The organism is Pseudomonas sp. D1-36, assembly GCF_051132205.1.
Taxonomy (GTDB): Bacteria; Pseudomonadota; Gammaproteobacteria; order Pseudomonadales; family Pseudomonadaceae; genus Aquipseudomonas.
Map to the genome: position 1 here is coordinate 3843972 of NZ_CP071674.1, position 230686 is coordinate 4074657.

The 230686-nt window shown below is 60.2% G+C and carries 208 protein-coding genes and 2 pseudogenes (2 of these 210 only partly in view); 55 read left to right on the plus strand and 155 right to left on the minus strand.

The annotated features are described in order from the left end of the window. A protein-coding gene (locus J3P76_RS16985; RefSeq protein WP_434701003.1) for a sulfite exporter TauE/SafE family protein crosses the window boundary here: on the minus strand, positions 1 to 181 show its 5' portion. 569 nt of this gene lie to the left of the window's left edge; the window shows 181 of its 750 coding nt (coding positions 1–181); it begins with the start codon at positions 179 to 181; the stop codon falls past the left edge of the window. A 147-nt stretch (positions 182 to 328) separates the two neighbouring features. Between J3P76_RS16985 and J3P76_RS16990 the strand changes: the two genes are divergently transcribed. The 3 genes from J3P76_RS16990 to J3P76_RS17000 all read left to right on the plus strand — a co-directional run bounded on the left by J3P76_RS16990 (position 329) and on the right by J3P76_RS17000 (position 2557). Further along, entirely contained in the window at positions 329 to 790 is a 462-nt protein-coding gene (locus J3P76_RS16990) for a MarR family winged helix-turn-helix transcriptional regulator (RefSeq protein ID WP_434563134.1), read from the plus strand. A gap of 297 nt (positions 791 to 1087) precedes the next feature. Beyond that, positions 1088 to 1507 carry an organic hydroperoxide resistance protein gene (locus J3P76_RS16995; protein ID WP_434563132.1) on the plus strand — a complete coding sequence of 140 codons (420 nt, stop codon included), beginning with the start codon at positions 1088 to 1090 and terminating at the stop codon, positions 1505 to 1507. 36 nt (positions 1508 to 1543) lie between these two features. Then, a complete protein-coding gene (locus J3P76_RS17000) occupies positions 1544 to 2557 on the plus strand; it encodes an alpha/beta hydrolase (protein ID WP_434701004.1) in 1014 nt (337 codons plus the stop codon). 70 nt (positions 2558 to 2627) lie between these two features. Here J3P76_RS17000 and J3P76_RS17005 read toward each other — a convergent pair whose 3' ends face one another. Both J3P76_RS17005 and earP read right to left on the minus strand, forming a co-directional pair. Further along, on the minus strand, positions 2628 to 3197 hold the full coding sequence (locus tag J3P76_RS17005) for an elongation factor P (protein ID WP_007955690.1): 570 nt from the start codon (positions 3195 to 3197) through the stop codon (positions 2628 to 2630). Positions 3198 to 3245: 48 nt separating this feature from the next. Next, positions 3246 to 4379: an elongation factor P maturation arginine rhamnosyltransferase EarP gene (earP, locus tag J3P76_RS17010; protein ID WP_434701006.1), complete on the minus strand. Its 1134-nt coding sequence runs from the start codon at positions 4377 to 4379 to the stop codon at positions 3246 to 3248. A 121-nt stretch (positions 4380 to 4500) separates the two neighbouring features. Between earP and J3P76_RS17015 the strand changes: the two genes are divergently transcribed. Both J3P76_RS17015 and J3P76_RS17020 read left to right on the plus strand, forming a co-directional pair. Beyond that, entirely contained in the window at positions 4501 to 4887 is a 387-nt protein-coding gene (locus tag J3P76_RS17015) for a cytochrome b/b6 domain-containing protein (RefSeq protein WP_434650425.1), read from the plus strand. Positions 4888 to 4889: 2 nt separating this feature from the next. Next, the gene (locus J3P76_RS17020; protein ID WP_434701007.1) at positions 4890 to 5372 is read left to right on the plus strand and encodes a GreA/GreB family elongation factor; all 483 of its coding nucleotides are present in this window, start codon (positions 4890 to 4892) and stop codon (positions 5370 to 5372) included. 6 nt (positions 5373 to 5378) lie between these two features. On the opposite strand, the gene cysB is transcribed toward J3P76_RS17020, so the two are convergent. The 4 genes from cysB to J3P76_RS17040 form a co-directional block, all read right to left on the minus strand. Beyond that, positions 5379 to 6353 (minus strand): HTH-type transcriptional regulator CysB, encoded by a 975-nt coding sequence (cysB, locus tag J3P76_RS17025; RefSeq protein WP_003183769.1) that lies wholly within the window; start codon positions 6351 to 6353, stop codon positions 5379 to 5381. 110 nt (positions 6354 to 6463) lie between these two features. Next, positions 6464 to 6964 (minus strand): universal stress protein, encoded by a 501-nt coding sequence (locus J3P76_RS17030; RefSeq protein WP_420764805.1) that lies wholly within the window; start codon positions 6962 to 6964, stop codon positions 6464 to 6466. Between the two features lie 96 nt (positions 6965 to 7060). Then, on the minus strand, positions 7061 to 7966 hold the full coding sequence (locus J3P76_RS17035) for a 5'-nucleotidase (RefSeq protein WP_420764806.1): 906 nt from the start codon (positions 7964 to 7966) through the stop codon (positions 7061 to 7063). Positions 7967 to 7984: 18 nt separating this feature from the next. Then, positions 7985 to 8950, minus strand: coding sequence for a putative 2-dehydropantoate 2-reductase (locus tag J3P76_RS17040; RefSeq protein WP_434610410.1), 966 nt, complete (start codon positions 8948 to 8950; stop codon positions 7985 to 7987). A 214-nt stretch (positions 8951 to 9164) separates the two neighbouring features. Between J3P76_RS17040 and J3P76_RS17045 the strand changes: the two genes are divergently transcribed. Further along, on the plus strand, positions 9165 to 10241 hold the full coding sequence (locus J3P76_RS17045) for a 3-deoxy-7-phosphoheptulonate synthase (RefSeq protein WP_420764808.1): 1077 nt from the start codon (positions 9165 to 9167) through the stop codon (positions 10239 to 10241). Positions 10242 to 10324: 83 nt separating this feature from the next. Here J3P76_RS17045 and J3P76_RS17050 read toward each other — a convergent pair whose 3' ends face one another. After that, positions 10325 to 10606: a GNAT family N-acetyltransferase gene (locus tag J3P76_RS17050; protein ID WP_420764809.1), complete on the minus strand. Its 282-nt coding sequence runs from the start codon at positions 10604 to 10606 to the stop codon at positions 10325 to 10327. A gap of 635 nt (positions 10607 to 11241) precedes the next feature. On the opposite strand from J3P76_RS17050, the gene oprI reads away from it, so the two are divergent. After that, positions 11242 to 11493, plus strand: coding sequence for an outer membrane lipoprotei OprI (gene oprI, locus J3P76_RS17055; RefSeq protein WP_011335311.1), 252 nt, complete (start codon positions 11242 to 11244; stop codon positions 11491 to 11493). A 123-nt stretch (positions 11494 to 11616) separates the two neighbouring features. On the opposite strand, the gene J3P76_RS17060 is transcribed toward oprI, so the two are convergent. The 3 genes from J3P76_RS17060 to J3P76_RS17070 form a co-directional block, all read right to left on the minus strand. Next, positions 11617 to 12588 carry a L,D-transpeptidase family protein gene (locus J3P76_RS17060; protein WP_434563123.1) on the minus strand — a complete coding sequence of 324 codons (972 nt, stop codon included), beginning with the start codon at positions 12586 to 12588 and terminating at the stop codon, positions 11617 to 11619. A gap of 243 nt (positions 12589 to 12831) precedes the next feature. Then, positions 12832 to 13125, minus strand: a complete 294-nt coding sequence (locus J3P76_RS17065) for a hypothetical protein (RefSeq protein WP_041020059.1) — start codon at positions 13123 to 13125, stop codon at positions 12832 to 12834. Positions 13126 to 13181: 56 nt separating this feature from the next. Then, on the minus strand, positions 13182 to 13787 hold the full coding sequence (locus J3P76_RS17070; protein WP_434563121.1) for an arylesterase: 606 nt from the start codon (positions 13785 to 13787) through the stop codon (positions 13182 to 13184). A 10-nt stretch (positions 13788 to 13797) separates the two neighbouring features. Between J3P76_RS17070 and J3P76_RS17075 the strand changes: the two genes are divergently transcribed. The 4 genes from J3P76_RS17075 (at position 13798) to J3P76_RS17090 (ending at position 18524) form a co-directional block, all read left to right on the plus strand. Next, the gene (locus J3P76_RS17075; RefSeq protein ID WP_039588896.1) at positions 13798 to 14481 is read left to right on the plus strand and encodes an ABC transporter ATP-binding protein; all 684 of its coding nucleotides are present in this window, start codon (positions 13798 to 13800) and stop codon (positions 14479 to 14481) included. Beyond that, complete coding sequence (locus J3P76_RS17080) at positions 14481 to 16985, plus strand: ABC transporter permease (protein ID WP_434610405.1); 2505 nt, start codon at positions 14481 to 14483, stop codon at positions 16983 to 16985. Before J3P76_RS17075 ends, J3P76_RS17080 begins: the two co-directional genes overlap by 1 nt. Positions 16986 to 17019: 34 nt before the next feature. Then, positions 17020 to 17517, plus strand: a complete 498-nt coding sequence (gene greB / locus J3P76_RS17085; RefSeq protein WP_420764813.1) for a transcription elongation factor GreB — start codon at positions 17020 to 17022, stop codon at positions 17515 to 17517. Between the two features lie 143 nt (positions 17518 to 17660). Then, positions 17661 to 18524 (plus strand): hypothetical protein, encoded by an 864-nt coding sequence (locus tag J3P76_RS17090; RefSeq protein WP_434701008.1) that lies wholly within the window; start codon positions 17661 to 17663, stop codon positions 18522 to 18524. On the opposite strand, the gene J3P76_RS17095 is transcribed toward J3P76_RS17090, so the two are convergent. From J3P76_RS17095 to J3P76_RS17105, 3 genes are all read right to left on the minus strand, one after another. Beyond that, entirely contained in the window at positions 18511 to 18819 is a 309-nt protein-coding gene (locus J3P76_RS17095) for a class I SAM-dependent methyltransferase (RefSeq protein ID WP_420764815.1), read from the minus strand. The two genes, J3P76_RS17090 and J3P76_RS17095, sit on opposite strands and share 14 nt — an antisense overlap. Before the next feature lie 249 nt (positions 18820 to 19068). Next, the gene (locus J3P76_RS17100) at positions 19069 to 19503 is read right to left on the minus strand and encodes a DoxX family protein (RefSeq protein WP_434563116.1); all 435 of its coding nucleotides are present in this window, start codon (positions 19501 to 19503) and stop codon (positions 19069 to 19071) included. A gap of 97 nt (positions 19504 to 19600) precedes the next feature. After that, entirely contained in the window at positions 19601 to 21022 is a 1422-nt protein-coding gene (locus J3P76_RS17105; RefSeq protein ID WP_420764817.1) for a transglycosylase SLT domain-containing protein, read from the minus strand. A 230-nt stretch (positions 21023 to 21252) separates the two neighbouring features. Here J3P76_RS17105 and J3P76_RS17110 point away from each other — a divergent pair, with 230 nt between their 5' ends. The 3 genes from J3P76_RS17110 (at position 21253) to J3P76_RS17120 (ending at position 23927) form a co-directional block, all read left to right on the plus strand. Next, the gene (locus J3P76_RS17110; RefSeq protein WP_434610401.1) at positions 21253 to 22062 is read left to right on the plus strand and encodes a TatD family hydrolase; all 810 of its coding nucleotides are present in this window, start codon (positions 21253 to 21255) and stop codon (positions 22060 to 22062) included. A 157-nt stretch (positions 22063 to 22219) separates the two neighbouring features. Next, positions 22220 to 23437: a methyl-accepting chemotaxis protein gene (locus J3P76_RS17115; RefSeq protein WP_434675126.1), complete on the plus strand. Its 1218-nt coding sequence runs from the start codon at positions 22220 to 22222 to the stop codon at positions 23435 to 23437. A gap of 127 nt (positions 23438 to 23564) precedes the next feature. Further along, positions 23565 to 23927: a terminase gene (locus J3P76_RS17120; protein WP_434610396.1), complete on the plus strand. Its 363-nt coding sequence runs from the start codon at positions 23565 to 23567 to the stop codon at positions 23925 to 23927. Positions 23928 to 23941: 14 nt separating this feature from the next. Here the strand turns inward: J3P76_RS17120 and J3P76_RS17125 are convergent, their stop codons facing one another. The 3 genes from J3P76_RS17125 to J3P76_RS17135 all read right to left on the minus strand — a co-directional run bounded on the left by J3P76_RS17125 (position 23942) and on the right by J3P76_RS17135 (position 26039). Then, complete coding sequence (locus J3P76_RS17125) at positions 23942 to 24739, minus strand: acyl-CoA thioesterase (protein ID WP_420764821.1); 798 nt, start codon at positions 24737 to 24739, stop codon at positions 23942 to 23944. Positions 24740 to 24884: 145 nt separating this feature from the next. Further along, a complete protein-coding gene (locus tag J3P76_RS17130; RefSeq protein ID WP_434610394.1) occupies positions 24885 to 25646 on the minus strand; it encodes a CHAD domain-containing protein in 762 nt (253 codons plus the stop codon). Positions 25647 to 25748: 102 nt separating this feature from the next. After that, on the minus strand, positions 25749 to 26039 hold the full coding sequence (locus J3P76_RS17135) for a hypothetical protein (protein WP_420764823.1): 291 nt from the start codon (positions 26037 to 26039) through the stop codon (positions 25749 to 25751). 208 nt (positions 26040 to 26247) lie between these two features. Here J3P76_RS17135 and J3P76_RS17140 point away from each other — a divergent pair, with 208 nt between their 5' ends. Continuing rightward, a complete protein-coding gene (locus J3P76_RS17140) occupies positions 26248 to 27285 on the plus strand; it encodes a patatin-like phospholipase family protein (protein ID WP_420764824.1) in 1038 nt (345 codons plus the stop codon). 114 nt (positions 27286 to 27399) lie between these two features. Here the strand turns inward: J3P76_RS17140 and J3P76_RS17145 are convergent, their stop codons facing one another. The 6 genes from J3P76_RS17145 to kdpF all read right to left on the minus strand — a co-directional run bounded on the left by J3P76_RS17145 (position 27400) and on the right by kdpF (position 35295). Further along, on the minus strand, positions 27400 to 28098 hold the full coding sequence (locus tag J3P76_RS17145) for a response regulator (protein WP_434701009.1): 699 nt from the start codon (positions 28096 to 28098) through the stop codon (positions 27400 to 27402). Positions 28099 to 28145: 47 nt separating this feature from the next. After that, positions 28146 to 30797 (minus strand): DUF4118 domain-containing protein, encoded by a 2652-nt coding sequence (locus J3P76_RS17150; RefSeq protein ID WP_434701010.1) that lies wholly within the window; start codon positions 30795 to 30797, stop codon positions 28146 to 28148. Between the two features lie 62 nt (positions 30798 to 30859). Beyond that, complete coding sequence (gene kdpC, locus J3P76_RS17155) at positions 30860 to 31405, minus strand: potassium-transporting ATPase subunit KdpC (protein WP_434701011.1); 546 nt, start codon at positions 31403 to 31405, stop codon at positions 30860 to 30862. Between the two features lie 33 nt (positions 31406 to 31438). After that, positions 31439 to 33493, minus strand: coding sequence for a potassium-transporting ATPase subunit KdpB (kdpB, locus tag J3P76_RS17160; protein WP_434610386.1), 2055 nt, complete (start codon positions 33491 to 33493; stop codon positions 31439 to 31441). Between the two features lie 9 nt (positions 33494 to 33502). Further along, positions 33503 to 35197, minus strand: a complete 1695-nt coding sequence (gene kdpA / locus J3P76_RS17165) for a potassium-transporting ATPase subunit KdpA (protein WP_434675130.1) — start codon at positions 35195 to 35197, stop codon at positions 33503 to 33505. An 8-nt stretch (positions 35198 to 35205) separates the two neighbouring features. Beyond that, a complete protein-coding gene (gene kdpF, locus J3P76_RS17170; RefSeq protein ID WP_032863112.1) occupies positions 35206 to 35295 on the minus strand; it encodes a K(+)-transporting ATPase subunit F in 90 nt (29 codons plus the stop codon). A gap of 404 nt (positions 35296 to 35699) precedes the next feature. On the opposite strand from kdpF, the gene eat reads away from it, so the two are divergent. Then, the gene (eat, locus tag J3P76_RS17175) at positions 35700 to 37064 is read left to right on the plus strand and encodes an ethanolamine permease (RefSeq protein WP_434701012.1); all 1365 of its coding nucleotides are present in this window, start codon (positions 35700 to 35702) and stop codon (positions 37062 to 37064) included. 119 nt (positions 37065 to 37183) lie between these two features. Continuing rightward, positions 37184 to 37351, plus strand: coding sequence for a DUF2897 family protein (locus J3P76_RS17180; RefSeq protein ID WP_434701013.1), 168 nt, complete (start codon positions 37184 to 37186; stop codon positions 37349 to 37351). A 167-nt stretch (positions 37352 to 37518) separates the two neighbouring features. On the opposite strand, the gene J3P76_RS17185 is transcribed toward J3P76_RS17180, so the two are convergent. The 32 genes from J3P76_RS17185 to mtnA all read right to left on the minus strand — a co-directional run bounded on the left by J3P76_RS17185 (position 37519) and on the right by mtnA (position 73450). Beyond that, positions 37519 to 38370, minus strand: a complete 852-nt coding sequence (locus J3P76_RS17185; protein WP_434563097.1) for an urea carboxylase-associated family protein — start codon at positions 38368 to 38370, stop codon at positions 37519 to 37521. A gap of 16 nt (positions 38371 to 38386) precedes the next feature. Beyond that, the gene (locus J3P76_RS17190; protein ID WP_434701014.1) at positions 38387 to 39040 is read right to left on the minus strand and encodes a GntR family transcriptional regulator; all 654 of its coding nucleotides are present in this window, start codon (positions 39038 to 39040) and stop codon (positions 38387 to 38389) included. A 149-nt stretch (positions 39041 to 39189) separates the two neighbouring features. Next, positions 39190 to 39525, minus strand: coding sequence for a ComEA family DNA-binding protein (locus tag J3P76_RS17195; protein ID WP_434701015.1), 336 nt, complete (start codon positions 39523 to 39525; stop codon positions 39190 to 39192). 112 nt (positions 39526 to 39637) lie between these two features. Beyond that, positions 39638 to 41632: a polysaccharide biosynthesis protein gene (locus J3P76_RS17200; RefSeq protein ID WP_434701016.1), complete on the minus strand. Its 1995-nt coding sequence runs from the start codon at positions 41630 to 41632 to the stop codon at positions 39638 to 39640. A 111-nt stretch (positions 41633 to 41743) separates the two neighbouring features. Next, on the minus strand, positions 41744 to 42757 hold the full coding sequence (locus J3P76_RS17205) for an MraY family glycosyltransferase (protein WP_434701017.1): 1014 nt from the start codon (positions 42755 to 42757) through the stop codon (positions 41744 to 41746). Between the two features lie 54 nt (positions 42758 to 42811). Then, entirely contained in the window at positions 42812 to 43789 is a 978-nt protein-coding gene (locus tag J3P76_RS17210) for an NAD-dependent epimerase/dehydratase family protein (RefSeq protein ID WP_434701018.1), read from the minus strand. Next, complete coding sequence (locus J3P76_RS17215; RefSeq protein ID WP_434701019.1) at positions 43776 to 45119, minus strand: UDP-glucose dehydrogenase family protein; 1344 nt, start codon at positions 45117 to 45119, stop codon at positions 43776 to 43778. Before J3P76_RS17215 ends, J3P76_RS17210 begins: the two co-directional genes overlap by 14 nt. A 12-nt stretch (positions 45120 to 45131) precedes the next feature. Further along, entirely contained in the window at positions 45132 to 46076 is a 945-nt protein-coding gene (locus J3P76_RS17220) for a UDP-glucuronic acid decarboxylase family protein (protein ID WP_434701020.1), read from the minus strand. Beyond that, on the minus strand, positions 46073 to 46867 hold the full coding sequence (locus tag J3P76_RS17225) for a glycosyltransferase family 2 protein (RefSeq protein WP_434701021.1): 795 nt from the start codon (positions 46865 to 46867) through the stop codon (positions 46073 to 46075). Before J3P76_RS17225 ends, J3P76_RS17220 begins: the two co-directional genes overlap by 4 nt. Continuing rightward, positions 46864 to 47829 (minus strand): hypothetical protein, encoded by a 966-nt coding sequence (locus J3P76_RS17230; RefSeq protein WP_434701022.1) that lies wholly within the window; start codon positions 47827 to 47829, stop codon positions 46864 to 46866. Before J3P76_RS17230 ends, J3P76_RS17225 begins: the two co-directional genes overlap by 4 nt. A 584-nt stretch (positions 47830 to 48413) precedes the next feature. Next, positions 48414 to 49766, minus strand: a complete 1353-nt coding sequence (locus J3P76_RS17235) for a hypothetical protein (protein ID WP_434701023.1) — start codon at positions 49764 to 49766, stop codon at positions 48414 to 48416. Continuing rightward, complete coding sequence (pseI, locus tag J3P76_RS17240) at positions 49763 to 50812, minus strand: pseudaminic acid synthase (protein ID WP_434701024.1); 1050 nt, start codon at positions 50810 to 50812, stop codon at positions 49763 to 49765. The genes J3P76_RS17235 and pseI overlap by 4 nt, the downstream gene beginning before the upstream one ends. A 3-nt stretch (positions 50813 to 50815) precedes the next feature. After that, positions 50816 to 51379, minus strand: a complete 564-nt coding sequence (pseH, locus tag J3P76_RS17245; protein WP_434701025.1) for a UDP-4-amino-4,6-dideoxy-N-acetyl-beta-L-altrosamine N-acetyltransferase — start codon at positions 51377 to 51379, stop codon at positions 50816 to 50818. Next, positions 51369 to 52502: a UDP-2,4-diacetamido-2,4,6-trideoxy-beta-L-altropyranose hydrolase gene (gene pseG / locus J3P76_RS17250; protein ID WP_434701026.1), complete on the minus strand. Its 1134-nt coding sequence runs from the start codon at positions 52500 to 52502 to the stop codon at positions 51369 to 51371. The genes pseH and pseG overlap by 11 nt, the downstream gene beginning before the upstream one ends. Further along, entirely contained in the window at positions 52499 to 53200 is a 702-nt protein-coding gene (pseF, locus tag J3P76_RS17255; protein WP_434701027.1) for a pseudaminic acid cytidylyltransferase, read from the minus strand. Before pseF ends, pseG begins: the two co-directional genes overlap by 4 nt. Then, positions 53197 to 54357 (minus strand): UDP-4-amino-4,6-dideoxy-N-acetyl-beta-L-altrosamine transaminase, encoded by a 1161-nt coding sequence (gene pseC, locus J3P76_RS17260; RefSeq protein ID WP_434701028.1) that lies wholly within the window; start codon positions 54355 to 54357, stop codon positions 53197 to 53199. The genes pseF and pseC overlap by 4 nt, the downstream gene beginning before the upstream one ends. A gap of 3 nt (positions 54358 to 54360) precedes the next feature. Continuing rightward, positions 54361 to 55359, minus strand: coding sequence for a UDP-N-acetylglucosamine 4,6-dehydratase (inverting) (pseB, locus tag J3P76_RS17265; protein WP_434701029.1), 999 nt, complete (start codon positions 55357 to 55359; stop codon positions 54361 to 54363). Beyond that, on the minus strand, positions 55360 to 55845 hold the full coding sequence (locus tag J3P76_RS17270) for an acyltransferase (RefSeq protein ID WP_434701030.1): 486 nt from the start codon (positions 55843 to 55845) through the stop codon (positions 55360 to 55362). Positions 55846 to 55963: 118 nt separating this feature from the next. Further along, positions 55964 to 57118, minus strand: a complete 1155-nt coding sequence (locus J3P76_RS17275; protein ID WP_434701031.1) for a hypothetical protein — start codon at positions 57116 to 57118, stop codon at positions 55964 to 55966. 43 nt (positions 57119 to 57161) lie between these two features. After that, on the minus strand, positions 57162 to 58058 hold the full coding sequence (locus J3P76_RS17280; protein ID WP_434701032.1) for a phytanoyl-CoA dioxygenase family protein: 897 nt from the start codon (positions 58056 to 58058) through the stop codon (positions 57162 to 57164). A 470-nt stretch (positions 58059 to 58528) separates the two neighbouring features. After that, positions 58529 to 59572 (minus strand): LPS O-antigen chain length determinant protein WzzB, encoded by a 1044-nt coding sequence (locus tag J3P76_RS17285; protein ID WP_434701033.1) that lies wholly within the window; start codon positions 59570 to 59572, stop codon positions 58529 to 58531. Between the two features lie 187 nt (positions 59573 to 59759). Beyond that, entirely contained in the window at positions 59760 to 59984 is a 225-nt protein-coding gene (locus tag J3P76_RS17290; RefSeq protein WP_420767792.1) for a lipopolysaccharide assembly protein LapA domain-containing protein, read from the minus strand. A gap of 25 nt (positions 59985 to 60009) precedes the next feature. Continuing rightward, positions 60010 to 60306, minus strand: coding sequence for an integration host factor subunit beta (gene ihfB / locus J3P76_RS17295; protein WP_420767791.1), 297 nt, complete (start codon positions 60304 to 60306; stop codon positions 60010 to 60012). 145 nt (positions 60307 to 60451) lie between these two features. Further along, positions 60452 to 60730 carry a hypothetical protein gene (locus tag J3P76_RS17300; protein WP_420767790.1) on the minus strand — a complete coding sequence of 93 codons (279 nt, stop codon included), beginning with the start codon at positions 60728 to 60730 and terminating at the stop codon, positions 60452 to 60454. 201 nt (positions 60731 to 60931) lie between these two features. Then, a complete protein-coding gene (gene rpsA, locus J3P76_RS17305; RefSeq protein ID WP_030141013.1) occupies positions 60932 to 62623 on the minus strand; it encodes a 30S ribosomal protein S1 in 1692 nt (563 codons plus the stop codon). A gap of 120 nt (positions 62624 to 62743) precedes the next feature. After that, entirely contained in the window at positions 62744 to 63433 is a 690-nt protein-coding gene (gene cmk / locus J3P76_RS17310) for a (d)CMP kinase (RefSeq protein ID WP_030141014.1), read from the minus strand. Further along, positions 63430 to 65637 (minus strand): bifunctional prephenate dehydrogenase/3-phosphoshikimate 1-carboxyvinyltransferase, encoded by a 2208-nt coding sequence (locus tag J3P76_RS17315; RefSeq protein WP_434651112.1) that lies wholly within the window; start codon positions 65635 to 65637, stop codon positions 63430 to 63432. The genes cmk and J3P76_RS17315 overlap by 4 nt, the downstream gene beginning before the upstream one ends. Positions 65638 to 65665: 28 nt before the next feature. Beyond that, positions 65666 to 66778, minus strand: coding sequence for a histidinol-phosphate transaminase (hisC, locus tag J3P76_RS17320; protein WP_434701035.1), 1113 nt, complete (start codon positions 66776 to 66778; stop codon positions 65666 to 65668). Positions 66779 to 66791: 13 nt separating this feature from the next. Continuing rightward, on the minus strand, positions 66792 to 67886 hold the full coding sequence (gene pheA / locus J3P76_RS17325; protein ID WP_420767788.1) for a prephenate dehydratase: 1095 nt from the start codon (positions 67884 to 67886) through the stop codon (positions 66792 to 66794). Next, on the minus strand, positions 67886 to 68971 hold the full coding sequence (serC, locus tag J3P76_RS17330) for a 3-phosphoserine/phosphohydroxythreonine transaminase (RefSeq protein ID WP_434701036.1): 1086 nt from the start codon (positions 68969 to 68971) through the stop codon (positions 67886 to 67888). Before serC ends, pheA begins: the two co-directional genes overlap by 1 nt. 317 nt (positions 68972 to 69288) lie before the next feature. After that, positions 69289 to 71952 carry a DNA gyrase subunit A gene (gene gyrA / locus J3P76_RS17335; RefSeq protein WP_434610338.1) on the minus strand — a complete coding sequence of 888 codons (2664 nt, stop codon included), beginning with the start codon at positions 71950 to 71952 and terminating at the stop codon, positions 69289 to 69291. Positions 71953 to 72373: 421 nt separating this feature from the next. After that, positions 72374 to 73450: an S-methyl-5-thioribose-1-phosphate isomerase gene (mtnA, locus tag J3P76_RS17340; RefSeq protein WP_434610335.1), complete on the minus strand. Its 1077-nt coding sequence runs from the start codon at positions 73448 to 73450 to the stop codon at positions 72374 to 72376. 105 nt (positions 73451 to 73555) lie between these two features. Between mtnA and J3P76_RS17345 the strand changes: the two genes are divergently transcribed. The 5 genes from J3P76_RS17345 to J3P76_RS17365 all read left to right on the plus strand — a co-directional run bounded on the left by J3P76_RS17345 (position 73556) and on the right by J3P76_RS17365 (position 78548). Then, positions 73556 to 74887 (plus strand): TRZ/ATZ family hydrolase, encoded by a 1332-nt coding sequence (locus J3P76_RS17345; protein WP_434563058.1) that lies wholly within the window; start codon positions 73556 to 73558, stop codon positions 74885 to 74887. Positions 74888 to 74947: 60 nt separating this feature from the next. Then, positions 74948 to 75646 carry a bifunctional 2-polyprenyl-6-hydroxyphenol methylase/3-demethylubiquinol 3-O-methyltransferase UbiG gene (gene ubiG / locus J3P76_RS17350; RefSeq protein ID WP_039588851.1) on the plus strand — a complete coding sequence of 233 codons (699 nt, stop codon included), beginning with the start codon at positions 74948 to 74950 and terminating at the stop codon, positions 75644 to 75646. A 4-nt stretch (positions 75647 to 75650) separates the two neighbouring features. Next, complete coding sequence (gene mupP / locus J3P76_RS17355) at positions 75651 to 76322, plus strand: N-acetylmuramic acid 6-phosphate phosphatase MupP (RefSeq protein WP_420767783.1); 672 nt, start codon at positions 75651 to 75653, stop codon at positions 76320 to 76322. 199 nt (positions 76323 to 76521) lie between these two features. Further along, positions 76522 to 77262 carry a YciK family oxidoreductase gene (locus J3P76_RS17360; RefSeq protein ID WP_434610331.1) on the plus strand — a complete coding sequence of 247 codons (741 nt, stop codon included), beginning with the start codon at positions 76522 to 76524 and terminating at the stop codon, positions 77260 to 77262. A 359-nt stretch (positions 77263 to 77621) separates the two neighbouring features. Further along, entirely contained in the window at positions 77622 to 78548 is a 927-nt protein-coding gene (locus J3P76_RS17365; protein ID WP_420767781.1) for a GGDEF domain-containing protein, read from the plus strand. Between the two features lie 2086 nt (positions 78549 to 80634). On the opposite strand, the gene J3P76_RS17370 is transcribed toward J3P76_RS17365, so the two are convergent. The 7 genes from J3P76_RS17370 to J3P76_RS17400 all read right to left on the minus strand — a co-directional run bounded on the left by J3P76_RS17370 (position 80635) and on the right by J3P76_RS17400 (position 88635). Beyond that, the gene (locus J3P76_RS17370) at positions 80635 to 81405 is read right to left on the minus strand and encodes a TenA family transcriptional regulator (RefSeq protein ID WP_420767904.1); all 771 of its coding nucleotides are present in this window, start codon (positions 81403 to 81405) and stop codon (positions 80635 to 80637) included. A 79-nt stretch (positions 81406 to 81484) separates the two neighbouring features. After that, positions 81485 to 83944, minus strand: coding sequence for an EAL domain-containing protein (locus J3P76_RS17375; protein WP_420767905.1), 2460 nt, complete (start codon positions 83942 to 83944; stop codon positions 81485 to 81487). Between the two features lie 190 nt (positions 83945 to 84134). After that, a complete protein-coding gene (locus J3P76_RS17380; protein ID WP_434701038.1) occupies positions 84135 to 85964 on the minus strand; it encodes an ABC transporter ATP-binding protein in 1830 nt (609 codons plus the stop codon). Further along, entirely contained in the window at positions 85957 to 86559 is a 603-nt protein-coding gene (locus J3P76_RS17385) for a DsbA family protein (RefSeq protein ID WP_434611540.1), read from the minus strand. The genes J3P76_RS17380 and J3P76_RS17385 overlap by 8 nt, the downstream gene beginning before the upstream one ends. Positions 86560 to 86595: 36 nt before the next feature. Continuing rightward, the gene (locus J3P76_RS17390; protein ID WP_420767907.1) at positions 86596 to 87537 is read right to left on the minus strand and encodes a rhodanese-related sulfurtransferase; all 942 of its coding nucleotides are present in this window, start codon (positions 87535 to 87537) and stop codon (positions 86596 to 86598) included. Between the two features lie 263 nt (positions 87538 to 87800). Further along, the gene (locus J3P76_RS17395; RefSeq protein ID WP_420767908.1) at positions 87801 to 88100 is read right to left on the minus strand and encodes a BolA family protein; all 300 of its coding nucleotides are present in this window, start codon (positions 88098 to 88100) and stop codon (positions 87801 to 87803) included. Positions 88101 to 88113: 13 nt separating this feature from the next. Then, on the minus strand, positions 88114 to 88635 hold the full coding sequence (locus J3P76_RS17400) for a DUF2059 domain-containing protein (protein WP_420767909.1): 522 nt from the start codon (positions 88633 to 88635) through the stop codon (positions 88114 to 88116). 202 nt (positions 88636 to 88837) lie between these two features. Between J3P76_RS17400 and J3P76_RS17405 the strand changes: the two genes are divergently transcribed. Then, positions 88838 to 90232, plus strand: a complete 1395-nt coding sequence (locus J3P76_RS17405; RefSeq protein WP_030141034.1) for a class II fumarate hydratase — start codon at positions 88838 to 88840, stop codon at positions 90230 to 90232. Positions 90233 to 90402: 170 nt separating this feature from the next. On the opposite strand, the gene J3P76_RS17410 is transcribed toward J3P76_RS17405, so the two are convergent. Beyond that, the gene (locus J3P76_RS17410) at positions 90403 to 91365 is read right to left on the minus strand and encodes a DMT family transporter (protein ID WP_420767914.1); all 963 of its coding nucleotides are present in this window, start codon (positions 91363 to 91365) and stop codon (positions 90403 to 90405) included. 190 nt (positions 91366 to 91555) lie between these two features. On the opposite strand from J3P76_RS17410, the pseudogene J3P76_RS17415 reads away from it, so the two are divergent. Further along, positions 91556 to 91750 (plus strand): annotated as a pseudogene (locus J3P76_RS17415) (DUF6316 family protein); the annotation flags it as partial. Between the two features lie 148 nt (positions 91751 to 91898). On the opposite strand, the gene J3P76_RS17420 reads toward J3P76_RS17415, so the two are convergent. Next, on the minus strand, positions 91899 to 93083 hold the full coding sequence (locus J3P76_RS17420; RefSeq protein ID WP_434610322.1) for a thiolase family protein: 1185 nt from the start codon (positions 93081 to 93083) through the stop codon (positions 91899 to 91901). Positions 93084 to 93187: 104 nt separating this feature from the next. Further along, on the minus strand, positions 93188 to 94699 hold the full coding sequence (gene pap, locus J3P76_RS17425; protein ID WP_434563044.1) for a polyphosphate:AMP phosphotransferase: 1512 nt from the start codon (positions 94697 to 94699) through the stop codon (positions 93188 to 93190). A 150-nt stretch (positions 94700 to 94849) separates the two neighbouring features. Between pap and mnmC the strand changes: the two genes are divergently transcribed. The 5 genes from mnmC to J3P76_RS17450 all read left to right on the plus strand — a co-directional run bounded on the left by mnmC (position 94850) and on the right by J3P76_RS17450 (position 102413). Next, positions 94850 to 96832 (plus strand): bifunctional tRNA (5-methylaminomethyl-2-thiouridine)(34)-methyltransferase MnmD/FAD-dependent 5-carboxymethylaminomethyl-2-thiouridine(34) oxidoreductase MnmC, encoded by a 1983-nt coding sequence (gene mnmC / locus J3P76_RS17430; RefSeq protein ID WP_434701039.1) that lies wholly within the window; start codon positions 94850 to 94852, stop codon positions 96830 to 96832. A gap of 286 nt (positions 96833 to 97118) precedes the next feature. Beyond that, positions 97119 to 98891: an N-acetylglutaminylglutamine amidotransferase gene (locus J3P76_RS17435; protein ID WP_434675161.1), complete on the plus strand. Its 1773-nt coding sequence runs from the start codon at positions 97119 to 97121 to the stop codon at positions 98889 to 98891. A gap of 3 nt (positions 98892 to 98894) precedes the next feature. After that, positions 98895 to 100640 carry an N-acetylglutaminylglutamine synthetase gene (gene ngg, locus J3P76_RS17440; protein WP_420767886.1) on the plus strand — a complete coding sequence of 582 codons (1746 nt, stop codon included), beginning with the start codon at positions 98895 to 98897 and terminating at the stop codon, positions 100638 to 100640. 175 nt (positions 100641 to 100815) lie between these two features. Beyond that, the gene (locus J3P76_RS17445; RefSeq protein WP_420767887.1) at positions 100816 to 102006 is read left to right on the plus strand and encodes an osmoprotectant NAGGN system M42 family peptidase; all 1191 of its coding nucleotides are present in this window, start codon (positions 100816 to 100818) and stop codon (positions 102004 to 102006) included. A 179-nt stretch (positions 102007 to 102185) separates the two neighbouring features. Continuing rightward, entirely contained in the window at positions 102186 to 102413 is a 228-nt protein-coding gene (locus J3P76_RS17450) for a YheU family protein (protein ID WP_024778700.1), read from the plus strand. Here the strand turns inward: J3P76_RS17450 and csrA are convergent. From csrA to J3P76_RS17465, 3 genes are all read right to left on the minus strand, one after another. Next, positions 102402 to 102602 carry a carbon storage regulator CsrA gene (gene csrA, locus J3P76_RS17455; RefSeq protein WP_420767888.1) on the minus strand — a complete coding sequence of 67 codons (201 nt, stop codon included), beginning with the start codon at positions 102600 to 102602 and terminating at the stop codon, positions 102402 to 102404. The two genes, J3P76_RS17450 and csrA, sit on opposite strands and share 12 nt — an antisense overlap. A gap of 148 nt (positions 102603 to 102750) precedes the next feature. Then, positions 102751 to 103083 (minus strand): YnfA family protein, encoded by a 333-nt coding sequence (locus J3P76_RS17460; RefSeq protein ID WP_434563038.1) that lies wholly within the window; start codon positions 103081 to 103083, stop codon positions 102751 to 102753. Between the two features lie 57 nt (positions 103084 to 103140). Beyond that, entirely contained in the window at positions 103141 to 103956 is an 816-nt protein-coding gene (locus tag J3P76_RS17465; protein WP_434610309.1) for an SDR family oxidoreductase, read from the minus strand. A gap of 288 nt (positions 103957 to 104244) precedes the next feature. On the opposite strand from J3P76_RS17465, the gene J3P76_RS17470 reads away from it, so the two are divergent. Then, a complete protein-coding gene (locus J3P76_RS17470; protein ID WP_018606531.1) occupies positions 104245 to 104397 on the plus strand; it encodes a DUF3309 family protein in 153 nt (50 codons plus the stop codon). Between the two features lie 55 nt (positions 104398 to 104452). Here the strand turns inward: J3P76_RS17470 and J3P76_RS17475 are convergent, their stop codons facing one another. The 12 genes from J3P76_RS17475 to ccmA all read right to left on the minus strand — a co-directional run bounded on the left by J3P76_RS17475 (position 104453) and on the right by ccmA (position 115233). After that, the gene (locus J3P76_RS17475; protein WP_420767891.1) at positions 104453 to 106546 is read right to left on the minus strand and encodes an LTA synthase family protein; all 2094 of its coding nucleotides are present in this window, start codon (positions 106544 to 106546) and stop codon (positions 104453 to 104455) included. A 272-nt stretch (positions 106547 to 106818) separates the two neighbouring features. Continuing rightward, the gene (gene speE / locus J3P76_RS17480) at positions 106819 to 107694 is read right to left on the minus strand and encodes a polyamine aminopropyltransferase (RefSeq protein WP_434563036.1); all 876 of its coding nucleotides are present in this window, start codon (positions 107692 to 107694) and stop codon (positions 106819 to 106821) included. Positions 107695 to 107844: 150 nt separating this feature from the next. Then, positions 107845 to 108252: a hypothetical protein gene (locus J3P76_RS17485; protein WP_434563034.1), complete on the minus strand. Its 408-nt coding sequence runs from the start codon at positions 108250 to 108252 to the stop codon at positions 107845 to 107847. Positions 108253 to 108266: 14 nt separating this feature from the next. Continuing rightward, positions 108267 to 109469: a c-type cytochrome biogenesis protein CcmI gene (gene ccmI / locus J3P76_RS17490; protein WP_434610306.1), complete on the minus strand. Its 1203-nt coding sequence runs from the start codon at positions 109467 to 109469 to the stop codon at positions 108267 to 108269. Then, positions 109462 to 109935, minus strand: a complete 474-nt coding sequence (locus J3P76_RS17495; protein ID WP_434650335.1) for a cytochrome c-type biogenesis protein — start codon at positions 109933 to 109935, stop codon at positions 109462 to 109464. Before J3P76_RS17495 ends, ccmI begins: the two co-directional genes overlap by 8 nt. Further along, entirely contained in the window at positions 109932 to 110468 is a 537-nt protein-coding gene (locus J3P76_RS17500) for a DsbE family thiol:disulfide interchange protein (RefSeq protein WP_420767896.1), read from the minus strand. The genes J3P76_RS17495 and J3P76_RS17500 overlap by 4 nt, the downstream gene beginning before the upstream one ends. Further along, positions 110465 to 112453, minus strand: coding sequence for a heme lyase CcmF/NrfE family subunit (locus J3P76_RS17505; RefSeq protein ID WP_434675163.1), 1989 nt, complete (start codon positions 112451 to 112453; stop codon positions 110465 to 110467). Before J3P76_RS17505 ends, J3P76_RS17500 begins: the two co-directional genes overlap by 4 nt. 4 nt (positions 112454 to 112457) lie before the next feature. Continuing rightward, the gene (gene ccmE, locus J3P76_RS17510) at positions 112458 to 112913 is read right to left on the minus strand and encodes a cytochrome c maturation protein CcmE (RefSeq protein ID WP_434563028.1); all 456 of its coding nucleotides are present in this window, start codon (positions 112911 to 112913) and stop codon (positions 112458 to 112460) included. Then, positions 112910 to 113086 (minus strand): heme exporter protein CcmD, encoded by a 177-nt coding sequence (gene ccmD, locus J3P76_RS17515; protein ID WP_007939192.1) that lies wholly within the window; start codon positions 113084 to 113086, stop codon positions 112910 to 112912. The genes ccmE and ccmD overlap by 4 nt, the downstream gene beginning before the upstream one ends. Further along, positions 113083 to 113838: a heme ABC transporter permease gene (locus J3P76_RS17520; RefSeq protein WP_420767899.1), complete on the minus strand. Its 756-nt coding sequence runs from the start codon at positions 113836 to 113838 to the stop codon at positions 113083 to 113085. The genes ccmD and J3P76_RS17520 overlap by 4 nt, the downstream gene beginning before the upstream one ends. A 94-nt stretch (positions 113839 to 113932) precedes the next feature. Next, positions 113933 to 114601: a heme exporter protein CcmB gene (gene ccmB, locus J3P76_RS17525; RefSeq protein WP_420767900.1), complete on the minus strand. Its 669-nt coding sequence runs from the start codon at positions 114599 to 114601 to the stop codon at positions 113933 to 113935. After that, on the minus strand, positions 114598 to 115233 hold the full coding sequence (gene ccmA, locus J3P76_RS17530; protein WP_434675164.1) for a cytochrome c biogenesis heme-transporting ATPase CcmA: 636 nt from the start codon (positions 115231 to 115233) through the stop codon (positions 114598 to 114600). The genes ccmB and ccmA overlap by 4 nt, the downstream gene beginning before the upstream one ends. A gap of 197 nt (positions 115234 to 115430) precedes the next feature. Between ccmA and J3P76_RS17535 the strand changes: the two genes are divergently transcribed. Together J3P76_RS17535 and J3P76_RS17540 are read left to right on the plus strand one after the other, a co-directional pair. Beyond that, positions 115431 to 117002, plus strand: coding sequence for a flagellar hook-length control protein FliK (locus tag J3P76_RS17535; protein WP_434701041.1), 1572 nt, complete (start codon positions 115431 to 115433; stop codon positions 117000 to 117002). Then, positions 116999 to 117328: an EscU/YscU/HrcU family type III secretion system export apparatus switch protein gene (locus J3P76_RS17540; protein ID WP_420767903.1), complete on the plus strand. Its 330-nt coding sequence runs from the start codon at positions 116999 to 117001 to the stop codon at positions 117326 to 117328. The genes J3P76_RS17535 and J3P76_RS17540 overlap by 4 nt, the downstream gene beginning before the upstream one ends. Positions 117329 to 118099: 771 nt before the next feature. On the opposite strand, the gene J3P76_RS17545 is transcribed toward J3P76_RS17540, so the two are convergent. The 60 genes from J3P76_RS17545 to J3P76_RS17840 form a co-directional block, all read right to left on the minus strand. After that, complete coding sequence (locus tag J3P76_RS17545) at positions 118100 to 118495, minus strand: DUF2802 domain-containing protein (RefSeq protein WP_420767359.1); 396 nt, start codon at positions 118493 to 118495, stop codon at positions 118100 to 118102. 1 nt (position 118496) lies between these two features. Further along, a complete protein-coding gene (locus J3P76_RS17550) occupies positions 118497 to 118982 on the minus strand; it encodes a chemotaxis protein CheW (RefSeq protein ID WP_024778681.1) in 486 nt (161 codons plus the stop codon). A gap of 72 nt (positions 118983 to 119054) precedes the next feature. After that, the gene (locus J3P76_RS17555; protein ID WP_420767360.1) at positions 119055 to 119927 is read right to left on the minus strand and encodes a CheW domain-containing protein; all 873 of its coding nucleotides are present in this window, start codon (positions 119925 to 119927) and stop codon (positions 119055 to 119057) included. Between the two features lie 96 nt (positions 119928 to 120023). Then, positions 120024 to 120815, minus strand: coding sequence for a ParA family protein (locus J3P76_RS17560; RefSeq protein ID WP_434701042.1), 792 nt, complete (start codon positions 120813 to 120815; stop codon positions 120024 to 120026). Between the two features lie 49 nt (positions 120816 to 120864). Continuing rightward, positions 120865 to 121749: a flagellar motor protein MotD gene (gene motD, locus J3P76_RS17565; RefSeq protein WP_420767362.1), complete on the minus strand. Its 885-nt coding sequence runs from the start codon at positions 121747 to 121749 to the stop codon at positions 120865 to 120867. A 15-nt stretch (positions 121750 to 121764) separates the two neighbouring features. Then, the gene (locus J3P76_RS17570; protein WP_305499634.1) at positions 121765 to 122505 is read right to left on the minus strand and encodes a flagellar motor protein; all 741 of its coding nucleotides are present in this window, start codon (positions 122503 to 122505) and stop codon (positions 121765 to 121767) included. Then, entirely contained in the window at positions 122505 to 123638 is a 1134-nt protein-coding gene (locus tag J3P76_RS17575) for a protein-glutamate methylesterase/protein-glutamine glutaminase (protein WP_434701043.1), read from the minus strand. Before J3P76_RS17575 ends, J3P76_RS17570 begins: the two co-directional genes overlap by 1 nt. Positions 123639 to 123686: 48 nt before the next feature. Then, entirely contained in the window at positions 123687 to 125936 is a 2250-nt protein-coding gene (locus tag J3P76_RS17580) for a chemotaxis protein CheA (protein WP_434701044.1), read from the minus strand. A 30-nt stretch (positions 125937 to 125966) separates the two neighbouring features. Next, positions 125967 to 126752 (minus strand): protein phosphatase CheZ, encoded by a 786-nt coding sequence (locus J3P76_RS17585; RefSeq protein WP_420767365.1) that lies wholly within the window; start codon positions 126750 to 126752, stop codon positions 125967 to 125969. 18 nt (positions 126753 to 126770) lie between these two features. Further along, positions 126771 to 127142 carry a chemotaxis response regulator CheY gene (locus J3P76_RS17590; RefSeq protein WP_003183998.1) on the minus strand — a complete coding sequence of 124 codons (372 nt, stop codon included), beginning with the start codon at positions 127140 to 127142 and terminating at the stop codon, positions 126771 to 126773. Positions 127143 to 127309: 167 nt separating this feature from the next. Then, entirely contained in the window at positions 127310 to 128053 is a 744-nt protein-coding gene (gene fliA / locus J3P76_RS17595) for an RNA polymerase sigma factor FliA (protein ID WP_003184000.1), read from the minus strand. Next, the gene (fleN, locus tag J3P76_RS17600; protein WP_003184001.1) at positions 128050 to 128880 is read right to left on the minus strand and encodes a flagellar synthesis regulator FleN; all 831 of its coding nucleotides are present in this window, start codon (positions 128878 to 128880) and stop codon (positions 128050 to 128052) included. Before fleN ends, fliA begins: the two co-directional genes overlap by 4 nt. A gap of 116 nt (positions 128881 to 128996) precedes the next feature. Continuing rightward, a complete protein-coding gene (gene flhF, locus J3P76_RS17605) occupies positions 128997 to 130346 on the minus strand; it encodes a flagellar biosynthesis protein FlhF (RefSeq protein ID WP_420767366.1) in 1350 nt (449 codons plus the stop codon). A gap of 11 nt (positions 130347 to 130357) precedes the next feature. Further along, the gene (flhA, locus tag J3P76_RS17610; protein WP_420767367.1) at positions 130358 to 132487 is read right to left on the minus strand and encodes a flagellar biosynthesis protein FlhA; all 2130 of its coding nucleotides are present in this window, start codon (positions 132485 to 132487) and stop codon (positions 130358 to 130360) included. 232 nt (positions 132488 to 132719) lie between these two features. Beyond that, positions 132720 to 133856 carry a flagellar biosynthesis protein FlhB gene (gene flhB, locus J3P76_RS17615; RefSeq protein ID WP_420767368.1) on the minus strand — a complete coding sequence of 379 codons (1137 nt, stop codon included), beginning with the start codon at positions 133854 to 133856 and terminating at the stop codon, positions 132720 to 132722. A 3-nt stretch (positions 133857 to 133859) separates the two neighbouring features. After that, complete coding sequence (fliR, locus tag J3P76_RS17620; RefSeq protein WP_434701045.1) at positions 133860 to 134642, minus strand: flagellar biosynthetic protein FliR; 783 nt, start codon at positions 134640 to 134642, stop codon at positions 133860 to 133862. 2 nt (positions 134643 to 134644) lie between these two features. After that, entirely contained in the window at positions 134645 to 134914 is a 270-nt protein-coding gene (fliQ, locus tag J3P76_RS17625; RefSeq protein WP_003184009.1) for a flagellar biosynthesis protein FliQ, read from the minus strand. A 23-nt stretch (positions 134915 to 134937) separates the two neighbouring features. Continuing rightward, the gene (gene fliP / locus J3P76_RS17630) at positions 134938 to 135687 is read right to left on the minus strand and encodes a flagellar type III secretion system pore protein FliP (RefSeq protein WP_420767370.1); all 750 of its coding nucleotides are present in this window, start codon (positions 135685 to 135687) and stop codon (positions 134938 to 134940) included. Continuing rightward, positions 135687 to 136124 carry a flagellar biosynthetic protein FliO gene (gene fliO, locus J3P76_RS17635; protein ID WP_420767371.1) on the minus strand — a complete coding sequence of 146 codons (438 nt, stop codon included), beginning with the start codon at positions 136122 to 136124 and terminating at the stop codon, positions 135687 to 135689. Before fliO ends, fliP begins: the two co-directional genes overlap by 1 nt. After that, positions 136125 to 136583 carry a flagellar motor switch protein FliN gene (gene fliN / locus J3P76_RS17640; protein ID WP_420767372.1) on the minus strand — a complete coding sequence of 153 codons (459 nt, stop codon included), beginning with the start codon at positions 136581 to 136583 and terminating at the stop codon, positions 136125 to 136127. Between the two features lie 59 nt (positions 136584 to 136642). Next, the gene (fliM, locus tag J3P76_RS17645; protein ID WP_003184019.1) at positions 136643 to 137611 is read right to left on the minus strand and encodes a flagellar motor switch protein FliM; all 969 of its coding nucleotides are present in this window, start codon (positions 137609 to 137611) and stop codon (positions 136643 to 136645) included. Positions 137612 to 137620: 9 nt separating this feature from the next. Beyond that, on the minus strand, positions 137621 to 138124 hold the full coding sequence (gene fliL / locus J3P76_RS17650) for a flagellar basal body-associated protein FliL (protein WP_420767373.1): 504 nt from the start codon (positions 138122 to 138124) through the stop codon (positions 137621 to 137623). A gap of 218 nt (positions 138125 to 138342) precedes the next feature. Next, positions 138343 to 139707 (minus strand): flagellar hook-length control protein FliK, encoded by a 1365-nt coding sequence (locus tag J3P76_RS17655; protein ID WP_434650326.1) that lies wholly within the window; start codon positions 139705 to 139707, stop codon positions 138343 to 138345. A gap of 85 nt (positions 139708 to 139792) precedes the next feature. Continuing rightward, positions 139793 to 140137 carry an Hpt domain-containing protein gene (locus J3P76_RS17660; RefSeq protein ID WP_434610278.1) on the minus strand — a complete coding sequence of 115 codons (345 nt, stop codon included), beginning with the start codon at positions 140135 to 140137 and terminating at the stop codon, positions 139793 to 139795. Between the two features lie 31 nt (positions 140138 to 140168). Next, positions 140169 to 141875: an ATP-binding SpoIIE family protein phosphatase gene (locus J3P76_RS17665; protein WP_434610276.1), complete on the minus strand. Its 1707-nt coding sequence runs from the start codon at positions 141873 to 141875 to the stop codon at positions 140169 to 140171. Between the two features lie 5 nt (positions 141876 to 141880). Then, positions 141881 to 142186 (minus strand): STAS domain-containing protein, encoded by a 306-nt coding sequence (locus J3P76_RS17670; protein WP_258648063.1) that lies wholly within the window; start codon positions 142184 to 142186, stop codon positions 141881 to 141883. 102 nt (positions 142187 to 142288) lie between these two features. Continuing rightward, positions 142289 to 142738: a flagellar export protein FliJ gene (fliJ, locus tag J3P76_RS17675; RefSeq protein WP_003184033.1), complete on the minus strand. Its 450-nt coding sequence runs from the start codon at positions 142736 to 142738 to the stop codon at positions 142289 to 142291. A 6-nt stretch (positions 142739 to 142744) separates the two neighbouring features. After that, the gene (fliI, locus tag J3P76_RS17680) at positions 142745 to 144103 is read right to left on the minus strand and encodes a flagellar protein export ATPase FliI (RefSeq protein WP_420767378.1); all 1359 of its coding nucleotides are present in this window, start codon (positions 144101 to 144103) and stop codon (positions 142745 to 142747) included. Further along, positions 144093 to 144923, minus strand: a complete 831-nt coding sequence (gene fliH, locus J3P76_RS17685; RefSeq protein ID WP_434701046.1) for a flagellar assembly protein FliH — start codon at positions 144921 to 144923, stop codon at positions 144093 to 144095. Before fliH ends, fliI begins: the two co-directional genes overlap by 11 nt. Positions 144924 to 144930: 7 nt before the next feature. Continuing rightward, on the minus strand, positions 144931 to 145950 hold the full coding sequence (gene fliG / locus J3P76_RS17690; RefSeq protein WP_007958288.1) for a flagellar motor switch protein FliG: 1020 nt from the start codon (positions 145948 to 145950) through the stop codon (positions 144931 to 144933). Beyond that, positions 145943 to 147727, minus strand: a complete 1785-nt coding sequence (fliF, locus tag J3P76_RS17695) for a flagellar basal-body MS-ring/collar protein FliF (protein WP_258648065.1) — start codon at positions 147725 to 147727, stop codon at positions 145943 to 145945. Before fliF ends, fliG begins: the two co-directional genes overlap by 8 nt. Before the next feature lie 15 nt (positions 147728 to 147742). Next, positions 147743 to 148069, minus strand: coding sequence for a flagellar hook-basal body complex protein FliE (gene fliE, locus J3P76_RS17700; RefSeq protein WP_434701047.1), 327 nt, complete (start codon positions 148067 to 148069; stop codon positions 147743 to 147745). Between the two features lie 249 nt (positions 148070 to 148318). Beyond that, complete coding sequence (fleR, locus tag J3P76_RS17705; protein ID WP_420767381.1) at positions 148319 to 149701, minus strand: sigma-54-dependent response regulator transcription factor FleR; 1383 nt, start codon at positions 149699 to 149701, stop codon at positions 148319 to 148321. Positions 149702 to 149706: 5 nt separating this feature from the next. Further along, positions 149707 to 150915 carry a sensor histidine kinase gene (locus J3P76_RS17710; protein WP_434563004.1) on the minus strand — a complete coding sequence of 403 codons (1209 nt, stop codon included), beginning with the start codon at positions 150913 to 150915 and terminating at the stop codon, positions 149707 to 149709. Between the two features lie 110 nt (positions 150916 to 151025). After that, entirely contained in the window at positions 151026 to 152501 is a 1476-nt protein-coding gene (locus J3P76_RS17715; RefSeq protein ID WP_434563002.1) for a sigma-54 dependent transcriptional regulator, read from the minus strand. A gap of 173 nt (positions 152502 to 152674) precedes the next feature. Further along, entirely contained in the window at positions 152675 to 152971 is a 297-nt protein-coding gene (locus J3P76_RS17720; RefSeq protein WP_420767383.1) for a flagellar protein FliT, read from the minus strand. Between the two features lie 11 nt (positions 152972 to 152982). Next, entirely contained in the window at positions 152983 to 153378 is a 396-nt protein-coding gene (fliS, locus tag J3P76_RS17725) for a flagellar export chaperone FliS (RefSeq protein WP_092222857.1), read from the minus strand. Between the two features lie 130 nt (positions 153379 to 153508). After that, positions 153509 to 154945 (minus strand): flagellar filament capping protein FliD, encoded by a 1437-nt coding sequence (gene fliD / locus J3P76_RS17730; protein ID WP_434701048.1) that lies wholly within the window; start codon positions 154943 to 154945, stop codon positions 153509 to 153511. A gap of 82 nt (positions 154946 to 155027) precedes the next feature. Then, a complete protein-coding gene (locus tag J3P76_RS17735; protein ID WP_434650321.1) occupies positions 155028 to 155393 on the minus strand; it encodes a flagellar protein FlaG in 366 nt (121 codons plus the stop codon). Between the two features lie 72 nt (positions 155394 to 155465). Next, positions 155466 to 156317: a flagellin domain-containing protein gene (locus J3P76_RS17740; RefSeq protein ID WP_079305252.1), complete on the minus strand. Its 852-nt coding sequence runs from the start codon at positions 156315 to 156317 to the stop codon at positions 155466 to 155468. A 252-nt stretch (positions 156318 to 156569) separates the two neighbouring features. Further along, a complete protein-coding gene (locus tag J3P76_RS17745; RefSeq protein ID WP_434675170.1) occupies positions 156570 to 156839 on the minus strand; it encodes a hypothetical protein in 270 nt (89 codons plus the stop codon). Next, the gene (locus tag J3P76_RS17750; RefSeq protein ID WP_434650319.1) at positions 156836 to 158128 is read right to left on the minus strand and encodes a motility associated factor glycosyltransferase family protein; all 1293 of its coding nucleotides are present in this window, start codon (positions 158126 to 158128) and stop codon (positions 156836 to 156838) included. The genes J3P76_RS17745 and J3P76_RS17750 overlap by 4 nt, the downstream gene beginning before the upstream one ends. Before the next feature lie 83 nt (positions 158129 to 158211). Further along, positions 158212 to 159138, minus strand: coding sequence for a ketoacyl-ACP synthase III (locus J3P76_RS17755; RefSeq protein WP_434701049.1), 927 nt, complete (start codon positions 159136 to 159138; stop codon positions 158212 to 158214). Positions 159139 to 159366: 228 nt separating this feature from the next. After that, entirely contained in the window at positions 159367 to 162300 is a 2934-nt protein-coding gene (locus J3P76_RS17760) for a TIGR00180 family glycosyltransferase (protein WP_434701050.1), read from the minus strand. A 51-nt stretch (positions 162301 to 162351) separates the two neighbouring features. Beyond that, a complete protein-coding gene (locus tag J3P76_RS17765) occupies positions 162352 to 163089 on the minus strand; it encodes a cephalosporin hydroxylase family protein (RefSeq protein WP_434701051.1) in 738 nt (245 codons plus the stop codon). 16 nt (positions 163090 to 163105) lie between these two features. Next, on the minus strand, positions 163106 to 164176 hold the full coding sequence (locus J3P76_RS17770) for a class I SAM-dependent methyltransferase (protein WP_434610254.1): 1071 nt from the start codon (positions 164174 to 164176) through the stop codon (positions 163106 to 163108). After that, the gene (locus J3P76_RS17775; RefSeq protein ID WP_434675177.1) at positions 164166 to 165023 is read right to left on the minus strand and encodes an NAD-dependent epimerase/dehydratase family protein; all 858 of its coding nucleotides are present in this window, start codon (positions 165021 to 165023) and stop codon (positions 164166 to 164168) included. Before J3P76_RS17775 ends, J3P76_RS17770 begins: the two co-directional genes overlap by 11 nt. Then, positions 165020 to 166246, minus strand: a complete 1227-nt coding sequence (locus J3P76_RS17780) for a methyltransferase domain-containing protein (RefSeq protein ID WP_434701052.1) — start codon at positions 166244 to 166246, stop codon at positions 165020 to 165022. The genes J3P76_RS17775 and J3P76_RS17780 overlap by 4 nt, the downstream gene beginning before the upstream one ends. Continuing rightward, the gene (rfbC, locus tag J3P76_RS17785) at positions 166243 to 166803 is read right to left on the minus strand and encodes a dTDP-4-dehydrorhamnose 3,5-epimerase (RefSeq protein WP_434562972.1); all 561 of its coding nucleotides are present in this window, start codon (positions 166801 to 166803) and stop codon (positions 166243 to 166245) included. The genes J3P76_RS17780 and rfbC overlap by 4 nt, the downstream gene beginning before the upstream one ends. After that, positions 166800 to 167882, minus strand: coding sequence for a CDP-glucose 4,6-dehydratase (gene rfbG / locus J3P76_RS17790; RefSeq protein WP_434610249.1), 1083 nt, complete (start codon positions 167880 to 167882; stop codon positions 166800 to 166802). Before rfbG ends, rfbC begins: the two co-directional genes overlap by 4 nt. Further along, entirely contained in the window at positions 167864 to 168637 is a 774-nt protein-coding gene (gene rfbF / locus J3P76_RS17795; RefSeq protein ID WP_420767398.1) for a glucose-1-phosphate cytidylyltransferase, read from the minus strand. The genes rfbG and rfbF overlap by 19 nt, the downstream gene beginning before the upstream one ends. A 264-nt stretch (positions 168638 to 168901) precedes the next feature. Continuing rightward, positions 168902 to 172471 carry a glycosyltransferase gene (locus J3P76_RS17800; protein ID WP_434701053.1) on the minus strand — a complete coding sequence of 1190 codons (3570 nt, stop codon included), beginning with the start codon at positions 172469 to 172471 and terminating at the stop codon, positions 168902 to 168904. Between the two features lie 94 nt (positions 172472 to 172565). Then, entirely contained in the window at positions 172566 to 174131 is a 1566-nt protein-coding gene (locus tag J3P76_RS17805; protein WP_434701054.1) for a flagellar hook-associated protein 3, read from the minus strand. A 13-nt stretch (positions 174132 to 174144) separates the two neighbouring features. After that, positions 174145 to 176211, minus strand: a complete 2067-nt coding sequence (gene flgK, locus J3P76_RS17810; protein WP_434701055.1) for a flagellar hook-associated protein FlgK — start codon at positions 176209 to 176211, stop codon at positions 174145 to 174147. 10 nt (positions 176212 to 176221) lie between these two features. After that, on the minus strand, positions 176222 to 177520 hold the full coding sequence (gene flgJ / locus J3P76_RS17815) for a flagellar assembly peptidoglycan hydrolase FlgJ (RefSeq protein ID WP_420767430.1): 1299 nt from the start codon (positions 177518 to 177520) through the stop codon (positions 176222 to 176224). Positions 177521 to 177534: 14 nt separating this feature from the next. Continuing rightward, the gene (locus J3P76_RS17820) at positions 177535 to 178605 is read right to left on the minus strand and encodes a flagellar basal body P-ring protein FlgI (RefSeq protein ID WP_170847652.1); all 1071 of its coding nucleotides are present in this window, start codon (positions 178603 to 178605) and stop codon (positions 177535 to 177537) included. A 45-nt stretch (positions 178606 to 178650) separates the two neighbouring features. Beyond that, the gene (flgH, locus tag J3P76_RS17825; protein ID WP_420767402.1) at positions 178651 to 179346 is read right to left on the minus strand and encodes a flagellar basal body L-ring protein FlgH; all 696 of its coding nucleotides are present in this window, start codon (positions 179344 to 179346) and stop codon (positions 178651 to 178653) included. A gap of 72 nt (positions 179347 to 179418) precedes the next feature. Continuing rightward, positions 179419 to 180204, minus strand: coding sequence for a flagellar basal-body rod protein FlgG (gene flgG / locus J3P76_RS17830; protein ID WP_186610404.1), 786 nt, complete (start codon positions 180202 to 180204; stop codon positions 179419 to 179421). Between the two features lie 49 nt (positions 180205 to 180253). Next, a complete protein-coding gene (locus J3P76_RS17835) occupies positions 180254 to 180991 on the minus strand; it encodes a flagellar basal body rod protein FlgF (RefSeq protein WP_003199043.1) in 738 nt (245 codons plus the stop codon). A gap of 335 nt (positions 180992 to 181326) precedes the next feature. Beyond that, positions 181327 to 182889: a sigma-54-dependent transcriptional regulator gene (locus J3P76_RS17840; protein WP_420767403.1), complete on the minus strand. Its 1563-nt coding sequence runs from the start codon at positions 182887 to 182889 to the stop codon at positions 181327 to 181329. Between the two features lie 386 nt (positions 182890 to 183275). On the opposite strand from J3P76_RS17840, the gene phhA reads away from it, so the two are divergent. The 3 genes from phhA to J3P76_RS17855 all read left to right on the plus strand — a co-directional run bounded on the left by phhA (position 183276) and on the right by J3P76_RS17855 (position 185710). Then, a complete protein-coding gene (gene phhA / locus J3P76_RS17845) occupies positions 183276 to 184061 on the plus strand; it encodes a phenylalanine 4-monooxygenase (protein WP_186704640.1) in 786 nt (261 codons plus the stop codon). A 99-nt stretch (positions 184062 to 184160) separates the two neighbouring features. After that, positions 184161 to 184517 (plus strand): 4a-hydroxytetrahydrobiopterin dehydratase, encoded by a 357-nt coding sequence (locus J3P76_RS17850; RefSeq protein ID WP_420767404.1) that lies wholly within the window; start codon positions 184161 to 184163, stop codon positions 184515 to 184517. Next, the gene (locus J3P76_RS17855) at positions 184517 to 185710 is read left to right on the plus strand and encodes an amino acid aminotransferase (protein ID WP_434701056.1); all 1194 of its coding nucleotides are present in this window, start codon (positions 184517 to 184519) and stop codon (positions 185708 to 185710) included. The genes J3P76_RS17850 and J3P76_RS17855 overlap by 1 nt, the downstream gene beginning before the upstream one ends. Before the next feature lie 196 nt (positions 185711 to 185906). Here the strand turns inward: J3P76_RS17855 and J3P76_RS17860 are convergent, their stop codons facing one another. Next, positions 185907 to 186470 carry an NAD(P)H nitroreductase gene (locus J3P76_RS17860; RefSeq protein ID WP_434562958.1) on the minus strand — a complete coding sequence of 188 codons (564 nt, stop codon included), beginning with the start codon at positions 186468 to 186470 and terminating at the stop codon, positions 185907 to 185909. Between the two features lie 154 nt (positions 186471 to 186624). Here J3P76_RS17860 and J3P76_RS17865 point away from each other — a divergent pair, with 154 nt between their 5' ends. Next, on the plus strand, positions 186625 to 188079 hold the full coding sequence (locus J3P76_RS17865; protein WP_420767407.1) for a TrkH family potassium uptake protein: 1455 nt from the start codon (positions 186625 to 186627) through the stop codon (positions 188077 to 188079). Here the strand turns inward: J3P76_RS17865 and J3P76_RS17870 are convergent. Further along, positions 188036 to 189091 (minus strand): AraC family transcriptional regulator, encoded by a 1056-nt coding sequence (locus J3P76_RS17870; RefSeq protein WP_420767408.1) that lies wholly within the window; start codon positions 189089 to 189091, stop codon positions 188036 to 188038. The genes J3P76_RS17865 and J3P76_RS17870 overlap by 44 nt on opposite strands. 199 nt (positions 189092 to 189290) lie before the next feature. On the opposite strand from J3P76_RS17870, the gene J3P76_RS17875 reads away from it, so the two are divergent. After that, a complete protein-coding gene (locus tag J3P76_RS17875; RefSeq protein ID WP_420767409.1) occupies positions 189291 to 189602 on the plus strand; it encodes an Mpo1-like protein in 312 nt (103 codons plus the stop codon). 11 nt (positions 189603 to 189613) lie between these two features. After that, positions 189614 to 190198: an HD domain-containing protein gene (locus J3P76_RS17880; RefSeq protein WP_434562953.1), complete on the plus strand. Its 585-nt coding sequence runs from the start codon at positions 189614 to 189616 to the stop codon at positions 190196 to 190198. Positions 190199 to 190252: 54 nt separating this feature from the next. On the opposite strand, the gene J3P76_RS17885 is transcribed toward J3P76_RS17880, so the two are convergent. Then, positions 190253 to 191071, minus strand: coding sequence for a UDP-2,3-diacylglucosamine diphosphatase (locus J3P76_RS17885; protein WP_420767411.1), 819 nt, complete (start codon positions 191069 to 191071; stop codon positions 190253 to 190255). 136 nt (positions 191072 to 191207) lie between these two features. Here J3P76_RS17885 and J3P76_RS17890 point away from each other — a divergent pair, with 136 nt between their 5' ends. Both J3P76_RS17890 and J3P76_RS17895 read left to right on the plus strand, forming a co-directional pair. Continuing rightward, complete coding sequence (locus J3P76_RS17890) at positions 191208 to 191957, plus strand: AraC family transcriptional regulator (protein WP_434701057.1); 750 nt, start codon at positions 191208 to 191210, stop codon at positions 191955 to 191957. Positions 191958 to 192049: 92 nt separating this feature from the next. Continuing rightward, positions 192050 to 192940 (plus strand): DMT family transporter, encoded by an 891-nt coding sequence (locus J3P76_RS17895; protein ID WP_420767413.1) that lies wholly within the window; start codon positions 192050 to 192052, stop codon positions 192938 to 192940. Between the two features lie 6 nt (positions 192941 to 192946). Here J3P76_RS17895 and J3P76_RS17900 read toward each other — a convergent pair whose 3' ends face one another. After that, complete coding sequence (locus J3P76_RS17900) at positions 192947 to 193234, minus strand: SelT/SelW/SelH family protein (protein ID WP_420767414.1); 288 nt, start codon at positions 193232 to 193234, stop codon at positions 192947 to 192949. A gap of 68 nt (positions 193235 to 193302) precedes the next feature. On the opposite strand from J3P76_RS17900, the gene J3P76_RS17905 reads away from it, so the two are divergent. Further along, the gene (locus tag J3P76_RS17905; RefSeq protein WP_434701058.1) at positions 193303 to 195504 is read left to right on the plus strand and encodes a patatin-like phospholipase family protein; all 2202 of its coding nucleotides are present in this window, start codon (positions 193303 to 193305) and stop codon (positions 195502 to 195504) included. Between the two features lie 136 nt (positions 195505 to 195640). Here J3P76_RS17905 and J3P76_RS17910 read toward each other — a convergent pair whose 3' ends face one another. The 3 genes from J3P76_RS17910 to recQ all read right to left on the minus strand — a co-directional run bounded on the left by J3P76_RS17910 (position 195641) and on the right by recQ (position 200404). Then, positions 195641 to 197614: a FimV/HubP family polar landmark protein gene (locus J3P76_RS17910; RefSeq protein WP_434701059.1), complete on the minus strand. Its 1974-nt coding sequence runs from the start codon at positions 197612 to 197614 to the stop codon at positions 195641 to 195643. Between the two features lie 111 nt (positions 197615 to 197725). After that, positions 197726 to 198160 (minus strand): MarR family transcriptional regulator, encoded by a 435-nt coding sequence (locus J3P76_RS17915; protein WP_003199001.1) that lies wholly within the window; start codon positions 198158 to 198160, stop codon positions 197726 to 197728. 117 nt (positions 198161 to 198277) lie between these two features. After that, complete coding sequence (gene recQ, locus J3P76_RS17920; protein WP_434650288.1) at positions 198278 to 200404, minus strand: DNA helicase RecQ; 2127 nt, start codon at positions 200402 to 200404, stop codon at positions 198278 to 198280. Positions 200405 to 200731: 327 nt separating this feature from the next. On the opposite strand from recQ, the gene J3P76_RS17925 reads away from it, so the two are divergent. The 3 genes from J3P76_RS17925 to J3P76_RS17935 all read left to right on the plus strand — a co-directional run bounded on the left by J3P76_RS17925 (position 200732) and on the right by J3P76_RS17935 (position 202320). Continuing rightward, positions 200732 to 201319, plus strand: coding sequence for a UPF0149 family protein (locus J3P76_RS17925; RefSeq protein ID WP_420767418.1), 588 nt, complete (start codon positions 200732 to 200734; stop codon positions 201317 to 201319). Between the two features lie 8 nt (positions 201320 to 201327). Further along, complete coding sequence (locus J3P76_RS17930) at positions 201328 to 201723, plus strand: YbaN family protein (protein WP_434562943.1); 396 nt, start codon at positions 201328 to 201330, stop codon at positions 201721 to 201723. Positions 201724 to 201879: 156 nt separating this feature from the next. Then, entirely contained in the window at positions 201880 to 202320 is a 441-nt protein-coding gene (locus J3P76_RS17935) for a hypothetical protein (protein WP_434610218.1), read from the plus strand. 717 nt (positions 202321 to 203037) lie between these two features. Here the strand turns inward: J3P76_RS17935 and J3P76_RS17940 are convergent. Further along, a pseudogene (locus tag J3P76_RS17940) lies at positions 203038 to 203244 on the minus strand (type I secretion C-terminal target domain-containing protein); the annotation flags it as partial. 131 nt (positions 203245 to 203375) lie between these two features. Here J3P76_RS17940 and J3P76_RS17945 point away from each other — a divergent pair. Continuing rightward, positions 203376 to 206339 (plus strand): hypothetical protein, encoded by a 2964-nt coding sequence (locus J3P76_RS17945; RefSeq protein ID WP_434610216.1) that lies wholly within the window; start codon positions 203376 to 203378, stop codon positions 206337 to 206339. A gap of 74 nt (positions 206340 to 206413) precedes the next feature. Here J3P76_RS17945 and J3P76_RS17950 read toward each other — a convergent pair whose 3' ends face one another. Further along, the gene (locus J3P76_RS17950; protein WP_434701060.1) at positions 206414 to 212047 is read right to left on the minus strand and encodes a retention module-containing protein; all 5634 of its coding nucleotides are present in this window, start codon (positions 212045 to 212047) and stop codon (positions 206414 to 206416) included. Between the two features lie 448 nt (positions 212048 to 212495). Here J3P76_RS17950 and J3P76_RS17955 point away from each other — a divergent pair, with 448 nt between their 5' ends. The 3 genes from J3P76_RS17955 (at position 212496) to J3P76_RS17965 (ending at position 217620) form a co-directional block, all read left to right on the plus strand. After that, positions 212496 to 213854, plus strand: coding sequence for a TolC family outer membrane protein (locus J3P76_RS17955; RefSeq protein ID WP_420767423.1), 1359 nt, complete (start codon positions 212496 to 212498; stop codon positions 213852 to 213854). A gap of 19 nt (positions 213855 to 213873) precedes the next feature. Next, positions 213874 to 216033 carry a type I secretion system permease/ATPase gene (locus tag J3P76_RS17960; RefSeq protein ID WP_434610212.1) on the plus strand — a complete coding sequence of 720 codons (2160 nt, stop codon included), beginning with the start codon at positions 213874 to 213876 and terminating at the stop codon, positions 216031 to 216033. A 222-nt stretch (positions 216034 to 216255) separates the two neighbouring features. Then, positions 216256 to 217620 (plus strand): HlyD family type I secretion periplasmic adaptor subunit, encoded by a 1365-nt coding sequence (locus tag J3P76_RS17965; RefSeq protein WP_420767425.1) that lies wholly within the window; start codon positions 216256 to 216258, stop codon positions 217618 to 217620. Between the two features lie 174 nt (positions 217621 to 217794). On the opposite strand, the gene J3P76_RS17970 is transcribed toward J3P76_RS17965, so the two are convergent. Together J3P76_RS17970 and J3P76_RS17975 are read right to left on the minus strand one after the other, a co-directional pair. Beyond that, positions 217795 to 218391: a tRNA-uridine aminocarboxypropyltransferase gene (locus J3P76_RS17970; RefSeq protein WP_434562937.1), complete on the minus strand. Its 597-nt coding sequence runs from the start codon at positions 218389 to 218391 to the stop codon at positions 217795 to 217797. Positions 218392 to 218393: 2 nt separating this feature from the next. Next, positions 218394 to 219287: a LysR family transcriptional regulator gene (locus tag J3P76_RS17975; protein WP_420767427.1), complete on the minus strand. Its 894-nt coding sequence runs from the start codon at positions 219285 to 219287 to the stop codon at positions 218394 to 218396. 336 nt (positions 219288 to 219623) lie between these two features. Here J3P76_RS17975 and speB point away from each other — a divergent pair, with 336 nt between their 5' ends. From speB to J3P76_RS17995, 4 genes are all read left to right on the plus strand, one after another. Continuing rightward, positions 219624 to 220574: an agmatinase gene (gene speB, locus J3P76_RS17980; RefSeq protein WP_420767428.1), complete on the plus strand. Its 951-nt coding sequence runs from the start codon at positions 219624 to 219626 to the stop codon at positions 220572 to 220574. Positions 220575 to 220583: 9 nt separating this feature from the next. Beyond that, positions 220584 to 220991: a YybH family protein gene (locus J3P76_RS17985; protein WP_434610206.1), complete on the plus strand. Its 408-nt coding sequence runs from the start codon at positions 220584 to 220586 to the stop codon at positions 220989 to 220991. A gap of 54 nt (positions 220992 to 221045) precedes the next feature. After that, positions 221046 to 222548: a purine-cytosine permease family protein gene (locus J3P76_RS17990; RefSeq protein WP_434610204.1), complete on the plus strand. Its 1503-nt coding sequence runs from the start codon at positions 221046 to 221048 to the stop codon at positions 222546 to 222548. 187 nt (positions 222549 to 222735) lie between these two features. Continuing rightward, positions 222736 to 224124: a sodium:solute symporter gene (locus tag J3P76_RS17995; RefSeq protein ID WP_434610202.1), complete on the plus strand. Its 1389-nt coding sequence runs from the start codon at positions 222736 to 222738 to the stop codon at positions 224122 to 224124. 208 nt (positions 224125 to 224332) lie between these two features. Here J3P76_RS17995 and J3P76_RS18000 read toward each other — a convergent pair whose 3' ends face one another. Both J3P76_RS18000 and ptrR read right to left on the minus strand, forming a co-directional pair. Continuing rightward, positions 224333 to 224461 carry a PA1414 family protein gene (locus J3P76_RS18000; protein WP_256222727.1) on the minus strand — a complete coding sequence of 43 codons (129 nt, stop codon included), beginning with the start codon at positions 224459 to 224461 and terminating at the stop codon, positions 224333 to 224335. 138 nt (positions 224462 to 224599) lie between these two features. Then, positions 224600 to 225493 (minus strand): putrescine utilization regulator PtrR, encoded by an 894-nt coding sequence (ptrR, locus tag J3P76_RS18005; RefSeq protein ID WP_434562929.1) that lies wholly within the window; start codon positions 225491 to 225493, stop codon positions 224600 to 224602. Positions 225494 to 225596: 103 nt separating this feature from the next. Between ptrR and J3P76_RS18010 the strand changes: the two genes are divergently transcribed. Then, positions 225597 to 226769 (plus strand): MFS transporter, encoded by a 1173-nt coding sequence (locus tag J3P76_RS18010; protein WP_434701061.1) that lies wholly within the window; start codon positions 225597 to 225599, stop codon positions 226767 to 226769. Here J3P76_RS18010 and J3P76_RS18015 read toward each other — a convergent pair whose 3' ends face one another. Together J3P76_RS18015 and J3P76_RS18020 are read right to left on the minus strand one after the other, a co-directional pair. Further along, positions 226770 to 228224 (minus strand): NCS1 family nucleobase:cation symporter-1, encoded by a 1455-nt coding sequence (locus J3P76_RS18015; protein ID WP_434562925.1) that lies wholly within the window; start codon positions 228222 to 228224, stop codon positions 226770 to 226772. A gap of 406 nt (positions 228225 to 228630) precedes the next feature. Continuing rightward, on the minus strand, positions 228631 to 229467 hold the full coding sequence (locus J3P76_RS18020; protein WP_434610199.1) for a CvfB family protein: 837 nt from the start codon (positions 229465 to 229467) through the stop codon (positions 228631 to 228633). Positions 229468 to 229795: 328 nt separating this feature from the next. On the opposite strand from J3P76_RS18020, the gene J3P76_RS18025 reads away from it, so the two are divergent. Further along, positions 229796 to 229984 carry a hypothetical protein gene (locus J3P76_RS18025; RefSeq protein ID WP_018607615.1) on the plus strand — a complete coding sequence of 63 codons (189 nt, stop codon included), beginning with the start codon at positions 229796 to 229798 and terminating at the stop codon, positions 229982 to 229984. A 198-nt stretch (positions 229985 to 230182) separates the two neighbouring features. Next, positions 230183 to 230686 carry the 5' portion of a TorF family putative porin gene (locus J3P76_RS18030; protein WP_434610197.1) on the plus strand. The gene runs 207 nt beyond the window's last position, so only the first 504 of its 711 coding nucleotides appear in the window; the start codon lies at positions 230183 to 230185; its stop codon lies off the right edge, out of view.

Sequence of the window (230686 nt, forward strand, 5' to 3'; positions counted from 1 at the left end):
ACAGCGCCAGCATGACGTTAGGCACCACCATCACCAATGCCGTGCCCTGGGCAATCTGCTGGTCCAGGCCGAACCATACGCCCAGCACCGGTATCGCAATCAGCCCGCCACCGATGCCGAACAATCCCCCCAAGGTGCCCAACGCGGCGCCCAACAGCAAATACAGCACGACCTCGATCACAGACCACTCTCCCCTTAATCAGGGCGCCTATCCTACGCAGTTGCCGAGACCGAGGAAACGCAACACCTGATCAAGTCGTCAGAATTATCTGGTGCATTAAAGATTCGTCCGCTAGATTCGTAATCATCTTTGACGAAAGGTTTTGCCATGAGCACCCAACGCGACACCCCCGACCCTTGCGAAGCCCTTTTGCTGGACAACCAGGTCTGTTTCGCCCTGCACTCGACATCGCTGTTGATGACCAAGGTGTACAAGCCACTGCTCCAAGCCCTGGGCCTGACCTATCCGCAGTATCTGGCGATGATGGTGCTGTGGGAAAAAGACGGTTTGACCGTCGGTGAAATCAGCACCCGCCTGCTCACTGACCCGGGCTCCCTGACACCATTGCTCAAGCGCCTGGAGGCCGAGGGCCTATTGAGCCGCACCCGCAGCCGTGAGGACGAGCGCGTGGTGATCGTCGAGCTCACCGAGCAAGGCCGCGCCTTGCAGAAAAAGGCCCTCGACATCCCCCAATGCATCCTCGCCGCCAGCGGCCAGACGTTGGAGCAACTGAAGAAACTGCAGCATGATCTCCAGCAGTTGCGTGGGCACTTGCAAGACAGCCTGTAACTTCAGGAACACCGCCGGCTCTATGTGGGACCGAGCCTGCTCGCGAAGGCGCCGGCGAATCCAATACCCCTCCCCTTGACCTTCCGCCCTTCCCGTCAAAACCCCCGCATCGAAAAATTTTCAACCCCATCGAACCGCTCTAGAACAGCCCCTCCAGCCATTTCCGGCTTGCTAATTCATATTCTCGGCAAAAAATTTATCTTGCGCGCAAATTATTAGCGCTATACATTCTCTCCACACCTACTTAGCGCGCAAACATTTAGCGCAAACAACCAACCTGAAAACAAGGCACCCACCATGAAAACGCTCTACACCGCAATCGCAACTTCCACCGGCGGCCGTGACGGTCGTGCTATCTCCAGCGACAACATTCTCGACGTCAAACTCGCCACGCCAAAAGAACTCGGCGGCGCAGGCGGTGCGGCGACCAACCCTGAACAACTGTTCGCCGCCGGTTACTCGGCCTGCTTCATCGGCGCGTTGAAATTCGTCGCCAGCCAGACCAAACGCAAGATCCCAGACGACGCCTCTATCTCTGCCCATGTCGGCATCGGCCAGATTCCTGGTGGTTTCGGTCTCGACATCGACCTGCACATCAGCCTGCCGGGCCTCGACCAGGCCGACGCCCAGAGCCTCGTCGATGCCGCGCACCAGGTGTGCCCTTACTCCAACGCCACCCGCGGCAACGTTGATGTGCGCCTGCACGTGACCGTTTGATCTTCGCCCCTCGAACCTGAATTTAAGGAGATGCACATGAGCACTTTCAGCAAAACCCTGACCGGCGCCCTTCTCGCCCTGAGCGTTAGCAACGCTTTCGCCGACGGCATCGTCGAACACAACACCCAGGCCTTCCTCGACGCGCTGAACGCCGGCACCGGCAAGCCGCTGGAGCAGTTGTCGCCCAAAGACGCCCGCGCAGTACTGGTCGGCGCCCAGGCCGGTGTGAAGTTGACGCTGCCCAAGGCCGATGTCAGCGAGAAAACCATCAAGGTCGATGGACAATCGATCAGCCTGACCATCGTTCGTCCGGCCGGTATCAAGGGTGAGCTGCCCGTGTTCATGTTCTTCCACGGCGGAGGCTGGGTGCTGGGGGACTTCCCAACCCATGAACGCCTGGTTCGCGACCTGGTGGCGGGTTCGGGCGCCGTCGCGGTGTTTGTCAACTACACGCCTTCACCCGAAGCGCGTTACCCGGTGGCGATCAACCAGGCTTATGCCGCAACCAAGTGGGTGGCCGAGCACGGTAAGGAAATCAATGTCGATGGCAAGCGCCTGGCGGTAGCGGGCAACAGCGTTGGCGGTAACATGGCTGCGGTCGTGGCGCTGATGGCCAAGGACAAGGGCACCCCGGCGATCCGCTTCCAAGCGCTGTTATGGCCGGTGACCGATGCCAATTTCGAGACGGCGTCCTACAACCAGTTCGCCGAAGGGCATTTCCTCAGCAAGAACATGATGAAGTGGTTCTGGGACAACTACACCACCGATGCCGGGCAGCGCAACGAGATCTATGCGTCGCCATTGCGGGCAACCACCGCGCAGCTCAAGGGCCTGCCGCCCGCGCTGGTGCAGACTGCCGAGGCTGACGTACTGCGCGACGAAGGCGAAGCCTACGCCCGCAAACTGGACGCGGCCGGCGTGCCAGTCACGGCTGTCCGTTACAACGGCATGATCCACGACTATGGCTTGCTCAACGTCGTGAGCCAGGTGCCAGCGGTGCGCTCGGCGATGTTGCAAGCGTCCCAAGAACTCAAGGAACACCTGAAGTAACAGGGCCCCTGGGAGCAAGAATGAAAAAGCCCGACTCAATGGTCGGGCTTTTTCGTACAAGAGACTTCGCTTATTTAGCGCGGCCTTTGTAGGAACCGCCTTCGCGGGTATCGATCTCGATCATGTCGCCGATTTCGATGAAGTCAGCAACCGACAGCTCGGTACCGTTCTTCAGTTTGGCAGGCTTCATCACCTTGCCGGAAGTATCACCGCGAGCGGAGCCTTCGGTGTAGTCAACCTGACGCACGATGGTGGTCGGCAGTTCTACGGAAACCAGGCGGCCTTCGAAGAATACGGCTTCGCAGACGTCGGTCATGCCTTCTTCAACGAATGGCAGAACGCTTTCGATGTCTTCGGCGTTCAGTTCGTACATGGTGTAGTCAGTGGTGTCCATGAACGTGTAGGAGTCGCCGCTGATGAAGGACAGGGTCGCTTCTTTACGGTCCAGGATCACGTCGTCCAGCTTGTCGTCCGCACCGTAGACGGTTTCGGTCTTGTAGCCGGTCAGCAGGTTTTTCAGCTTGGTCTTCATGATCGCGCTGTTACGACCCGACTTGGTGAATTCAGCTTTCTGAACCAGCCAAGGATCGTTGTCGATACGAATCACGGTACCGGGTTTGAGTTCTTTACCAGTTTTCATTGCGAATATCCGAATTTGGATGGGATTTACAAAAATCTAGGCCGCGTATCATATCCAATTTCGGTAAAACTTCACCAGCGCCGTGGCGAGATCGGCTCGCGAGGCCTGTTCCAGGCACCATGCCTGGGCGTGTTCGGCCAGTTCACGCCGCGCTTCGCCAGTGGCTTTCCAGTGCTCGGCCATGTCCTGGCCGGCATTCCAGGCCCGCCAAAGACCGCTGATCGCTTTTTCCGCCGAAGCCGAAAGACCTTGGGTGTACAACGCGAGAAACGCTTCGAGTTTTTCCAGATGGACGTCTTCTTCCTGCTGGTAGATGTGCCAGAGCAACGGCCGCCCGGCCCATTGCGCACGTACGAACGAGTCTTCGCCACGCACAGCGTTGAAATCGCAGCACCACAGGAGCCGGTCGTAATCATCCTGCCTAATAAAGGGCAGCACCTGCACCGTCAGGGCGCCGCGGCGATGCAGCGCGCCGGACTCCAAGCCATCCACGCCCAGCCAGCGCTCCACATCGCCCAGGACCCGACCTTCGGGAACCAATACATGGGATGCGCGCGCATCGGTCGCCATCGCCTCGAACCAGCTCGCCAGTCCGGCGTTCTCATAGGCGAACAGCGAGATCAGGCGCGCTCCGGGTTCCCGCACGACGCCCAATCCATGCAGGAAATTTCGCTGCGCCACGTCATCCTGTTGAAACAGCCGACGATGCTCCAGCAGGCCGGCCTCACGCAGCAAGCCCCCCGTTCCCTCTTGGAAACCAGGAAAAAAGAAATATTTCTGTACATGCTTGTACTTGACCGACGGCAGGCCATGGCAACCGATGACCCAGTCTTCGGCGCTCAAGTAGTCGAGGTTCATCCATAACGGCGTCACCTCGCGTTCGGCCATCGCGTCCATATAGGCACTGGGCAATTGGCAGGCGAAGGCTGCTATCACAACGTCCGCCGCGTCGGTGTCGCACCATTGCGTGGGCCAGTGTCGGACCTGTACACCCTCCTGCCATTGTTCACAAAGGCCGACGTCGATCTCGGGGCACAGCCGCTCGAAAGCACGCAAGTCATCGACCCAAAGCCGCACCGCGCATCGATGCTCGGCCACCAATTGCCGGGCCAGGCGCCACGTGACGCCGATGTCGCCAAAGTTATCCACGACGGTGCAAAAAATATCCCAGCGCACGGTCATTCCCGACTCCCTGTGGCAAAGCCTGATTGTCCCGCATTGACCCCGTATTGCAGAAGGGCCGACGGCGATTAATCTTCATGCGACAATCAGCGCCTATCCATGCCCCTGCCAGGAAGCAGTCATGCCTGATCATCCCCCCGCCCCGCGCCTCACAGCCCTGCGATTGACCGTCAGTATTGCCCTGGGCCTGTGGCTGGGGTTTGTCGCCATCGTTCTGACGGGCTGGTTGCTGTCCAGGTTCCTGTTCGATGAACAACTGGCCCCGGTGGCCGCCGCGGTCCATCAACTGGCGCAACCGCCAGCGGTGCAACCGGCGCCCGAGCCGCCCACGCCGATGTTCGAGCAGTACCAGCAGAATCTGCAGAAGAACGAGCAGCGCCAGGCGTTGGAACAGGTGCGCAACAATACTCGCAACCTGTCCAACCCCAAATGCCAGTTCTGGCTGCAACAGGACCAGAACGCGCCCAGCGAGAAAAGCCGCGCCAATGTCCTGCAATTTTGCGAGTGATCATGAACAAGCAGACCGTTCACCAATTGATCCTCGACAAGCTCAAGGTTGACCTCGACGTCGCCGAGCGCGCCGCGCAAACCGCTTATGAAACCGCGACCCACGAGGAAAACATCGCCGAAAACAAGTACGACACCCTTGGTCTCGAAGCGTCCTACCTTGCCGCGGGGCAAGCCAGGCGCGTAGAGGAAATCCGCCAGGCCCTCGCCCTCTGCCAGAACCTGGCGCTAAGGCCTTACGATGCGCAACGCGGCATCCAGGTCGGCACCTTGATCGGACTGGAAGATGAAGATGGCCGCCAACAGTGGCTGTTCCTGGGGCCGGATGCGGCGGGGCTGAAGGTGTCGCTGGTGGGTCAGCCGATCACCGTCATCACCCCTCGCTCGCCGCTGGGCCGAGGCCTGCTGGGCAAATTCGAAGGGGATGAAGTGGAGATCGTCGTGGCGGGCGCCCGGCAACAGTTCGCTGTCACCGAGGCGATTTAATCCAGCTTAGTGCACCGGCAATTCGACGCCGTCGAACAGCTCTTCGAGTTCCTGCTTGTTGTGGCACTGGATGGCCTTGGCCATCACCTCCCGAGTGAGGTGCGGCGCGAATTTCTCGATGAAATCGCACATGAAGCCACGCAGGAAGGTGCCACGACGGAAGCCGATCTTGGTCACGCTGGATTCGAACAGCTCGCTGGCATCCAACACCACCAGGTCATTGTCGAGCTTGGTATCGACGGCCATCTTCGCCACGATCCCCACACCCAGGCCGAGGCGTACATAAGTCTTGATCACGTCGGCGTCGGCGGCGGTGAACACCACCTTCGGCGTCAGGCCACGATGGCTGAAGGCTTCGTCGAGTTTCGAACGGCCGGTGAAGCCGAACACGTAGGTCACGATCGGGTATTCGGCCAAGGCCTCGAGGGTCAGCTTCGGCAGCTTGGTCAACGGATGGCCCTGGGGCACCACCACGCAGCGGTTCCAGCGATAGCACGGCATCATCACCAGGTCGCCGAACAACTCCAGGGCTTCGGTGGCAATGGCGAAGTCCACGGTGCCATCGGCGGCCATTTCGGCGATCTGCATCGGCGAACCCTGGTGCATGTGCAGCGCCACGTCCGGATATTGCTTGATGAAATTGCTGATCACCGGCGGCAGCGCATAACGGGCCTGGGTGTGCGTGGTCGCGATGGACAGGGTGCCTTTCTTCTCGTTGGAAAATTCCTGGGCGATCTGCTTGATGCTTTCGACCTTGCGCAGGATCTCGCCAGCCGTGGTGATGATGCGCTCACCGGCCGGGGTGACACGGGTCAGGTGCTTGCCGCTGCGGGCGAAGACTTCGACGCCCAGTTCGTCTTCCAACAGGCGGATCTGCTTGCTGATGCCAGGTTGCGACGTGTAGAGGCTTTGGGCGGTAGCGGAAACGTTGAGGTCGTGGTGCGCCACTTCCCAGATGTAGCGCAATTGTTGAAGCTTCATATGTATCCCTCAAAGCAGTTGGATGCGACGGGCATCAGCGACGGCATATAACTATATGAATGGTTGTATTAATAAATCTAGAACTTTTTATAAAAAGCCATCATTTAGCCTTAGGTCTCCCCGTGGCGCCGGCGCTGCACCAGCGGCACCAGGTAGACCGGCACCCGGGATAACTGCAATACCCGTGCGGCGGTCCTCCCCAAAGGGGTCTCGCCATTCGCCCCCTGGCAATGACTGCCTACGATCAACAAATCGACGGAGAGTTTCGCGGCCTGCTCGAGAATGACCTGGGAAGGATCACCCTGGAATACCCTCACCGACTTGATCAGCTTCAAGTCCTGCTGCCCCTCCCCCAATTCCTCGCGAAAATTGTCGAGTACCCGCTGCTCGATATTGGCCATCACCGTATTCAGACCCTGGCGATGAAATTCGTTCAGCGCGTGCTCGTCGAGGTAGCTTTGCAACACCGACTCGGCGAACAGCCCCATCGGTTCCACCGCATGCACTACATACAACTCGGCTTCAAACGTCCGTGCCAACGCCAAGGCATGCTGCATCACATAAGGGGCATAAAGGCCCAGGTCTGTGGCGTACAGCATCGAACGAATCATGTGACCTCCTCGAATGCCTGAATGGCGGAGATTGATTCAGCTTAGCAGCGCCCCGACGAGTGCGACGTGCGGCGTGACGCTCCCCGCAACGGGTGGTCAGAGCTTCACTTCGTTACTGATGCCATGGGGCACGTGCCCGGTGGCGACCACTTCCCGGGCAAGCTCGCAATGTCCGGTCTGGTCGTCGAAAAACACGTCGGCGGCAAAAGCCTCGAGAAAGGCCGACTTGGTCAAGCCGCCCAGGAACAGCGACTCGTCGAGTCGGATATCCCATTCGCGCAACGTGCGAATGACCCGTTCGTGGGCCGGCGCCGAACGGGCCGTCACCAATGCCGTGCGGATCGGGCAAGCATCCTCGGGAAACTCGCGTTGCAGCGCATTGAGCGCCGCCAGGAAGCCCTTGAATGGCCCCCCTCGCAGCGGCTCGCGCGCGGCCTGGCGTTCACTGGCCTGGAAGGCTTCCAGGCCACCGCTCTGATAGACGCGTTCCGACTCGTCGGAAAACAGCACCGCATCACCGTCGAAAGCAATGCGCAATTCCTCGCTGGCGGCACGGCTGGCGCCCCCCGACAGAATTGTCGCGGCCGCAAATCCCGCGTCCAGGGCGCTGCGCACGTCTTCGGCATGGGTGGACAAAAACAGGTCGCAGCCGAAGGCCTTCAGATAAGGGTATGGACTGCGGCCCCCAACGAATGCGGCGCGGGAAATCGCCAAGCCATAATGGTGGATCGAGTTGAATACCCGCAGGCCAGTATCGGCGCTGTTTCGCGACACCAGGATGACTTCGACACGGGCGCGCCCAAGGTGCTCGTTGAGGTTGAGCAGTTTCTGCACCAGGGCGAAGGCGTCCCCCGGCTCCAGGACCTCGTCTTCATGCTCGATCTGGTATTGCCGATAGGCCTCGACGCCACTCGACAGATAGACCTTGTGGCTTTCGCGCAAATCGAACAAGGCCCGCGATGAAATCGCCAGCACCAGCTTGTCATCGATGTTATTTGCCATGTTGCCCCCTTTCGCCTGTCAACGGTTGCGGCGATCCAGGAACGCCAGCGCCTGATGCAACGCTTCGATCTTCGGCAGCTCGCAGCCTGCCGCCTTGGCCGCCGCCAATGGCCGGGCGTAGATTGCCTCCAGCTCCAGCGGCCGTTTATGGGCGTAATCGTGATACATGCTCGGCCAATAGTCGGGCATTTTTTCGGTCATCGTGAACAGATAATCCGCATACCCAGGCGCGATCTGATGGCCGCAGGCCTGCGCACCGCGTACCACCTCGCCCATGAGCGCCTGGATCAGCCCGCGACTGTGATCATTCGCCATCAACGGCGAGGTGCTGGCGCCCAGCAGCACCGACAGACCGTTATACGGTACGTTCCACACCAGCTTCTGCCAACGAGCCTGTTGCAGGTCGGGCATCGCCTGGGAGTCGATGCCGGCGCCACGGAACAGACCCGCCGCCTCTTCGACGATCGCCATGCGCTCAGCCTGGTCCTGGCAGGGACCACTGTGATAGCCGATGTTGACCGCACCGAGCGCCTGGTGAGCGATGACGCCCGGGCCGACACGATTCACGCAGATCAGGCACAGGCCACCCAACAGGTGCAGCGAATCGGGCAACAACGGCCGCAGATCGTCTTCGACATCGAGGCCGTTCTGCAGCAACAGGATTTTCGCCCCATCGGCCGCCGCCTGGATGATCGCCGGTGCCAGGTCGGCATTGCTGGTGGTCTTGGCGCCCACCAGCAGCCACTCGCAAGGCGGCATCTGCTCAGCCGAGCGGTACGCCTGGACCGGGTCGAGGCTCAGCGTGCCATGGACATCGCTGTCGATCCGCAGGCCGCCCTCGGCGACGGCGGCAAATTCGCTGCGCAACAAGAAGTGAACGTCGTGACCGGCCCGGGCCAGCATCACACCGTAAAACCCACCGATCGCCCCGGTGCCGATCATGCCGATCCTGCCGCTCCCGGGCCTAGCGCCTGCCTGCGTCATGCAACTCCCCCTCTCTGACAATCCCCGCGCATCATTACACAGGACCCACGCTTCGTGGCGAGGACCCTGCCCGCCGCAATTAAAGCGGCCCCTGCCCATTGTCGAGCCACCTCCGAACGCGCTAAGGTTCGGCTCCCCGACGCGCTTAACTTCGCTGTGCACCGCCGCGCGGGGATCGCTGGCGGCCGGCACCCGTGACCTTACGAGTAACACGATGGCTGATTTACCGATCAATGACCTAAACGTCGCCTCCAACGAGACCCTCATCACGCCTGACCAACTCAAGCGCGATATCCCCCTGAGCGACGCTGCCCTGCGCACCGTGACCAAGGGCCGGGAAGTCATCCGCAACATTCTCGACGGCACCGACCATCGCCTGTTCGTGGTCATCGGGCCTTGCTCGATCCATGACATCAAGGCTGCCCACGAATACGCCGAGCGCCTGAAGGTACTCGCCGCGGAAGTTTCCGACACGTTGTACTTGGTAATGCGGGTGTATTTCGAGAAGCCTCGGACGACCGTTGGCTGGAAGGGCCTGATCAACGACCCGTACCTGGACGACTCCTTCAAGATCCAGGACGGCCTGCATATCGGTCGCCAATTGCTGCTGGACCTGGCCGAAATGGGCCTGCCCACCGCCACCGAAGCCCTGGACCCGATCTCTCCGCAATATTTGCAGGACCTGATCAGCTGGTCGGCCATCGGCGCACGCACCACCGAATCCCAGACCCACCGGGAAATGGCCTCCGGCCTGTCCTCGGCGGTGGGCTTCAAGAACGGCACCGACGGCGGCCTGACTGTGGCGATCAACGCCTTGCAGTCGGTTTCCAGCCCGCACCGTTTCCTGGGCATCAACCAGGAAGGTGGCGTCTCGATCGTCACCACCAAGGGCAACGCCTACGGCCACGTGGTATTGCGCGGCGGCAACGGCAAGCCGAACTATGATTCGGTCAGTGTCGCCCTGTGTGAGCAGGCGCTGGACAAGGCCAAGGTCAAGCCGAACATCATGGTCGATTGCAGCCACGCCAACTCCAACAAGGACCCGGCGCTGCAGCCGCTGGTGATGGAAAACGTTGCCAACCAGATCCTGGAAGGCAACCAATCAATCATCGGCCTGATGGTGGAAAGTCATTTGAACTGGGGCTGCCAGGCGATCCCGAAAGACCTCGCCGATTTGCAGTACGGCGTCTCCATCACCGACGCCTGCATCGACTGGGGCACCACCGAGAAAACCTTGCGCAGCATGCACGCCAAGCTCAAGGACGTGCTGCCAAAGCGTCAGCGCAGCTGATCGATCGCTTCGACAGATAAAACACCAGCATAAAAAAACGCCGGGCTTTTCAGCCCGGCGTTTTTTTGGGGAACCGTTGGGTGTCAGAGCTTCGCCGCGTGCCGCTGGTGACGCTCCATGTATCGCTCCACATAGGAGCAGGACGGGATCACCGTGTAGCCCATTTCCTCGGCGTACTGCAGGGCCGCTTCAGTCAGCTTCGCCGCGATTCCCCTGCCACGCAACGCGTTGGGCACGAACGTGCGATAGATATCCAGGGTCTGCTTGCCCAGGTCCATGTAGGTCAGATAGGCACGATGACCGTCCACAATGGTCTCGAACTGATGACCAGCCTGGTCATGGTGGATGGTAACCGCCTCGCTCATCACTACTCCTCGCGGGTCTGAATGCCGACCCCTACCTTACCGATGTTTTTCCGGCGAAGGAACATCTACGCCACCCCGTGCCTGCTTGGTCACCGAGCGCAAAAAATCAATCGCTCAAACCCGAGCACGTCGTGAATAGTAGGCACCAATGACGCAAATGCTCAAGGCACGCCTGTCACTGAAGGGATAAACCCCGGCGGGTTTATCGATTGAGCGTCACGCTCACCCTGTAGTCGATCAAGGCGCAATAGCTGAACATCGCCAGTTGTTGAGTCTTGAGACGAGCGCCGATTGTTAAAGTCACCGCCGTTACCAATAAAAGATGTGCCGGCGGTTGCGCAAAAAATGAGCAAAAGTCTAGGAGAATCAATAAACAGCGACTTTAGCGCTCTGCAATGAGTTGGTCTGCCCAGCGGAACTTTTCTTCACCGCCGCGCTCCATTCCGGAGGTTGGGCTGTGCGTTTTTTAAACAGCACTCAGAAAAGTTGCTTGAAAAAGAATCACCGCCTACAATTTTTTTGCTTCTTGCGCTACGTCAGTTTACTTACTACAAGTAATGAGTAGTATGTACGCCGGCTAACTCCTCACTCTGGGGAGACAGTCATTAAATAGAAAGTCCTTGAAGGGGAACACGATGAACAACGTTCTGAAATTCTCTGCTCTGGCCCTGGCCGCAGTTCTGGCTACCGGTTGCAGCAGCGCATCGAAAGAAACCGAAGCCCGTCTGACTGCTACCGAAGACGCAGCAGCTCGCGCCCAAGCTCGTGCAGACGAAGCCTACCGTAAAGCTGATGAAGCTCTGGCTGCTGCTCAAAAAGCACAACAGACTGCTGACGAAGCTAACGAGCGTGCTCTGCGCATGCTGGAAAAAGCTAGCCGCAAGTAATAGTCCTTCGGGATTGTTATCGAGCCGACCTGTTACTGGGTCGGCTTTTTTATTGCCCTGAGTTTTTGCAAGGCAAAAAAAACCGCCGAGGTCGCAAGAAGTCGGCGGTTTGCTTCAGGACAGTTACTGGGGCATGTCGACCGGGGCGCTCGAGACCATCGGGGCCGATGCACTTGGCACTGCGATTTCCACCGGCAGGCCATCTTCGGCAGCTACCACGTCACGCACCACGTCCCAGTTCATGCGCAAGTTGCTGGTGATGTCCTCACGCTTGAGCATCGCATTGATGACCGCGGTGTGCTTGTCCACCACGGACGGGTTGCCCTTGTCGTCCAGGGGCGTATGGGCTTCCAGGTAAACCTTGCCGCCACTGAGGCCCAACTTGTACGGATCGTTGATGATTCGTACCGAAGTGCCCACCGGCACCATGCCGGCCATCTCCAGGACGTTGTTGTTGAACATACGGAAACAGCCGTGGCTGGTACGCATGCCAATGCCAAACTTCTTGTTCGATCCATGGATCAGGTAGCCCGGCGTACCCAGGGTGAACTTGAACGGGCCCAATGGATTGTCAGGACCGGCCGGCACGACATTCGGCAGCGGGTCGCCATCAGCGGCGTGTTCGGCCTTGATCGAGGCCGGAGGCGTCCAGGTCGGGTTAGGCGTCTTGGCGATGATGCTGGTGCGCGCAATGGGCGAACCCCAACCTTCGCGGCCAATCCCCAGTGGGAACGTATAGACCACGTTCCGGCCCTTGGGGAAATAGTAGAGGCGATATTCGGCGAGGTTGATCACGATGCCTTCGCGCGGGCCCGGAGGAAGAATGAAACGGGTCGGCAGGACAATCTCGGTGCCAGCACCCGGCAACCACGGATCGACCCCGGGGTTGGCCGCCACCATCTCGGTATAGCCCAAGTCATAGGTGGTACCCAGGTCAGCGAAGGTATCTTCGTATTTGGCCTTGATGACCTGCACCTGGCCGACGATGTCTTCGCCCGGTGGGGGCAGGGGCAACTCCAACGCAGCAACGGGACCAGCCATACACAGGGCGGCAAGAGACAGGCAGCGGGCGACGGCAGGCAAGCGCGGCAACATCCGGGAAATCCTTCGCAGATCGAACAAGGGGTATCGAAACGGCGATTGTACACTGCCCCCCGTTATTTCGGGGAGAGCGGCACCGGAGTGTCCGATGCGCAGCATGCCGGGGGATCAACTGAAACCCTGTGGGAGCGAGCTTGCTCGCGATTGGCGGTGGGCCTGCCTGCACTGTATGGGACTGTGCCGGCCCTATCGCGAGCAAGCTCGCTCCCACAAAAGCGATACTCTGGGCCAGAAGGATCACAACTCGAACCGCAACTCCGGCCAGATTGGCGAGGTGCCGCGTTTCTGCGACTCCAGGATCGCCCGGCACAAGGAACACAGGCGGTGATCCTGGAAAATCCTGCGATCGACCCCGGACCAACGTGGCTGGGCCGGCAACAGGCTGCCGCACAGGGTCCGGTCGGCCGATCCGCCCAGTTCCAACTGCCGGGTCACCAGGTGCACCCGTACTTCCTGGCAGGCGAACAGATCCAGCTGCTCGTCAGGCTCGATCAGTTGGTAGGCAAACAGGGACCAGGCGGGACGCGGCATCGGGGGCTCCAAATCGGGGGCGCCACATTAGCCGAAACACCGCCTGTAGAAAAGCGTCAAAGCAGCGGTTTCAGCGTCGGCCAGACATTTTCCAGCAACTTGCCCTGAGCCGCGACGGACGGGTGCAACCCGTCGCCTTGCATCATCCCTGGGACACCTCCCACATCCTTGAGAAAAAACGGCACCAGCGGCACCTTCTTCTCCTCGGCCAAGGTGGTGTAGACCTTCGCGAAAGCCTCGGTGTAGCGCCGCCCATAGTTGGGCGGCAACTGCATGCCCAGCAAGATCACCTTCGCACCGCTGGCGCGAGAGCTCTCGATCATCGCTGCAAGGTTTTGTTGCAATTGTGTTGGCGGCTGTCCGCGCAGCCCATCGTTGCCTCCCAACTCCAGAACCACCACCTCCGGCTTATGGGCCGCAAGCAGCGTCGGCAGGCGCGCCAGGCCACCTGCACTGGTGTCGCCACTGATCGAGGCATTGACCACTTTATCGTCGAAACCCTCGGCCTTGAGCCGTTGTTCTAGCAACGACACCCAGCCTTGCCGGGTATCCAGGCCGAAAGCCGCGCTGATACTATCGCCAACGATCAGGACTGTACCCGCCGCTGCGTTCTGGACCATGCACATCAAGGCCAGGCCGGCACTCAAAAACCACACACGCATCGGATTCTCCATGGGCTCAAGCATTCTCACCGCGACGGACCTTAGCAAAGTGGTTCCCAGCGCGGAAGGTGAACTGACCATCCTGCACGAACTCAGCCTGGAACTGAACAAGGGCGACAGCCTGGCCATCGTCGGCGCGTCCGGTTCCGGCAAGTCGACGCTGCTCGGCCTGCTGGCCGGGCTCGACCTGCCCAGCAAGGGCGAAGTGACCCTCGCCGGCCAAGCCCTCAGCGCATTGGACGAGGATCAGCGGGCACGGGTTCGCGCCGAACATGTCGGCTTCGTCTTCCAGTCTTTCCAGCTGCTCGACAGCCTCAACGCGCTGGAGAACGTCATGCTGCCGCTGGAACTGGACGGCCGCAAGGACGCCCGGGAGCGCGCCACGCAACTGCTGCAACGGGTCGGGCTCGGCCAGCGGTTGACTCACTCGCCACGCCAGCTCTCCGGCGGCGAACAACAGCGCGTTGCGATCGCCCGCGCCTTTGCCGCCGAACCCGACGTTCTGTTTGCCGACGAGCCTACCGGCAACCTAGACAGCCACACTGGCGAACGCATCAGCGATCTGCTGTTCGAGCTGAACAAGGAACGCGGTACGACCCTGGTGCTGGTCACCCACGACGAACGCCTGGCCCATCGCTGCCGGCGCCTGATCCGACTTGAAGCCGGCCAGATGGTCGCGCCCCTGGAGCCTTGATGGCACGCTTGCCCCTGCTGCGCCTGTTCAGTCTTGCCATTCGCCAGTTGCTGCGCGACGCCCGCGCCGGCGAGCTGCGCGTGCTGTTCTTCGCCTTGCTGGTGGCCGTGGCGGCAAGCACCGCCATCGGCTACTTCGGCGCCCGGCTCAACGGCGCGATGATGATGCGCGCCACCGAGTTCCTCGGCGCCGACCTGCTGCTCGAAGGCAGCTCCCCCGCCCGCCCGGAACAGATTCGCAGCGGCTCCGAACTGGGCCTGGAACATGCCCGCGTGGTGGAGTTTTCCAGTGTCGTTGCCACCGACAACGGTATCCAGCTGTCCAGCGTCAAGGCAGCCGATGACATCTACCCCTTGCGCGGCGAACTGAAGAGCGCCCCCGCGCCCCTTGCACAGGAGGAAACGGGCGGACGTCCAGCCCCGGGTGAGGCCTGGGTGGAGGCGCGGCTGCTGACCGCCCTGGACCTGAAGATCGGTGACAGCATCGATGTCGGCAACAAGACCCTTCGCCTGAGCCGGGTGCTGACCTACGAACCGGATCGCGCCGGCAACTTCTACAGCCTTACACCGCGAGTCATGATCAACCTCAAGGATCTGGACGCCACGGGCGTGGTGCAACCGGGCAGCCGCGTCAGCTATCGCGACCTGTGGCGAGGCCCGGCCCCGGCACTGCAAACCTACCGCGACCTGGTCAAGCCAGGCCTGGAACCCAACCAGCGTCTGCAGGATGCCCGCGATGGCAACCGGCAGATCGGAGGCGCCCTGGGCAAGGCCGAGCGCTACCTGAACATGGCCAGCCTGGTGGCGGTGCTGTTGTCCGGCGTGGCCGTCGCCCTCTCCGCCAACCGCTTCGCCACCCGGCGCTTCGACGCCAGCGCGCTGTTGCGTTGTCTCGGCCTGTCGCGCCGGGAAGCCATGGTGCTGTTCAGCCTGCAATTGACAGTGCTGGGCCTGCTGGCCAGTATCAGCGGCGCCCTCCTTGGCTGGATCGCCCAACTGGGGCTGTTCGCCTTGCTGCATGACCTGTTGCCGACCACCGTGCCGCCAGGCGGCCTGTTGCCGGCGATCGCGGGGATCGGCACCGGGCTGGTGGCGCTGGCGGGGTTCGCCTTGCCGCCGTTGGCCGCACTGGGCCGGGTCCCGCCGCTGCGCGTACTGCGCCGGGACATGCTGCCGATCCCCTCCAGTACCTGGGTGGTCTACGGCGCCGCATTGGGTGCCCTTGGGCTGATCATGTGGCGCCTGAGCCTGGACCTGGTGCTCACGTTTGCCCTGCTCGGTGGCGGCGTGATTGCCGCGCTGGTCCTTGGTGGCCTGCTGCTGCTGGCATTGCAGAGCCTGCGTCGGATGCTGGCCCGCGCCTCGCTGCCCTGGCGCCTGGGGCTCGGCCAGTTGCTGCGCCACCCGCTGGCCGCGGCGGGCCAGGCCCTGGCATTCGGCCTGATCCTGTTGTCCATGGCATTGATTGCGTTGCTGCGCGGCGAGTTGTTGGATACCTGGCAAAACCAGCTGCCCAAGAACGCTCCGAACTATTTCGCCCTGAACATCCTGCCCAACGACAAACAGGCGTTCGCCGACAAGCTGATGGAACTGTCCGCGCAGTCGGCCCCGCTGTATCCCGTGGTACCGGGGCGGCTCATCAGCATCAACGGCGAGCCGGCCAAGGAATTCGTGACCAAAGACTCGGCGGGCGACCGCGCGCTGCAGCGCGACCTGAGCCTGACCTGGGCCGCGGATCTGCCTGCGGGCAATGTGGTGACCGCCGGAAACTGGTGGCCTCAACAGCCACCGGACGATATTCCAGGAGTGTCGGTGGAAGGCAAGGTGGCCGAAAACCTCAAGATCAAGCTGGGCGACCGCCTGGTGTTCAATGTCGGGGGTCTCAACCGGGAGGCGAAGGTCACCAGCCTGCGGGAAATCAATTGGGACAATTTCCAGCCAAACTTCTTCATGATTTTCCAGCCCGGCACCTTGAAGGATCTTCCGGCCACCTACCTCACCAGCTTCTATCTGGCAGCCGGTCACGACCAGCAGATTGTCGACCTGTCACGGGCGTTCCCCGCCGTGACGATCCTGCAGGTGGAAGCCCTGCTCGAACAACTGCGCAGCATCCTCGCCCAGGTGACGCTGGCCGTGGAATATGTGCTGCTGTTCGTGCTCGCGGCGGGGATGGCCGTGCTGTTCTCAGGCTTGCAAGCCACGCTCGATGAAAGGATTCGCCAAGGCGCATTGCTACGCGCCCTCGGTGCCGAGCGGCCACTGCTGACCAAGGCCCGGCGCATCGAATTCGGTTTGCTGGGCGCGGTCAGCGGCTTGCTGGCCGCCCTGGGCTCGGAGTTGGTGAGCCTGGTGCTTTACCGGTACGCATTCGACCTGCCATGGCATCCGCATCCATGGCTGCTGGTGCTGCCATTGGTGGGTGCTTTGCTGATCGGTGCAGCGGGCGTATTTGGTACCCGCCGAGCGCTCAACGCCAGCCCGCTGACAGTGTTGCGCGAGGGTTGATAGACTTCCGGCTTCGCTATCACAAGAAGTTGCCATGAGTCGCTATCGCCCTCCCCGCACCGCCGGCACCGCGCTGATCACCCCCGAAGGTGAGGCGCGGATGCGCGCTGAACTCCACGAACTCTGGCACGTGCGCCGCCCCCAGGTGACCCAATCGGTCAGCGAGGCGGCGGCCCAGGGCGATCGTTCGGAAAACGCCGAATACACTTACGGCAAGAAGATGCTGCGGGAAATCGACAGTCGCGTGCGCTTCCTCACCAAGCGCCTCGAAGCGCTCAAGGTCGTCAGTGAAAAGCCCAGCGACCCAAACAAGGTTTATTTCGGCGCCTGGGTCACCGTGGAAGATGAAGAAGGCAACGAGTCCCGCTATCGCATCGTCGGGCCCGATGAGCTGGATTTGAAACAGAACCTGATCAGCATCGACTCGCCGCTGGCCCGCGCATTGATCGGCAAGGCCCTTGATGCCGAAGCCCGAGTCCAAACGCCTGCCGGCGAGCAACTTATATATATAACCCACATCGAATACCTGTAAAAACCAAAGAAAATTAATCCGCGGACATATCGCGGCACAACGACAAGCAACTTGTTATTTGACATCAACAGGTTCATCCGGGAAATTGAAAGTGCGCCGAGGGCGCACTTTTTATTACCTTTACATATTCAAGGATGAATAACATGGACCCGAACTTCAGTGACCGATGGATGAACCACACACCGCAAATTTATAAACTTCGCATTGATGAACTAATTCTCCCCGGCACCCATGATTCAGGCTCTGACAGAGAAGCGCCGAAGATGCAGTTTCCGTTTGAAATCACCCAAGACGTTCCAATCCGCGATCAGATCAACCGAGGGTTTCGCGTGCTTGACCTGCGCGTTGAGCTGTTCGCCGACCAGCCTGCCGGGCACCCGCGTCGCTTCCAGCTTTATCACCTGGCCTCGTCGGGCCGTACCGTGGCCGGTGATGTCCTTGACGTGCTCAACGCGTTTTATGCGAACCCAGCCCGAGGGAAGGAAATCATCATTTTGAACTTTCATCAGCTCAAGAATTTTACCGATGCGGCACATAACGAACTTCACGACCTGATTGACCAGACGATCGGACATCGACTGATCCACTACGCTCAGAGCTATATGACGCTTCAGGAACTATGGCAACGCATGCCAGGAAAGAATATCGTCATTTCCTATAACAGGCGTGGCGGGGATGGTTACTGGCCCGGGGTCGAGCACCAATGGTCCGGCGAGGACTATATAAGCACTTCAACGCTGAAAAAATTCATGGACGATGCCAGTTCACAGCCTAAAAGGCCCTACGCGCTTCGCTCCATCCAATGCGCGAAATATACAGGCTTCTTCGTCCCGGATGATTTCAGCGACAAAGTTGACGAATGGTTCGCGTCCCAAGACATCAATAGCTATATCCAACGCTTTCACATCATCAATACCGACTGGTCGACGCGAAGCAGCATTGTGCTCAACTGCATGCACGCCAACCAGTTCCGGGGCCTGGCCAAAGGGGACCTTAACGGCGGGTGATCAGTCCCTGCCTGGCCACACGGGTCAGCTGCCGGATCGTTTCGGCAGCGTCCGCCCGGGTGGGGGACTGGATCACGGCGAGGTCGAAGCTGTCATTGGCAAAACGCGCCAGGGACTCGCCGTCTTCGACAAATTGGATCAGGAAGGCAGCAGGCCCATGGTTGCGTCGCGGCCAGCCGTCCAGATAACGCAGCAGCGTTGGCTGGTGGGTACCGCCCAGGAGAATTTTCGGATTGCGTTGGAGAAGGTTCGCCGTGATTGGCGCAAGACGTACGAGGGGGCTGGATGCGTTCATTGTGTCGTGTCTCTGCCTCAAAAGTCTGCATGGCAGGTGAGAGGCAACACCGAACCAGCGCTTTAGCGGTATTTCGAAGCCCTGTTGTCCTGGCTTCTATCGGTGACCGGAAGTCACCTGGCGCCCCGCAAGTAGCTGTTTAAATCGGCGCATGAGCGGCATCCTAGAGAAGCTGACCGGCCAGTGTCAAGAATCGACGAGCACAAAAAAGGCCCGTACTGGACGGGCCTCGACGATTCAAGCAAGGGGTCAGCGGGCGATGGCGTTGTCGGCGGAAAGCTTGCCAGCACCTTCAATCAGCACGGCGATGCTACCCGCCAGCAGGGCCAGGCCAAACTCGTAGCCATTGTTGGCCATGAACAGACCATTGCCGATATGCACCGAGAAAATCGCCACCAGCGACAGAATCGCCAGACCCAGCGCCGCAGGGCGCGCCAGAAGGCCGATGATCAGCGCCAGGCCGGCAAAGAACTCGGTACCGCCCGCCAACGTCGCCATCAAGTAACCGGGAGCCAGGCCGATGCTTTCCATCCACTGCGCCGTCCCCGCCAAACCATAACCGCCAAACAGACCGAACAGCTTTTGCCCACCGTGGGCAGTGAAGATGATACCCACGACGATGCGCAGGACAGTCAGGCCGTAGCCTGCACGGGAGAACAGTACTTTGTTGATGAGAGTGCTCATGGATCATTCCTTGGTGATGTGTGGTTAGACGCCATATTAATCGAATAACCTTATCTAACTAGCGCAAAAACTCCGCCATAACGATCAGGTTATTTGATTATTTTCGCAGGACCACCTTTCGTTCCTGGGACTCCAGCGACTCTCGCTCCCGGTCAAACGCCAGATAGTATTTGTTCACACTATTAACGTAGCTGACTGCGCCCATCCCCACCTGCTCCATGGCGATGCGCTCCACCTGGAAAAACCACTGGTTCGGGTTCAATCCCCGTCGCCGGGCCTCGGCGCGCATCCCTTGCACCCGCTCGGGTCCCATGTTGTAGGCCGCCAGGACGAACGCCATGCGCTCTCGCTCGTTGAGTTTGGGGCTGGCGAAAAACTTGCGGCGGATCATGGCAAGGTACTTGGCGCCAGCCTGCACATTGCCATCGAGGTTGCGGATGTCATTGACCCCGACCCGCTGGGCCGCGGACGGAGTGATCTGCATCAGGCCCGTCGGGCCGCTGCCGCTGCGCGCGTTGGGTTGCAGGGCCGACTCCTTGAAGGCCAGGGCCGCCAGGTTGAGCCAGTCCATGCCTTGAGCCTGGGCGTGCTTTTGCAGCACCGGCCGCAGTTTCTCCAGGCGCTGGCGATTGGCCCGGGCCAACGGATAATGAACCTGGTACAAGCGACGGTAGATCCGCAGGAACGCAGCGTCTTCGTTTGACGGTGCCTTGTAGGTGACGAGGAATCGATCGATGCTCGCCCGCAGCATCGCGGCGTCACGACGCACGAACCAGAACTCATCGCTCGGCTCGCCGATGAGCAATTGGCGGTCGAAGCGCAGCTTGGGCAAGATCTTGCCCCAACGTTCGGCAATCGGCTGTTCGACAATGGTCAGGTGGAAGATCCCGCCCTGGACCATTTCCAGCACATCCTCCACCGCCAGGGTGGGATCGACCCATTCGATTTTCACCGCCGGCAACTTGAGCAACGCAAGCTTCTGATTGATCTGGCTGACGGCATCCCCCGCCGCGCTGCCAGTGGGCAGGGCCAGGGTCTTGCCAGACAATTGTTCGACGCGGGTATATCGCTTCTCCCCCTTGATGCCCACCAGCAGCCACGGCACGTCGCTGCGGATCGGATCACTGGCGCTGACCGCCTGGCCCGGTTGCGGCTCAAGCAGTTCGCCGGGAGCGACCAGGTCGCCCTCGCCACGTTGCAACGCGCCAAGCAGTTGATCCTTGGCCTTGGGAATGATCTTGAGGGTAATTTCCTGGCCGTCCCGGGCATGTCCGTTGAGGTATTGCTCGAACGCCCGCAACCGGTGATATTCGACGCCAATGGGCTGTCCCTGGACTTCGCCGGAACTGTTGCGGCTCTGATTGACCAGGACTTTCAGCACCCGGCTGTCCCGGATCTGCGCCAGGTCCCGGACGGTTCCCGGCGCCACGGCTTGCAGCGGTCCGGGCAGCCGCGCTTCGGCCGGCATCGGCAAAAACAGCGAACAACACAGCACAAGCAATACCTGGGGACGTGCCATCCACTCTCCGGAAGGACAGTGCCGAGCCATCCCAGGGAACGGGACCGACTGGCAAAACAGAGCACCTTGGGGCGCTGAAAAGTGCGAAAGACTGGCACAGCGATGGCATTCGCACCACCCCAACCGGTCTCGTGGCCTCAACAGACAGCCGCAACTCGTTGTAGTTCTTGGCTTTTTTTATAAATCTACAGCTCTGATATGCTTTGCGGCCTTTGGGCCGAGGTAGCACCATGCAACTCATCGATATCGGCGTCAACCTGACCAACCCCAGTTTTGCCGACAAACACCAGGCCGTGCTCGAGCGCGCTTATGAAGCGGGCGTCTGCCAACTGGTCTTGACCGGTACCAGCATCGAAGGCAGCGAGCAGGCCCTTGAACTCTGCCAGCACCTCGACGAAGAGGGGCAACGGCTGTTTTCCACTGCCGGCATCCATCCCCACAGCGCCAGCGACTGGACGACCGACAGCGCACGACACCTGAAGGATCTGCTCAAGCAAGACCGCGTCCGCGCGGTGGGGGAATGCGGATTGGATTTCAACCGGGACTTCTCGCCCCGCCCACAGCAGGAAAAGGTCCTGGAAGAACACCTGGCCCTTGCGATGGAGTTGCAATTGCCGGTGTTTCTCCACGAGCGCGACGCCGACCAGCGTCTGCTGGAAATTCTACAAGGCTTTCGTGACCGATTGCCCGCCGCGGTGGTGCATTGTTTTACGGGCGAGCAAAAAGCGCTGTTCCGCTACCTCGATCTGGACCTGCACATCGGAATCACCGGGTGGATCTGCGATGAGCGCCGGGGCACCCACCTGCATCCATTGATGCGGGAAATCCCACGCGGTCGGCTCATGCTCGAAAGCGACGCCCCGTATTTACTGCCGCGTACCCTGCGGCCCAAGCCCAAGAACGGTCGCAACGAGCCGGCGTATCTGACGGACGTCCTTCGCGAAGTTGCCCTGCACCGCGGTGAAACCCAGGAAGACCTGGCAGCCCACACCACCGCCTGCGCCCGGGCGTTTTTTGGGTTGCCGAACCTTTCCGAATGAGCCGAAAGGCCCTGGGGAGCGAGCAAGCTCGCTCCCCAGGGCTCTTGGTCAAGGGCTCTTTAGCATCTGTTGACGCACATCAAAACCCCGCCCCCTGGATAGCAGCAGAATACTGGCACCTTGCCGAAACTGTTTCCGCTATCAGAGAAGACCTACCATGGGTGCCTGGCTTAGCAATATCTCGCTTAAATACAAATTCTGGGCGGTCAATGCGGTCGCATTCGCCACAACCTTGCTGTTGGTGCTCTATGCCATGCACCTGGAACAGCAGGTCCGAGGGGTGAGCCTGGGTCTGGTCTTTGCCGAACGCTTCAGCCAATACGCCGTGGCGGTGATGGTATTGATGCTGGCAATGCTGGGTGCCTCGCAACTGTTGATCCGCTTCCTGCTCAGTCAGCTCGACACGTTGAAAGACGTGATGCTGCACGTGGAAAAAACCGGTGACCTTTCTGCCCGCGTGCCCCTGGCCTGCCGCGACGAGGTGGGCCAGATGGCCGCCGCGTTCAACGCGATGCAGGCGGGTTACCAACGGGTGGTCGACACCGTCGCCAGCACCGCGCGGCAGCTGGACAACGGGGCCGCTCGGCTGGCGTCGAGCATGAACGAGGTGCGCCACGGCATGCTCGGCCAGCAGAGCGAGACCGACCAGGCCGCCACGGCGATCAACGAGATGTCCGCGACGGTTTATCACATCGCCCAGCATGCTGGCGCCACCCGTGATCTGTCGAAAACCACCGACACCCTCGCCGGCAACGGCCGCGAGGTGGTCAGCCGTGTCCAGCAATCGATTACCGGGCTGTCCACCGGCGTGCAGCAAACCGCCGAGATGATCCAGCGCCTGGCCGAAGACAGCCAGAAAATCAACGGCGTGGTCGGTGTGATCCACAGCATCGCCGAGCAAACCAACCTACTGGCCCTGAACGCCGCCATCGAAGCGGCGCGGGCCGGTGACATGGGTCGAGGCTTTGCGGTGGTGGCCGATGAGGTCCGCAACCTCGCCAGGCGGGTCCAAACCTCTACGGACGAGATCACCACGATGGTGTCGGCGCTGCAGGCGGTCACCCGGGATGCGGTGGAGTTCATGCAGGAAAGTTCGCACAAGGCCGATGACTGCGTACAGCAGGCTTGCGCAGCCGGCGAGGCGTTGGCGCAGATCACCGAGGCGGTGGCGCAGATGCGCGAGAGCAATACCCAGATCGCCGTCGCGGCCGAGCAGCAAAGCCATGTCGCCGAAGAGATGAACAGAGCGGTGCTGGGTATTCGCGACGTAACCGAAGACACCGTGCGCCAGACGGTGGACTCCGCCGCCACCAGTGCTGAACTGGCGACGCTGGCGGGGCAACTGAACAAGGCGATTGGGCAGTTGAAGCTTTGAACCCCTCGTCCAGAAGGCTTATGGCTATCGCCACCTATCGCCACGATAGCCAACCGCGATTCGCCGCCCCGCCCGGCCCGACCTATCCTTCGTTTATTCGGTTTAAACGGACTCAAGGAACAGCATCATGGGCAAACGTCACCCCAACCTTCCGGCCTGGCAATGGCGCGCCTACCCTGACAATCATCGCCACCCGACCAACCTGGTCCTGCACCTGATCGCGGTGCCGTTGTTCATCGTCGCGTTTTTGCTGATTGTCTGCGGTGTGTTCAGCCTGAGCCTGGGGGATGTCGCCATCGGTGTGATCGGCTTGCTTGCCGCACTCGGGCTGCAACGCCATGGCCATAGCCTGGAGACACAAGCGTCGGAGCCTTTCAGTGATCGCAAGGACGCGATGTCGCGCCTGCTGGTGGAACAATTCCTGACCTTCCCACGATTTTTTCTAAGCGGTGGATGGTGGCGCGCCTGGCGGGAGCGCCACCGCCGCTGAATCGCCGAAACGTCTCAGCCGAAAATGGTCACTGTCTGCCGGCTCATGGCGATCAGCCGCCCATCGGCACTCCAGAATTTCGCCGCGACATGGCCATAGCCATCCTGGGCGTGTTCGATCTCAGCCAAATACTGGCACCAATCCAACGTCGTGAGTTCCAGCAACGGCTGGACGAACTCGATCGTCCAGGTCAGCGTACTGCCCGGGGCCATCTGGGTGAGGTGCGGTAACAGCGCCGGAGGCCAGGCATCCACCAGCGCCAGGATATGCCCTTCGTCCAGCGGCTGTTCCTTCACATCGCCGCGCAAACGTACCCAACCGCCCATGCTGCGGGATTTATTGCCGGTGAATGGCAGCCCGCCCACGCTCCAGCGCATCGCCAAGTGGCGCATGAACTCAGGCGTAGCGCCCTTGATGTAGGGCAACTCCTGGCATTGCTCGACATCCTTGAATTCAGGCGCGGGGTCAGCCTGCACCGACACGGTTGAAGATCGCGACGCGCCAAAGCTGCCTTGCACCACGGTCACCACTTCACCGTTCTGTACCGCACGCCCCAAGACCTGGCTGACCGCCTTGCCTTCACGCAACACCTGCACTTGAAAACTGACGGGGACGTCGGGCGCGACGGGGCCGACAAAGGTGATCGCCAACGAACGCACCGGGCGATCCGCCGGGACCTGGGCCCTCATCGCCTCGTATTGCAGCGCCGCCACCAGCCCGCCAAAACTGGCCCGTCCCTGGCCCCATTCAGGAGGGATCACAACGGCGCCTGGCTGATGGCGCACGGCATCGATCAAATCGGAGAAGCGCATGTCGACCTCGAGAACAGCGGAAAAAGATGAAGGAATCTTAACCAGCGCGGGCAAGCGACACAGCGCTCATACCGGCCAAAGAGACTGACAGAAAAGCCGTGGGGCTTGAATCCACCCCGGATGGCCACAGAGGTTTTGGGTAGCCTCAGGATTTATCGAAACAACTGGCGATGAGTTTATCCAGCACGCGGTCGGACTTGGCCTCGGCCTTTTCCATGGTGATTCGCCAGACCGGCACACAGGCTTGCAAATCGGCTTCATGCTCGGCCCGCGCCAGCCATTGCCAGCAATCATGCCAATCCCCCAGGGCGCCTTGGGCAGCCTTCAGCCGTGGCATGGCCGTTTCCGGCAAGCGATCGAGTTCAGGATAGGCCTCGATGGCGTAGCGCACGCGCTTGATCAACAGGCGCAACCGGTGACGGTCATGGGCGGGGTCGCGCAAGGCTTCGCCGAGTTTTTTCCATTGCTTGTCGAGGCGTTTTTCGATGCGCTTGCGCAGCCCGGCAAGCAGGCCCTGGCGCTGGGCAGCGCGGATGAAGCGTGGGAACGCGTCGAGAATCATCAGCAGCTGCGCCAATTCCGGGCTGCTGGCCACGGCGGGATAGGCTTCGGCCATTTGCACCTGGCGCCGCTGCGCCGCGTCGGTCTTGCCGTGCTTTTGCAGATACGCCGCCAGCACCTCGCGGTCGCGCAAGGGCGTAGTCAGGGTTCCTACTGCCGACGCGGCCGTTTCCAGCTGTTCGACACCGGGCAATCCACGCAACGGACGAAGCAGGCTGCGCAACCGACGGACCGTGGTTCGCAGGTCATGCAGTGCTTCGCTGTCGGTTTGGGCATTCAAGCGGGCCTGGCAGGCCAACAGGCGGACTTCCAGGCCCAGTATCCGGGCCACCAGCCGATCAATCATCGGGCGTACTCCGTACGCAGCTTCGAGTTTCGAGCTACAGGCCGCAAGGGAAAACAGTTTCGCTTCCACTTACAGCTTGCAGCTTGTAGCTCGCCGCTGTGTTTATCGTCCTGCGCGGGATTCGCGAATGTAGAAGCGGGCCTTCTCGGCTTTTTGAGTGCAGCCTTCGAAGGCTTCGAATTGCTGCTGGGTCTTGGCGCCGGTCAGCAGCGACAGGGCCTTGGAGTAGCTGACCGTACCGGCAAAACCTTCGGCCTTGGCCAGGTCCAGTTCGCGCCAGGCGCTGTCGAGTTGGCTGCCACAACTGTCGCGGTACGCGGTCTTGCCGGCACAACCGGCCAGGGCCAGAACCATCAGGGATGCCACCAGGGGCAGGCAGATCCGGGCTTTCATCGATAACACCTCAAGTCAGGTCAACAGTCGTGCTGGTAAGACGGTTTCGCCGGGAAAAAGTGCCTCGGCGCCACCGCTATATTCAAGTGTGGACGAGAATACGCAAATGCCGTCGCGGCGTGTCAAAAAACGACGCCTGCGCCACAACGATTTGAGCCGGGCCGTCGATGAGTGCATTGTTGACGTCTGTTCGATAAGAGGCCGGCTCATGACAAAACGTGTCGCATTGGTATTGGGCTCGGGCGGCGCCCGGGGCTATGCCCATATCGGAGTGATCGAGGAAATCGAACGGCGCGGCTACGACATTGCCTGCATCGCCGGCTGCTCCATGGGCGCCGTCGTGGGCGGAATCTACGCCGCCGGCAAGCTCGAGGATTACCGCAACTGGATCGAAAGCCTCGACTACCTGGATGTGCTGAGGCTGGTGGACGTCAGCTTTCGTCTCGGGGCGATTCGCGGAGAAAAAGTCTTCGGGCAAATCCGCAAAATTGTCGGCGAACTCAACATCGAAGACCTGCGCATTCCTTATACGGCTGTCGCCACCGACCTGACCAACCAGCAGGAAATCTGGTTCCAGGAAGGTTGCCTGCACCAGGCGATGCGCGCCTCGGCGGCCATTCCCAGCCTGTTCACCCCGGTGATGCAAGGCAACCGCATGCTGGTGGACGGCGGGCTGCTCAACCCGCTGCCGATCGTGCCAGTGGTGTCGAGCCATTGCGACCTGATCATTGCGGTCAACCTCAACGCCACCAACCAGAAGCAATATCGGCTGCCAGTGATCCAGCGCCCCGCCGCGTTCCGGCGTCGCTTCGATACCCTGGTCAGCTCCCTGGGCTCACGGCTGCCATTTCGCCGCAAACAGGCCGAGCAGCTGTTGCTGCTGGAGCAGGAAGCGCTGAAGGCCGAGGCCGCCGATATCAACCCGTGGATCGAATCCGCCGAGCCGGAAGGCCAGCAACCGGCCGCCGCGCCAGAGAGCGACGGTGCGCCAAGATCCGCCACCGGCTCGTTCATCATCGATAACGTCGGGCCCGCGTCCTTGCTGGATTTGATCAACCAGAGTTTCGAAGTAATGCAGACCTCGCTGGCCCAGTACAAAATCGCCGGTTACCCGCCGGACGTGCTGATCAACGTGCCGAAACGGGTGTGCCGGTTCTTCGAATTCTACAAGGCGCCGGAACTGATCGCGTTGGGGCGGGAGATCGCCCGGGATACGTTGGATCGGTATGAGAGTGAGCAGAATTAGGGATCTGCATTGACTGGGCGGACATTATCGCGAGCAGGCTCGCTCCCACAATGAAATGCGGCCCATTGTGGGAGCGAGCTTGCTCGCGATAATGTCCGCCCAGACCCCGATGGATTAAAGCCTCCCCTCCTCCAACAACCGATACCCCACCCCCGCTTCAGTCACGATAAACCGAGGCCGGGTCGGGTCGTCGGCCAGTTTCTGGCGCAGGTGACCGACCACGATGCGCAGGTAGTGGCTGTCCTCAACGTGGGTCGGGCCCCAGATGTCCTTGAGCAGTTGTTGCTGGGTGATGACCCGCCCCGGATGTCGCGCCAGTTGCGCCAGCACCGCGTACTCCTTGCGGGTCAGGGCCACTTCGGCGCCGTTCAGCAGGACCCGGCGATACGCCAGGTCCACCGTCAGCGGGCCGAACGTCAGCGCCGCCGGCGGTGCCTCGCCTGGCGGCGCCTGGCGCAGCAACGCACGCACGCGGGCAAGGAATTCCTGGATGCCAAAAGGCTTGGTCACGTAGTCATTGGCGCCGTTGTCCAGCGCCTCGACTTTCTGCGCCTCGCTGGCCCGCACCGAGAGGACCAGCACCGGCACCGCCGACCACTGGCGGAACTCTCGCAACACTTGCTGGCCGTCCATGTCCGGCAGGCCCAGATCGAGCACCAACAGGTCGGGTTTGTTCAACGCCGCCTGGGCCAGGCCCTCGGCTCCCGTCTCGGCTTCGAGCACCTTGTAGCCTTGCGAGGCCAGGCTGATGCGCAGGAATTTGCGGATCTGCGGTTCGTCATCGATGACCAAAAGGGTCGCGCTCTGGCTCATGGGGTCCATTCATCCAATCAAGTGGCGAGAGCATAACGCAGCGCCGGTCAGGCTTCATCGTCCATGCCTGGTTGTGCCTGCAAGGGCAGATGCAAAGTGATGCAGGTGCCACGACCGTCGAGGCCGTCGCCGACGCTGATCCGCCCACCGTGGGCACCGACCATGCCCTGGCAGATCGCCAATCCGAGCCCGGTGCCCTGCCCGCCTCGATCACCGCGCGCAGCGGTGTAGAACATGTCGAAGATCTTTTCCCGCTCTTGCTCGGGAATGCCCGGCCCTTCATCCGCCACGGCGAACAGGATTTCGTCGGCCGTCGCCTCGGCGTTGAGCAGCAGCCGTCCATAGGCCGGGGAAAACCGCGCGGCGTTCTCCAACACATTGACCAGGGCCTGTTCAATCAGCGCGGCGTGGACATACAGCAACGGCAAGCCGACCGGCACCTGGACATCGACCGCCAACGGCGCCAGCACGGCCCGCAGACGGTTCAACGCACTGGCGACGATGTCGGCGGGTGACACCCAATCGCGCGCCAGCTTCAGCGCGCCATGGCCGAGCCGGGTCATGTCGAGCAGATTCTGGATATAACGGTCCAGGCGCTCGGCCTCGTCGCGGGTGCCTTCCAGCAGCTCGCGACGGTCCTGCAGCGGGATCGCCTCGCCCAGCGCCAACAGGCTGTCGATGCTGCCGCGCATGGACGTCAGCGGTGTGCGCAGATCATGGGAGACAGACGCGAGCAAGGCACTGCGCAACTGTTCGGTTTCGCCGTGCAGGCGCGCTGCTTCCAGATCCTGTGCCAGTTGTGCCCGGGCCAGCGCCTGGGCCAGCGGCTGGCTGAGGGCCGCCAACAAGCGTCGACGATGGCCGCTCAACGGCTTGCCGTCTTTCGGGCAGACGCCCAGCAGGCCCAGCGGAGCGCCCTCGCTGGACAAGGGCCACCACCACCAGCGCCCGGACGGCAACGTCGCGGTGCCGGCACCGGCCGGTTGGTCGTGCTGCCAGGACCAGTCGGCGGCAGCGCGCTCGGCCTCGGTGAAGGTCAACGGCTCGGCGGTCTCGACTTTCCAACCATGCCCGCCGTCGCGGTTGAGCAGGCACAGCTGCAAATCGTCCTCGCTGTCGAGGTGTTGCACGGCGGCGCTGATCACGGCCTGGCGATCCGTGGCGGCAGTCAGCTTGCGTGACAGGTCGAGCTGTTCACCGGTTTCCTGCTGGGTGTCGCGCAGCGCTTGCAGTTGACGGCGCTGGCGGGCCGCGAGATTGCCCGTCAGGGCGGCCATCAGTAGGAAAAATGCCAGCGTCAGCACGTCCTCTTCGCGCTGGATCGTCAGGGAAAAATTGGGCGGGATAAACAGAAAATCGTAGGCCAGGAATGACAGCGCCGCACAGGCCAGGGCCGGGCCGAGGCTGCTGCGCACCGCCACCAGCAACACCGCCATCAGAAACACCAAGGAAATATTCGGCAGCGCCAGCAATCCTGAGATTCCCCAGGCCAAGGAACTGGCCGCCCCTGTCGCCGCGAGCGCCAGGGCATAGTCGAAACCGGTGGCGAGGGTGCTCGGGGCCAGGCGCGTGGGCGGTGGCGATTCATCGCTGTCCAACACGTTGATTTCCAGGCCACGGGCGTTGCGCAAAAGGCGTGAGGCCAGGCCACCGCCAAACCATCGCCGCCGCAGACGCCGGCGGGACTGCCCCACCAACAGCAACGTGGCGCGGCGTTGCATGGCGTGCTGGATCAACGTCCGCGCGACCTCCCCGGCGCGCAGCGACACCACTTCCCCTCCCAGGCGCTCGGCCAATTGCTGGGCGTTCTGCAGACGTTGGCGGGACGACTCGTCCCGCGCCCCGCCGTTATCCACATGCACCACGCTCCAGGGCAGATGCCGGCGCTGGGCGACGCGGCTGGCGTGGCGCACCAACCGTTCGGCCTGCAAGTCGCCGTCCACGCCCACCAGCAACCGACCGCGCACCGCCGGCGCCGCCTGGCCCAGTTGCCGATAGCCTTGCGCCAGGTCGTCGTCCACTTGCGCCGCCGCGGTCTGCATGGCCAGCTCGCGCAGCGCGGTAAGATTGGTCTGGGTAAAAAACGCATCAATGGCTGCCCGCGCCTGCTCCGGCACATAAACCTTGCCGTCGCGCAGGCGCTCCAGCAGCTCGCGCGGCGGCAGGTCGATCAGCAGCAACTCGTCGGCTTCCTGCAACACCCAGTCCGGCAACGTCTCGCGCACCTGCACGCCGGTGATGCCGCGCACCTGATCGTTGAGACTTTCCAAATGCTGGACATTCACCGTGGTGTAGACATCGATGCCTGCCGCCAACAACTCCTGGATGTCTTGCCAGCGCTTGGCATGCCGGCTGCCGGGCGCGTTGCTGTGGGCCAGTTCATCCACCAACACCAGGCTCGGGCGAGACGACAAAAGGCCGTCGAGGTCCATTTCCTCGAGCACCACGCCGCGATATTCCGAACGCACCAGCGGCTGCTGCAGCAGGCCATTCAACAGCGCTTCGGTCTCGGCGCGCCCGTGGGTCTCGACCACGCCGGCGACGACGTTCGTGCCTTGGCGCAGCCGGGCGTGGGCCGCTTGCAGCATGGCGTAGGTCTTGCCCACGCCCGGCGCGGCGCCGAGGAAAACCTTGAGGCGGCCACGGTCGTGGCGGGGCAGATTGGCTAGCAGTGCATCGGCGCGGCCGGAGTCGCTCATGCTATGTCTCTTTCAGATTTGGTCAAGATACCCTGTGGGAGCAGGCTGGCTCCCACCTTGGCTCAGAGTTTTTCCAGGGCCATGTTCAGCGCCAGCACGTTTACCACCGGCGGTCCCACCAACGGCTGCTCGATGTTGTCATTGAGCAACTGCTGCAACCTCGACACTGGCACATTCCTGGCCGCCGCGACACGCGTCAGTTGATAGGCAATCGCGGCCGGAGGCAAGTGCGGGTCCAACCCGCTGCCGGAAGTGGTCAGCAGCGCCAGGGGCACCGGTCCCTGGCCGGGCACTTGCAGCTTCTGGGCGCCATCGATCACCCGCGTGGCCAGTGCCGGGTTGCTCGGCGAAAAGTTGCTCGCGCCACTGGCCACCGTCGCAAACGCGCCAGCCGAGGGCCGTGGGTGAAACCACCCATCGCCGACGAAATCCTGGGCGATCAGCCGGGAGCCACGGACCTTGCCGTCGGCATCATGGACCAGGCTGCCGTTGGCCTGGTCCGGGAAAGCGATTTGCGCCACGCCGGTGACGATGAGTGGGTAAGCGATGCCAGTGATCAAGGTCATCAGCAGCAACAGGCTCAAGGCCGGGCGAATCAAGGTGAACATTGCTAAATCCTCAGTTGATGGATGTCTTCAGGCTCAAACCAACCCCAATCCCGTCAGCAACAGATCGATCGCCTTGATCCCCACGAACGGCACCGCGATCCCGCCCAGGCCGTAGATCAGCAGGTTGCGGCGCAGCAAGGCCGCCGCGCTCGCGGCTTGCACTCGCACGCCGCGCAGGGCCAGGGGGATCAACACGACGATGATCAGGGCGTTGAAGACGATGGCCGACAGGATCGCGCTTTGCGGGCTCTGCAAATGCATGACGTTCAATACGCCGAGCTGCGGATAGATGGAGGCGAACAGCGCCGGCAGGATGGCGAAGTACTTGGCGATATCATTGGCGATGGAAAACGTGGTGAGCGCGCCCCGGGTCACCAGCAGTTCCTTGCCGATCTGCACCACGTCCAGCAACTTGGTCGGATCGCTGTCGAGGTCGACCATGTTGGCCGCCTCGCGCGCGGCCTGGGTGCCGTCGTTCATCGCCATGCCTACATCGGCCTGGGCCAGGGCCGGAGCGTCGTTGGCACCGTCGCCACACATGGCGACGAGTCGACCATCGTTCTGCTCATGGCGAATGCGCGCCAGTTTTTTCTCCGGCGTGGCCTCGGCCAGCACATCATCCACGCCGGCTTCGGCGGCAATCGCGGCAGCGGTCAGCGGGTTGTCGCCCGTGACCATCACGGTGCGGATCCCCAGTTTGCGCAGCTCGGCAAAGCGCTCGCGGATGCCGGGCTTGACCACGTCCTTGAGGTGAATGGCGCCGAGCAATTTTCCGTCCACGCAGACCAGCAACGGCGTGCCGCCGCTCTGGGCGATCTTGTCGACTTCCCGGCCCAATGCGGTGGGCAGTCCATCACGGGGCAAGCCAATGAAAGTCAGCAGCGAATCCACCGCGCCCTTGCGATACACGCGCCCCTGATAATCCACGCCGGACAAGCGTGTTTCGGCACTGAATGGCACGGCTGTCAGCAACTGCGCGGCGGGTTCAGCCTGAGGATGCAACCCACGCAGGTATTCGACGATGGACTTGCCCTCGGCCGTATCGTCGGCCAACGAGGCGAACAACGCGCCTTCGGCCAGCTCCTTGGCGCTTACGCCCGGGGCGGCATAGACCGCTGCGCAACGACGGTTACCAAACGTGATGGTGCCGGTCTTGTCCAGCATCAACACGTGCACATCCCCCGCTGCCTCCACGGCGCGGCCGGACTTGGCGATGACGTTCAGGCGTACCAGGCGGTCCATCCCGGCGATGCCGATGGCCGACAGCAAGCCGCCGATAGTGGTGGGGATCAACGTCACCAACAGCGCCACCAGGAACACCAGCGGCAGGCTGCCGTTGGCGAAATGGGCGAACGGCTGCAACGTCACTACCACCAGCAGGAAGATCAGCGTCAGACCAATCAGCAAGATATCCAGCGCCACTTCGTTCGGGGTTTTCTGGCGTTTGGCGCCTTCCACCAGGGCGATCATGCGATCCAGGGTGGATTCGCCGGGATTGCTGGTGATGCGCACCAACAACCAATCGGACACCAGCCGCGTATTGCCGGTAACCGCCGAGCGATCCCCGCCCGATTCGCGAATGACCGGCGCCGACTCCCCGGTGATCGCCGCTTCATTGACCGCCGCGATGCCTTCGATCACTTCGCCGTCGCCGGGGATCATCTCCCCCGCAGCAACGCGAACGACATCCCCTTTGCGCAGGCGTGTGGCGGGGATCACCTCGAAACCGTCCGCCGTCTGGCGGCGGGCACTCAAGCCTTCACTGCCAGCCTTGAGGCTGTCGGCGCGAGCCTTGCCGCGCCCTTCGGCCAAGGCTTCAGCGAAGTTGGCGAACAACACGGTGAACCACAGCCACAGGGCAATCTGCGCGGCTACGAAAGTCGGCACGGTGCTGTCGGGAACCAGGCACAGCACGGTGGTGAGGACCGCGGTGAGTTCCACCACCAGCATCACCGGCGCACGGTGCAACTGGCGTGGATCAAGCTTGACGAAAGCTTGCACCAACGCAGGCCGCCACAGCGCCGACAGATTGGTTTTCGGTTGCTCCGGCGCCTTGGCGACGACGGTCTTGCTCATCGGCATGTTCATCTCAAATCCTCAGAAACCCAGGCTCAGGTGTTCGGCGATCGGGCCCAGGGCCAGGGTTGGCAGGAAGGTCAGGCCGCCGACCAACAGGATGGTCACGGTCAGCAACGTTACGAACAGCGGGCCGTGGGTGGGAAAGCTGTTCTGGCCGACAGGGGCGGGCTTTTTCATCGCCAGGCTACCGGCCAACGCCAGCACCGGCAGGATGTAGCCGAAACGGCCAATCAACATGCCCAGGCCCAGCATCAGATTGTGAAACGGCGTGTTGGCGCCAAAACCGGCGAAAGCAGAACCGTTGTTGGCCCCCGCCGAGGTGTAGGCATAGAGCAATTGGCTGAAACCGTGGGCGCCAGGGTTGCTCACCGCCGCCGCAGGGCCGGGCAGGCTTGCGGCAATAGCGCCGAGCACCAGCACGCTCACGGGCATCACCAGCAGCGTTACCACCAGCAATTGCACTTCCCGGGCACCGAGCTTCTTGCCCAGGTATTCGGGCGTGCGACCAATCATCAACCCGGCGAGGAACACCGCAATCAGCACATTCAGCAACATCCCGTAGAGCCCGGCCCCGACGCCGCCGAAGACCACCTCGCCGACCATCATGTTCATCAGCGCCACCATGCCGCTGAGGGGGTTGAGGCTGTCGTGCATGGCGTTGACCGAGCCGTTGGACGCCGCCGTGGTCGTCACTGACCAAAGCACCGTGGCAGTGGTGCCGAAGCGCGCCTCCTTGCCTTCCAGCGGCGCGGCTTGCTCAACCGCGGCGTTGTCGAGGGCTGGATTGGGTTGGTACTCGGCCCACAGCGACGTCGCGCCGCCGATCAGGAACAGCGCAAGCATGCAGGCGATGATCGCCCGGCTCTGGCGCAGGTCCTTGACGTAGTGGCCGAAGGTGAACACCAGCGCCGCCGGAATCAGGATGATCGACGCGACTTCGAACAGATTGGTCCAGGCCGTCGGGTTCTCGAACGGGTGCGCCGAGTTGACGCCGAAGAAACCGCCGCCATTGGTGCCCAATTGCTTGATTGCAATCTGGCTGGCCGCCGGCCCGAGCGGGATCACTTGATCCACGCCCTGCATCGTCACGCCATGTATGTAATGCGCGAAGGTCTGCGGCACGCCCTGCCACACCAGAAACAGCGCCAGTACCAGGCACAGCGGCAACAATCCGTAGAGCGTGGCGCGGGTCAGGTCGACCCAGAAATTGCCGAGCGTCGTGGCGGACTTGCGCCCGATCCCACGACACAACGCCACCAGCACAGCCAGGCCAGTGGCGGCGCTGACGAAGTTCTGCACCGTCAGGCCGATCATCTGGCTCAAGTAACTGAGGGACGCCTCACCGCTGTAGGACTGCCAGTTGGTGTTGGTCATGAAACTGACCGCCGTGTTGAAGGCCTGGGTCCATTCCATGCCGGGCAGGTTTTCGGTGTTGAGTGGCAAATGCCCTTGCAACAACAGAACCGCGAACAGCAAAGCGAAACCCGCCAGGTTGAAGGCGAGCAAGGCCAAGGTGTACTTCTGCCAACTCTGCTCGGTGGTCGGATCGACACCGGCCACCTTGTAACAACACCTCTCCACCGGCCCAAACACCGGTGAAAGCCAGGTGCGCTGGCCTTCCATCACCCGATAGTAGAACCGCCCCAGGAACGGTGCCGGAATCAGCACCAGCGCGAAAAAGCCTAGGATCAGCCCGTAGTCATAGCCGTGCATAACCGCTCCTAACCCCGGTCCGCGCGCAACAGCGCAACCAACAGATAAATGAACAGCGCCACTGCCAACAGCAGCGACACCCCGTCCAGAACACTCATGGGATTTCTCCGTGGTACGGCGTCGTGCCGTGTGTGGAGAGATTGTCGGTAGGGAGGGTGTAAAGGTGCGAGATCGAGGGTTGGGTGGGGGGATAAAGAAATTGTAAAAATCGGCTTCATGGTTGCCCGGGCGGGCCTCATCGCGAGCAAGCTCTCTCCCGTATTGCTCGGGTTGGGAACAAAAATTCGGACCCACTGAAGATCCCCCTGTGGGAGCGAGCTTGCTCGCGATGAGGCCTACCCAGGCACCAGCGCTCCGAACTGGGGCACAAACCCAGCCTATCCAGCCGCGAACATCCCCGATACGACACCATTTTCTCCATTACGACCGCCTGAACCATACTGGCACGCCCACTGCACTGCCCTCCCCCAGCGCTTTTGCTACTTATCGAGGGGAGCCACCAATGAACACACAACTCAAACCCACGCTTGGCACCCTGCATTTGTGGGGCATCGCCGTCGGCCTGGTGATTTCCGGCGAGTACTTCGGCTGGAGCTACGGCTGGGGCGTGGCCGGCACGCTGGGCTTTCTGGTGACATCGTTCATGGTTGCGGCCATGTACACCTGCTTCATTTTCAGTTTCACCGAACTGACCACCGCCATCCCCCATGCCGGCGGACCGTTCGCCTACAGCCGTCGGGCCTTTGGCGAGAAAGGCGGCTTGATCGCTGGACTGGCAACCTTGATCGAATTCGTCTTCGCTCCACCCGCCATCGCGCTCGCCATCGGCGCCTACCTGAACGTGCAATTCCCGGCGCTCGATCCGAAACACGCCGCCGTAGGTGCCTATATCGTATTCATGGGCCTGAACATCCTCGGGGTGAAATTGGCCGCGACCTTCGAACTGGTCGTCTGCGTACTCGCGGTCGCCGAGCTGCTGGTGTTCATGGGCGTGGTCGCGCCAGCGTTCAGCTTCAGCAGTTTCGCCCTGAACGGCTGGGCCGGTTCCGACGTGTTCGGCGCACCGGCCATCGCCGGGATGTTCGCGGCGATCCCTTTCGCGATCTGGTTCTTCCTCGCCATCGAAGGCGCGGCCATGGCCGCCGAAGAAGCCAAGGGCCCAAAACGCACGATTCCCAAGGCCTACATCAGCGGCATCCTGACCCTGGTAGTGCTGGCCATGGGCGTGATGTTCTTCGCCGGTGGCGTCGGTGATTGGCGCACCCTCTCCAACATCAACGACCCGCTGCCCCAAGCCATGAAAACCGTGGTCGGCGAAAGCTCCGGCTGGTTGCACATGCTCGTCTGGATCGGCCTGTTCGGCCTGGTGGCGAGCTTCCACGGCATCATCCTCGGCTACTCCCGCCAATTCTTCGCCCTGGCCCGCGCCGGCTACCTGCCCGCCTCCCTCGCCAAACTGTCGCGTTTCCAGACCCCGCACCGCGCCATCATCGCCGGCGGCGTGATCGGCATCGCCGCCATCTACAGCGACGGCCTGATCAACCTCGGCGGCATGACCCTCACCGCCGCGATGATCACCATGGCCGTGTTCGGCGCCATCGTCATGTACATCATGAGCATGCTCAGCCTATTCAAACTGCGCAAAACCGAGCCCAACCTGGAACGCACCTTCCGCGCGCCGGGCTACCCGATCGTGCCGGGCATCGCCTTGGCCCTGGCGGTGGTGTGCCTGGTGGCAATGGCCTGGTTCAACGCCCTGATCGGGTTGATCTTCCTCGGCTTCATGGCGGTGGGCTTCGTGTATTTCGTGCTGACCGCACAGTTGCGTGCCGATGCCCCGGCCGATGCGATGTTGACCGGGCTATGAGGTGTACCCGGCATAACCGGCGTAGTATGGAACCACTGCGAACCGTCTTCGCTCATAAGTGGTAGAGGCAATGGCCAGCGAAATTTTCGCCCGGCCACTGTCCCCTCAAGGAGAGCCCTATGCCCTGGTATGCCTGGTTAATCCTGATCGTCGCCATCGGCTCGATCGTGGGTGGTCTGATGATGCTGCGCGACACCGCCAGCAAGGTCGAGCTGACGGACGAACAGCGCAAACGTGTTGCCGAGCGCAATGCCGAGATGGATGCGAAAGAAGCGAAGGATCGCTGACCCGCTTTTCGTGGCGAGGGAGCTTGCTCCCGCTGGGGCGCGAAGCGCCCCCAACCCCTGCTGACCCGGTGTGTCAGTTCTATTGTGTTCAACGCATCTGGGGCCGCTCCGCAGCCCAACGGGAGCAAGCTCCCTCGCCACAAGAGCCGCTCGCGCCGTTGCGGTATTTAGTTCTCCCAATCCGCCTTGGCAATATGCAACCCATGCAGCCCTTTGTAAGCCGCCCGCTCCGGCTGACTCCAGCCCTGCAGCAACGAATCCTCCAACCGATAAATCTCCACTCCCAGCGGACGACAAACGCTTAAAGGATCCTGCGCCTCCGGCCCCCACATCGCCAGCGACAGATCCCCACCAGGGCACGTCGACAATGCACACAACAAATCGATCTCCGCAAAAAACTCCAGGTAATCGCCCTTCTGTGCCGGACACGCCTTCATGAAATACATGTCGTCATGATTCAGCCCGGTGCACTGGAAAATGTTCAGCACATCGTGGACATCAAACTCGGTCAAACCATGGGGCAACACCGCACGCGTCAGGTTCGAGTGGCAGTGATGATGGAAATCTTCGCCGGTCAGCATCTTGTTCACGTACGGGTCACATCGCGTCCCCAGCAAATCATGCAAACGCCCGCCGTGTTCGTCGATACCGTAGTTGGCCAAGCTGTCATCGGTGATTGTTACCAAAGGCCGCAGAAATGGCAGGTTCGACCACAACCGATCATAGGTGCTGACATGAGCGCCCTGCAGCTGCCGCGTCCGCGCCGCCCACAACCGTTCACGTGGATCGTGGGCGTTCCAGACGTTGAAATCCCCGACTTGCGGACCGACCGGGGTTGTCACGCGAAAGACATGACCGGCCGGCACATGCCAGGCGCGGCCGGTGCGGATTGGGACTTCGAACTGCTCGATCAGGGTGCGTTTGTTCTGCTGGGTGCGGATGCGGTCGTAAAAGGGTTTGTCCACTTGGAGGGCAGAGCCTTTGCTGACCTGGTAGGCGGCTGGGTAGTCTTTGTACATGGCGCAGGTCCTCTGATCAGTGAGGGTTGGCGGGAGTCAGCAGGTGCACAAGCAACTGCTCGGAATCGTCGAGATAAACGCTCAGCTCGTCGTGAGCAGCAGGCTTGTCACCTTCCGCGAGCCAGTCATGGATCTGCCGGTCACGGGCAAGCCACGGCGCCTGAAAGCGCGCTTCGTCGGGAGCGGAACAAAACACCAAGCGTAGTTGCGCGACCACGTTGGTAAAAAACTCATCGAGCAACGGACTGCGCATCAGTCCCACGATGTGCTGATGAAAGGCCAGACTGTGGGTGCCCACCGCTCGCCAATCTTCGCGATCCCGAGCCAGCTCAGCGGCCTCCAGGGCTTCGAGCATGTGGTCGGATTGATACTCGCTCAGTGGATTGCTGCTCAGAATGGCCCGCAGCTCCAGGGTACGGCGGACCTTGAACAAATCCCGCACATCATCGACACCCAACCTGCGAACCGTTACCCCTTTGTTACGCACGTAACGGGCAAGGCCTTCCTGGCCGAGGCGGTGTAACGCTTCGCGGATAGTGTTGCGAGATGCGTTGTAGGCGCAGACCAGGTTGTTTTCCACCAGCGCCGTGCCTGGGATGAGGCGACCGCCGATGATGTCGGAGCGAAGTTCCAGGGTGATTTGGTCGGCTAGGGAAAGGGGGCTGGTCATTGGTGGGGCCTTGGATTGTTGAACAATCGGTGGGCGTTAACTAATCAGTATTTGTGCCAACAACGGTAAAGCTTCGCCGATCAACCAAGAAGCACATCCGTTGAATGGCAAAAAGGCCAGTCATTCGACTGGCCTCCCTTAAACAACCCTCAATTCACCTCCAGCTTGTCACGATTCCTATCGAGAATCGCCTTGCCGATGCCCTTGACTTCAAGCAGTTCGTCCACCGACGAAAAAGGCCCATTGCTCTCCCGATAGGCAACAATCGCCTCAGCCTTGCCCTTGCCTATCCCTGAGAGCTCGCGCTGCAAAGTTGCGGCATCCGCCCCGTTCAAATCCACCTTGGCACCTTGCGTTCTCGCTGGCTGCTCCACCGCCTGCGGCGAAGCAACCGACTCCGGCTTGACCGTTGGAGCCGCAATAACAGCAATCGAGGCGCTGGTGAGGAAGGCAAAAATCAGCGAGTAGAAATAGCCTGTACGCATAGGTGACGCTCCATGACATCGTTGAGAGAAGCAGCTTTTCCGAAGCTGCTTCTCAAACTTAGGCGATGGTGGTGTGCTGTCAAAAATGTGTACGTTACGAGGTGTGTAACAATCAAGGCTCAAGGTGACGCTGCTGGTAGATCCAGTCGACAATTTCGCCGTCCGGGGCGTAGCCGCTGACGGTGTCGCGAAGCAACTGGCGAACTCGGGCGTAATCATCTGCTTCGATGGCCGTCAGCAAGTCTGCCAGCCTTAGCTTGAGGACATCCCAAGGCAGGAAGTCTTCATTGGCGCTCATGATCATTGGATGCTGGGTCGCGACCACGTTGTCGCCAATCAGCAGTTCCTCATAAAGCTTCTCGCCGGGGCGCAGGCCGGTGAACTTGATCGCGATATCACCGTGAGGATTCTTTTCAGAGCGAACGCTCAGTCCGGACAAGTGAATCATCTTCTCAGCCAGCTCGACAATCTTCACCGGCTCGCCCATGTCCAGCACGAACACATCCCCTCCCAAGCCCATGGATCCTGCTTGGATCACAAGTTGCGCGGCCTCTGGAATGGTCATGAAGTAACGCGTGATCTTTGGGTGGGTAACGGTCAACGGCCCGCCGGATTTGATCTGTTTATGGAACAGCGGAATAACCGATCCGGATGAGCCCAATACGTTACCGAAGCGGACCATGGTAAAGCGTGTCTTGTTAACCCGGGACACATTGGCCTGATCACCGAACAGCACCGGGGCCAACTCGCGACTCAACGCCTGCAGCGTCAGCTCAGCGAGCCGCTTCGTGCTGCCCATTACATTGGTCGGGCGTACGGCCTTGTCGGTCGAGATCAGGACAAAGTTCGATACACCCGCCTGCAATGCAGCCTGCGCGGTATTCAGTGTCCCGATTACATTGTTCAAGACACCTTCGGCGATGTTGTGCTCAACCATGGGCACATGCTTATAGGCCGCTGCATGGTAGACCGTGTCAACATTCCAGGTCTTCATCACATCAAGCAGTTTCTCTTGGTTGCGAACCGACCCCAAGATCGGCAACAGGCGAACAGACAGAGATTCCCGAGCGATTCGTGGCTCAAGCTCGGAAAGAATGCTGTAGAGATTAAATTCGCTGTGCTCGAAAAGCAGCAATGTGGTGGGTTTTAGCGCCAGGATCTGTCGACAGAGCTCAGAACCGATCGAACCGCCGGCACCGGTCACCAGGACCGACTGGCCTGTAATGCAATGCGCTAGCAGATCAGGCTGTGCCGGCACGGGATCACGACCCAGAAGGTCAGCGATATCCACTTCCTGGATGTCATCCACTTTGACCCGACCACTGGCCAGATCCATAAAACCCGGAACGCTGCGCACGTGCAGTGGGAAGCCTTCGAGCAGGGTCAGGATTTCTCGACGGCGGCCGCGTGATGAAGAAGGGATGGCAAGCAGTATTTCCTGAGCGCCAGTCGCATCGATCATTTTTTGAATGTGGCTGGGTTGATAGACCTGGAGCCCTGCGATGACGCGATCGGCGATGCTGCTATCATCGTCAATGAACGCAACGGGCCGCATCACCCGCCCCATACGCAGCGCGGCGACAAGTTGGTTGCCTGCCGCGCCGGCGCCGTAGATAGCGACCTTAGGTAGGCCGTCGTCTCGATTGGTAAAGGGCACATGCTGGGCCGCGGTGAACCAGTCGCCCAGGAAGTATTGGCGCATCATCAGGCGTAAACCGCCAATCATGATGAGGCTCAACCACCAGTAATTGAAGATGATGGAGCGCGGAACTACCGTTTTGTGGTTGCTGTACCAATACACCACCAAGGCCAGCAGTAAGGCGGAAAGGCTGACCGCTTTGCAGATGGTGATCAGTGCGTCGTTGCCGAAATAACGCATGACTGCGCGGTACATGCCGAAGCGGATGAAGATTGGAATGGCGACCAGTGGAGCCGATGCGAAAAGCCACAGATGCGTTTCGATCGGTGCTATCAACGCGTCAACACCCAGTCGCACGACAAATGCAAGCCACAGTGCAATCCAGACCAGCACAATATCCATGGCTACTTGAATTGCTCGCTTATGGCGCCTCGGGAGCCCCAACAAGACTGTTCTTAATTTATCCATGAATCCTTCCTGCACCCTGGCCAGCTCCTAAAACCGATTCATCCGTTACGCAGTGGCACACCACCGTCCGTTGGACAATCAATAACCGAAAAAAGCGAACCTAGCGTGAAATCATGCTTCTTCAAGCTCGCCCGCATGAAACCTGACCGCAAGCATCACCAATGGCACATAAGCCACTATCAAAGCCAACGCTCCGTCGATGTCCAACAATACGACGCATGCAGCCAACGGCAGCAGCCATAACAAATTGATTGCCATCACCGCCAAGGTCACAGGTAGATGCCGACCGAACTGACGCGAAGCGAACTGGTAGGCGTGGCTGCGATGAGCCTCGTAGACCTTGTCGCCACGAAGCAGCCGTCTTAGCAATGTGACGGTTGCGTCGACTATAAAAACACCGAGAAGGATCAGCCAAACCCATAATAATTTGGATGAAACCCAGGCAGCCTGTAGCGACAGCATTCCCAGGATAATCCCGAGAAAGCCGCTACCCGCATCCCCCATGAAAATGCGTGCGGGAGGGAAATTCCAAAAAAGGAAACCAGCCACAGCCAACGCTAGTGCGAGAGGAGCGACAATCAAGGAGTCAAAACCGCCCAACCAATAAAGCAGGCACGCCCCTAGACAACCGCAAATTGCCTCCACGCTGGCAATGCCGTCAATACCATCCATGAAATTGTAGAGATTAAGCACCCAGACAAGGTAGAACAGCGCGAGGATGTGTCCAAACCAAGCCAACTCCAAATCCAGACCAAACAATGTGATTGGCGGCAACCCACCTAGCCAGTACAACGCCCATACCGAAGCCGCGAAATGCCCCAGTAACCGCCAGCGAGCAGCGATGTGGCCATGATCGTCCAGAAAACCCAGAACAGCGACGCCCATGCCAGACCCAAGCATCGCGTACATGGTTGGCCAGGTCAGAAACCCGGCAACAGCCAAAACAGGCAGAGCCAACAGAAAGCTAAGGACAATGGCCACACCACCGCCTCTAGGGGTCGGAACGGTATGTGAACTACGGGCGTTGGGCACATCAATCATACTGCGCGACAAGGCGTAACGACGTAGCAACCAAGTGAGCGCGCAGGATAAACCGACAAACAACAGGGACAACATAACATTCATATCGACATCCAACGTGTGACCCGGATCTAAACCGGATTTAGCGACAGTCGTATCTCAACGGGAGTACCGCCGATTCCAACTGCTTCCCACTTCAATCAACGCGGCCCGTGCATCCTCTTCTGGATGCCAGCCCAACAAACGCCTGGCCTTGGATGAATCAACTTGCAGCGAACGGAAGAGCTGCACATGCAAATTCTGGCGACCAATCAGTTTGGCTCCGAATAAAGCCAAGCTATCCGGAATAGGAAACATACATGGCCGCTTGCCCATCCCTTCAGCGAGCAACTTTACTATATCGGTCGTAGATAGATCACACCCGTCAGATACAAGAAAGAGCTCTTGAGCGGCATCGGGGTGCCGGACACACAACTCAACAAACCCCACCAGATTCTTAAGGGAAATCATACTTCTCTTATTGTCCAGAGCGGCGAAAGGCAGTGGTAACCCGCTCGAAACCAACCGTAAGAGCCTGGCGAAATTTCCTGGGGCCTGAACATCATAAACCAAGGGGGGACGAACGATAACAGACTCAATAGCTAAGCTTTTCATCATTGCATTGAGTTGCAATTCCGCTTCATATTTCGAAACGGCATAGTCAGCGTGAGGGTGAGCTGTGGTTCGCTCATCAAACGCACCTGTGCAGGTTTCTGATCCGTTGACGCCTATCGAGCTGATATAAACAAAGCGCCTCACACCCGCAGCAATAGCCAGCTGAGCCAGCCGTACCGTCGCATCTCGGTTCGCAAGACGATACAACTCAAGGGCGCCAGCATTTCTTTCTCCCAGCACGTGAGCACGTCCCGCCAAATGAACAATGCAGTCGATGCCCAACCCCTCTAGACTAAGGTCATCGGAACGCTCAAGATCGGCCACCAAATAATTGACCCTGTCGATCGGCTTAGACAACTGGCGAACCACTGCAGATACGTTATAGCCCTCCGACAAAAGCCTATGACAAAGAGCCCTACCGATGAAGCCGTTAGCCCCGGTAACTAAAACGTTTTGAACTTCCTTGTGATTATTGGCAGTCACGGTTAGAAATTCCTCGGCCAATCGCAAAGTACAGCAGCCCGGCCTCGGTCATCTCGGTAGGGTTGAAGATATTTCGCCCGTCTACAACTACAGGGTAACGCAAAGTACTCTTCAGCCAATCAGCCTCTAACGTCCTATAGGCTTTCCATTCAGTACAAATTACCAATGCATCGGCGCCCTCGACCGCATCCTCTCTGGTAGCGCATAACATAAGGTCATCACGAGCACCGTAGATTCGCTTACATTCTTCCATTGCTTCGGGATCGTGTGCCCTAACAGAAGCACCAGCGGCCCACAAAGCTTCCATAAGGGTACGGCTTGGAGCGTCCCGCATGTCATCGGTATTTGGCTTGAAGGCCAATCCCCACAGGGCGACGCATTTGCCCTTGAGCTGGCCATCAAAAGCCTGTGTCAATTTTTTAAACAAGATATCCTTTTGGCGATTATTGACCGCCTCGACAGCCAGCAGCAAATCAGGCTGATAGCCCGCTTCCTGAGCAGTACGAGCCAGTGCTTGGACATCCTTGGGAAAACAGGACCCGCCATACCCACAGCCTGGATAAATGAAGTGGTAACCGATCCGGGGGTCGGAACCGATACCAAGGCGTACACTTTCAATGTCTGCATCGAGACATTCGGCCAAATTAGCCAATTCATTCATAAAACTAATTTTAGTGGCGAGCATAGAATTCGCTGCGTACTTGGTAAGCTCCGCTGAACGAACATCCATAAACATGATCTTATCGTGATTACGATTGTATGGCGCATAGCATTGGCGCATGTCATTGGCGACTTTTTCCGAATCAGTGCCAACGATGATTCGAGGTCCTTTCGTGAAATCATCAATAGCTGCTCCTTCCTTGAGAAACTCAGGATTAGAGCAAACATTGAAGTCTATTTTTTTATTTCTGGCTTCAAGTTGTTGCCTTATAACGGCTTTCACCTGATCAGCGGTCCCTACCGGAACCGTCGATTTATCGATGATCAACTTTTCATTATCCATGTAAAGACCGATAGTTTTAGCAACGGCCAACACGTATTGCAGATCAGCTTTACCATCTTCGTCCGGCGGTGTTCCGACGGCGATGAATTGGAGATAGCCATGCTCGACACCTTTTGCAGCGTCGGTCGAGAATCTCAGACGTCCGGCCTGGACATTATTCAATATCAGCTCGTCAAGCCCTGGCTCGTATATTGGTATGACACCACAGTTTAAGGCGTCAATTTTTTCCTTGTTGATATCAATGCACATCACGGTATGACCGACATCAGCCAGACAAGCTCCCGTGACGAGCCCAACATATCCACTACCGAATACTGTAATTTTCATCGAGACTCAACTTTAACTTTTTTCCGACAACAGATTGTCAAAATACTTGATCGTTTTTTCCAAACCTTGATCAAGCATAATTGTCGGCTGCCAATTCAACAGCTCCTTAGCTAAGCTAATATCCGGCTGGCGCTGCTGGGGATCATCCTGAGGTAACGGCTGGAACACAAGTTTCGAATTCGAACCCACCAGTTCCAGCACTCGCTCAGCCAGCTGCCGAATAGTGAATTCACCCGGGTTACCGAGATTGACTGGGCCCGTGACGCTATCGGGTGTATCCATTAAGCGCAGAAACCCTTCTACTAGATCGTCGACGTAACAGAAGCTACGGGTCTGCTGTCCCTCACCGTAGATAGTGATGTCCTCTCCACGAAGCGCTTGAACAATGAAGTTGCTTACGACCCTGCCATCATTCGGATGCATACGTGGGCCATAGGTATTAAAAATACGAGCAATTTTTATCCGAACATTATGCTGCCGGTGATAGTCAGAAAAAAGTGTTTCTGCACAGCGTTTCCCTTCGTCGTAGCACGACCGGATGCCAATAGGGTTTACCTTCCCCCAATAGGACTCAGGCTGGGGATGCACTTCTGGATCGCCGTACACCTCACTGGTAGAAGCTTGAAAAATTTTGGCTTTAGTTCGTTTAGCGAGCCCCAACATATTAATCGCGCCGTGAACGCTGGTTTTCAACGTTTGCACCGGATCGAATTGATAATGTACAGGAGATGCTGGGCAGGCCAGATTATAAATTTCATCAACCTCTACATGTAATGGGAAGGTTACATCGTGACGAAGGAGTTCAAAGTACGGATTCTGTAACAGGTGAGCGATATTGCGCTTAGCACCGGTATAAAAATTGTCCACACAAAGAACTTCACAGCCCCGTTCCAACAGCCGCTCACACAAATGAGAGCCAACGAAGCCTGCCCCGCCAGTAACCATTACACGTTTCATAATCCCTTCCTCAAAATTCGATAGTAAAACCCACCCAGCGCATGGGTAATTGTGTAAAGCGCTGCTTGAGCAGCAGAAGTTCCAGGATATTCTTTATGAACCATATACATACGCTCAAGCATGTATTTTTTCGAACCTGATATTTGGCCTACTATTCGTCTATAGCTCAGCAAAGGATAACAAAGCTTTATTGTAGCCCCGATTTCCTCATGCATTCTCAACCAGCAATGATAATCCTCAACTGCCTTGTAGCGGATATCCTCATTGAAAGGAAAGCGCAACATGAGATCCTTCTTAACCACCACGCTAGAGGTAGGAATCCGGCCTTTTATCTGCTGCTTAGCGAAACTGATTTGCTCCACGGCAACTTCCATTACCGGATCAAAAGTGAGAAGCGTATCATCAGTAAAATCTTTCATTTGGGTGCAACAAAAATCGACATTACTCGTCTGAAGCGCGTCAATTTGCAGCTTCAGCTTCTGAGGATGCCATATATCATCCGCATCTAGAAAAGCAATCCAACCGCCAGATGAATTACGTACTCCAATATTTCTAGGAGCCGCCGGAGCTCCATTATTTTTTTCAAGAGATATAAGCTTGATTCTCGAGTCTTTCTCTACGAACGATTGGACAACTTGACGGGTTGCGTCCTTCGAGCAGTCATCTATAACAATCAGCTCCCAATTGGTATAAGATTGATCAATCACAGACTGTATCGACCGCGCGATCAAGCCCTCCGCATTATAAGAAGGCATGATGACTGAAACTAATTTCCGCGCAAACTCGCTCAACCTCGATCTCCTCTTGGCATTTTTGCCCTAACATTATCTACCCAGCGCAACCCGAAACGCCTGCGTATCAAAAGTGGCTCCAACATGATCGGCTGGGCCTCGTATTCTGCAAGCTGCGCCCATTCCTTCTTCTTCAGGGCGTCGACTACGACGTCTTCGCCATAGCCATCGTCAGCGAACGTCGCGTCGTCAGCTGTCAGCTTACCTGTTTTTAGCATGGAGATAATTCTCTCAGGGTCAGCTCCCTCGAAATACCTGTAACGCGTAGTCTCCACAGCTTTGACATATTTTACGTATTGTGAGAAGCGGTGAGACCTTAAATATAAAAAGCGTAATGTTTTGCGAATAACGATATCTGGATCAAGCGAAACCCGAGCATCACTTGCATATAAAGACTGCTTATCTCGAAACGCCCTTAAAAAACCCGCCTCCTGATACGTTGAGGGCCCCATGCAGATAACTTGCTTGCCACATACCCCGGCTTCGACTGCAGAGCTTCCGCCATTAAGGACTACTATATCCGCCTGCTGAATAAGATCATAGGTACTTGCCTTTTGCTCGCTGGATATACAATAGATATTATTCTTGAACGCCCACTCTTTATATAAAGAAAGCGATCTGTCACCGACTACTTTCCCGATGTTTTCAGCCCAATTGGGATGACAGCGAACCACTACTTGCTCTGGCTTTATTGAAAACGCTTCGAATAGATCATCAAGTGCCTTGGTGTTGTCCTTCCACTCCGTACGCCACTCATCGTGACCGGCAAATTCGTTTTTGCTACTTGGAATAACCAGTACTCGGGGCCCGTCGCTGGTTAACGGCCAAGGTGCAGGTTCGGGATTTCTATTATATAGACGCCATTCGAGAGAATTTTTTTGCAGGAAGCGTTCACCTGCCAGACGTCCCGCCAACCTCGCCTGTTCTGCAGTCAAAGGTCTATCATCGTATTCTTTAACCATATCGCCCAGTGCCTTAAGCGACAGACAGTTCGCGTTGGGGATCAACTGGAGCCCGTCACCGAACCAAGTTCGCTCATGAGTGATATAGGGAATATTTTTCTGCTCACACGCATACGTAATAGCCCGGGGCAAATCCATTCTACCATTGAAACAAATTACCGCTTCTATACGGTTATCTTCTATCCACCGGACGGCGCTTTGGTACACTGTGTTAATAGGTACATACAAACTTTCCCTGACCGTAACGACTTGAGGCTCATTCCACTCAATCTCAGATTCGGTCCGGTTTAACGTACATGAACTGGACAGTGCGAGACGGTCTAACACATCTGAGTCTAGACTCTCAGAGCCAGAGCTTACGGAAGTGACATTTTTTACCGGAAAGCTCCTGACGCCTCCCAAGATACATTTGGGACACTCTTGTAGCTTCCGCTTGCCTTTGATTGCTCGGGAGTAGCAATTACTCACTGCACCGTCACAGGTCAGATAGAAAATCTCATGCCCGCCATCTTCAAGCATTCTAGCCAAATAATACAAATGCTCGACGTGAGGCCTAAAAGAGAACATATTGACAAGTCCGATCCTCATAAAGACCTAACCTCCTTTTTTATCGAGCACAAAAACATATATATACCTGCCGCCGAACACAGCGAAACCAAGACAAAAATAAACATAATTACATTCATAGAAGAAAGGACAGGGGCTACTAACAGCGTATCCAGTAAAGCAACATAAAATATTACCTTAAATATACCGCTAGAGCGCAGAAGGGAGAAATTCATCCAAGCCAAGAGGCTAGCCAACAAAAGCGCTCCTGCGACAACCCCAAGTAAACCATACTCGTAATAAATCGATCCTGGCAAGGAGTTAAATAACCCCGCATACTGATATTCGCCACCTGCCGAGCCGATAACTTTCGAACTCAAGGCGAGTATGCCCCCCCATAACGCAGACCCGCCCGCATCAGAAGGTAAATATTGGATATTTTCGGACAGCACCCAGAACGTATGGGTTACATATAAGGCGGTCAGAAGAAGGTAATTTTTTATATCGCAAACAGCTCCAGAGTCACAGGCGTTGTAAGATTGGGTTTTCATGCCATGGAGGTGATCTACAAAGCTATTTAGGTAAGCCTCCGAGTCATTTCCACCCACAGAGGCACGTGCATAAAAAACAAACATGATTGCAGCCAAACAAAGCATACCCGCAAAGAAAATCCAAACCAAAGATCTTATCTTAAACAGTTCTGTATACGCACCTCGACCGGAGCTTCCTCGGGCGATAATTACCGCAATAAAACTAACGACCAACACACCGATGAGTGAGCGTCCGCCGAGAATATAAGATCCTGTCAAAAGTGCGACAAAAATTAACGACGCTAAGACCCACCGCTGTTTGCGGGAAAAAAATTCATAGTAATAAACTAGAAATACAAAAGCAAAATAGTACCAGAACTGCAACAGATTCCCCACCACGCTAAAAATAGAAGAGACACCCTCCGCGCCGGCTCTTTCAGAATTCAACCGTGACCTGATCTCCACAAAATTACTACTTAAGTAATCCACACCCTGATATAAAGATCGGTCTATAATTAAGAAACCAAGCCCTAATATCGACAGCCAGCACGACAGCCTCATAACTGTATACAACTCACGAGACGGCGAATATACAGAGGCTGAAGTCGTACGCGCATCAATAAAATATAGACTTAGCGACACCAGAAAGTACGAGACAACCATGACCACATAAAATAGAGCATACACCCCATAGGCAGGGTATACATCCGCAACTGCGGATGTATAGGGAATAGACAATTCAAGCACCAAGAACAGCAACGCAACAGCCAACACTATTGCAACAGGCAAAATAATATGCAATAAATTTTTCTTGGCAATTATCAATTCAGCCCGCCCTTTCCCACTTATATTGCCACTCATATTAAGACGTCAAAACTCAACGGCGTGTTTTTCTTGATATCAACAGCAGCGCTTTTTCCTAAGATAATGTCGAGGTATTTCGGCGGCAACCCATAGCCCGGGCGCACACTTCGTACATTTTTCAGACTAATCATCTCACCCTTGGCGATATTTTCCACTGCATAGAGGGAGCGCCTGAATTGCACATTTCCTTGCTCACTAGACTTACACCCATAATCAACCTTGCCCAGCGCCGCCCATGCCGTTTTACTATCCCGGCACAGCGCCATAAGCTCTTGGGGTTGCAGCGAAAAACTGTCATCTGGGCCACCGCCGCTGCGATCGAGCGTGAAGTGTTTCTCAATAATTGATGCACCTAGTGCAACACTAGTAATCGCGGTTGTATTATCCAAAGTATGGTCCGAAAGCCCCGTCACTAAACCATGGCGTTGAACCATGTCTGGTATCGTACGCAGGTTATAGTCTTCTGCCGGAGCTGGATAACCACTAACGCAGTGAAGGACCGCTAATTCTTTACAACCGCCCTGCCGAGCGGCTTCTATAGCCTCTGCTATCTCATCCGCATCTGCCATACCGGTAGAGATGATCATCGGTTTTCCGGTAGCAGCAACATATTTTATTAATGGCAGATCTACCGCTTCAAACGACGCGATCTTGTAGGCGGGTGCATTCAGGTCTTCCAGAAGATCGACAGCAGTATTATCAAAGGGCGAGCTAAAAATTGTGATGTCTAGCTTCCTTGCGTACTCAAACAACGGTGCGTGCCACTCCCAAGGCATCTGCGCCTCGACATATAATTCATATAGAGATCGACCGTCCCACAGCCCTCCCTTTATTTGGAACTCTGGAGCATCGGAGTTAAGCGTTATCGTGTCCGCAGTATAAGTCTGTAGTTTTACAGCGTCGGCGCCAGCCTTCTTTGCAGCGTCGATAATTTTCAAGGCGGTTTCCAGTTTGCCGTTATGATTCGCAGAAAGCTCCGCAATCACATAAGGAGCGTAATCAGGCCCTATTTTACGCCCCGCGATAGAGATAAACGGATTCATTTTTTACCTTCCAGATAGCTTAGTTAATTTTTCGCGCATAAACGACCTGTGAGCTTCCCACTCACGATCCAAGATTCCAAGCCTATACACGTCAACAAATTTACCTTCTACCCTGTGATGCTCCCGCAAAATACCTTCCACTTGAAAATTAAACTTCTGGTGCAGCTTTATTACAGTGCTATTGAAGGCCAATACCTCGCACGACAATTTATGCAAGCACATTTTATCAAAAGCGTAGTCCAGAGCCAGAAATTCCATTTTGCTGCCTGTCCCTTTTGGTGCATCGGGAGCCGCATAAAATGCCCATGAGGATATAGCGTCTGAAATACTAATTTCGTTAAAAGCCACAACCCCCGCAGGCCTTCCTTCTAGTTCGTACATAAAATACTTCTGATCAGCGCGATTTGCGACCCGCTCCCACCAAGCCAAGTGCTCTTTAAGGCTGATTTCATGCCTCGTATACATATTTGCCCGAACGGCAGGGGCGTTACGCCAAGAAAGCATTAACTTTAGCTCGTCGGCATGAATATCACGAAGTTGACCGAATAATTCCATCTCAACACCCATCGATACGATCAAATTTAGTGATCAACGATTCTATATACTCGCTGCCTGTCCCATCGGTTATTAACTGCGCGGATTCGCTAAGAACCTTTAGGTAATTTGGGGAATTAACAGCATGTTCTATGATCAGCTTTAGCTGCGGCAGCAGGCCCTCTTCATGAGACACCATCACGACTGCTTTAGCATCGCTCAATAAGTTGGCTGCGAACTTCTGATTCTCGGCAAGAACCAGCAAGGCAGTTGGAACGCCAAGGCAGCATCGCTCCCAGGAGGTCGCTCCGGCTGCACCAATTGACAAATCGCATTCAGCCATCAACTGTGCCATATTGCTAACACCTACGAGAACTTCGGTCTTCCACGGCATAGTACTCGCTATATTTTGGACTTCCTTTAACCAAGGCGCAGTTGACCCCATCACCACCGTGATACGGCAAGTGCTAGGCAGCCTCGCCTCCTTCAACCCCTCCAATACTTGAAGAGTTATATTGTCTTTATCCACGCCACCCAAAGAAACTAAAATTGACTCGAGCTTATAATTTACCCGCCGCTTTAAACTGTAGTGCCTGAGTCTTTTAAATTCGTGACGAAGCAACGCATACTTAGCACCGCACAAAACGACGCAACCAGAGGGAACTAATGCACTATAATCCTTGGGAGCACGTCCAAATGTTTGATCTAATAAGATATCCGAAGCGTGAATTCTATCGGCCAAATCATCGATAACTAAAAGTTTAAGACCATTCTTTTTAAGCGATAGCTCCCATCTCGCGTCTAACCCGTAGTGATCAACGACTAACCAACTTGGTTTTAGGTCTGTAATTATTTGCTCACAGGCTTTTGCATCCTGTTGTTGACTTACACCCAACCAAGAAGCATGAGCTAGCTCATCCAGATCATCTGTCGTTAACTCACCGGGCTCAGCATCTTCGCCATCCGTTAAGCTATGAGCGCCGAACCCCTTGCCGCAAATTAAATCTAACAAATGCCCCGGGTGTTCCCTACAAATAAAATGGCAGTCGGCGCCGGCATCCCTCAGCGCTTCAGCCAAGGTCAAGCAACGCATGACATGCCCAATGCCTATCTGCAGTGACGCATCGGCCCGAAACACCACCTTCATACCTTTCATGCTAAAGATTTTTCCGCTTGAAGCGCCTTATGCATCCACTCTGCGCGCAGCCAATCTTCTGGGGTATCGATGTCTTGCACACGATGGCGCGGTAGTACAACAGCGCTCGACTGTGGGCTGAAAATCATATGCCCAGCCAGCCATGCAGTTGTCAGCCCCCAATAAAACTGTCCGGCGTCGTGATAGCTTTCTTCCAGATCTTGTGAGCGAGTGTTGAAGTGCTCGGCGTGAAACATTTCCACGCCTCCGTTTTCTGTCAGGCGAATCGCTCGCTGAATGGGGAATGCATAGCTGGTGACTGAAAACGCGTATTGGCTGCCGGTTCGTTCAAGAGTCGCCAGACCTCGCTGCAAATCTTCAGGGCTGACAAACGGGGCTGTAGCATAAAGGCAGCAAACCTGCTGGGCTTCAAACCCATCAGTCCTAAGACGCTCAATTGCTTGCTGAATAACCGGTATTGTCCCACAGTAATCGTCAGCCAACTCAGCTGGACGCATGAATGGAACGCTGGCTCCGCAATTACGCGCAACCTCGGCGATCTCTTCGTCATCCGTGGAGACGATAACCTTATCGAAACAACCACTTTGGAATGCCGCCTCGATTGACCAAGCGATCATCGGCTTGCCACAAAAAATCTTGATGTTTTTTCGTGGGATGCGCTTGCTGCCGCCCCGGGCAGGAATGACGGCCAGTTTCATGCGTTCACTGCCTGCTTGATGGCAGCTACCACCTGGTCTTGCTGTTCATCACTCATGGTCTGGAACATCGGAATGCTAATAGCTTCGCGATAGTAATCCTGGGCTACCGGGAAATCTTCCGGCTTGAACCCCATCTGCGCATAGTACGGCTGCGTATGGACAGGAATGTAATGCAGGTTCACCCCGATCCCCTGGTCCCTCAGCGATTCGAACACTTGACGGTGGCTCTTGCTGATTTTTGCCAGCTGTAGCCGAATCACGTAGAGGTGCAGGCCTGAATAACTGTCGGGATGTTGCCATGGAACAGTTACAGGCAGCGCCGCGAGCAGATCGTTATAACGCGTTGCCAACTGGTGTCGCCGAGCAATGAACTGATCCAGACGCTCCATCTGACTTACGCCCAAGGCTGCCTGCAGTTCGGTCATTCGATAATTGAAACCCAGGTCTATCTGCTGGTAGTACCAGGGACCGTCTGAGTCGTGAGTCATTTGTTGCGGCTCACGAGTAATGCCGTGGCTGCGTAAAAGCGCCATCTTGTTCGCAAGTTCTGCATTATTGGTCAGCGCCATCCCACCTTCTGCGGTAGTGATTATCTTCACCGGATGAAAGCTGAATACCGTAATGTCGCTATATTTGCCGCTCCCAATGAAATCGCCTTGGTATTTTCCACCGATGGCGTGAGAGGCATCCTCTATCACCTTGAAGCCGTAGCGCTTGGCGAGTTTTTGTATTGCCTGCATATCGCAGGGCTGGCCACAAAGGTGTACCGGCACGACCACCTTAGGCAGCGTACCCTCTCGCTCAGCCTTTACCAGCTTGCGCTCCAGCGCCTGAGGGCAAAGATTGTAGGTACGAGGATCGATATCAACGAAATCAACTTGAGCACCGCAATACAAACCACAGTTCGCAGAAGCGACAAACGTAACGGGACTCGTCCATAAACGATCACCAGGACCCAGACCCAAGGCAAGACATGCGATATGCAACGCCGACGTAGCGCTATTCACTGCAAGCGCATGGCTGGCTCCCACGTGGGCAGCAACCTGCTGCTCAAATCGAGGCACCATAGGGCCCTGGGTGAGAAAGTCGGATTGCAACACACCAATCACCGCGTCGATGTCAGCTTGGGTTATATCCTGGCGGCCGTATGGAATCATGAATCAGATACTCCCGATCTTCGCTTCGTTGACAGTGATCCAGTTGCGCAGATCTTCGTCGCTCATCCATTCGGTGTTGTTATCGCTGGCGTATACGAAACCTTCCGCAACTTTCTTGCCGTCCTTGATGCGCTTTGGACAGGTCGCCCATTCGTTGATAACCGGCAAGATCTTGAAATGTTGGGGGTATTCGTAGGTGTAATAGGAGTCCTCAGCGCTGATCATCTGCTCGTGCAGCTTTTCGCCTGGACGGATACCGACGATCTTTTGCTTGGCGTCTGGCGCAACCACGCGCGCAAGATCAGTCACCTTCATCGAAGGGATTTTTTTCACGTAGATTTCGCCGCCTTCCATGTCTTCGAAAGCGTGCCAAACCAACTCCACGCCTTCTTCCAACGAAATCATGAAGCGCGTCATGCGCTCGTCGGTGATCGGTAGCTCGCCCTTGTCCTTGATGGACATGAAGAACGGGATGACCGAGCCGCGCGAACCCATGACGTTGCCATAGCGCACGACGGCCATGCGAGTTTCGTGGCCGCCCGCATATGAGTTACCTGCAACGAATAATTTGTCGGATGCCAATTTGGTGGCACCGTACAGGTTGATCGGGCTGCTGGCCTTGTCGGTGGACAACGCTACAACGCGCTTGATGCCCTTATCGATACAGGCATCGATCAGGTTCATCGCCCCGTTGATGTTGGTTTTGATGCACTCGAAAGGGTTGTATTCCGCGGTCGGTACGATCTTGGTAGCGGCCGCGTGGACCACGTAGTCAACGCCATCCAGGGCGCGATAGAGGCGCTCTTTGTCGCGAACGTCGCCGATGAAGAAGCGAACGCGTGAATCGCCTTCGAACTTCTTCGCCATGTCCCATTGCTTCATTTCATCCCGGGAGAAGATGATGATCTTCTTCGGGTTGTACTTAGCCAAGGTCATCGGCACGAATGTATTACCAAAGGAGCCGGTACCGCCGGTCACCAAAATCGTCTTGTTGCTTAACATCTACAGTCCCTCAAACCCAAAGCGAAACTTAATTATTTTTGCGGGACCACCTACGACTATTGCCCCTATCGGAACATCCTTGGTCACCACAGAATTCGCACCAATGACCGAATGCGAACCGATTTCAATACCGGGCATTATAACCGCATTCGCCCCGATCCAAACATCATCGCCGATCTCGATTGGCTTGTTGTAATGCGCTAAAAAATCTTCACGCGCAATTCGTCGCTCCTGCTCACGGATACTGACCCCCGCGTAGCGATCATGCACATGCGAAGCTGAAGACATGAAAATATTTGGTGCTAGAAGACATTCCTTGCCGATTGAAACGTCACCATTTATGGTCACGTTCCGTTGGATTGTTGTTCCCTCGCCTATACAGATTCTCATCAGTGCGGAGAGCTCAACGCCACTATTTAGCCATACCCCATCATCGAGCTTGATCTCGCCAGTACCGGCATTCAACAATGCACTTTTTACAGTCACTCGCCTCCCGATCAATATACGCCCTCGCCGGGAGACACTAGAAAAGGGCGAAATCAATGATCTACGGGCAAGCATCAAAAAAAACAGCTCGAAGACTCTAAGTCGAGCAAACACACCATCAGATAGTTTTTTCAGCAAAACTGGCCCTCCAAGAAAAGAAAATCAAAAATAACAATTGCACAAAGAAACCCGCACACATCAAAGAAACAAAAGCAAAAACCCCACCTTCTTTAAATATCAAATTATAAAAAATAGAAAGAATAAAAAACAACCCAAGCATACAGAGCTGAACAGCAAGAAGCTTATTTTTCTGCGACATTACAAGCAAATAAGATGTATAGAAATCAGCCGCCCGCAGTATTGCGCAAGCCAAGAAAACTGCTCCAACTTCAATACTCGCATCGAGCCATTCGGCAGCAAACCAGCGACTTTGCAAAAGCGAAAGCAAACATAGCAGCGCCACCGACAAAAACAAGCAAACCAAGAAAGAAACCCTGACAACGTACCTGAGGCCCGCCCTAGGATCATACAGGCAAATTTCCGGCAGCAGGGTAATCACTCGAGTGTTGATCAACTGCTGAATCGAGAGTGCCACCACTACAATAAGTGAAAGATAAGAAAATCGTGAAAAATCTTTAGGACTCAAATAGTAAGCAGCAAATACTCTATCTACATACTGCATAAACGCCCCAACACAAGTTACGGGCACAAATTTTAAGCAATCCAGAAGAAAAGTCCGACTTGGAATGGCCGCCTTTACGAGCCATAATGCCAGTGATCTAAAGCAAAGAGCCCCCCCTACTAAAACCTCAGCCAAAATCGCGTACGTAGCATTAATTGTAACGAACGCAACACACAAACCGGCTAAAGCGATCAACAAGTTTCGATAAAGTAGCCGCTTCGCATACTCCACGAATTTCTTTTTGCTTTTTACAACCATCAGATCAATAGTAAAGACAAAAAAAACCAGCACTTGAATTAGCGAGAATAAAAGTATAAGCATCGGCGCATCCGAGAGGACCCCATAGCCGATTAATCCTACAAGCCCAACCAGCCAGAAGGCACCACCAAACCATTTTACATTCAACACAAATTCAGATAGTTTTTCCTCATCATTAGCCAATAGCGGCATTTCAGAATGACATCTAACTATTACGCCAGAGCCAACTAGTAGAGTTCCCAAACCAACGATCAGTAAGTAATAATTTATTTGAGCGTATTGGTCAAAAGAAAGAAAATGGGCGTAAGCGACCCCCTTTAGCGCAGCAACCATAGAGGCTGCGCCGGCGAACAGTAAATACGACCAGGCACTCAACCTAGACGAATATTTTTTGAGCCTCTCCATCGCTAACACAACTAACTTCCGGATAAGTATTAATCGAATACTCGAACTGCAGCATAAGCCTTGCCCGAGAAACTGGCGTAACACCTTTGTGCACAGTGACCGTATCTTCTATCAAACACGTCCCAGCCGGCCCTAAAACCTTGACAACATTCTCGACACCATACCCCGAGACAATCTCGTCGTCGGTAAAACGACGAGACCTAAACATCGGGGACTCATATTTTATCAATCTATTCGATGTTTTTACAAAAACATGAGGACCTGCATCATCATCTACATCGGTCAAGTAAAAGAAAAACTTAACAAACTTCAAGTCGTCTAAATCAAAATGGAAGACATGTGCATGACGTGCCTTATCCTCAGCACTGGCATCCACAGGAAAAGTCCACCACATATTAACACTCATTAATTTTGGAGGAACCTTCAGATACTTGGCGGCAACTAATAGCAGATATGGATCGTTGGCCAACTTAGAAATTTTCGCATCCTGCTCTGCATTAAAGTACTGAGCCAACAAAAGCTTCTTTCCTAGGGTCTCTTGCGCTCTTTCCCTATCTTTTAAATAAAAACCTTTTGTTTGGTCTCTATCCGCGAAACAAGGATTGGCTTCCGCATAATCCAACAGATACTCAACAACCTCCTTTGGCAACGACGGCCCAACCAGAGCGCCATTAGCCTCCAACCCCGCAACAACAGAATCTATAGACTCAACATCAAACTTTACAAATGACTCGCTTTTTCTACCTACCTGAGTCTTTACAAAAATAGCCAAGCGCTTCTTATTAAAGAAAGCGACGACATTCCAAATCAGAGTTCTTATGGACCTCCGCTTAAACAAGCCCCGCATAATTTTATATTTTGTCAACATTATATTCCTACTTGTTATCTACCAAACCCCAAAAAGCATCGCAGAGCTGACGAACGGAGCCCAGAAAGGGTGGGATACCGATGGAAGCCATCCACCTGGCCTTCCAAGACGTCATTTTCATAGGTAATCGAGAATTTTGTCCAGATGATTCAACCTACCGGTTAGCACATGTAGGGCTTATGGTGCAGCGTGATGATCATGAGCATACCTCTGCTGCCGGTGGCGTAGCTGATCTGCGACAATATGGCAGGGGAAATCGAACACCGAAGACAGCCAGACCATATAGCCTAAGACGCTATCGCGACTTTAGCTGCGCTACAGCCATCAATTCAATACCAATCTAGGCATTAAAGAAACTTGGCAGTCTAACAACATAAAAGGCCTGTTATCATCGAACACTCCGACGACAACAGACCTATAAAACAAGCCCCACAATACTTATACTGCAACCGGTTTGTTATTGAAAAAAATCATCTGCTTTGATTTCGAATGAAAGCAAAACGAATCAAAGCTACAAACCCACCCAGAATCAAGCCAATAATTACACCTAAAACCAATATCAATCCCTTTCGCGGCTTAACCGGACTCTCCGGAACCTCAACACTACCATCCTGTCGATAAACCGAAACAAGCTTAGGATCAACATTCAACTTACGATAGAAGTTATACCGCATCTGCAACGTCCGAAGATCTGATATAAACGCATCGTCCGAAGCCCTAGATTCCAACGTTTGAATTTCAGCCGCCAATGCCTTACTACCACGCTGATAATCCATCTTGCTACCGGTATCAACGGTAATATCCACCGCAGCAGAAGAGTTAACAGTCGGCGTAGTCAATCCAATCGCCTCGGCAATTTTCAACGCTTCCCGCAATTGCTGAATCCTGTCCTCACGTATCCGCTGAGCAGTCTCGCGCAAGCTGACAATACGCTGCTCCAGATTGCGCGCTCTCACCGAAGCTTCAGTCGTCACGTTCTTGACGAGCTCTGCCTCGGCAGCCTCACTGGCGCGGGCTACGTAAGCCTTGGCCCACTCGGTAGCCTTCACCGGGTCGCCGATTTGCACAGTGACGGAGAAACGATCTGGCGTATCCTTCCCAGGCCCTTTGACGACCAGCTGTCGAGAGAACCGCTCATACAAACGATCAAGAGCCCCCTCTCGTTGCGACTCATCAAGCGAAGGAAGATAAACCTCATTAAAAAAAGTCTGACGAAGCGACTCACCCTGCAAGTTACGAGCAAAAACATCGTAAACATGCTTGATGGTATAAGTTTCCAGCTCCGTACTTTTCCCACGCCCATAGTTCAACTCAGCGATCTCATTCTGAGTCGGCGGCATGATAAAAAGCTTTGCTTCATAGACAGGTTTGCTGAGGAACGCGTAAGCAGCGGCGCCAGCAGTGACCAGAAGAGTAATGGCGAGGATCAGCCATTTTTGAGCCCAAAGCCCGCGAGCGAGGGCGATCAGGTCGATTTCATCGTCGTCGCGCGTTGCAATACGATTATCTTGCATGGATAGCCTCGCTCCCTTTTTTTAGCTTTGCGCTTGCAGACACACGGGTCGCATTAAAAGGTAAGGCGGGCAAGTCCCCGACGGACACAGCGGTCTTTTTATTAAACTTAAACAAATGCAACATACCCAAAGTCAGAAATTTGCGGCAGTGATCCTTACTACGAGACTACTGGGCTCACACATCCATTTATTTCAGCCGCCGACCTCTCCCGGCGATCCACGCCAATAGGGGGCCAATCATCATTCCAGAGAGGAGCGCGAGCAACACAAAAACCGAAACAGGAAGTTGCGGTGCCGACCATCCCAGGAACAACAGCGCGACAGGCTGATTGTTTTCAAGCACGAACAGTACGATAGCCGAAGCCACGAGCACCGCAAGTACGACAAGCGCAAGGCGCTTAAAGTTCCGCATGGAGACCTCTTTTTTTGGGGTCGATTCAGACCTCGTCACCCTCTTCCTCGTTCACCCGGTCTCGGAGCTCCTTGCCCGGCTTGAAATGAGGTACGAATTTTCCATCGAGGCTGACAGATTGACCTGTTTTTGGGTTGCGACCCACACGAGGGGCGCGGTAGTGCAGGGAGAAACTGCCGAACCCGCGGATTTCGATACGATCTCCGGTCGCCAGGCATTGGGACATTTGTTCAAGCATAGTCTTGATGGCCAGCTCTACATCCTTGGATGAGAGCAGCCCTTGATGGGTGACAATTCGTTCGATCAACTCCGACTTCGTCATGTTTTTCCCTTCTTTTTCAAGCAGCTAGGAAAATCGCTTCAAAGGTTTTAGCATGCCCGGAGGAATTTGAACAGCCCAACTCTTGACATATCTTCAGCGCCTCCTGATCGCCCCTTTTTGGCGCAGACTGAAAACATTTTCCAGGTTAGCGGCACATGACCAGCATGGTGCGAGTCAGGTAACCCGCCGGATTGAAGCCAAAGGGGTATTGATCCTGGTCTTTTGCATCATCGGATCGAGTGATCACCTTGTAGCCTGCCCCCTTGCACTCCTTGGCTGCGCGCTTATGGCACTTCTCCCAGCCGGAGCCCAGCCCTGAGCAATCGATCTCGATACCGCTGACACCTCGCACGGCGTGGGTCTTGGCGCTCGTGGCGCAGCCTGCCAGCAGCAGAACAACCAACATCAGAAAGAGCTTATTCATTCAGATCCTTCGTTAGAGGGACGCATCCCTGTCCCGAATTTTTCCAGCTGTGTCATAGAAGAGACACCCATGCTGGCCGTTTGGTTTCGCAACGCTTCGAGAGGAACGCCTGGGACAACCCTGCAATGCCTTGGCAAACCAGAAATCGCAGGCACAAAAAAGGGCGACCGAAGTCGCCCTTTTTCTATGGTCTGACAGAACTCAGTTCTGTTTTTCCATCTGTGCACGCAGCAGGTCGCCCAGAGTGGTAGGACCAGCAGCAATGTCAGTAGCTGGCTTGTCGCGCAGGCTCTGGATTGCTTCTTTCTCTTCAGCGTCGTCTTTCGACTTGATGGAGAGCTGGATTACGCGGCTCTTGCGGTCAACGCTGATGATCTTGGCTTCTACTTCTTCGCCTTCCTTCAGGACGTTGCGCGCGTCTTCAACGCGGTCACGGCTGATTTCGGAGGCTTTCAGAGTCGCTTCGATATCGTCGGCCAGGGTGATGATAGCGCCTTTGGCGTCAACTTCTTTCACGATGCCCTTAACGATTGCGCCTTTGTCGTTCTCTTGAACGTACTCGGAGAACGGATCGCTTTCCAGTTGCTTGATACCCAGGGAGATGCGCTCGCGCTCTGGGTCAACCGACAGGATAACGGTGTCCAGCTCGTCGCCCTTCTTGAAACGGCGTACGGCTTCTTCGCCCACTTCGTTCCAGGAGATGTCGGACAGGTGAACCAGGCCGTCGATGCCGCCGTCCAGACCAATGAAGATACCGAAATCGGTGATCGACTTGATGGTGCCGGAGATTTTATCGCCCTTGTTGAACTGGCCAGAGAAGTCTTCCCATGGGTTGGACTTGCACTGCTTGATGCCGAGGGAGATACGACGACGCTCTTCGTCGATGTCCAGAACCATGACTTCCACTTCGTCGCCGACTTGTACGACTTTCGAAGGGTGGATGTTCTTGTTGGTCCAGTCCATTTCGGAAACGTGTACCAGGCCTTCAACGCCTTCTTCCAGCTCAGCGAAGCAGCCGTAGTCGGTGAGGTTGGTAACACGGGCGGTGACGCGGGTACCTTCTGGGTAACGGGCTTTGATAGCGACCCATGGATCTTCACCCAGTTGCTTGAGGCCCAGGGAAACACGATTGCGCTCGCGATCGTACTTCAGAACCTTGACATCGATCTCGTCGCCAACGTTGACGATTTCCGAAGGATGCTTGATACGCTTCCAGGCCATGTCGGTGATGTGCAGCAGGCCATCGACGCCACCCAGATCGACGAATGCGCCGTAATCGGTGAGGTTTTTGACGATACCCTTGACCTGCTGGCCTTCCTGCAGCGATTCCAGCAGAGCTTCACGCTCGGCGGAGTTCTCGGCTTCCAGGACACTGCGACGGGAAACGACAACGTTGTTGCGCTTCTGGTCCAGCTTGATGACCTTGAATTCCAGCTCTTTGCCTTCCAGGTGCGTGGTGTCGCGCACTGGACGAACGTCAACCAGGGAACCTGGCAGGAACGCACGGATGCCGTTAACGTCGACAGTGAAGCCGCCTTTAACCTTACCGTTGATAACGCCCTTGACCACTTCCTCAGCTGCGAAGGCCGCTTCCAGAACGATCCAGCATTCAGCACGCTTGGCTTTTTCACGGGACAGCTTGGTTTCACCGAAGCCATCTTCAACCGAATCCAACGCTACGTGAACTTCGTCACCAACGTTGATATTCAGTTCGCCAGCGTCGTTGTAGAACTGCTCAAGCGGGATCAGCGCTTCAGACTTCAGACCAGCGTGAACGGTTACCCAGCGAGCCTGGTAATCGATATCAACGATAACGCCGGTGATGATGGAGCCTGCCTGAAGGTTCAGGGTTTTCAAGCTTTCTTCAAAGAGTTCCGCAAAGCTTTCGCTCATTTTAATTCCTGTTGATTAGGGCGAAGTAAACGCCCATCTCCACACCCCAGACGATGTGGGTTAGTTTCATATATAAGAAGCACCGCAGGACTATGACTGGTCCCCTGCGGAGCTTCCTGGTCACCCGGCGATATCGCGAAGCGCGATTTCACTCATGATGCGTTGCAACACCTGATCGATGGACAACTCCGTGGAATCCAGCTGTATCGCATCGGCCGCCGGCTTTAGCGGGGCCACTGCGCGCTGGGTATCACGCTCGTCGCGTGCACGGATCTCATCTAGCAGACTCGACAGACTAACATCCTCGCCTTTGCCCTTCAACTGCAAATATCGGCGGCGAGCCCGCTCCTCCGCGCTGGCGGTCAGGAAAATCTTCAGCGGCGCATCGGTGAACACCACCGTGCCCATGTCCCGGCCGTCCGCCACCAGCCCCGGCGGCTCCTGGAAAGCCCGCTGGCGTTGCAGCAACGCTTCGCGCACCGCCGGCAGCGCGGCGACCTGGGAAGCCCCGGCGCCAACGCTTTCGGTGCGGATGACATCACTGACTTCATCACCTTCGAGGATGATCCGCTGCAACTGGCCATCGGTGGCCGCGATGAACTGCACGTCCAGATGGGCGGCAAGGGCCTTGAGCAGCTCTTCGTTGGTCAGATCGACGCCATGGTTGGCCGCGGCGAAGGCCAGCAAGCGATACAGGGCACCGGAATCGAGCAGATTCCAGCCCAGTTGCTTGGCCAGCATGCCGGCGATGGTGCCCTTGCCCGATCCGCTTGGGCCATCGATGGTGATGACCGGTGCCTTGATGTTCACGACTGTGCCTCTTGTGCTACTCGAATACCGACCTGCGCGCACAACGCCAGGAAGTTCGGGAACGACGTGGCGACGTTGGCGCAATCATGGATGCGGATCGGCGCGCTGGCGCGCAGGGACGCAACACTGAAGGCCATGGCGATACGGTGATCACCGTGCCCATGGACCTCGCCGCCACCAATCTGGCCGCCGTCGATGATGATGCCATCCGGCGTCGGCTCACATTTGACGCCGAGCGCGAGCAGGCCGTCCGCCATCACCTGGATGCGGTCCGATTCCTTGACCCGCAGCTCTTCGGCGCCAGTCAGCACAGTGCGGCCTTCCGCGCAGGCAGCCGCCACGAACAGCACCGGGAACTCGTCAATCGCCAGGGGAACCAGCGCTTCCGGAATCTCGATGCCCTTGAGTTTAGCCGCTCGTACGCGCAAGTCCGCAACCGGTTCGCCGCCCACTTCACGCTGGTTCTCCAGGGTGATGTCGGCGCCCATGAGGCGCAGGATGTCGATCACGCCGGTACGGGTCGGGTTGATGCCGACATGCTCCAGCACCAGGTCGGAGCCTTCGGCGATCGAGGCCGCCACCAGGAAGAACGCCGACGAAGAGATATCGCCAGGCACTTCGATGTGGGTCGCGGTCAGTTTGTTGCCGGATTCAACAGACGCCGTGGCGCCGTCGACCGTGACCGGGTAGCCGAAGCCACGCAGCATGCGTTCGGTGTGGTCGCGGGTCGGAGCCGGCTCGGTGACCGTCGTCTTGCCTTCGGCGTAGAGGCCCGCCAGCAGCAGGCAGGATTTCACCTGGGCACTGGCCATCGGCATGGTGTAGGTCAGGCCCTTGAGCTTGTTGCCACCACGAATGGTCATGGGTGGACGGCCCTCGGCAGCGGTCTCGATCACCGCACCCATTTCCCGCAACGGGTTGGCAACACGGTTCATCGGGCGCTTGGACAGCGAGGCATCGCCGGTCAGGGTGCTGTCGAAGTCCTGGGCGGCCAGCAGGCCGGACAACAGGCGCATCGAGGTGCCGGAGTTGCCCAGGTAGATCGGGCCCGGCGCAGGCTTGAGGCCGTGCAGGCCGACACCATGAATCGTCACGCGGCCGTGGTGCGGACCTTCGATGACCACGCCCATGTCGCGAAACGCTTGCAGCGTCGCCAGAGCGTCCTCACCCTCAAGGAAACCTTCCACCTCGGTCACGCCCTCGGCCAGCGAGCCGAGCATGATCGAACGGTGGGAAATCGATTTATCGCCCGGTACACGAATCCGCCCACTGAGGGAGCCACCAGGTTGTGCCAGGAAAATCAGATCGTTGGAGTTCATAGCGTCCACATAGGCCCGACGGGCCAGGATTTTACTGAAATGCTCGCGGGCCACCCTGGCACGTGTGAAAACGCCCAGCAATTGGTGCCCGTCCCCTGCATCGACCGCGTCGCGCAAGGCGTCGAGGTCGCTGCGAAATGTATCGAGTGTGCGTAGGACAGCTTCACGGTTGGCGAGGAAGATGTCATGCCACATGACCGGGTCGCTACCCGCGATTCTCGTGAAATCGCGGAAACCGCCGGCAGCGTAACGGAAGATCTCAAGATTTTCATTGCGTTTGGCCAATGAATCCACCAGACCGAACGCCAGCAGATGCGGCAAATGGCTGGTGGCGGCCAATACTTCGTCGTGTCGCTCGACCTGCATGTGCTCGACATCGGCACCCAACTCGCGCCACAGGCGATCCACCACCGCCAGCGCCGCCGGGTCCGTCTGATCCAACGGCGTCAGGATGACTTTATGACGACGGAACAGCTCGGCATTGGAAGCCTCCACCCCGCTCTGTTCGGAGCCGGCGATCGGGTGACCGGGCACGAAACGCGCCGGCACGCCGCCAAACGCCTCGGTCGCCGCCCGCACAACATTGCCCTTGGCACTGCCGACGTCGGTGAGAATCGCTTGCCCGAGCTCCATGCCGGCCAATCGGGCCAGCAGTTTCTCCATGGCCAGGATCGGCACCGCCAGCTGGATCACATCCGCGCCCTGGCAAGCGACCTGCAAATCGTCTTCACAGCGGTCCACCACGCCCAGCTCTACCGCCAGCTTGCGTGAATGCGGGTCAAGATCGACGCCCACGACTTCCTGGCACAGCCCGCTTTCACGCAGGCCCTTGGCGAACGAACCGCCAATCAACCCCAGGCCGACCACCACCAGGCGACCGATCATAGGGGTCGCAGGTTGCAGCAAGGTGACATCAACCACGAGCCAGGACCTTGCTCAGCGCCTCCAGGAAACGGCTGTTTTCCGCCGGCAGGCCAACGGTGACTCGCAGGTGATTCGGCATGCCGTAGTTGGCCACCGGACGCACGATCACGCCTTCGCGCAGCAAGCCTTGATAGACCGGCGCCGCGACGCGTCCCACGTCCACACAAATGAAGTTGCCCTTGGAAGGAATCCAGCCCAGACCCAACTCACGCAAGCCCACTTCCAATTGCTGCATGCCGGCTTCGTTCAAGCGACGGCTTTGCGCCAGGTAGGCTTCGTCCTGCAATGCGGCGCAAGCGGCAGCCAGGGCGAAGCTGTTGACGTTGAATGGTTGGCGCACGCGGTTCAGCACATCGGCCACCACCGCAGTGGACAAGCCGTAGCCAACCCGAAGCGACGCCAGGCCATAAGCCTTGGAGAAGGTGCGCGACACCAGCAGGTTCGGGTAGGCGGCGAGGAAATCCAACCCATCGGGCAAGTCGCTGCCTTCGGCGTATTCGATGTAGGCCTCGTCCAGCACCACCAGCACATGCTCGGGCACGTCTTGCAGGAAATCGTCCAAGGCCTGGGCGTCGAACCAGGTGCCGGTCGGGTTGTTCGGGTTGGCGATGAAGACTACGCGGGTATTGGCGTCGATGGCGGCGAGCATGGCGGGCAGGTCGTGCCCCCAAGCCTTGGCTGGAACGACACGGGCATCGGCACCGACGGCCTGAGTGGCAATCGGGTAGACCGCGAACGCATGTTCACTGAACACGGCATTGAGGCCCGGCGCCAGGTACGCACGGGCGACCAGCTCGAGAATGTCGTTGGAGCCGTTACCCAGGGTCACCTGGTTCAGCTCGACGCCGCAGCGCTCGGCCAGCAGGCTTTTCAAGGCGAAGCCGTTGCCATCGGGGTAGCGCGTCAGCTCGGCCAGTTCGTCGCGAATTGCCGCGAGTGCCTTGGGGCTCGCGCCCAGCGGATTTTCGTTGCTCGCCAACTTGACGATGCTGGCCGGGTCAAGATCCAGCTCGCGGGCCAGTTCGTCCACAGGCTTGCCTGGAACGTAGGGCGAAAGTTGTTGAACGCCTGGCTGGGCCAGGGCGAGGAAGTTGCCACTCATTTGCTATCCGCCCTTAAAGAACTGCCTTGGGGTAGGAACCCAGCACCTTGAGTGCCACTGCTTCCTGACTGATTTTCTCAAGCACACCTTTCACCAGCGGATCGCGGTGGTGGCCGACGAAATCGATGAAGAACACGTAGGTCCATTTACCACTGCGCGAAGGGCGAGTCTCGATCCGCGTCAGATCGATGCCGTTGTCATGGAACGGCACCAACAGCTCATGAAGTGCCCCCGGCTTGTTGCTCATGGAGACAATGATCGAGGTCTTGTCGTCGCCGGTCGGCGGAACTTCCTGGTTACCGATCATCAGGAACCGGGTGGAGTTGTCCGGACGGTCCTCGATTTTCTCGGCCAGGCGCGTCAGCTCGTAAAGGCCTGCCGCCATGTCGCCGGCGATCGCCGCCGAGTTCCACTCACCCTTGACCCGCTTGGCCGCCTCGGCATTGCTCGATACCGCCACGCGCTCGACGTTCGGGTAATGGGCGTCCAGCCACTTGCGGCACTGGGCCAGGGACTGTGCGTGGGAGTAGATCCGGCTGATGCTGTCGGTCTTGGTGTTCTCACCCACCAGCAGGTGATGGTGAATGCGCAGCTCGACTTCGCCGCAGATCACCATGTCGTGCTCGAGGAAGCTGTCCAGCGTGTGGTTGACCGCACCTTCGGTGGAGTTCTCCACCGGCACCACGCCGAAATTCACGGCACCGGCCGCCACTTCGCGGAAGACTTCGTCGATGGCCGCCATCGGCTTGCTGATCACGGCGTGACCGAAATGCTTCATGGCCGCTGCCTGGGTGAAGGTGCCCTCCGGGCCCAGGTAAGCGACTTTCAGCGGCTGTTCGAGAGCCAGGCACGAGGACATGATTTCGCGGAACAAGCGCGCCATCTCTTCGTTGCCCAACGGCCCCTTGTTGCGCTCCATGACACGCTTGAGCACTTGGGCTTCGCGCTCCGGCCGGTAGAACACCGGCACTTCGCCTTCGGCCAGGGACGCCATTTTTACCCGGGCAACTTCCTGGGCACAGCGTGCGCGCTCGCTGATCAACTCCAGGACTTTCTCATCCAGGGCATCGATGCGCAGGCGCAGCGCCTTGAGTTCTTGCTCAGACATCAGCCGTGTTCCTTCTCGAACTCCGCCATGTAGGCAATCAGCGCGTTGACTGCGTTGATGTCCACGGCGTTGTAGATGGAGGCGCGCATGCCGCCGACCGAGCGGTGGCCCTTGAGGTTCAGCAGGCCGCGCTCGTCGGCGCCGGCCAGGAACGGCTTGTCGAGACAATCATCCGCCAGGCGGAACGGCACGTTCATCCAGGAGCGATCAGACTTGTTGATCGGGTTGCTGTAGAGGCCGCTGGCATCGATGAAATCATACAGCGTGCGCTGCTTCACTTCGTTGAGCTTGCCGATAGCCTCGACACCGCCCTGCTCTTTCAGCCACTCGAACACCAGGCCTGACAGGTACCAGGCCAGGGTCGGCGGGGTGTTGTACATCGAGCCGTTGTCCGCCGCGACCTTGTAGTTGAGCATGGTCGGGCACAGAGAGCGGGCGCGACCGAGCAGGTCTTCGCGGATGATCGCGACCAGAATGCCGCTCGGGCCGATGTTCTTCTGGGCGCCGGCGTAAATCATGCCGAAACGGGAGATGTCCACTGGACGCGAAAGGATGTCCGAGGACATGTCGGCCACCAGCGGCACGTCACCGGTTTCCGGGACCCAGTTGAATTCCAGGCCACCAATGGTTTCGTTCGGCGCGTAGTGGACGTACGCCGCGTCCTTGGACAGCTTCCACTCGTTCTGGCCGGGTATCGCGAAATAGTCGTAGGGCTTGGCGGTGGCCGCCACGTTGACGTGACCGTAGCGCGACGCTTCTTCGATGGCCTTCTGCGACCAAATACCGGTGTCGATGTAGTCAGCCGAGCCGTTTTCCGGCAGCAGGTTCAGCGCAATCTGGGCGAACTGCTGGCTGGCGCCGCCCTGCAGAAACAGCACTTTATAGTTGGACGGGATGTTCAGCAGATCACGCAGGTCCTGCTCGGCCTTGGTGGCGATGGACACGAATTCATCGCTGCGATGGCTCATCTCCATGACCGACAGGCCCTTGCCATGCCAGTCGAGAAGTTCGCCCTGGGCACGCTTCAGGACCGCTTCGGGAAGCGCCGCCGGGCCGGCACAGAAGTTATAGGCTCTCTTGCTCACATCCAATCTCGCTCTGATCTGGTGGTCACATAAATCTTTTGGTCCGCACACCGCCCTACAGGGCTACCGCTTAATCAAGACATGGATGAATCCGTGGCGAGGGGGCTTGCTCCCGCTTGAGTGCGAAGCGCTCACAAAAAAGAGGGGCCGCTGCGCACTGGAACGCCAGCCGGCCCAGCGGGAGCAAGCTCCCTCGCCACAATGAATCAAACAAGCCTCAAGAGAGGGCAGTCCCCAAGGGATTGCGCAGTGTCGCAAATTTTCAAACGGAACAAACAACAAGGGGGCGAATTTTCATCCGCCCCCTGCGTGCCCGCTTAGTCCTGCGGCTCTTCTTCGTCTGCGGCAGCATCGAGCGGTTGGTCGCCGACGGTGTCGTCGACATCGGCACCGAGGGCGCCATCGAACCCCACGCCGTCCTCGCCTTCCAGCTCTTCGCCTTCGACTTCCGAAGGCTCCTGGACGCGCTCAAGGCCGACCAGTTTTTCGTCTTTGGCCAGCTTGATCAGCGTCACGCCCTGGGTGTTACGACCCAGGCTGGAGACTTCGTCGACCCGCGTACGCACCAACGTGCCTTGGTCGGAAATCAGCATGATCTCCTCGCCGTCGAGCACCTGGACCGCGCCAACCAGGCGACCGTTACGCTCGTTGCTGACCATGGCGATCACGCCCTGGCCGCCACGCTTGTACTCGGGGAACTCGCTGATGGCGGTACGCTTGCCGTAGCCACGCTCGGATGCGGTGAGGATCTGGCTGCCTTCTTCGGGGATCAGCATGGAAATCAGCTTTTGCCCTTCCGGCAGACGCATGCCGCGCACACCACGGGCGGTACGGCCCATGGCGCGGACATCGGATTCCTTGAAGCGCGTGACCTTGCCGCCGTCGGAGAACAGCATGACTTCGCGTTCGCCGTCGGTGATGGCGGCGGAAATCAGCACGTCGCCCTCGTCCAGCTCCAGGGCGATCAGGCCGACGCTGCGCTGGCGGCTGAAGGATTCCAGCGGGGTCTTCTTCACGGTGCCGTTGGCGGTTGCCATGAAGATGTAGTGACCTTCGGTGTATTCCTCCACCGGCAGCATGGTGGTGATGTATTCACCGTCGTCCAGCGGCAACAGGTTGACCAGCGGACGACCACGGGCAGCGCGGGATGCTTCGGGAATTTCGTAGGTCTTGAGCCAGTACACCTTGCCCTTGCTGGAGAACAGCAGCAACGTGGTGTGGCTGTTGGCGACCAGCAGGTGTGCGATGTAGTCCTCGTCCTTGACGCCGGTAGCAGATTTGCCTTTGCCGCCACGACGTTGGGCCTGGTAGGCGGCCAACGGTTGGGTCTTGGCATAGCCTCCGTGGGAAATGGTCACCACGCGCTCTTCTTCCGGGATCATGTCCCCCAGGGTCAGGTCCAGGCGCGCATCGAGGATTTCGGTGCGGCGCACGTCGCCGTATTCGGCGCGGATCACTTCCAGTTCTTCGCGGATCACTTCCATCAGGCGCGTGGCGCTGTTGAGGATGCGGATCAGCTCGCCGATCTGGTTGAGGATTTCCTGGTATTCGGCCAGCAGCTTCTCGTGCTCCAGACCGGTCAGGCGGTGCAGGCGCAGTTCCAGGATGGCTTGCGCCTGCTCCGGGGACAGGAAGTACTTGCCTTCGCGCAGGCCGTATTGCGGATCTAGGTTTTCCGGACGGCACGAATCGGCACCGGCGCGTTCGACCATCGCCACTACCGCACTGGATTCCCAAGGGGTGCTGACCAACGCTTCCTTGGCTTCCGACGGCGTCGGCGAGGCCTTGATCAAGGCGATCACCGGGTCGATGTTCGACAGGGCAACGGCCTGGCCTTCGAGGATATGGCCGCGCTCGCGCGCCTTGCGCAGCTCGAACACGGTACGGCGGGTAACCACTTCGCGACGGTGACGGACGAAGGCTTCCAGCAGGTCCTTGAGGTTCAGGATCCGCGGACGGCCGTCGATCAACGCGACGATGTTGATGCCGAACACGCTTTGCAGCTGGGTCTGGGCGTAGAGGTTGTTGAGGATCACCTCGGGCACTTCGCCACGACGCAGCTCGATCACGACGCGCATGCCGTCCTTGTCGGACTCGTCACGCAGTTCGGTGATGCCTTCGAGTTTCTTCTCTTTCACCAGCTCGGCGATCTTCTCGATCAGGCGAGCCTTGTTCAGTTGGTACGGCAGCTCGGTGATGACGATCTGCTGGCGACCGCCGACCTTGTCGATGTCCTCGACGGTGGAGCGGGCGCGCATGTAGATGCGGCCACGACCGGTGCGATAGGCCTCGATGATGCCGGCGCGACCGTTGATGATCGCGGCGGTCGGGAAATCCGGGCCGGGGATGTACTGCATCAGCTCATCGACGGACAGTTCCGGGTTGTCGATGAGGGCCAGGCAACCGTCGATGACTTCGCCGAGGTTGTGCGGCGGGATGTTGGTCGCCATGCCCACGGCGATACCGCTGGAGCCGTTGACGAGCAGGTTCGGGATACGGGTCGGCATGACCGCCGGGATCATCTCGGTGCCGTCGTAGTTCGGCACCCAGTCCACGGTTTCCTTGTGCAGGTCGGCCAGCAGCTCGTGGGCCAGCTTGGTCATGCGCACTTCGGTGTATCGCATGGCCGCGGCGTTGTCGCCGTCCACCGAACCGAAGTTGCCCTGGCCATCCACCAGCAGGTAGCGCAGGGAGAACGGTTGCGCCATCCGCACGATGGTATCGTACACGGCAGTGTCGCCGTGGGGGTGATACTTACCGATCACGTCGCCGACGACACGGGCGGATTTCTTGTACGGCTTGTTGAAGTCGTTGCCCAGCTCGCTCATCGCGAACAGCACGCGCCGGTGCACGGGCTTCAAGCCATCGCGCGCATCCGGCAGCGCCCGCCCGACGATCACGCTCATTGCGTAGTCGAGGTAGGACTGTTTCAGCTCGTCTTCGATATTGACCGGGAGGATTTCTTTGGCCAGTTCGCCCATGAGAAGCCTGATTCCTTTTTCTGGTGAAACCTCGTCACGTCCAGATGGGACGAACGAAGCTCGCCGCTGCAGGACAAATGCCGAGCAGCGACTTACGACAAATCAACGAGTTATGCCATGGATCTGCGCAGTAAAGGCCACCTCGCGAGGCAGCCTTGGAAACCGCCGGATGTTATCACAAGAGCCGCCACGCACCTATCCCCCAGATGCGCATGGTGCGTAGTTAGTTGACCGATGACAGGCTGAAAAGGGACGAGAGAAGCTCAGAGGCGCTGGGAATGGCGATTGGTGGCCGGATTTGGCTGTTTTTTCAGGCTTTGCCGGCCCCATCGCGAGCAGGCTCGCTCCCACAGGGCAACGTACGCCGTCCAATGTGGGAGCGAGCCTGCTCGCGATGGGGCCAGCTCAGGTGCCGAAGCCCTTAGTGCAACCGCTTGCGACACATCAGTTGGGCCATCTTCGCCGCATCTGGCCGCTCAACAATGCCTTTCTCCGTCACGATAGCGTCGATCAGGTCTGCCGGGGTCACGTCGAAAACCGGATTGAAGGCGTCGGCATCGGCCCCGACCCGCTTGCCGCCAACTTCCAGCAATTCGCGGCCGTCACGCTCTTCGATGGGAATGTCTTCACCGCTGGCCAGGTTCATGTCGATGGTCGAGCTCGGCGCCACCACCATGAAGCGCACACCGTGGTGCATGGCGCAGACTGCCAACTGATAGGTGCCGATCTTGTTCGCCACGTCGCCATTGGCGGTGATGCGGTCGGCGCCGACGATCACCCAGGTCACACCTTTGGTCTTCATGATGTGGGCGGCAGCGGAGTCGGCGTTGAGGGTCACCGGAATGCCTTCGTTCGCCAGTTCCCACGCGGTCAACCGCGAACCCTGAAGCCATGGGCGGGTTTCGTCGGCGTAGACCCGCTCGACCATGCCTTCAAGGAATGCACCGCGAATCACCCCGAGCGCGGTACCGAAGCCGCCGGTGGCAAGGGCGCCGGTGTTGCAGTGGGTCAGGATGGCCTGGGCGTTGCCCTGATGCTTGCGAATCAGGTCGACGCCGAGCTGGGCCATGGTCAGGTTGGCCTCCCGATCGCTTTCGTGGATCGCCATGGCTTCGGCCTCCAGGGCCGCCAGTGGATCGGCATGCTCTTTGAGGCGCGCCAAGCGGTCGCGCATGCGGTCAAGCGCCCAGAACAGATTGACCGCCGTCGGCCGGGAATCGGCCAGCAAGGCGAAATCCGCTTCCAGCGCATCTTGCCAGTCACCGCCCTCGGCCAACCGCGCCCGCGCCGCCAGCACCACGCCATAGGCGGCACTGATGCCGATGGCCGGCGCGCCGCGCACTACCATCGAACGGATGGCCTCGGCCACGCCGGCCGCACTGGTGTAGCCGATCCAGTTCTCCTCGAACGGTAAAACACGCTGATCGAGCAGATAAAGAGCGCCATCACGCCAATCGATGGCCTTCACCTTCTCCGCAGCCAACAGTCGATTGCGCATCCTTCACCCCGCACTCAGAAACAAAAGCCGCCGATTATAGCGATCCCTCCGCGAAGACGCTCGGGTATACTTCGCCTCCTTTATAACTCATGGAACCGTTCCACGATGCCCAAGCCTGCCGTTGCGCTCGACTTATTATTGCTGCCGACCTGGTTGGTGCCTGTCGAACCCGCCGGTGTCGTGCTCAAGGATCATGGCCTGGGCATTCGCGACGGTTGCATCGTGTTCATCGGGCCACGGGCCGAAGCCATGAGGTGCGACGCCGCTGAAGTCCGCGAATTGCCCGGCATGCTGCTCAGCCCAGGCCTGGTCAACGCCCACGGTCACGCGGCGATGACGCTGTTCCGCGGCCTGGCCGATGACCTGCCGCTGATGACCTGGCTCGAACAGCACATCTGGCCCGCCGAGGGCAAATGGGTCGATGAGGATTTCGTCCGCGACGGCACCGACCTGGCGATCGCCGAGCAGATCCAGGGCGGCATCACCTGCTTTTCGGACATGTACTTCTACCCCAAGGTCGCCAGCGACCGCGTCCATAACAGCGGCATCCGCGCGCAAATAGCCATTCCCATTCTCGACTTTCCGATCCCCGGCGCCGCCAACGCCGACGACGCCATTCGTCAGGGCATCGAATTATTCGGCGACCTCAAGCACCACCCGAGGATCAAAGTCGCATTCGGCCCGCATGCGCCATACACCGTGGGCGACGACAACCTGGAGAAGATCCGGGTGATCGCCGAAGAACTGGACGCGGCCATCCACATGCATGTTCACGAAACCGCCTTCGAAGTGCAGCAGGCTGTGGATAATACCGGCGAGCGGCCGATGGCCCGACTGGCGCGGCTTGGCCTGTTGGGGCCACGCTTCCAGGCGGTGCACATGACCCAGGTCAGCGACGAGGACCAGGCCCTGCTGGTAGAACACAACTGCAGCGTGATCCATTGTCCGGAGTCCAATCTGAAGCTGGCCAGCGGCTTCTGCCCGGTGGAGCGCCTGTGGCAGGCTGGCGTCAACGTCGCGGTCGGCACCGACGGTGCGGCGAGCAACAATGACCTGGACCTGCTGGGCGAAACCCGCACCGCCGCCCTGCTGGCGAAGGCCGTTGCGGGCTCGGCCACCGCCCTGGACGCCCACCGTGCGCTGCGCATGGCCACGCTCAACGGCGCCCGGGCTTTGGGCATCGAAGCGACGGTCGGTTCACTGGAAGTCGGCAAGGCCGCCGACCTGGTGGCCTTCGACCTGTCCGGGCTGGCGCAACAACCGGTCTACGACCCGGTTTCGCAGTTGATCTACGCCACGGGCCGGCATTGCGTCAAACACCTGTGGGTGGCCGGAAAACAATTGCTGGAGGAAGGTCGCCTGACTCGCATGGACGAGTCGCAACTGACTGCCACGGCCCAGGCCTGGGGCCGGCGGGTGAGCGGCCAGGACGAATAGCACGCCCTTTGAGCCAAGGCTCGGGGTCACTGATTTTTCAAGTTTTTCGAGGATCTTCACATGAGCAACGTCGACCACGCCGAAATCGCCAAGTTCGAAGCCCTGGCCCATCGCTGGTGGGACCGCGAGAGCGAATTCAAACCGCTGCACGACATCAACCCGCTGCGGGTCAACTGGATCGACGAGCGCGTCAGCCTCGCGGGCAAGAAAGTCCTCGACGTCGGTTGTGGCGGCGGCATCCTCAGCGAAGCCATGGCCCTGCGTGGCGCCACTGTCATGGGCATCGACATGGGCGAGGCGCCGCTGGCGGTTGCGCAATTGCATCAGCTTGAATCCGGCGTCAGCGTGGAATATCGGCAGATCACCGCCGAAGCCCTGGCCGAGGAAATGCCCGGCCAGTTCGACGTGGTCACCTGCCTGGAGATGCTCGAGCACGTGCCGGACCCTTCGTCGGTCATCCGCGCCTGCTTCCAGATGGTCAAGCCCGGCGGCCAGGTGTTCTTCTCCACGATCAACCGCAACCCGAAGGCCTACCTGTTCGCCATCATCGGCGCCGAATACATCATGAAGCTGCTGCCGCGTGGCACCCACGACTTCAAGAAATTCATCCGTCCTTCCGAGCTCGGCGCCTGGAGCCGCATGGCCGGGTTGACCGTCAAGGACATCATCGGCCTGACCTACAACCCGCTGACCAAGCACTACAAGCTGGCCGCCGACGTTGACGTCAACTACATGATCCAGACCCTGCGCGAGGAATAAGTCGATGCGTCTCAAAGCGGTTCTCTTCGACATGGACGGCACGCTGCTCGACACCGCGCCCGACTTCATCGCCATCTGCCAGGCCATGCGCGCCGACCGTGGCTTGCCGCCGATGAACACCCAGCACATCCGCGACGAAATTTCCGGCGGTGCCCGGGCGATGGTCGCGGCGACGTTCTCGATGGACCCCGAATCGCCGGGCTTCGAAGAACTGCGCCAGGAATTCCTCGACCGTTACCTCAAAGGGTGCGCGGTTCACAGTCACCTGTTCGACGGCATGGCCGAAGTGCTGGCCGACATCGAGGCGGCCAACCTTATCTGGGGCGTGGTCACCAACAAACCGGTACGTTTTGCCGAGCCGATCATGCAGCAGCTGGGCCTGGCCGAGCGCTCGAAAGTGTTGATCTGCCCCGACCATGTGAAAAACAGCAAGCCGGATCCCGAACCGTTGACCCTGGCCTGCAAGATGCTCGACCTGGACCCGGCCAGCGTGCTGTTCGTGGGGGATGACCTACGCGATATCGAGTCGGGCCGCGGCGCTGGCACCAAGACCTGTGCGGTCACTTATGGCTATATCCATCCAGACGACAATCCCAAGCACTGGGGCGCGGATGTGGTGATCGACCATCCCCTGGCCCTGCGTGAAGTGCTGGATAACGCGTTGTGCAGTTGCTGATCTGAGGCCCGCTCTTGTGGCGAGGGAGCTTGCTGTGGCGAGGGGATTTATCCCCGCTGGGGTGCGCAGCGTCCCCAAAAATATAACTGCCACCGCAGTACATCAAACCGAACCCAGAGGGGCGGTGCGACGTTTCGATAAATCCCCTCGCCACAACTGCGCACCACTGACGCATTGTTTTGTTTCGTGAGGTTTCTTTATGTTTGATTACTCCGCCCGCCCCGACCTGCTCGAAGGCCGCATCATTCTCGTCACCGGCGCCGGCCGCGGGATCGGCGCCGCTGCCGCCAAGGCTTATGCCGCCCATGGCGCCACCGTGCTGTTGCTGGGCAAGACCGAGGCCAACCTGACCCAGGTCTATGACGAAATCGAAGCGGCCGGCCATCCGCAACCAGCGGTGATTCCCTTCAACCTCGAAACTGCCCTGCCCCATCAATACGATGAGCTGGCCGCCATGATCGAGGCCGAGTTCGGTCACCTCGACGGGCTGCTGCACAACGCCTCGATCATTGGTCCGCGCACGCCGCTGGAGCAGCTTTCCGGCGAGAATTTCATGCGCGTGATGCAAGTGAACGTCAACGCCATGTTCATGCTCACCAGCACGTTGTTGCCGCTGCTCAAATTGTCCAGGGATGCCTCCGTGGTGTTCACTTCCAGCAGCGTCGGACGCAAAGGCCGGGCGTATTGGGGCGCTTATGGCGTGTCCAAGTTCGCCACCGAGGGGCTGATGCAAACTCTCGCTGACGAAGTCGACACCGTAGCGCCAGTGCGTTCCAACAGCATCAATCCCGGCGCCACCCGCACCAGCATGCGGGCCCAGGCCTACCCGGGAGAAAATCCGCTCAACAATCCGACACCCGAAGAAATCATGCCGGTCTACCTGTACCTCATGGGACCTGACAGCCAGGGCGTCAATGGCCAGGCGCTCAACGCGCAGTGACAGCCATCCGCGTCGCGGCGGTTTACCGTCGCGACGCACCCTTCCTCGATGCGCCACCCAACCGAAACGCCAAGCCGTTGCCGCCGCTTGCTCGCATTACGACCACCGTCAGTCATCAACGCCTTGATTCAATAGTGGTTTTTATCAAGGTGAACTGAATGGCACGAGTTTCGCTCTAACCCTTTTAAACACGCCGTGTCCGGCGAGTAGCGAACATTGCGAAGGGTTTATGCCTGCCAGATAAAGCGGACTAAACTCAACTCAGTGTCCTTCGGGACTGATGGATCAGTACGACGCGTAGCCTAGGGCCACCTCACCCCCGCCGGTCAGGATCGATAAAGTTCAGGGGCTCACGCCATATGAAAACGCCCACACAGACCAACGCGATCGACTTTGATAGCGCCAAGTTGCAGCGCCTGGGCCTGGCCCAGCCGTCTCCACTCGTGGCGCGGCCCGTCAGCCTGTCCCAGCTGCGCCAACAACTTGGTCAACAGTTGCAGACCAGCCTGGAACCGCAACGGATCCTTGGCTTGTTCTTCCGCGAAGTGCAACGGCTGGTGCCCTTGGACGCGCTGGCGTATCAGCACAAGCCCAGCGACCTGCGTATGGAATTCGGCCAACGCGGACACCACAACCTCAGCTACAACCTCAGCCATGAGGGCGAACATCTGGGTGAGCTGGTGTTCCGCCGCAATCAGCGCTTTACCGAGTCGGAACAGAGCGATCTGGAATCGACACTGTCTTCGCTGTTTTTTCCGCTGCGCAACGCCTTGCTCTACCGCGCCGCCACCCAAAGCGCCCTACGCGATCCGCTGACCGGCACCGGCAACCGCATCGCGATGGACCAGACGCTGGAACGTGAGATCGACATGGCCCGGCGCCACATGCAGCCACTGTCGCTGTTGATGCTGGACATCGATCATTTCAAGCGGATCAACGACACCCATGGGCATGGTGTCGGCGATGAAGTGCTCAGGGCCGTCGCTGACTCGATCAAAAGCCATCTGCGCAATGTCGACATGGTGTTCCGGTTTGGCGGGGAAGAGTTCCTGATCCTGCTGGCCAACACCAGCCGGGATGCCGCGGCCATGGTCGGCGAACGGCTGCGTTATGCCGCCCAGACCCAGGATTATTTCGCCGGCGGGACAAGGATTGAACTGACCGTCAGCCTCGGCTGCGCGACATTGCTGCCGGGCGAGTCGGCCGAAAGCCTCTTGCGCCGAGCCGACAGTGCGCTGTATGTAGCAAAGCGCGAGGGCAGAAACCGGTTGACGATGGCGGGCTGAAGCCCCAACTGCTTGACGCCGACACACCGCCATCGCGAGCAGGCTCGCTCCCACAGGGGATTGGCGGTGTACATAAGATCCTCACTCACCACAAAGCCACTGTGGGAGCGAGCCTGCTCGCGAAGGGGCCGGGTCTGCCAACGCAAGGTTAACTGCCAGACCGCCATCGCGAGCAAGGTCGCTCCCACAGGGGATTGGCGGTGTACATCAGATTTTCGATCCCCACAAAACCATTGTGGGAGCGAGCCTGCTCGCGAAGGGGCCGGGCCTGCCAACGCAAGGTTAACTGCCAGACCGTCATCGCGAGCAGGCTCGCTCCCACAAGGGATTGGCGGTGTACATCAGATTTTTGATCCCCACAAAACCTCTGTGGGAGCGAGCCTGCTCGCGAAGGGGCCTGGCCTGCCAACGCAAGGTTAACTCCCAGACCGCCATCGCGAGCAGGCTCGCTCCCACAAGGGATTGGCGGTGTACATAAGATCTTCACTCACCACAAAACCACTGTGGGAGCGAGCCTGCTCGCGAAGGGGCCGGGTCTGCCAACACAAGGTCAACAGCCAGCCCGCCATCGCGAGCAAGCTCGCTCCCACAGGGGATTGGCGGTGTACATCAGATTTTCGATCCCCACAAAGCCACTGTGGGAGCGAGCCTGCTCGCGAAGGGGCCGGGCCTGCCAACACAAGGTCAACAGCCAGCCCGCCATCGCGAGCAGGCTCGCTCCCACAGGGGATTGGCGGTGTACATAAGATCTTCACTCACCACAAAGCCACTGTGGGAGCGAGCCTGCTCGCGAAGGGACCGGGCCTGCCAACGCAAGGTTAACTGCCAGACCGCTATCGCGAGCAAGCTCGCTCCCACAAGGGATTGGCGGTGTACATAAGATCTTCACTCACCACAAAGCCACTGTGGGAGCGAGCCTGCTCGCGAAGGGGCCGGGCCTGCCAACACAAGGTCAACAGCCAGCCCGCCATCGCGAGCAAGCTCGCTCCCACAAGGGATTGGCGGTGTACATAAGATCTTCACTCACCACAAAACCACTGTGGGAGCGAGCCTGCTCGCGAAGGGGCCGGGTCTGCCAACTCAGGTTAACTGCCAGACCGCCATCGCGAGCAGGCTCGCTCCCACAAGGGATTGGCGGTGTACATAAGATCTTCACTCACCACAAAACCACTGTGGCAGCGAGCCTGCTCGCGAAGGGGCCGGGCCTGCCAACGCAAGATTAACTGCCAGACCGCCATCGCGAGCAGGCTCGCTCCCACAAGGGATTGGCGGTGTAGATAAGATCTTCACTCACCACAAAACCACTGTGGGAGCGAGCCTGCTCGCGAAGGGGCCGGGCCTGCCAACGCAAGGTTAACGGCCAGCCCGCCATCGCGAGCAAGCTCGCTCCCACAAGGGATTGGCGGTGTACATCAGATTTTCGATCCCCACAAAACCACTGTGGCAGCGAGCCTGCTCGCGAAGGGGCCGGGCCTGCCAACGCAAGGTTAACTGCCAGACCGTCATCGCGAGCAGGCTCGCTCCCACAGGGGATTGGCGGTGTACATCAGATTTTCGATCCCCACAAAACCACTGTGGGAGCGAGCTTGCTCGCGAAGGGGCCGGGCCTGCCAACGCAAGGTTAACTGCCAGACCGCCATCGCGAGCAGGCTCGCTCCCACAAGGGATTGGCGGTGTACATAAGATCTTCACTCACCACAAAGCCACTGTGGGAGCGAGCCTGCTCGCGAAGGGGCCGGGCCTGCCAACGCAAGGTTAACTGCCAGCCCGCCATCGCGAGCAAGGTCGCTCCCACAGGGGATTGGCGGTGCACATCAGATTTTCGATCCCCACAAAACCACTGTGGGAGCGAGCCTGCTCGCGAAGGGGCCGGGTCTGCCAACGCAAGATTAACTGCCAGACCGCCATCGCGAGCAAGGTCGCTCCCACAGGGGATTGGCGGTGTACATCAGATTTTCGATCCCCACAAAACCATTGTGGGAGCGAGCTTGCTCGCGAAGGGGCCGGAACATTCAACACAAGGTTGACGGTTCAGACCGCTTTCGCGAGCAAGCCCGCTCCCACAGGTGGGTCAAGCTATCGGGTATCAGCTACCCGCCAACGCCAGGCGCTCGCGGCTGGGCGGGGTCTTCTCGGCTACGCCCGATTGCTCCAGCTGCATGCATCGTTCCAGGAACAGATACATGTAGTCGTAGCTCTTGCAAACGGCCTGCCGCAGCTCCACCTGCAGCGCCTTGCTCGGGTTCATGCCCGCCAGTGTGCAGATGATTTCCAGCGCTTCCCAAGGGTGGGCATCGTCATACTGGGCATGCATCTTCAGCCATTTCATGGCCCGCTTGCGGTCTTCCTCGGCGAAGGCCGATGCGTAGACGCCATTGGAGCAGACCAGCGCCGACCATTCCCCGGTCGCGCCCTCGATGGCGTAGTTGGTCGCCGCGATCGCCACGATCAGCGAGTCCGCCGAGCTGGTGTGCCAGCACCAATGGCTCAGTGCGTGCAGCTCGGGCGGCACCTGCTGTGCCTGGAGATCCTCGAGCGTCACACCATGGGCGGCGCTCCAGTTCACCCAGTAGTCGGCGTGATTGAGTTCGACACGAATGTTGCGCATCAGCCAGCGACGCGCCATGTCCTCGCCAGGGTGGCGGGCAAAGCGGGTCTTGGTGAGATTCTGTGCCATGTATAAAGCGAACTGTTCAACGACCGGCCAACCACCAATGAGGTAGTGGCGCATGGTCTTGGCGCTGAGCTTGTTGTCACGCATGCGTTGATACAGCTCGTGTTCGACAACCCGGCGCTTGCTCTCGCTGCAATCTGTAATGAGCTGCTGTGCCCATTTCGGATAGCTACTAGCGTCCATGAGCGGGCCTGTTCGGTTGAATGTGTCGATCACTGTCGGGCTCCTTTTGATTGTGATTTTTTGCGGACCAACAAGAGTTTCAGCGGAACGTGCCGGGGGCCTTGAATAACAACGGCTGGGGCCTGGCCGGCCTGCACTGCAATGTGTCACAGGTAAACATTTGTGGACGCTCGATAACATACCCCTGAGCGTAATCCACGCCAATCTCAAGCAATGCCTGTTCGATCTGTACCGTTTCTACGAACTCGGCAATCGTACGCTTACCCATGACGTGGCCGATATGATTGATCACTTCGACCATTGCCCGGTTAATCGGGTCGTCCAGCATATCCTTTACGAAACTCCCATCGATCTTCAGGAAGTCTACAGGTAAATGTTTCAAGTAAGCGAATGAAGACATTCCGGCACAAAAGTCATCCAGGGAAAAGTAACAACCCAAGCCTTTGAGTTCATTGATAAAGCGGATCGCACTGCCCAGATTGGAAATTGCACTGGTCTCGGTAATTTCAAAACAAATCATTTCTGGTGGGATGGCGTACGTCTCAAACTGTTTACGCAGGAAGTCCAGGAATGCCTGATCTCCTATAGTCGTGCCTGACAGATTAATCGCACACATTGCCAACGGACCCCGCCTTGATTCGTTCAGGCACTGGCGAATGATCCTGAAAACATTCTCCACTACCCAACGGTCCAGCGAAGTCATCAGGCCATAACGTTCCGCCGCCGGGATGAAACTGTCCGGCAGGATCATCCGGCCCGCCTCGTCATGCAGGCGCAACAGGATTTCAATGTGACCGCCGCCATGGTCACCGGGACCCAATGCGGCAATTTCCTGGGCGTAGAGACAGAAGCGATTTTCTTCCAGGGCCATATGCAGGCGCTGGACCCAGGCCATCTCGCCGAAACGCAGGGACAGTTCCGAATCGTCGGCATGGTAGACCTGGACCCGGTTGCGCCCTTTTTCCTTGGCCATGTAGCACGCCATGTCCGCGGCCCGCAGGGACGCCTCCAGCGTGGTCGGACTCTGGGCGATGTGCACGAGGCCAATGCTCACGGTGGTCACGAATGGCCGACCTTTCCATACAAAATGCAGGTTCTGTACGGTCTGGCGCAGACCTTCGGCAATTTTTTCCGCCGCGTCCGGCGAACAGTTTTCCAACAAGATGCCGAACTCATCCCCGCCCAGCCGGGCCAATGTATCGTTTTCCCGCAACCCCGATTGCAGCAGCGCGCAAATATGGCGCAGCAACTCGTCACCCGCGGCATGACCGCACGTGTCGTTGACCAGCTTGAACTGATCCAGGTCGAGAAACATCAAGGCGTGGCGGCCCACTTGCCGAGTGAGGTTATGCAGGGCCTGTTCGAGGCGGTATTCGAATTCGCGACGGTTCGCCAGGCCGGTCAATGCATCGTGCGTGGCCTGCCAGGACAGGTTGGCGATGTACTGCCGCTCCTGGGTCATGTCGTGCAACACCAGCACCGCGCCGCTGACCTTGCCCGCGTGGCGGATCGGCGCACCGACCAGCGTGACCGACACGGTACTGCCGTCCAGCCTCTGGATCAGCTTGGAATGTTCGCTGCCGCCGCCAAGCCGCCCGCTGAGGATATGCTCGATCAATGTCAGCCCCTCGGTCTGGGCATTGTCGTCGAGCAGATTGAACAGCGCCGCCAGGGGCAGCCCCGCCGCATGCTCGGCTTTCCAGTGCGTCATCGCTTCGGCCGCGGGGTTCATGTAGGCAATGGCGCCTTCAACGTCGGTGGTGATCACCCCGTCGCCGATCGATTGCAGGGTGATCTGCGCCCGCTCCTTCTCTAACTGCAGCGCGTTGGCGAAGACTTGTCGCTGGGCCAGCAATTTATGCGTGCGCAACAGCGCCAGCACGATCAGCCCCAGGGCCGTGGCGAAGTTGGTCACGAGCAACAGGCGCAGGATGAACCGCGACCCCTCGCCCAGCGCATCGCTGAAAGCCTTGGCGGCCGGCGTCACCGAATCGTTGATCGCGAAAATCTGCGCTTTCCAGCCTCGCACGTCGTTTTCCGTCACCTCCCCCGCCGTGATGCTGCGGTGCATTTGTCGCGCGACATTATCCAGCTCGGTGAGGTAGCCATCGCCCACTGTCCAGAGGTCGATGGCTTCTTCCAGGTAACTGAAGTGGCGAAAGTTGAGGTACAGCCAGATCAGGCTGGAAACGTCGTCCGGATGATTCCCGCCCTGGAGGATCCCGGCCCGCGCCGCTTCCAGGTCCGGCGGTTGGCGGTCGAGGGCCACGCGAAGGTCATGGCCGCCCTCAGGCACGGCGATGGCCTGTTGGTATTTGCGGAAAATCGATTCGTCACGGCTGTCGGCATACAAATTGAGGTAATAAATGGCGTCTTTCTGGCCCTTGGACCAAAGACTTTCCCCCGCCACATATCCGCGTACCGCAGACAAGACATACAGGCTGACGCCGCCAAGCAATGCTTGAAATAGCACAACGGCAATAAAGGGCCAGACAATGCCCAACAATCGTGGCGTTCCGAGAGTCCGCTTTTGCTTCATGAGGTCCCTTGCACAAGCATTGCCAATGAGCACCCGCGAGAATTCCGCTCCAGATTCCACAGCCTAGGCTAGTTTTCGATCCTTCGAACGAATGGATCACGGGATCGCTTGGCTTGGGGTGGAGATTCGGACGAATCGGGGGCTCTGGCTGATTTTTTTCCGATACTAAGCACAGAAAAGCAAAGGAAACTCAAGGTCGCTGTATTTGTTGCAAGTGACCATAGAGTCGAGCGTACAAACCACCCTCGGCAATCAGTTGCAGATGGTCGCCGTCTTCGGCGATTTGCCCGCCGTCGAATACCAATACCCGGTCGGCCTGTTTCACCGCCGATAATCGGTGGGCGATGATCAAGGTGGTGCGCCCGTGCAGGAACTTCGCCAATGCCTGGTGCAGGTTATATTCGGTGGCGGCGTCCAGCGCCGATGTGGCTTCATCGAGAATCACCACCCGGGGATCGGCCAGGACCATGCGCGCAATCGCCAGTCGCTGACGCTGCCCGCCCGACAACCTCACCCCGGATCGACCCACAACACTCTCCAGCCCCATGGGCAGCGCCCGCACTGTCGATTCGAGCTGGGCGATCGCCAGTGCTCGCCAGCAATCCTCATCGCTGCAGTCGCGACCCATGGACAAATTGGCCCGCACCGTGTCGTTGAACAGCGCGGGGTGCTGAAGCACCACCGCGACATTTTCCCGGATGGTTTCCAGGCCGATTTCCTGTTGGCTCGCGCCCCCGAACCGAATACTGCCGGCCTGTGGCGTATAGAGCCCCAACAGCAGTTGCACCAGGGTGCTTTTTCCGCCACCGCTGGCCCCGACGATTGCGACCTTTTCCCCCGGCGAGATGGACAGGTTCATCTGATCGAGCACCCGCTCCTCGCCGTAGCCAAAACTGAGCCCCTGAATGTCGATGCCTACCGTGTCCCGCCCTTTGAATGGGTCGACGCCACCGTCGTACTGAGGCTCATCGGCGCGGGCCAGCAATTCGTTGATGCGATTCAAGGCGCCGGACGCCGCGTAATAGGCGTATTGCAGGTTCAGCAGTTGCTCGACTGGGCCAATCATGAACCACAAGTAGCTGAACACCGCGAGCATCTGGCCCACGGACAGGTCCGAAAACAACACGGTGAGCATGGCCGCGGCGCGGAAAATGTCGATGCCGAACTGGAACAGCAGGCCACTGGCACGGTTCGAGGCGTCGGTTTTCCATTGTGAATTCACCGCGTAGTCCCGGACATCCCGGGCACGCATCCCCAATCGTCCGAGGAAAAATCCCTGGCGGTTACCGGCGCGTACTTCCTGGATGGCATCCAGGGTTTCAGTCAGCGCCTGGGTGAAACGCGAGGTGCTGTCGTTTTCCAGCTTCTTCAGGTGCTTGACCCGCTTGCCCAGTTGCACCGTGGCGTAGATCACCAACGGATTGAACAACAGGATCAGCAGCGCCAGCTTCCAGTGCATGCACATCAGGATCCCGGCGGTGCCCACCAGGGTCAGCATGGCCACCAGGAACCGGCTAAGGGTTTCGCCGACGAACTTGTCCAGGGTGTCCAGGTCGGTGACCAGATGGGTGGTCACGGTGCCGCTGCCCAGGCTTTCGTATTCGCCGAGGGAAATGCGTTTGAGGCGTTCAATCAGCCGGATACGGATGCGATAGACGATGTCCTTGGCCAGGCTGGCGAATAAACGGGCCTGCAAGACGTTGAACAGCAATGCGCCGCAACGCAGTGCCAACGTCACGAGCAGCATCAACCCAATGTAGCCGGCCGCACTCTGCCAGGCCGCCGGCAGCGCATGATTCATGACCTTCAATGCCGCGTCGCCATGACCCAGCAAGACTTCGTCCACGAGCAACGGCAGCAACAACGGGATGGGTACGCTGCACAGCGTCGCCAGCACGGCAACGCCGTTGGCGATCCACAGGGCTTTTTTGTGCTTGAGGGCCAGGCGACGGATTTCCGCCCAGCTCAACCGATCGATGCGCCGCGTGGCGGATACGCCATCACCGGGCAGGTCAGGCACAGGCCGCGCGCTCCAACCAGCGGCCCAGCAGCGGGGCCAACTGATCCAAAGGTTGGTAGCCGTTGGTCAGCAAGGCCAATTGGCCGTCCCGTTCGGCCAGCAGCGTGGGGAATCCGGCGATGCCCAGGTCTTGTACCCAAGTGAAGTCAGCGGCCGTGGCGGCATGTTGATCGGCGCGATCGAAGGCGGCGGCAAACTCGATGCGAGGCAGCCCGGCCTGCTCCGCCAGTTCCACCAGGACGCTGGCGTGGGTCACGTCGCGACCCTGTGCATAAAAAGCCCGCTGGATCAGCTTCATCAGCGTCCAGGCCATGTCCGGCGCCAGGCTGCGGGCCGTCACCAGCGCGCGGCAAGCGGGCTCGGTGTCGTAGACAAAACCGTCCGGTAGCGCACCCTCGAGCTTGAACGGCTGGCCGGTGGCCTGGGTGACCGCCTGCCAGTGTTCCAAGATGTAGCGCCGAGTCGTCGGCTCCAAGGCCGAACCGCTGCCAGTGCGCAAGCCGCCCACCACCAGGTGCAATTCCACGCCCGCGGCCTGCGCCTGCTCGGCCAACGCCTCGGCCACCGGCGCGAAGCCCCAGCACCAGGAACACATCGGGTCCATCACATACAGCAGGCGCGACGCCATGGCTCAAGCCTCGGAAGGTGTTTGCTTGTAGTTGTAGCCGATCGGGTGCGGCATGTTGCGGGCCTTGGCCAGTTCGATCTGCTTTTGCCGGTCGATGGCGCTGCGGCGGGTCTTCTCGCTCAGCTTGTCCCAGCAGTGCGGGCAACTGATCCCGGGCACGTAGTGCTCGGAGGCGCGATCTTCAACGCTCACCGGCGTACGGCATGCATGACATTGATCGTAGTCGCCTTCGCTGAGATCGTGGCGCACGGTCACGCGGTTATCGAATACAAAGCAGTCGCCGCGCCATTTGGTTTCTTCCTGGGGCACCTCTTCAAGGTATTTCAGGATGCCGCCCTTGAGGTGATAGACCTCGTCGAAACCTTGGCCAAGCATATAGCTCGACGCTTTTTCACAACGAATGCCACCGGTGCAGAACATCGCCACTTTCTTGTGCCGGGTTGGGTCGAAGTGGGCTTTGATGTAGTCGGGGAACTCTCGGAAGCTGGTGGTCTTGGGATCGATGGCGCCTTCGAAGGTGCCGATGGCCACTTCGTAGTCATTGCGCGTGTCGATCAGCAGGACTTCCGGATCGCTGATCAAGGCGTTCCAGTCTTGCGGCTCGACATAGGTGCCAACCTGCTTGTTCGGGTCCACGCCGTCGACGCCGAGGGTGACGATTTCTTTCTTGAGCTTGACCTTGGTGCGGTAGAACGGCTGCTCGTCGCAGTACGACTCCTTGTGGTCGATATCATCCATGCGCGGGTCGTTCTTGAGCCAGGCCATCAATCCGTCAATCCCTTCGCGGGTGCCGGAAACGGTGCCGTTGATGCCTTCTTCGGCGATCAACAACGTGCCTTTGATGCCGTTGTCGAGCATCGCCTTGAGCAGGGGCTCGCGCAGCTCGACGTAATCTTCCAGGGTGACGAACTTATACAGTGCCGCCACGACAATGGGTGGTGTCATGGGTATTTCTCCAGGTGGCTACCCTCGCAAAGGGTGAACCGGATGCGAAAAAAAACGCGCCGGGTAAGCGGCGCGGTGCGGATTCTAGCAAAAACATATGTATTGCAGGGCTGCAATTGCAAGGCCGGACACTGCCCTGTGGCGAGGGGATTTATCCCCGCTCGGCTGCGAAGCAGGCGCCAGGCTTCCTTCCGGATGGGCCTGCTTCGCAGGCCAGCGGGGATGAATCCCCTCGCCACAACGAGCTACTTCACCCATGACAATCAGTGCTTGCTGCCTCCGGCACAGGTCGGCGAAGCCGGGGCCGCGTCGATCTGGGCCCATTCTTGCGGCGTGTAGGTGTGCAGCGCCAGTGCATGGAATTCGCCCATCAATTCGCCCAGCGTGCCGTAGACCATCTGGTGACGCTTGACCCGATTGAGCCCCTCGAACTGTCGGCTGACCACGACCGCCTTGAAGTGGGTCTGCAACCCACGGCTGTGCATGTGGCTTTCGTCCAGCACTTGCAAGTGCTCGGGCTGCAGAAGCCCAAGGGTCGATTCAATGCGTTGTTGCATGCTCATGCCGGGGCTCCGCTTATGGCTTTTTCTTGGCCGGGGCAGCGGCTTTCGGCTCGAGCTCGGCGGTCATGTCCGCCAGCAGCTTGTTGACCACCGGCACCGCGCTTTCCAGCTTGGCCTGGGTCAGTTGCGCCGATTGCTGGGTCAGCTGGGGCATTTTTTCCAGGACTTTCTTGCCCAGGGGAGACTGATAGAAGGACACCAGTTCCTTGAGCTCCGATTCGCTGAAGTTGCTGGTGTAGAGCTTGACCATGTCCGGCTTGAGCTTGTTCCAGCCGATGGCCTGGTCCAGCGCGGCATTGGCCTTGGCCTGGTAGGTCTCCAGCGTGGCCTTTTTCGACTCGGGAGCTTTGGTCTGCTCGAAGCGCTGGGCAAACATCTGCTGTACTTGCATGTAGACGGGGGTACCCAGCTTGTCGGCATGCGCCAGGGTCAGGAACGCTTCGGCACTGGCGTTGTGGCTGGCGGTATCGGCGAAGACAGGGCCGCTGGCACACACCAGAGCAACGGCGGTACAGATGGCACGAAGACGGGTCATCGAGTTTCCTTTTCTAACAGGCGAGGTAAAACCCCAAGGGCGACCATTCTGCGCCTAATAAACGCCGGGGCTCAACCCCGACCCTTGGCGGGGCCGATTGACGGACAGAACCGCGCGCCCCTAGATTGAGGGGTGATTGAGGGAACCGCTGGCGCCCACCAGGGCCTAAACTGCGCATTCAGACCTACAGGAGTTTGACCCGATGAGCCGTATTGAAACCGACAGCCTTGGCCAGGTTGAAGTCCCGGATGAAGCCTATTGGGGCGCACAGACACAGCGCTCCATGATCAACTTTGCCATCGGCAACGAACGCATGCCGCTGTCGGTGTTGCACGCTTTGGCGCTGGTCAAAAAAGCCGCCGCGCGGGTCAACGACCGCAACGGTGACCTGCCCGCCGACATCGCCCGCCTGATAGAGCAGGCCGCCGACGAGGTGCTGGCCGGCCAGCATGACGACCAGTTTCCTCTGGTGGTCTGGCAGACCGGCAGCGGGACCCAGAGCAACATGAACGTCAACGAGGTCATCGCCGGGCGCGCCAATGAGCTGGCGGGCAACCCGCGAGGCGGCAAGAGCCCGGTTCACCCCAACGACCACGTCAACCGTTCCCAGAGTTCCAACGACTGCTTCCCCACCGCGATGCACATCGCCGCCGCCCAAGCCGTCTACCAGCAATTGCTGCCGGCCATCAGCGAGTTGTCGGGTGGTCTCGCGGAACTGGCGGCGCGCCATATGAAGCTGGTCAAGACCGGCCGTACCCACATGATGGACGCCACGCCGATCACGTTCGGCCAGGAACTGTCCGCGTTCATCGCCCAACTCGATTATGCCGAACGAGCGATCCGCGCCGCCTTGCCGGCCGTCTGCGAGCTGGCCCAGGGCGGCACGGCGGTGGGCACAGGGCTCAATTCCCCCCATGGTTTTGGCGAAGCGATTGCCGCTGAGTTGGCGGCGCTGTCCGGCTTGCCCTTCGTTACCGCGCCGAACAAGTTCGCTGCGCTGGCGGGCCATGAGCCGCTGACCACATTGTCCGGCGCGCTGAAGACCCTGGCCGTGACCCTGATGAAAATCGCCAACGACCTTCGCCTGCTGGGTTCCGGGCCGCGAGCGGGGTTTGCCGAGGTGAAATTGCCGGCCAACGAGCCGGGCAGTTCCATCATGCCTGGCAAGGTCAACCCGACCCAGTGCGAAGCCTTGTCGATGCTCGCCTGCCAAGTCCTGGGCAACGACGTGGCCATCGGTTTCGCCGCCAGCCAGGGTCACTTGCAGCTGAACGTGTTCAAGCCGGTGATCATCCACAACCTGCTGCAATCGATCCGCCTGCTGGCCGATGGCTGCAGCAACTTCCAACAGCATTGCATCGCCGGCCTCGAACCGGATGCCGAGCAGATGGCGGCGCACCTGGAACGCGGATTGATGCTAGTGACGGCGCTGAACCCGCACATCGGCTACGACAAGTCGGCGGAAATCGCCAAGAAAGCCTACAGCGAGGGGCTGACCCTGCGGGAGGCCGCGTTGCAGCTGGGGTACCTGACCGATGAGGAGTTCGAGGCCTGGGTCCGGCCGGAGAACATGCTGGAGGCCGGTGGGCAGGGTTGAGTTTGTTGTCCTGAAGGCCGCCATCGCGAGCAGGCTCGCTCCCACAGGGGCCGGTGTGGGCCTTGATGTCGAGTCCACAGACGAACCCATGTGGGAGCGAGCCTGCTCGCGATGGCGCCAGCAGGCTCGACATCACCATACATGACACCCACATACGCTCCCTCAGCGATCTAGCGACCCACCGCCAAACGCTCGCGCCGGGCCCTGAGCCCGGCGATGAGCGATGGTCCCAACGCCACCAGCGCGGACCCCAGCACGACCAACACCGCCCCGCCATACCCCAAAACATTGATCTGTTCGGCATGGACATACTCGGGCCACCACCAGGCGGCCATCGCCACGGCGGCGAACGTCACCAGCGGCGTGATCGCCAGGGTCGCGCTGACCCGCGAGGCTTCCCAATGGGCCAGCGCCTCGGCAAACGCACCATAAGCGATCAACGTGTTGAGGCAACAGGCGAGCAACAGCCAGCCCTGCAATGGGGTCAGTTGCAACGCCTCCAGCGGATGAACCCAAGGCGTGAGCAACAACGCGCAGAACAGGTAGATCACCATCATCACTTGCAATGAATTCCAGACCGTCAGCAGTTGCTTCTGGCCCAGGGCATAAAACGTCCAGACCGTCGACGCAGACAGCACCAGCAAGACCCCGGCGGTGTAGTCGCTCAACGACGTCAGCAACTCGGTGAGACGCTGGTTGAAGAACAGCGCAAAACCAATCAGCAACACCAGCAGGCCAATGCCCTGCCCCACGCTGAAACGCTCCTTGAATACAAACAGACTGGCGACCAGCAGCATGATCGGCCCCATCTGCACCACCAGTTGCGCCGTACCGGGACTCAAGCGGTTCAGGCCCATCAGGTACAGGACGTAGTTACCCACCAGCCCCAACACCGCCATCACCACCAGCCAGCCGCCACGCGGGCCGAGCACCTTGCGGCTGGGCAGGCGCCGTGTCGCCGCCAGGTACACGAAGAGCAACCCGCCGGACACCGTCAGCCGAAACCAGGTCACCGTCACCGGATCCATCACTTGCAGCACTTGCTTGAGCTTGATCGGCAGGATTCCCCACAACAGGGCGGTCAACAAAGCCAGAAGAAGCCCGTAGACCCAGCGACCGGACGATATGTGCATGCAACCCTCGAAGCCCTCGATATGAACGCCCATTCTAGGCTCGGATCGATCGGTGGCACAGGCACAATCGGGCATTTGGCGCCGACGCAATTGTACGGGTCGCTAGCCGTCGATCGGCTGGACAGGCGCAAACCTGCGACACCACATATGCTCAATTGAGACAACCACGCAGCCCCCATGGAGACCCGAAATGCCAGGAACGCGCGCAAACGATACAGACGCCCCCAAGACAGTATTCCGCAGTGACCGGATCTGCCGGGTGAATGGCGAATTTTATTTCAATACGCGCGAAGGCACCCAGGAAGGTCCGTTCGAAACTCGTGAGGCGGCGGAGCAGGAGATTGCGGCATACATCCAACGGATGCAGAAGTTGCCCAAGGTGGCTGAACAGTTTGCAGCTCCCGTGGCGAGGGAGCTTGCTCCCGCTGGGCCGCAAAGCGGCCCTTCTATGGTTCATACCCAGTAAAAAGGGGCAACTGCTTCGCAGCCGAGTGGGAGCAAGCGCCCTCGCCACGAAGCTCCTGAGGCGGCGCTTATCGCACCGCCTCGAACAACCCCGTCGCCCCCATCCCGCCGCCCACGCACATGGTCACGACGCCATAGCGCAGGTTGCGCCGTTGCAACTCCCGCACCAGATGCCCCACTTGCCGCGAGCCGGTCATGCCGAACGGGTGACCGATGGAAATCGAGCCGCCGTTGACGTTGTATTTCTCGTTATCGATTTCCAACCGGTTGCGACTGTAGAGGCATTGGGAGGCAAACGCTTCGTTGAGCTCCCACAGATCGATGTCGCCAATCTGTAGTCCCTTGGCCTTGAGCAACCTGGGCACCGAGAACACCGGGCCGATGCCCATCTCGTCCGGCTCGCAACCGGCGACGGTAAAGCCGCGAAAAAACGCCTTGGGTTTGAGTCCCAGGGCCAGGGCTTTTTCCAGGCTCATCACCAGCGTCATCGAGGCGCCATCGGACAGTTGGGAAGAGTTGCCCGCCGTTACCGAACCGTCCTCGGCAAACACCGGCTTCAAGCCGGCCAGGCTTTCGTAGGTGGTATCGGGGCGGTTGCAGTCATCGCGGTCAACCACACCGTCCAGAATCTGAACCGCGCCGGTGTTCTTGTCCTCGACCCGGTACTTGACCGTCATCGGCACGATTTCATCGTTGAACAGCCCTTCGGCCTGGGCCCGGGCCGTGCGCTGCTGGCTCTGCAAGGCGTAGCGGTCCTGCTCCTCGCGGCTCACCTGATAACGGCGCGCGACGACCTCGGCAGTCTGACCCATGGGGAAGTAGATTCCCGGCACCTGTTCCTTGAGCAATGGATTGATCAGGTTGTCGGTGTTGACGCTCTTCATCGTCAGGCTGATGGATTCGACGCCGCCGGCGACGATGATCTCGCTGCAACCCGAGGCGATCTGGTTGGCGGCAATCGCGATGGCTTGCAGGCCCGAGGAGCAGAAACGGTTGAGGGTCATCCCGGCGGTGCCGATGCCCAGTTGCGAGAGCACCGCCACGTTACGCCCGATGTTGAAGCCTTGGGCGCCTTCGTTGGAACCGGCGCCGACGATGCAATCCTCGACACTGGCCGGGTCGATGTCGTTACGCGCCAGCAACGCATTGACGCAATGCGCCGCCATGTCGTCCGGACGGGTCATGTTGAACTTGCCGCGAAAGGACTTGGCCAATCCGGTCCGTACGCTGTCGACGATCACCACTTCACGCATGGCGGCACCTCATTGTTGTTATCGGTTAAGAGTGGATTCGAGGATAAATCCACCGCATAACCGAACGCGACAATCATTCACCCCGCGTATGCGTGCCCATCGTGCTAGCTCTTTTTCCGCGCTTGCCTGGCGGAACGCTCGAACGCGGCCTCCAGCGCGTCATTGAGCGTGCGCAACACCTTGACCCGGGCCCAGCGCTTGTCATTGGCCTCCACCAGCGTCCAGGGCGCGATCTCGGTGCTGGTGCGATCGACCATGTCACAGACCGCCGAGCGATAGGCGTCCCACTTGTCCCGGTTGCGCCAGTCGTCCTCGGTGATCTTGAAGCGTTTGAAGGGGATTTCCTCCCGCTCCTGGAAGCGCTCCAGCTGCGTTTCCTTGTCGATCGCCAGCCAGAACTTCACCACCACCACGCCGGCATCGGCCAGCTGTTCCTCGAAATCATTGATTTCGCCGTAGGCCCGCAGCCAGTCGGCGCGGCTGCAAAAGCCTTCGACCCGCTCCACCAGCACCCGGCCGTACCAGGAGCGATCGAACATGGTGAACTTGCCCCGGGCCGGAATATGTCGCCAGAACCGCCACATGTAGGGGTGGGCACGTTCTTCCTCGGTGGGCGCGGCAATCGGCACGATGCTGTACTGGCGCGGATCGAGCGCCGCCGCGACCCGGCGGATGGCACCGCCCTTGCCCGCCGCGTCGTTGCCTTCGAACACGGCCACCAGGGCATGCCGGCGCATGCGCTTGTCGCGCAGCAGGCCGGCGAAGCGGGCCTGCTCGGTGATCAACTGTTCTTCGTAGTCGGCCTTGTCCAGACGTAGCGTCATGTCCAGGCTATCGATCAAGGTCACCTGGTCATCCAGCGCTGGCAACGGCGCCACGTTGACCTTGGCCGCCTTGACCTTCGGCCGATCCAAGGCCTGGCGCAAGCCTTCGAGCAAGATGCGTCCGACCGCAAGGCTGCGATAACAAGCATCCACCCCTTCGATCACATGCCACGGCGCGTAATCGCGACTGGTGCGGCGCAGCACGCGCTCGCCGTACTTGACGAACTTGTCGTAGGTCTTCGACTGCTGCCAGTCCAGCGGGCTGATGCGCCAGCTGTGCAGCGGATCGTCCTTGAGGCTTTTGAGGCGGGCCTTCATCTGTTTCTTGGACAGGTGAAACCAGAACTTGAAGATCAGCGCGCCCTCATCGCAGAGCATTTTCTCCAGGCGTTCGGCACCGTTGATCCCCTGGTCGAGCCGCGGGTCCTTGAACTCGCCGTGGACCCGCCCTTGCAGCATCTGGCTGTACCAGTTACCGAAAAAAATCCCCATGCGCCCCTTGGCCGGCAGCATCCGCCAATAGCGCCAGGCCGGCGGCCGCGCCAGCTCCTCGTCAGTCTGCTGGTCGAAGGTGCGGACCTCGATCAATCGCGGATCCATCCACTCGTTGAGCAACTTCACCGTCTCGCCCTTACCCGCGCCTTCGATGCCGTTGATCAGTACGATGACCGGGAAACGCCCCTGCTGGTGCAGCTCGTATTGCGCTTCGAGCAACGCTTCGCGCAGTGCCGGGACTTCAGCCTCATAGGTTTCTTTATCAACGACGTGACCGATTTCGGCGGACTCGAACATGGGCAGCTCCTTCAAGGAATGGGGCAAGACTAGCGGATTGGATGCGCGCCTGCGCAGCAGATTCCTTCCGCGTGCGGGCACCCTTGCCTTGGATCAAGCAACGCCTTGCCGATCGGCTAGAATGGCGCCTTCATTTTCGCCGAGCCCGTCATGACGCCCATTCAACACCACGCCCAACTCGACTGGGACGACCAGGGTCGCCCCCGCTCCCGGGTGTTCAACGATGTCTATTTCTCCGACCAGTCGGGCCTGGAAGAAACCCGCTACGTGTTCTTGCAACAGAACAACCTCGCCGAGCGTTTCGCCGGGCTGGCGGAGGGCGGGCGGCTGGTGATCGGTGAAACCGGGTTTGGTACCGGGTTGAATTTCCTCTGCGCCTGGCAGTTGTTCGAGCAATGCGCACCGGCCGGGGCACGGCTGCATTTTGTCAGCGTCGAGAAGTCTCCCCTGAGCCCCGAGGACCTGCGCCGGGCCCTGGCCTTATGGCCCGAGCTCAAAGTCCAGGCCGATCAATTGCTCGGGCAGTACGTGGCGATCCACCCAGGTTTCCAGCGCCTGACCCTGGCGAGCGGCCGGGTCACCCTGACGTTGTTGATTGGCGATGCCCTGGAGCAATTGCCGCAACTGGATGGGCGGATCGACGCCTGGTTCCTCGACGGTTTCGCCCCGGCGAAAAACCCCGAGATGTGGAGCGCCGAGCTGTTCGCCGAGCTGGCGCGACTGGCCGCGCCGGGGGCTACCCTCAGCACCTTCACCAGCACCGGCTGGGTGCGGCGCCGGTTGAACGCGGCGGGTTTCAAGATGAAGCGCACGCCAGGCATCGGCCATAAATGGGAGATTCTTCGCGGCGTGTTCCTCGGTTGGCCGGAGCAGACGCCGTCACCCGCGCCGATCAAGCCCTGGTACGCCCGGCCCGCGCCGCATACCGGCGAGCGGCGGGCCTTGGTCATCGGCGGCGGACTGGCCGGTTGCGCCAGCGCGGCCAGCCTCGCGGCCCGTGGCTGGCACGTGACCTTGCTGGAGCGTCACGCTGGGTTGGCCGAGGAAGCGTCCGGTAATCCCCAGGGCGTGCTGTACCTCAAGCTGTCGGCCCACGGCACGGCGCTGTCGCAGATGATCCTCAGCGGTTTCGGCTACACGCGGCGCGTGCTCGAACACCTGCAGCGCAGCCTCGACTGGGACGGCTGCGGTGTCCTGCAATTGGCCTTCGATGCCAAGGAAGCCGAGCGCCAGGCGCGCTTGGCCGAGGCCTTTGCGGGCAGTCTGTTGAAGGTGCTTGATCGCGATGAGGCCGAGGCGCAAGCCGGCATTGGTTTGCCCAGCGGGGGCCTGTTTTATCCCGAGGGCGGCTGGGTGCATCCGCCAGCGCTGTGTCGCTGGCAGGCTTCGAACCCGGCGATTACCTTGCAGCCACACCATGAAGTGTTGGAACTGCGGCGTGTCGACGGCCAATGGCAGGCCTGGGACGGCGAACGTTGCGTGGCCAGCGCACCGGTGGCGATCCTCGCCAGCGCGGCCGAGATCAAACGTTTCGAGCCTGCCGCCGAGCTGCCCCTCAAGCGCATTCGCGGGCAGATCACTCGCCTGCCGCAAACCACCCGCAGCCAGCGCCTGGCAACGGTGGTCTGTGCCGAAGGCTACGTGGCGCCGCCGCGAATGGGCGAGCACACGTTGGGCGCCAGTTTCGATTTTCACAGCGACGACCTGACCCCCACCGCCGCCGAGCATGCCGGCAACCTTAAGATGCTCGAAGATATTTCCGTGGACCTGGTAGACCGGCTCAACGCCAAAGCGCTGGACCCAGCGCAACTGGAAGGCCGCGCGGCGTTTCGCTGTACCAGCCCGGACTACCTGCCAATCGTCGGGCCACTGGCCGATCACTCCGCCTTCATCGAGGCGTATTCGGTTCTGGCCAAGGACGCCCGTCAAGTGCCCGACGCCCCCTGCCCCTGGCTCGACGGCCTGTACGTCAACAGCGGCCACGGCTCCCGAGGCCTGATCACCGCGCCGCTGTCGGGCGAGCTGATCGCCGCGTGGCTGGAGAACGAACCGCTGCCCCTGCCGCGAAGCGTGGCCGAGGCCTGTCATCCCAACCGATTTGCGTTACGGGCGTTGATTCGGGGCAAGGCCTGACGGACTTTGACGATTCGCCACATTCTCCTGTGGGAGCGAGCCTGCTCGCGAAAGCGGTGGTTCAACCGGCTTAGAAGTTGGCTGAACCACCGCCTTCGCGAGCAGGCTCGCTCCCACAAGGTCTAGTTTTTCCTGGACAAATGTCGCAAGACCCACAGCCTCCATCCGTCGGCTTATAACGCATCGATATAAAACTCACAGCCATCCCTCCGGTCAGTTTCAGAGTACCCGCCCTTTTGGCGTGTATGGCTTGACCCCTCCCCAACGGAAAAACCGGTAAGGACTTATGTGCGGATTAGCTGGTGAGTTACGTTTCGATCAACACCCTGCGGACCTTGCGGCCGTAGAGCGCATCACCCATCACTTGGCCCCTCGCGGCCCCGACGCGTGGGGCTTTCATAGCCAGGGCCCAATTGCCCTTGGCCATCGACGCCTGAAAATCATGGACCTGTCCGACGGCTCGGCCCAGCCGATGATCGACAATCAACTGGGCCTGTCACTGGCGTTCAACGGCGCGATCTACAACTACCCGGAATTGCGGGCCGAACTCGAAGGCCTGGGCTACGCCTTTCATTCGGGCGGCGACACCGAAGTGCTGCTCAAGGGCTATCACGCCTGGGGCGAAGCTCTGCTGCCCAAGCTCAACGGCATGTTCGCCTTCGCCATCTGGGAGCGCGACGCCAAGCGGCTGTTCATCGCCCGTGACCGTCTCGGCGTGAAGCCGCTGTACCTGTCTCGCACCGGCCAGCGCCTGCGCTTCGCCTCGGCATTGCCGGCATTGCTCAAGGGCGGCGACATCAACCCGGTGCTCGACCCGGTCGCGCTGAATCACTACCTCAATTTCCACGCGGTCGTCCCGGCGCCTCGCACCTTGCTGGCTGGTATCGAGAAGTTGCCCCCGGCCACTTGGATGCGTGTCGAGGCGGATGGCAGCACTGAGCAGAAAACCTGGTGGACGCTGCCCTACGGTCCCCGGCCCGACGAGCAGAACCTCAACCTGGAAGACTGGATCGAGCGTGTATTGGACAGCACCCGCGAAGCGGTCGCCATCCGCCAGCGCGCCGCCGTCGATGTCGGCGTGCTGCTGTCGGGCGGCGTGGACTCGAGCATGCTCGTGGGCCTGCTGCGCGAAGTCGGCGTTGACGACCTGTCCACCTTCTCCATCGGCTTCCAGGACGCCGGCGGTGAGCGCGGCGACGAGTTTCAATATTCAGACCTGATCGCCAAGCACTACGGCACCCGCCACCATCAGTTGCGCATCGACGAAAAAGAAATCATTGAACAGTTGCCCGCCGCGTTCCGCGCCATGAGTGAACCGATGGTGAGCCACGACTGCATCGCCTTCTACCTGCTCTCGCGGGAAGTGGCCAAGCACTGCAAAGTGGTTCAGAGCGGCCAGGGCGCCGATGAGTTGTTCGCCGGTTACCATTGGTATCCGCAAGTGGATGGCGCCAGCGACCCGTATGCGGCCTATCGCGCGGCGTTCTTCGACCGCACTTACGAGGAGTATGCCGCCACCGTTCAACCCAAATGGCTGACGGCCAACGATGCCGCCGGAGACTTCGTCAAGGAGCACTTCGACCAGCCGGGCGCCGATGCCGCCGTCGACAAGGCCTTGCGCCTGGACAGCACGGTGATGCTGGTGGACGACCCGGTCAAGCGCGTCGACAACATGACCATGGCCTGGGGCCTGGAAGCACGCACACCGTTCCTCGACTACCGTCTGGTGGAGCTTTCCGCTCGGGTGCCGGCCAAATTCAAGCTCCCCGAGGGCGGCAAGCACGTGCTCAAGGAAGCGGCACGCCGGGTGATCCCGAGCGAGGTCATCGACCGCAAGAAAGGCTATTTCCCGGTGCCGGGCCTCAAGCACCTTGAAGGCAACACCCTGGCCTGGGTCCGTGAACTGCTGCTGGATCCGAGCCAGGATCGCGGCCTGTTCAACCCGACCATGCTTGATCGCCTGCTGACCGACCCCAACGGCCAGCTGACGCCGTTGCGCGGTTCGCGGCTGTGGCAATTGGCAGCGCTGAACCTGTGGCTCAGCGAGCAAGGAATCTGACCGATGAAACCCCATTCCACCCTCCACAACCAACGACTCTTGCGCGGCCAACCGCCGTCCTACGAACGCTTGCAGGCACGCCTGGCCGAAGACGGCAGCGAACTCAATGCCGCCCCCATCGCCGTGCATTGCGGCTGGGGCCGGCTGCTGATCGGCCATACGTTCCCGGACCCGGCGACCCTGGCCCAGGAACTGCTCAACGAACAACCCGGCGAACGGGACATCGCCCTGTACGTCGCCGCGCCCCAGCAAGTGCTGGGGCTGGAGCCGGCGCACCTGTTTCTCGATCCGTCCGACACCCTGCGCCTGTGGTTCAGCGATTACCGACAAGCCACGCGAGTATTCCGCGGTTTCCGGATCCGCCGCGCCCAGAACGACAGCGACTGGCAGGCCATCAACCAGCTGTACCAGGCTCGCGGCATGCTGCCCATCGACCCGGAGCGATTGACACCGCGCCATCAAGGTGGCCCGGTCTACTGGCTGGCCGAGGACGACGACACCGGCGCGGTGATTGGCAGCGTGATGGGCCTCAATCACCAGAAAGCCTTCAACGATCCAGAAAACGGCAGCAGTCTCTGGTGCCTGGCGGTGGACCCACAGTGTTCACGCCCCGGCGTTGGCGAGGTGCTGGTGCGCCACCTCATCGAGCATTTCATGAGCCGGGGCTTGAGCTACCTCGACCTGTCGGTACTGCACGATAATCGGATGGCGAAAAACCTCTATGCCAAACTCGGTTTCCGCAGCCTCCAGACCTTCGCCATCAAGCGCAAGAATGGCATCAACCAGCCGTTGTTCCTTGGGCCCGGCCCCGAGGCGCAATTCAACCCCTATGCGCGGATCATCGTCGAGGAAGCGCATCGTCGCGGCATCGAAGTGCAAGTGGACGACGCCGAGGCCGGCCTGTTCACCCTGATGCACGGCAGCCGCCGGATTCGCTGCCGGGAATCGCTGAGCGACCTGACCAGCGCAATCAGCATGACGCTGTGCCAGAACAAGAGCCTGACCCACAAAGTGCTGAAAAACGCTGGCCTGAACCTGCCGGCCCAACAGCTGGCGGGCAATGCCGACGACAACCTGGCGTTTCTCGATGAGCATGAACGGGTGGTCGTGAAGCCGTTGGACGGCGAACAGGGCCAAGGCGTGGCGGTGGACCTGCGCACGATCGAAGAAGTACAGGCCGCCATCGAAGCTGCCCGGCGGTTTGACAGCCGGGTATTGCTAGAAAGCTTCCACGAAGGGTTGGACTTGCGAATCCTCGTGATCGGTTTTGAAGTGGTGGCCGCGGCAATCCGTCGCCCGGCCGAGGTAATCGGCGACGGGCAGCACACCATCGGCGCGCTCATCGAAGCCCAGAGCCGACGGCGCCAGGCCGCTACCGGCGGTGAGAGCAAGATCCCGATGGATGCCGAAACCGAGCGCACCTTGAGCGCGGCCGGTTATGCCTACGATAGCGTGCTGCCCAAGGGTGAGCATCTGTTCGTACGGCGCACGGCGAACCTGCATACCGGTGGCGTCCTGGAGGACGTGACCGCCATCCTCCATCCGACCCTGGCCGATGCGGCGGTTCGTGCAGCACGGGCCCTGGACATCCCGATGGTCGGCCTGGACCTGCTCGTCCCGGCGGCTGATCAACCGGAATACGTGTTCATCGAAGCCAACGAACGCGCCGGGCTGGCCAATCACGAACCGCAACCCACCGCAGAGCGTTTTGTGGACTTGTTGTTTCCCCATAGCCAAGCGGTGGTCTGAGATTTCTGTGGCGAGGGAGCTTGCTCCCGCTGGGCCGGGCCGGCCACCAGCGCGAGGCGGCCCTGCTGACTCACTTAGTGCTCCGATTTGAGCTCAAGGCGACTGCTTCGCAGTCGAGCGGGAGCAAGCTCCCTCGCCACGGGTCTCTCGTTCCAATATTTCGCGAGGAGTTTCCATGATCAGTAAGATTCCCGAACCGAATCTCGAATACCTGCAGAAAGTCTTGCTGGAAATGCTCGCCATTCCCAGCCCTACCGGTTTCACCGACACCATTGTCCGTTACGTCGCCGAGCGCCTCGAAGAGCTGGGCATTCCTTTCGAAATGACCCGGCGCGGTACCATTCGCGCCACCCTCAAGGGCCGCAAAAGCAGCCCCGACCGCGCGGTCTCGGCGCACCTGGACACCATTGGCGCCTCGGTCCGGGCCATCAAGGACAACGGTCGCCTGACACTGGCGCCCGTGGGTTGCTGGTCGAGCCGGTTTGCCGAGGGCAGCCGGGTCAGCCTGTTTACCGATACGGGCGTGATTCGCGGCAGCGTCCTGCCGTTGATGGCGTCCGGTCACGCGTTCAATACCGCCGTGGATGAAATGCCCATCAGTTGGGACCACATCGAACTGCGCCTGGATGCCTACTGCGCCACCCGCGCCGATTGCGAGACCCTGGGCGTGGGCATCGGCGACTACGTGGCCTTCGATCCCTTGCCCGAATTCACCGAAAGCGGCCATATCAGCGCCCGTCACCTGGATGACAAGGCCGGGGTCGCCGCGTTGTTGGCGGCGCTGAAGGCCATCGTCGACAGCGGCGAAGAGCTGCTGATCGATTGCCATCCGCTGTTCACCATCACCGAGGAGACCGGCAGCGGCGCGGCCGCCGCGCTGCCCTGGGACGTCAGTGAGTTCGTCGGGATCGACATCGCACCGGTCGCGCCGGGCCAGCACTCCAGCGAACACGCCGTAAGCGTGGCGATGCAGGATTCCGGCGGCCCTTACGACTACCATCTGTCGCGGCACTTATTGAAACTGGCCAAGGAAAACGAACTGCCGGCGCGCCGTGACCTGTTTCGCTACTACTTCAGTGACGCCCATTCCGCGATCACCGCCGGCCACGACATCCGCACCGCCCTGCTCGCTTTCGGCTGCGACGCCACCCATGGCTACGAACGCACCCACATCGACAGTCTGGCGGCTCTCAGCCGTCTGCTCGGCGCCTACATCCTCAGCCCGCCGGTGTTTGCCAGCGATGCGCAACCGGCCCAGGGTTCACTGGACCGCTTCAGCCATCAGATCGAACACGATGCACAAATGGAAAGCGACACCCGGGTGCCTTCTGTGGACAGCCTGATTGGGCAGCGTTCCGATAGCTGATCCCACATGCTCACAATTCCATCAAGAACACGCTCGCTCCCACGACAGACTTCAATGCACTGAGGCCCTGTGGGAGCGAGCTTGCTCGCGATGAAGCCAGAGCAGACATGAGAAACCCCGGGCTAGCCGCCACAGCTCATCCGCCGTAGCATCCGCCCAATATTTAGCGGAGCCCTATCATGCTGATCCCCCACGACCAACTCGAAGTCGACACCCTCACCCGCCTGATCGAGGATTTCGTCACCCGTGACGGGACCGACAATGGCGACGACACGCCTTTGGAAACCCGCGTCCTGCGGGTCCGCCAGGCCCTGACCAAAGGCCAGGCAATGATTGTCTTCGATCCGGAAAGCGAACAATGCCAATTGATGCTCAAGCACGACGTGCCCAAGCATCTATTCGATTGAACAGGCCTTGCGTGCCGCCTGGGCCTTTTTTCTCTGAATCTTGTCGTAGATTTCGGAACGATGCACTTCGACGTGTCGAGGCGCCTCCACGCCGAAACGCACGGTGCTGCCGCTGACCGACAGCACGCGCACGGAAATATTGTCACCGATGGAAATCAACTCGCCCACTGCGCGGCTTAATACGAGCATGGTTCTTGTCCTTAAGAGTGTCTGGACCTTGACCATGCCCGGCCTGTTTTCCATGCACAAGATACCGGCGCGAATTCAGTATTCCCCTACACATCGGGATCCTTGTAACTGAAGGAAATGTCCTGCAAAAAACGTTTATCGAAGCCGATCAAGGTCCCGTGAATCGCGGCCCGAAGAGAATTATTCCCGCCCCCATTACACAGAGCGCCACGCCGATCCAGTCGGAAGCCAGCGGCCGCGCGCGCTCGATGACCGCCAGCCAGCCGATGGACGCGACGATATAGATCCCACCATAGGCGGCATAGGCGCGACCGGCATACGTGGCTTCGATACGAGTCAGCAACAGGGCGAACAATGTCAGGCTGAGTAACGCCGGCGCGATCCACCAGGCGCTCTTGCCCTGGCGCAACCACATCCAGAAGGCATAGCACCCGGCGATTTCAAAGAGCGCGGCAAGGAAAAACCATAGGTAATTGAGCATGGAGCGGTCCATCAGGAGGGCACGAGGCGCCATCCTGATGGATGCCGGGAAGGCAGGTCAACTTGGGGAGTGTCGCGCCTTGGCGCGCATTTTGTCTGCCATGGCGGTCATTTCGTCGTAGAGCAGCTGTGGGTTTTTCTGCTTCAACGTCCAGGCCGCGCGCCCCTGTTCGTGGGGCAGGATCATGAACTGGCCCTCGGCAACGTGCTGGTAGATGTAGTCGGCGATGTCAGCGGCACTGATCGGCGAGCTCTCCAGCAATTTACCGACCTGGGCTTTCATGGCGGGAGTCGGCCCGCGGAACGAGTCCAGCAGGTTGGTCTGGAAGAACGACGGGCAGACCACGTGCACACCGATTTCCTGCTGCGCCAGTTCGATCAGCAGGCTTTCCGACAACGCCACCACGCCGGCCTTGGCCACGTTGTAGTTGCTCATGGCCGGGCCTTGCATCAGGGCCGCCATGGAGGCGATGTTGATGATTTTGCCACGGCTTTTTTCCAGCAGTGGCAGGAACGCCTTGCAGCCCTTGACCACCCCCATCAGGTTGATCGCGATCTGCCAGTCCCAATCCTCGAGGGACAGTTCGCTGAAGAATCCACCCGACGCCACGCCAGCGTTGTTGACGATGATGTCGATGCCGCCAAGTTTTTCTTCGCAAGCCTGGGCAAACGCGGTGAGCTGGCTGTAGTCACGCACGTCGCAACGTTGCACAAAGCCGTCGCCGCCCGCTTCGCGAACCAGCCTGAGGGTTTCCTGCAGGCCCGGTTCACTGACGTCAGACAAGGCCAGGCGCCAGCCTTCGCGGGCCCAGCGCAGCGCGATTTCGCGACCCAGGCCAGAGCCAGCACCGGTGATCATCATGCGATTTTGCATAGGGAAACAGCCTTGTTGTTCCGGGAGAGATGGGCCGAGTGTAGCGAAGGAGCCGGCCCGACCCACGTTCCATCATCTTGCTGAATGGCGAGGGCAAACCATGACAGTTGATGGGTTTGAAACCTTGGCAAGAGATGGCGTCAACCCGCGCGCAATGGCGACGACAAAAAACTTTGAATTTTTTACAGGACGTTACGGTCGGAGCTTATAAGCCGCCCGGATTTAATGCATGCGCGCTGGCAGTTGAAAGTTTCATCACTCCAGAACTGACCAATAAGGAAATCAACAATGGGCACTATACTTATCATCATCCTGATCCTCCTGCTGATCGGTGGCCTTCCGGTCTTCCCGCACTCCAGAAGTTGGGGTTACGGCCCGTCCGGTATCATCGGCGTAGTATTGGTGGTGCTGTTGATCCTGCTGTTACTTGGCAAGATATAGATCCCCAAGCGCAAAAAAAAGAGGCCTTCAAGGCCTCTTTTTTATTCACCGGTTATCAGTCCGGCTTGCCGTCGATAACGCCGGCGGTGTTATCCAACAAACTCTTTGTCGCGGTTTGCAGGAACGATTCAAGCTTGAGTTTCATCTCGGCAGTTTCCGGTGCATCCGGAATGACTTCTGCCCGCGGGTTCGCACCGAGTTCATAGCGATACATCTTGGGCGCCATTTCTTTCTCTTTTGGCAGCACCAGGATCTTGTCGTCGCGAATGATCGCCGTGGTCTGCTCGCTACCGGACGGCTTGATCACGCCGAAACCGGTATCGCCTTGCGGCAGGTTCAGCAGGTCACGGCCCCAACATTGATTGCGCACTTCCCCGCCGAGGCGGCCCATGATGGTCGGGACGATATCGACCTGGGTGCCCACGGTGTGATTGCGCTGGCCAAACTTCTCCTGCACGCCCGGTCCGATCAGCAGCATCGGCACGTTGAAGCGGCCCAGGTCCATTTCGGTGATCTGGCGCTCGTTGCCAAAACCATGGTCGCCGACCACCACGAACAGGGTTTCCTTGAAGTAAGGCTCTTTGCGGGCCTTCTCGAAGAACTGGCCCAGCGCCCAATCGGAGTAACGCATGGCGGTCAGGTGTTCGTTCAGGCTGCCACGGTCAGTCACGCGCTCCACCGGCAACGGCGTTGGCAGTGCGTAGGGCGTGTGGTTGGACAGGGTTTGCAACAACGCATAGAACGGCTTGCCATTCTCCCGTGCCTTGAGCTCGATCAGGCCACGGTCGAACATGTCCTGGTCCGACACGCCCCAGGTTGGATCGGAGAACACTGGGTTCACGAAGTCGTTACGGCCGATGAACGTGGTCATGCCCTGGCTGCTGAAGAAGCCCGACTGGTTGTCCCAGGCGAAGTCGCCGTTATAGACATACACGTCGTCATATTCACGGGCGCTGAGCAGCTGCGGCAAGCCCGACAGCTTGTGACTGCCTTCCGGCGTCTGCATCAGGTATTCGAAACCTGGCAGGTTCGGGAAGCAGGCCATGGTGGCGAACATACCTTGGTGGGTGTGCGTGCCATTGGAGAAGAAGCGGTCGAACAGCAGGCCCTCCTTGGACAGCTTGTCCAGGTAAGGCGTGATGTTGCCCGGCGCGCCAAGGGCGCCCACGGAATGACCGGCCATGCTTTCCATCAGGATCACGACGACGTTCTTGATCGGCAGCGTCTTGTCGGCAGGCGGCGTGTAGTCGCGACGCACGGCGGCCGTCTCGGCGTCCACCAGCTTGTCGTCGGCCATCACCAGCATGTCGCGCACGGTCTGCTGCGCCAGCGGCTGCTCAAGAGTGGCTTTCCAGATGTTGTCACGGTCTTCGGACATCCGGCTCTTCGCCGCTGCCACCAGCGACAGCGTGCCGTTGAGACCCAACTGGTTGGCGAAGTTGGAATCAGTGGTGTAGACGTCACCCCAACGCAGCGGTGGCCCTTGGCGCAGGGTGCCACGCGCAGCGGCCACGGCCACCAGCAGGCAAACCAGGAACACGGCGACACGGCCATACCACGGCGCGATCTGGCGCGTGCCGATGCTGCCGCCACTGAAAGGCCCACGCGGCCGTGTGGCACGATCGGCGCCCTTGAACGCCAGGCTCAGGATGATGGTGCCGCCCACCCAGGCCAGCAGGTAACGAACCACGGGAAAACCATACCAGAGCATGCTCGCCACGGTTTTGGGGTCTTCCTTCACGTACTGGAAGACCAGGCCGTTGAGGCGCTGGTGAAACTCACGGTAGAAGTCCATCTCCATCAAGCCCAGGAACAGCGCGATGCTGGAGGTGACCGTCAGCCAGAAACGAAAGAACCCACGTGCCGCCATGGCCCGCGCGCTGAACAATGCCAGCAGCAGCGGAATGCAGAGATAGACGACCAGGCGCAAGTCGAAACGCAGCCCATTGATAAAAGCTTCCACGAAGGTCGAGGCTGGGGTATCGAGGATCATCTGGCGGTTGTAGACCAGCAGCGCCACGCGTAGCAGGCTGAGCATGATCATCATCACCAGGGCACAGAGCAGCGTGTAGGCCAGGTGCGATTTGACGGTCGGTTGCAGCAGGCGATGCGTGGTGCGCTGCTGACTCAGGGCGTCCGGGATTGCCATGTCGTTTTAGGACCTATTGGAAGTGGGGTCGAAAGTAGGAACAACAGCGCGCCCTCTGTTGAGCCATTCAAGGCCGGGGCTTGCGCGAAAGCGCAAATCTTGCACGAACGGTCATGGCATTGCCATTAATAACCGCCGCAATAAAAGCGCGTGGGATTGTCTGCAAGGTTTCGTGAAAATTTTGTTGATTGAATATTTGGCAACACAAAAGGGCCAGCGCCTAGTGGCGAGGGAGCTTGCTCTCTCGCCACAGGAGCAGACTGTCGCTGACGTCAGTCGTTGCTCGGCTTGTTGATCGCCTGCAGCACGTATTGCGGCATGGCGAACGCACCGATATGAATCTCGGGGTTGTAGTAGCGCGTCACGATACCGCTGCCGGTAAAGCGCTCGCGCAGGGTTTCGCGGGAGAGCTTGCGGTAAGCGGCGTTGGTCGAACCCCAGGCAAAGGTCATGGCGCCGCCGATATAGGTCGGCACGGCGGCCTGGTAGAAATGCCAGTCGGCGAACAGGCCGTGCAAGCGCCCGGCGGTGGTCTGGACTTCGCCCAACTGCATGAACGGCGTGCCGTTCTGAGTGACCAGGATCCCGCCTTCATTGAGGCAGCGGTGGCATGCCTGGTAGAAATTCTCCGAGAACAGTACTTCGCCCGGACCGATCGGGTCGGTGGAGTCGGAAATGATGACGTCGAATTTTTCCTGGGTCGTGGCAACGAAACGCATGCCATCGTCAATCACCAGGTTCAGGCGCGGATCGTCATAGGCGCCCTTGGAATGGTTCGGCAAAAACTCCTTGCACATGTCCACCACCGTGCCGTCGATCTCCACCATGGTGATGTGCTCGATGCCCACATGCTTGGTCACTTCCCGCAGCATGCCGCCGTCACCACCGCCAATGATCAGCACGCGCTTGACCGCGCCATGGGCCAGGATCGGCACGTGGGTCAACATCTCGTGGTAGATATATTCATCGGCTTCGGTGGTCTGGATCACGCCGTCCAGGGCCATGACCCGGCCCATGCGCGGGTTTTCGAAAATCACCAGGTGCTGGTGCTCGGTGCGCACTTCATGCAGCAGCTTGTCCATGCGAAAACGCTGGCCATAGCCTTCGTAGAGGGTTTCAAGGTAATCGCCGGTCGGGGTGGTCGTCATGGTCAGGTGCTCCGATAAATACGCGGTTGGCCAGTGAGGCTCGCAAAGGCGCGCATTCTACGACGCTGGGGATGACAGGTCGAACCTTCAACTGTCTGACGACACACGCAGCCTTTGTGGCGAGGGAGCAAGCTCCCTCGCCATGGTTTTTTAGTTGAATTTGCGTCCGAGCCCAGCCGGCACGCCTTCGATGGTGGTGTCTTCCCACGGCCCGTTCGGGCTGACGGAACGGCTCCAGCCATTGTTCCAGCGATAGTAGGTGCGCTGGCGGTAGAAGGTATTGGTCTGATCATCCAGCACATAGACCCCGAGCTTGGCATCCCAATGGCTGTTGCCGCCGGGTGGGGGCGCGAAACTGGCGGAGGTACGAGGCACTGGCTTGGCCGGTTTGTTCGGGGTCACCGGTTTGCCGGGGGCGGTCGACGGTGCTGGCTTGGTGGTCGGTGTCGACGGCGGTATGGGCGGCAGCGGCGCCGAAGGTTCGGGCGGACGCTGGACCGCACAAGCGCTCAGGCCCAGGACGAGCGTGAGCAGTGTGATACGAGCGATGGCGGTCATGGGGCGAGTTCCTGTCATTGGTCCGGACTGTCGATGGTCAATTGCTGCGGTGCGGTGGTACTGCTCGCCAAGGGCTGGCTGCGACCGATCCACTCGCCGGCGGTCGGTTGACCGGCCCGGGATATACGCGCCACCAGTTGGACTTCGGGGAAGTTCGACAGTTTCAGCTGCGGCATCATTGCGTCCGCGTCGCCCAACTCGACGCTGGCGGGCAGGTCGGCGACGGTCAGGCGCTTGGCCGCCAGCGGCGCCGGCGGGCCGGAAACGGCGCGGGCGAAAATGAACACGCTGTCGCCCGGCTGCACCTTCGCCTTGAGCGCCGGAGCCAGGTCGACGCGAACCTTGAGCAGTGCCACGGCCTTGGCCGTCGGCGCCTGGGCGAGCTTGCCCCCACTGGCCTGGAGCTTCTCGGTGGCCCGGGTGATGCCGCCCTGCAACGCTTCGCGGGATCTATCGCCTTCAGGCAATTGCGCCAGCAAGCGTTCCCAATAATCGATCGCTTCCTGATAACGCTCGCCTTCAAACGCGGCGATGCCCAACAGGCCAAGGCTGGTCACTTCCTTGGGGTCGAGCTTCAGCGCTTCGTCGGTCAGGGCCTGGACTTTATCCGACCATTTCTTGCCATCGGCAAAGTACTGCGCCTGCGCCCATTGGCCCAACAGCTCCGGTTGGCGACCCGCGACCGCCACGGTGCGTTCGAAAATCTTCGCCGCGTCCGCCGGCCTATCCTGCGCCATGTAGGTCCGACCGAGGAAATACAAGCCCTCGGCGGAATCCGGTTGTGCCGCCACCGCACGCTCCAGGCGCAGGGTCATCTCCTCCATGGACTGCGGCGCCTGGGCGAATTCGCGGGTCAGTTCGACTTTGTCGATGGCACCGAAATGCAGGTACAACGCCAGGCCCAACACCGGCACCAGCACAGCGGCGAGAAGCGGCAACGGCTTGCCCAGGCGTGATTCACGCGGCGCATCGGCGCCTTCGGTATCAGCCAGCAATTCTCGGGCGGCCTCGGCGCGCCCGGTGTCCAGTTGGGACGCGTTGAGCACGCCCTCTTCCCGCTCGGCCTGCAGTTCGGCAACCCGTTCCTGATACAGCGCCACGTTCAGCGCGGTGCGATCTTCTTCCAATTGGGCGCGACGGCCACGTAACACGGGGATCAACAGAAAACTCAGGGCGACCAGGAGAAGCAGACCTGCGGCGAGCCAGAAATCAATCATGCTTGGTTTTATCCAACAGTTGGTCGAGGCGCTGGCGCTCTTCGACAGAAAGCGTATCCGGGGCGGCGCTGCGCTGCACCCGACGGCGGCGCACGATCACCGCGATCACCACGAAACCACCCAGCAGCAGCCCGGCGGGGCCGAACCAGAGCAGCGCGGTCTTGGAAGACAGGGCCGGGTTGTAGCGCACGAACTCACCGTAGCGATCCACCATGAAATCGATGATTTGCTGGTTGTCCTTGCCCTCGCCGAGCATCCGGAAGATTTCCTTGCGCAAATCGGTCGCGATCGGCGCGTTGGAATCGGCGATGTCCTGATTCTGACATTTGGGGCAGCGCAACTCCTTGGTCAGCTCGCGAAACCGCTCGCGCTCGGCGTCATTGGCGAATTCATAGGTATCGATGGCGGCATGGGTCACACCCGACAGACTCAAGCCGAGGACCGCGGCGGCTAACCAGCGCTTCATGGCTTGGCCTCATCCACCAGGGCCTGGTATTTGCCAGCCAGTTTTTCGCGCCAGACCTGTTCGTCGATCACACCGACGAACTTGTCGCGGATGATGCCCTTGGCGTCGATGAAGAAGGTTTCCGGCGCGCCGTACACACCCAGGTTCAGGCCGAGGGTGCCCTCCTCGTCGCGTATATCGAGCTGATATGGGTTGTGGAATTCAGCCAGCCATTTCAAGGCGTCGGCGTTGACGTCCTTGTAGTTGACGCCGTAGATCACCACGCCATTCTGGGCCAGCTTGTTCAACACCGGATGCTCGACCCGGCAGGAAATGCACCAGGTACCCCACACGTTGACCAACGCCGGCTTGCCCTGCAGGTCGGCGTGGGTCAGGGTCCTGTCGCCTTGTACCGAGGGCAGGGAAAATTCCGGGAACGGCTTGCCGATCAGCGCCGAGGGCAACTCCGACGGATTCAAGAACAGCCCCCGGTAGAGGAACACCGCAACCATCAGGAACAGCGCCAGCGGCAATACCATCAACCAACGTTTCATGCAGTGGCTCCTGTCACGCCCAGCGCTTCACGCACCCGGGTCTTCACTTTGACGCGATAACGACGATCCAGCGCCGCCAGGACTCCGCCCAGGCCGGTCAGCAAGCCACCGAACCAGATCCAGCGCACGAACGGCTTGACGTGGACGCGCACCGCCCAGGCGCCATCGCCCAGGGATTCGCCCAGCGCGACATAGAGATCACGGGTGAAACCAGCATCGATCCCGGCTTCGGTCATCACCGAGTTCTGCACGGTGTAGAGGCGTTTCTCCGGGTGCAGCACGGTAATTTCCTGGCCGTTGCGAAGGACCCGCACGGTGCCCTTGTCGGAGGTGAAGTTAGGCCCTTCGAAATGCTTGGCGCCCTCGAAGACGAACTGGTAGCCACCCAGGTCCATGGATTCGCCTGGCGACAGTCGCAGGTCACGTTCGGCACTGTTCTGGCTGGACAGCACCACGCCCAGGGCGCAAACGGCGATGCCCAGGTGGGCGAGTTGCATGCCCCAATAACTGCGGGTCAGAGTTGGCAGGCCCTTGATCAGGCCTTTGTGACGGGTCTTGTCGAAGACGTCCCGAACGCCGGCCAGCAACACCCAGGCGGCCAGGACGAAGGTCGCCAACACGGCCCAGTTGAAGTCGCCGTAGGCGATCCCGGCCACCACGGCCAGGGCAGCCGTGCCCAACAGCACCGGTGTCAGCATGCCCATCAGCCATTTGACCGGCGTGTCTTTCCAGCGCACCAGCACGCCGACGGCCATCACCAACATGAGGATCGCCATCAGCGGTATGAACAATGCGTTGAAATACGGCGGGCCAACCGACAGCTTGGCGCCGGACAACGCATCGAGCACCAGCGGGTACAGCGTGCCCAGCAGGATCATCGACGCCGCCACCACCAGCACCAGGTTGTTGCCCAACAGCAGGGTTTCCCGGGACCAGAGGTTGAAGCCGACCTGGCTCTTGACCACCGGCGCGCGCAGGGCGAACAGCGTCAGCGAACCGCCGACCACGACCATCAGGAACATCAGGATGAACACGCCACGCTCCGGGTCCGAGGCGAAGGCATGCACCGACGTCAGCACGCCGGAACGCACGAGGAAGGTTCCCAGCAGGCTCAAGGAGAATGCCGCGATGGCCAGCAGGACCGTCCAGCTCTTGAATACCCCGCGCTTTTCCGTGACCGCCAGGGAATGGATCAGGGCCGTGCCGACGAGCCATGGCATGAACGAGGCGTTTTCCACCGGGTCCCAGAACCACCAGCCGCCCCAGCCGAGTTCATAGTAGGCCCACCACGAGCCGAGGGTGATGCCGATGCCGAGAAAGGCCCAGGCAACAATGGTCCATGGGCGCGACCAGCGAGCCCAAGCGGCATCGAGGCGACCACCGAGCAACGCGGCGATGGCAAACGCGAAGGCCACGGAAAAACCGACGTACCCCATGTACAGCATCGGCGGATGGACAATCAGGCCTATGTCCTGGAGCAACGGGTTCAGGTCGCGACCGTCGGTCGGCACCTGGGGCAGGATGCGCTCGAACGGGTTGGACGTGACGATCAAAAACAGCAGGAAACCGGTGCTGATGATGCCCATCACCGCCAATACCCGGGCCAGCATCACCTGGGGCAATTGCCGAGAGAACACCGACACGGCAAAGGTCCAGCCGGCGAGGATCAAGGCCCAGAGCAACAACGAACCTTCGTGGGCGCCCCACACCGCGCTGAACTTGTAGTACCAGGGCAAGGCGCTGTTGGAGTTGCTGGCGACGTACTCAACGGAAAAGTCGTCGGCCATGAACGCGTAGGTCAGGCAGGCGAAGGCAAACAGCATGAACGCGAACTGTCCCCATGCCGCTGGCTGGGCGAGGCTCATCCACAGACGGTCACCACGCCAGGCGCCGAGCAATGGAACCACGGCCTGCACCAGGGAGAAACACAGGGCCAGGATCATCGCCAGATGGCCCAGCTCGGGGATGAAGATACCGGTGGTCATCTTATCAACCCTCCTTCGCGGGCGCGGGCGCCGATTGGCCGCTGTCTTTCAGGGCCTTGGTCACTTCCGGCGGCATGTACTTCTCGTCGTGCTTGGCCAGCACTTCGTCGGCCACCACCACGCCGTCTGCATTGAGCTTGCCCAGGGCGACGATGCCCTGCCCTTCGCGGAACAGGTCAGGGAGAATGCCGCGGTAGGTGATGGTCACGGTCTTGTTGAAGTCGGTGACGTTGAACCTCACGTCCAGCGAATCGCCGGAACGCACCAGCGACCCCTGCTCCACCATGCCGCCGGCGCGGATGCGAGTGTCCTTGGGCGCCTCTCCGCTGGCAATCTGCGTCGGGGTATAGAACAGGTTGATGTTCTGCTGCAGGGCGCTCAGGGCCAGGCCGACCGCCGCGCCGACGCCGACCAGGATCGCCAGAATGATGACAAGACGTTTTTTGCGCAGCGGATTCACTGACCATTCTCCCGGCGCAGACGACGCGCCTCTTGTTGCAGATACCGCTTGCGGGCCAGGATCGGCGCCGCCACGTTGAGAGCCAGCACCGCCAGGCAGATGCCGTAGGCTGACCAGACATACAAGCCGTGATGGCCCATGGCGAGGAAATCGCCGAATGACGCGAAACTCATCGAGCGGCCTCCAGGCTGTTCTGTACTTCGGCTTTCACCCAGCTGGCCCGGGACTCACGCTTGAGCACTTCCAGGCGCATGCGCAGCAGCAGCACCGCGCCGAAGAAGCAATAGAACCCCAGCGCGGTCAGCAACAGCGGCAGCCACATCTCCACCGGCATCGCCGGTTTTTCAGTGAGGGTGAAGGTCGCGCCCTGGTGCAGGGTGTTCCACCACTCCACCGAGTACTTGATGATCGGAATGTTGATCACCCCGACGATCGCCAGCACCGCGCAGGCCTTGGCGGCGCTGTCACGATTGCTGATGGCGTTGCCCAGCGCAATAAGACCGAAGTACAGGAACAGCAGGATCAGCATCGACGTCAGTCGTGCATCCCAGACCCACCACGAACCCCAGGTCGGCTTGCCCCAGATGGCCCCGGTGACCAGCGCCACGGCGGTCATCCAGGCGCCGATGGGCGCGGCGCATTGCAGGGCTACGTCGGCCAGTTTCATTTTCCACACCAGCCCGACCACGCCGCATACCGCCAGCATCACGTAGATCGACTGGGCCAGCATCGCCGTCGGGACATGGATATAGATAATGCGGAAGCTGTTGCCTTGCTGATAGTCCGGCGGCGCGAAGGCCAGGCCCCAGACCACGCCGATGCCGATCAGCAACAGGGCGGCGATGCTCAACCAGGGCAGCATTTTGCCACTGATGCCGTAGAACCACTTGGGTGAGCCGAGCTTGTGAAACCAGGTCCAGTTCATTGCAGATTCCATCACGGTTGCGGCTCGCTATCGCGAACCGCTGGGGCGGCCTTTACTTCCTGGGAAGTGGTCAACTCCTGACCAGGCCTCATTATTATTCGCCGACGCTGATCTTCAGGCCAGCGGCTATTGCAAAGGGTGTCAGGGTTATCGCCAGGGCGGTCAGGCTCCCAAGCCACAGCAGATAACCGGTTGCCGGCATGCCTTGCAGTGCCGCTTGCAAGGCGCCACTTCCAAGGATCAATACCGGTATGTACAGCGGCAGAATCAGCAGGGCCAGCAACAAGCCTCCGCGCTTGAGCCCCACAGTCAGCGCCGCGCCTACCGCGCCGAGCAGGCTCAGCACCGGCGTGCCCAGCAACAGCGACAACAGCAGCACCGGCATGCAGGCCGCGGGCAAGCCCAGCATCATCGCCATCAACGGCGAGAGCAGCACCAGCGCCAGGCCGGAAAAAACCCAGTGTGCCAGTACCTTGGCCAAAACCAGAAGGGCCAGGGGGTGCGACGAAAGGACCCACTGTTCCAGGGATCCGTCCTCGAAATCACTGCGGAAAAGCCCGTCCAGCGAGAGCAGGACCGATAAAAGCGCTGCCACCCAGACCAGTCCAGGCGACAACGTTTGCAACAATTGAGTCTCCGGGCCGACCGCAAGCGGGAACAAGGCGATGACGATTGCGAAGAATACCAACGGGTTGGCCAGTTCGGCCGGACGACGGAACAACAGGCGCGCCTCACGGGCGAGCAACAAGCCAAAGACACTCATACCGCCCAGTTCCCCAGGTCGATGCTGCGATAACCGAAGGGTATTCGGGCCAAGGTGTGGTGCGTGGTGAGCAACACCATGCCGCCGTTTTCGCAATGGCCGGCCAGGTGTTCTTCAAGTTGCGCCACGCCCTGCTTGTCCAGAGCGGTGAACGGCTCGTCGAGGATCCACAGTGGCGGGCTGTCCAGGTACAGCCGGGCCAGGGCCACGCGGCGCTGCTGGCCGGCCGACAGGGTATGGCTCGGAACGTCCTCGAAACCTTTCAATCCCACCGCCGCCAATGCCCGCCAGATCGCCTCGAGCCCAGCAGGACGATGCAACGCGCAGAGCCAACTCAGGTTCTCTTCGGGGGTCAGCAGGTCCTTGATGCCGGCGGCATGGCCGATCCAGAGCAGGTTGCGTGCCAGTTCGCTACGCTGGCTGTGCAGCGGCTGGCCGTTGAGCAGGATCTCGCCGGCGGTGGGCTGCATCAACCCGGCCAGCAGGCGCAACAGGCTGGTCTTGCCACTGCCGTTGGGGCCACTGATCTGTACCATATCGCCAGGCGAGAGTCTCAATTCGAGATTTTCGAAAAGCAGTCGCAGATCTCGCTCACAGGCGAGGCCGACGGTTTGCAGGAGAGGACTGGTCAAGGGATCACGAGCCTTATACGGTTCAAGTCGGCAGTGCGGCAGCCGTTAAAGTGATGCAGCATAGATGCATTGACGGCCCGATCCACAGAGCTGCGTCAAACAATTGCAAGGTTTTGCCACTCTCTGGAAGGCGGGCGGCATTATACATGTGAAGTTCTTCTCTCAAGAGCGCTGATTTCCCCAAGGTAATACCGCAGATGACAGGCGACATGAACATCCCGCCGCTGCCCCAGCCCACGGCAACGACACGTATGCCGGCGGTCACGGGCGAGTTGCTCAAGCTGCTGGCACCGGCCGAGGGATTGATCGGTCCGGGCCAGACCGCCAAGGCCGAGGTGCTGTCGCTCAAGCAGGCGGACCAGGCTTTCCAACTGCTGCTCAAGGTCACGCTGGAGAGCGGCCGGCAGGCCACCGTACAAGCCACCAGCACCCAGCCGCTGCCCCAGGGCACCAGCCTGGCCGTGACTCAGCCTTCGGCCAGCAACCTGGCGATTACCGTGCAGCAGGCCCTCGCCTCCAGCGTCGCCGCCCTGACCCGGATCGACACCGCGCAATTGCCCGTGGGCACTTTGTTGCAGGGCAAAGTGCTGACCAGCCAGGCCTTGCCGCAACAGCCCGGGCAACCGGCGGTGTATCGCTCGCTGGTAAGCCTGCTCAACACCGCCCAGGCCGGCAGCACCCTGGACATTGACAGCCCGCAGCCGCTGCGCATCGGCATGCTGTTGAGCGCCCAGGTACAGGATGCTCAGACATTGAAATTCTTGCCCTTGAGCAATCGCCAGGAGCAATTGGCGGTGAGCCAGCAATTGGTGACGCAAGTGAGCCGCCAGGGCTCGCTGGACAGCCTGCTCACCGCCCTGCAAAACCTTCCCACCAGCGATGACGCCGGCCCCGAACTGCGCGCGGCGGTGACACGCCTGCTGGCTGGCCTGCCGGACGTACAACAACTGAGCACTCCCAAGGGCCTGGCCCAAGCCATGGTCGCCAGCGGCGTGTTCCTGGAAAGCAAGCTGCTGGCCGGCCAACCGCCAAGCCTGGCCCCGGACATGAAAGGCGACCTGCTGAAACTGATCGCCCAACTGACACCCGCCCTGCCCGCTTCCACCAACCTCTCCGCGGTCATCGCCGCCAACACCCTGGCCCAGGCATTGCCCAGCTTCGTGCGCAGCGCCCTGGGGATGCTCGGCCAGGTCAGCGCCAAGCCACAACCCACCGGCTTTCCGCTGCCCGCCAGATTATTGAAAGGTCAGGATGAAGAAGGTGACCTGGAGCATCTGCTGCGCCTGGCAGCCGCCGCCGTGTCACGCCTGCAAAGCCATCAGCTGTCCAGCCTGGAGCAAACCGGGCTGACCGATGACGGCCGGTTGATGAGCACTTGGCAACTGGAGATTCCGATGCGCAACCTGCAGGACATCGTGCCGTTGCAGGTCAAGTTCCAGCGCGAGGAAACCGCCGCCCGGGAACAACCGGACGAACGCCGCGAACAAACCGAACCGAAACAGCAGCTCTGGCGGGTCGAGCTGGCCTTCGACATGGAACCGCTGGGGCCGCTGCAGATCCAGGCCCAGTTGCTCAGTGGCAGCCTGTCCAGTCAGCTGTGGGCAGAACGAGCGTACACCGCGGGCCTGATCGAAATGAACCTGACCGCATTGCGCGAGCGCCTTGTGACGTGCGGGTTGAATGTCGGCGACCTCGACTGCCACCTCGGCACCCCGCCCCAAGGACCCAAGACCCGGCTGGAACAACGCTGGGTGGACGAAACCGCATGACAACCCACACCGAACCCCGCCAGGCCATCGCCCTCAAGTACGACGGCCACCACGCCCCCACCCTCACCGCCAAGGGCGACGAAGCCCTGGCCGAGGAAATCCTGCGCATCGCCCGCGAGAGCGAAGTACCGATCTACGAAAATGCTGAACTGGTGAAGTTGCTGGCACGGCTGGAGCTGGGCGACAGCATTCCGGAAGAGTTGTACCGCACGATTGCCGAGATCATTGCGTTTGCCTGGAACCTGAAGGGCAAATTTCCCCAGGGCTTCGACCCGCATGCGCAAAACATCGAGAAAGACGTGACGGAGCGTGGGGATGATTACTAATCGCTGAAGGCGCTACCCCGTGGCGAGGGAGCTTGCTCCCGCTCGGCTGCTAAGCAGTCGTAAAAGCTGGGGCCGCTGCGCGACCCAGCGGGAGCAAGCTCCCTCGCCACGGGGACCGGGCTGGAATGATTATTTCTGAACGCCAGAAAAAACCTGTGGGAGCGAGCCTGCTCGCGATGGCGGTCATACACTCAGCATATTTGCTGACTGTCACACCGCTATCGCGAGCAAGCTCGCTCCCACACAGAGGTCACGGAACGCGGGAATGATCAGCGATCAGCGACGACGCTATCCGTGGCGAGGGAGCTTGCTCCCGCTCGGCTGCTAAGCAGTCGTAAAAGCTGGGGCCGCTGCGCGACCCAGCGGGAGCAAGCTCCCTCGCCACGGGGACCGGGCTGGAATGATTATTTCTGAACGCCAGAAAAACCTGTGGGAGCGAGCCTGCTCGCGATGGCGGTCATACACTCAGCATATCCGCTGACTGTCACACCGCTAATTACTAATCGCTGAACGCGCTATCCCGTGGCGAGGGAGCTTGCTCCCGCTCGGCTGCGAAGCAGTCGTAAAAACCTGGGGCCGCTGCGCGACCCAGCGCGAGCAAGCTCCCTCGCCACGGGGACCGGGCTGGAATGATTATTTCTGAACGCCAGAAAAACCTGTGGGAGCGAGCCTGCTCGCGATGGCGGTCATACATTCAGCATATTTGCTGACTGTCACACCGCTATCGCGAGCAAGCTCGCTCCCACATGGGTCCTGGGGGATGGATAGATATCAGCCGCCCTTGTGCAACTTGCTCATCAATTCGGCCTCGGCCTGGGTCAGGCCGCACGCCTGGGTCAGTTCGTCGATGCTGGCGCCCATGCCGACCAGCCGGGCGGCTTGGGCAAAGGACAGGCTGGAGGGGTCGCGCTGTTCCAGTTGCGCCAGTTTGTCCGGCAATGGCGCGACGACGGCACGCAGCTCATGGAGCGCTTCGCCCATGCGCACGGTGCCGTTCTGATAGTCGTCGACACGCTTGGCCAGGTCCCGGATGCGCTGATCGCGCAGCGCATCGCCCTGGGCCTGTTGAGCGGCGATTTCCCGCTGGCCACGTATGTAGGACAAAAACATCGCCAGCGTGCCTGCCCAGAAAAGGAACAGGACAATGACTGCTACCTCAAGAATCAAATCAGATACTCTCCAGTTCCGACCACTCTTCTTCGCTCATCATTTTTTCCAGTTCGACCAGGATCAGCAACTCGTTGTTCTTGTTGCAGACGCCCTGGATGAACTTGGCCGATTCCTCGTTACCGACGTTAGGCGCGGTTTCGATTTCCGACTGACGCAAGTAAACCACTTCAGCAACGCTGTCGACCAGGATACCGACCACTTGCTTGTCCGCCTCGATGATCACGATACGGGTGTTGTCGTTGACCTCGGTGGAGTTCAAGCCGAAACGCTGACGGGTGTCGATCACGGTCACGACGTTACCACGCAGGTTGATGATGCCCAGCACGTAGCTTGGCGCACCCGGGACCGGGGCGATCTCGGTGTAGCGCAGCACTTCCTGCACGCGCATCACGTTGATGCCGTAGGTTTCGTTATCGAGCTTGAAAGTCACCCATTGCAAGATCGGATCTTCGGAACCCTTGAGAGACGACGCCTTATCATTCATACCCTGACCCCTCGAAAAACCGCCTGTGGCGGTGTGTGTTCTGTCCGGCGTCGCCCTGCGCCGCCGGTTGTCTTATTTCGGTTTCCGGACCGGCTTGGCGCCGTCCAGGTGTTTTGCCCCGCCGCTGGCGATCAGCTCCGCCAGTTCGGAAACGTCCAGCAAGGCGCACATGTGTTCGATCACCGTACCGGCCAGCCATGGCCGTTGCCCTCGATGGCTGCGCCACTTGATCTCGTTCGGGTCCAGGCGCAGCGAACGGCTGACCTGATGCACCGCCAATCCCCATTCGTAGCCCTGCACAGAAATCACGTACTGCAGGCCCTGGCGAAAATCATCGCGATAACGATCCGGCATGACCCAGCGCGCGGTGTCCAGCACTTTCAGGTTGCCAGCCTGGCTCGGCAGGATTCCGAGGAACCACTCCGGTTGGCCAAACAACGGCGTCAATTCCTGCCCGGCCAGGGAGTAGATCGATCCCAGGCACACCAGCGGCACCGCCAGCGTCAAACCGGCCACATCGAACAACAAGCACTCGAACGGCTCGGCGGCCCACGCCGGACGATCATCGCCCGGCGCCGGCGGCGGCGTGTTGCTCGGCGGCATGTGGATTTCCACTACCGGCGTCACCAACCCCTGCAACAATGGCGCGACGGTGGAGACCGGCGCCAGGATCGGTGCGGGTGCTTCCATCACCGCCAACTGCGGCTTGACGAACGGCGCTTCCACCGCTGTCACAACCGCTGAAGCCTGTGCATCACGGGCCTGCTCCTCGAGCACGGCGGCCTGGAACTCGTCGAGCGCGGGTTCGGCTTCGACAGGCTCGGGCAACGCCTGGAACGCGCTCGGCTGCGCTGGCAATTCATCGGTCGCTTCCTGCAACAGCCCATCCAGATAGGACTGCAGGGCCAATTGGGGACGCGAAGTTGTCTTGATGGGGCGGTTCATGGGAACTGTGCGCCACTTGAAAAGGTTATCGGCATGGATACGGCAGGACTTGAGCGCCCGCAAGCAAGCACAACGTCTAAGGAGAACTTCATCAACTCAAGCCACCTGCTGCGCAACGAGCTGCTGGGCCAGCAGGTGCTTGAGAAGCGCGCGATAGGCCAGTACGCCACGGCTTTTGCCATCGAATTGCGACGGTGTCACGCCGGCGCGGCTGGCGTCGCGCAAACGGGTGTCCACCGGGATGTAGCCTTGCCAGATGTCGTCCGGGTACATGTCGCGCAGCACTCGCAAGGTGCTGAGGGACGCCTGGGTACGACGGTCGAACAGGGTCGGCACGATATTGAATGCCAGCGACTGCTTGCGTGAACGGTTGACCATCGCCAGGGTGTTGACCATGCGCTCCAGGCCCTTCACCGCGAGGTGTTCGGTCTGCACAGGAATGACCAATTGCTGGCTGGCGGCCAAGGCATTGACCATCAGCAGGCCCAGCAACGGCGGGCTGTCGATGATCGCGTAATCGAAATCCTGCCACAGCTGCGCCAGACTCTTGGCGATCACCAGGCCCAGGCCGCTCTGGCCGGGCGATTGGCGCTCCAAGGTGGCCAGGGCGGTGCTCGACGGCAGCAAGGAGATCCGCTCGTCGCTGGTGGACAGCAGCAACTGCCCCGGCAAGCCTTCGGGCACGCTGCCCTTGTGCAGGAACAAATCATAGTTGCTGTGTTCCAGGCTATCGGGATCGTAGCCGAAGTAACTGGTCATCGAGCCATGGGGGTCCAGATCGACGATGACCACGCGCTTGCCGGCCTCGGCCAGCAAACCGGCTAAAGCGATGGAGGATGTGGTTTTGCCCACACCACCTTTTTGATTGGCGACTGCCCAGACTCTCATTCGGATCGTTCCTCCCGGTCGAGACGTGCTCGACCGAGAAATAGCTCGGTTATAAAGCCGGTGACGGAGAATTGACGGCGTTCTGTCTATCCGGCGACTTGACCGGGGTCGGTGCAGTTTGTGTGCCAGCCCGCTTCAATGCCGCATCGGGCTTTGCGTTGGCGGTGCCGGTACCGGTCAGGCTGCGACGCACATCGAGGTTGCGCGAAACCACCAGCACCACCCGTCGATTGCGTGCGCGCCCCTCGGCCGTGGCGTTATTGGCCACCGGCTGGAATTCGCCATACCCCACCGACGCCAGGCGGCCCGGGTTGACACCCTGCATGGCGAGCATGCGCACGATGCTTGCCGAACGGGCCGACGACAATTCCCAGTTGGTGGGGTACTGCGCGGTGCGGATCGGCTGGTCGTCGGTGAAACCTTCGACGTGGATAGGGTTGTCGAACGGTCTCAGGATCGCCGCCACTTTATCGATGATGTTGAACGCCATGTCGCTGGGCATGGCATCGCCGCTGCCGAACAGCAGGCTGGAGTTGAGTTCGATCTCGACCCACAACTCGTTGCCACGCACGGTCATCTGGTTGGAACTGATCAGGTCGCCGAACGCCGAACTGATGTCATCGGCAATGCTCTTCAACGGATCGCTGCCACCGGCAATGCCGGCGTCGACCTGTTCGCTGTCCTTGACCAGCGGCTTGGCCGGGGTCGTCGTCTTCGGACGCTCTTCGCCGATGGGAATCGGCTTGAGGGCGCGGTCCGAATCGGTAAAGACGCCGATCAACGCTTCGGAAATGACCTTGTACTTGCCTTCGTTCACCGAAGAGATCGAATACATGACCACAAAAAAGGCGAACAGCAGCGTGATGAAGTCGGCATAGGAAACCAGCCAGCGTTCATGGTTGACGTGTTCTTCACGATGTCTGCGACGCGCCATCTGCCATTTCCCCCATCAGTCCATGAAGCCCTGGAGCTTCAACTCGATGGAACGCGGGTTCTCGCCTTCGGCAATCGACAGGATCCCTTCCAGCAGCATTTCGCGGTAGCGCGACTGGCGCAACGCAATGGATTTGAGCTTGGCCGCGATCGGCAGCAGCACCAGGTTGGCGCTCGCCACGCCGTAGATGGTGGCAACGAATGCCACGGCAATGCCGCTGCCCAGTTGCGACGGATCGGCCAGGTTGCCCATCACATGGATCAAACCCATGACAGCACCGATGATACCGATGGTCGGCGCGTAGCCTCCCATGCTCTCGAACACCTTGGCCGCTTCGATGTCGCGGCTTTCCTGGGTGTAGAAATCCACCTCCAGGATGCTGCGAATCGCTTCGGGTTCGGCGCCGTCCACGAGCAATTGAAGGCCCTTGCGCGAGTAGCTGTCGGGTTCGGCATCGGCCACCCCTTCCAGCCCAAGCAGGCCTTCCTTGCGGGCGGTCAGGCTCCAGTTGACTACGCGGTCGATGCCGCCGGCCAGGTCGACCCGAGGTGGAAACAGAATCCACACCAGGACCTGCATGGCGCGCTTGAAGGCGCTCATCGGCGACTGCAACAGCGCAGCGCCTACAGTGCCACCGATCACGATCAACGCGGCCGGGCCGTTGGCCAGCGCACCGAGATGACCGCCTTCCAGGTAATTGCCACCAATGATGGCGACGAACGCCATGATGATGCCGATCAGACTGAGCACATCCATTACAGGCACGCCTCGATCAGATGTTTACCCATGTCGTCCAGGCTGTAGACCGCGTCAGCCAGGTCGGCCTTGACGATCGCCATGGGCATGCCGTAGATCACGCAACTGGCCTCGTCCTGGGCCCAGATCGCACTGCCGCCCTGCTTGAGCAGGCGCGCACCCTCGCGGCCATCGGCACCCATGCCGGTGAGCACCACCGCCAGAACTTTGTCGCCGTAGGATTTCGCCGCGGAACCGAAGGTGATGTCTACGCAAGGCTTGTAGTTCAAGCGCTCATCGCCCGGCAGGATTTTCACCGCGCCACGGCCGTCGATCATCATCTGCTTGCCACCCGGTGCCAGCAGCGCCAGGCCTGGACGGAGGATGTCGCCATCCTCGGCTTCCTTGACGCTGATGCGGCACAGTTTGTCCAAACGTTCGGCGAACGCCTTGGTGAATGCGGCGGGCATGTGCTGGATCAGCACGATCGGGGCCGGGAAGTTCGCTGGCAGCTGGGTCAAGACCCGTTGCAGCGCAACCGGGCCGCCCGTGGACGTGCCGATGGCGACCAGTTTGTAGGCCTTGCGCTTGGGCGCTGGCGACGACGGGCTGGCGGGCGCCGGGCGAGCGGGCGCCGGCGCAGGAGCACTGCGAACCGGCGCCGAACTGAAGCTGTTCGACGCAGAAGGCGCAGGCGTTGGTGCTGGCGCAGCAGCCGGCACTGACGCCGGTGCGCTGTAGGCACTGACGCGGCGGTTACTGCGGGAAATACTGTGGACCTTCTCACATAGCAACTGGCGGACCTTGTCCGGGTTGCGCGAGATGTCTTCAAAGTTCTTTGGCAGGAAGTCCACCGCCCCGGCATCCAGCGCATCGAGGGTGACTCGGGCGCCTTCATGGGTCAGGGACGAGAACATCAAAACCGGGGTCGGACAGCGTTGCATGATATGCCGCACTGCCGTGATGCCGTCCATCATCGGCATCTCGTAGTCCATGGTGATCACGTCCGGCTTGAGCGCCAGGGCCTGATCGATCGCCTCTTTGCCATTGGTCGCCGTACCGACGACCTGAATGCTCGTGTCCGCTGAAAGAATTTCCGAGACGCGGCGGCGGAAAAACCCCGAATCGTCCACCACCAGGACTTTAACTACCATAAACACTCCGTTAGACAAGGCGCGGCGTCGGGCCGCGCCCCTCCAGAATCAAATACGCCGAGCGGCGTAGCGCTTGAGCATGCTAGGCACATCGAGGATCAACGCGATGCGGCCGTCGCCGGTGATGGTGGCGCCGGACATGCCCGGGGTGCCCTGGAGCATCTTGCCCAACGGCTTGATGACCACTTCTTCCTGGCCCACCAACTGGTCGACGACGAAGCCGATCCGCTGGGTGCCCACCGAAAGGATCACCACATGGCCTTCGCCCTGCTCCACATGAGCGGCAGAGCTGACCAGCCAGCGCTTGAGGTAGAACAGCGGCAGTGCCTTGTCCCGTACGATGACCACTTCCTGGCCATCGACGACGTTGGTGCGCGACAGGTCGAGGTGGAAAATCTCGTTGACGTTGACCAGCGGGAAGGCGAACGCCTGGTTGCCCAGCATCACCATCAGGGTCGGCATGATCGCTAAGGTCAACGGGACCTTGATGACGATCTTCGAGCCCTGGCCCTTGGTCGAGTAAATGTTGATCGAACCGTTGAGCTGGGAAATCTTGGTTTTCACCACGTCCATGCCCACGCCACGACCCGACACATCGGAAATCTCGGTCTTGGTCGAGAAGCCCGGGGCGAAGATCAGGTTGTAGCACTCGGTGTCGCTCAGGCGATCGGCCGCGTCCTTGTCCATCACACCGCGTTTCACGGCAATGGAACGGAGCACGTTCGGGTCCATGCCCTTGCCGTCGTCGGAGATCGACAGCAGGATATGGTCGCCTTCCTGCTCGGCGGCCAGGATCACCTTGCCGCTGCGGACCTTGCCCGACGCTTCGCGCTCTTCCGGCGACTCGATGCCGTGGTCGACCGCGTTGCGCACCAAGTGGACCAGCGGGTCGGCCAGGGCCTCGACAAGGTTCTTGTCGAGGTCGGTCTCTTCACCCACCAGTTCCAGGTTGATTTCTTTCTTGAGCTGGCGAGCCAGGTCGCGAACCAGGCGCGGGAAGCGCCCGAAAACTTTCTTGATCGGCTGCATCCGGGTCTTCATGACCGCGGTTTGCAGGTCAGCCGTGACCACGTCGAGGTTCGACACGGCCTTGGACATGGCTTCGTCCTGGCTGTTGAGGCCCAGGCGCACCAGCCGGTTACGCACCAGCACCAGTTCGCCGACCATGTTCATGATCTCATCCAGCCGCGCGGTGTCGACGCGAACGGTGGTCTCGGCTTCGCTCGCCGGTTTTTCGGCGGGCGCGGCGGAAGGCGCGCGAGCCGGGGCTGGCGCCACTGCGGCGGCAGGCTTCGGGGTTTCGGCTTTCGGTTCCGGCGCCTTGGCGGCCGGCTTCGGCGCGGCCTTGGCGGCGGGTGCAGCCGTGGCGGCAGCGGCAGGCGCGGCGGCGGCCGTGCCGACTTCGCTGAACTTGCCCTTGCCATGCAGCTCGTCGAGCAGCGATTCGAATTCGTGGTCGCTGATCAAGTCGCTTCCGGCTGCCGCTGCCACTGGTTTGGCCGGGGTCGGCGCCGAAGCGGTGGCCGAATCCAACGCGTCGACGGCAAAGTTGCCCTTGCCATGCAACTGGTCGAGCAAGGCTTCGAATTCGTCGTCGGTAATGTCGGAGTCATCCCCCGCTGCCTTTGGCGCAGCCGGGGCCGCCGGCGCTACGACCGCATCGGGGGCGAACTGGCCCTTGCCGTGCAGTTGGTCGAGCAGCGATTCGAACTCATCGTCGGTAATTTCATCGCTGGCAGCGGCATCGGCGGCGGGCGCAGCGGGCGCGGCCGGAGCCTCGGCTTCGGCCTTGACGGCGTTCAGCGAGTCCAGCAGCGATTCGAATTCATGATCGGTGATGTCGCCCGATTCTTGCGCAACCGGTTCTTCGACCACAGGCTCGGCAACGGGCATGGCTTCGTCAGCCGACTGCGGCTCGGCCAGGCGCGACAGCGCGGCGAGCAGCTCGGGGGTGGCCGGGGTGATCGGCGAGCGCTCGCGCACTTCGCTGAACATGCTGTTGACCGCATCCAGGGCCTCGAGCACCACGTCCATCAGTTCCGAGTCGACGCGACGCTCACCCTTGCGCAGGATGTCGAACACGTTCTCGGCAATGTGGCAGCACTCCACCAGCTCATTGAGCTGGAGGAAGCCGGCGCCTCCTTTTACAGTGTGGAAACCGCGAAAAATTGCATTGAGCAGATCCGCATCATCAGGTCGGCTTTCCAGCTCGACCAGCTGTTCGGATAGTTGCTCTAGAATCTCGCCGGCCTCAACCAGGAAATCCTGAAGGATCTCTTCATCGGCGCCGAAGCTCATTAATGGCTGCTCCTAAAATAGGGCTAAAACTTAGAATCCAAGGCTGGACAGCAAATCGTCCACATCGTCCTGACCGGACACAACGTCTTCTCTTTTATCGGCATGAATCTGCGGACCTTCACCCTGAGAGAGATGTTTTTGTGGATCTTTTTCGGCAAGCATCGCTTCACGGTCGTGTTCGATACCTGCAAAGCGGTCGACCTGGCTAGCCATCAGCACCAGTTTGAGCAGGTTGCTTTCCACTTCGGTGACCAGTTGGGTCACACGCTTGATCACCTGGCCGGTCAGGTCTTGATAGTCCTGGGCCAGCAGAATGTCGTTGAGGTTGCTGGCCACGGCGCGATTCTCGGCGCTGCTGCGCGCCAGGAAACCGTCAACCCGACGGGCCAGCTCCCGGAACTCCTCGGCGCCGACTTCGCGACGCATGAACCGTCCCCAATCGGTGCTCAACGCCTGGGCTTCCTCGCTCAGGCCGTTGACCAGGGGCGTTGCGCTTTCCACCAGGTCCATGGTGCGGTTCGCTGCGGCTTCGGTCAGCTTGACCACATAACCCAGGCGCTCGGTGGCGTCGGTGATCTGCGAGACTTCCTCGGCCTGCGGCATGTTCGGATCGATCTGGAAATTGACGATCGCGCTGTGCAGTTCACGGGTGAGCTTGCCGACTTCCTGGTACAGACCGCGATCACGGGTCTGGTTGAGCTCATGAATCATTTGAACCGCATCGCCGAAGCGGCCCTTTTCAAGGCTGTCTACCAGTTCGCGGGCATGTTTTTTCAGGGTCGATTCGAAATCGCCCATTGAAGATTCGTTGTCCATAGCTCCCCCGTGGCGCCGTTAACCGATGCGTTCGAAGATTTTTTCGATCTTCTCTTTCAACGCCTGGGCCGTGAAGGGTTTGACCACATAGCCGTTCACACCGGCCTGGGCCGCTTCGATGATCTGCTCGCGCTTGGCTTCGGCAGTGACCATCAGCACCGGGAGGTGCTTGAGTTTTTCGTCGGCGCGCACGTGGCGCAGCAAGTCGATACCGGTCATGCCAGGCATGTTCCAGTCAGTCACCAGAAAGTCGATGCTCCCGCTGTTGAGGACCGGAATGGCGGTTGTGCCATCGTCGGCCTCGACCGTGTTGGTGAACCCGAGGTCACGCAACAGGTTTTTTATGATCCGCCGCATCGTTGAGAAGTCATCAACGATGAGGATTTTCATGTTCTTGTCCAATTCGACCTCCAAGCAGTCTTAAACGCGCCCAGCACCTGGACGCGCCATTTCAATCAATCCGGCACAACACTCGACAACGGTATGGAGCACAACGGATGGAGACTGGCCCGGCATACGCCATGCCAGCCCCGCTCGCAGCGTCCCCACACTGCTCGTCAGCGCGCTCGCCACTCCCCCAAACGCCCCCGCAAGCGGGCCGCGCACTGGCTATGTAACTGGCTGACCCGCGATTCGCTGACCCCCAGGACCTCACCGATTTCCTTGAGGTTCAGCTCTTCGTCGTAGTACAGCGCCAAGACCAGTCGCTCACGCTCCGGCAAATTGGCAATCGCATCCGCCAGGGCGCTCTGGAAACGTTCATCTTCCAGGTCGCGCGACGGCTCCATGTGAGCACTCGCGCCGTCCTCGTGCAGCCCTTCGTGTTCGCCGTCCTGCAACAGGTCGTCGAAACTGAACAGGCGACTGCCCAAGGTATCGTTCAAAATCCCGTAATAATCATCGAGACTCAACTGGAGTTCGGCCGCAACTTCGTGATCTTTAGCGTCTCGCCCGGTTTTCGCTTCAATCGCACGAATCGCGTCGCTGACCATGCGGGTGTTGCGATGCACCGAACGCGGCGCCCAGTCGCCCTTGCGGACCTCATCGAGCATCGCCCCGCGGATACGGATACCGGCGTATGTCTCGAAACTGGCGCCCTTGCTCGCGTCGTATTTATTCGACACTTCGAGCAGGCCGATCATGCCCGCCTGGATCAAGTCCTCGACCTGGACACTGGCCGGCAAACGCGCCAGCAAGTGGTAGGCGATGCGCTTGACCAGTGGCGCGTAACGCTCGATCAATTCGTACTGGGCGTCCCGTGCCGATTTTTTGTAGAGATGGTTGTAACCGCTGGCTGTCATAACACGGGCCCTGCTGTTTGTTGCACGAGACGCTCGACGAAAAATTCCAGATGCCCACGTGGGTTGGCCGGCAGCGGCCAGGTGTCGACCTTCTGGGCGATCGCCTTGAACGCCAGGGCGCATTTGGAACGAGGAAAAGCTTCATAAACGGCACGTTGCTTCTGGACAGCCTTGCGTACGCTTTCGTCGTAAGGCACTGCGCCGACGTATTGCAGGGCGACGTCCAGGAAGCGATCCGTGACCTTGGTCAACTTGGCGAACAGGTTGCGTCCTTCCTGTGGGCTTTGGGCCATGTTGGCCAGGACGCGAAAGCGGTTCATGCCATAGTCGCGGTTAAGCAGTTTGATCAGCGCGTAGGCGTCGGTGATCGACGTCGGTTCGTCGCAGACCACCAGCAACACTTCCTGGGCGGCGCGCACGAAACTGACCACCGAGTCACCAATACCGGCAGCCGTGTCAATCACCAGCACATCGAGGTTGTCACCGATGTCGCTGAAGGCCTGGATCAGGCCGGCGTGCTGCGCCGGGGTCAGGTGAACCATGCTCTGGGTGCCGGAGGCGGCCGGCACGATGCGAATCCCGCCGGGGCCTTGCAACAGCACGTCGCGCAATTCACAGCGCCCTTCGATCACGTCCGCCAGCGTGCGCTTGGGTGTGAGCCCCAGCAGCACGTCGACGTTCGCCAGGCCCAGGTCGGCGTCCAGCAGCATGACCCGTCGGCCAAGCTCTGCCAGAGCCAGGGACAAGTTCACTGACACGTTAGTCTTCCCGACGCCACCTTTGCCGCCGGTCACCGCGATCACCTGTACGGGATGCATGCTGCCCATGTTCGTTCTTTACCTTGTCTTACTTAGACGGAGGCCACATTACTGGCTGCGCGTTCACATACGGAACAATGCATGGCAGACCATCGATGTAGGTACAAAAAATATTCATGAATACCTCAGCCAACCTGCTTGGTCGGGCTGTGGTAGATATCAGCGAACATGTCAGCCATGGCTTCTTCGCTGGGTTCTTCCTGCATTTGCACACTCACGGCACGACTGACCAGTTGATGACGGCGCGGCAGATGCAAATCATCCGGGATCCGCGGCCCGTCGGTCAGGTAGGCCACCGGTAGTTCATGACCGATCGCCAGGCTCAACACCTCGCCCAGGCTTGCCGTTTCGTCCAGCTTAGTCAGGATGCAGCCGGCCAGCCCGCAGCGTTTGTAACTGTGGTATGCGGCGGTTAGAACCTGTTTCTGGCTGGTGGTTGCCAACACGAGATAATTTTTTGACTTGATGCCACGCCCGGCCAGGCTTTCCAGCTGCATGCGCAGGGCCGGATCGCTGGCTTGCAGGCCGGCGGTGTCGATCAGTACGACGCGCTTGCGCATCAGCGGTTCCAGCGCCTGGGCCAGGGACTGGCCCGGATCCACATGGGTCACCGACACATTGAGGATCCGGCCCAAGGTCTTGAGTTGCTCCTGGGCACCGATGCGGAAACTGTCCATGCTCACCAGGGCGATACTCTGGGCGCCGTACTTGAGTACATAACGGGCCGCGAGCTTGGCCAGAGTGGTGGTCTTGCCCATGCCGGCCGGGCCGACCATGGCGATTACTCCGCCCTCTTCCAGTGGCTCGACTTCCGGCGTGGCGATCATCCGCGCCAGGTGCGCAAGTAGCATGCGCCAGGCCTGGCGAGGCTCGTCGATGTCGCTGATCAATGCCAGCAGGTCGCGCGCCAGCGGGCCGGACAGGCCAATGCGTTGCAGGCGACGCCACAGGTTGGCCTGGGCCGGACGGCTGCCTTGCAGTTGGTTCCAGGCCAGCGAGCCGAGCTGGACTTCCATCAGCTCGCGCAGGCTGTTGAGTTCGAAGCGCATCGAGTCCAGGGCACGGGGATCAACGCCCGCGGCTGCGGCAACGGGTGCCGGTGCCGGACGACGCGGTTCGGCCGGCGTCGGCTCGATCAGCGGTTCGGCAGCGGTCAGCGGCAGGCCTGCGGTCAGTGGCTGGCCGGCGAACAATTGACGATTGGTGCCCGCGCTGGCCGAGCCTTCGCTGCTGCGCAGGCTCAACTCGGCCTGGGCGCTGGCGATGCGCGACTGAGTCTTGCGCAGCTCGTCCTCGAGCTCCATGTTCGGAACGCGAGGGGCCAGCGCCGACAATTTGTAGTCCAGGGCTGCCGTCAGCTCGACACCGCCGGCGATACGACGGTTGCCGATGATGGCTGCTTCAGCGCCCAGCTCGTCACGAACCAGTTTCATGGCCTGACGCATATCGGCGGCGAAAAAACGCTTCACTTGCATAAACCACTACCTCAGCCGTTGGGCCCTACTGTCGCAACGATGGTCACTTGCTTGTTGTCCGGTATTTCCTGGTACGCCAGCACATGCAGCCCCGGGACCGCGAGGCGCCCGAACCGCGAAAGCATCGCGCGAATCGGACCGGCCACCAGCAGGATCACCGGTTGGCCTTGCATCTCTTGCCGCTGGGCTGCTTCGATCAGCGAACGCTGCAGCTTCTCGGCCATGCTTGGCTCCAGCAGAACACCCTCTTCCGAGCCTTGTCCTGCCTTCTGCAGACTATTGAGCAATATCTGTTCCAACCTTGGTTCCAGAGTGATCACAGGCAGCTCAGACTCAGTGCCTACAATGCTTTGGACGATTGCGCGGGATACGCCGACCCGCACCGCAGCCACCAGAGCGGCGGTATCTTGACTCTTCGAAGCGTTGTTGGCGATCGCTTCGGCAATGCTGCGTATGTCGCGCACCGGAACCTGTTCGGCTAGCAGCGCCTGCAACACCTTGAGCAATTGGGACAACGAAACCACGCCCGGCACCAATTCTTCAGCCAGTTTCGGCGAGCCTTTGGCCAGTACTTGCAGCAGTTGCTGGACTTCTTCGTGACCGATCAGCTCGCTGGAATGCTTGTAGAGAATCTGGTTCAAGTGGGTCGCCACGACCGTGCTCGCGTCCACCACGGTATAACCGAGGGACTGGGCCTGGGCCCGCTGGCTGATTTCGATCCACACCGCTTCCAGGCCGAAAGCCGGATCCTTGGCGGTAATGCCGTTGAGCGAACCGTAGACCTGCCCTGGGTTGATCGCCAGCTCGCGGTCCGGGTAGATCTCGGCTTCCGCCAGGATCACGCCCATGAGCGTCAGGCGATAGGCGCTCGGCGCCAGGTCGAGGTTGTCGCGAATGTGGACGGTGGGCATGAGGAAGCCCAGATCCTGGGACAGCTTCTTGCGCACGCCCTTGATCCGCGCCAGCAATTGGCCGCCCTGGTTGCGATCGACCAATGGAATCAAGCGGTAGCCGACTTCCAGGCCGATCATGTCGATCGGCGTCACGTCATCCCAACCCAATTCCTTGGTTTCCATGGCACGCGCTGGCGACGGCAGCAGTTCCTGCTGGCGCTTGACCTCTTCCAGCGCCTGGACCTTCTGCACGTTCTGCTTCTTCCAGAACAGGTACGCGCCACCCGCGGCCAAGGCCGCCATGCTCAGGAAAGAAAAGTGCGGCATTCCCGGCACGAGGCCCATCACCGCCATCAGGCCGGCCGCCACGGCCAGGGCCTTGGGCGACGCGAACATCTGGCGATTGATCTGCTTGCCCATGTCTTCGGAGCCCGAAGCACGGGTCACCATGATCGCCGCCGCTGTGGATAACAACAGTGATGGCAATTGCGCCACCAAACCGTCACCGATGGTCAGCAACGCGTAGACCTTGCCGGCGTCGCCGAAAGCCATGCCGTGCTGGAAGATACCGACGGCCATGCCGCCAATCAGGTTGATGAACAGGATCAGCAGGCCGGCGATGGCGTCACCGCGGACAAACTTACTGGCACCGTCCATGGACCCGTAGAACTCGGCTTCCTGGGCTACTTCGAGACGGCGCAGCTTGGCCTGGCTCTGGTCGATCAAGCCGGCATTGAGGTCGGCGTCGATCGCCATCTGCTTGCCAGGCATCGCGTCGAGGGTGAAACGCGCGCTCACCTCGGAAATCCGCCCGGCGCCCTTGGTCACCACGACGAAGTTAATGATCATCAAGATGGCAAAGACCACGATACCGACCACGTAGTTGCCGCCGATCACCACTTCGCCGAAGGCCTGGATCACCTTACCGGCGGCCTGGTGCCCCTCGTGACCGTGAATCATCACCACCCGGGTGGACGCCACGTTCAGCGCCAGGCGCAACAGCGTCGCCACCAGCAGGATGGTCGGGAAGACGGCGAAGTCCAATGGGCGCAGGGCGTATACGCACACCAGCAGCACCACGATCGACAAGGCGAGGTTGAACGTGAAGAACACGTCCAGCAGGAACGGCGGTACCGGCAGCATCATCATGGCGAGCAGGACCAGCAGCAACAGCGGCACGCCCAGATTGCCCCTGCTGAGGTCTACGACGTTGCTGCGCGCGGTGCTGAGTAACTGAGAGCGATCCACCAATATTCCCCGTTCCTGGAAGCAAACTTTTGACGCCCGGAAGGGGCGCAGGCGGGGTATTGCAAGAAGCTTTCCAACTTTTGCGGGAGGTTGAAATAGAGCGGCCTGGAGCACATCAACCCTGTGGGAGCGAGCCTGCTCGCGATTGCGGATTGTCAGCCAACATTTGTAGCGACTGAACTATCGCATTCGCGAGCAGGCTCGCTCCCACAAGGGCTTCGCATCATCAGAATCAGGAATCGCGGCGCAAATCCGGCGGGATGGGCAGGTCCTTGAGCGGTTCTGGCCGCTTGCCCTTGCCGGCGCGGTGCTGGCGGATCTGGTAGACGTAGGCCAGCACCTGGGCGACGGCGAGGTACAAGCCTCCCGGGATTTCCTGGTCAAGCTCGGTGGAGTAGTAGATCGACCGCGCCAATGCCGGAGATTCGAGCAACATCACTTCGTTGGCGACGGCGATCTCGCGAATCTTCAACGCCAGGAAATCGCTGCCCTTGGCCAGCAGGACCGGCGCATTGCCCTTGTCGGGATCGTACTTGAGCGCGACGGCATAGTGAGTCGGGTTGGTGATGACCACGTCGGCGTCGGGAATCGCCGCCATCATCCGCCGCTGGGAAACCTCGCGCTGCAACTGGCGGATCCGCTGCTTGACCTCCGGCTTGCCCTCCGAGTCCTTGTACTCGTCGCGCACCTCCTGCTTGGTCATCATCAATTTCTGCTTGCTCTGGTAAAGCTGGATCGGCACGTCGATGGCGGCGATGAGGATCAGCCCGCAAGCCATCCACAAGGTGCTCCAGCCGACTAACTGCACGCTATGGATGATGGCTTGCTCCAGCGGCTCATGGGCAATGCGCAGCAGATCGTCGATATCGGCCTGCAACACCGCCAGCGCGACGAACAACACCAGAAGAAATTTTCCGAAAGCCTTGAGCAGTTCCATCAACGCCGTGGTGGAAAACATGCGCTTGATACCGGCGGCCGGATTCATCCGGCTGAACTTCGGTGCCAGGCTACCGGCGGCGAACAGCCATCCGCCCAGGGAAATCGGGCCGATGAAAGCCGCCAACAGCAGAAAAATGAGCACCGGTTGCATTGCAAGCATCGCGATCTTGCCCGAATGCAACAGGTACTGCGTCATAGCGCCCGGCGTGAGCAATACCTCGCGAGGCAAGGAAAAATTCAACCGCATGATTTCCAGCAGATCCAACGCCAGTCCGCCACCGTAAATCAGCAAGCCACCGGCACCGGCGAGCATGATCGCCAGGGTGTTGAGCTCCTTGGAACGGGCAATCTCGCCCTTTTCCCGGGATTGCTTCTTGCGTTTCTCGGTGGGGTCTTCTGTTTTATCCTGACCGCTTTCGCTCTCGGCCATGGTTCAGCGCGCCTGTGCCATGTCGCGTAACAGCTGCAAGGCCTGGGTGGCCAACGGCTGATACTGATTGAGAATGTCCCCCAGGCTGACCCAGAAAATCACCATGCCCAGCACCAGGGTAAGCGGGAAGCCGATGGAAAAGATGTTCAACTGCGGCGCCGCCCGGGTCATCACGCCGAAGGCGATGTTGACCACCAGCAGCGCGGTAATCGCCGGCAACACCAGTACCATCGCCGCGCCGAGGACCCAGCCAAGCTTGTTGGCAATGTCCCAGAAATGATTGACCAGCATCGCGCTGCCTACCGGCAATGTGGTGAAGCTCTCCGTCAATACTTCGAACACCACCAGATGCCCGTTCATAGCGAGGAACAGCAACGTCACCAGCATCGTCAGGAACTGCCCGATAACGGCAGTGTTCACGCCGTTGGTGGGGTCGATCATCGAGGCGAAGGCCATGCCCATCTGGATCGAGATGATTTGCCCGGCCACCACGAATGCCTGGAAAAACAACTGCAGCGAAAAGCCCAACAAGGCGCCTATGAGGATCTGTTCGGCCACCAGCATCAACGCGGTGAGGTCCAGGGCATTTACCGGCGGCATGGGCGGCAGCCCGGGGGCGATGACCACCGTAATCGCCAGGGCGAAATACAGGCGCACACGACCCGGCACCAAGGTCGTGCCGAAGACCGGCATGCTCATCAGCACGGCCGTGACACGAAACAACGGCAGGATGAACGACGCCACCCAGGTACTGATCTGGGTATCCGTCAGCGCGAGCATCGACATCGTCAGCCAATCAACTGCGGAATACTGCCGTACAACTGCAGGATGTATTCCATGAAGGTTTGCACCAGCCAGGGGCCGGCGACGATCAGCGTGACCAGCATCACCAGCAGGCGCGGCAGGAAACTCAGGGTCTGCTCGTTGATCTGCGTGGCGGCCTGGAACATCGCCACGAGCAAGCCAACCAGCAGGCTCGGGATCACCAGGATGGCCACCATCATGGTGGTCAGCCAGAGGGCCTCGCGGAACAGGTCTACCGCTACTTCAGGCGTCATATCGTGCTACCCGCGTGAGAGGTCTAAACACCGCCGAAACTGCCCGCCAGGGTGCCGATGATCAACGCCCAGCCATCCACCAGCACGAACAGCATGATCTTGAATGGCAGCGAAATGATCAGCGGCGACAACATCATCATGCCCATGGCCATGAGGATACTGGCGACCACCAGGTCGATGATCAGGAACGGGATGAAAATCATGAAACCGATCTGGAAGGCGGTCTTGAGCTCGGAGGTCACGAACGCCGGCACCAGGATGGTCAATGGCGCCTGGTCGGGGCTGGCAATGTCGGTGCGTTTGGACAGGCGCATGAACAGCTCCAGGTCGCTGCTGCGGGTCTGGGCGAGCATGAAATCCTTGATCGGCACCTGGGCCCTGGCCACGGCATCCTGGGCGCTGAGGGTTTCCGCCAGATAGGGTTGCAGCGCGTCCTGGTTCACCCGGTCGAACACCGGCGCCATGATGAACATGGTCAGGAACAGCGCCATGCCGGTGAGGATCTGGTTCGACGGCGTCTGTTGCAGGCCAAGGGCCTGGCGCAAGATCGAAAAGACGATGATGATCCGGGTGAAACTGGTCATCAGCATAACGAACGCCGGGATGAAACTCAGCGCGGTCATGATCAGCAGGATCTGCAAGCTGACCGAGTATTCCTGTGCCCCTTCGGCGTTGGTGCCCAAGGTGATCGCAGGGATCGACAGCGGGTCGGCGGAGAACGCCAACGGCGCGGCCAGCATCAGGGCCAACGCCAAGAGAATGCGCAACGGCATTACTTTTTATCCTTTTGGTCTTTTCCCAGCAGTTCCATGAGCCGTTGGGCAAACTCGGGCGTGGCCTGCTCCGTGACCGGCACCTGCACCGGTTCCTTCAGGACATGCAGCGCAGTGATGCTGCCAGGACTCAGGCCGAGCAGGATCTGCTCGGTGCCGACCTGCACCAGCACCAGCCGATCCCGTGGCCCCAGCGCGCGGGAACCGACAATGTCAATGACCTGCCCTTTGCCGGCAGGCCCCGCCTGCTGAACGCGTCGCAGCATCCACGCCAGGAAGAAAATCAACCCGAGCACCACCAGCAGGCCCAGCACCAGTTGCGCCAGTTGCCCGGCCATGCCGCTGCCACTCGCCGGCGCAACGGCAGCCGTGGCCACCGGCTCGGCTGCCAGAACACTGAACGGCAGCATCAGAGCTGCGGTGAGAAAGCCTTTCATTCAGCGCAGCTTCTTGATGCGTTCGCTCGGGCTGATCACGTCCGTCAGGCGAATGCCGAACTTCTCGTTGACCACAACCACTTCGCCATGGGCGATCAGGGTGCCGTTGACCAACACATCCAGCGGCTCACCGGCCAGGCGATCCAGCTCGATCACCGAGCCTTGGTTGAGCTGCAGCAAGTTGCGGATGTTGATGTCGGTGCTGCCCACTTCCATGGAGATCGACACCGGGATGTCGAGGATCACGTCCAGGTTGGGACCGTCGAGCGTCACTTGTTCGTTGCTTTTCGGCACGCTGCCGAATTCTTCCATTTGCAAGCGGTTGGACCCATGGTTGCCTGTGTCAGCCGCCAGCAATGCATCGATGTCTGCCTGCCCGGCATCGCCGGTTTCTTCCAGGGCCGCAGCCCACTCATCGGCCAGCGCCTGGTCATCCTGGGTATTCATATCGTCAGCCATCATGTTTCCTCGGCGGGCAAAAATCGGTTAAAAACCAAAACTTAAGAAGTTGACACCGCTCAGCGGCGTTCGATCGGCTCGATCACCTGCAACGCCAGGTTACCTTTGTGAGAGCCCATCTTGACCTTGAAGGCCGGCACGCCATTGGCGCGCATGATCATGTCTTCCGGCATTTCGACGGGGATGATATCCCCCGGCTGCATGTGCAGGATGTCCCGCAATCGTAGCTGGCGCCGGGCGACCGTCGCGCCGATCGGCACGTCGACATCCAGCACGTCCTGGCGCAAGGCGTTGATCCAACGCTCGTCCTGGTCGTCGAGGTCCGACTGGAAACCGGCGTCGAGCATTTCACGCACCGGCTCGATCATCGAATACGGCATGGTCACGTGCAGGTCGCCGCCACCCCCATCGAGCTCGATGTGGAACGTCGAGACGACAATCGCTTCGCTTGGGCCGACGATGTTGGCCATCGCCGGGTTCACTTCCGAGTTGATGTACTCGAAATTCACTTCCATGATCGCCTGCCAGGCTTCCTTCAAATCGACGAAAGCCTGCTCCAGCACCATGCGCACGACACGCAGTTCGGTCGGTGTGAATTCGCGACCTTCGATCTTGGCGTGACGACCGTCGCCGCCGAAGAAGTTGTCCACCAACTTGAACACCAGCTTGGCGTCGAGGATGAACAATGCCGTGCCACGCAGCGGCTTGATCTTCACCAGATTGAGGCTGGTGGGCACGTACAGCGAATGAACATATTCGCCGAATTTCATCACCTGCACGCCACCCACGGCCACGTCGGCCGAGCGGCGCAGCATGTTGAACATACTGATGCGGGTGTATCGGGCGAAACGCTCGTTGATCATTTCCAGGGTCGGCATGCGTCCACGAACGATGCGATCCTGGCTGGTCAGGTCGTAGCTTTTGACGCTGCCCGGTTCAGCAGCGTTTTCGGTCTGCACCAGGCCGTCGTCGACACCGTGCAACAGCGCGTCGATTTCGTCCTGGGACAACAAGTCCTGCACGGCCATGTCGTGTTCCTACTGCAATACGAAGTTAGTGAAGAGCAACTGTTCGATCACCACTTTGCCGAGTTCTTTCTGGGCCACTTCCTGCACGCTGGCCGTGGCTTTCTGACGCAGCATTTCCTGGCCCACCGGAGTGGCCAGGGTGTCGAAACTCTGTCCGGAAAACAGCATCACCAGATTATTGCGAATCAGCGGCATGTGTACACGCAACGCTTCCAGGTCGGCCTGGTTGCGCCCCAGCAAGGTAATGCTCACCTGCATGTAGCGCTGACGACCGTTCTGGGTGTAGTTGGCGACGAAGGCCGGGGCCATCGGCTCGAAAACCGCTGGCTGCTTGCCCACCGGAGCAGCTTCCACCGCCTCGGCCGGCTTGCTCTGGGCGTTGTGCATGAAATACCAGGTCGCCCCCACGGACACGCCCACGGCCAGGAGCAAGCCCACCACGATCAGGATGATCATCTTGAGTTTGCCTTTGGTTGCGGGGTCTTTTACAGCTGCTGCTTCGCTCTTCGCCATGCCAATAATCCGTCGTTAATCGGGGGTTCACTGTTGCATGGCTAGGCTGGAGCAAGTGTTATGCCAGAAGAGAAACGATGGTCGACGCAATTTCGAGAACACCCTAAACCATTATGGGAGCGAGCTTGCTCGCGACGCCGGTTTTTCAGCCACCGTTGCAGGTGACTGATCCATCGTTATCGCGAGCCAGCTCGCTCCCACAAGGTTAATGCGTTGAATCAGGCGTAGTAATCGACCGCGCTGGTGCCAATGACGCTGGTGGTGCTGGCCGCCACTTCGGCAACGCTGGCCGGCACCTCTTCATCCAGCGAGTCAACTCGGCCGCCGGAGGACGTGGTGCGTCCAGCCTGGGCTTGCTGCTGGGCCTGTTGATCCTGGTTCTGCGAGCCACGGGATTGATCCGACACGCTGACGTCGACCTGCCCCATTCCCTGCTGGGCGAAACTGTCACGCAGACGATGCATCTGGCCTTCGAGGGCTTCGCGCACGCCTGAGTGGGCGCTCATGAAGGTCACCTGGGTCTGCTGGTCTGGAATCATGTTCACCCGAATATCCAGGCGTCCGAGCTCGGCAGGTTGCAACTGGATGTCGGCCGCCTTGAGATTGGCGCTCGACAAGTACATCACCCGGTTGACCACCTCCTCGGTCCAGCCGCCCTGGTTCATGGCGATGGGCTGATTGACCGGCACCGCGTTGGCGGTTTTCGGTGTGGCGGCCTGGGTCAGTGCCGCCAGGCGGTTGGCAAAGTCATCCACGCGCGTATCGCTGGAAGCGGCCGTCAGATCCTTGAGGCCTTCGCTGATCAGGCCACTGAACGCCTTGTCACCCCCCTGGCTGCCGGCACCGGTGCTGTCCTGGTCGGCTTGCACGGTGAGCATGCTCGCCATACCGGCGGCGAACGTCTGGGCCGAAGTCGGCTCACCATCGAGAGACGCCGGCGCAGCGGTCTTGGACTGCGCCTGGCTGGAAGCGGACACGTGGCCGCTCTGCTCCATCGCCAACCGCAACGCCGGTAGTGCGTCGAGCGGATCGGCCTGCGGGTCGAACTCCGGGTCCGTCACCGGCGCCGAGGCATTGGCCGCCACACTCGGGGCAACGGGAGCCGCTACCGCCGCAGTGACTTGGGCCTCGATCGTAGGCACCACGGCAGGCTGCGCCTCAGCGACGCCCTCTGGAATAACGGTGCCCGGCAACAACGCAGGGTCCAGCGTCGGATCGACAGGCGCGGCATCCGCTACCGGCGTTTCTGGCGCATCGCTGTCGGCATCATCCGCCGTCTTGCTGCCGGCAGTGGTCGGCTTGTCGGCGGGCAAGGGTTTGCCGCTATCGGCAACCGCCGGCTCCGGAGCGGCAGTATCGCTGCCCGCGTCCTTCTTGGCGGCATTGTCGGCGGTCTTGTCGCGCACCGGTTTTGCCGATGGCTCAGGCACCGCCGGTGATTTGACGGGTGCCTGCTTGGCGAAGACCTGGGCGAAGCTGGAGGCTCTGTTCTCGGCGTCCGGACCTGCTGCCAGCGGATTGACGGCGGCCTGCGGCTTGGCCTGGGCGGTGGCCTGGAGCAGTGTGTTGGGTGTAACGGGCATAAGATGGTCTCCGCTGCACTGGAATCATAGATGCAGTTGAGACAGGGCAATGCAAGGGACGGGCCAATGAAGCAAACGGGATGCTTCAGCAGTGAAAGCTTTCGCGCTCTTCTCGACAAAGCGTACGAACGTGAGCGAATTCGCTATCGATTTCATTGACCAGGCTCTCGATACCGTGCAGCGACGGCTCCTTGGCACGCTGCTCCAGCTCACCACACAGCTCGGCCAGGCGAATGGCGCCCATGTTGCTGCTGCTGCCCTTGAAGCTATGGGCAGTAGCACTGAGCATTTGCGCGTCCCTCGCCTCGTGCAGTACACGAAGGCGGGCTTCGGAATCCTTGAGGAAAGTATCCAACAGCTCCGGATACCCGTCCTCCATGACTTCCTTCAACGTGCTCAGCACGTCGAGATCCAGATGAACTTCGTTCACTTGTTCGCTCCCTGATCAAGAATGGCCCCGATTATGACAGAGCCTCCCAGAAAAACTCCACGCGCGCACTACGACCATCGTCGGACCAGGAGGCCTGATGACAGAGTTGGCGCACCAGGCTCACGCCGCGCCCCGACAATCGATCCCGGTCCAGCGGCCGCGCCAACACCTTGGCGACATCGAAGCCCTTTCCGCTGTCTTCGACTTCAATGATTAGTCTGCCACCGTCGCCCTGGGGCGTGACGTGCAGATGCACCCGCACGTGACCATCGTCCAGCTTGTCCAGACGCGCGCCGCGCTCCTGATAGTAACGAGCAAAACCGGTCGCATCACGCTTCAGGCTGGAGTCGAGCCCCAGCACCCCGTGTTCCAGGGCGTTGGAATAAAGCTCCGACAACACGTTGTATAGGGCTCCACTCTGCGCCCTGAGCCCGTGGACCTCCAACAATAATTGCAGCAGGTAAGGCATCGGGTTGAAGCGCTTGAGTGTTTGCGCGCGGAATTCGAAACTCAACGACCAATCCAGCGGACTGGACTGGCCACTATCGGAATAGACCGGTGGCGGCGGGTTGAGTTGCGTCGGCGCGACCAGCCGCACCTCGACCATGCTGAAGTCATCACGGGCCTCACCGCGAAAATCCCGCAAGGCCTGCTGGATATCCTCGAAGAGACGGTCGGGTTCGCGGTTGGCCGAGAACACCTGCTGCAACCGCTCCACGCCAAACGGTTGATCATCGTGGTCGCTGGTTTCTATCACTCCGTCGGACAACAGGAAGACCCGATCACCCACCGACAGCGAGTGGACCTCGGTGCGATCGTCGAACAACTGGGGCGTCAGCACACCCAGCGGCAAGTGCCGCGCCGGCAACGGCGTGCGCACGCCACTGAGGCTGTCGTGCAGATACCCGTCAGGCATGCCGCCATTCCAGACCTCGACGGTGCAGCGCTGGAAACTCATGCTTAACAGCGTCGCGCAACAGAACATATCCACCGGCAGGATGCGCTTGAGCTTGGCATTCATCTCCCGCAGGATCTGCGCCAGGCCATAACCTTTGGCAGTCATCCCGTAGAACACTTCCGCCAGCGGCATCGCGCCGACCGCCGCCGGCAGGCCGTGCCCGGTAAAATCGCCGAGCAGGATATGCATGTCGCCGGCCGGGTTGAACGCGGCCAGCAGCAAGTCGCCGTTGAACAAGGCATAAGGTGATTGCAGATAACGGATATTCGGCGCGCTCAGGCAACCGGAGTGGGCAATCTTGTCGAACACGGCCTTGGCGACCCGCTGCTCATTGAGAAGGTAATCGTGGTGTCGGGCGATCTGGTCGCGCTGCTCGACCACCGTGGCCTGCAACCGACGCAAGCGGTCCATGGCCTTGATTTTCGCAGCCAGGATGACTTGGTTATAGGGTTTCGCCAGGAAGTCATCCCCACCGGCCTCAAGGCATCGGGCGAGCCCTTCGCTTTCGGTCAATGAGGTGAGGAAAATGATCGGGACCAACTGATCCCCGGCCAATTGCTTGATCTTCTGCGCCGCTTCGAAGCCATCCATGACCGGCATCATTGCGTCCATCAGCACAAGATGAGGACGCTGCTCCAGATAGACGTCGACCGCCTCGGCGCCATCGGCGGCGGTGAGCACGTGGTGCCCCTGGCGACGGACAATGGTCGACAACAGCAGTCGGTCGGCGGCGCTGTCTTCGGCAATCAGGATCGTCAGCGGCTCCGGCGACGATTGCATGGCGATCAACTGATATCGAACAGCTTGTCGAAATTGGAAATCGCGAGGATTTTCTTGACGTCGCTGCTGCTGTTGACGACGCGGATATCCGATTCGTCGCCACCGGCATGGTCACGCAACAGCAGGAGCATGCCCAAGGCAGAGCTATCTAGGTAAGTGGCCTCTTTCAGATCCACCACGATGGACTCGGGTTTCGTGTTGAGCTTTTCATAGGACTCACGAAACTCCTGATGCCGGCCAAAATCGAAGCGGCCCTTGATCGAGATCGTCAGTTTTTGCCCATCAGGAGATACTTCGGTAACGACAGACATATTCACTTCCTTGTCGTGGACATACGTGTACAAGGTTTAGCACCTGGTAGAGGTCTGAGCAAGGTTTCAAATCGCCTGCCCGACAAAACTCTACCGCCAATATCAATACGGGTCCTGGCGCGGCAAGCGCTGGGACAATTCATCCAGCAGTTTCTGCTCACGCTTATCCTCCAATTGCCGCGCCTCGTCGATGTAACGCTGTACCAGCTTGCGCAGCCCCTCGACTCGGGCGAACGCTTCCTGCCAACTCTGGCGAGCCTTCTCGAGATTGTTCTGGTGCCAGACCAGGCTTTGGCGCTGCTGATCGATGGCGGTGCCCAATTGCGCCAGGAACCCCTGGTAACCCAACAACCACTGCCCGGAAACGCCGTGACTGCCACGGGCAATCCACTGTTCCTGGTATTCCAGACGAAAATTCTCCAGGTCAGCCAGCTTGCTTTCAGCAACAGCCACTTGCCCCTGGAAATACGCCAACCGCTGTACAGCGGTTTTCTCAGCCTTTTCCGCCATGTCCACCACCGGTGCCAGGCGCGCCGCACGACTCGTGGCCATGATCGGTTACGTGCCGGAGACTGGGGCGAAAATGGTTTGCAGGTGCGCTTCGCTGGCGCCCATGCCGATGCTGTCATTCAGCGCCTGGCGCAGATACACCGCCATGGCCGGATAGAGGTTGATGGCCGTGTCGGTTTCGCGATCGCCGCCAGGCACATAGGCACCTACGCTGATCAGGTCGCGACTCTGCTGGTAACGGGACCAGTACTGCTTGAACTGTTGCGCCCGCTTCATGTGCTCGGGGCTGATCACCGATGGCATGACCCGGCTGATCGACGCTTCGATGTCGATGGCGGGGTAATGTCCTTCTTCCGCCAGACGCCGGGACAATACGATATGGCCGTCGAGCACACCACGGGCCGAGTCGGCGATCGGATCCTGTTGGTCGTCGCCCTCGGACAGCACGGTGTAGAACGCGGTGATGGAGCCACCGCCCTTCTCCGCGTTTCCGGCGCGTTCCACCAATTTCGGCAGCTTGGCGAAGACTGAAGGCGGATACCCTTTGGTCGCCGGAGGTTCGCCGATGGCCAGGGCGATTTCCCGCTGGGCCTGGGCGAAACGGGTCAGTGAGTCCATCAGCAACAGGACATTCTTGCCCTTGTCGCGGAAATATTCAGCGATACGCGTGCAGTACATGGCGGCACGCAGGCGCATCAATGGCGCATCGTCCGCCGGCGAAGCCACCACCACGGAACGTTTGAGCCCTTCTTCGCCGAGGATGTGCTCGATGAATTCCTTCACCTCGCGACCCCGCTCGCCGATCAAGCCCACCACGATGATGTCGGCTTCGGTAAAGCGGGTCATCATGCCCAGCAGCACACTCTTGCCCACACCAGTACCGGCGAACAGGCCCAGGCGCTGGCCGCGTCCAACCGTCAACAAACCGTTGATGCAACGAATGCCCACGTCCAGCGGTACGCTGATGGGGTCGCGCTTGAGCGGGTTGATCGTCGGGCCATCCATCGGCACCCAATCTTCAGCCTTCATACCGCCCTTGCCGTCCAGGGCCCGTCCAGCGCCATCCAGCACCCGGCCGAGCATGCTCATGCCCATGGGCAGGCGACCGGTATCGGCCAGCGGTACCACGCGGGCACCCGGGGCGATGCCGGCGACACTGCCCACCGGCATCAGGAATACCTTGCTGCCGGAGAAACCCATGACCTCGGCTTCGACCTGCACCGGGTGATAACTGTCATCGTTGATCACCAGGCAACGACTGCCCATGGCGGCACGCAAGCCTTCCGCCTCAAGGGTCAGGCCGACCATACGCAGCAGGCGACCTTCCAGGATCGGTTGGCCGGCCAGCTCGGTGGCCTCGGCGTAGCTGCCCAGGCGCTTGCCAAAGCTGGTTCGCTCAAGGCGCATCGCGGCTGTCCGTTGCGCCAACAAGCGGTTCGTCACCGTCCGGATCGACGATGACAGCGGCCTTGGGTTCGTCCGGCAGATCCAGGCTGAGGTCGGCCGGAGCCGGATGCAGGGCCTGTTCGTGCAGTTGGTCAAAGAGTTTCGCCATGATCTGGCTGATGCGCGTCTCGATTGTCGCGTCGATGCGGCTGTGCTCGGTTTCTACGCGGCAACCGCCCGGCAGCAGGGACTCGTCCTCGACGATGCGCCAGGTTTCCTCGTGGCGCTCGCGCAGGGCCTTCACCAGTTCGAAGTCCTGAGGATTGATGTACAGCCGCACGTTGCCCACGCCCAGCGGCAGCAGCTTGAGGGCTTCGCGCATGACGTGTTCGATCTGGCTCGAATCAATCGCCAGCTCGCGCTGGATCACTTGGCGGGTGATGTGCTGCACCAGCCCGACCAATGACTTTTCGATCTGGGTGTCCTGCTCGGCGATGGGCTCGAACAGATTGAGCATCAGTGATTCCAACGCACATAGCTTCGCCGTCAGCGCCACGTCGGCTTCCTGGCGAACCTTGATCGTCGTGCTGTGGAAACCTTCTTTCTCGCCAATGGCGAAGCCTTCGTTGTAGGCCTCCTGACGAATGCTCTCGACTTCTTCGAGGGTCAGTGGCTGGACTTCCTCCAGCGGCACCTCCTCCATCTCCGGCAGTTCTTCCACCGGCTCCGGCTCGGGCTCGGGCACGAAGGGGTCGAAACTGGGCAGCGACCAGACGTCGAAACCTCCGACGTCCCGGGCGCGGATCAGGTCGCTGGGTGCATCATCACTCTTGGCAGACATAACGACCTTAGATCATCTCTTCGCCGCCCTTGCCACCGAGCACGATTTCTCCGGCTTCGGCCATACGGCGGGCGATGGTGAGGATTTCCTTCTGTGCGGTTTCCACGTCGCTGACGCGCACCGGGCCCTTGGCCTCGAGGTCGTCGCGCAACAGTTCGGCCGCTCGTTTGGACATGTTCTTGAAGATCTTCTCCTTGACGCCTTCGTCCGAACCCTTGAGGGCCAGGACCAGGACGTCGGAGGACACTTCGCGCAACAGAGCCTGGATACCACGATCGTCGACATCGGCCAGGTTGTTGAACACGAACATGAGGTCTTCGATCTGACCGGACAGGTCTTCGTCGACTTCGCGAATCGAGTCCATCAGTTGACCTTCGATCGAACTGTCGAGGAAGTTCATGATGTCCGCCGCGCGTTTGATACCGCCCAAGGTGGTGCGCGAGGCATTGGAGTTGCCCGAGAACTGCTTCTCGAGAATCTGGTTCAGTTCTTTCAGGGCCGCCGGCTGCACGGTGTTCAACGACGACACACGCAGGATGATATCGAGGCGAACCTTATGGTCGAAGTTGCCCAGCACTTCGCCGGCCTGGTCCGGGTCGAGGTACGCCACCACGATCGCCTGGATCTGGGGGTGTTCGTAACGGATCACGTCGGCAACCGCGCGCGGCTCCATCCACTTGAGGCTGTCCAGGCCGCTGGTGTTGCCACCCAGCAGGATCCGGTCGATCAGGCCGTTGGCCTTGTCCTCGCCCAGGGCCTGGGTGAGCATCTTGCGCACGTAGTCGTCGGAACCGACGCCCAAGCTGGTCTGGTCGCCGACGATGTCGACGAACTCGCTCATGACCTGCTCGACCTGCTCGCGATGGACATTGCCCATCTGGGCCATGGCCACGCCAACGCGCTGGACCTCTTTGGGCCCCATGTGACGCAGCACTTGGGCGGCGTCGGTCGAACCCAGGGACAGCAGCAGGATCGCGGCTTTGTCGACCCGGGACAATTTGGCAACAGCGGCTCGATTATCACTCATCTGCGTTAATCCACTCTTTCACGACCTGGGCCACACGACCCGGATCTTCTGCCACCAGACTCTTGATGGCGTTCAACTGAGCGTCGTAGCCTTCGCTCGGGCTTGGCAGCAGGATGCTCTGCGGCCCGCCGAGGCTGACGCGATCGTTGGCCAATTCGCCATCCAGGCCGCCCATGCCTCCCAGCTCTACATCGCCCAAGCCTGCCAACTGCTTGTTCTTGCCGCCACCGGTGATGTTGTTCAGCACCGGGCGCAACACGCCGAATACCAGTATCAGGATGAACAACACACCCAATACTTGCTTGACCACATCCCAGAACCAGGGTTGCGAATAAAACGGAATGTCGGCGATTTCTTCACCGCGCTCCAGGGAGAACGGCACGTTGATCACGCTGACGCTGTCGCCACGGCTGGCGTCGAAACCAACGGCGTCCTGCACCAGGCGAGTGAAGCGCGCCAATTCGTCGGCGCTCCACGGCGCGCGGCTGGTTTCGCCGTTGGCCGGGTTGATCTTGACCTGATCGTCCACGACGACGGCAACCGACAGGCGATTCAAACGGCCCTGCTGCTGCTTGGTGTGGCTGATGGAACGGTCGAGCTCGAAGTTCTTGGTGGATTGTTGACGCTTGTCGGCCGGGTACGGCGCGAGCATCGGCTGGCCGGTGGCCGGGTCCATGATCTGTTGGCCGTTGGCATCGATCAGCGGCTGGCCGGGCTGCACCATGCCCGCGGCGGCGGTGGCGCCACCGGTGGTTTGCGGCGCGCTGGCCGGCGACGGCGGCTGGTTGCTCAGGGCACCCGGCACGCCTTGCGGACCATTACTGGCGGTACGCTGTTCGTTCACCGACTGCTCGCTGCGCAACGCCGGTTGATCCGGGTTGAATTGCTCGGAAGTCGATTCGACCGCACTGAAATCCACGTCCGCCGAAACTTCGGCCTTGTAGCGGCCATTGCCCAGGATAGGTTGCAGGATGTTATGCACGCGCTGGGTGAACATGCCTTCCATGCGGCGGCTGTAATCGTACTGCTTGCCGGCCATGGTCAGTTCGGAGTTTTCCGCCTGGTCGGACAGCAGGTTGCCCTTCTGGTCGACCACGGTGATTTGCGACTTGCTCAGTTCGGGAACGCTGGTCGCCACCAGGTTGATGATGGCAACGACCTGGCCTGGCTCCAGGGAGCGGCCGGAATACAGTTCAACCAGTACCGAAGCACTCGGCTTGCGCTCATCGCGCACGAACACCGAGCTTTTCGGGATCGCCAAGTGCACACGGGCAGCCTTGACGTTGTTGAGGCTGGAGATGGTGCGCGCCAGTTCGCCTTCCAGGCCGCGACGATAACGAGTCGCTTCCATGAACTGGCTGGTGCCCAGGCCCTGGTCCTTGTCCAGAATCTCGAAACCGATGTTGCCATCGGTCGGTGTCACGCCAGCGGCAGCGAGCTTGAGGCGCGCGCGCGCCACGTCGTCGGCCTTGACCAGCAAGGCGCCAGAATTGGGTTCAACGGTGTAGGGAATGTCGGCAGAAGCCAGGGTTTCCATGACCTGCTTGGCGTCCATGCCTTCCAGGCTACCGTACAACGGACGGTAGTCTGGCTGCTGGGACCACAACACGACGGCGAAACCAATCGCCACGCTGGCAGCCAGGCCGACCAACAGGCCAACCTGACGCAGCATGGTCATCTCGGAGAGGTTTTCCAGGAAAGACAGACCGAACAACGGCGGTTTGCCGTCTACCGGAGTGGCCTTGGCTGGAACGTTATCAACGGCTGCTTCTGCCATGACTCAATAGTTTCCTTAGACCGGCATCTGCATGATGTCTTGGTAGGCTTGAACCAGTTTGTTACGTACCTGGGTCAACGCCTGAAACGAGACACTGGCTTTCTGCGAAGAGATCATTACATCCGTCAGGTCGACGCCACTTTTACCCATCTCGAAAGCACTGGCCAACTGGTTCGAAGCCTGCTGGGTATCGTTCACTTTATTGACGGCCTGACCGAGCATGTCGGAAAAGCTGCTGCCACCCACCTGGGGGACCGCGACCGATTTCGGCTGGGCCATGGCGTCCATTTGCATGGACCGCATGTCCAACATCAATCGATTAAATTCAATACCTTGGCTCATGGTCTATTCTCTCTGGCGGCCCGCATTTTTTTGACACTTACTCAGCGGGTACGTAGGTGTTAGCAACAAGGGTGCCAGCTCGATGGCCGTAAAAAACAAATGCATGCGCGAGCTCATCCGGACTCATGTGGGAGCGAGCCTGCTCGCGATAGCGGCCTGTCAGTCAACATCTACATCGCCTGAATCACCGCCTTCGCGAGCAGGGCTCGCTCCCACAGATTTAGAGGTGCAATTGCTTGGATCAATGATTCAACTGGCGAAAAGGTAGGCCTCCACATCCATCCCGGCATCACGCATTTGCGCCAACTTGTAGCGCAGGGTTCGGGGACTGATGCCGAGTCGCTCGGCCGCTTCCTTGCGACGGCCGCGCTCGGCGCGCAGGGTGTCGATGATCATCTGGAATTCGCGACGACGCAGATCGTCCTCCAACGCACCGGCTGATTCGGCTACCTCGACCGGAGGCACTACCGGCGCCAGCGGCGGTACCGGCAAAGGCGCACAAGCCACCGGACCGGCCAGGCAGAAATCCTCGGGCTGGATCAAGCCGCCCTGCTGCAGGATCAGCGCCCGCTGGATCGCGTTATCGAGTTCCCGGACGTTGCCGGGCCAGGGATACCCGATCAGGCAAGCCTGTGCCTCGGCGGACAGGCGCGCCGTTGCGTGCTTCATTTTATTGACGTGCTTGGCCAGCAGACGCTCGGCCAGCGGCAGGATATCGGCGGTGCGCTCGCGTAACGGACGCCAGGCCAACGGAAAAACCGACAGCCGGTAATAAAGGTCTTCCCGGAAACGCCCCGCCGCCACTTCGCCCGCCAGGTCGCGGTTGGTCGTCGCGACCACCCGGATGTCTAGGCTGATGGGCTTGCGCGCGCCGACCCGCTCCACTTCTCGCTCCTGCAACACCCGCAGCAATTTTGCCTGCAGGCCCAGGGGCATCTCAGAGATTTCATCCAGCAGGATGGTGCCGCCATCGGCCTGTTCGAACTTGCCAGCCTGGGCCGCGATGGCGCCGGTGAACGAACCCTTTTCATGGCCGAACAATGTTGCTTCGAGCATGTTGTCGGGAATCGCCGCGCAGTTGATGGCAATGAACGGCTCGCTGGCGCGACGGGACTGCTGGTGAATATAACGGGCCAAGACTTCCTTGCCCGTACCGGACTCACCGGAAATCAATACGGTTGAATCGCTGCGTGCCACCCGCGCGGCCAATTCCAGCAGCTGCGCACTGGCCGGCTCGATCGCCACCGGGCCTTCACCTTCAACGGCAAGGCTTCCCAGGGCATGGCGCGCCACTAGGTCCAGCAGCGCCTTGGGCTCGAACGGCTTGACCAGATAGTCCGCCGCCCCCTGGCGCATGGCATCCACTGCTCGTTCGACCGCACCGTGGGCCGTCATCAACAGGACTGGCAATTGAGGCTGGCGCGCCCGCAGTAAACCGAGCAACTGATGGCCGTCCATGCCCGGCATATTGACGTCGCTGACCACCAGGCTGAACGGCTCACGGGCGACCGCCAACAACGCCTCCTCCGCCGAACCGACGACGGCATGATCATGCCCGGCCAACAGCAGTGTATCGGCGAGCGCCTCGCGCAGGGCACGATCGTCCTCCACCAGCAAAACCTTGATTGCCATTGCCTTCACTCCACCCTTGGCACACTGGAAAACAGCGGCAGGAGGACCAGCGCACACGTGCCGCGCCCCGGCCGCGAGCGCAACTGCAATTCACCCTGATGGGCCCGCGCCACGGCCTTGACCACGGTCAGACCGAGGCCCGTCCCGGTGGTCTTGGTGGTGAAAAAAGGCTCACCCAGGCGGGTCAACACGGCTGGATCGATGCCGCTGCCGTTGTCGCTGACACACAGGCGTAACGTGCTGCCACGGGTGTATAGGTGGACTTTCAGGCGAACGTCGCCGTCGCCCGCCTGGATCGCGTTTTCAATCAGGTTCAATACCGCGCCCACCAGTGTGTCGCGGTTGCACAGGACTTCGCCCGCGCGGCTGTCACACTGCCAGCGGATCGGCAAACCCTGTACGTGGGTCGACGCTGCGGCCTGCAAGGATTGCAGCAACGCCTTGGGCGTCACGCGGTCGGTCAACGGCAATTCGCCGCGGGCAAACACCAGCATGTCGCGGACCTGGTGCTCCAGCTCATGCAAGCGTTCCTTCAGGCGGCCGGCGAAGCGCTGCTGGGTATCCATCGGCAGTTGCTGTTCAGTCAAATGACTGGCGTAGAGCAACGCGGCGGACAGCGGCGTACGGATCTGATGGGCCAGCGACGCCACCATCCGCCCAAGGGAAGACAGCCGCTCGTGGCGAGCCAGCTGATCTTGCAGGTGACGGGTTTCAGTCAGGTCGTTGAGCAGCACCAACTGCCCGGGCTCGGCGTCAAGCGAACGGGTCGAGATAGAAAGGCGTCGACCGTCCTTGAGGGAAATCTCATGGCCGTCATCTTCGCGAGGAGCGAAGCAGCGGGCAATCACATGCCGCCACAGCTCGCCCTCCAATGGCAGGCCGAGCAGCTCGCACGCTGCCGGGTTGGCTTCGCGCACGAAACCGTGCTCATCAATGACAATGACGCCGCCAGGCAAGAGGTCGAGGAGGTTTTGCAGCCGATTGGCCAGGCGTTCTTTTTCCGCCAACTCCTGCATGCGCTGAGCGCTGACCACCGCCAGCTCACCCTTGAGCTCGGTGACCCGGGCTTCGAGCAGGCTGTAGGAGTCGGATAACTGGCTGGAGACCTGGTTAAACAGCGAAAACGCCTGCTCAAGTCCAAGCCGGCTAGCCTGCTCGGCGGACGGCATGAGTCCCGGCTCAGGGACAGGAGACATCAGGGCGGCTTGGGTCATCGTGCTCTCTCGCTTGGCTGACCGTCAGTTAAACGGAACGTTGCGAGGGCAGTAGCAATACCCGTGCCGAAAAAAAACCGCCCAGAAATCAGGCGGTTGTAAAACAGGCGTCAATCATCCGCCTGTTCATCTCCTTCGCGACGGCTCATGCCGTACTTGCGCATCTTTTCCACCAGAGTCGTGCGACGGATGCGCAGGCGTTCCGCCGCGCGGGCGACGATGCCGTTGGCATCGTCGAGCGCCTGCTGGATGAGGCCCTGCTCCAGGCCTCCCAGATAATCCTTCAGATCCAGGCCTTCCGGCGGCAGCATCGCGTTACTGGTGAAGTCCGGCGTATGGCCATTGATCGCTACGCGCTCTTCCAAGTCGCTGCGCAAGCTGTCGACCATCTGCTCGTCTTCGTCGTCGACGTAGCGGAACTTCTTCGGCAACTCGGCCACGCCGATCACGCCGTAGGGGTGCATGATCGCCATGCGCTCCACCAGGTTGGCCAACTCGCGGACGTTGCCCGGCCAGCCATGGCGGCAGAGGGACATGATCGCCGCAGAGTTGAAGCGGATCGAACCGCGCTTCTCATGCTCCATGCGCGAGATCAATTCGTTCATCAGCAGCGGGATGTCTTCGACCCGCTCACGCAGCGGCGCCATTTCGATCGGGAATACGTTGAGGCGGTAATAGAGATCCTCGCGGAAACTGCCGACCTCGATCATGCTTTCCAGATTCTTGTGAGTCGCGGCGATGATCCGCACGTCGACGCTCTGGGTCTTGTTGCTGCCCACGCGTTCAAAGGTGCGCTCTTGCAGCACGCGCAGCAGCTTGACCTGCATCGGCAGCGGCATGTCGCCGATTTCATCGAGGAACAGCGTGCCGCCGTTAGCCAATTCGAAACGCCCGGCGCGACTGGTAATTGCGCCGGTGAATGCGCCCTTCTCGTGGCCGAACAATTCGCTTTCCAGCAACTCGGCTGGGATCGCCCCGCAGTTGACTGGAACGAACGGCGCTTCGCGGCGCTTGGAATGGTAATGCAGGTTGCGCGCAACCACTTCCTTGCCGGTGCCGGACTCACCCAGGATCAGCACGCTGGCGTCGGTGTCGGCCACCTGCTGCATCATCTGGCGCACGTGCTGGATCGCACGGCTGGTGCCGACAAGGCTGCGGAAAAGATTGGGTTCACGATGCCGGCCGCGTTCACGGGCCTGGTCATACATTTCGCGATAAACCTGGGCACGGTGCAGCGAATCAAGCAATTTGCTGTAGCTGGGCGGCATTTCCAAGGTGGAAAGTACCCGGCGGCGCTGGTCTTCCGGCAGGTCTAGGGAAGAATTTTCGCCCATCAGCAAAACGGGAAGGAACTCATCCCAGGTTGAGAGTGTCTTTAGCAAGCCCAAAAGCGATGCGGGGGCATTTACGGTCCCGATAAGGACGCAAATGACTTCACGGCTGGACGACAATGAGCCGACAGCCTGCTGCCAGTCATGGCTGCCGCAGGGTAAATTTTCTTCGCCGAGAAAATTAAGGATCACCGCCAGGTCGCGGCGGCGGACGCTATCGTCATCGATCAGGAGAATTTTGGTTTCACGCCACATGCAATAGCAACTTCCCTAGTCAACTCAGTGCCCGAATTTGGGGGCAAGCTAGACGCTTGCAGACTTGTCATGCCTGTAGACGCCTGAAATCTGTAAACAGCCACTAGTTAAGTCAAAAAATCGTGCACAGTCAAATTTATGGCGCACTTTGTTCGGATTAAATGAAAATTAAATCATCCGAACAGGTGATAAACCTTCGCCGCGTTCTGTGCCTGGTTAATCTGTGACATTTCGTTCACGATCGCCTGACGTTCCCCCGTCGCGGCATCCAGCAACTGCCGATACACGCCAAGCAACTCTTCCAGGTTGTTACGCAACGCCGCCTCGTCCACCTCGGACTCGCCCATGACGTCTTCCATGCAGGAACGGCACGCCAGGTCCAATTGACCGATGGCCTCCCAATTGCGCTCAGCCAGGGCATCAACCAGGGCATCTCGGGTTTGTTCTATGCGCTGCAAGACAAGACTCATGAGCTTATTCCTCAGAATTGCGGGCCAGGTGGCGCGATACCGTCCCAGCCTTCCTTGACCGTGCGCAGTAGATCAGCGACTTCGTCGAGGATCTTCGGATCGGTCTTGGCGTTGGCTTCGGCGAGACGTTTCATCATGTAGGTGTAAAGAGCATCCAACTCGGCTACCGACTCGGCCTGGTTTTCCAGATCCAAGCCTTCACGCAGGCCACCCACGATACCGATGGCCTTACTGATCAGTACGCCTTTGTTGGCTATGTCCTTGCGCTCCATAGCGCCCTTGGCCTGGGCGATACGGTCCAACCCACCTTCCATGAGCATCTGCACGAGACGATGGGGACTTGCTTCGGAGGTTTGCGCCTGGGCGCCAATCTTCTGGTATTGGCGAAGGGCTAACATCGGATTCATGTTCTACCTCATCAAAAACTTCGGTTCGTATAAACAGCGTATCGACGCTGTGTCAAAAAACTTTAGACCGAAAAGCCGAAAGCCCGGAGCGTTGTCAAAACGCTGCCGGGCTTTTTGTATCGGTCGAAAATCAGCTGTTCTTCTGTTGGGCCGTCATCGCTTCAAACATCGAGGTGATGTTACTGGCAGTGGCTTTCAGCTTGCCGACCAGAGTGTCCATGTCGTTATACTTCTTGGTCAGTACGGCGGTGAGCGTTTCGATGCGACGATCAAGAGCCTGCTGATCTTCGAACAGCTTCGTCTTGATGATGTCGAGGTTCTTGGAGCGAGTAGTCAGGATAGCCTCTGAGCCCCCGATACCGCCCGCACCCGTTTTGCCTTCAGTGTACGGCTTGATGGCATTATCCATGCGCTCAAGCAGGCCATTCTCACCTACAAACAGTGTCTGGATCTCCCCACCCAACTGTTTGTCATTCAACGCAGAGGTGAATTTCCCACTGTCGAAATCCAGAGCTCCGGTCGTCTGATTGGTGGTGATTCCCAACTGAGAAAGAACCGTCAGCTTGTCACCTGCACCGGTCTCAGACAAAGGCGCGCGAATGGCCGCCAAAAGCGAGCGAGGCAACGAGTCACCGGTCAAGGCCGCTGGAACAGAGTTACCCTCAGCATCTGTGGTCGGCTTGGTCAGGGACGTCACGGCCTTCGCAACAGCATTATAAGCGTCGACGAACTTCTGGATCGAAGCTTTAAGGCCGTCGGCGTTGGTAGCGACGGTAACGACGGTCGGGCCAGTGCCCTCGACGAGTAACGTCATGCTCAAGCCCGAGACCACGTTATCCAGCTTGTTGGTCGGGCTGGTCATTGCCAAGCCGTCAACAGTGAAAATAGCGTCCTTGGCAAACCCCAGCGACCCCGAAGAAGTCGCGGTGGGTGATGAGGCCATGGCTACGGAGCCGTCAGCTGCGAGGCTTGTAATGCCGCTGAGGGAGATATCATTACCCGCACCGGTTTTAGTCGAGCCGACCACCAGGCGTGAACCAAAACTGTCGGTCACGATGTTGGCGGTCAGACCGCTGGACGAGTACTTGCTGTTGATGGCGTCCCGAACCGACTGCAGCGTCGAATCAGCAGGTATATCAAGGGTGTAATCCGTGCTTCCTTGTCTGATGGTCAGCGTACCGGTTTCCACAGCACTGGAAGCGCCACCGGCGAAAGCAGCCGTCGCAACTTTTGACGAGGTTGCCAACTGAGTGACGTTTACCGTGTAAGTGCCGCTAACCGCCGAGTTGCCGGCTGTCACCGTCAAAGCGCTGGTATTGGCCGAAGTCGCGGAAACCCCGGTAAATTGAGGCGTAGTCGTGCTGCCCAGGCTTTTCAGCGTGGATTGGAAGGTAGCCAACAGCGACTTCAGGGTGCCGATCCCCGAAATATTGGCCGTATTGATCTTGGTGGCACGATCAATCTGACCTTGCTTGGCCGCTTTGTCAGAATCAACCAGTGCCTTGACGATAGCAGTGGTATCAAGGCCAGAGCCTAAACCCAAGCCAGGTAGAATTGGACTTGCCATGTGGGACTCCCTTCAGTGTGTCGCCGGCCTTTTGACCTTTACAACGTCCAAAAGAACATAACAACAGAATTCGTGCCGGTTGTCAGGCTTCAGCGCTGAACAACAAGCTGTTTGCATCATTCAAACTGTTGGCCAGTTTCAGAACTTCTTCGTTCGGGATCTGGCGAATCACTTCACCGGAACCACTGGCGATCACTTTGACCACTACTTTGCCTGAAGGCTCATCGATAGAGAACTCCAGGTTACGCTTGACCGACTGAACGAACTTCTCGATTTCCTGAACGGCTTTCTTGAGTTTGTCCTGCTCGGCAGCAGCATCCTTAGGGACTTCTTTGACCGGAGCTACCACAGCCATCTCGGCCCGAGGCTTCTCCACCGGCTTATCGGCCACACTAGGCGCCGGTTTCGCCGCCGGATAAGACAAGTTCAGCTTCACGCTCATATCCATGTCCATCACCTCTTGAACGGAAAAAGCGAGAGAGTACGCAAGCGCACTCCCCCGCTAAAACTCATCCGACTATTACTGAAGCAGCTTCAGTACAGCGGACGGCAGTTGGTTAGCCTGGGCCAGAACCGAAGTGGAAGCTTGTTGCAGAGTCTGCTGCTTGGTCAGCTGGGCAGTTTCAGCAGCGAAGTCGGTGTCTTGTACGCGACCCAGTGCAGCAGCGGCGTTTTCGTTGATGTTCTGCAGGTTGGAGATGGTGCTGGTCAGACGGTTCTGGGCAGCACCGAGGTCCGCACGGCTGGCGTTGATGGTCGCCAAAGCAGCGTCGATCGCGTCGATTGCAGCAGAGGTGTTGGTTTCGGCTTCGGCGCTGTCTGCAGCACTGATCGCGATGGCACCAGAGTCAACGCTCAGGGTAGCAGCGTCGAAGCTGTCGCTCAGGGTCAGAGTGATCTGGTTGGTAGCACCAGTGTTGGAACCGACCTGGAAGGTCATGGTGCCAGCGGAACCGTCGATCAGGTTCTTGCCGTTGAGGTTGGTCGAATCAGCGATACGAGTCAGCTCGTCCGACATCTGAGCAAATTCTTTGTTCAGAGCATCACGGTCAGCTGTACCGTTGTTGTCGTTTCGTGCCTGTACGGCCAGTTCACGCATACGCTGCAGAATGTTGGTGGATTCCTGCAGAGCGCCTTCAGCGGTCTGAGCGATGGAGATACCGTCGTTGGCGTTCTTGATCGCAACAGTCTGACCGCGGATTTGCGAAGTCATACGAGTGGAGATCTGCAGGCCGGCGGCGTCGTCTTTGGCACTGTTGATTTTCAGGCCGGACGACAGGCGGGTCATCGAAGTGGACAGAGCATCGGAAGCCTTGTTCAGGTTCTTCTGAACGTTCAACGATGTGACGTTGGTGTTTACTGTTAAAGCCATGACGAATTCCTCGTTGGTTGGGTACTGCGGCTTCCGGCCCTGGCAACCGCCGGGTGTGGCCTAGAGAACCTTCGTAATAGTTATCGTCGTATTCGGAACTTGCTTTAGCAGATTTTTCAAAAATTTTGCCATCAGGGTGCCACCCCTCGTAAATCAAGGACTTGGCTGCGATTCAAGGGTGAAAAATGGCGTCAGGGAAACGCCGCTGACGTCGCTGGAAGCGCTTGACAGCGGGGAAGCTGCGAAAAGTAGCTAGATGGAGTGACCAGCGGTCAGCAGCTGGACCCACTCGTACTCAAGATAATCGGCCAGCGAAATCCAATTCTGCGCCTGTTGATCATCGAGCATCAGGGCAAGCAGCGCGTTCCACGACGAGACGACATCGCCTGGCATCCGTTCGACCAGGGGCTGCGCCGACTCGATCAGCGTGACCATCGCCAACCCCGCCTCAACATCCCGCCCTAGTCGAAACAGGCGCGCGCATGCGCGGCCATCAATGAGTGCCTCATCAAGCGTGGTCATTGCACGTACTCCGGATGGAAATCGGTGCCGACGATCATCGCCCCGTCCCGACTGCTGTTGAAGAAGCGTACGTTGGGGTGCCTGGCAATGAAACGCTCCAGTTCACAGAGGTAGCTGCGAAAGTTGAGCTGGGTCTTGACGCGCCGTCCATGCCCATCGAGCACCCAATGCCTTGACGCCCCCAACTGCGGCCCCAAATCGCCATCGCCCCATCCTGCGTGAGTCTTGTCATGGGGGAAGGCAAAATCGGCACCAAACAGCGTGATTTGCGCAGCGCCCATTTGCACCGCTAAATCGACCGCTGGATGAATCACGCTCCCGCCCACATGAAGTTCGGCCCGGCAGAGTCGCTCACGCATCTGGCGGTAGACGGGACTGGAGGAATAACCGGCGTAGCGCGGCCCCCGCCATGCCTGAATCACTAAGGGGTCGGCCATGGGCAGATAAACCAGGGCAATGCCTTCGGTTTGCTCAGGCGGAAGATGACGCCCCGAGATACGCTGGTCGATGCTGACCACGACATCAGGACGGATGCCGTGATTGATCAACGGTCGGTAAGCCGTATCGACACAAATCAACAACGGTCGCTCAGCTCGCTCGCTCACGCGGCGCAGCCTGTCGAAATGGTGCTCAAGGCTCGGGCCGGTGGCAACGACGAACACCTCCCGCCCCTGGAATGCGCCGAACAGCTCGGCAACATCGCGGTCGCCCTGTACAAGATTGAACGTCGATTGCAGCCGCTCGACGACCTCGGGAGCCTTGGGGTCGAACGTTCGGTTGGTGAAGTCCAGATGAACTTCACTGATCAACCGATCGCGAATCTTGGCACTGTAATCATCGGCCAGTACCAGCTCGGCGGGGAGTGCGAAGAATGGCAGCTGGATTTCCGTCAGATCTCCCGCGTAGAGCAATACCACCCTGGGATCGGCAAGCCATGGCATCTGATCCAGCACCTGCAATACCAACGCAAACACCGCGCCATTGAGCACATGAACATACAACCGCTCGAGCCCTGCCCGTTCCAGCAAACGGTTTTGCAGGTCGCCCAGCCCGGTTCCGTAGACGTGCACGACGCAAGCGTCCAAAGGCAGACTGGCGGCTTGCAGCTCCGCCTCGGCAAGACGGTCATGTCGGCTGGTCAGTTGGATTCCATTGATACTCAGGGTCGAACCAATGCCCTCCACCAGATCAGCTTGCAATCTACCCACGTCTTCCAGCAGCAAGCGCTCGGCCAGTGCAGGCCAACGCCGCTGGATCACCTGTAGATTGCGCTCAAAATACTCGCTCATGGCGTCTCGCTTTTGCACCAGGCAAAAAAATAGCGTTCAAGGTTACACCTTGGACGCTATTTTTGTGCCTGGGTTTTAGGCGCTCAAGGGCGATAGATGATCGCCGAGCCCCATGACAAGCCCACGCCAAAGCCACTCAACGCCACTCGCTTCCAGTCGGAATCGATCACGTGCTTCTCCAGCAAGAGCGGAATACTCGACGACACTGTGTTGCCGGTCTCGACCATGTCCTTGATGAACTTCTCCGGCTCGCCTTCGAAACGCCGCGCCACGGCATCGACGATTGCGGCGCTGCCTTGATGAATGCAGAACGCATCGATGTCACTGGGTTGCAGATCGGAATCGGCGAGCAACTCATGCAAATGTGCCGGCACCTTGAGCAAAGCGAAGTTGAACACCTGGCGGCCGTTCATGAAGAATACGCCGTCGCTGACCTTCAGGTGCGGCGCACCGGAGCCGTCGGTGCCGAACTTTGCCTTGCCCAGTTGCCACGGCGCATCCTCGCCCATCCACGTCGCCGTGGCGGCATCACCGAACAGCATCGTGGTGTTGCGATCTTCCGGGTCGACGATTTTCGAGTATGGGTCGGCGGTTACCAACAGGCCATTCTTCAGGCCAGCGGCTTCCATGAAGCCCTTGATGGCGTAGATGCCATAGACATAACCCGAGCAACCCAGGGATATATCGAACGCCGCTACGCTGGTGGGCAGGCCGAGCTTGTCCTGAACGATAGCCGCCGTGTGGGGCAAGCCTTCTTCATCGCCGTTCTGGGTGACGACGATCAGCACGTCAATGGATTCGCGCTTCAGATCGGGATTATTGGCAAACAGCGCATTGGCCGCTTCGACGCACAGATCCGAGGTTTCCTGGCCGTCATCCTTGCGTGGCAAGAAGGCGGAACCGATCTTGCCGAGGATGAACTCTTCATCCTTTTCAAATTTTGCACCTTGTGCGTAATTGTCCACGCCGGCTACAGGAACGTAGCTCGCAATGCTTTTTATGCCAATCATTACGGCTTCCCAATCAAAAACAGCCCAATACCACCGCTCGCAAGGAATCGAGGGGCGCCGACAAACGGGAAGTGTAAAGGGCTATCACCGGTCCTGATAAGGGCCAGGCGCCATCTTCCCGGTCAATACAATACAGTGAAGATGCGCGTTATGACTCGCAGGTCACGCTAAATTGCCGAATAAGCCCTTTTTGCGAGGGCTTATACGACAATGGAAGGAGGCATCGGGCTATGCCAGCAACCGCGCCCAGTCGACAGCCGTGGCGGTACCCAGCGCAAAACCTTTGTCCGTCAAGGCCAGGTTCGGGTTACGGACCGCGTCGTGTTCGAAACGCGCCTGCCACTTTTTGCATAGGGCATCGAGTGCCTCCGGCGCATCGGGGACCGTACCGGCGTGCAGCATCTGCGCCTGGGGTGTCCAGACCGTGAGATAGCCTGCGTCAGCTACTTTCAGACAAAGGTCGACGTCGGCAAAGGCCTCGGCGAAATGTTCTTCGTCCAGGCCGCCTACGGCTTCGAACAAATCCTTACGAATCATCAGGCAAACGCCGGACACCGCAGAGTAGTTCTGTTCCGCCTGATGGCCATTGAGATAACCCTTGGCGTCCTTGCGTTCGCCAACGAACACCGAGGCCACCTGGCCATCGGGCTTGAGCACCAGGCCAGCCTGAGTGGTGATGCCGCGAACATCCATCTGTTTGCTGCCGACGATCCCCACTTCCGGTCGCTGGGCCTGGTTGAGCAAGCTGTCGAGCCAGTTGGCGTTGATCACTTGCACCTCGGCCGACAACAGCACCAGGTATTCACCCTTGGCCTGGGCGCCCGCCCAATTGTACAGAGCCGACGCACTCAAGCGCCGATCGCTGCGCAGGATACGGATCCGATCGCCTTTGCCTTCCAGGCTGTCGAGCCACTGGGCCATTGCTTCGGACTGGCTATGATTATCTGCGATCAGGATTTCATGGCGATGATAACGGGTGCGCTGCAGCACGCTCACCAGCGCCTGTTGAATCTGTTCGAAGTTGTCCCGGCTTTCGAGAATGATCGATACCAACGGCCGCTCGGCATGCTGGTAGTCGATTTGATAGGTCAGCGGTTGCGCCGAGGTGACCTGGGCGCGATAACCCCGGGCCGCCAAGTGGCGCGTCAGTACTTGACGCTCCTGGGCATTTTCCTCTTGCGCCGGGGCATTGCAGATCAGCAACGGCTCGGACAGATGCGCCAGGCCGGCAAGCCCCGCCTCTTCGATCAGACGCAACAACACGTCCAACTCCAACGCCTGGGTGTATTCAGGCGTAAAACCGCGTGTCTGTACCAGCACGTCACGACGAATCAGCCAATGCCGCGCCATCAGCGAAGGCACCGATTGCAGGAAGTCAAGATTGACGCCAGGACGGAACACATCGACCAGGCTGCCGTCGGCCTTACGCTGGATTTCGTCCATGGCCACGGCACGCACGCCATCGGCGCCGATCAGTTCAAGACTGGCGCGCAGCAGACCGCTTTCGGTGAACTGGTCGCCAGCCTCGGCCAGTACCATCCAGTCGGCGGAGGACTGCCCGATGATCTGGTTGATGCGCTCGACATAATTGCCAGTGCTGACTTTGACGAAGTGCACGGTGTCGCGCACGGTGGTGGTCGCCGGCAGGTCGCCGGTGGTGAAAACCACCACGTTGAACGCCTTGCTATGACCGTTGACCAGGCTGTCGAAGGTCGCCTGCAGCTTGAACATGTCAGCGTCCAGGTCCAGCAACAAGATGCCGAACCGCGGGCCGCCTTGATGCTCGGCCAGGTGCGCCGCGATGGACTTGAGCTGCTGCGCATCTGGATTACGCGCCTCAAGCCAATTCAACAAACGGCCGGAATGCATGTTTTCCAGTAACCGGCGCTCTTGCTGACCCGGCACCGAGTCCAGGCGCTCGGCCCAGGCCTGAAGTTTCACTGCCTCATCAGGCTCATCGCTGCTTTTCAACGACTCGGCTAGGCGCTTGATCACGGTGCGGTTGAACGCGTACAGGCCTTGGGCTTCCCACAGACGGCTGCGTAGGGTGCGCTCGTTATCGTTTGGTTGCACACGCATCAGCTCATGCTGACGCAGCAGAATGCCTTCCAATTGTTGAAGCTGAAGGCGGCCGGCTGGCATGGCATGCAGCAGGAATTCAAAGTGAGTCAGAAGATCGAAGACCCGTTGATTGTAGAAAGGCATTTCAACAAATTGCTGTGGGCCAAACGAACGAACCGGCTCACCACCGGCCTCCAACCAGGCCGAACGGATAATCTGCGTGCCCTTGAGCGAACGCCCTTGCTGCAGGCAGTCGGCCATGGCCGCAAAACTGTCCAGGGCAATCTGCTTGATGCGTTCCGGAGCCTGCTCGCTGAGCTGGGTCGGCACCGATGCCAGGAACTCGGCGAACTGCTCACGCTCGGCGACGCTTTTGGCGTCTTTGTAACTCAACACCGTCAGGACGTTGGTGTTGTGTTCGGAACCGCCGTAGTTGAGTTCGCGCACGGCGAACGGAATCGGCAGGATCCGCGCCTTGGCACAAGCCAGCAAGTAAAAGGTATGGCCGATCTCCTGCCACTCGAAACTGGTGCCAGGCGGCAACATGCCGTACCACTGTTGCAGCAAGTCAGTGCGGGTCACGGCGTAGAACGGCGGCAGGAATTGATCCATGAAACGGATCACACGGTCCTCGGCCAGTTCGCTGTCGTAGTCCTCATGCACCTTGCGGTCACGGCGGAAGTAGCAGACTTCTGTTGCGCAGGACAAATACATGATGCCGTAGCCGTGGCAAAGGCCGTAGTCGGGGTTGGCTTCGAGAAACTCAACCGATTCGGTCAAGGCATCATGCAGCAGGAAATCGTCGTCGGCGGCGAACACCATATAAGGCGTTTTGACCTGGTTGACACCGTAGGTCAATTTTTCCTGAAGCCCTTTGTAGGTGAACTGAGGCAAGTGGCGGTAATCGACCGACGGAAAATCCTCGGCGATCCGATCATCGCGCTCCACCGACGAGTCCAATACCAGTACCGAACACGGATAGCTGCTGTAGTAATGCAATGTGCGGCGCAGAAATGCGCTGCGGTTGTGGGAGATGACTACCACGGTGAACCGCTCGCTCAGCGGTGCCACGTTGTTTTGAAGCATATTTCGAACCTGCATATTTCCTAGTCCCCACAACCTGCCAGACGCCAATGACTTGAAACGGATGGATTAACGAACCCGACGCAGATAACCATCCGGCGCAACGGTGATCAGCAGCTTGTTCTGCAGTTGCTGGTCGATTTCGAAGCTGTCGTTTTCTTCGAGGTATTTCCACACAGCGGTTTTCGGGTTGTCGCCCGGGCCCCATGGGCGATCCGGGAAGAAGTCCGCCGGCATGTCTTCCACCACCGTGTCCATCACCACGCAGTAGCTGCCCACCGAAACCAGCGGCGCGTACAGGCGCAGCTCTTCGAGCACGTGGTCATGGGTGTGGTTGGAATCAAGTACCAGGATGACTTTCTTGCCTTTGGCCGCTGCATGCACCTGCTCGGCAATGGCCGGATCGATGCTCGAACCTTCGATCATCGAGATGCGCTTGCTCATCGGATGGCTCTCGATGGCTTCGCGATTGTGCGGGCGGATATCCAGGTCGATGCCCAATACTTTGCCGTGGCCTTGCAACTCCAGCAACGAAGCGTAATAGATGATCGAACCGCCGTGGGCGATACCGCATTCGATGATCAGGTCAGGCTTGATCTGCCAGATCAGTTCCTGCATGGCCATCATGTCCTGCGGCAGTTGGATGATTGGCCGGCCCATCCATGAAAAATGGTAGCTGTACTTGTGGCGGGCCGACTCGTTGAAAAACTCCTTGGCCAAGCCGACGAGTTTCTGATCTTGGCCTTGCCCGGCGATTTCGGTCTGGCATTGGGCTTCGAAAGCTGTATGGATAGTGTTGTCAGTCATTTTTCGAATCTCGCGGTTATTGGAACGAAGCGCTGTCAACGGCGTGGTAGACGTAGCGCCCACCGGTCATCCGCTTGATCTCTTCGAGGTAATTGGAATTCATTACGAACAGGTTGGCGCCTTCGGGCAATGCATTCATGGCTTCTTGCGGCGAAGACACCCGGGCGCCCGACAGCGGCAGATATCGCCCCTGCTTGGCCGGGTTGATATCCACCACGCAGTCCACCGCTACACCGGCTCGTTGCAGGAATAGCGAGTAGATCACCCCTTTGGAGGATGCCCCCCAGATCGCCGAGCCTTGTTGCGGCGCGGCCTGAACGATCTGCACGGCGCGACTGAGGCTGGCGGTGAATTCGTCTGGCATTTGCAAGGCTGGAACGGGTTGCTCCGGCTCCAGGCGCAACGTGGCCAGATCGGCAACGATGTACAGGTACTGACCGCCGAACAGGTGCCCGGCCTCATGCACCGTGCCAAACATCCGGCGCAGGTCATCGAGGCGGAAATAGTTCACGTGCTCATAGAACAGGTCGAACCAGGCACGATGCTCCAGGATCCAGTCCAGGCACGGCACTTCAATGTAAATCTGTCCGCCCTGGTTGGCCGCTGAGATTTCTGCAAGGAAAGCCACCGGATCCTGAATATGCTCCAGCACGTGACGTAGCACGACCGCGTCGGCCGACAGGCCCAGATCGCGAGTGAACGGCGCCTTGATCACGTCGGCGTTGTCGCCCTCATAGGCAGGGTCGATACCCGTGATCGCATAACCACGTTCCTTGAGCAGTTCCAGGAAATAGCCTTTGCCGCAACCGACCTCGATCAAGTCCTGACCGCTGAAATGCCTGGCGATGATGCCTTCCACGTCAGCGAGATGCCTCTGGAACTGACCGGAGTGGGCCTGTTCATTCTGGTAGTCGCTGTCATAGCTGAGCTTGTCCGCATCGAACGCTTGGTTGAAAACCAACCCGCTCACGTCGTCCTGAACCAACACCATGTCGGCACTCGCCGAGGCTCTGGCCGACTGCTCATCGGCGAAGGTACGGTTCTGCAGAACCGGAAGGCCGGCGGCCCGGTACAGCTCACGCGTCATGTTCGGCTCCCAACAAGGTTTGCAAACGTTCGGCCACGCCCCAGAACGCCATGGGTTCGTGGGTCGGATAGGGATAATGGCCCAAGTTCAGGCGAATGGCCGCGCCACGCTCGCGCAGGCGTGCTTCTACCAGTGCGCGAACCGACACCGGTTCGCCACTTGAGCAATTGACGACACCATTGAATTCGCGCCGCGACAGCAGACCCGCCATATAAGCACTCGCTGTTTCGATGGCCAGGTAATCGCGCAACTGCTCGCCACCCGACATATCGAATACCGGCGCTTGGGCATCGATGGCCCGGTCCAGCGCCGCGAGCAGGCTGTTGGGGTTCTGACCGATGCCGTGCAAATAGAACAAGCGTACCCACTGCAACGTAAACGAATGCTCGCGTTGCAGGTGTTCAAGAAACAGGCGCAAGGTATTTTTTGCCAAGCCGTAAGGGTTGGACGGTTGTGGCGCAGTCTTCTCGTCAAGCGGCCCGCTCTGCAGGCCATATTCAAAACAGGTACCCGTGACCAGCACCTGTCCCACCCCCGCCACGACTACCTGTTTGATGAACTGATAATCGGCCATCAGGTTATGTTCGAAATGAAGAAGGGCCTGGTAATTCGGCAATCCCGGCCACGCCAGGTGCGCCAAGGCATCGACACCCTTGACCAATGCAGCGACGTCCAGCTCATTGGAATGGACATCGGCCGCGACGAATTCAACACTGTCGAACCAGGGCAGCGCCTCGGCCGGCTCGACCCGACGCGCAACGGCCCGAACCTGGCAACCACGCGCGAGCAGAGCTTCGACGAGATGTCGACCCACAAATCCGGTTGCCCCCGTCACCAACACCTTCATAGGAGCGTCAACTCAGGTACGGCGACTACAAATCGGCCACCCCACCCACGCACCTCTTCCAACTGCTGGCTGACTTCGCTCAGCAGGTTCCAAGGCAGGACGAGAATGTAATCAGGCTTCTCGGCAGCAATACGCTCAGGCGCCACTATGGGAATGCGACTGCCCGGCAAGTATTTACCTTGTTTGTGTGGATTGGCATCGGCTACCCATGCCAGCAGGTCGGGCCTGACCCCCGCATAATTCAGCAATGTATTGCCCTTGGCCGCTGCGCCGTAGCCCACCACACGCTTGCCGTCGGCCTTGGCCTGCAACAGGAAACGCAGCAAGCCATGCTTGATCGCTTCGGCAGCCGGCGCCAGGGTGGCGTAGTACGCGGCGGTCTTCACGCCAGCCTCCTGTTCGGCCTGCAATTGTTGCTGCACCGAGGGCTGGATCGAACGCCGCACTCCGTCGGCACGCTGGACGAAGACTCGCAACGAACCGCCATGGGTCGACAACCGGCTGACATCGAATACTTCCAGCCCGTTGCGCTCGCACAGGGTTTGCACGGAGGTCAGCGACAAGTAGGAAAAATGCTCGTGGTACAGCGTGTCGAATTGCTGCCCGGCCATCAATGTCAGCAGTTGCGGAAACTCGAACGTGGCGACGCCGGTTGGCTTGAGCAGTGTGGCGAAGCCGGCGAGGAAATCATTGATGTCCGGCACGTGGGCCAATACGTTGTTGGCCGCCATCAAATCCGCTGCCCAGCCTTCGCTGTTCAATTGCATGGCCGTTTCGCGACCAAAGAACAACTCGCGGATCACCAGGCCTTTGGCACGAGCCGCCTCGGCGGTGCTGCGCGTCGGCTCGACGCCCAGGCAGGGAATACTGCGCTTGGCCACGTACTGCAACAGGTAGCCATCGTTGGCGGCAATTTCCACCACGCGACTGTCAGCACTCAGTTCGAAGCGCTCGGCCATCTCGGCAACATAGCGCTCGGCGTGGGCCAGCCAGGTGCTGGAGAACGAACTGAAATAGGCGTACTCAGCGTCAAACAATGTGTCCGCGCGGGTGTAGTCCTCGGTCTGCACCAACCAGCATTGCTGGCACACCGCGACCTTGAGCGGCATCCACTGCTCGGCCTGATCCAGTTGGTCGGCCCGCACATAAGCGTTGGATGGCGGCGAAGTACCAAGATCGATCAAAGGCAAAGCCAGGGCAGTTCCGCAACCTCGGCAGTTCATAGACGCACTCCAGCGAAACGCTCGTCGAGCAAGGGATGGTTGCTGTCCCGGCTCGACAGATTATTGACAGGCAGCGGCCAGGCAATCGCCAGCCGCGGATCATTCACCGACAGGCCGCCCTCGTGCTCGGGAGCGTAGTCGGCACTGTGCAAGTAAAGCAGCTCGGCGTCTTCGGTCAGGGTCTGGAACCCATGGGCAAACCCGGCCGGGATCAACAGGCTGCGGCCATCGCCAGCCTTCAAGTGCTCGGCATGCCAATGCAAAAACGTCTCGGAATCGGGACGCAGATCCACTGCTACATCCCAGACTTCGCCACGCAGGCAGGTGATCAGCTTGGCTTCCGGCTGCGCCGCGTTCTGATAATGCAACCCACGCACGCTACCGCGCTCACGAGTGCAGGAATGGTTGATCTGGCGGATATGAAATGGCTGGCCAAATGCGCTCAGGCTACCTTCGCAGAACAGCCGGGCGAAATGCCCGCGCTGGTCTTCGAAGCGTTTGTGCTGAACGCTGAACAGACCGGCCAGCGGCAACGCCATCAAGGAAAACTCGCTCACAACGCCCCTCGATACAGGTTCAGTTGGCCGAGGCTGACTTGACGCATATCATCGCCGTCCTGCCATGCCAAGTGCCAATCCAGGGTCTGGGCCAGGCATTGTTGCAACGACCAGCGCGGCTGCCAGCCAAGCAGCTGCCGGGCGCGACTGCTGTCCAGGCGCAACAGGCCGGCCTCATGTAAGTCGCTCGGCTCGATGCGCAGGCCGGGCGCTTGCGGCCAGCGCTCGGCCAACAGCTGGACGACCTCGCCGACGCTGCACATGTCGGTTTCACCCGGGCCGAAGTTCCAGGCACCGGCGAACTCTGGTCCCTGCTGATAAAGGCACTCAGCCAATAATAGGTATCCGGCCAACGGTTCCAGGGCGTGCTGCCACGGACGAACGGCCTGTGGATAACGCAGCGTCACCGGCTCGTCTGCCGACCAGGCTTTAAGCACGTCGGGAATCAGGCGCTCGGGAGCGAAATCACCGCCGCCCAGCACATTGCCGGCCCGCGCCGTGGCCAGAGCAAGGCCATGCTCGGCATAGCGCTCAGCCGAAAAGAATGAGGCGGCATAAGACTGCGCCAGCAATTCGCAGCAGGCCTTGCTGCTGCTATAAGGATCGTGACCGCCCAAAGGCTCGTTTTCCCGGTAGGGCCATAACCATTCCTGGTTGGCGTAGACCTTGTCGGTGGTAACCAGTACACATGCCTTGACGCCACCCACCTGGCGAACCGCTTCCAGCAGGTTGAGAGTGCCCATGACGTTGCTGGAATACGTGCCCAATGGGTCCCGGTAACCTTCGCGCACCAGCGGCTGAGCGGCGAGGTGCAGGACGATCTCCGGCTGCACGTCGGCCAGCAGTTCCAGCAAGGCGCCGAGGTCGCGCAAGTCACCGCGCCGGTCATCGATGCCCTCGCTCACGCGGGCCAACTCGAACAGGTTCGGCTGGGTGGCGGGGTCGAGGGAAAAACCACTGACCTTGGCCCCGAGGCTTTGCAGCCACAGCGTCAGCCAACTGCCCTTGAAGCCGGTATGGCCTGTGACCAGTACGCGCTTGCCACGCCAGAACTCAGGGTTCAAGACCATTGCTTCCATGGGGCCTCGCCGCTTTGCCACAGGGCTTCGAGGTGGTTCTTGTCCCGCAAGGTGTCCATCGGATGCCAGAAACCGTCGTGCTGGAAAGCGTTGAGTTGCTCCTGCGCTGCCAGCGTCGCCAGCGGTTCGGCCTCCCATGAGGTCTGATCGTCAGCGATATAAGGCAACACCTTGGGCGAAAGCACGAAGAATCCGCCATTGATCCAACCGCCATCGCCTCGCGGTTTTTCGGTAAACCCGAGGACAGAATCGCCGTTGCGCTCCAGCGCACCGTAACGTCCAGGCGGCTGGACGGCTGTCACCGTGGCAAGCTTGCCGTGGGACAAATGAAAATCCACCAGCGCGCCAATATTGAGATCCGACACACCGTCGCCATAGGTGAAGCAGAACGCCTCTTCATTCTCCAGGTAACGCGCCGCCCGACGCAGTCGCCCACCGGTCATGGTGTCATCGCCAGTGTCGATCAAGGTCACACGCCACGGTTCACTGTAGTTCTGGTGAACGTCCATGCGGTTGTTGCACATGTCGAAGGTAACGTCGGAGGTGTGCAGGAAGTAGTTGGCGAAGAAATCCTTGATGGCATAGCCCTTGTAGCCCAGGCAGATCACGAAGTCGTGGATTCCATGGGCGGAATACTGCTTCATGATGTGCCAAAGAATTGGCTTGCCACCGATCTCGATCATCGGCTTGGGCTTGAGGTGCGACTCCTCGCTGATCCGCGTGCCGAGACCACCTGCCAAGATAACTGCCTTCATCGTCTCCCCTCTTGTTCATCACCGGGCTCGACCAAGCGTTGTTTCGCTTTGCGGACGCGGGGATTACACCTTCAATGCCGATTTGGGCGCTGCGAAAGGCCGCGAGCGCTCGTTTTATGGCGATATGAGGGGGGCTTGCAGGAAACGCGCCAGCTCTGTTGGGGCGGTTTCAGGGGAAGGAAGGCGAAAAGACGACCGTATGCGGCCTTTATGGCGAGGGAGCCAGCTCCCTCTCCACGAGTGTCAACGCTGCACAGGCAACGTTCAATCCGGCAACCACCCCCACAACCAATGCTGCAGGTTCTTGCCGCTGAGCATGTAGTCCCGCAGCACCGCTTCGCGCAGTTCGTCACCCATGCGGTAACTCGCGTCCGGATCGGCCAGGTGCATGCGGATCGCTTCAACCCACTCCTCGGTGCTGTTGCTGCGCACTTTGGTGCAGGGCAGAAAACCGTCGTAGGCCTTGGTGTCGGTGCAGATGACCGGGTAGCCACAGGCACCGTATTCCAGCAAGCGCAGGTTGCTTTTGCAGTCGTTGAAAATGTGGAACTCCAGGGGAGCCAGCGCCAAGTCGAGATTCAGGCTGGCCAGCTTGAATGGGTAGGTGTTCAAGCCGACCGAGCTGTGGAACTCATGAATATACGGACGCAGTGCATCCGGGCACATACCGAAGAACACCCATTCCACTTCGTTTGCCAACTCGCGAACCACGTCCGCAATGATTTCCAGATCACCGCTGTGGCTGGTTCCTCCCCCCCAACCTACCCGAGGCTTGGAGGACGTGCCGCGCCGGCTGGTCAGCTTCGCCCACGGCTCAGGTGGCAACATGTTAGGCACGATACGAATTTCATTGTGCATGCTGGACAAGGCATCAGCGAGCGAAGGTGTCGTCACCACCACACGATCACACAGCCCGATTCCTTCGCGCAGCATCTGTTCGATATTGGCCGGCTTGTTGCGCGCATGCGTGTTTTTCTTGGGTGCCTGGATGACGTAATCGTCGAGTTCGAAAATCCGCAAGGCACCGGAGTATTTTTTCATTCTGAGAATATCGCCGGCGGCCCCTTCGCTGTAGCGCCCCTGCAATACGATCGTATCCGGCGACAGGCGCTCAATCTCGACGGTAGGAGGCGACTCGTAGGCGACCCGAGCGATTACCCGCCCGGCGGCCTCCAATTCGGCCAACGGGGCCGTGACGCGATAATGCCCAACCGCGGTGGCGTTGACCGGCAAGCCAAGTATCAATGGCAGGGCGCGGCGGCAGAACGGGTTCCAATTGTTGCGCAGCGAAGGTTCCAGGCTGAAGCTGGACGCCCCGAGGCTCAGCGCAGGGTTGTAGCCTGGATCCTGGGCGATCTGCGGCAGCCATTTGCGATAGAAGATTTCGCGCTCGCGCTCCACCAACGTGGTTTCTTCAGGCTGGACAGCGGTCGACGGCAGGTCGACTTTCATGACCGTGGCGTAGGGCGTCCAGACAACCAGGTAGCCAATTTTTCCTGCGCGCAGGCACAGATCGACATCGCTGAGGCCGAAGGTTAAGGACGCATCCAGGCAGCCGAGTTCATCGAATACCTGCTTGCGCACCATCAAGCAATCGCTGCTTACCGAACTCCAGTTCTGCGTCGTATGCAAACGCTGCATGTAGCCGCGCGAAGCCGCGGATTCACCGTAGAACGGCGTGCCCACCGGCCCAGCCAACCCAAGAACTTGCCCGCCGCCGACAACCGTGCCTTGAGGACTGAGTATTCTCGCACCGACCACCGCTACCTCAGGACGCTGGGCATGATTGACCATCTCGTCCAACCAGTCATTTTCACAAATGACCGTTTGCGGACTGAGCAACAGCAAATAGTCGCCCCGGGCCTGACCTGCAGCAAAATTGCGCACCGCTGCATCGCTGTCATCACCGGCGTATCGCAATACGCGCAACATGCTCGCACCCAACTGCGACATGTTATCCAGCCAGTCGAGCATTGCCGGGTCCCGGACGCCGCTGTCAACAATCAGAATTTCATAATGGGTGTAGGCCGTACGTTCGATCAGGCTCTCGGCGCAACGCTGCAAGGCGGCGAGCGAGTCACCGGTACGCATGATGATCGATACCAGCGGGCGCTCGCCGTGTCGGTAGCTGATGCGGTTGATCAACGGCAAGGTGTCCGGGGAAATCTCATGATCGATGCCGATACGCTCCAGATGCGCGCCAACCAACCGGGCGTTGCCCTCGATCACCTCGGGCAGCGACAACCATTGGGCGAAGCTCAGGACCGACTCAACCTGGATTTCCGCGATGTGTTCGATGGTCTGAGGGCCAGCCTCTTCCACCAGGCGCCAGAGCAGATCGTGGGGCGCCAGTTCACCGTGATCCGGTTCAAAACCACCGAGGGCCATGAATCGTTCACGCTCGAAAGCCAAGGTCCGACCGACATAGGGATAGGCGCGCATCAGGTCCAGGTTGAAATCCGGCTTGAACACTGGCTCGAAGGACTCGCCGTCCACCAAAGCGCCTTCATCGCTGTAGACGCAAAGGATGCCCGGCCTCCCGGCAACGCGCTCGGCCAGGATCAACAACGCTGAATCGCGCAGCACGTCGCCCGCGCGCAGCACGTAGAACCAATGGGCGCCTTCCAGCTGTGGAACGATGGCATTAAGCTGACTCGGCCAATCCGCCTGGTAAGGCAACTGCAGAACCCGTTCATCCGCTTCGCAAGGAGCATCGGAAAGCACCACTACGGCCTGGGCTGAATACAGCTGGCCCTTGATGCTGCGTAGCGTCGCCTCAAGCGACTCCGCATCGCCGAGCGCGTCGATGACCAAAGGCACGATGTTCGGCCGAAACGGCCAACTATCGATGCGCGCGGGCATGACGCGTCGTTCTACCTCACTGAACCGGCGGACGGCCAGCCATTCCCGATAGAAGTCGGCATAACTATCGCTTTGCGCCCCGACTCGACCATTCACGACGGTATTGCGGTTGCCCAATACGCGGGTTACGCAGAGCTCCTGCCAGGCGTGAGGTTCATCGGTGATCTTGTCCAGATCAATGCAGCGCACCCAACCAGAAGCCGGCGCCGCTTCACCGCTGCGCGCGACAAGCATCTGCGCCAGCCATTCCCACTCTGTCTTTGCTGCCTTGAGCATTTCCGGGGTCTTGCTCAAACGCTCCGGGTAGAGGCGCTCGATACTCAACACGGTATTCAAGGCAATCAGATTGCCGCGCCGCATCAGGCAAACAAACAAGGCGAAGTCGAGCACCGCGACAAAACCGGCACCGTCCTGGATCAACGCAGGCAACAATTCCAGCACATCGGCGCGGCGCATCAGGGTGGAACTGAAATTGCCGATGAAGTTGGTTGGCGTGCTCTCGAAAATTGCCAGCATGTCGTCGCCTTTGAGCAAGGCGTCATTTGGCGAGAAGCGGCAGTTATCCACCCGGGGCGGCAAGATGAAGTTGCCTGCGTCGCACAACAGCCGCAGCGCGAACACCACGCTCACGTCAGCATGATCCATCAACGCCTGGGCCTGCATCGCAACGCTCGGTGCGAATAGACGATCGTCATCGCACAAGACCTTGATGAACTCGCCCTGCGCCTCATCGACACAACGCAACAGATTGCCCGGCAGTCCTAGCCGTTGAGGATTTTTCAGATAGCGGACCGGATGGGCCGGCTGTTTGAATGACGCGACTATGTTGCGAATCTCATCGTCAGGCGAATCGTCGCAAACGATGATTTCAACGTTTTCGTAGGTCTGGGCCAACGCACTGAGCAGTGCCTGGTCAAAGAACCGAGGGTTGTATGCGGGGATGACGATGCTGACGAGGGGAAGTGACTTCACGGTTTAAACTCTCGAGCGGCGGGCCCCGGCCTTTTCAGGCCGGAGCCCCGGAACCGCTTAAAAAAAGACGGTTGGCGGCTCGGTCGATACCGGCTCAGATCTTGTTGAACAGACCCAACTGGGCGATCTTGCTGAACGCCAGTTGCGAGGCTTGCAGCATGGTCTGTTGCAATGTCAGGCGGGTTAATACCTCGGCCGAATCGGAGTCACGGATCGACGATTGGGTCTGTTTATTGGCCAGCATCAAGCTCTGGTTGGTGTCGCTCTGGGTGTCCAGAGCGGCACCACGACCACCCACGGAACTCAGGGCGCTGGACAATTGATCGGTGCCGCTTGCCAGGTTGCCGATGCCGGACGCCAGCGAAGCCTGCAGTTTCTGCAACGCTATCGGATCGTTGTTGGTCGGTGTGTTCAACGCGGTTTTCAGCTGATTCACGGTGTCCAGGATGTTCTGGGTTTCGTGGGTGTTGACCGCGATGCTGAACTGATCGTCTGCGGCTGGCGTGCCGTCCAGAGTGAAGCTCACGCCCGAAGCGGTGGCTACGTTACCGGCCAGGGTGCCGCTGGACACGGGTTGGCTGTTAGCGGTCAGCGGCGCTGCGTAAAGATCGAAATCGGTGGCGCTGGTGAACTTCAACACGGCCGCCCCCGTAGGGAAACTGGCGTGGTAGGCCACCGGATCGGTGATTTCGCTGCCGGCGACTTGCACCGCGGTCGGGTTGCCAGGACTGCGCATCGGAACAAAGGTGTCCGGCTTGGCAGCCAGGGTGAAGGTATGGCCTGGCAACACCGTGCCAGGGACATCGCCCGTTTGCAGATTGATGTTCAGGGTCAGCTCCACACCACGGAACTGGACCGCCTGCCCGCTCTTGCTGTTAGGGTCGAACGCGCCGCCCTGGCTCGCTTCGGCGGTCACGTCATTGCCGAGCGAGTCGGTGATTCTCAGTTGCGTGCCGCTGGTGAACTCCACGGTGTACGGCTCGCCGCTGCGGAACTTACTGTTATAGCTAACGCTGGAGGAAACCTGGCCGTCGGACAAGACCACGCGCCCGTCATCCACCGGCGGCGCGGTCCGAGTGACCTGGCTGCGGCTGGTGTTGACGGCTTGCTGGAACACCTCCCAGCCGGTGCTGTTGGTGGCCATCGACATGGTGTCACCGACCGGCAGGTCGAGCGTCACCTGGTCGCCGTTGTAGCTGTAGCTACCATCGGTGTTGCGGGTGAACGGGACGGTGTCACCCTTGGAACCGGAGAAGATGTACTTTCCGTTTTCGTCCTTGCTGTTCATCAGGCTCAGCAACTGTTCTTCGATCTGCGCCAGCTCCGAAGCGTTGGCCTGACGGTCAGCGTCGGTGTAACCGGCGTTACCGGCACCGACAGCCAGTTCCTTGGCGCGCTGCAGCACGTTGCCGATGCTGGTCATCACCGCTTCGGTGGTACCCAGGGTGGCCTTGATGGTGTTGGCGTTGGTTTCGTACTGGGCCAGCATCGAAGCCTGGGTACCCAATTGCAGCAGACGCGAAGCGCCCACCGGATCATCGGCGGCGGTGTTCACGCGCACCAGGCTGCTGGCCTCTTCGCTGGTCTTGACCACGTTGGCGAAGTTCTTCTGGTAGTTCGCAGCCGTGCTTTCGTAAAACTGAGAAGTAGAAATGCGCATGGGCTACGGCTCCTTAAAGACTGTTGATCAATGTGCTGAAGATTTCCTGCGCAGCCTTGATGATCTGCGAAGACGCGGTGTAGTACTGCTGGAACTTGACCAGGTTGCCGGTCTCTTCATCCAGGTCGACGCCCGATAGCGAGTCGCGGGCATTCTTGGCGTTGTCCAGGATCGCGCCGGTGGCGGCGCTGTCCAGCTTGCCTTGGGCGGCCCTGGCACCGACGCCTTCCACCAGTTTGCCGTAGGCATCGTTCAAGGAAATGCCCTTGCTGGCCGAACCGGTATCCACGGTTTTGGCGGTCTGCAAGCCAGCGAGCACGGTACCGTTACGGTTATCAAGGCTACCAGGCTGACTGAGGCTTATATCGATGCCGGCACCGTCGGAAGGCGCGCCGGCGATGGACATATCGAACGTGACGGTACGCTGCACCGGCGGTACGGACGAATCCATGATCGGGGCGCCGGTGGCGTCCTTGAGCGGAACGCTCAGGCTCAGGGTGTTGCTCTGACCGGGTTTGATGGTGCCACTGCTGATCACGCCGCCCTTGGCATCGAGCAACTGATAAGCCTGGCTGGTGCCACCGGCCGACGTCGCCCCGAACACCACTTTGACCGGCATCGAATTCTTGATGCCGTTCTGGATGATGCTGGTAGTGGCTTCGTCGTAGATGTCCAGCTTGGTGGTCATGGTCGGCTGGCCGCTGGCCGGAATGGTCAGCGTGCCGCTGCCGCCCGGCGTGATGGCGGCGCCCAGCGGCGCAGCGATCGCCAGCCGCTTGGAGTCGGTCATCTCGGTCTTGATGCTGCCCGCGGCGTTGCGGGTCGGGGTGATCTTGAACGAGTCACCGACGGCCGCGGTGCCGTTGGCGAAGGTCAGCGAGAAACCATCGACCACCGGTGCCGGCGTGGTCGCGGTGTTGAACGCACCCATCGGCGTGTTATCGGGCAGACGCTGGACGGTGTAGTCGGTGGCGCTGGTGAAGGTGATCTTGTAGTCGTTGGTCGTCAGCTTGCCCGTGTCTTCGATCGACACGTTGAAGTTGCCGGACCCGGCGCTGTTGCCCAGCGAGGCAACGCTGCGCTGGCTCATCTGGGCTGCACTGTTGATGCTGCTGAACAGGTTGGAACCGAATGCGCCGTTCTTGTCGATACCCGAGGCCTGGATGCTGTTCATCTGGTCGGCGACGACCAGCGCCACACGGCCCAGCTCGTTCATGGCCGGGTCGAGGACGGTGCTGCGGTAGCGCATCAGGCCACCGATTTCACCGCCGGTCATCACCTGGGTGATGTCCATGACGCTGGAGCCGCTGTTGAGCTGGATGCCAATGCGACCGGGGTCGTTCTTGTCCGGCACCGCTTCCAGTTTATTGGTGATATTGCCCATGACCAGTGGCTGGCCGGATCCCAGGTAGATGTCCAGGCTGCTGCCGTTCTCCACGACCTGAGTGCCGGTGAAGGTGGACAGCTGGCGAATGGTCTCGCTGCGTGCATCGAGCAGGTCGTTCGGCGCGCCGCCGGCGTTGGAGACTTCGGCGATTTTCTTGTTCAACTGGGCGACGGTGGTGGCCAGGCTGTTGATCTGCTCGACCATGTTCGACAGGTTGCCGTTGATGTTCTCGCTCTGCGCCGTCAACTGGCTGGCTACCGAATTGAAACGGTTGCTCAAGGCCTGTGCATCGCTGAGCAGCAACTGGCGAGAGGCGTCGTCGCCCGGCTTGGCGTTGACGTTCTGCACCGAGGCGAAGAACTTGGTCAGCGCGCCGTTGAGGCCAGTGCCGCTGTCCGACAGCAGGGAATCAAGCGGTGTGATCTGCCCCTGGTAGGCCGCCGCATCGCTGTTGAGCGAGGTGGTGGTCTTCAGTTGTGCTTCAAGATAGGAGTTGTAGACCCGGCGTACGTCCGCCAGGGTCGTGCCGGAGCCGATGAACACGTTGCCGTACTGGTTCGACGCCTTGGTGGTCTGCACGGTCTGCTGACGCGAATACCCTGCGGTATCGACGTTGGCGATGTTGTTACCCGTGGTCACCAGTGCGGTCTGGCTTGCGGACAGACCCGACATCCCGATATTGAGCAAACTCATGGTTCAGACCTTATAAAGTCGTGGTGGCACCAGCCGAAGCGTAGTTTTGGTAACTCGTCATCTGCCGGGCTATGTTCGAAATCTTGCTGGCGTAGTTCGGGTCGGTGGCGTAACCGGCCTTCTGCAACTCGCGTACAAACTGTTCCGGGTTATCGGCCGACTTCAGCACAGCTTGATAGCGACTGTTGCTTTGCAGCAGATTGACCAGGTCATGGAAACTGTCACGGTACGAGGCGTAGGAACGGAACTCGGCCGTCTCCTTGACCATCTCGCCATTGCGGAATTCGCTGGTGATCGCCCGCGCCGAATCGCCCTTCCAGTTCGCGCTGGCCTTGATGCCGAACAGGTTGTGGCTGCTGCTGCCATCGGGCTGGCGCATCACCGATTTGCCCCAACCGGTTTCGAGAGCAGCCTGGGCCACCAGGTAACGAGGGTCGACGCCGATACGGTCCGCTGCTTCCTTGGCCATTGGCAGCATGGCGTTGACGAATTCATCGGCATCGCGGAAGGCCTTGCGCGCCGGCGCCAACGGTGGCTGGGCCACGGCGCGGCCATAGACTTGCATGTCGCCTTTGGGCTCGGCAGCCTTGAGCGCGGCCAGCCAGTCACCGTTGGCCAGCTCACCGGAAGCCGGCTTGACGGCGGCAATGGCGCGATCAGGCAAGACGTTCTGCGCCATGGCTTCAGGCTTGACCGATGCCGAAGGCACCAACCCCGCGAGCAAGCGGTCGGCGAGTTTCGGTGGCAGGGCCAGGCGGCGCTGGTTGATCAATTCCATGTCGTTACGGTGAATGCCCTCGGCACCTTGCGGCGCGCTCACGGCCCGCGACGCCCAGAGTGGGCGCTGGCCGTTGCTGCGCGACAACGGCCCGTCGGGCAGCGTTCCGGCCGCCACAGGCGTGGGTACTGGCGCCTTGGCCTTGTCCAGCGCCTCTTGCTGCTTGGCGGCCGATAAGGTGGCCGCCTCGCCCGAGGCCAGCGGTTTGTTCTTCGACATCTGGCGCAGCAGCACGTCAGCCAGGCCGATACCGCCGCCCTCGCGGGACATGGAAACGGCCAACTGCTGGTCGTACATCTCCTGGTATTGCTTGGCTTCCGGCGTGTTCATCGGATTGTCCTTGCCCAGGGCCTCGGTGGCCGAACGCATGGACTTGAGCATTTCGCCGAGGAACAGCGACTCGAACTCCTGCGCCACTTTGCGCAGGTTGCCTTCGCTGTTCTTGTCGCCGACCTTGAGCTGATTGAGGCGATTGAGGTCCGAATAGGACGCTGAATCCCCACTGATCAAGGCGCCTTTGCGCATATCCACCATGACCGCTTTCCTTAAATCACGATCAGGTCGGCTTGCAACGCGCCGGCCTGCTTCAAGGCTTCGAGAATCGCCATCAGGTCGCCCGGTGCCGCGCCGACCTGGTTCACCGCCCGGACGATTTCATCCAGGGTCGTGCCCGGGCCGAACTTGAACATCGGCTTGGCTTCCTGCTCGGCATTGACCCGCGAACGCGGGACCACGGCGGTCTGGCCGTTGGACAATGGGCCCGGCTGGCTGACGATCGGGTCTTCGGTGATGGTCACGGTCAGGCTGCCGTGGGTCACGGCGGCTGGCGAAACCTTGACGTTCTGGCCAATCACGATGGTGCCGGTGCGCGAGTTGATGATGACTTTCGCCACCGCCTGGCCCGGGTCGACTTCGAGGTTTTCCAGGATCGACAGGTAGTCGACCCGCTGGCTCGGATCCAGTGGCGCGGTGACGCGGATCGAACCGCCGTCGATGGCCTGGGCCACGCCTGGGCCGAGCATGTCATTGATCTTGTCGACGATGCGCTTGGCCGTGGTGAAGTCGGAACGATTGAGGTTCAGCGTCAGGCTGTTGCCCTGGTTGAAACCGCTCGGCACCGCACGTTCTACCGACGCGCCGCCAGGGATGCGCCCGGCCGACGGAACGTTGACGGTGATCTTCGAACCGTCGCGCCCTTCGGCATCGAAACCGCCCACCACCAGGTTGCCCTGGGCGATGGCGTAGACGTTGCCGTCGATACCCTTGAGCGGGGTCAGCAACAAGGTGCCGCCGCGCAAGCTCTTGGAGTTACCGATGGACGAAACGGTGATGTCCACCTGCTGGCCGGGCTTGGCGAAGGCCGGCAGATCGGCACTGACCGACACCGCCGCTACGTTTTTCAACTGCACGTTGCCGGAGCCCGCCGGCACCTTGATGCCGAACTGCGACAGCATGTTGTTGAAGGTCTGCAGGGTGAACGGTGTCTGTGTGGTCTGGTCACCGGTGCCATTGAGGCCAACGACCAGGCCGTAGCCGATCAACTGGTTGGAACGCACGCCGGAAATACTGGCGATGTCCTTCAGGCGCTCGGCTTGAGCGCTGAAGGCTGCCGACATCACCAGGGCACCGAACAACAGCTGTTTAAGATTCAACTTGATCACCTAGAAAGGGAACTTCGGGCTGAGGAAGAAGCGGTCGAACCAACCTGGCTGACTCGCATCGGCAAAGGCACCAGTGCCCGAATAGGTGATGCGCGCATCGGCCACGCGAGTGGACGAAACGGTGTTATCGGTGGCGATGTCATCGGCCCGAACCATGCCGGCGATGCGTACCAGTTCGTCACCGGTGTTGAGCGTCAGCCACTTTTCACCCCGTACGACGATGATGCCGTTGGGCAGGACGTCGGCCACCGTCACGGTGATCGAACCGGTCAGGCTGTTGCTCTGTCCCGACTTGCTGTCGCCCTTGGTGGCACGGTCGGCGCCATAGCCGGCGTTGAGGCTGAGATCGTTGCTGCCGATCGGATTGTTGGTGGTCAGGCCCGAGCCGAACAGCGATGTCAGGCCGACGCTGGTCTCGCTGGTCTTGTCGATCTGCGAGTTGGCGTTCTTGCTGGCCTGGGTCCGCTCGTTCAGGGTGATGGTGATGATGTCACCGACCCGGAAAGCCTTGCGATCGCTGTACAGGTTCTGCTCGAAACCGGCCTGGTAGATCGAACCGTTATTGGCCGCCGCCGGCAACGGTGTGCGCGGCAACACCGGAGCGTAATACGGGTCATTGGGCCTTGGCGTTGGCGCGACACAGCCCGCCAATGCGGTGATCCCACTCAATGCCAGAACAGATACGAAGCGATTCATGACCCTACCTCTTGGTGTTGCAGGCGACCCTGGAGCCGCCCTGTCTACGTGATGACGAATGTTGCGACGCGATTACAGGTTCTGCGTGACGAACGAGAGCATCTGGTCGGCGGTGGAGATCACTTTGGAGTTCATCTCGTAGGCGCGCTGGGTGGTGATCATGTTGACCATCTCCTCAACGGTGCTCACGTTCGACGTTTCCAGGGTGTTCTGCAGCGTGGTGCCGAAGCCGTTCAGGCCAGGCGTGCCGACTTGTGGCGCGCCGCTGGCAGCGGTTTCCATGAACAGGTTGTTACCCACCGCTTGCAGGCCGGCCGGGTTAATGAAATCGGCGGTCTGCAGGTTGCCGATCACCTGGGAGGCCGGGTTGCCCGCCACGGTGATGGACACGGTGCCGTCGCGGCCCACGGTGAAGGTCTGGGCATCGTTCGGGATGATGATGGCCGGTTCCAGGGCGAAACCACTGGCGTTGACGATCTGGCCATTGGAATCGAGGTGGAAGGTACCGTCACGAGTGTAGGACGTGGTGCCGTCCGGCTGCAGGATCTGGAAGAAACCGCGACCGTCGATGGCCATGTCCAGCGGCTGCTCGGTGGTCTGCAGGCTGCCGGCGTTGAAGTTTTTCTGGGTGCCGACGATGCGCACACCGGTACCCACTTGCAGGCCCGACGGCAATTCGCTGTCCTGGGTCGACTGGGCGCCAGGCTGGCGTTTTACCTGGTACAGCAGGTCCTGGAACTCGGCGCGATCACGTTTGAAACCCGTGGTCGAGACGTTCGCCAGGTTGTTGGAAATGGTGGACAGGTTTGTGTCCTGGGCGGACAGACCTGTTTTGGCAACCCAAAGAGCCGGAAGCATTCGATTCTCCTCTCACGCCTGTTTTTCGGCGCAGCGCTGTAATTAGTGATTAGATCTGCAAGACCCGAGCCATGGCCTCATCGCCCTCTTTGGCGGTGTTCATCATCTTGACGTGAAGCTCGAACTGCTTGGCCAGGGCCAGCACCGAAGTCATTTCATCCACGGCATTGACGTTGCTCGCTTCCTGGAAGCCCGACACCAGTTGTACGTTGGCATCGATGGGCGCGGGCTGGCCGTCCTTGGTACGGATCGAGCCGTCGAGGCCCTTGGTCATGTTCTTGAGGTCAGGGTTGACCAGTTTGATTCGGTCCACCTCAGCCATCACCCGCGGGCCTTCGCCCATGGCGCGAATGCTGATGGTGCCGTCCTGCCCGATTTCGATTTTCTGCTCTGGTGGCACGGCGATCGGACCGCCATTGCCCATTACCGGCATGCCGTTGCCGGCCCGCAGCACACCCAAGGCGTCAACGTTGAGGCTGCCGGTACGCACGTAGCTTTCACCGCCGTCGGGATTCTGCACGGCCATCCAGCCCGGCCCGCTGACCGCCACGTCCAGGTCGCGACCGGTTTCAACCAGCGCTCCCGGGGTGAAGTCAGTGGCAGGCCGCTCGGACATGGCAAACGCCCGCGCCGGAAAGCTGTCGCCGAACACCGGCATCGAACGTGCCTGCTCCAGGTCTTTCTGAAAACCATTGGTGGAGATGTTCGCCAGGTTGTTGGCATGGGCCCGTTGCGCCAGTGCGTTCTGGCTGGCGCCGGTCATTGCCACATAAAGGTACTTGTCCACTGTCGTTCCTCTGCATGCCGGACGTTTGCCGCCCACTGCTGTGTTGCACAGCCTTAAGCAAATTGCAGACCAACTTATTTCTGACGCTGGTGGGGCCGGTAAATAAAGGGCTTGGCGGAATTGAAAGGGATTATGGAAACGTATCGAAGACGAAAAACCGGCGGTGTCGTGCCGCTTACGGCAAGTGTCCGCCTAACCTGATCAAATAGACGCCCGTGGCGAGGGAGCTTGCTCCCGCTGGGCCGGTCCGACGCCTCGGGCGTAGCGGCCCCACACTTTTGGCGATTGCTACGCAACCGAGCGGGAGCAGCTCCCTCGCCACGAAGCGTCTATCATCACACGCCGGGTTCTTTGCCCACCTCATACTCACGCAACTTATTGGCAATCGTCGTATGGGAAACCCCCAGCCGCTTGCCCAGTTGCCGGCTGCTCGGGTGTTCGGAATACAGGCGCTCGAGCACGGCCTTCTCGAAACGGCCGACGATCTCGTCCAGCCCTCCGTCGAGGGAAAAGTCACCGAGGGGTTGGCGCACGCCGTAGTCCGGCAGGCGAATGTGTTCGGCCTTGACCTTCCCGCCGTCGCATAGGGAAACGGCCTGGAACAGCACGTTTTCCAGTTGCCGGACATTGCCTGGCCAGTGGTAGTGACTGAGCCGGTCCATCGCCGCTGGGGCCAGTCTTGGCAGTGGGCAGCCAATCTGGCGACTGGCCTGGTCGAGGAAATGCTCGACCAGCGGGGCCAGCCCGTCGAGGCATTCGCGCAGCGGCGGGATGTGCAGAGAAAGCACATTCAGGCGATGGTACAAATCTTGACGGAATTCTCCCCGGGCACAGAGTTCGGATAAATCGACCTGGGTCGCGCAGATTACCCTGACATCCAGGTAGACCTCTTCGTCACTGCCTACGCGGCGGAAGCAACCGTCCTGTAGGAAACGCAGCAATTTCACCTGCAGGCGCGGACTCATTTCTCCGACACCGTCGAGAAACAGCGTACCGCCCGCCGTCAGCTCCAGCAGCCCGAGCTTGCCTTCGGCCCGCGCCCCTTCGAAGGCGCCGGGCCCGTAGCCGAACAGTTCAGTCTCGGCCATGGACTCCGGTAATCCGGCGCAGTTGAGCGCCATCAACGGCGATTGCCCCCGTGGGCTTGCCAGGTGACAGGCACGGGCCAGCAATTCCTTGCCGGTTCCGGTTTCGCCTTCTATCAATAGCGGCGCGTCCAGCGGTGCCATGCGCCGGGCCTCGCGGACCACCGCCGCCATAACCTTCGAACTCTGGAAAATACTGTCGAAGCCGCGCAGTTCCTGCTTGCGCACGTTATAGATGCGCTCGCCCACCCGGTCGGCGCGGTGCAAGGTCAGCACCGCGCCGGCCATCGCCTCGCTGTCGTCGTGCTCCGATTGCAACGGCGCGATGTCCGCCAGGAACACATCGCCCTTGACCTTGACCCGCAGGCCATTGATCCGCGATTGGTTGGCGCGCACCAGTTCCGGCAGGTCGAAGTCCTCGGCGTAGCGGGACAAGGGAATCCCCGGCACCTCGTCGACCCGCACCCCGAGCAACTGCGCCGCCGCCCGGTTGGCCGCGACGATGGAGCCGCCCATGTCGATGGACAACACCGGAAACTCCAAGGCGCCAAGCAAGGCATTGAGCTCCATGTGCCGACGCTCGCTCGGCATCAGCCCTACGCGCTTGACGCCGAACACCCCGGCGATGCCTTCGAACTTCGGACGCAACGCCTGGAACTGAATGTTGATCAGGTTCGGGCAGTGCAGGTAGATCGCATTGCCATGCTCGCCACCGACCTCGCCCCGGGCGACGTTGATGCCGTATTCCACCAGCAGATTGAGAATGTCCCGCAGGATGCCGATGCGGTTCTGGCAATGGACTTTGATACGCATGAGAGGCCCGATGCTGTTCACTTAAGGTTTGTTTGATTCATTGTGGCGAGGGAGCTTGCTCCCGCTGGGGCGCGAAGCGGCCCTGTTTTTTTGGGGCTGCTGCGCAGCCCAGCGGGAGCTAGCTACCTCGCCATAGTTTTCTGCGCTGCAGCGCAAATAGCCGTCAAGATTATGTGACAGTTTGAGGACCTTTCCCAGCCGAAAATACCTGCAACACCGAGACTCGCCAGAATACGTAACGGAAACTTTACATTTTGTGCGTTACTGGCGGTTGTTCGGCCAGCTAGCCCTGCTGCGCCTGCCCCTGGTTTGGGTTATCCCTTATGCATCGCTGGAGATAACAACAAACAAATTTTCCCCTTGAGGGATATCAGCAGGAGAGCAGCATGAAGCAGACGCAATACGTGGCCCGCGAGCCCGATGCGCAAGGTTTTATTCACTACACCGCTGAAGAACACGCAGTGTGGAACACGCTGATCACCCGCCAGCTGAAAGTCATCGAAGGCCGTGCGTGCCAGGAGTACCTGGACGGTATCGACAAGCTGGGGTTGCCCCATGACCGCATCCCGCAGCTGGACGAAGTCAACAAAGTGCTGGGCGAGACCACGGGCTGGCAGGTCGCCCGGGTGCCCGCGCTAATCCCTTTCCAGACCTTCTTCGAGTTGCTCGCCAGCAAGCAGTTTCCGGTGGCGACCTTTATTCGTACCCGTGAAGAACTGGACTACTTGCAAGAGCCGGACATTTTCCACGAGATCTTTGGTCACTGCCCTCTGCTGACCAATCCCTGGTTCGCTGAATTTACCCACACCTACGGCAAACTCGGCCTACAGGCCTCCAAGGAAGAACGCGTCTACCTGGCGCGTCTGTATTGGATGACCATCGAATTCGGCCTGGTGCAGACGCCGCAAGGCCGGCGCATCTACGGCGGCGGCATTCTCTCGTCGCCCAAGGAAACCGTGTACTGCCTGTCAGACGAGCCGGAGCATCAAGCCTTCGACCCGCTGGAAGCCATGCGTACGCCTTATCGCATCGACATCCTGCAGCCGGTGTATTTCGTGCTGCCCGAGCTCAAGCGCCTATTCGACCTGGCCCACGAGGACATCATGGGCATGGTCAAGCGCGGGCGGGAACTGGGCCTGCACGCACCGAAATTTCCACCGAAAGCCGCGTGAACCGCTGGTTTTGATTCCAATTGAGTCTGTTGCGCCTCGCGATTTTGCTTTAGCGTGGTTGCATCGACGTTTTCCAAATATCCGATCCGGGAACCCACCATGACCACTTTGAACCAAGCCCATTGCGAAGCCTGCCGCGCCGATGCCCCACAGGTCAGCGACGAAGAACTTCCAGTACTGATCAAGCAGATCCCCGACTGGAACATCGAAGTGCGCGACGGCGTGATGCAGCTGGAAAAGGTCTTCCTGTTCAAGAATTTCAAGCACGCCCTAGCGTTCACCAACGCCGTCGGCGAGATCTCCGAGGCCGAAGGTCATCACCCGGGCCTGCTTACCGAATGGGGCAAAGTCACCGTCACCTGGTGGAGCCATTCGATCAAGGGCCTGCACCGCAACGACTTCATCATGGCCGCCCGCACCGATGAAGTTGCCAAAACCGCCGAGGGCCGCAAGTAATGCATTTCGATGCCATCGGCCGGGTGCCCGGCGACCCGATCCTCGGCCTGATGGAGGCCTACGGGGCGGACAGCAATCCTGGCAAGTTCGACCTGGGCGTAGGCGTCTATAAGGATGCCCAGGGCCTGACGCCAATTCTGCAGTCGGTGAAACAGGCCGAGCAGCGGCTGGTGGATCGCCAGGTCACCAAGACTTACATCGGCGGTCATGGCGACGCCGCGTTCGGCCAACTGATGAATGCGCTGGTGCTGGGCGCCGATTCACCATTGATCGCCGGCAAACGCGCCGGTGCCACCCAGACCCCAGGCGGCACCGGCGCCCTGCGCTTGAGCGCCGACTTCATCGCCCAGTGCCTGCCGGGCCGTGGCGTCTGGTTGAGCAACCCGACCTGGCCGATCCACGAAACCATCTTCGCCGCCGCGGGCGTCAAGGCCAGTCATTACCCCTACGTGGGCGCCGACAACCGCCTGGATTTCGAGGCAATGCTCGCCACCCTGGGTCAGGTGCCAAAAGGCGATGTGGTGTTGCTGCACGCGTGCTGCCACAACCCGACCGGCTTCGACCTGTCTCATGAGCAATGGCGCCAGGTGTTGGAAGTGGTGCGCAGCCGTGGCCTGCTGCCGTTGATCGATTTCGCTTACCAGGGCTTCGGCGACGGGCTGGAGCAGGACGCATGGGCCGTGCGGTTGTTTGCCGAAGCGTTGCCCGAGGTGCTGGTCACCAGTTCATGCTCGAAGAATTTCGGCCTTTACCGCGACCGCACCGGAGCGCTGATTGTCTGTGCTCGCGATGGGGAAAAATTGACGGACATTCGCAGCCAACTGGCCAACATCGCCCGCAACCTTTGGTCGACGCCGCCGGATCATGGCGCGGCGGTGGTGGCGACGATCCTCGGCAATCCGGAACTCAAGGGCCTGTGGGCCGACGAAGTGGAAGCCATGCGCCTGCGCATCGCTCAACTGCGCAGCGGTCTGCTGGAAGCACTCGAACCCCACGGCTTGCGTGAGCGCTTTGCCCATATGGGAGTGCAGCGCGGGATGTTTTCCTACACCGGCCTGACGCCGGAACAGGTCAAGCACCTGCGCGAGCGCCACAGCGTCTACATGGTCGGCACCGGCCGGGCCAACGTGGCCGGCATCGATGCGACGCGCCTGGATGCCCTGGCGGTGGCGATTGCGGATGTTTGCAAATAATGGCCACCGTCGGCTGCTGATCTTGTGGCGAGGGAGCTTGCTCCCGCTCGGCTGCGCAGCAGCCCTAAAGTAGAAGCTTAAGATTGTCAGGCTGTCTCTGCTCGACACTTTGGGGCGGCTTCGCCGCCCAGCGGGAGCAAGCTCCCTCGCCACGATGGATCCAAACAGCCTCGAGTCATCCGCCGCCCTTGAGAAGTTATTCCCCCGTCCAGGCCCGGACAAACCGCCCGATATCTTCCTGTGGTGCCGTGCGCGCCTCTTTCTGCGGCGTGCCAAGGTAAAGGAAACCAATCACCTCCTCGCCGTCTTCAAGCCCCAGGCCCCGGGCCACATGCGGCGAGTAAGCCAGCTCACCCGTACGCCACACGCCGCCTATCCCTTGTGCATAAGCGGCCAGCAGAATGCCGTGTGCCGCGCAGCCTGCCGCCAGCAATTGTTCAGGCTTTGGAATCTTGAAATGGTCTTGCAACCGCGCAATCACTACCACCACCAGCGGCGCCCGTAGCGGGCCGTTGAGGGCTTTCTCCACGACGGCTTCGGGCACCAGCGGATCATTAAAGCGCGCTGCTTCGGCCAACAGCTCGCCCATGCGATGGCGTGCCTGCCCCTCCACCGTCAGGAACCGCCACGGGCGCAACTGGCCATGGTCGGGCGCGCGCATCGCGGCCGCGAACATGACTTCGCGCTGTTGCGGCGTGGGCGCCGGATCAACCAGGCGTGGCACGGAAACACGGTTGAGCAAAGCATCTAAAGCCTGCATCGGCGACCTCCTGGAAAAATGTTCGGCTATTCTAGTGGCTGTTCCGTCAATCCGTTAGCCCGAATTCAGAGACAGGCAACGCCGGACGCCGGTTTACACGCCGCTTGTCGCAGGTAGAATGGCGCCCTTTCCTCTTTCAGACCGAGCGGACTTCATGGCGTTGCCGACCCTGCGGATCATTGGTTTCATCATCGGCATCTTCCTGATCACCCTGGCGATCTTCATGGTCGTGCCGATGGCCACGTTGCTGGTCTACGAGCGCACCGGCGACCTGCCATCGTTCCTCTGGTCAAGCATGATTACTTTTGTCGCCGGCCTGGCACTGATTCTTCCCGGACGCCCCGAGCACGTCCATCTTCGGCCCCGGGACATGTACCTTTTGACCGTCAGCAGTTGGCTGGTGGTGTGTGTGTTTGCCGCGCTCCCCTTCCTGTTGACCCAGCACATCAGCTACACCGATTCGTTCTTCGAAAGCATGTCAGGCATTACCGCCACCGGCGCGACGGTGTTGAGCGGCCTGGACACGATGTCGCCCGGAATCCTGATGTGGCGATCGCTGTTGCACTGGCTTGGCGGCATCGGCTTTATCGGCATGGCCGTGGCGATCCTGCCGCTGTTGCGCATCGGCGGCATGCGGCTGTTCCAGACCGAGTCGTCCGACCGCTCGGAAAAGGTCATGCCCCGCTCGCACATGGTGGCGCGGCTGATCGTGGCGTCCTATGTGGGCATTACGGTTCTCGGCACGCTGGCGCTCTGGTGGGCCGGGATGAGCCTGTTCGATGCGATCAACCATTCGATGTCGGCGATTTCCACCGGTGGTTTTTCCACCTCGGACCTGTCCCTGGCCAAATGGACCCAGCCAGCGGTGCATTGGGTCACTATTGTGATCATGATCCTCGGCAGCCTGCCGTTCGCCTTGTATGTCTCGACGCTGCGGGGCAATCGCCGGGCGCTGATCAAGGACCAGCAAGTCCAGGGGCTTATCGGCGTGCTGCTGGTCACCTGGCTGGTGCTTGGCACCTGGTATTGGGCGACCACCGACCTGCATTGGCTCGACGCGCTGCGGCATGTGGCGCTGAACGTGACGTCCATCGTCACCACCACCGGTTTCGCCCTGGGCGACTACAGCCTCTGGGGCAATTTCTCACTGATGCTGTTCTTCTACCTGGGTTTCGTCGGCGGCTGCTCGGGCTCGACCGCCGGCGGAATCAAGATTTTCCGCTTCCAGGTCGCCTACATCCTGCTTCGGGCCAACCTTAACCAACTGATCCACCCGCGTGCGGTGATCAAGCAGAAATACAACGGCCATCGCCTCGATGAAGAAATCGTGCGTTCGATCCTGACCTTCTCGTTCTTCTTCGCCATCACCATCTGCGTGATCGCGCTGCTGTTGTCGCTGTTGGGCGTGGAATGGATGACAGCGTTGACCGGCGCGGCCAGTACCGTGTCCGGCGTCGGCCCTGGGCTCGGCGAGACAATCGGCCCGGCCGGCAACTTCGCGCCGCTGCCGGACGCGGCCAAGTGGATCCTCTCGGGCGGCATGTTGCTGGGCCGGCTGGAGATCATCACGGTGTTCGTGCTGTGTATTCCTGCGTTCTGGCGTCACTGACCGGCTTGGCCACGCCCCGCGCCCGATAGTCGCCGGGCGTGGTACCGAACCAACGGCGGAAGGCCCGGAAAAAATTGCTCGGATCGGCAAACCCGAGCAAGTAGGCGACTTCCAGCAAGGTCATGCTGGGTTGCGCCAGGTATTGCTCGGCCAGCTCGCGTCGGGTGTCGTCCAGCAAACTCTGGAAACTGGTGCCCTCTTCCTGCAAGCGCCGCTGCAAGGTGCGCTGGGACAAGTGCAGCGTCTGCGCCACCACGTCACGCTTGGGCTCGCCCTGGGGCAGCAACCGGCACAGCACTTGCCGCGCCTGGTGAGTCACGCGGCTGCCTGAAAACCGCGCCAGGTATTCCCCCGCGAACCGGTCGTGCAACAGCGCCATGGCCTCGTTGGCCGTGGGCAGTGGTGTTTCCATGTCGTCCTGCTGGAAAATCAGCGCATCGTAGGGTGCGTCAAAAACCAGCGGCGCGCCGAAGGCCTGTCGATAAGGTGCAACGTCAACGGGTTCGTTGCCTTGGAACAGCACTTTCACCGGATGCAAAGTGCGCCCGGTCAGCCAACTGCACAAGGCCAGCGCGCAAGCCAGGGACGCTTCGGCACTTTGCCGGGTGGGCGGGAGGTGGTCGCCGTGCACCGTCAGGATCAGCCCATACCCTTCATCCAAATGGCGGAAGCTCAAGTCGGCGCTTTCGGCAATGATTCGTTGATAACGCACCAACCGGCGGAACCCTTCGGCCAGCGTCCGACTGGACATCAACGCGTAACCGACCACATGGAACGATGCCGGGCGCACCACCTTGCCCATGTTCAAGCCGATGGCCGCATTGCCCGACTGCTCCACCGCAAGCTGCCAGAGCCGTGTCATCGAATCCTGGGGAAAGCGCGCATCCGGATCGTCCAGCGCCTCGAAATCCAGCCCCAGTTGCTTGAACAGCGCCCGACAGTCCAGGCCGTCCATTTCCAACGCCTTGACAATCCCCATCGCCCAGCTTGAAGAAGTGGTTCGTTCGCTCATGACGTTTACTTGCATGACGAGCCGCAGGGTACGGCTGGATTTGCGGAGGATATCAGTGTCCTGTCATACGAACAGTATTTGTAAGACAGGACACTAGAGTGGCGCTGATTGTCACTGGCCGTTGCGAATGACCGCTCTAGACTTGGTCATGAGCCATGAAACACCGGTCGCCAGAACAATAACCAAAGAGCCCGCAGTCTTGGAAAACACTAAACGATTCAACACCTTCGCCGAGTTTTATCCGTACTACCTCAGCGAACACCGCAACAGCACCTGCCGACGCTTGCACTTCATCGGCACCTCCCTGGTCCTGCTGGTTTTCGCCACGGCGCTGGTGGTCGGTGCCTGGTGGCTGTGGGTCGCCCTGCCGGTGGCGGGCTACGGTTTCGCCTGGGTCGGGCATTTTTTCTTCGAGAAAAACCGTCCTGCCACTTTCCAACATCCCCTTTACAGCCTGCTCGGTGACTTTGTCATGTACCGCGACATGCTGCTGGGCAAAGTCGCGTTCTAGGAGGGCTGTCGATGAATTCTCACGCACGCTTCACCCACATGCAGGACGGGACCCAGGAAGACTGGGCGATCATCGCGGCCGACTTCAGCGCCTATGCGCGGCAGCTGCCGAGTCGGGTTCTCGCTCATTTGAAATTGCTCGACGGCGATTTTGGCGGGTTCCCGGTGGATCGCATGACCCATTCCCTGCAAACCGCCACGCGCGCCTACCGCGACGGGCGGGACGAGGAGTACGTGGTCTGCGCCCTGCTTCATGACATCGGCGATACGTTGGGCACCTACAATCACCCGGACATCGCCGCGGCGATCCTCAAGCCGTTCGTCAGCGCCGAAAACCTGTGGATGGTGGAAAAACACGGGATTTTCCAGGGCTACTACTTTTTCCATCATTTGGGCATGGACCGGCATTTGCGCGAGCAATTCTGCGAACATCCTCAGTACCAGGCGACCATCGACTTCTGTGCGAAATACGACGCCGCGGCGTTCGATCCCGAATACGACACGCTGCCGTTGAGCTTCTTCGAGCCGATGCTGGAAAGGGTGTTCGCCGCGCCGAAGCAATCCATCTACAAGGCGGCGATGGCCGAACAGCCCTGAATTCTTGCAGACGCAACCACAGGTTCTAAGTGGGTGGATAGACAGGCCGGCGCTCTAGGCAGGCTCAGCCACTTTCAATTCAGCCTTGAGCAGCGCCTCCCGCGCCTGGGCGTCCGCCAACCGATACAGCTCGATCGTCCCATCCCAATGTTCGATCAGCGCCGTGCAGGATTCGACCCAGTCGCCGCAGTTAAGGTATTCCACCTCGCCCACCTTGCGAATCTCGGCATGGTGGATGTGCCCGCAAACCACCCCGTGCAATTCACGCTTCACGCATTCATGGGCGATGGCTTCTTCGAAATCGCTGATAAAACTGACGGCGGTCTTGACCTTGTGCTTGAGGTACGCCGACAGCGACCAATAGCCGTAGCCGTAACGGGCCCGCCAATGGTTGAGCCAACGGTTCAGCGTCAGGGTGAATTCGTAGGCCCAATCCCCAAGGAACGCCAACCAACGGTGGTAACGGGTAATGACATCGAACTGATCGCCATGGATCACCAGCAGGTGCCGGCCGTCGGCGGTGACGTGCACCGCTTCGTCCACCAACTGGATATTGCCCAGTATCAGCTTCGAATAACGCCGCAGGAATTCGTCATGGTTGCCGGTGACATAGATCACCTCGGTGCCGCGCTTGCTCATGGTCAGCAGGCGGCGAATGACATTGGTATGGGCCTGGGGCCAATACATGCCGCTGCGCAGTTTCCAGCCGTCGATGATATCGCCCACCAGATAGACCTTGTCGGCGTGGTAGCCCTTGAGGAAGTGCGACAGGTGTTCGGCCTGGCAATCCCGAGTGCCCAGGTGCACATCGGAAATCCACAGGGTGCGTACACGTTGCTTGCGGCTGGGCCTGGCGAGCTCGGCGCTGGTCATGGGGGCAACCCTCTGATCGTTTTCACCACAGTGCACCCGAGCGGTTAATGCTCCGTGACAGCAATAAGTCGATTACATGACAGCGCGGGGCGCCGCGCCCTCGGTGTAGACTGGCCGCCTGACAAGGGAGACTGCGATGAGACCGATCCTCACGCTACGCCACTACAGCCACGATCTGATTGTCCACAGCCACGACCACGCGCAACTGGTGTTCGGGTTGTCTGGCGCGCTGGACTTCGAAGTCGAAGGGCGTGGCAGCCAGGTGGTGCAGCAGAGTTTCGTGGTGGTACCGGCCGGTGCTCATCATGCGTGCGGCAGCCCACGGGGCAGCCGTTGCCTGGTGCTGGACGTGCCGGATGATGAATGGATCGGGCAATGCCTGGGCGACCATGCCGATGCCAGCCGCCGATTACTCGACAACAACACCCGCCTGCCCCTGGATGCGGGGCAAAGCCAACTGGTCAGTTGGTTGGCGGGCAGCCCGATGGACGACCCGGTGATTGCACAGCAAGGCGCGGTACTGTTGCTGGCCAGCCTCAACGGCGGGCGTTTGGAAACCACCGGTGGCCGGCGCCTGCCCTACGCGGCGCTCAACGCTCACATCGACCAATATGCCGCTTATCCGCTACAGGTAGCGGACCTGGCGCAAGTCGCAGGGCTTTCCAGTGCTCGCCTGCATGCCCGTTTCGTCGCCGAATGCGGCCAGACACCGATGGAATACATCCGCAGCCGCCGCTTGCACAAGGCACTTGAGCTGCTGCGTGACTCGCAGTTGGCGATCGGCGAGATCGCCCATCGCGTTGGCTACAGCTCGCAAAGCGCTTTTGCCGCAGCCGTGCAGCGCGAATTCGGCGTCCCGCCGGGCAAGCTCCGGCAACCGCGCTAGTCTCGCGCTAAAAATCGCTAGGATCGCGACAGACGAAGGCGCTTGGCAGCGGGCTTAATAGCCGAACGTCCCACCGTTGAACAAGGATTGCAATGACACCCCGTACCGCCCTCGGCGCCCTGCACATCGGCGCACTCATGTTCGGCCTCACCGGCGTGTTCGGTAAGCTCGCCGCAGCCTCGCCGGCCGTCATCGTGTTTGGTCGCGCGGTGTTCGCCGTGCTGGCGCTGGCGGCGTTTGCCCGGTTCGCCAGCCCTACCCGCTGGGAAAAGCTGCGGGGCCGGGACCTGCGCAGGTTGCTGCTCGGCGGGCTGTTGCTCACCGGGCACTGGGTGAGTTTTTTCATTTCGGTGAAAGTCGCCGGCGTTGCGATCGCCACCCTGGGATTCGCCAGTTTTCCGGCCTTTACGGTGCTGCTTGAAGGGCTGATTTTCCGCGAGCGCATCCGCGCCAACGAAATCCTCTTGGTGGTGCTGGTGAGCGTCGGCCTGGTGTTGGTCACGCCAACCTTCGACCTGGCGAGCGGCGCTACCACCGGGCTGCTCTGGGCGGTGGCCTCGGGGCTGTTGTTCTCGTTGTTATCACTGACCAATCGCGCCGGTTCAGGACACGTGCCCCCGGTGCAGGCCGCGCTGTGCCAGAACGTCGTGGTCGGACTCTGCCTGTTGCCAATGGCCGCGCCGCAATTGGCCGACGTTCGTCCGCTCGACTGGTTGTGGATCGGCCTGCTCGGGGTGTTCTGCACCGGCCTGGCCCATAGCCTGTTCGTCGCCAGCCTCGCGGTGATCAAGGCCCGCACCGCCGCGGTGGTGTTCGCCATGGAGCCGGTCTACGGCATCACCATCGCCTGGCTGCTGTTCGACGAAGACCCGACCCTGCGCATGTTGCTCGGTGGCGCGCTGATCATCGTTGCGATCGTGGTGTCGAGCCAGCTGGACGGCACAAAGAAATCCAGCGCCGGCGCCCAGGCCCCGTCTCACTGAGCCCGGTCACTGGATTCTGTCGTTGTGCCCCAGGTCGCGCTCCGGGTCGATCTGGTCGCGGACCCGCTGCTTGAGCACCTTGGCCTCGGGAAAACCTCCATCCGCCTTGCGCTCCCAGATCTGGGTACCATCGCAGCCAATGTGGAAAACCCCACCGGTGCCTGGCACCAGGGACACCTTGCCGAGGTCGTCGCCGAACGTGCTTAGCAGTTCCTGGGCCAACCAGGCGGCACGCAGCAGCCATTGGCACTGTGTGCAATAAGTGATGACGATTTCCGGTTTCTGCGCGGTCATGGGATCAACTCCTGGTTGCAAAGGCGTCGTTATACTACTCGCCTTTGATTGCCTACCCGGAATTGACGATGCGCCGCCTGCTGCCTTGCCTGCTACTTTTGCTATTGCCCCTGCTCGGCCAGGCCAACGAGCCCGCCGTCGAAACATCGCGCCCGAAGATCGGCCTGGTACTGTCCGGCGGCGCGGCCCGTGGGCTGGCCCACATCGGCGTGCTCAAGGCCCTGGAGGAACAAGGCATCAAGATCGACGCCATCGCCGGCACCAGCATGGGCGCGGTGATCGGCGGCCTCTATGCCTCGGGCTACAAGATCGACGAGCTGGAAAAACTCGCCCTGGGCATTGATTGGCAACAAGCCCTGTCCGATGCCCCGCCGCGCAAGGACGTACCCTTCAGGCGCAAGCAGGATGACCGGGATTTCCTGGTCAAGCAGAAACTGAGCTTTCGCGACGACGGCAGCCTCGGCCTGCCGCTGGGAGTGATCCAGGGACAGAACCTGGCCCTGCTGCTCGAAAGCCTCCTGGCCCACGCCAGTGATACCCGGGACTTCGACAAACTGCCAATCCCCTTCCGCGCCGTGGCGACCGACATTGCCACCGGTGAAAAAGTCGTGTTTCGCAAGGGCCACCTGCCCAAGGTCATCCGCGCCAGCATGTCGATCCCGGCCGTGTTTGCGCCGGTGGAGCTGGACGGCCGCCTTCTGGTGGACGGTGGCATGACCGACAACATCCCTTTGGATGTGGCTCGAGAAATGGGGGTGGACGTGGCCATCGTCGTTGATATCGGCACCCCACTGCGCACCCGTAAGCAACTGGTCACGGTGGTGGACGTGTTGAATCAGTCAACGACGCTCATGACCCGGCGCAACTCCGAAGAGCAATTGGCCACCTTGGGGAAAGATGACGTGTTGATCCAACCGGCCCTGGCAAGCTTCGGTTCCACCGACTTCGGACGAGCGCAGGAAATAGTCGATGCCGGTTACCGCGCCACACGGATACTCCAAACGCGCCTGGCGCACTTGCGTCCCGCCGAGCCGGCCGACGCCGAACTGCTGGCGGCGCGCACCCCGAGCGAGCGCACCCCGGTCATCACCGCGATCCGGGTGGAAAACGATTCGAAAGTCGGTGACGACGTGATCCGCTATTACATTCGCCAGAAGATCGGCGAGCCGCTGGATCTGGGGCGCCTGCAAACCGACATGGGCACGCTGTACGGCCTGGATTATTTCGAGCAGGTGCAATACCGCGTCGTACACAAGGGCGCGGACAACACGCTGGTGATCAATGCCCGGGGCAGACGCACCGGCACCGATTACCTGCGCGTGGGCCTGAGCCTGTCGGACGACATGCGCGGCGACAGCGCCTTCAACCTTGGCGCCAGCTATCGGGTCAACGGTATCAATCGACTGGGTGCGGAATGGCTGACCCGGGCGCAGATCGGCGACAAACAGGAGCTGTACAGCGAGTTCTACCAACCGCTGGATGTCGGCTCGCGCTACTTCGTCGCGCCCTATGGACGGTTCGAATCGCGCAACGTCGATTCGATCCTCGACAACGATCCGGTGGCCCAGTACAGGGTCGAGCGCTATGGCTTTGGTCTGAACCTGGGTCGCCAGATCGGCAACAGCGGGGAGATCCGCTTCGGTGTGGGCCAGGCCTGGGGCAAGGCCGACGTGCGCATCGGCGACCACGACCAGCCCAGCGAGAATTTCAATGAGGGCTTTTACGAGCTCAAGTATTCCTTCGACTCCCTGGACAACGTGTACTTCCCCCACGAAGGCGAAGACATCGGTTTGTCCTGGCGTCAGTACGAACCGGGCCTGGGTTCGGACCAGCGCTACCGCCAATGGGAATTCAAACTGGACAAGGCCCTGAGCAGCGGCCCGGACACGTTCATCCTGGGTGGTCGCTACGGCCGCACCCTCGATACCGCCGAAGTAGTGACCTCCAGTTTTGTCCTCGGCGGCGCTCGGCAATTATCAGGCTTTCGCGAGGACGGGATATCCGGCCAGAACATGAGCCTGATGCGCGCCGTGTATTACCGCAGGCTCACGCCTCGGGCCTACCTGCCGTTGGATTTCCCGCTGTATATCGGCGGCTCGCTGGAGCGTGGTCGGTCCTGGAACAACGACAACGAGTTCGACAGTGGCTACATCAACGCCGCCAGTATTTTCCTGGGTTTCGACACGCCGCTGGGCCCCTTGAACTTCAGCTATGGCGTAAATGACGACGATGAGCAGGCGGTGTATTTGAACCTGGGGCAGACGTTCTAAAGAACACAGCCCCTACCTTGTGGGAGCGAGCCAGCTCCCGAATGCGGTAGACCGGCTAGCACTGGTTGTGAATACACAACTGTCATCCCGAGCAGGCTCGCCCCCACACGGGATTCCCGTCGGCCTTGCAATCGTCTCAGCGAATCCCGGCGAGCAAAACCCGGGCGGTTTCCCTGAGCGGTTCATCGCCCTCTTGCAGCAGCTCCTCCAGCAACGTGATGGCGCTCTTCAGATCGCCCTCGTCGATGCAATTCTGGGCTTCTTCAAGTTTCTCCGAGTGCTCCGATGTGTGCGGTTCGAAGGAGACAGGTTCGAGGGAGAGGGATTCGAATTCGGGTTCAACGGGCGCTGGCTCCAACTCCAGCGCTTGCTCCTCATCGGCAAACCCATCGAGGAAATCATCGTCCAACGACTCCGTTTCCAACGGCGCGCCCCATTGCAGGTCCGTCTCATCGAAGCCCGATAGGGTCAGCGTATCGGCGGCAGCGGCCGGCGGTTTTGGGGGCTCTGGGGATGCCCGTTGGTCATCGGCCAGGTCCCAGCTGTTCTCCAGGGAAAGTCCATCCAGGTTCAACTCGAACTCATCGCTGGGCGCGGCCACAGGTTTCGGCGCGGGCACTGGTGCCTGGAGTTCTGTCGGCGTTTGCGTCGCAGCATTAACGAGGGTCACCCTGGGGTAACGCTTGCGGACGTCTTCCAGTGCCTGGCGATCGACGCCCTGGGCCGATAAATGGCTCTCCTGGGCCTGGAAGCCGATCACATCGCCCTGCTTGCCCAATACATCCAGCAACTTCAGGCCCAGGTCGGTACGGTCCGGCTCGGCCAGCAGTGCCGCGCGCAGCAGCCCCGCGGCTTCAGTGAAACGGCCATACGTCAGGTAGATCCCAACGCCCTCGAGCACGTCTCCCAAAGGCGCATCGCCATTGTTGAACGACGAGGCGACCTCGGGATGCTCTTTGTCGGCACTCTCGGCATAGGTTTCGGTGTCGTCATCCAGGGCCAGGTCCGGACGCTCGGCCAATGGCACAGGCCTTGTCACTTCCCGTTGTTGACGGTGACGAAGGAACAGCAAAAGCGCAAGCAACCCAACCAGCCCCACCAATCCCCCTACCCACAACCAGTCGACGCCTTCGGTTTGCGTCGCTGGTGCTGTCTCGTCCATCGGCGAGGCTTCGGCGGGTTCGGTTGATTCGGCAGGTTCCGGAGCAAGTTCCGAGGTGATCTCAGGTGACGATGCCTGGGTCAGTTGCGCCTGGAGATCGCTGATCTGCTGGCGTTGAGCGGCGATTTCCTGGTCCTGAGCCTGGATCCTGGCTTGTAGTTGTTCGATGGTCTGCTGTTGCTGCTGGCCTTGCAGCACACTGGCTGCCAATTGCTCGGCATTGTTGTCGGGCGCGGCGGGAGCCGGGCTGACAGGACTTTGGGCTGGAGCAGGCAAGACGGCCGAATCGGGAAGCAACAAGCGTTGGCCGATGGAAAGTCGCTCGCTGCCGGGGTTCAAGGCCTCAATCCCCTGCATCAGTTCATTGACCGATGCATTGCTGCCCGCATCGTGCAGGCGCTTGGCGATGATCCAAGGGTTGTCGCCCTGCACCACGGTGTAGCGTTTGCCCTGTGTGGCCGGAGGCGGCTTGATGGCTGCCTTTGTTTCGGCCGGGGCGGAAGGCTCATCAACAGACGGAGCTATGCCGGGCGCGCCCGGTGGATCGATCAACACGGTGTATTCTCGCAACAAACGCCCGTTGGGCTGATTGAGCTGCACCAGAAAGTTGAGAAACGGCTCCTCCACCGGTTTGCTGGACGTCACCCGAATGAAACTGCGCCCGCCACGCAGCACGGGGGTAAAGCGCAAATTATTGAGGAAGAATACCCGCTCCACGCCCGCACGACTGAAATCCTCCGCCCCCGCCAGGCTGGCGGACAGGTCGCCCTCGCTGAGGCCCGCCGCGTCAACCAAGGCGATATCGGCGCGCAACGGCTGGTTCAGGGCGGAATGGAGCGTGATCTCACCCAGCCCCAGCGCCGACGCCAGGGCTGGAAATCCCAGGACACCCACGACGACCGACACGTTGATCCAACTGCGCAACGTGGACTGCAAACTTTCAAGCATGGGTATCCCTTTGATCAACGACCTATGCGAAACGCTTCCAATACGATCGCTTAGTACTGGTTATAGTTCGCTAACCGTCGAATCTCAAAAGTCGGATGCCAGGGATATGCCTCAGGATTTTTCAAGGTTGGCCAGGATCGTGCCGTGAACCCGCATGCAAACCCGCATGTCCGCTTCATCGACGCCCTCGAACAACTCCCGGCGCAACTGCGTGGCAATGGTTTCGATTTGTTCGATCAGCGGTAACGCCGGGGCGCACAGCACGATTTTCTTGGCCCGACGGTCTTCGGCCACGGCTTGGCGTTGCACCAGCCCCTGGGTTTCCAGGCTATCGAGCAAGCGGGCCAGGGTCGGGCCTTCGACGGCGACACTCTGGGCCAACTCGCGTTGGGTCGGCGCCTGCTCGAAACGGGCCAGGTGCAGCAGCACCAGCCAGCGCGCCTGGGACAGGCCCAGTCCGGCGAGACGACGATCCAGTTCGGCGCGCCAGCCTCGGGACATTTGCGCCAACTGCATGCCAAAACGGTGTTGATCGGTCAAAGGCATAAAAAACTCATCAAATCTGAAATAGAGAAATACTAATTATTAGTCAGCTAAGCATGAGCTTGAGGTTCAGGCAAGGCTCGCACTGTAGTGAATCGTTAAAGGAATGTAACTGGCTGATCAGACTTCAAATTCCGATTGCAATGCAGCCCTGACGCAATACAAAACTCCTTCTGGGACACGTCCTACAAACAACGCGGCAACTTCCGATACGGGAGGCAACTCGCCCTCCCCATCGAGAAACGCATCCTGAACCTCGCCCATCAATTCTTCAGGCAGATCCAGCGCCTGCTCCAGGGACAGTTGTTGCTCGCCAATGGCCTCGGCCAGCATCGTGTAGACGTTCTTTTCCGAGCATTGCAACTGTCCGGCAATCTGCAGCGGGGTCATGCCGGCTCGAGCCAAGGTGATGAGTTCGTGGCGTACATCGGCCACCGCTGGCGGTGTCTCGGCTTCGCCTCCCAACACCTGGAGGAAGGCCTCGCCATAACGCTCCAGCTTGCGCGCGCCGACACCACTGACCCGGGCCATTTCCGCCAGGGAAGTCGGTTGGCTGCGGAGCATTTCCAGCAAAGTGGAATCGGGAAAGATGACATACGGCGGTACACCGTGTTCCTCGGCCAGCTTGCGACGCAGGGCGCGCAAGGCTTCCCACTGATCGCGCTCTTCGCCGCGCACCAGTTGGCTGGCCTGGCTCTTGCTGCTCTTGACCGCTGTCGCGGGCTTGAGGTCGCGGCGCAGCTCCAGGGTGACCTCACCCTTGAGCAAGGGGCGGCAACTCGGGCTCAGGCGTAAGCCGCCGTAGCCTTCCAGGTCGATGTCCACCAGCCCGCGGGCCACCAGTTGCCGGAACAATGACCGCCATTCGCTTTCGCTGCGGGCCTTGCCCACGCCAAACACTGACAAGTGCTGATGACCGAAGCCACGGACTTTCTCGTTGTCCTTGCCCAGCAGCACATCGACCAGATGCCCCACGCCATAACGCTGGCCCGTGCGATAGATCGTCGAGAGTGCCTGGCGGGCAGGCTCGGTGGCGTCCCAGGTCTCCACTCCATCGACGCAGTTGTCACAGTGCCCGCAAGGCTGGGGCATGTCTTCGTCGAAATAGGCGAGCAGGGTCTGGCGTCGGCAGCGGGTTTCTTCGCACAGTGAAAGCATCGCGTCGAGCTTGTGCTGCTCCAACCGCTTGTGACGTTCATCGCCCTCCGAGTTCTGCAGCATCTGCTTGAGCATCACCACGTCTTGCAGGCCGTAGGCCATCCAGGCATCCGCCGGCAAGCCGTCACGACCGGCACGCCCGGTTTCCTGGTAATAGGCCTCGAGGGACTTGGGCAAGTCAAGATGAGCGACGAAACGCACGTTGGGCTTGTCGATGCCCATGCCGAACGCCACGGTGGCGACCATGATCAAGCCTTCTTCGTTGAGAAAGCGCTTCTGGTGATAGGCCCGCAAGTCATTGGGTAGCCCCGCATGATAGGGCAATGCCGGGAAACCTTGTTCGCTGAGGAACGCCGCCACCTCCTCGACTTTCTTGCGCGACAGGCAATAGACAATGCCCGCGTCGCTGCGCCGCTCCGCGAGGAACGCCAGCAACTGCTTGCGTGGCTGCTCCTTGGGCACGATGCGATAGAAAATATTCGGGCGGTCGAAACTGGAGAGGAATCGCTCGGCGTCTTGCAGATGCAGCCGCTCAATGATTTCTTCACGGGTACGCTTGTCGGCGGTGGCCGTCAGCGCGATCCGCGGTACATCGGGAAACAGCTCCGCCAGTTGTCCCAACTGCAGGTATTCGCGACGGAAATCATGACCCCATTGGGACACGCAGTGAGCTTCGTCGATGGCGAACAGGGCTATTTCCAAGCCCTGTAGAAAAGCCAGCATGCGCGGCTGCACGAGGCGCTCCGGCGCCAGGTACAGCATTTTCACCTCGCCACGCTTGATGCGCGCCGCCAGGTCCCGCTGCTGCTCGGCGCTCAAGGTGGAATTGAGCGATGCGGCGGCGACACCCAGCTCTTCAAGCGTGGCGACCTGGTCATCCATCAAAGCGATCAGCGGCGAAACCACCACCGCCAGACCATTGCGCAGCAGCGCGGGCACCTGGAAACACAAGGACTTGCCACCGCCGGTGGGCATGAGCACCAGGGCATCGCCACCGCTGGCCACGCGCTCAATAATGGCACCCTGGCGGCCACGGAAACTGTCGTAGCCGAAGATGTCCTTGAGAACGCGTTGAGCCTGTTCGAGCATAGAAACTCCAAAATCACCAAAACATCCCTGCAAGGCTGGTTCAGAATCCAAAAGACTGCACCGACAAATCGTAAGTGGGCGTTTCGAACCGGCGGGACGCCGCAGGGCATCACAAAACGCGGCAGTATACCCGAGGGCTTCGTTGCGAAGGGGGTTGCTGACAAGAGGCGCTAGCGGCGAGTGTTGGACCAGGCCCAGACCTGCCACAGATCGCCCTGACATTGAGTCATGCCCGGCCAACGAAGAGGCAAATCCACCACGCGGCTGGCCTGGGCGCTCAAGAAGGCCTAGAATTCCCGCATTGTTTATTCCCCAAGGTAGCCCGTAATGTCCTTCGCTGAGCAACTGACCCGCCTGCAAGTCTTCCTCGACGCCGATGAGCTGCACGAAGAGGCGCTGGATTACGTGGCCGCTCATGGCTATCTGACTGCCCTGTCGATCTGCGCAGAATCGGTGCCCGATCGTGAGTGGATCGACGCCCTGTTCGCCGAAGAACCGCACTACGCCGACGAAGCCCAGCGCGCTGAAATCGAAGCCACGCTGGTGGGCCTCAAGGCCCACATCGCGCGTCAACTGGCTTCCGATGAGGAATTCGAGTTGCCGTGCGAGCTGGACCTGGGCGACGACCCGGACGATTCGGAACTGCGCGGCTGGTGCATCGGTTTCATGGAAGGCGTGTTCCTGCGCGAAGCCGCCTGGTTCGAAACCGCCGAGGAAGAAGTCAGCGAAATGCTGCTGCCGATCATGGTCGGTTCCGGCCTGTTCGACGAGCAACCGGAGTTCGAAGACATTGCCAAGGACGCGAACCTGATGGACGACATGATCGTGCAGATTCCGGAAGCGCTGACGGCCCTGTATCTGCTATGCAACGCACCGGACGAGAAGCCGGCGATTCTCAAGCCTCGCCACCACTGAGTCACCGGGTGCGCGCCCCTATCGGCAAGCGCCCGCTGATCCTGCGTTACGCTCTGCTGGCCGTCGGCTGGCTGAGCGTGGTGCTGGGGGTCATCGGCATCTTCATTCCCGTTCTCCCCACCACCCCCTTCCTCCTCCTGGCCGCTGCCTGTTTCGCTCGCAGTTCGCCGCGCTTCTACCAATGGCTGGTGGAACATCCCCGCCTCGGCCCGTGGATCGGCGACTACCTCAGCGGCAACGGCATCCCGCTCAAGGGCAAGGTCTACGCCATCGGCTTGATGTGGGTAAGCATCCTGCTCTCGTGCTACCTGGTGCCATTGCCGTGGGCGCGGGTCTTCATGCTGACCAGCGCGGTGCTGGTGACGGTTTACATACTCCGGCAAAAAACGCTGCGCCGGCCCTGATGCAGAAGGTCGCGTAGCGTCGCAAAGGTTCTGCACCTTTCGTCGCGAATCGCTGCCGACCTGTCAACCTTGACAGTAGCCAGCGCGCCACGGTCGAGGCTCAATGTCATCATTTCGTCATGCTTCAACCATAGCGTCGCCCCAAGGAGCGTGGTCATGCCCGACATTTCCTCCCCACTCGGTTCCTACGCCAATCAAGTATCGCCTCGCGCCCGCCATGCAGCCAAACGGCTGCCCCCTACCGTGCGTGCCACGTTGCCCTGCCCCAGGTTGGAAGAGGCCTCCCCGCCGGATGTGTTCGACCCTGGCAAAGAGTTCGAAGTCGTTCACGTGCTGATCGAATATCCGCAAATGGCCCGCAACGACATTCTTAGGTGCTATTGGCTTGGGGAAGATTCGTTGGGGTGTACCAGCAGCAAATTGACCGTCTCCGACGTCTTCGAAGGCCGTCCGGTGCGGTTCGCGGTGGGGACAGAATTTGTCATGCCGAACATGGGCCGACGTGTCAGGGTGAGCTACACCTTGTGGCGCGCCGGCACGCGGGAATATGAATACTCATCGGTGCTCAACTTGTTGGTGCGTGAACTCATAGCATGACCCGTTCCAGCAGAGCCCTCCCGTAGCTGAATAGACAACACCCGGCATTGCGCAGGGTGTTGTCTATTCAGCTCAGCTCAAACCGTGTCCAGCTTCAACGCTTCGCCCACCAAGCCTGCGAAAAACGTCACCCCTCCCAGCTCCCTGCCGCTCATCCAAAACCCGCCCAAACCTGTCGACTCTGACAGTAGCCAGCGCTTCCCGTCGGGAGTTTGATAGCCCTTACGTCTACGGGTATTCGCCCGTTAATTCTCTGGGAAACTCGCCATGGATATCCAGAACAGTGCCGGCGCCAATCGTTGGGATCGATGACATCGTACAAGTAACCTCCACCCAAGGCGCCTTCGCCGCACTGCGTGCCAACGGCACGATCGTGGCCTAGGGTCTCCCGGCGTGGGGGGGGCGATACCGCCGCGGTGGCGAGCCAATTGCACGATGTGCGCGCGGTTTATGCCAACAACCAGGCGTTCACCGCGTTGACGACCGACGGACGGGTCGTCACCTGGGGACTTGCCGGGGCGGGCGGCAACAGCGACGCAGTCCAGGGTCAGCTGCAAGGCCAGGTTTCTTACGAGGCCACCCCCATATCGCGTGGCGTGGCGTGGCGCAGACAACGTTTGCAGCGTTCCAGGACGATGCCTGACCCTCGCTCATAAGCTCCCGCAATCCAATAGACAACACCCGGCAGATCGCCGGGTGTTGTCATTTCTGCTCAGCTCAGACCTTATCCACCTTCAACGAATGATCATTCAGCATCCCGTTGATGATCGTCGCCGTATCAGCCCCGCCAATCATTCCACCCGATCCCGTCGTCACCCCGTAATGGCTGGCAAGATCGATGCCGGCCAGGTCGATGGTCTGGTTCGGCGTGGTACCGGCGGTGGTGCTGACGTCGATGCTGGTCACGACCGATGCGCCGGTGCCGTTATCTCCCCCCCCTGCCCAACCACTCGTCCAGAACATGTCCGCACCTGTCAGACCTGACAGTAGCCGACTTTTGCGAGCCGGGGTCTCATAGCATTTCAACCCACTGCCCGCGCAATAGGAGTCCGTTCATGTCCGACTCAACGCCAACCGACGATCAAACCGTACTGGTGCTCTTCCCTCCCCGTCTCCCCCTGGCCACATCCCCTGTGGCCCGCGCGCACTACGGTGTGCCCATACACAGTTACGATTTAATCCCGATGGGTTGCAAAGTGGAGGTCGACCCTTATCAGGGGCAGCAGGCTGGCGACACCGTTTCAATCAATCTAAATGGCGAAACGGCTCTTGATAGCCAACAGACCACCGGTACGAACGACACCGTCACGCTCCATATTCCTCATCAGAAATTGATGCCTGGCGTTGTAAATCGCTTGACCTACACCGTGACTCGCGCCAGCACGAACCTGGACACCTCTGAGCCACCGCTGGAAATCCTTTACCACAGGATCCGCCCAGGTAACGAGGACTTGACCCCGGGAGACAGGGAGCACTCCGAGCTTGTCCTGCTGTTGCCGGACGAAATCAAAAATGGTGTGGGCCCGGGTTTTACCGGGGCGACCGTGTGCGTGGAATATCCGTATTGCCGTGCTCACGACGTCATTCGACTCAACTGCAATGGCAATGACGTGCGTTACGTGGTGACCGAGACCCAGGCCCCTGCGCCGCCGGATCATGGTTCGTCCGTACCCACTCGGGTGTGCTTCGACATCACCAGTACCGACCTGGGCCCTGATCATCCCGAGTTCAAATTCTCCTTCACCGTAAACGACCAGCTCAACAACAGCCCCGACCTCGATTCCCCTTGGTCGGCCGTCCAGACAGTGGACGTGGACCAAGCCGGGGCCCGTTTGCCGGAGCCGATTCCACGGGAAATTCTCAGCGAGGCGAACGACGACCCCCATGTTATCGACCTCGAGAAACTGGGTTCCAATTCTTTATCGGTGATTATTCTGACCAGCGATCCGCGCTTTGTAGCAGGGGATACGATCGAGGCGACTTATATCGCGAAAATCGCCGGACAGCAGAATATCGAGTTCACCGTGACGGGCATCGTTGAATTGGATGAACTGGGACAAAAGAAGGCATGCATCCTTCTGGTTCCAAACGACAAGGTGATTCCAGACAGTACGGTGCAGATATCCTACAAACTATCCAGAAATGGCGCCCCGGTGGGCTCTTCCAGAACAGCAACCGCAACCGTTGTCGGAACAGCACCGGGACAACTTCCCACACCTTTAATCGATGAGGCTGCTGGAGATCACCTCGATCCATCCAACGTACCCAGCACCGGCGCAACCGTACGCATCGACGCATCAGCCCAATTGAAGGCCAACGATAACGGCGAAGTCCACTGGATGGGCGCGGCAGGCGCCGGTAGCAGGACTGTCCCGTTTTCGGTGGCGGCAAGTGAGGAAGGCCAGGACAAGACGGTCAAGGTACCGTTCTCGGTGGTTGAGGCTAACGAGGGGCGCACCATTACCCTGACCTACACCCTCAACCGCGCCGCAGGCGGCCCGCCCGAAGACTCGCCACCGTCGATTTACGACGTCGGGCGGCAGGTAGGCCCCGGCGCGCTGTTGGTCATGGGTGCTCGTAGCGCTTTCTTCAGGCATTGGTCCAGCATGGACATACGCCAGCTGGCGGCACTGGACCCAACGACCCTTCAGCCCCGCCTAGCGCTGTGGAGCTATGAGGGGGACAGTGGCAGCGTAAATGCAACCCACTTCCCGGATACCCAACCGTCACGCATGCTGTTGGTGCGCAGTGGCGACGATTCGATTCGTATCAATCCCATCAACGTTTTCAGCAACGGCAACGACCGGGAAACCGACCACCCGCTACCCTTCAGCGCATTTGCCGCTCGCCGTGACCGAGGCACCCTGATCGGGTGGGGCAGGATAGAGAACGGCAGTGACATCCCGCCGACCATCCGTACCTTCACAGACATTGTCGAAGTTGCCGGCTCAGCCTTCGCCTTTGCAGCATTGCGCGCCAACGGCCATGTGGTTGCCTGGGGCGATCCGACCAATGGTGGAGACCTGCCAGCATCGATAGCCCCTTACAACGATATCGTTGGAGTCAGCGCAAATGCTTCCGCCTTCGCAGCGCGCCGGTCCAACGGTAATCTGCTTGTCTGGGGCAGTGGTCGCTATGGTGGAGTTGTGCCGGACGAGATCGCGTCCCTTGGTGACATCGTTGAAGTGACAGGTAATCACGCGGCATTCGCTGCTCGTCGCGCCAATGGTCATGTTGTTGCTTGGGGCGTTTCAACCGCAGGCGGCTCGGTCCCGTCAGACATCTCGGCGCTGAACGATATCGATCACATCGTGAGCTCTGCTGCTGCTTTTGCAGCGCTACGCACCAATGGCAGGGTGGCCGCCTGGGGATATCCTACAGGGGGCGGAAGCGTTCCAGGCGCGATCACGATATTGGATGACATAACCTACATTACTTCCACTCAGGTTGACGCCAACGCCGATGCCACCCAAGGCACCTTCGCAGCACTTCGGCAAAACGGACACGTCGTGGCCTGGGGCAACCCAGCACTTGGCGGCACAGTTCCTGGGGACATCGCCGAGCTGAGCGACATCAGGCAGATCTCCTCCACGCTCGGGGCCTACGCGGTGTTGCGAGCCAGCGGGCATGTGGCAGCCTGGGGCCATACGACATATGGCGCAGTGGTACCGGCAGATATCATCGGGATCAATGACATCGTGCAAGTCACCTCCACCCAAGGCGCCTTCGCCGCACTGCGTGCCAACGGCACGGTCGTGGCCTGGGGTCTCGCGGCGTGGGGGGGCGATACCGCCGCGGTGGCGAGCCAATTGCACGATGTGCGCGCGGTTTATGCCAACAACCAGGCGTTCACCGCGTTGACGACCGACGGACGGGTCGTCACCTGGGGACTTGCCGGGGCGGGGGGCAACAGCGACGCAGTCCAGGGTCAGCTGCAAGGCCAGGTTTCTTACGAAGCCACCCCCATATCGCGTGGCGTGGCGCAGACAACGTTTGCAGCGTTCCAGGACGGTGCCTGACCCTCGCTCATAAGCTCCCGCAATCCAATAGACAACGCCCGGCAGATCGCCGGGTGTTGTCATTTATGCTCAGCTCAAACCGTATCCACCTTCAACGAATGATCATTCAGCATCCCATTGATGATCGTCGCCGTATCAGCCCCGCCAATCATTCCACCCGATCCCGGCGTCACCCCGTAATGGCTGGCAAGATCGATGCCGGCCAGGTCGATGGTCTGGTTCGGCGTGGCGCCCGCGGTGCTGCTGACGTCGATGCTGGTCACGACCGATGCGCCGGTGCCGGTGACGGTGAAGTGCAGGTAGTCGTCCAGGGACGCCGCGCTGCCGTTTTCGCCCAGTAGCAGTTGGGACAGGTCGAGTTTGTCCAGGCCCGGGGTGAAGTCGGTGATGACGTCGTGGCCGCTGTTGCCAGCCTGCCATTGGAAGGTGTCCGCGCCGCTGCCGCCGCTGAGGATGTTATTGCCCAGGCCGCCAATCAAAATGTCGTCGCCGCCCCCGCCGTTGAGCACGTCATGGCCAAGGCCGCCATCGATGCGATTGCCCGAGCCGTCGCCCGTGAGGGTGTCGTTGAAATTCGAGCCAACGAGGTTTTCGATGCCGGCCAGGGTGTCGGTCCCGGCCCCGAGGGTGTTTTGCGCGGCCAGCAGGCCGAGGTTCACAGTGACGCCTGCCGTGGCATGGGCATAGCTGGCGGTATCGTTGCCGGTGCCGCCGTCGAGCAGGTCGTTGCCGACGCCGCTGTAGAGCACATCATCCCCTGCCCCACCGTGCATGGCGTTATTGCCAGAGCCCGCGCTGAGAACATCGTCGCCACCGCCGGCGTTCAGCACGTTGTCGCCATTGCCGGCCAGCAGCACGTCGTCGCCCGCCGTCCCCGTCAGGGTGTGACCGGCTTGATAGCTGATGCCTACCCCGGCGCTATCGCTGCCACCGTGGTTGTCGCTGGCGGTGTAGGTGCCATGGAAATCCGGCGTGCTGTTTTGAGCGCCCGCGTAGTTGACCGTCAGGGTCAGCTGGTAGTTTTCCGAGCCATTGCCGTTGCCATTGCCAGGATTGGGAATGTTGGTCACATGGATCTGGTAGTTGCCAGTCGCCGCCGCCGTGAACGAGGCACCGTCGCTGATCGCGATGAAGGGCCCGCCATTCAAGGAGTACTCCATGGCGATGCGGCCCGCGGCCAGGTTGTGATCCAGTTTGAGGGTTTCGCCCTGCTTCAGGCTGATGTTGAGCCGGTCTTCATCGTTGGCGTTGCTGTTCGACACCGCCCCCAGCGCGCCACTGACTACCAGCACCGCTGTCATGCTCGCGGCATTGGCGACGAAGGCGCTGCGGTTCAGGTTGATCGACTGGACGTTGTTGCCGGCGAAGCTTGCGGTGCCGGTGCTGCCGGTGAAGTCCGCGCCCTTGGCAACCCAGCCTGTGTTGAAACTGGTCGGCGACGCGGTAAGCGGGTCGCTATTGGCGTCGCTGTCGTTGCCCAGCAACAGCTCACCGGGGACTACGATATTGCCCGACAGCACGTTGGTTATGACGTTGTCATCGATCGCCACCGGCGGGCTGTTGGGTTGGACCTTGATGACCAGGTTGGAGCTGGCCAGGTCGCCATCGTTATCACTGAGGGTGTAGCCGATGTTCTCGGTGATCAACGTACCGGTGGTGGTCTGGGAGGTGTAGCTGAACGCCCCGGTGTCGAGGTTCACCACCAGAGTGCCGTCGTGGCCGGTGGCGATGCTGACCGTGTTGGTCGCCGTATTGAAGACCCCATGATTGGTGCCGCCGCTGGCAGTCAGTGCTCCCTGGCCACCGTTGGCGTCCGGGTTGTAGCTGTAGGTCGTGCCGTCCACCAGGAGGCTTTTCACAAATCCGCCGTCGGCGCCGAACGAACCGCCCTCCCCGAGCAGGCTGCCGGTGACCGGCACGCCCTGCACGGTGCCGGAAAGCACCGAGTTGAGCTGGTTCAGGTCGGTGACCACGACCGCGTTCGTGTCGGTGTGGGTGCTGCCGTCGTGGGCCAGCGGATCGAGATTGATGTTTCTCGCGCCGCTGCCCAGTCCGATGGCGTAGTTCTTGATGCCATTGGCATCGAGAAAGGCTTTCCACGCGACCTCGTCCGCCGAGCCGATTTCGCCCAAGGTCGGCTTGCCGTCGGAAAAGAAGTAGCCAACGTTTTGTGCGCCAGCCAGTTTGCCGGAGGTTGCGAACGCAGTCTGGGCCGTGGCCACTGCCGCGTCGTAATTGGTGTCACCGTGCGCTTTCAGCGCGGCGATCAGCGTCTTGGCGGTTGCAACGTCCACCCAGACGGCACTCTGGTCGGTGGCGCTGCCGCTGAAGGTCACCAGTTGGACTTTCACGTCGCCCATGTCGTCGTATTTGTCGAGCAAGGCGCTGACCGCCTGCTTGGCCAGGTCCATTCGCGAAAGCCCCGGGACACCGGAGGCATCTTTCATGCTGCCGGAGACGTCGAGCACGATCAGCAGGTTCGAGTCGATCTCGGTCGCCGTGACCGAACGCTCGGACGCGACAGCCTTGGGTACGTCATCGACGATGCTGACCACCAGGTTGCCGGTGGTGCTGTTGCCCAGGGCGTCAGTAGCCTGATAAGTGAAGTTCTCGGTCAATACGTTTGGGCCATTGTTGGCATTGGGCGACGTTGCCGCCGCAGACGTCAGCGTATAGGTGTAGGAACCATTGGGGTTGAGCGACAATTGGCCGTGGGCGCCGTTGGCATCACCCACCAGGGCGAACGTGACGGCTCCGGTTGCGCCAGTGACCGAGCCTACCAGGGAGCCAGTCGCGGTTTCGCTGGTGGAGCCTGGCTCGCTGCCGGTCGTGGTGCCGGGCGCCAAGTCCTGGCCGTCCTGTTTCAGGTCCAGGGCCTTTTCGTAGACGGTGATGTCATGGTCGGTCTCGGCAACCAGGCAACTGTTGTGCACATCGATGGTGATGGTTGTGGTGCTTTCATCGCCGTCACCGTCGCGCACGGTGTAGGTGAACACATCAGTTGCACCTGGCGCGCCGACGGAGTCCGGATTGCTGTGATAGACCGCATTGCCGTTGGCATCCAGCGTCAGGTAGCCATAAGCGCCATTGATCTGCGTATTGAGGCCGCCGTTGGCGGGGCTTGAGGTGTCGTTGCCAGCGCGCACGCCAACCATCGTGCCACCGTCGGCACCAAGCACGTCGTTGTGCAAAACGTTGCCGCTGACCGTCCCGCCCTCCACCACCGCGGCGGTATCGCAATGCGCCTTGGGCACATCGTCGACAATATTGATGACGATGGTGCTGGTGACGGTGTTGCCGAGTGCATCCGTGGCCTGATAGGTAAAGCTTTCACTCAGTTCATTCGGGCCATCGTTGGCGGCGGGCGTTGTCGTGGCGGGCGACGTCAGGGTGTAGGTGTAGGAACCGTCCGGGTTGAGCAATAGTTGACCGTGGGCGCCGGTGGCATTGCCGACCAGGGCGAACGTGACGGCGCCAACGGCACCGGTCACCGAGTCCAGCAGGCTGCCGCTGGCGGTTTCGCTGGTGGCGTTCGGCAGGCTACCGGTGACGGTGCCGGGAGCCAGGTCCTGGCCGTCCTGGTTCAGGTCGAGCGCACTTTCACGCACGCTGACTTCATCATCCGGTGCGGCGACAAGGCAGCTGTTATGCACGTCGATGGTGATGGTGGTGGTGCTTTCGTCACCGTCGGCGTCGCGCACGGTGTAGGTGAACACGTCGGTGGCACCCGGTGCGCTGACGGCATTTGGATTGCTGTGGTACACAGCGTTGCCATTGGCGTCCAGGGTCAGGTAACCATAGCTGCCGTTGATCTGGGTATTGAGGCCGCCAACGGCCGAGGTCGAGGTATCGCTGCCAGCGCGAACGCCGATCACCGCGCCGCTTGCCGCAGGCCCATCGGCACCGCCCTCATCGTTGTTGAGAACGTTGCCGCTGACCGTCCCGCCCTCATCCACCGAGGCGGAGTCGGCATGAGCGGTAGGCAAGTCATCGACAATGTTCACGTCCAGATTGCCGGTGGCCGTGGTCCCGTTATCGTCCGTGACCACCACGGTAAATTGCTCGCCCAGGCTGTTGGCGCCGTTGGCGTTGGGATGGGCTTCGTTGTCGAGCAAGGTGTAGCTGTAGCTGACCACGCCCGTGGCGGCGTTGAAGCCGGTCACGGTCAGGGTATTGCCCAGCGCCGTGGTGATCGATTGTGGAAATCCGGCGGCCACGCCACCGCTGACCACGGTGATGCCGCCAACGCTCAGGCTCTGCACGCCGTCCAGCGCGGTCACGGTGAAGGTGCCGTTTTGCGTCAGCGCCGACGTGTCCGGGCTGCTGCCGTCGTCGAGGTTGTTTTCCTGGACCGTGAGCTCGCCGCCATCGGTATCCAGGCCGGTGATGATCACCGGGTCGTCGTTGTTGTGGACTTGCAGCACCAGGTTCGCGGTGCTGGTGTCGCCATCGGCGTCGGTCAGGGTGTAGGTGAAGGTTTCCGTGCCGCTGCCGCCACCGTGTAACGCGACAAACTGCGGATCGCTGGTGTTCAGCGTGTAGGTGTAGGTGCCATTGGGATTGAGAACCAAAGTACCGTAGGTGCCGGTAAATGTGCCGCCAATGATCGGCCCGCTGTCAGGGCCGGTGGGAATGCGGTCCGCACCCTGGTGATCGTTGGGCAAAACGTTGCCGGTCAGGCTCACGAGGGTTTCCGACGCGGTACTGGCGTGGCTGTCGTCGATCGCCTGGGGCACGTCGTCGGTGATGTTGACGTCCAGGCTCCCGTTCGCGGTATCACCGTCGGTGTCGATTGCCACCACCGGGAATTGCTCGCTGATGGTGTTGGCACCACCGCCCGCCGGATGCGCTTCGTTGTCGGTCAAGGTGTAGCTGTAGGTGACGACGCCAGTGGCGGGGTCGTATCCGGTAATCGTCAGCGTGTTGCCCAGGGCCGAAGTGATGGACTGCGGGAAACCTGCGGGCACGCCACCGGTGATGACGCTGATGCCGCCGATGCTCAAGCTGCTCAGGCCGTCGGGAGCCGAGATGGTAAAGGTGCCATTTTGCACCAATGCACCAGCATTACTGGCGGTGCCGTCGGCGAGGTTGGCCTCGTTGGCGGTCAATTCGCCACCGTCCACGGTCAGGCCATCGAGGGTGACGGGGTTGTCTGGGGTTTCAGGAATGACCGGCGCAACGGCTGCGTCGTCGCCATCCGGGTCAGCCGCCACCTCCAGCAGCGGAAATTCGGGTATGCCATTGAAGCCTGCGGTGGGGAAGCCGATCAGTGGATCGACCTGTCCACCGACTTCTTCCAGCAACACAAAACTGTGCCCGCCGCCCACTGCGCCGGGGTTGCCGCCCTCGGCCCCGGCGGCCGTGGCCTCGCCAGTCTGGGTCGGGTCGGCGCCGGCCGCGATGGCTTGCTGCAGCTTCTGCACATCGGTCAGTTGGGCCTCGCTGGGCGTCGGCGTTTGCGGCGTGTCCACCCGCGGCGCCTGCTGATCGGCGAGCAATTGTGGGGTCAAGGTCAAGTCGCTGCCGCGACCCAGGGTCAGCTCATGGCCGTTCTGCAACTGCACCGCGACAGCGCCTTCGGCCCCGGTGACCAGGTGCTCGCCGGCATACAGCCGGTCACCTTCGACCAGAGGACGCCGCAGCCCGCCGACGTCCTGTGCGAAAACCTGCCCTACCACCTTGCTGACGGTACCGATGAGCGCTGCCATGTGCATTCCCTCCGCTGCCAACCACAGTCGGCACCTGTCTGGGTGAAGATCGGTGCTGGGTAGCCGCCAGAATTTGGAAAATCTGCCAGCTTTCGAGACCGTACGAGGGACAGTCAAATTGCCATAACGACAAAAAAACGTCACTCAAAACTGTCTCACTTTTGAACCCTTAGCACCTCTTCACATCGTTTCAAAAATTATGTGGAACTTTTTATTGACGCCTACAAACCGACGAAACCCTTATTCGGCGAGGCTTTCGCTTTGAACAATGTGCTGGATTTTTCCAAGCTCATAAGTTTTTTTTGGAATAACTGTTATGAGAAATTCTTCTTAGGTTTTTCCTAGGATGTTCTTAGCTGTGTTGTTACAAGGTTGAAACGGTTTTGATCTTTTAAACGTCAATATTCTGGCGACAACGAAGTACAACAGACCTCAGGAGAAGCACCCCATGCGCGTTCTTACCCCCCTCTGCAGCGCGGTTCTACTGGCCATGGCCTGCTCCTCTCAGGTTCAGGCGATGTCCCTGACCGAGGCGATCCAGAGCACCATCGCGACTCACCCGGAACTGGCGCAACGGGTAGACAGCCGTCTGTCGGCCAACGAGGACGTCAAGGTCGCCAGAGGAGGCTTCTTTCCGTCGGTGGATTTGAACGCCGGTTATGGCCGTGGCTACAGCGACAACACCAATACCCGGGCACTGGGCAACCATCACACCAACATCCTGACCTACACCCAGTCGGAACTGCGCCTGCGGCAGATGATCTTCGACGGTTTTAATACCGCCAATGAAGTGGAACGTACCCAGGGCGTGGTCAATTCCCGGGCCTATTACGCCCAGGGCACCGCGCAGGATCTGGCGCTGCGGACCATCGAGGTCTACCTGGAAGTGCTCAAGCGTCGCGAACTGGTGACCTTGGCCAAGAACAACCTGCAAGCGCACCTGCGCGTCAATGACCAGATCGGCCTGCGCACCGAGCGCGGCGTGGGCAGTACCGCCGACTCCGATCAGTCCAATGCACGTCGGGCCCTGGCGGAAAACAACTACGACACCGCCCAGGTCGACCTGGCGGACGCGGAAGCAAATTTCTACAGCGTGGTCGGGCGCATGCCCGATGAGCTGGAAACCCCACCGTCCACCAAAGGCGAGATCCCCGTGGACCTGCGCGAAGCCCAGCAAAGCATGGTGGATAACAACCCGTACCTGAAATCGGCCCAGGCCGACATCCAGTCCGCCGAAAGCCAATACGAGGTGGCGAAATCACCGTTCTATCCGCGCTTCGACGCCGAAGCAGCCGTGGGCGCCAACAACAACCTGGGTGGCGAGGAAGGCCACGACAACAACTGGCGGCTGGGCGTGGTGATGAACTACAACCTGTTCCGCGGCGGCAGCGACAAGGCGCGGCTGGCATCCAACGCCCACCAGATCAACCAGGCGATGGACATCCGCAACAACGCACTGCGCCAGCTCAACGAAGACACCCGCCTGGCCTGGAACGCAATGCTCAACGCCCGCAAACAGACGCCGACCGCCCGGGAATACGCCGACACCACTTCTCGTGTGCGCGCGGCTTATCAAGATCAGTTCGGCCTCGGCCAACGCACACTGCTTGACCTGCTCGACAGTGAAAACGAGCTGTATAACGCCAACCGCCGTTACACCGAGGTGCGCTACACCGAGGAGTATTCGATGTACCGGGTGTTGGCGAACATGGGCCTGCTGCTGCAGAAACAGCGGATCGTGCTGCCGGCCGATGCGGTCGCGCAGACCGAAGTCAAGAACCAGGCACGGCTGCCGGAACTGAAGTAATCCAGTGGGAGTGATCAGCATGACCCGCATGGAACCGGCAATTCCCGGCACCGACCCGCGCTTGAACTTCGATGATCCCTTGCTGGACGGCTTGTTGATCCTCTGCAAACTCCATGGCGCGACCGTCAGCCGCGCCAGCCTCAGCGCCGGGCTTCCTATGGCGCACCAACGTCTGAGCCTGGACCTGCTGCCTCGCGCAGCGGCCCGGGCCAGTTTGCAGGCGCGGCTGTTGCGCCGCGAGCTGGGGGATATATCGGCGCTGAATTTGCCAGTGATGCTGATCCTCGCCGGGGGCCGCTGCGCGATATTGCGGCGCTGGGGCGAGGACGGTCGCGCGCTGATCCTGCCCAGCGAGGCCGATGGCGGTGAACAATGGGTCAGCCGCGAGGAACTGACCACCGATTACAGCGGCCAGGCGCTCTTCGCCCGGCCGCGCCATGAGCTTGAAGACCTGCGCGCGCCTCTGGTGCCACGGGTCGAAGCGTGGTTTCGCGACACCTTGAAACTGTCCCGCTGGCTGTACAGCGACGCAATCCTGGCCAGTTTCCTGATCAATCTGCTGGGCTTGATGGTGCCACTGTTCGTCATGCAGACCTACGACCGCGTGGTGCCGAACCAGGCCACCTCCACGTTGTGGGTGCTGGCCGTCGGGCTGTTGATCGGCACCGGTTTCGAGCTCGTGTTGCGGGTGGTGCGTGCTCATCTGCTGGACACCGCCGGCAAGAAAACCGACGTGATTCTTTCCGCCACCCTGTTCGAGCGCATCACCGGCATGGCCATGAAAGCCAAGCCGGTGACCATCGGCGGATTCGCCCAAAGCATCCATGACTTCCAAGGGCTGCGGGAGTTTCTTACCGCCGTGACCCTTACCAGCCTGATCGACCTACCCTTCGCCCTGCTGATGCTGGTGGTGATTGGGCTGCTGGGCGGTTGGCTGGTGGTGATTCCGGTGGTGGCGTTTCCCATCACCGTGGTATTCGCGATGATCATCCAGGCGCGCCTGCGCGACACCGTGCAAAAAAGCCTGGCCCTGGGCGCCCAGCGCCAAGCCCTGCTGATCGAAACCCTCGGCGGCCTGGAAACCCTCAAGGCCTGCAGCGCCGAAAGCGAACGCCAGCATCAGTGGGAAAGCACCCACGGCGCCCTCACCCGCCTCGACAGCCATGCGCGCAATCTTTCGGCTCTGGCGACCAACGGCACGTTGTTCCTGCAACAACTGGCGGGCATGGCGACCATCGTCGCCGGGGTCTACAGCATCATCGCTGGCAACCTCAGCGTCGGCGCACTGGTGGCGACTTACATGCTCGGCAGCCGCGTGCTGGCCCCGCTCGGGCAGATCGCCGGGTTGATCACCCGCTACCAGCAAGCGCAGCTCACCATGCGCAGCACCGATGCCCTGATGGCCTTGCCCCAGGAGCGCGACGCCAAGCAGCGCCCGCTGGACCGAACCCAATTGCAAGGTGCCCTGGACATCAGCGGCATCACCTTCCATTACAACGGCCAGGACGCTCCGGCGCTGGCCGATGTCAGCTTCAGCCTCAAGCCCGGCGAACGGGTCGGGATCATCGGCCGCAGCGGCTCGGGCAAAAGCACCCTGGCGCGGCTGGTGATGGGGTTTTATGCGCCGGAGCAAGGCCAGTTGCTGCTGGACGGCCTGGACTTGCGGCAACTGGACGTTGCCGACTTGCGTCAGCAGATCGGCTATGTCGCCCATGACTTGCCGCTGCTGGCCGGCAGCCTGCGGGACAACCTCACCCTCGGCGCGCGCTACATCAGCGACGGGCGCATGCTGGAAGTGGCGGAACTGACCGGCGTTACCGAATTGGCCCGTCAACATCCCCAAGGCTTCGACCGCCCGGTGGGCGAACGCGGGCAACTGCTGTCCGGCGGCCAACGCCAGGCCGTGCTACTGGCCCGGGCCTTGTTGCTCGATCCGCCGATCCTGCTGCTGGACGAACCCACCAGCGCCATGGACAACAGCAGCGAAGACACTCTGCGCCAGAAGCTTCATACCCATGTGCAAGGCAAGACCGTGCTGCTGGTCACCCACCGTACCTCGATGTTGAGCCTGGTTGACCGGTTGGTGGTGCTGGATAACGGGCGGATCGTGGCGGACGGACCGAAGGACGCGGTGATCGATGCGCTGCGCAAGGGACGGGTGGGCTCTGCTGCGGTGTAGAAGCCAACACATAATCTGTTTGGTCCGGGGACAGGGTTAACACTGTGGCGAGGGAGCTTGCTCCCGCTGGGCTGTGAAGCAGCCCCAGAACCATTCACCTCGGTGTATCTGACAGACCGCATCGACTGGTTTTGCGATGGCTGCGCCATCGAGCGGGAGCAAGCTCCCTCGCCACAAGAAGCAGCATCCAGCTCTATTTCATTTAACCAACGGGTACCGCCCATGTCTGCTCAAACATCCGATTCAGCCGCCCGAAGCTACTTCGGCAGCTTCAGCAAAAGCGCTGAAAGCGAGTTCATGCCGGAAACCGCCGGTGCCACGCTGCAGGACTCGCCCCGTCGCTCGCGGGTCACTGTCTGGCTGGCGGCCGGGCTGATTGTCACTGGGCTGGTCTGGGCGAAACTGGCGGTCCTGGAGGAAGTCACCACCGGAGAAGGCAAGGCGATTCCATCGAGCAAGATCCAGGTGATCCAGAACCTGGAGGGCGGCATCGTCACCGAGATTTTCGTGCGCGAAGGCCAGATGGTGAACAAGGGCGACACCTTGCTGCGCCTGGATGACACGCGGTTCCTGTCGAACAAGGGCGAGAGCGAGGCCGACCGTTATGCGTTGATGGCCCAGGTCGAACGCTTGTCGGCGGAGGCCGAAGGACGACCATTGCAGTTATCCAGCGAAGTGACCGGCAAGGCGCCACAAGTGGCCGAGGACGAGCGTGCGCTCCATGAGCAGCGCCAGCGTCGCCTGGCCAGCGAGCAACGGACCTTGACCGAACAATTGCGGCAGAAAACCCAGGAACTGGCGGAGTTTCGCTCCAAGCAAGGCCAATTCAGCTCGGCACTGGCGTTGCTGCAGGAAGAGATGAACATGTCGGCACCGCTGGTGCGTACCGGGGCGGTGTCGCCGGTGGAGATTCTGCGGCTCAAGCGCAGCGCGGTGGAAATCCGCGGCTCGCTCAACGCCACCACCCTGGCGATCCCTCGGGCCGAGTCGGCCATCAATGAGATCAAGAGCAAGATCGACGAATCGGAACAGACCTTCCGCTCCGACGCGGCCAAGGAGCTCAACGAGAAACGCACGGAACTGTCGAAAATCACCGCCTCCAGCATCGCCATCGATGACCGCGTGACCCGCACCACCGTAGTCTCGCCGGTGCATGGGGTAATCAAGCAAATGAAGGTCAACACCATCGGCGGCGTGGTCCAGCCGGGCAGCGACATGATCGAAGTCGTGCCCCTGGAAGACAACCTGCTGATCGAAGCCAAGGTCCGCCCACAGGACGTCGCCTTCCTGCACCCAGGCCAGAAAGCCATGGTCAAGTTCAGCGCCTACGACTACACGATCTATGGTGGGCTGAGCGCCAAGCTCGAGCTGATCGGCGCCGACACCATCACCGACGACAAGGGCAACAGTTTCTATTTGATCCAGGTGCGCACCGATAAGAACCACTTGGGTGGGGACGCGAAACCGTTGCTGATCATTCCGGGAATGGTGGCGACAGTGGACATCATCACCGGGGAGAAAAGTGTGTTGGACTACCTGCTCAAGCCGGTGTTGAAGGCGCGGACCGAGGCGATGCGCGAGCGGTAATCCGAATCTACGCCGATCTAGTGGCGAGGGAGCTTGCTCCCGCTGGGCTGCGCAGCAGCCCCAAGACCATTCACCTCGGTGTGTCAGGCAGACCGCGCCAGCAGGTTTTACGACGGCTGCGCCCGAGGCGTCGGACCGGCCGAGCGGGAGCAAGCTCCCTCGCCACAGGGGTCTCTATACCCCTCCATGGTTCTTCTGGTAAGTCTCCTCTCCCATCGCCGCAATTTGCCCCTCGATCAACGCCTCGAACGGCCGCAACAACGGCTCGAAACTCACCGGTGTCTCAAGCGTCTGCAACGCCTGGGCGATCGCCTCCACCGTCGACAACGCCCCTGGCCCTGGCGCCTTGCGCAAACGATAGCGGGACACGCCGCCGTCGGCCAAGGTCACCCTTGGCAGTGCCGCCAGCAGCGGGTTGAGGTGCAGTAACTTGCGGGCCTTGCGCCAGGTGCCGTCAGGAACGACCAACAGCAGCGGCTCATCGCAGGGGGTGTAGGCTTGCAGCGGCTGCGCATCGTCGGCGGGAAACAACAACCGCGCCCGGTAACCCGGTTGATCGAGCAGCCGTGACAGATCCTCGAACACCTCGCCCACGATCAATTCGGCATTGTTGAGCCCCAACGCCGCCAGCCGTGCGGTGTTCAAGGCATGGTTCACCTCGCTGGGATGCTGTAACAGCAACACGCGGGTGCGACTGTCGAGGCTGGGGATCAAAGGGCACAGGCAATGGCTTTGCGGCCTGAGGCAACGTGGGCAGTGGATTCTGGACATGGTCAGGCCTGGTTCAGTTGAGCTTTGAGCAGATCACGGAAGGTCTGGATCAGCGGCTCGCGGCTGCGGCCACGGCGAACGATCATCGAGAACGGCGCCTGATAACCAAACGTCGCCGGCAGCAGCACGCGTAAATCGCCCTTGTCGACCCAGGCCTGAGCGTAATGTTCGGGCAGATAACCGATGTAGGCGCCCGACAGTACCAGGATCAACTGGGCCTCCATGCTTTCCACTGTCGCCGCGCTGTGCTTGAAGCCATGGCGGGCCAGCTCGGCCTGGCTCCAGTAACCGCGTCCGACCATGCGCTGCTGGGTGATGAGTTGCTCCGGGATACGTCGTTCACCGAACAACGGGTGGCGACTGCTGCAATACAACCAGTGCTGCTCGCGGTACAGCGGCATGTAGACCAGCCCACTCATGCGCGTGGAAAACGCGCCGATGGCCAGGTCCAGGCGGTTGTCCTGGACGCCGAGTTGCAATTCGTAAGGGCTCAGGACCGACAGGTGCAGATGCACCGCCGGGTGTTCCTGACTGTACGCGCCGATGGCTTCGGCGAACGGCAAGGCTTTGTCGCTCACCGTGGAATCGATCACCCCCAGGTTCAGGGTGCCGCGCAACTCGCCCTTGAGGGCCGCAGCATATTGCTCGAAGCCTTCGAGTTCGCCGAGCAGGCGCAAGGTTTCCTGATGGAACAACTCGCCCTTGCTGGTCAGGCTGAACCCACCCCGCCCGCGATGACAGAGCACCAGGCCCAGGGCCGATTCGAGTTGGCTCATGTAGGTACTGATGGCGGATGTGGAGAGGTTGAGCTCGTGCTGCGCGTTGGCAAACCCCTGGTGCCGGACCACGCTGACGAAGATGCGCAGCAGTTTCAGGTCGGGTAGAGCGTTGGCCATGGGGGTCTCCGAATTACTCAGGGCTTAGTAGCGCTCTTGTGGCGAGGGAGCTTGCTCCCGCTCGATGGCGCAGCCGTCGCAAAACCTGCCCACGCGATCTACCTGATACACCGAGGTGAATGGTTTTGGGGCTGCTTCGCAGCCCAGCGGGAGCAAGCTCCCTCGCCACAGGGGGCATCATGTCCGCTACAACTGCGCCGGATCGGAGTCTATCGCCCCGCCCGCCATTAGTTTAGAAAAATCTGAACTAAGTATTTGCCGCCAGCGATTCTTCACGGCACAGGCTTTTCGCAGAATCGGCCCCTGATAAATAAAACAAACGATGAGGCCCTACCCGTGGACAAGATTCTTCACCAACCACTGGGCGGCAACGAAATGCCGCGCTTCGGCGGCATCGCCACCATGATGCGACTTCCCCACGTGCCCACCGCCGCCGGCCTGGACGCTGCCTTTGTCGGCGTGCCGCTGGACATCGGCACGTCCCTGCGCGCCGGCACCCGTTTCGGGCCGCGCGAAATCCGCGCCGAATCCGTGATGATCCGCCCCTACAACATGGCCACCGGTGCCGCGCCGTTCGACTCCTTGTCGGTGGCGGACATTGGCGACGTGGCGATCAATACCTTCAACCTGCTCGATGCCGTGCGAATCATCGAGGAGTCGTACCACAAGATCCTCGAACACAACGTCATCCCCCTGACCCTGGGCGGTGACCACACCATTACCCTGCCGATTTTGCGGGCGATCCACAAAAAACACGGCAAGGTCGGCCTCGTGCACATTGACGCCCACGCCGACGTGAACGACCACATGTTCGGCGAGAAAATCGCCCACGGCACCACCTTCCGCCGCGCCGTGGAAGAAGGGCTGCTCGATTGCGACCGCGTGGTGCAAATCGGGCTTCGCGCCCAGGGCTATACCGCCGAGGATTTCAACTGGAGTCGCAACCAGGGCTTTCGCGTGGTCCAGGCCGAAGAGTGCTGGCACAAATCCCTGGCGCCGTTGATGGCTGAAGTGCGCGAGAAAGTCGGCGGCGGCCCGGTGTACCTGAGCTTCGACATCGACGGCATCGACCCGGCCTGGGCGCCAGGCACCGGCACCCCGGAAATCGGCGGCCTGACCACCATCCAGGCAATCGAAATCGTCCGCGGCTGCCAGGGCCTCGACCTGGTCGGTTGCGATCTGGTAGAAGTTTCGCCGCCGTACGACACCACCGGCAACACCTCGCTGCTGGGCGCGAACCTGCTGTACGAGATGCTCTGCGTACTGCCCGGCGTGGTTCATCGCTGAGGCGCGGCCATGAACGATCGAGATCAAGTCTTCGAAGCCGCCGCCGATCTGGTGTCGGCCTTCGCCCGCAACGATCGCGAGGCTTACTTCGGTGCGTTCAGCACCGATGCGAGCTTCGTGTTCCACACCCTCGAACAGCCGCTGCTGTCGCGCGATGCCTACCAGGCGTTGTGGGATCGCTGGCGGTCCGAGGATGGTTTCGAGGTGCTGAGCTGCACCTCGAGCAACGCCTTCGTCAGCCTGCAAGGGAACGTGGCGATTTTCATCCATGACGTGGCCACCGAGCTGCGCATGCAAGGGGAGCTTCACTTTAGCCAGGAGCGCGAAACCATCGTGTTTCGCCAAGAACAACAAGGCCTATGGCTGGCCTGTCATGAACATTTGTCCGCAATGCCGGAAGGGCTGCCACCCCCTTAGCCAAGCAGGCGACGTTCACGCACGATGAACGCGCCTTGATGATCGGAGCAGATCATGGATAACAATAACGATAAAAGCCTTACGCAGATTGAAACCAACGGGGTCGAGCAGATCCCGGACCATGAACGAACCGCCGGCCCGGGTGATCTGTTTCGACTGATCTTCGGCGGCGCCAATACCTTTGCCACCGCCGTGCTCGGCAGTTTCCCGGTGTTGTTCGGCCTTTCGTTCCAGGCCGGGGTCTGGGCGATCGTGCTGGGGGTTTTGGTCGGTTCGATCATCCTCGCGCCGATGGGCCTGTTCGGCCCGCTCAACGGCACCAACAACGCGGTTTCGTCCGGCGCGCATTTCGGTGTTCACGGCCGGATCGTCGGCTCGTTCCTGTCGCTGCTGACCGCTATCGCGTTCTTCTCCCTGTCGGTATGGAGTTCGGGGGACGCGCTGATCGGCGGCGCCAAGCGGCTGGTCGGTGTGCCGGAAACCGACTTGAGTCTGGGCCTGGCCTACGGCCTGTTCGCCCTGCTGGTGCTGACGGTGTGCATCTACGGCTTCCGCTTCATGCTGTGGGTCAATCGCATCGCCGTGTGGGCCGCGAGCCTGTTGTTCCTGCTGGGCATCTTCGCCTTCGCGCCGAGTTTCGACAGCCAGTTCGCCGGCACGGTCGCCCTCGGCCAAACAGGCTTCTATGCCGCCTTCATCGGCGCGGCACTGGTGGCCATGAGCAACCCGATTTCTTTCGGCGCCTTCCTGGGTGACTGGTCGCGCTACATTCCGCGAAATACCCCCAAGCGACACATCATGCTGGCGGTGATTGCCGCTCAGTTGGCAACGCTGATCCCGTTCCTGTTCGGCCTCGCCACCGCCACCATCGTGGCGACCAAGGCGCCGGACTACATCGCGGCAAACAACTACGTGGGCGGGCTGCTGGCGGTTTCGCCGGGATGGTTCTTCCTGCCGGTGTGCCTGATAGCGGTGATCGGTGGCATGTCCACCGGCACCACATCGCTGTATGGCACGGGATTGGACATGTCCAGCGTATTCCCACGGGTGCTGTCGCGGGTCAAGGCGACGCTGCTGATCGGCGTCATGTCGATTGCCTTCATCTTCATCGGCCGCTTCGCGGCAAACCTTGTGCAGAGCGTCTCGACCTTCGCCGTGCTGATCATCACCTGCACCACGCCGTGGATGGTGATCATGATCATCGGGCTGCTGGTGCGCCGCGGCTTCTACTGCCCGGATGACCTGCAAGTGTTCACCCGAGGCGAGACCGGCGGACGCTACTGGTTCAGCCACGGCTGGAACTGGCGCGGTCTGGGAGCGTGGATTCCCAGCGCATTGGTCGGGCTGTGCTTCGTCAACTTGCCGGGACAGTTCGTCGGGCCGCTGGGTGAGTTGGCCGGTGGGATCGACATCAGCCTGCCGGTGACCCTGGGGCTGGCCTCGGTGGTGTACCTGGCATTGCTGGGGCTGTTTCCGGAACCGGCGGCGGTGTATGGGCCGCAGGATCCGCGGAGCATAGCGCCGCTCACGAAACCAGCGCTCCGGCAGGCCGCCTGACTGACAAATTCCGTGGCGAGGGAGCTTGCTCCCGCTGGGCTGCGCAGCAGCCCCGGTTTTCTGAACTGAAAAGCGACGACGGCTGCGCCGTCGAGCGGGAGCAAGCTCCCTCGCCACCAACGCTCGTTCGCCAGGGACGGCAGCACTTCATCCCGTACATAAAAAATAAAATCGGAGACACGCCATCATGGCCTTGGATTTAATCGTCGTTCTCATCTACGCCACCGGCATGATCGCCCTCGGCTGGTACGGCATGCGCCGCGCCAAGACCCGTGACGACTACCTCGTCGCCGGACGCAACCTCGGCCCGGGCTTCTACCTGGGCACCATGGCCGCCACCGTGCTCGGCGGCGCATCGACCATCGGCACCGTGCGCCTGGGCTATGTCCATGGCATTTCCGGATTCTGGCTGTGCGGCGCCATCGGCCTGGGCATCGTCGGGCTGAGCCTGTTTCTCGCCAAGCCGTTGCTCAAGCTCAAGATCTATACCGTGACCCAAGTGCTAGAGCGCCGTTACAACCCGGCCGCACGCCATGCCAGCGCATTGATCATGCTGGTCTACGCGCTGATGATCGGCGCCACCTCGACCATCGCCATCGGCACGGTCATGCAGGTGCTGTTCGGCCTGCCCTTCTGGGTTTCGATCCTGGTGGGCGGCGGCGTGGTGGTGCTGTATTCAACCATTGGCGGGATGTGGTCGCTGACCCTGACCGACATCGTGCAATTCCTAATCATGACCATCGGCCTGGTGTTCTTGCTGATGCCCCTGTCCATCAGTGACGCGGGTGGCTGGGACGCGATGGTGGTGGCCTTGCCGGCGCGCTATTTCGATTTCACGGCCATTGGCTGGGACACCATCATCACGTACTTCCTGATCTACTTCTTTGGCATCTTCATCGGCCAGGACATCTGGCAACGGGTGTTCACCGCCCGCAGCGAAGGCGTGGCAAAAGTCGCCGGCACCGCCGCCGGCCTGTACTGCGTGCTGTACGGCCTGGCCGGTGCGCTGATCGGCATGGCCGCCAAGGTGCTGTTGCCGGACCTGGAAAACGTCAACAACGCCTTTGCCAGCGTGGTGCAACACAGCTTGCCCAACGGGATACGCGGTCTGGTAATCGCCGCAGCCCTCGCGGCGCTGATGTCCACTGCGGCGGCGGGTCTGTTGGCAGCCTCCACCACCGTGGTCCAGGACCTGCTGCCGCGTCTGCGCCAGGGTCGTGAAAGCGGCAACGGCGACGTCCATGAAAACCGCATCGCAACCCTGCTACTGGGCGCCGTGGTCCTGGCGATCGCCCTGGTGGTGAGCGACGTGATCAGCGCCCTGACCCTGGCCTACAACCTGCTGGTGGGCGGCATGCTGGTCCCGCTGATCGGCGCCATTTACTGGAAACGCGCTACCACGGCCGGCGCGATTACCAGCATGTCGCTGGGCTTCGTGACCGCGCTGTTCTTCATGGTCAAGGATGGCCTGGACGCGAATACGCCGATCTATTACAGCCTGAGCGTGGCATTGGTGAGTTTCGTGGTGGTCAGCCTGCTTTCGCCACGGTCGAATGTGGTGCCAAAGGCGGCTTGATCGTCAACTCTCGGCAAGAAGAGATTCCTGTGGGAGCGAGCTTGCTCGCGATGACGGCGGTACATTCAACATGGATGCATGCCGGTCACCGCTATCGCGAGCAAGCTCCCTCCCCCAGGTTCTGTCTTTCAGAAATAAAAAGATCGCAGCTGCGGGCCATCTCGACTGAAATGGTCCGCAGCTGCGATCTCTCCAAATTCGGCGGTGTTTACCGGCGGCGCGGCTGGCGGCGGCGTTGCTCATCGTCAGTGCGGATCGGTATCGGCTGCATGGGCGGCTCGATCAGGCCGAGCGCGACACCCAAGTCGTGAAGCCAGTTCTGGATTTTCTCTTTCATCGTGGTGCCCCCTCAGGTGGTGCGAGCGGCAGATTTCTGTGGCCCCTTCGCACTGATAATAGTCCGAAGTCCTACGCAATGCTCGTTACAGATTGCAATGATCTGTTACTGAATTGATCCGAATCCCAGGCTGTGAGTTCAAGCCGATTGCGCCGTCATCATTGGCGCCCGCGGCCACGCTTGTTGTTGCATCTCAATCCAGGCGTTCAGGTTGGCTCCGACCATGCCTTTACGCCACATCAACCACGTTGTCGCACTCGCAAATGGCTCAGCCAGTGGATGGACCATCACACGCTCGCGCCCCGGCAGGCTGGCGAGCATCGACTCGGACATCAGCGCCACCCCGGACCCGGCGATGACACACGCCAGCATCCCCTGATAGGACTCGATCTCCATCGCCCGACCCATGGTTGCATGATCATGGGCAAACCAGGCCTCCAGGCGCATCCGGTACGAACAGCCCCGGCGAAAGGTGAACACTGCGCGGCCTTGCACGTCCAGCGCACTGCGTACCGGTGCGTGGTCAGCCTCGGTGATCAGCACCAGCCGCTCGTCGCACAACGGCACGCCATCGAGCCCCGCCAGTTCCAGCGGGCCGTCCACCAGCGCCGCGTCGAGGCGATTGGTGAGCAGGCCTTCAAGTAATTCGCCACTTGGCCCCGATTGCACTTGCAGGTTCACCGCCGGGTAGGCCCGGTGATAAGCCGCCAGCAGATCAGGCAAATGCGTCGCTGCCGTGCTGTACATGGTGCCGAGCAGGAAATCCCCGGCCGGCTGACCGCCCTGCACCGCCGCGTGGGCTTCGTCATGCAGGGCAAACAGCTTGGTCGCATAGTCCAACAGGACTTTTCCCGCAGGCGACAATTGCAAACGCTGACGCTCTCTTAGGAAAAGATCCACGCCCAACTGCTCTTCGAGCTGTTTGAGCCGCGTCGACAAGTTCGACGGCACCCGATGCAAGCGCTCGGCAGCCCGGGTGATCGAACCTTCCTCGGCCACGGCCTGGAAAATCCTAAGTTGGCTGAACTCCATGACCTTCTCCAAAAAAGAACAAGTTACTCACTATTATTCATTTTTAATGAAAGTCAATCAGTCCTAGCCTGACGGTCATTCGCCTCAGCGCTGGAGTACGACCATGTCGCCCTTGATTCGCCTGCTCGCCAGTTTCATAGCCCTGATGATGGCCATGGGCATCGGCCGCTTCGCCCTTACACCGCAGTTACCTCATTTGATCGGCGAAGGCCAGGTGGACTTGACCGCCGCCGGTCTGATCGCCGCCGCCAACTACCTGGGTTATTTCCTCGGGGCGCTGGACGCCATGTTTGCTCGTCGCGCCGAACAGGTACAGCGGCGTTTATTGGGCGGCCTGTGGTTGTGCGTGCTGCTGACGCTGGCGTCGTTCTGGGCCTGGGGCTTCTGGCCGCACTTGGCGCTGCGCTTCGGCACAGGCGTGGCGAGCGCTTGGGTGATGGTGATGATCACCGCCCTCAGCCAACCCTTGGCTGCGGCGGCAGGACGGCCACGCCTTGGTGCACTGGTATTCGCCGGACCGGGGCTGGGGATTTCTCTCACAGGCTTGTTGGCCCTTGGCTCGAACCTGCTGGGCCAGACCTCCGACGTGTTGTGGCTGGTATATGCCGGCGCGGCACTGTTGATGTTGCTGGTGATCCTGCCGGCCCTGCCGAAACCCACGTCGGCAGCCGCCCCAGCAGCATCCGTCGTTGCATCCAGCAATCGCGGCATCGCCCGGCTTTGCGTGGTCTACGCCTTGTATGGCGTGGGCTACATCATACCGGCGACGTTCCTGTCGCAGATGGCTTCGGCGCAGTTCCACGGGCAATGGCAGGCGGATCTGTTCTGGCCTTGTTTCGGCCTGGCGGCCGCCACGGGCGTGCTGTTGGTGAGTCTGCGGCGGCCGAACCCGGACACCACTGCCCGGTGGTTGATGGCCACTTTATGGCTGCAAGCCGCGGGCGTGTTTGCCTGCATGCTGGGCAGTGGCACAGGCCTGGCGCTGGGCGTGATCCTGTGTGGCGCCCCGTTTCTGGCCTGCATGCAATTGATGGTGATGCGCGCCCGGGAACTGGCGCCCCATGCCACCCAGCGCAACATCGGTTTGTTGACCGCATGCTTCGCCGTCGGCCAACTCAGCGGCCCCCTGTTGGCGGCACTGAGCAGTCACTTCAGCGGCGGCTTGCAACCGGCATTGATCGTTGCCGGCAGCGGCCTGGTGCTGGCGGGCGGCCTGTTGCTGCGGCCCACCAATGCGAGCGCGGTGAAACCTTGCGCCCAGACCGCCCTGCGCTGATCAAGCCGGGCCGACCGGGTTTAACGACGGGTTCAGGTGTAGGAAGGGTTGGCGTCGGGCCAAGGCGAAATACAACACGCCTCCAAGGAAGCAACCGGTGAACCAGGCAAAGTTGGCCATTGGCTGGAGGAGCGGCGTGAAAGTGATCGCCACGCCCATCAGCGTCGCCGGGATCAACGCTTTGACTGCTGTCCAGTTAATGCCCCCGCTGTAGTAATAGCGCCCGGTCGGGCCATCATTGAATAGCGAATCAACGTCGATCTGCTGCTTCTTGATCAGGTAGTAATCCACCAGCAGGATCCCGAAAAGCGGGCCAATAAACGCCGCTAGCACGTCCAGGGTGTAGTGGATCACTTCAGGGTTATTGAACAGGTTCCAAGGCGTGATGAAAATCGAGGCCACTGCCGCGATCATGCCGCCGGCGCGCCAGCTGATCTTGCTCGGCGCGACGTTGGCGAAATCAAAAGCCGGGGACACGAAGTTGGCGACGATGTTGATGCCAATGGTTGCGGTGACGAACGCAAAGGCTCCCAGCAAGACGGCCACGTCGTTGTCGATGCGTGCCACGGTGGCGATCGGGTCGTGGAGCATCTCGCCGAACACTGGCAACGTCCCGGAAACGATCACCACGGTCACCAGGGAAAAGGCCAGGAAATTCACCGGTAGCCCCCAGAAATTGCCGCGACGTACGTCGGACATGCTCCGGCAGTACCGGCTGAAATCACCGAAATTCAAGGTAGGGCCGGAAAAGTACGACACAACCAGGGCCGTTGCCACGATCACTTGGCCGAATGCCTGCCAGCCGGACAGCGATTTTTCCGCCAAGGTAAAACTGATGTTGCTCCAGCCGGCCTTCCAGACGATCCAGCCGGCCAGCAGGAACATCACGGCATACACCACCGGCCCGGCCCAGTCGATGAAGCGACGGATCGACTCCATGCCCGTCCAGAACACCAGCGCCTGGACAAACCACAGCCCAAGGAAACCGAACCAGCCGAGGTAGGACAAACCTGCAAAATGTGGCGTCGCGTAGACTTCCATCGAAGGAAAGAACCGCAGGACCACGATGATCAGAGCGCTGGACGCCAGGTACGTCTGGATCCCATACCAAGCCACGGCGATCAGCCCACGAATGACCGCCGGGATGTTCGCCCCGAACACGCCGAACGCCAGCCTGCAAATGACCGGATAAGGCACCGCCGCTTGCTGGCTCGGCTTGGCGACCAGGTTGGCGATCAACTGCACGATACAAATCCCGCCGAGCAAGGCAATCAGCACCTGCCAACTCGCCAGGCCCAAGGCGAACAGGCTGGCAGCAAACACATAACCGCCGACGCTGTGCACATCACTCATCCAGAACGCGAAGATGTTGTACCAATTCCATTTCTGCGGCAGCGGGCCCAGGTCTTCGTTATAGAGGCGGGGGCTGTAGCCGTTGGGCAATTGCTCGGACATTGCGGGGCTCCTTGGGTGGCCGCCGTGCTCCCGCGTTTGATTGTCCACCACACTGCGCACGGGAGCCGGCGTGGTTTGTATACGGGTTCCTACGCAGAATGCGTGCCATGGATGGTGGATACGAGACAAACCGCGCTTTTCAGCGCAGGTAAAAACCGAACGAACACAACAGAACGCCCACGAACGGGGCGCGGGTGCATGGTTAAGGTGCAAGGATTTTTGTATACAGCGAAGATTTGTGGCGAGGGGATTTATCCCCGCTGGGCTGCGGAGCAGCCCCAAAAATAACCACTCAATCTGGCAGGTACACCGAGGCGTTCGAATCAGGGCTGCTTCGCAGCCCAGCGGGGATAAATCCCCTCGCCACAGGATGACCTAGCCAACGGTGGTTTGCTCGGCCTAACGATCAAGTCAGCTCAATACGATCAGCATGAATGATAATCTGGCCATTCTTGTACAGCGCACCAATGGCTTTCTTGAAGTTGCCCTTGCTGACGCCAAACAGACTGGTGATCAGCGCAGGATCGCTCTTGTCGCTCACCGCGAGCGTGCCGTTGTTCTCACGCAACTTGGCAAGAATCTTGGCGTTGAGGCTGGTCGCCGCTTCCTGGCCCACCGGCTGCAAGCTCAGGCTGATCTTGCCGTCCGGACGGACTTCCTTGATAAAGCCCTTTTCCTGTTTGCCGGCGCGCATGAACTTGAAGATTTCGTTCTTGTGGATCAAGCCCCAGTGCTTGTTATTGATGATTGCCTTGAAGCCCATGTCGGTGGCTTCGGCGACCAGCAAATCCACTTCCTGACCAGGCGTGTAGTTGGCCGGGGTCTTGTCCAGATAACGATCCAGGCGTGCCGTCGCGGTGATGCGGCGGGTGTGCTTGTCCAGATAGACATGGACCACGCAGTACTCGCCGGCGGTCAGCTGGCGTTTCTCTTCGGAATACGGCAACAGCAAATCCTTGGGCAGGCCCCAGTCCAGGAACACGCCGATGCTGTTGACTTCAACCACTTTCAGACTGGCGAATTCGCCCACCTGGACTTTTGGTTTTTCTGTCGTAGCGATCAGTTTGTCGTCGCTGTCCAGATAAATGAAAACATTGAGCCAGTCTTCATCTTCGCTGGGAATATCCTTGGGGATATAACGGTTGGGCAGCAGGATTTCACCGTCCGCGCCGCCGTCCAGATATAAACCGAAGTTAGTATGTTTAACCACTTGCAAACTGTTGTAGCGCCCGACTAAAGCCATTTCCAAATACCCTCGTTACGTGGGCGGCATTCTACCCGGTTTTGGCGTGCGATTCGTCGCCGCCAGCATCGATCGGCGTGCACCCTTGATTTTCCTGACTTTTTGCCCCGCAAGCGGCCATTCGTCAGAAGACACTGGGTTTGAATCGCCCCGCTTACGTTTTAAATTTCAAGACACGTTGTTATTTAAAACAGTGGCTTAGGTCAATACACAGGCATGAGTCGGTCGATATTCCAGCCCTACTGCAAATAATTCAGGGGGATATTTGCCAAGCAATTGTCAAGTATTTCCTGTACGATGCCTGGCCCAATTAATTATCCATAGGTTAATGGCCGTCATGCGCGTAAAAGCATCCAACAGCAAAGCAAAGCCAGCTCCAGCCGTTGAAACCAGCGAGTCGATCAACGACCAGATCGCTGCGTTCCTCAAGTCCGGCGGTGAAATCCAGCAGATTGCCAAAGGTGTCAGCGGCCAGACATTCGGCCCGTCCAAGCAGATCAGCCTGGGCAAGAAGTAATCCCCGCGTCACCTGGTCCCAAAGCGCTTTGAATCTCGAAGCGCTTGGACTGGAACCCCTCTCTCAGCCCCCTTCCCCGCAAAAATCGACGAACGGCCATCTCGGTCGAGCATTCGTCGGTATGCTTGCACCTCTCTAGCTCAAGCGTTTCAGCTTGGTTACGGTTCCCTGCTCCTCGCTATTCATGGAGTGAAGCATTTGCGCATTACTGTTGTCCTGCTGGCGTTCAGTCTGCTCGCTTGCCCTGCTTCTTATGGGCAGGTGTTTCAGCGTGAGCTCGGTGACTTCGACCTTAAACTCGGCACCACACCCAGCCGCAGCATGGCACAGGGCCTCGTCACGCCGTCGAGCACCGGCTCGTTCCATGGCGGCCTGGACCTGAGCCATGACAGCGGCTGGTACGTCGGACAATGGTCACCCAGCGCCGGCTTCTCCGCTGACCTGGAAGTCGATTCCTACATGGGTTTCAAACAACCCTTCGACCAGACCTTGGGTTACGAAGTCGGCCTGATCCACTACAGCTACCCCACCGTCGATACCCTCGACAGCCAGGAATTCTATGGCGGCCTGACCATTCTAGGCAGCCGCTTCGGTGCGGCCTTGAGCAACGACCCGGACAAACAGAACAGCACCCTGTTCGCCGACCTCGGTGGCAACGTGCCCTTCGGCATCGGCATCAGCGCCAAGTACACCACCCACCAG

Excerpts from the sequence above, each read along its gene's own strand:
- J3P76_RS16990 (WP_434563134.1), top strand. The coding sequence starts at position 329 with ATGAGCACCCAACGCGACACCCCCGACCCTTGCGAAGCCCTTTTGCTG.
- J3P76_RS16995 (WP_434563132.1), top strand. The coding sequence starts at position 1,088 with ATGAAAACGCTCTACACCGCAATCGCAACTTCCACCGGCGGCCGTGAC.
- J3P76_RS17000 (WP_434701004.1), top strand. The coding sequence starts at position 1,544 with ATGAGCACTTTCAGCAAAACCCTGACCGGCGCCCTTCTCGCCCTGAGC.
- J3P76_RS17005 (WP_007955690.1), bottom strand. The coding sequence starts at position 3,197 with ATGAAAACTGGTAAAGAACTCAAACCCGGTACCGTGATTCGTATCGAC.
- earP (WP_434701006.1), bottom strand. The coding sequence starts at position 4,379 with ATGACCGTGCGCTGGGATATTTTTTGCACCGTCGTGGATAACTTTGGC.
- J3P76_RS17015 (WP_434650425.1), top strand. The coding sequence starts at position 4,501 with ATGCCTGATCATCCCCCCGCCCCGCGCCTCACAGCCCTGCGATTGACC.
- J3P76_RS17020 (WP_434701007.1), top strand. The coding sequence starts at position 4,890 with ATGAACAAGCAGACCGTTCACCAATTGATCCTCGACAAGCTCAAGGTT.
- cysB (WP_003183769.1), bottom strand. The coding sequence starts at position 6,353 with ATGAAGCTTCAACAATTGCGCTACATCTGGGAAGTGGCGCACCACGAC.
- J3P76_RS17030 (WP_420764805.1), bottom strand. The coding sequence starts at position 6,964 with ATGATTCGTTCGATGCTGTACGCCACAGACCTGGGCCTTTATGCCCCT.
- J3P76_RS17035 (WP_420764806.1), bottom strand. The coding sequence starts at position 7,966 with ATGGCAAATAACATCGATGACAAGCTGGTGCTGGCGATTTCATCGCGG.
- J3P76_RS17040 (WP_434610410.1), bottom strand. The coding sequence starts at position 8,950 with ATGACGCAGGCAGGCGCTAGGCCCGGGAGCGGCAGGATCGGCATGATC.
- J3P76_RS17045 (WP_420764808.1), top strand. The coding sequence starts at position 9,165 with ATGGCTGATTTACCGATCAATGACCTAAACGTCGCCTCCAACGAGACC.
- J3P76_RS17050 (WP_420764809.1), bottom strand. The coding sequence starts at position 10,606 with ATGAGCGAGGCGGTTACCATCCACCATGACCAGGCTGGTCATCAGTTC.
- oprI (WP_011335311.1), top strand. The coding sequence starts at position 11,242 with ATGAACAACGTTCTGAAATTCTCTGCTCTGGCCCTGGCCGCAGTTCTG.
- J3P76_RS17060 (WP_434563123.1), bottom strand. The coding sequence starts at position 12,588 with ATGTTGCCGCGCTTGCCTGCCGTCGCCCGCTGCCTGTCTCTTGCCGCC.
- J3P76_RS17065 (WP_041020059.1), bottom strand. The coding sequence starts at position 13,125 with ATGCCGCGTCCCGCCTGGTCCCTGTTTGCCTACCAACTGATCGAGCCT.
- J3P76_RS17070 (WP_434563121.1), bottom strand. The coding sequence starts at position 13,787 with ATGCGTGTGTGGTTTTTGAGTGCCGGCCTGGCCTTGATGTGCATGGTC.
- J3P76_RS17075 (WP_039588896.1), top strand. The coding sequence starts at position 13,798 with ATGGGCTCAAGCATTCTCACCGCGACGGACCTTAGCAAAGTGGTTCCC.
- J3P76_RS17080 (WP_434610405.1), top strand. The coding sequence starts at position 14,481 with ATGGCACGCTTGCCCCTGCTGCGCCTGTTCAGTCTTGCCATTCGCCAG.
- greB (WP_420764813.1), top strand. The coding sequence starts at position 17,020 with ATGAGTCGCTATCGCCCTCCCCGCACCGCCGGCACCGCGCTGATCACC.
- J3P76_RS17090 (WP_434701008.1), top strand. The coding sequence starts at position 17,661 with ATGGACCCGAACTTCAGTGACCGATGGATGAACCACACACCGCAAATT.
- J3P76_RS17095 (WP_420764815.1), bottom strand. The coding sequence starts at position 18,819 with ATGAACGCATCCAGCCCCCTCGTACGTCTTGCGCCAATCACGGCGAAC.
- J3P76_RS17100 (WP_434563116.1), bottom strand. The coding sequence starts at position 19,503 with ATGAGCACTCTCATCAACAAAGTACTGTTCTCCCGTGCAGGCTACGGC.
- J3P76_RS17105 (WP_420764817.1), bottom strand. The coding sequence starts at position 21,022 with ATGGCACGTCCCCAGGTATTGCTTGTGCTGTGTTGTTCGCTGTTTTTG.
- J3P76_RS17110 (WP_434610401.1), top strand. The coding sequence starts at position 21,253 with ATGCAACTCATCGATATCGGCGTCAACCTGACCAACCCCAGTTTTGCC.
- J3P76_RS17115 (WP_434675126.1), top strand. The coding sequence starts at position 22,220 with ATGGGTGCCTGGCTTAGCAATATCTCGCTTAAATACAAATTCTGGGCG.
- J3P76_RS17120 (WP_434610396.1), top strand. The coding sequence starts at position 23,565 with ATGGGCAAACGTCACCCCAACCTTCCGGCCTGGCAATGGCGCGCCTAC.
- J3P76_RS17125 (WP_420764821.1), bottom strand. The coding sequence starts at position 24,739 with ATGCGCTTCTCCGATTTGATCGATGCCGTGCGCCATCAGCCAGGCGCC.
- J3P76_RS17130 (WP_434610394.1), bottom strand. The coding sequence starts at position 25,646 with ATGATTGATCGGCTGGTGGCCCGGATACTGGGCCTGGAAGTCCGCCTG.
- J3P76_RS17135 (WP_420764823.1), bottom strand. The coding sequence starts at position 26,039 with ATGAAAGCCCGGATCTGCCTGCCCCTGGTGGCATCCCTGATGGTTCTG.
- J3P76_RS17140 (WP_420764824.1), top strand. The coding sequence starts at position 26,248 with ATGACAAAACGTGTCGCATTGGTATTGGGCTCGGGCGGCGCCCGGGGC.
- J3P76_RS17145 (WP_434701009.1), bottom strand. The coding sequence starts at position 28,098 with ATGAGCCAGAGCGCGACCCTTTTGGTCATCGATGACGAACCGCAGATC.
- J3P76_RS17150 (WP_434701010.1), bottom strand. The coding sequence starts at position 30,797 with ATGAGCGACTCCGGCCGCGCCGATGCACTGCTAGCCAATCTGCCCCGC.
- kdpC (WP_434701011.1), bottom strand. The coding sequence starts at position 31,405 with ATGTTCACCTTGATTCGCCCGGCCTTGAGCCTGTTGCTGCTGATGACC.
- kdpB (WP_434610386.1), bottom strand. The coding sequence starts at position 33,493 with ATGAACATGCCGATGAGCAAGACCGTCGTCGCCAAGGCGCCGGAGCAA.
- kdpA (WP_434675130.1), bottom strand. The coding sequence starts at position 35,197 with ATGCACGGCTATGACTACGGGCTGATCCTAGGCTTTTTCGCGCTGGTG.
- kdpF (WP_032863112.1), bottom strand. The coding sequence starts at position 35,295 with ATGAGTGTTCTGGACGGGGTGTCGCTGCTGTTGGCAGTGGCGCTGTTC.
- eat (WP_434701012.1), top strand. The coding sequence starts at position 35,700 with ATGAACACACAACTCAAACCCACGCTTGGCACCCTGCATTTGTGGGGC.
- J3P76_RS17180 (WP_434701013.1), top strand. The coding sequence starts at position 37,184 with ATGCCCTGGTATGCCTGGTTAATCCTGATCGTCGCCATCGGCTCGATC.
- J3P76_RS17185 (WP_434563097.1), bottom strand. The coding sequence starts at position 38,370 with ATGTACAAAGACTACCCAGCCGCCTACCAGGTCAGCAAAGGCTCTGCC.
- J3P76_RS17190 (WP_434701014.1), bottom strand. The coding sequence starts at position 39,040 with ATGACCAGCCCCCTTTCCCTAGCCGACCAAATCACCCTGGAACTTCGC.
- J3P76_RS17195 (WP_434701015.1), bottom strand. The coding sequence starts at position 39,525 with ATGCGTACAGGCTATTTCTACTCGCTGATTTTTGCCTTCCTCACCAGC.
- J3P76_RS17200 (WP_434701016.1), bottom strand. The coding sequence starts at position 41,632 with ATGGATAAATTAAGAACAGTCTTGTTGGGGCTCCCGAGGCGCCATAAG.
- J3P76_RS17205 (WP_434701017.1), bottom strand. The coding sequence starts at position 42,757 with ATGAATGTTATGTTGTCCCTGTTGTTTGTCGGTTTATCCTGCGCGCTC.
- J3P76_RS17215 (WP_434701019.1), bottom strand. The coding sequence starts at position 45,119 with ATGAAAATTACAGTATTCGGTAGTGGATATGTTGGGCTCGTCACGGGA.
- J3P76_RS17220 (WP_434701020.1), bottom strand. The coding sequence starts at position 46,076 with ATGAAACGTGTAATGGTTACTGGCGGGGCAGGCTTCGTTGGCTCTCAT.
- J3P76_RS17230 (WP_434701022.1), bottom strand. The coding sequence starts at position 47,829 with ATGGTTAAAGAATACGATGATAGACCTTTGACTGCAGAACAGGCGAGG.
- J3P76_RS17235 (WP_434701023.1), bottom strand. The coding sequence starts at position 49,766 with ATGAGTGGCAATATAAGTGGGAAAGGGCGGGCTGAATTGATAATTGCC.
- pseI (WP_434701024.1), bottom strand. The coding sequence starts at position 50,812 with ATGAATCCGTTTATCTCTATCGCGGGGCGTAAAATAGGGCCTGATTAC.
- pseH (WP_434701025.1), bottom strand. The coding sequence starts at position 51,379 with ATGGGTGTTGAGATGGAATTATTCGGTCAACTTCGTGATATTCATGCC.
- pseG (WP_434701026.1), bottom strand. The coding sequence starts at position 52,502 with ATGAAAGGTATGAAGGTGGTGTTTCGGGCCGATGCGTCACTGCAGATA.
- pseF (WP_434701027.1), bottom strand. The coding sequence starts at position 53,200 with ATGAAACTGGCCGTCATTCCTGCCCGGGGCGGCAGCAAGCGCATCCCA.
- pseC (WP_434701028.1), bottom strand. The coding sequence starts at position 54,357 with ATGATTCCATACGGCCGCCAGGATATAACCCAAGCTGACATCGACGCG.
- pseB (WP_434701029.1), bottom strand. The coding sequence starts at position 55,359 with ATGTTAAGCAACAAGACGATTTTGGTGACCGGCGGTACCGGCTCCTTT.
- J3P76_RS17275 (WP_434701031.1), bottom strand. The coding sequence starts at position 57,118 with ATGGTTGCTGCGCTAAAGGGGGTCGCTTACGCCCATTTTCTTTCTTTT.
- J3P76_RS17280 (WP_434701032.1), bottom strand. The coding sequence starts at position 58,058 with ATGTTGACAAAATATAAAATTATGCGGGGCTTGTTTAAGCGGAGGTCC.
- J3P76_RS17285 (WP_434701033.1), bottom strand. The coding sequence starts at position 59,572 with ATGCAAGATAATCGTATTGCAACGCGCGACGACGATGAAATCGACCTG.
- J3P76_RS17290 (WP_420767792.1), bottom strand. The coding sequence starts at position 59,984 with ATGCGGAACTTTAAGCGCCTTGCGCTTGTCGTACTTGCGGTGCTCGTG.
- ihfB (WP_420767791.1), bottom strand. The coding sequence starts at position 60,306 with ATGACGAAGTCGGAGTTGATCGAACGAATTGTCACCCATCAAGGGCTG.
- J3P76_RS17300 (WP_420767790.1), bottom strand. The coding sequence starts at position 60,730 with ATGAATAAGCTCTTTCTGATGTTGGTTGTTCTGCTGCTGGCAGGCTGC.
- rpsA (WP_030141013.1), bottom strand. The coding sequence starts at position 62,623 with ATGAGCGAAAGCTTTGCGGAACTCTTTGAAGAAAGCTTGAAAACCCTG.
- J3P76_RS17315 (WP_434651112.1), bottom strand. The coding sequence starts at position 65,637 with ATGATCGGTCGCCTGGTGGTGGTCGGCCTGGGGTTGATTGGCGGTTCG.
- hisC (WP_434701035.1), bottom strand. The coding sequence starts at position 66,778 with ATGAGTGGCAACTTCCTCGCCCTGGCCCAGCCAGGCGTTCAACAACTT.
- pheA (WP_420767788.1), bottom strand. The coding sequence starts at position 67,886 with ATGTCTGAGCAAGAACTCAAGGCGCTGCGCCTGCGCATCGATGCCCTG.
- gyrA (WP_434610338.1), bottom strand. The coding sequence starts at position 71,952 with ATGGGCGAACTGGCCAAAGAAATCCTCCCGGTCAATATCGAAGACGAG.
- mtnA (WP_434610335.1), bottom strand. The coding sequence starts at position 73,450 with ATGCGCAATCGACTGTTGGCTGCGGAGAAGGTGAAGGCCATCGATTGG.
- J3P76_RS17345 (WP_434563058.1), top strand. The coding sequence starts at position 73,556 with ATGCCCAAGCCTGCCGTTGCGCTCGACTTATTATTGCTGCCGACCTGG.
- ubiG (WP_039588851.1), top strand. The coding sequence starts at position 74,948 with ATGAGCAACGTCGACCACGCCGAAATCGCCAAGTTCGAAGCCCTGGCC.
- mupP (WP_420767783.1), top strand. The coding sequence starts at position 75,651 with ATGCGTCTCAAAGCGGTTCTCTTCGACATGGACGGCACGCTGCTCGAC.
- J3P76_RS17360 (WP_434610331.1), top strand. The coding sequence starts at position 76,522 with ATGTTTGATTACTCCGCCCGCCCCGACCTGCTCGAAGGCCGCATCATT.
- J3P76_RS17365 (WP_420767781.1), top strand. The coding sequence starts at position 77,622 with ATGAAAACGCCCACACAGACCAACGCGATCGACTTTGATAGCGCCAAG.
- J3P76_RS17370 (WP_420767904.1), bottom strand. The coding sequence starts at position 81,405 with ATGGACGCTAGTAGCTATCCGAAATGGGCACAGCAGCTCATTACAGAT.
- J3P76_RS17375 (WP_420767905.1), bottom strand. The coding sequence starts at position 83,944 with ATGAAGCAAAAGCGGACTCTCGGAACGCCACGATTGTTGGGCATTGTC.
- J3P76_RS17385 (WP_434611540.1), bottom strand. The coding sequence starts at position 86,559 with ATGTGTTCCTGGTGCTGGGGCTTCGCGCCGGTGGCCGAGGCGTTGGCC.
- J3P76_RS17390 (WP_420767907.1), bottom strand. The coding sequence starts at position 87,537 with ATGACACCACCCATTGTCGTGGCGGCACTGTATAAGTTCGTCACCCTG.
- J3P76_RS17395 (WP_420767908.1), bottom strand. The coding sequence starts at position 88,100 with ATGAGCATGCAACAACGCATTGAATCGACCCTTGGGCTTCTGCAGCCC.
- J3P76_RS17400 (WP_420767909.1), bottom strand. The coding sequence starts at position 88,635 with ATGACCCGTCTTCGTGCCATCTGTACCGCCGTTGCTCTGGTGTGTGCC.
- J3P76_RS17405 (WP_030141034.1), top strand. The coding sequence starts at position 88,838 with ATGAGCCGTATTGAAACCGACAGCCTTGGCCAGGTTGAAGTCCCGGAT.
- J3P76_RS17410 (WP_420767914.1), bottom strand. The coding sequence starts at position 91,365 with ATGCACATATCGTCCGGTCGCTGGGTCTACGGGCTTCTTCTGGCTTTG.
- J3P76_RS17420 (WP_434610322.1), bottom strand. The coding sequence starts at position 93,083 with ATGCGTGAAGTGGTGATCGTCGACAGCGTACGGACCGGATTGGCCAAG.
- pap (WP_434563044.1), bottom strand. The coding sequence starts at position 94,699 with ATGTTCGAGTCCGCCGAAATCGGTCACGTCGTTGATAAAGAAACCTAT.
- mnmC (WP_434701039.1), top strand. The coding sequence starts at position 94,850 with ATGACGCCCATTCAACACCACGCCCAACTCGACTGGGACGACCAGGGT.
- J3P76_RS17435 (WP_434675161.1), top strand. The coding sequence starts at position 97,119 with ATGTGCGGATTAGCTGGTGAGTTACGTTTCGATCAACACCCTGCGGAC.
- ngg (WP_420767886.1), top strand. The coding sequence starts at position 98,895 with ATGAAACCCCATTCCACCCTCCACAACCAACGACTCTTGCGCGGCCAA.
- J3P76_RS17445 (WP_420767887.1), top strand. The coding sequence starts at position 100,816 with ATGATCAGTAAGATTCCCGAACCGAATCTCGAATACCTGCAGAAAGTC.
- J3P76_RS17450 (WP_024778700.1), top strand. The coding sequence starts at position 102,186 with ATGCTGATCCCCCACGACCAACTCGAAGTCGACACCCTCACCCGCCTG.
- csrA (WP_420767888.1), bottom strand. The coding sequence starts at position 102,602 with ATGCTCGTATTAAGCCGCGCAGTGGGCGAGTTGATTTCCATCGGTGAC.
- J3P76_RS17460 (WP_434563038.1), bottom strand. The coding sequence starts at position 103,083 with ATGCTCAATTACCTATGGTTTTTCCTTGCCGCGCTCTTTGAAATCGCC.
- J3P76_RS17465 (WP_434610309.1), bottom strand. The coding sequence starts at position 103,956 with ATGCAAAATCGCATGATGATCACCGGTGCTGGCTCTGGCCTGGGTCGC.
- J3P76_RS17470 (WP_018606531.1), top strand. The coding sequence starts at position 104,245 with ATGGGCACTATACTTATCATCATCCTGATCCTCCTGCTGATCGGTGGC.
- J3P76_RS17475 (WP_420767891.1), bottom strand. The coding sequence starts at position 106,546 with ATGGCAATCCCGGACGCCCTGAGTCAGCAGCGCACCACGCATCGCCTG.
- speE (WP_434563036.1), bottom strand. The coding sequence starts at position 107,694 with ATGACGACCACCCCGACCGGCGATTACCTTGAAACCCTCTACGAAGGC.
- J3P76_RS17485 (WP_434563034.1), bottom strand. The coding sequence starts at position 108,252 with ATGACCGCCATCGCTCGTATCACACTGCTCACGCTCGTCCTGGGCCTG.
- ccmI (WP_434610306.1), bottom strand. The coding sequence starts at position 109,469 with ATGATTGATTTCTGGCTCGCCGCAGGTCTGCTTCTCCTGGTCGCCCTG.
- J3P76_RS17495 (WP_434650335.1), bottom strand. The coding sequence starts at position 109,935 with ATGAAGCGCTGGTTAGCCGCCGCGGTCCTCGGCTTGAGTCTGTCGGGT.
- J3P76_RS17500 (WP_420767896.1), bottom strand. The coding sequence starts at position 110,468 with ATGAAACGTTGGTTGATGGTATTGCCGCTGGCGCTGTTCCTGATGGTT.
- J3P76_RS17505 (WP_434675163.1), bottom strand. The coding sequence starts at position 112,453 with ATGACCACCGGTATCTTCATCCCCGAGCTGGGCCATCTGGCGATGATC.
- ccmD (WP_007939192.1), bottom strand. The coding sequence starts at position 113,086 with ATGAGTTTCGCGTCATTCGGCGATTTCCTCGCCATGGGCCATCACGGC.
- J3P76_RS17520 (WP_420767899.1), bottom strand. The coding sequence starts at position 113,838 with ATGAACTGGACCTGGTTTCACAAGCTCGGCTCACCCAAGTGGTTCTAC.
- ccmB (WP_420767900.1), bottom strand. The coding sequence starts at position 114,601 with ATGAGTGTCTTTGGCTTGTTGCTCGCCCGTGAGGCGCGCCTGTTGTTC.
- J3P76_RS17535 (WP_434701041.1), top strand. The coding sequence starts at position 115,431 with ATGACAGGCGACATGAACATCCCGCCGCTGCCCCAGCCCACGGCAACG.
- J3P76_RS17540 (WP_420767903.1), top strand. The coding sequence starts at position 116,999 with ATGACAACCCACACCGAACCCCGCCAGGCCATCGCCCTCAAGTACGAC.
- J3P76_RS17550 (WP_024778681.1), bottom strand. The coding sequence starts at position 118,982 with ATGAATGATAAGGCGTCGTCTCTCAAGGGTTCCGAAGATCCGATCTTG.
- J3P76_RS17555 (WP_420767360.1), bottom strand. The coding sequence starts at position 119,927 with ATGAACCGCCCCATCAAGACAACTTCGCGTCCCCAATTGGCCCTGCAG.
- J3P76_RS17560 (WP_434701042.1), bottom strand. The coding sequence starts at position 120,815 with ATGAGAGTCTGGGCAGTCGCCAATCAAAAAGGTGGTGTGGGCAAAACC.
- motD (WP_420767362.1), bottom strand. The coding sequence starts at position 121,749 with ATGGCGCGTCGCAGACATCGTGAAGAACACGTCAACCATGAACGCTGG.
- J3P76_RS17570 (WP_305499634.1), bottom strand. The coding sequence starts at position 122,505 with ATGGATGTGCTCAGTCTGATCGGCATCATCATGGCGTTCGTCGCCATC.
- J3P76_RS17575 (WP_434701043.1), bottom strand. The coding sequence starts at position 123,638 with ATGGTAGTTAAAGTCCTGGTGGTGGACGATTCGGGGTTTTTCCGCCGC.
- J3P76_RS17580 (WP_434701044.1), bottom strand. The coding sequence starts at position 125,936 with ATGAGCTTCGGCGCCGATGAAGAGATCCTTCAGGATTTCCTGGTTGAG.
- J3P76_RS17585 (WP_420767365.1), bottom strand. The coding sequence starts at position 126,752 with ATGGACAACGAATCTTCAATGGGCGATTTCGAATCGACCCTGAAAAAA.
- J3P76_RS17590 (WP_003183998.1), bottom strand. The coding sequence starts at position 127,142 with ATGAAAATCCTCATCGTTGATGACTTCTCAACGATGCGGCGGATCATA.
- fliA (WP_003184000.1), bottom strand. The coding sequence starts at position 128,053 with ATGACAGCCAGCGGTTACAACCATCTCTACAAAAAATCGGCACGGGAC.
- fleN (WP_003184001.1), bottom strand. The coding sequence starts at position 128,880 with ATGGGCAGCATGCATCCCGTACAGGTGATCGCGGTGACCGGCGGCAAA.
- flhF (WP_420767366.1), bottom strand. The coding sequence starts at position 130,346 with ATGCAAGTGAAGCGTTTTTTCGCCGCCGATATGCGTCAGGCCATGAAA.
- flhB (WP_420767368.1), bottom strand. The coding sequence starts at position 133,856 with ATGGCCGAGAGCGAAAGCGGTCAGGATAAAACAGAAGACCCCACCGAG.
- fliR (WP_434701045.1), bottom strand. The coding sequence starts at position 134,642 with ATGTCGATGCTCGCGCTGACGGATACCCAGATCAGTACCTGGGTGGCG.
- fliQ (WP_003184009.1), bottom strand. The coding sequence starts at position 134,914 with ATGACGCCTGAAGTAGCGGTAGACCTGTTCCGCGAGGCCCTCTGGCTG.
- fliP (WP_420767370.1), bottom strand. The coding sequence starts at position 135,687 with ATGCCGTTGCGCATTCTCTTGGCGTTGGCCCTGATGCTGGCCGCGCCG.
- fliO (WP_420767371.1), bottom strand. The coding sequence starts at position 136,124 with ATGAAAGGCTTTCTCACCGCAGCTCTGATGCTGCCGTTCAGTGTTCTG.
- fliN (WP_420767372.1), bottom strand. The coding sequence starts at position 136,583 with ATGGCTGACGATATGAATACCCAGGATGACCAGGCGCTGGCCGATGAG.
- fliM (WP_003184019.1), bottom strand. The coding sequence starts at position 137,611 with ATGGCCGTGCAGGACTTGTTGTCCCAGGACGAAATCGACGCGCTGTTG.
- fliL (WP_420767373.1), bottom strand. The coding sequence starts at position 138,124 with ATGGCGAAGAGCGAAGCAGCAGCTGTAAAAGACCCCGCAACCAAAGGC.
- J3P76_RS17655 (WP_434650326.1), bottom strand. The coding sequence starts at position 139,707 with ATGCCCGTTACACCCAACACACTGCTCCAGGCCACCGCCCAGGCCAAG.
- J3P76_RS17665 (WP_434610276.1), bottom strand. The coding sequence starts at position 141,875 with ATGCAATCGTCGCCGGAGCCGCTGACGATCCTGATTGCCGAAGACAGC.
- J3P76_RS17670 (WP_258648063.1), bottom strand. The coding sequence starts at position 142,186 with ATGTCTGTCGTTACCGAAGTATCTCCTGATGGGCAAAAACTGACGATC.
- fliJ (WP_003184033.1), bottom strand. The coding sequence starts at position 142,738 with ATGGCCACGAGTCGTGCGGCGCGCCTGGCACCGGTGGTGGACATGGCG.
- fliI (WP_420767378.1), bottom strand. The coding sequence starts at position 144,103 with ATGCGCCTTGAGCGAACCAGCTTTGGCAAGCGCCTGGGCAGCTACGCC.
- fliH (WP_434701046.1), bottom strand. The coding sequence starts at position 144,923 with ATGTCTGCCAAGAGTGATGATGCACCCAGCGACCTGATCCGCGCCCGG.
- fliG (WP_007958288.1), bottom strand. The coding sequence starts at position 145,950 with ATGAGTGATAATCGAGCCGCTGTTGCCAAATTGTCCCGGGTCGACAAA.
- fliF (WP_258648065.1), bottom strand. The coding sequence starts at position 147,727 with ATGGCAGAAGCAGCCGTTGATAACGTTCCAGCCAAGGCCACTCCGGTA.
- fliE (WP_434701047.1), bottom strand. The coding sequence starts at position 148,069 with ATGAGCCAAGGTATTGAATTTAATCGATTGATGTTGGACATGCGGTCC.
- fleR (WP_420767381.1), bottom strand. The coding sequence starts at position 149,701 with ATGGCAATCAAGGTTTTGCTGGTGGAGGACGATCGTGCCCTGCGCGAG.
- J3P76_RS17710 (WP_434563004.1), bottom strand. The coding sequence starts at position 150,915 with ATGACCCAAGCCGCCCTGATGTCTCCTGTCCCTGAGCCGGGACTCATG.
- J3P76_RS17715 (WP_434563002.1), bottom strand. The coding sequence starts at position 152,501 with ATGTGGCGTGAAACCAAAATTCTCCTGATCGATGACGATAGCGTCCGC.
- J3P76_RS17720 (WP_420767383.1), bottom strand. The coding sequence starts at position 152,971 with ATGAGTCTTGTCTTGCAGCGCATAGAACAAACCCGAGATGCCCTGGTT.
- fliS (WP_092222857.1), bottom strand. The coding sequence starts at position 153,378 with ATGAATCCGATGTTAGCCCTTCGCCAATACCAGAAGATTGGCGCCCAG.
- fliD (WP_434701048.1), bottom strand. The coding sequence starts at position 154,945 with ATGGCAAGTCCAATTCTACCTGGCTTGGGTTTAGGCTCTGGCCTTGAT.
- J3P76_RS17735 (WP_434650321.1), bottom strand. The coding sequence starts at position 155,393 with ATGGATATGAGCGTGAAGCTGAACTTGTCTTATCCGGCGGCGAAACCG.
- J3P76_RS17740 (WP_079305252.1), bottom strand. The coding sequence starts at position 156,317 with ATGGCTTTAACAGTAAACACCAACGTCACATCGTTGAACGTTCAGAAG.
- J3P76_RS17745 (WP_434675170.1), bottom strand. The coding sequence starts at position 156,839 with ATGACCACGCTTGATGAGGCACTCATTGATGGCCGCGCATGCGCGCGC.
- J3P76_RS17750 (WP_434650319.1), bottom strand. The coding sequence starts at position 158,128 with ATGAGCGAGTATTTTGAGCGCAATCTACAGGTGATCCAGCGGCGTTGG.
- J3P76_RS17755 (WP_434701049.1), bottom strand. The coding sequence starts at position 159,138 with ATGATTGGCATAAAAAGCATTGCGAGCTACGTTCCTGTAGCCGGCGTG.
- J3P76_RS17760 (WP_434701050.1), bottom strand. The coding sequence starts at position 162,300 with ATGCAGGTTCGAAATATGCTTCAAAACAACGTGGCACCGCTGAGCGAG.
- J3P76_RS17765 (WP_434701051.1), bottom strand. The coding sequence starts at position 163,089 with ATGACTGACAACACTATCCATACAGCTTTCGAAGCCCAATGCCAGACC.
- J3P76_RS17770 (WP_434610254.1), bottom strand. The coding sequence starts at position 164,176 with ATGACGCGTGAGCTGTACCGGGCCGCCGGCCTTCCGGTTCTGCAGAAC.
- J3P76_RS17775 (WP_434675177.1), bottom strand. The coding sequence starts at position 165,023 with ATGAAGGTGTTGGTGACGGGGGCAACCGGATTTGTGGGTCGACATCTC.
- J3P76_RS17780 (WP_434701052.1), bottom strand. The coding sequence starts at position 166,246 with ATGAACTGCCGAGGTTGCGGAACTGCCCTGGCTTTGCCTTTGATCGAT.
- rfbG (WP_434610249.1), bottom strand. The coding sequence starts at position 167,882 with ATGGAAGCAATGGTCTTGAACCCTGAGTTCTGGCGTGGCAAGCGCGTA.
- rfbF (WP_420767398.1), bottom strand. The coding sequence starts at position 168,637 with ATGAAGGCAGTTATCTTGGCAGGTGGTCTCGGCACGCGGATCAGCGAG.
- J3P76_RS17805 (WP_434701054.1), bottom strand. The coding sequence starts at position 174,131 with ATGCGCATTTCTACTTCTCAGTTTTACGAAAGCACGGCTGCGAACTAC.
- flgK (WP_434701055.1), bottom strand. The coding sequence starts at position 176,211 with ATGAGTTTGCTCAATATCGGGATGTCGGGTCTGTCCGCAAGCCAGACC.
- J3P76_RS17820 (WP_170847652.1), bottom strand. The coding sequence starts at position 178,605 with ATGTCGGCAGCCTTCAGCGCTCAAGCCGAGCGCCTGAAGGACATCGCC.
- flgH (WP_420767402.1), bottom strand. The coding sequence starts at position 179,346 with ATGAATCGCTTCGTATCTGTTCTGGCATTGAGTGGGATCACCGCATTG.
- flgG (WP_186610404.1), bottom strand. The coding sequence starts at position 180,204 with ATGCTTCCGGCTCTTTGGGTTGCCAAAACAGGTCTGTCCGCCCAGGAC.
- J3P76_RS17840 (WP_420767403.1), bottom strand. The coding sequence starts at position 182,889 with ATGCGTATCAAAGTCCATTGCCAGAACCGCATCGGCATCCTGCGGGAC.
- phhA (WP_186704640.1), top strand. The coding sequence starts at position 183,276 with ATGAAGCAGACGCAATACGTGGCCCGCGAGCCCGATGCGCAAGGTTTT.
- J3P76_RS17850 (WP_420767404.1), top strand. The coding sequence starts at position 184,161 with ATGACCACTTTGAACCAAGCCCATTGCGAAGCCTGCCGCGCCGATGCC.
- J3P76_RS17855 (WP_434701056.1), top strand. The coding sequence starts at position 184,517 with ATGCATTTCGATGCCATCGGCCGGGTGCCCGGCGACCCGATCCTCGGC.
- J3P76_RS17860 (WP_434562958.1), bottom strand. The coding sequence starts at position 186,470 with ATGCAGGCTTTAGATGCTTTGCTCAACCGTGTTTCCGTGCCACGCCTG.
- J3P76_RS17865 (WP_420767407.1), top strand. The coding sequence starts at position 186,625 with ATGGCGTTGCCGACCCTGCGGATCATTGGTTTCATCATCGGCATCTTC.
- J3P76_RS17870 (WP_420767408.1), bottom strand. The coding sequence starts at position 189,091 with ATGAGCGAACGAACCACTTCTTCAAGCTGGGCGATGGGGATTGTCAAG.
- J3P76_RS17880 (WP_434562953.1), top strand. The coding sequence starts at position 189,614 with ATGAATTCTCACGCACGCTTCACCCACATGCAGGACGGGACCCAGGAA.
- J3P76_RS17885 (WP_420767411.1), bottom strand. The coding sequence starts at position 191,071 with ATGACCAGCGCCGAGCTCGCCAGGCCCAGCCGCAAGCAACGTGTACGC.
- J3P76_RS17890 (WP_434701057.1), top strand. The coding sequence starts at position 191,208 with ATGAGACCGATCCTCACGCTACGCCACTACAGCCACGATCTGATTGTC.
- J3P76_RS17895 (WP_420767413.1), top strand. The coding sequence starts at position 192,050 with ATGACACCCCGTACCGCCCTCGGCGCCCTGCACATCGGCGCACTCATG.
- J3P76_RS17900 (WP_420767414.1), bottom strand. The coding sequence starts at position 193,234 with ATGACCGCGCAGAAACCGGAAATCGTCATCACTTATTGCACACAGTGC.
- J3P76_RS17905 (WP_434701058.1), top strand. The coding sequence starts at position 193,303 with ATGCGCCGCCTGCTGCCTTGCCTGCTACTTTTGCTATTGCCCCTGCTC.
- J3P76_RS17910 (WP_434701059.1), bottom strand. The coding sequence starts at position 197,614 with ATGCTTGAAAGTTTGCAGTCCACGTTGCGCAGTTGGATCAACGTGTCG.
- J3P76_RS17915 (WP_003199001.1), bottom strand. The coding sequence starts at position 198,160 with ATGCCTTTGACCGATCAACACCGTTTTGGCATGCAGTTGGCGCAAATG.
- recQ (WP_434650288.1), bottom strand. The coding sequence starts at position 200,404 with ATGCTCGAACAGGCTCAACGCGTTCTCAAGGACATCTTCGGCTACGAC.
- J3P76_RS17925 (WP_420767418.1), top strand. The coding sequence starts at position 200,732 with ATGTCCTTCGCTGAGCAACTGACCCGCCTGCAAGTCTTCCTCGACGCC.
- J3P76_RS17935 (WP_434610218.1), top strand. The coding sequence starts at position 201,880 with ATGCCCGACATTTCCTCCCCACTCGGTTCCTACGCCAATCAAGTATCG.
- J3P76_RS17945 (WP_434610216.1), top strand. The coding sequence starts at position 203,376 with ATGTCCGACTCAACGCCAACCGACGATCAAACCGTACTGGTGCTCTTC.
- J3P76_RS17950 (WP_434701060.1), bottom strand. The coding sequence starts at position 212,047 with ATGGCAGCGCTCATCGGTACCGTCAGCAAGGTGGTAGGGCAGGTTTTC.
- J3P76_RS17955 (WP_420767423.1), top strand. The coding sequence starts at position 212,496 with ATGCGCGTTCTTACCCCCCTCTGCAGCGCGGTTCTACTGGCCATGGCC.
- J3P76_RS17960 (WP_434610212.1), top strand. The coding sequence starts at position 213,874 with ATGACCCGCATGGAACCGGCAATTCCCGGCACCGACCCGCGCTTGAAC.
- J3P76_RS17965 (WP_420767425.1), top strand. The coding sequence starts at position 216,256 with ATGTCTGCTCAAACATCCGATTCAGCCGCCCGAAGCTACTTCGGCAGC.
- J3P76_RS17970 (WP_434562937.1), bottom strand. The coding sequence starts at position 218,391 with ATGTCCAGAATCCACTGCCCACGTTGCCTCAGGCCGCAAAGCCATTGC.
- J3P76_RS17975 (WP_420767427.1), bottom strand. The coding sequence starts at position 219,287 with ATGGCCAACGCTCTACCCGACCTGAAACTGCTGCGCATCTTCGTCAGC.
- J3P76_RS17985 (WP_434610206.1), top strand. The coding sequence starts at position 220,584 with ATGAACGATCGAGATCAAGTCTTCGAAGCCGCCGCCGATCTGGTGTCG.
- J3P76_RS17990 (WP_434610204.1), top strand. The coding sequence starts at position 221,046 with ATGGATAACAATAACGATAAAAGCCTTACGCAGATTGAAACCAACGGG.
- J3P76_RS17995 (WP_434610202.1), top strand. The coding sequence starts at position 222,736 with ATGGCCTTGGATTTAATCGTCGTTCTCATCTACGCCACCGGCATGATC.
- J3P76_RS18000 (WP_256222727.1), bottom strand. The coding sequence starts at position 224,461 with ATGAAAGAGAAAATCCAGAACTGGCTTCACGACTTGGGTGTCGCGCTC.
- ptrR (WP_434562929.1), bottom strand. The coding sequence starts at position 225,493 with ATGGAGTTCAGCCAACTTAGGATTTTCCAGGCCGTGGCCGAGGAAGGT.
- J3P76_RS18010 (WP_434701061.1), top strand. The coding sequence starts at position 225,597 with ATGTCGCCCTTGATTCGCCTGCTCGCCAGTTTCATAGCCCTGATGATG.
- J3P76_RS18015 (WP_434562925.1), bottom strand. The coding sequence starts at position 228,224 with ATGTCCGAGCAATTGCCCAACGGCTACAGCCCCCGCCTCTATAACGAA.
- J3P76_RS18020 (WP_434610199.1), bottom strand. The coding sequence starts at position 229,467 with ATGGCTTTAGTCGGGCGCTACAACAGTTTGCAAGTGGTTAAACATACT.
- J3P76_RS18025 (WP_018607615.1), top strand. The coding sequence starts at position 229,796 with ATGGCCGTCATGCGCGTAAAAGCATCCAACAGCAAAGCAAAGCCAGCT.